Source organism: Rhizobium leguminosarum bv. trifolii WSM2297 (genome assembly GCF_000271845.1).
This window is the reverse complement of record NZ_JH719393.1, coordinates 1546190-1771340: the sequence shown is the minus strand read 5'-3', so window position 1 is coordinate 1771340 and position 225151 is coordinate 1546190. Positions and strand designations below refer to the sequence as shown.

The window sequence follows — 225151 nt, the reverse complement described above, 5'->3', positions numbered from 1 at the left end:
TGCGGTCTCAGGCCCTTGCGCGCCGAACATCCGCAAACGTCGTCACGGGCCGGAAACGGATTTGGGCATTGATGGGGATCTGGCCGGCGAGATCGAGATGATATTCGGCAACGGTGGCGATGACCGGATAACCGCCGGTCAGCGGATGGTCGGCGAGGAATAGGACCGGCTGGCCGCTATGCGGCACCTGGATGGCGCCGGTTGCCGTTCCCTCGCTTGGCAGTTCCGCCTTGTCCCTGCGCTCGAGCGCAGTTTCACCGGAGAGGCGAATGCCGACGCGGTTGGACTGCTGCGTGACCTGCCAGGGTTGGCCGGAGAGGCTGGCGATGCCCGCCTCGGTAAACCAGTCGCTGCGCGGACCCATGATCACGTCGAGCGTCACGATCTCGCCGGAGGCCGGAAAGCCGAAGGCCGGCGCTTCTGTGAGCGACACGCTGGTCAGGCGCGCGGTTTCGTTTTCCACCATCAGGACGGCGCCTTTCACAACCGGATCCGGGCCGACGACAGCGAGCGTGTCGGTCGAGGCGCTGCCGAGCACCGGCTTCACTTGGAAGCCGCCGCGGATGGCGAGATAGCTGCGCATTCCGCGTGGCGCTTCGCCGAGCGTCACGACATCGCCAGGTTCCAACGAGATCGGATGGTAGGTCTCGGCGGTGATCGTGCGCCCACTGGCATCGCGGATTGAAATCGGACAGGGCGCGCCGGTGAGCGCCATCACCGCACGACCCGACGTCTCGAAGGAAAAGCCGCCGAGAATGATTTCAAGGCAGGGCGTGCCGGCGGCATTGCCGACGACCCGGTTGGCGGCGCGCAGCGCGCCACGGTCGAGCGCGCCGGAAGAGGATACGCCCTGGCCGGTCTGGCCGAAGCGTCCAAGATCCTGAAACAGTGCCGGCATGGGTGCGGCCAACACCTTCAGCGTCACCGCCTCGGCGACGACCTCGGCCTGAGGAGCATCCGGAACATTGATCCGCGTGTCCGACGCCGGGACTGACCGCTTTTCCAGATCGAAGAAACGCACGCGGTAACCGGGCTGGAACAGCGCCGGCGGATCGCGCAACAGGTCCCACATCTTCTCCGGCGTCGTGCCGATAATCTGCCAGCCGCCGGGGCTCGCCTGCGGATAGACGCCTGAAAAGGCGCCGGCAAGGGCGACCGAGCCAGCCGGGATCCTGGTGCGTGGGCTCTGGCGGCGCGGCACCTGAAGAGCGGGGTCGCCGCCGACGAGATAACCGAAGCCCGGCGCAAAGCCGCAAAAAGCAACGGTGAAGGTACTTTCGACGTGGCGGCGGATGACCTCTTCGACCGAAAGGCCGGTCAGTGCGGCGACATCGCCCAAGTCCTCGCCATTGTAGTGGACCGGGATCTCGACGAGCCGGTCGGAGGGCGCAGCGCGGGCGGACAGGTCGCGGATGGCGATCTCGCTAGCCAGCCTCTCGGCCGTCAGTCTTTCCGGCCGGAAGCGGATCATCAGCGTGCGGGCAGCCGGCACCATGTCTTCTATGCCCTCGACCGGATCGGTGTCGAGCGAAGCAAATAGCGCCAGTGTCTCGTCCAGATCGGCGAGTTCGACCAGCAAGGTCGTCAGGTTGACGGGCAGGAAGCGCATCGGATCCTCAGGCGTGATAGGCAGTGTCGGGGATGTCGGTGATGAACATATGCCCCGGTGCGTGGCTAATGGCAAAGGGAACGCCGGATGCCATGACCGCCGCCTGTGGAGTTACGCCGCAGGCCCAGAAGACCGGAACCTCGCCGGGTTCGATGCGCACCGGATCGCCGAATTCCGGCGCCGACAGATCCCTGATGCCGATTTCTTCCGGCGCGCCGATGTGAACCGGCGCACCATGCACGGCCGGGAAACGTCCCGAGATCATTGCTGCGTCTGCAACACGGCTGGCCTGGATCGGTCGCATCGACACGACCATGTTCCCATGCAGCCGCCCAGCCGGGCGGCAAGCCTTGTCGGTCAGATACATCGGCACGTTGGACCCGTCGGTGATGTGGCGGATCTCGATGCCGGCCTCGACCATCGGCGTTTCGAAGGTGAAGCTGCAGCCGATCAGGAAGCTGACGAGATCGGCATGTTCTGCCCAGGCGGCAGTCGCATCGGCCGTTTCCTCGTCAAGCTTGCCGTCGCGCCAGACGCGATAGAGTGGCAGATCGGTGCGCAGATCTGCGCCCGGAGCGAGAAGCGTCGTATGCGAGCCGGGGTCGGAAACGTCGAGCACCGGGCAGGCCTTCGGATTGCGCTGGGCGTAAAGCAGGAAGTCAAAGGCCCAATCGCGCGGTAGCACGATCATGTTCGCCTGGGTGAATCCGGGCGCAACGCCGGACGTCGGCTCGACGCTGCCGCCACGATAGCGTTGGCGGGCCGAGCGAGCCGGCCCAGCGTCGACATGGCCGAGATTTTCAATCGCAATCATGGTGTCCTCCCAATATTTGTTCAGGCCTTTAGGAACGATCGAACGGTGATCCCGTCGGACTCGAAAGCCTGGCGGATCGCCCGAGCAATCGCCACGGCGCCGGGGCTGTCGCCATGCACACAGATCGATTGCGCATCGATCTTGATGATCGAACCGTCGATCGCTTCGAGCGAACCCTCATGGGCGAGTTGCAGCATGCGGCGGGCAATCACCTCAGTATCGTGCAGCACCGCCCCCGGCTCGCGCCGCGAAACGAGCTGACCGTCTGGCGTATAAGCGCGATCGGCGAAGGCTTCGGCTATGGTCTTAAGCCCGGATGTACGGGCGAGTTCGAGAATGGGTGCGCCCGCCAGCCCCATCAGCACCAGATCGGGATCGATGGCCTTGATGCCGTCGATCACCGCCAGTCCCTGTTTCGGATCATGGGCGATACGATTGTAGAGCGCGCCATGCGGCTTGACGTAACCGACACTGACGCCGGCTGCGGCGGTAACGCCCTTCAGCGCGCCGATCTGGTAGATGACGTCGGCCGTCAGTTCCGCGCTGGTGACGTCCATGTCGCGCCGGCCGAAGCCGACGCGATCGGGATAGGAGACATGTGCCCCGACTACGACCCCTTTTTCAGCAGCGGCCCGAACGGTTTTCAGAATACCGAGCGCATCGCCGGCATGGAAACCGCAGGCGACATTGGCACTGGAGACGATGCCAAGCATCGCCGCATCGTCGCCCATGCCCCAGGCGCCATAGCTTTCACCGAGATCACTGTTCAGATCGATCGCAGTCATGTCAGATCTCCTTGGATCGTGCTGCTGAGCCGGATCGCTTCAAAAACATCGAAGTGACCGATTCCAGCAGATTGGAGCGAGATGCGGGCGGAAGGCCGCCCGCATTTTTCCTCATACTGCTCTAGGCAGCGAGCAGAGCAAAGATCGGGCCGACCGACTTGTAGCCCATGTACCAGGTCAGCGCGCAAACCAGCACGCCAAGCGCCAGCAGCCAGCGTGGATAGCGGTAGCCGCCCATGAGGTCGGAACGAGCCCAGGCCGCATAGATGAAGATCGCCAGGCCAATCGGCAGGATGAGGCCGTTCAAGCCGCCGACGAAGACCAGCATCTGGGCGGGGGGCGTGGTGATGACAACGTAGAAGAACAGCGAGATGGCGATGAAGATCACCGTCGCGATGTTGCGGGCGCGTTCGGTGATGTCCTTTTTGAAAACCGTGATGAAGGAAACCGATGTATAGGCAGCGCCGATGACCGAGGTGATGGCCGCGGCCCAGAGGATGACGCCGAAGATGCGCAGGCCGATATTGCCAGCGGCAGCCTGGAAAGCCTGAGCGGCCGGGTTCGCGCCCGTGCCGGAGACATCGATGACGCCGCCGCTCGCGACCACGCCGAGAACGGCGAGGAAGAGCACGTAACGCATGATGCCGGTCACGGCGATGCCGGTGAGTGCTGCGCGGTTGACTGCACCGAGGTTCTCGATGCCGACAGTGCCCTTGTCGAGCAGGCGATGGGCGCCGGAATAGGTGATGTAACCGCCGACCGTGCCGCCGACGATGGTGGTGATCGTGGCGAAATCGATGGTGGAGGGCAGGAAAGTCTGGAACAGCGCGTCGCCGACGGGCGGACCCGACACGATGGCAACGTAAACGGTCAACGCAATCATCAGGACGCCGGCAAGGATTATGAACCGATCGATCGCCATGCCGGCCCGCTTCGACAGAAAGATGCCGATCGACAGGATGGCGCTGATCGCACCGCCAACCTTTGGATCAAGCCCGATCATCGCATTGATACCGAGGCCGGTGCCGCCGATATTGCCGATGTTGAAGAACAGCCCGCCGACGATGACGAGAATGGCGAGCAGGTAGCCGGAGCCAGGGATCGCCGCATTGGCGAGGTCGGAGGCACGCATCTTCGTCAGCGTCACGATCCGCCAGATATTCAGCTGCACGGCAAAGTCGATCAGGATCGAGGCGAGGATGGCGAAGGCGAAGGCCGCGCCGAGTTTGGTGGTGAATGTTGCGGTCTGAGTGATGAAGCCTGGGCCGATGGCCGACGTGGCCATCAGGAAGATCGCGGCGGTCAATGCCGCGCGGCGCGATTTGGTCGACATCTGCGCTGGCTTGGCCAACGTGGTGTCTACGGATGCAATAGCTGGCTGTTCCATGAACCCTCTCCTTATTGCGGACGCCCTGAACTCCCTCGGGTTGGTCCACGTGGATTTGTTGACGCATGTCACGTTGCCACGTTTCACAATTCTGTCAAGATTGTTCAACAATATTTATTTGATCGTTCCACTAAAGTGCTCAAATGTTGAGCGAATAGAACGCTATTTAGGCGCCAAGGGTCTTATTGCGAGCCATATAAGGCGTCGCGCGTCCGGCCTTGCGTCTCAACGACAAGAATGCCGCCGCGCGATCGATCATTTCTCTGCCCGACTGCCGGCCGTGACCCTATCTAAAACTTCGCAGTGATCTACGCGATCATGCCTTTCCTCGTACGGTTCCCATGTGAGGCGAACCGCTATATCGATGCGCAGGGGATGGATGATTCATCCACGCATGCACAAGGGGCCTTATGCAAAGGGGCCCATGCCCAAGGGAATGTGATGGCTGAGCAGAATAACACATCGGCGCTGGCACCGAGGCTGGCGGAGGAAATCCGCGGTAAGCTGATTGCGGGCGAATTCAGGCCCGGCCAGCGCTTGTCCGAGGCGACGCTCAGCACCGATCTCGACGTGTCGCGCAATTCACTGCGCGAAGCCTTCCGGCTGTTGACCAAGGAAGGGCTGTTGCGGCACGAGCCAAATCGCGGCGTCTTTGTCGCCACGCCCAGCATGGCCTCGATCATCGATATCTACCGTGTTCGTCGCATGGTCGAATGCCAGGCGATTGCCAAGGCCTATCCCAATCATCCGGCGGTGACGCGTATGCGCTCAGCCGTCGAACATGCCAAAGTCGCGCGCCTGGCGAAGGATTGGCGCACCGTCGGAAGCGAGAATATGGTCTTTCACGCGGCGATCGTCGATCTCGCCGACAGTCAGCGGCTGAACGCATTCTATGCCCAGATCTCCGCAGAACTGCGTCTCAGCTTCGGCCTGCTCGCCGATCCCGATTTGTTGCACGCCCCTTATGTCGACCTCAATGCGGCGATTCTCGAAAAGCTCGAGGCGGGGATGACGGCCGAAGCTTCAGCAGCACTCGAGGCTTATCTGCTGCAATCGGAGCGAACCGTTCTCGCCGCTTTCTCTCGGATCGACAGGGGCAACGCGTAATGTCGGAGTAACCAAAGCCGAACCTTCGCGCGGCCGTAAGCCGCCGCGGGCGGTTTGCGGCAAGACCGATCAGGGCAGAGAGGCCAAGCGGCCAGAAGTGATGTGCTGTCGAAGCGGTTAGTGGCGGCAGCCCCAGGACCGGGGCAGAAGAAGAGCGGGTCGAGATGTGTTAGATGGATCCTATGGAGGATCAGCCCAGGCGGAACAAGGTCGATCGCCAATGGTGAATCGGCGAGCCAGGCGGGCGGGGCCGGCGCGCGGCTCCCGACGCCCTCTGCCTCCGGCCGCCGGAATCAGGCAAAGCCGTCGGAGGTTTCAATCCGGATCAGCCGTAGCACCGCCTCGCGATCGCCATCGCGCAGCGCCTGCAGGGCAGTGCGATCGCCGAGAGCCGTGTCGGACGCGAGCAGGAAATCCAGCGCGATCCAGGGGCCGGCGCCGGGAAAACCGCGCACGACATCCGATATCCCGGCGATTACCTCGCGCTGGTCGAACTGGCAGAGCGGATAGCGCCAGTCGCTGCCCTCGCGCATGGCAAGCAGGGTGCCGGCCCGCCGTCTTTTGTCGACGGCCTGCCTGGTGATGCCGAGGATGCGTCCGGCGTCCTCGGCCGAGGCCGCCCGGCCCGCCCGCTCTATTAGATCCTGGCGATGGGCGACATTGCGGGCGAGCGCCGGAACGAGGGGGTCGAGATCGTTGATCTCCGTGCCCACCATGTCCGACCGGCTGAGAAGATGTGCCAATGATCCGGCGTCGGTCGGTGCAGAAAGCGCATCGGCGAGATCCTTTGCCGACACGTTCGCCGAGATGCGCTCCAGCGCCGACATCGCGCGTCGCAGAAACGCGGCCTGGACGGGATTAGGCTGCACGATGACAGGATTGGATGCGTGGCGGGCCATGAGTAGCTCCTTGGTTGACAAGGTTTTTATATGGCGTGCGATGATACGTAGCCAACCAAATGTTACTAAGCCGGGTATCACCAGGCTTCGAAAAATCCCGGATTGCTCGAGAGATCCCGCGTTGCGGTTCTCCTCGGCGATGTGGTGGCCGCTCTCAATTCCGAAACCGCGCACGTCAACCGCCCAGTTTCGCCAGATGCGCCGGGATCGCCGTAGATGGGCACCGATGCCTATCACGACCAGCTCGACGTTATTCGTGATACAGCCGCGCTTCATGGCATGATCGTGGATGACCGCGCCGGTATCAGCATCGACCGTGCACGACCGGGGATCGCGACGGGGCCGGAAAGCGACCTGCCCCACGCTGTGCCCTCCGTCGCTCACGGTCGGCATGGAAAGAAGGACGGCTGATCCCGATCCGCTCTGCCGGACGCGCTGAAACCTTGGAACACAATCAGCTTTGCTTTCCCACACGCTTGGCATAGTCCGAAAAGGTCAGCCGTTCGCCCCGCGCGGCTGCCTCGTCGGCAAGCTGCAGCACTCGGATGGGAAACAGGATAGCGGCGCGGTTGGCCCCAGACAGCTCATGGTCGTCGTCCTCTTCGATTGCCCGTTGGGCTTTCGAGAGCGCGGTATTGAGCTCCTGGCGGGTGAGCAGTTCCTTCTCGACGATCGCGTCGCATATCGACGTCATGGCCATGATCAGGCCCTTGAGCTGCAGATTGGCAGTATTCATGGGAGCTCCTAGGAAACGAGGGGTCTCTAGTCCGGTTCGACCGATCGGATCGTATCGACCGAGACCGTCCCGTCAAGGATGCCGCGTGCGACATCACGCCTGTTCCGGTCGATCTCGATGACGGTGTATAGCTTGTCGTCGCGAAAGGCGCTGGCATTGGCCGTCGTGACATCCTCGGCGGGCGCCGCATCCACTTCCATGAAATCGAGCTCACGCGACGCGGCGACGATCCTGGCATCACCAGCCGTTCTGGCGGCCACCACGACGGTGCCGTGTCCCGGGGCATTATCCCATCTCGGGTCGTTAGGGGCGGCAATCGGCTCCAATCGATAGATGTTGAGCATTTCGCCACCGGCTTCCGGCGACGCCTCAGTCGCCGCATCCTGCATTTGCGCCTGGCTTTCGACCGACCTTCCGAAGGTGGTCGGGCTGGTCGCGTTGTTGATCTCTTCCTTGCCTGTCCGTGAGACGTTCGACATGTCGCTCTCCATTGTCAGAACGGAAACGACGGCCGGCGGGCAACTGTTCCCGCTGGTGCAAAAAACCGCAAACCTTGCCAAAACGCCGTCCCGAGGCGGTTTGGATTCATGCAGCTTTAGGTTCATTTCCTGTATGGCAAATCATGATAGGCTGCATGCGAAATGGCCCATACCATTTTCTGCGTTGAGCACTAAATTACCGATCGTCGAAGAGGGGGATTTTCGTGAGCAACCAAACCAGTGAACGCGCGCGCGACAACATCGAAGCAGACAGCCTCAATGGCCATGACCAGAAGGCGATGGCATTCGACGATGCCAGCGCGCTGCTGGAGGTCCTCGTCGCGGTCCGGCGCGGTGACTTTTCCGTGCGGATGCGGTCCGACCTGACCGGCGTTACCGGCAAGATCGCCGATGCTCTCAACGATATCATCGCCGGCAATCAGCGCATGGCCCAGCAACTCGAGCATGTCGGCCAAGTCGTCGGCCGGGACGGCCGGACGAGTACGCGGGTGCGCTTCGGCCTTTCGGATGGTTCCTGGTCTGAGATGGAAGGATCGATCAACGGACTGATCGACGATCTCTTGTGGCCGACGACAGCTGTCACACGCACGATCACCGCGGTCGCTAAGGGAGATCTCCTGCAGACGGTGCCGCTCGATGTCGACGGTCGGGCGCTCAAAGGCGAATTCCTGCGCTCGGCCGATATCGTCAATACGATGATCAAGCAGCTGAGCGTCTTCACCTCTGAGGTGACGCGTGTTGCCCGCGAGGTCGGCACGGACGGAAAACTCGGGGGGCAGGCGCAGGTTCCTGAAGTGACCGGCGTCTGGAAAGACTTGACCGAAAGCGTCAACTCGATGGCGTCGAACCTGACGGCGCAGGTTCGCAACATCGCTGAGGTGACGATCGCGGTTGCCAATGGCGACCTTTCCAAGAAGATCACCGTCGACGTGCGCGGCGAGATCCTGCAGCTGAAGGAAGCCATCAACACCATGGTCGACCAGCTGCGTTCTTTCGCTTCGGAAGTAACGCGTGTGGCCCGCGAAGTCGGCACCGAAGGCAAGCTCGGCGGTCAGGCATTGGTGCCTGGGGTGGCCGGCACCTGGAAGGACCTGACCGACAGCGTCAACGCCATGTGCGGCAATCTGACGGCTCAGGTGCGCAACATCGCCCAGGTGACCACTGCCGTGGCGCGCGGCGACCTGTCGAGAAAGATCACCGTCGACGTCTCGGGCGAAATCCTGGAGTTGAAGGAAACCATCAACACCATGGTCGACCAGCTCAACGGCTTTGCCGGCGAGGTGACGCGCGTGGCGCGTGAAGTCGGCACTGAGGGCCGGCTCGGTGGGCAGGCGCAGGTGCCCGGTGTCGCCGGCACCTGGAAAGACTTGACCGACAACGTCAATTCCATGGCCTCGAACCTCACGGCGCAGGTGCGCAACATCGCCGAAGTGTCGACCGCGATCGCCAATGGCGACCTATCGAAGAAGATCACGGTGACGGTGTCCGGAGAAATCCTCGAGCTGAAGGAAACCATCAATACGATGGTCGATCAGTTGAACGCCTTTGCCTCGGAAGTCACCCGTGTCGCCCGCGAAGTCGGAACCGAGGGCCGGCTGGGCGGCCAAGCCAATGTGCGCGGCGTCGCCGGCACCTGGAAGGATCTGACCGAAAACGTCAACTCGATGGGCGGCAATCTGACGGCGCAAGTCCGCAATATCGCCGAAGTCTCGACTGCGATTGCCAATGGCGACCTGTCGAAGAAGATCACCGTCGATGTGAAGGGCGAAATCCTGGAGCTGAAGGAAACCATCAATACGATGGTCGATCAGCTGAACGCCTTTGCTTCGGAAGTGACGCGTGTCGCCCGCGAAGTGGGCACGGAAGGCCGGCTCGGCGGTCAGGCCAATGTGCGCGGCGTCGCCGGCACCTGGAAGGATCTGACCGATAGCGTCAATTCCATGGCCTCCAACCTGACGGGGCAGGTGCGTAACATCGCCGAAGTCGCAACCGCCGTCGCCCAGGGCGACCTGTCCAAGAAGATCACAGTGACCGTGTCGGGCGAAATCCTTGAACTGAAGGAGACCATCAACACGATGGTCGATCAGCTCAACGGCTTTGCCGGCGAGGTGACACGTGTTGCGCGCGAGGTCGGCACGGAAGGCCGGCTCGGTGGGCAGGCGAACGTGCTCGGCGTTGCCGGCACCTGGAAGGACTTGACCGACAGCGTCAATTCCATGGCCGGCAATCTGACGGCGCAGGTGCGCAACATCGCCGAGGTCTCCACAGCGATTGCCAATGGCGACCTGTCGAAGAAGATCACGGTGTCGGTCTCGGGTGAAATCCTTGAGCTCAAGGAAACGCTGAACACCATGGTCGACCAGCTGAACCGCTTCGCCTCCGAAGTCACGCGTGTTGCGCGCGAGGTAGGAACTGAAGGCAAGCTCGGCGGCCAGGCGCAGGTGCCGGGTGTCGCCGGCACCTGGAAGGACCTCACCGAAAATGTCAATTCCATGGCCTCCAACCTGACCGGCCAGGTGAGAAACATCGCCGAAGTGACGACGGCGGTGGCGCGCGGCGACCTGTCGCGCAAGATCACCGTCGACGTGAAGGGCGAAATCCTCGAACTGAAAAACACCATCAACACGATGGTCGACCAGTTGAACGCCTTTGCCGGCGAAGTGACGCGCGTTGCCCGCGAAGTCGGTACCGAAGGCAAGCTCGGCGGCCAGGCGCAGGTCTCCGGCGTCGCCGGCACCTGGAAGGACCTGACCGACAGCGTCAACTCGATGGCCGGCAACCTGACGGCGCAGGTGCGCAATATCGCCGAGGTGGCGACTGCGATCGCCAATGGCGACCTGTCGCGCAAGATCACCGTCGACGTGCGCGGCGAGATCCTGCTGCTCAAAGATACCTTGAATACCATGGTCGATCAGCTGCGATCCTTTGCCGGCGAAGTGACGCGTGTGGCGCGCGAAGTCGGCACCGATGGCAGGCTCGGCGGCCAGGCAGTGGTTCCCGGCGTCGCCGGCACCTGGAAGGACCTGACCGACAACGTCAACCTGCTTGCCGCCAATCTGACGACCCAGGTTCGAAACATCGCCGAAGTCACCACAGCCGTGGCGCGCGGTGACCTGTCGCGCAAGATCACGGTCGACGTGAAGGGGGAAATCCTCGAGCTGAAGAACACCATCAACACCATGGTGGACCAGCTCAACGCCTTTGCCGGTGAAGTAACGCGTGTGGCGCGCGAAGTCGGGACCGAAGGCAAGCTCGGCGGCCAGGCGCAGGTGCCGGGTGTGGCCGGCACATGGAAGGACCTTACCGATACCGTCAACGTTATGGCCGCCAACCTGACCGAGCAGGTTCGCGGCATCGTCAAGGTCGTGACGGCGGTGGCGAACGGCGACCTCAAGCAGAACCTCACCGTCGCCTCCAAGGGCGAGGTGGCGGCGCTCGCCGAAACCATCAACAACATGACCAATACGCTTGCGACCTTCGCCGACCAGGTGACCACGGTGGCGCGCGAAGTCGGCGTGGAAGGCCGCCTCGGCGGCCAGGCGAATGTCCCGGGTACGGCGGGGACGTGGAAGGATCTGACCGGCAACGTCAATCTGCTTGCCGCGAACCTGACGACGCAGGTGCGCGCCATCGCCGAAGTGGCGACCGCCGTCACCAAGGGCGACCTGACACGCTCGATCAAGGTCGATGCGCGCGGCGAAGTGGCCGAACTCAAAGACAACATCAACACGATGATCGACAACCTGCGGCTCACCACGGAGCGCAATACCGAGCAGGATTGGCTGAAAACCAATCTGGCGCGCTTCACCAACATGCTGCAGGGACAGCGCGACCTGACGCTGGTCGGCAAGATGCTGTTGTCGGAGCTGGCGCCTCTGGTCGGCGCCCATCAAGGGGTAATCTACCAGGTGGACGCCGACGAACAGCAGCCCTTCCTGTCGCTGCTTTCCGTCTATGCCCGCGGGGTCGAGGCGGCGCACCCGCCGCGGCTCGAATTCGGCCAGGGGCTTGTCGGACAGTGCGCCAGCGACGCCCGCCGGATTCTGGTCACCGACCTTCCCGACAACGTCGTCCCGATTAGCTCCGGCGTATTCACCACCTTACCGAGAAGCGCCATCGTGCTGCCGGTGCATTTCGAGGGGCAGGTCAAGGCGGTTATCGAGCTAGCTTCCGCCGGCGACTACACCGAGCTGCAGCTCTCCTTCCTCGACCAACTGACAACATCGATCGGCATCGTCCTCAATTCTATCGAAGCGACCATGCAGACCGAAGGCCTGCTCAAGCAGTCGCAGAAACTCGCGGCAGAGCTGCAGACGCAGCAGCGCGAGTTGCAGCAGACCAACGAACAGCTCGGGCAGAAGGCGCAGCAGCTGGAGGAACGCAACGTCGAAGTCGAGGCGAAGAACCAGGAGATCGAGCAGGCCCGGCGCGCGCTGGAGGAAAAGGCGACCGAACTGGCGCTGACATCGAAGTATAAATCCGAATTCCTCGCCAACATGTCGCACGAGCTACGCACGCCTTTGAATTCTATCCTTATTCTCGGCCAGCAGCTCGGCGAGAACCCCGACGGCAACCTATCGGGCAAACAGGTCGAGTTTGCCAAGACAATCCACGGCGCCGGAACCGATCTCCTGAACCTGATCAGCGATATCCTAGACCTGTCGAAGATCGAATCCGGAACGGTCTCGGTCGATGCCGAGGAGATTTTCGTCAGCAACCTGCTCGAAATGATGGCCCGGCCGTTCCGGCACGAGGCTGAAAACCGGAACCTGTCGTTCGCGGTCGAAGTCGGCGGCGATGTCACGAAGAGCATCATTACCGATTCCAAGCGGCTGCAGCAGATCCTCAAGAACCTGCTGTCGAACGCCTTCAAATTCACCGCGCAGGGCGGCGTGACGCTTCGCGTCGCCTTGGCAACCAGTGGCTGGTCGCCGGATCATCCGTCGCTCCGGCACGCGCCTTCGGTCATTGCCTTCGAAGTCGTCGACACCGGCATCGGTATCCCGCCTGAGAAGCAACGCATCATTTTCGAGGCGTTCCAGCAGGCGGATGCCTCGACGAGCCGCAAATATGGCGGCACCGGCCTCGGGCTGGCGATCAGCCGCGAGCTGGCAAACCTTTTGGGCGGCGAGATCCAGCTGCGCAGCACGCCTGGGGTCGGCAGCACCTTCGTCCTCTATCTGCCGCTCACCTATGTCGGTGCCGGCGCGATTGCGCCGAAGCCCGCTCCGTCGGCAAATGTCGTGGAATTCGCCGAGGCGGCGGCAAGCCGCCGCGCCGAAAAGACAATCGAACATGTGGAAGACGATCGCCACCAGATTGCGGCTGGCGATTCAGTGCTGCTCGTCGTCGAGGACGATGCGCATTACGCCCGCGTCCTTGTCGATCTCGCCCGCGATAACGGGTTCAAGGTGCTGGTGGCGATGCGTGGCAGCGATGCGCTGGCGCTTGCACAGGACTACCGGCCGGCGGCGATCTCGCTCGACATCTTCCTGCCCGACATGCTCGGCTGGACGGTGCTCAGCCAGCTCAAGCAGAATCCGCAGACGCGGCATATCCCGGTGCAGATCATCAGCCTCGACGAGGATCGCCAGCATGGGCTGACCCGCGGCGCTTTCGCGTTCATGAGCAAGCCGACGACGCCCGAGGGCCTCGGAAAGGCGCTGTCGCGCTTGAAGGCCTATTCGCAGCCGCGCCGCAAGCATCTGCTGCTCGTGGAAGACAATGAGGCGGAGCGAATGAGCGTCACCGCGCTTCTCGGACATGACGACATAGACATCACAAGTGTCGGCTCCGGATCGGAAGCGCTCGCGGCCCTCAGGCAGGATCCGCCGGACTGCGTGGTGCTCGACCTTTCGCTGCCGGACATGTCCGGCTTCGAGGTCCTGGAGCAGATACGCGACGACGCCGAGATCGGCGAGGTGCCGGTAGTGGTCTTCACCGGCCGGGAGCTTTCCCCTGAGGAAGATGCGACGCTGCACAGCATGGCCCGAAGCGTCGTCGTAAAGGGCGTCGAGTCTCCTGAGCGGCTTCTCGATGAGACGGCTCTGTTCCTGCACCGGGTCGTCGCCGATCTGCCGGCGGCAAAACAGGCGACACTTCGGGAATTGCACAGCTCGGACGAGGATCTCGTCGGCGAGACCGTGCTGCTCGTCGACGACGATGCCCGCAATATCTTTGCGCTGAGCAGCGTGCTCGAGCGCCGGGGAATGAGGGTGCTTACGGCCACGACCGGCAGCGAAGCCATCGACGTCATCAACAACGAATCTTCGGTGGCGATCGTGCTGATGGACATCATGATGCCCGGAATGGATGGTTACGAGACCATGCAGGTCATCCGGTCGGAGCCACGGTTCCGGCGGCTACCGATCCTGGCGCTGACGGCCAAGGCGATGAAGGGCGACCGGGAGAAATGCCTGGAAGCCGGCGCATCCGATTACCTGGCGAAGCCGGTCAATACCGAACAGCTTCTGTCGGCGCTTCGCATGTGGCTGCACCGCTGAGGATCCGGCCATGAACCCAGTCAACATCCTCCTCGTCGACGACCAGCCCGCCAAGCTCCTGAGTTATGAGGTTATCCTCGAAGAACTCGATGAAAACCTCATCAAGGCGCAATCCGCCCGTGAAGCCTTCGAGCACCTGTTGCGCACCGAAATCGCCGTAATCCTCGTCGATGTCTGCATGCCCGAACAGGACGGCTTCGAGCTCGTCAGCATGATCCGGCAGCACCCGCGGTATCAGAACACGCCGATCATCTTCGTTTCCGCCGTGATGCTGGCCGAACCCGACCGGTTGCGCGGTTATGCCGTTGGCGCGGTCGACTACGTCTCCGTACCGATCGTGCCCGAGGTGCTCAGAGCCAAGGTCAGGGTCTTTGCAGATCTCTACAGGAAGACGCGGGAACTCGAACGCCTGAACGCCGAACTGGAGGCGAGGGTTCGTCAGCGCACCGCCGAGCTCGAGGCCTCGGCCGCCCAGTTGCGGGAGCTCAACGAGGAGTTGGAGCACCGGATCGATCAAAGGACGCGCGAGCGCGAAGAGGCGCTGGCGCAACTGTTCGAGGCGCAGAAGCTTGATACGATCGGTCATTTGACCGGCGGCGTCGCCCATGACTTCAACAATCTACTGATGGCGGTTCTCGGCAGCCTCAACCTTCTGAAGAAACGGCTTCCGAGCGATGAGCGAAACGAACGCTTGGTGACAAACGCGATCCAGGCGGCCGAGCGTGGCACAGCGTTGACACAACGCCTGCTTGCCTTCGCACGCCGCCAGGAGCTCAAGCCGCAGGCGGTCGACTTCCTCACGCTTTTCGAAAATGTCGAGGATCTCCTTGCCAAGGCCGTAGGTCCGCGCATCGAAATCTGCAAGCGCATCCCGACAGATCTGGCGCCGCTGCTGGTGGACAGTAACCAGTTGGAACTGGCGCTGCTCAACCTGTTCGTCAACGCGCGAGATGCATTGGAAAGCGGCGGCGCTGTGACGGTTGCCGCGGCCCATGCCGAAGAGGCTCGGCCGGCCGGTCTCGCGGGTGGGAACTACATCAGGATATCGGTGTCGGACGATGGCGAAGGCATGGACGAGGCAACGGTTTCGCGTGCCGCCGAACCGTTTTTCACCACCAAAGGGGTCGGCAAGGGAACCGGTCTCGGCCTGTCGATGGTGCATGGCCTGGCGGCCCAATCCGGCGGCTCGATCCAGATATCGAGCGCGAGGGGCAGCGGCACCACCGTATCCCTTTGGCTGCCCGTGGCCGAGACCTCTGTCAAGACGCAGCCGGCCGTCGAGCCTCTCGCGACGGAAGCCCTGAACCCGGTGTCACGGCCGCTCGCCATTCTCGTCGTCGACGACGATGCGCTTGTTCGGACCGGAACCGTGGCGATGCTGGAGGATCTCGGGCACCTGCCGCGCGAGGCTTCTTCCGCCTCGCAGGCCTTGGAATTTCTGGCCGGCGGACGGGATTGCGATCTCGTCATCACCGATCATGCGATGCCCGGCATGACAGGCGCCGAGCTTGCACGCCACCTCCGCTCGGCCTTCCCCGGCCTGCCCATCATCCTTGCCTCGGGCTATGCCGAGTTTTCCGAAGACCACGGGCTCGGCCGGATGCTCAGGATGACGAAGCCGTTCACCCAGGAACAGCTTCAGGCCGCCATGGACAAGGCACTCTCGGGCAAAGTCGCGGCGGCGTGACAGTCGAAACGTCTTGCAATCATCGGCCGGCGGCCAGTTCTATTTGTCGCGTTTATCAAAAACTGATAATATCGCTTCAACGAAAAGGTATCGCGCTATGCCCTCTAGCTACAACATTGGTCCTCGCTATGAAGGACTTGTCCGCGAGCTTGTCGAAAGCGGGCGTTATGCCAGCGCCAGCGAGGTCGTGCGCGATAGCCTCCGGCTGCTGGAACAGCGCGAGGAGATTCGCGCGCTTGAGCTGGAAAAACTCAAGCGGGAATATGCTGAGGGCAAAGCCAGCGGCGAACCCGAGGAGGTTGATCCCGCGGGCTTCCTGCAGGAGCTGAAAGCAGAACGCGCAGCCCGTGGCTAGATATAGGTTGTCTCCGCGTGCCCAACGCCAGATGCGCGATATCTGGCGGAATATTGCCGTTCAGAATGAACCGGCAGCGGATAGGCTCCTGCAAAGACTTTTTGAAAAGTTCGAACTGGTTGCCGCACACCCCGAAATCGGGCCTGCCCGCCCGGAAATCAGCGCCGCTGCCCGTCTGATTGTCGAGGGACGTTACATCGCCATCTATGAACCCACGAGTTATGGCGCTGAAATTGTCGTGATCGTTCACGGAATGCGCGAGCCGTCGACCTGGCTCGACTGACGCGGCCTCTCATAAGCCAGTAATCTTTTGTTTGGTGAGGGTAGCTGCTTTCGCGCGAGCGCTTGCGAACGAAACTTTTTGCTCCCGCAAAAGTTACCCAAATCCATCCTCACTTCACCGAAGGCTTTCCCTTGACCAATATGACGTTCGGCCCCGCATTCACTGAAGACGGTATTCTGTTTCGGCTCTGGGCTCCTCTGCATGAAAGCGTATCGTTGAAGATCGAGGGCGCCGATCCGCGGTCGATGCAGGCGGCGGACGGTGGCTGGCATCGGTGCGCAGTTCCGAATGCCCATGTCGGCACGCGCTATCGCTTCGTCCTGCCGGACGGCCTTGAAATTCCCGATCCCGCCTCGCGGTTCCAGCCGCAGGACGTGCACGGTCCGAGCGAAGTGGTCGACCTTTCCTCCTATGGCTGGAAGGCTAGCGACTGGACCGGCCGGCCATGGGAGGAGATGGTCGTCTACGAGATGCATATCGGCTGCTTCACGCCGGAGGGCACTTTCGAAGCTGCGATCGAGCGGCTCGATCATCTGCGGGAGCTGGGCGTCACGGCGTTGCAGATCATGCCGGTCAGCGAATTCCCCGGCCGTTACAGCTGGGGTTATGACGGCGTGCTGCCCTATGCCCCCGACAGCAGCTACGGGCGGCCGGAGGATTTCATGGCGCTGGTGGATGAAGCGCATCAGCGCGGTATCTCGGTATTCCTCGATGTGGTCTACAACCACTTCGGGCCCGACGGGAATTTTATCCCTTCCTATGCGCCGCTCTTTACGGACCATCACAAGACGCCATGGGGCCACGGCATCAACTATGACGGCGACGGATCGCAGATGATCCGCGAATTCGTCATTGAGAACGCCACCTACTGGATCACCGAATTCAGGCTCGACGGCTTCCGCTTCGATGCTGTTCACGCGATCAAGGACGATAGCGACGAGCATCTGCTTCACGAGCTTGCCCGCCGCGTCAGGGCTGCGGCCGGCGATCGGCTTATTCATCTGATCGTCGAGAACGAGGAGAATGACAGCGATCTGCTGAAGCGCGATGAAAAAGGCGCGGCGAAGCTGTTCACCGCCCAGTGGAACGACGACATCCACCATATGCTGCATATCACTGCCACCGGCGAAACCTTCGGCTATTATGCCGATTATGCGGGCGATGTCGGCAAGCTCGGCCGGGCGCTGGCGGAAGGTTTTGTGTTCCAGGGAGAACATATGCCTTATCGCGGTGGAAATAGGGGCAAGCCGAGCGGTCATCTGCCGCCGACCGCTTTCATCTCCTTCATCCAGAACCATGATCAGATCGGCAACCGGGCGTTGGGAGACCGCGTCATGGTGTCGAGCCCGGCCGATGCCGTCAAAGCCGTCATATCAATCTATTTGCTGGCGCCCGAGATCCCGATGCTGTTCATGGGCGAGGAATGGGGTGCTGCAGAGCCTTTCCCGTTTTTCTGCGATTTCGACGAGGAGCTGAACGAGAAGGTCAGGAAAGGCCGTCGCGAGGAGCTTTCGCGTCTGCCGGGCTTCGACGCCGACGACCTTCTCGACCCGACGGCGCCGTCGACCTTTGCTGCCGCCAAACTCGACTGGTCGAAAGTTGCTTCCTCTGAGATCCTCGATTTCTACAGGACACTTCTCGACCTCCGGCACCGCCGGATCGTGCCTTTGCTGAAGGGAGCCGCCGCCGGAAGGGCCGTCTACCGCTCGGCGGGAAACGCGATCGCGGTGGACTGGACCCTTGCGGAAAGCCGGCATCTTCATCTGCGCACCAACCTCGGCAACGAAGCGGCCGCGCCGCCGGCCTCGCAGCAGGAAGACGCCGAGACGATCTTTCGTCTCGGCGGAAGCGGTGGCGGCGATCTCGCGCCCTGGACGGTGATCTGGAGCATCAGCGAGGCGTGACGGGGTGGGAAGGGTCGAATAATGAAATCCGCTGAACTCGACAAGCTCGCCCGCTTCCACGGCATCAGCCCGACACGGCCCAGCCCCGAGAACCGGGAAGTGCCGATTTCCGCCGCCACCAAGCGCAAGATACTCTCGGCATTGAATATTGGCCTGACGGGGACGGCGGATCAACAGACCGGCGGGCCGCGACAGGAAGCGAAGCCGGATCGCAGGAAGATTCCCGTGTCATTTCTGCCGGATTTCCTTTCCGGCACACGTGTCTGGGGCCTAAGCCTGCAGCTTTACGAACTCCGGTCGGCACGCAACTGGGGCATAGGAGATTTCAAGGATCTGGCTGACATGGCCGATCTGGCGGGATCGCTGGGGGCCGATTTCATCGGCCTCAACCCGCTTCACGCGCCGTTCCTCGCCGATCCTGATCGCTGCAGCCCCTATGAGCCCTCAAGCCGCCAGCATCTCAACCCGCTCTATATCGCCGTCGACCAGGTGCCGGCTTTTGCCGGCAGTCCCGAACTCGAACGGGAATTGAAGCGCCTTCGCCAATCCGATCTCGTTGATTACATCGGCGTCGCGCGAACCAAGCTCGGTGCCCTTCATGATCTCTGGTCGGCATGGCGACAGCGCCGCGTCAGTGACAAGACCGTCGATGACGACGCCGCCGATTTTGACGCCTTCGTCGCGCAAGGCGGCGACAGCCTGCGGCTGCATGCGCTGTTCGAATGCCTTTCCTTTTCCATGGTCGAGCGCGGGGCGGGCGCCGGCTGGCAAGGGTGGCCGGCCGAGTTCCAACGCTTCGACAGTGCCGCTGTCGGCGATTTCGAACGCGAGCATTCAGATGACGTTCGCTTCCACATGTGGCTTCAATGGCTTGCCCACCGCCAGCTGATGCAGGCCGCGGATCGGGCGCGCAGGGCCGGCCTGCGCATCGGGCTCTATCTCGACCTTGCCGTCGGGGAGGCGGTCGACGGCTCGGCGACGTGGAGCGAGCCGGATATCTATGTCTCGCAGGCCACGATCGGCAGTCCTCCCGATCCATTCGCCGTTCACGGGCAGGACTGGCATCTTGCCGGATATCTGCCGTCCGAAATTGCCGGAGGAAAGATGTCGCCTTACCGGCGCATGGTGAGCGCCGCGATGCGCTACGCGGGCGCCATTCGCATCGACCACGCGCCAGCGATCCGCCGTCTTTTCCTGGTTCCTTTGGGCGACAGGCCGGACAGCGGCGCCTATGTTCGCTATCCCGAGGATCGGCTGCTGCAGATCCTCGCGGAGACCTCCGCCGAACATCGATGCCTCGTCATCGGGGAGTCTCTCGGAATGATTCCGGAAGGATTGCAGGAGGATCTGGCGGCTGCCGGCATTCTCTCCTATCGGATCCTTTCCTACGAACAGAACGAAAAGGGCTTCAAGCCGGCCGATGCCTATCCCGCCCTCGCGCTTACCTGCATTTCGACACATGACCACCAGACGCTTGCCGGCTGGTGGCGCGGCGCCGACATTCAGGATCGTTGTGAACACGGTATCGTACCGCCCGATCTCACCGAAGAACATCTCGAACACCGCAAGCGCGAACGGAGGCACCTGAAAACGGCACTCAAGGCCGCCGGCCTCGACGTGCCGCCGCGGCTCACGGCGGCGCGGGCAAGCCAAGAAACGCTGAAACTTTTGACCGTCAGCGCCTACCGTTTCATTGCCCGGACCCCATCGCTTCTGACCGCCGTGCGGCTTGCCGATCTCACCGACGAGAAAAGACCGACCAATATTCCAGGCACCAGCGACAGCTATCCGAACTGGAAGCCGAAGCTATCGGTTCTGCTGGAGAATCTGCTGTCGGTCCCGCTGCTCAAACGCGTGACGGCGGCAATGCGGGAGGAAAGGCCGCGGTGAATTGCGGTCGAGCGAGCCGCCCGCTTCAATGTTGCCTTCCGATGGGGACCTGCGGGGCGGATGGAAATCGATCGGGGACGGAACGAATACGAAGCCGGCGAATTTTGGGTAAATAAGGACAGGGAATGTCGAGATGAAGGCTTACGGCTTTCGCCGCTTTCGGCCCCACCCTATGATGGAAACACGATCATGACGACCGCATTCATCCCTATCGCATTGGCTCTGATCATCATCTACGCCGGCCCGACATTGCTGTTCATCTGCGTCGGCTATGCCGATTATGTGCTGGAGCGACGAAGACATATGATGGCACTGAAGCACGCGGTGAGGCGTCGCAGCGACGAGTTTTAGCGAATCCAGGGAAATCGTTCTCTTCACCTGGATCAACGTGGTCGGCTTTTCGTCGACCTTCGATGTTGCTTGCCTTTCCCGGGAAAGGACCCCAGAGGCAGGTCGGAAAACCCGCCTCTGGCAGTTCACCTCTATAGGCGGCTTAATCGTTCGCCGTCACCTTGACGCCGAGAACCGAAGGAATGGTGTTCGGCGCACCCATGGCCGCGCCGATGATCATCGGAAATGGAACCGGCTTTTCTGGTGCTGCGCTGATCGTCATGTTTTTCGGCCCGTCGAGATAGGTGTTGACGGCAGCCGATACCTGATTTTGCAACTCCGGCAGGTTGAGCTGCGCCATCATCATCGGCACAAGACCTTTCAGTGATTGCGTCAGCTGTTCGCCGGTGATGCCCTGCTGCGCGCCGGCATAGTCGAGCGCCTTCTTGGTGATCGAGGCATCGTCGAAGCGGATCGAGGCGCTGTTGAACGTCAGCTGCTGCATCAGCCCCAACATTGCAAGGCCGGCGGCCTGGTTGGCCTCTTCCTTGTTCGGATTGGCCTCGGCCGTCTTGACCGCCTCCTGCAACGACTTGACGAAGGCCAGCGTGTAGCCGGAGAGGTCGACGGCGATATTCAGCCGGCCGATATTCTTGAAGTCGAAAGCGTATTCGTCGACAGCGATCTTGCCGCTTTCGACTTCCCAGCTGCCCTTCATCGTCACCGTCCCGTCGAGCGTGGTCAGCCCGAGTTTCTCGATGGCGTCCTTCGCGCTCGCATCCTCGACCTGCGACAGGTCGGCTTTCACGCCGGCGACATTGGCGTCATAGGTAAAGCCACCATTCTGGCGCCCGAGGTTCGACTCGATGCCCTCGATGGCAAACACGTCCTTGCCCTTGATGTTGACAGCGATCGGCCCGGTGCTGACGGTTTCATAGAGGAGGATGTCGTTCAGCGTGTCGCCTGTGGCATTGGCGGGAATCGTCAGGCCGGCGATCTCGATGTCCTTTACGGAAAGCCGACCTACTGCCTGGCTCATGTCGATATCCGGGAAAGAGACGGTTTTGGCGTGGTAGCCGCCGCCTTCGGTTTCCTCGACGCCCTCGAAGGTGAGCTCGCCGATCTTCAAAGTATCGCCGGGCAAGTTCGCATATCCAACCTGGACGCCCGTCGCCGTTACCGTGTCGCCATCGACATCAGCCTTTTCGAAGGTGATGACCGTGCCGCCGGCACTGGTGGCGGCATTGAGCTTTTTCATCATATCAGCGCCGTCAAGCGCGAAGGAGGGGCCGGCGAGCGCGAGAAAAGCGGTGCTTGCCAGCATCAGGCGGAGATTGCGCATATGCTTCATGGAAATGTCCTTATGGGGGTAAGTATGGGGATTGGGAAATTTCCGGACCTACCCATCCGGCTCTCAGGCCTGAGAGCTGGCTGGGATGTCGCGGTACATCTGGCAGCTAATTGGGCGGTGAGGAGGTTAGGCACCGCCGGGACCGTCGGGCTGAAGAAACATAGCCGGCATTCCCTCGAGGATGGACGGCGGCATTTTCTCTAGCATGGGACGTTGTGCGGCTCATTCTGAGACGTAGAGTGTATTCCCTCGATTCTTGCAACCCAAATTGCGATGGCGGGAATCATTCGCCGGAATTTGGACGCTCTTCAGCCCACGCGAAGAGCAGCTCCAGCGGCATTCTCTCACCACTGATATATTTGTATTTTAGTATGGACGGCGACTGAGGGATCGGGCTAACACCGTCGGGAGATGTTGGTCACCGCACTTGCTATATCGAACCATACGATATGGGCCGGCCTGCATTCGTTCAATCAGGAGAAACGCAATGCAGCCCGGTCGTACAGGCCTTGCCGTCGGAATGATGGTGGCCGCAGCCTTTTTGAACAGTCTTGACGCAATCATCGTGCGTTTGCTGGCCGGCGAGGTGCATCCGTTGATGATTGGCTTTTTCCGGTCGTTTTTCGGACTTCTTGCCGTCTCGCCGTGGATCGTGTCTCGCGTTGGTCTGAGAGCCTCTCCCTACCGGGTCCTGCATGGCGTGCGTGCTGGTCTGAAGCTCGCCTCACTGGTTGCTTTGTTCGTCGCCTTTGCGCATGCGCCACTCGCCGATGCAACGGCGATCAATTTCACCATGCCGATGTTCCTGGTTCTCGGTGCGTGGCTCGTGCTCAAGGAACGTGTCGGCGCCGCCAGCGTCGCCGGCATTGCCGCAGGCTTTATCGGCGTCATGATCATCATTCGCCCCGGACCGTCCGGTTTCGATCAATGGCTGCTTTTTGCGCTGGTGGGAGCGGTCTTGACCGCGGCCAGCCAGTTGATGCTGCGGCGGATGGCATTGAGGGACAGCGCGGACCGGCTGGTTGCATGGAATCTGATCGCCACGGTGCCGCTTGTCCTAATCGTCATGCTGCCGGTCTGGTCACTGCCGACGTGTAGCCAACTCGGGCTGCTCGCCATGCAGGGGGCACTCGGCGCATTTAATATGACGCTGATCACACGCGCCTTCGGTATGGCGGCTGCAAGCGTTCTGGCGCCGCTCGACTTTCTCAGGCTGCCGGTCGTGGCGCTGATGGCCTTCTTGTTTTTCTCGGAAGTTCCTGCCCCCCAGACGTGGATCGGCGCGGCGGTCATCATTGGCGCGACGATCATCGGCACCGGCGGTATGGCGTGGAGACGAAAGCCGCCGGTTGATAAGAAAGGGGGTTCACAAAAATTCTAGATGAACTAATATTTCAGTTGCTGCTGTCGACGGCGGCGCCTGGCGGGCGACAAGCGATGACCAGGCTTTCGGTTCCTATGGGTTTCACTCGGGAGGAGTGGCATGAAGAGTTTCATCGGCAAACGCGCGATCGCCAGCGGCGTATCGCTCGTGGTGCTTATCGTCATCGTCTTCTTCCTGTCCCGGCTGACCGGCGATCCGACCGACCTCTACCTTCCTATTGATGCAACCACGGACATGCGCCAGCAATTCCGTGAAATGAACGGGTTTAACGACCCGTTGATCATTCAGTTCGGCCGTTATGTCTCAGATCTCGCGCAGGGAAATTTCGGCCAGTCGCTGCGGCAGGCCCGTCCTGCCATGGATGTCGTCCTCGAGGCTTTCGTCTGGACCTTCTGGCTGGCTGTCATCACCATGGCGCTGGTCACCGTCGCTGCGATCGTCATTGGCTCGCTCGCAGCGTTTCGCGTCGGCGGCGTTTTCGACCGTCTCGCCACCTTCTTCTCGCTGATCGGCGCCGCGGCGCCTGATTTCTGGCTTGCCATCGTGGCGATCGTCATTTTCGCCGTCAAACTGCATGTCCTGCCGACATCGGGAACGGGAACTGTCTGGCATTGGGTGCTGCCGGTCAGCGTGCTGTTCATCCGGCCCTTCGGCCTGATCCTGCAGGTGGTGCGCGGTTCGATGATCAGCGTCCTGTCTTCCGCCTACGTGAAGACGGCTCGCGCCAAGGGTGTCCGTTCGAACTCGATTATCTTCGTTCACGGGCTGCGCAACGCCATGCTGCCGGTGATCACCGTCATCGGCGACCAGGCGGCCGCCATCCTGAACGGTGCCGTTGTCGTCGAGACGGTGTTTGGTTTTCCGGGAATCGGCAAGCTGATGATCGATTCCATCCTGCTTCGCGATTTCGCCGTCGTGCTGGCCGTCATCATGGTCTCGGCACTGGCGATCTTCATCATGAACCTGCTGATCGACATCGCCTATGCGCTGCTCGATCCGCGTATCCGGTATTGAGCGATGACGATGACCGACACGCAGATCCTCATCGAGAAAAAACCGACAGGCCCGATCGGCCGCTGGCTGAGCATGCTGTGGGCGGACAAGCTCGCCTTCTTCGCCGCGCTGTTCCTCCTGATCGTTCTTCTCTGCGCGCTGTTTGGGCCGTTTCTGCTGGAGAGCATCGCCACCAAGCAGAACCTGCGGGGCCGAAACGCGCCGCCGTTCGATATCACCCGCGGATTGCTTTACGTCCTTGGAGCCGATGCGCTGGGCAGGCCGCTTCTTGCCCGCGTCGTCGTGGCGGCGCAAAACACCATCCTGGTTGCCGCGGCGGCGGTGCTTGCATCATCTGTCGTCGGCACGGGGCTCGGACTGGTGGCGGGTTACAGCCGTTCTTCCGCCGCTCAATGGATCATGCGGCTCGGCGACGTCATCATGTCCTTCCCGTCGCTGCTTCTGGCGGTGATCGTGCTCTATATGCTCGAACCCTCGGTCACCAATATCGTCCTCGTCCTGGCGATCACCCGCATTCCCATCTATCTGCGCACCACCCGTGCCGAGGTGCTTGAGGTGCGCGAGCGGATGTTCGTGCAGGCGGCGAAGGTCATGGGAGCATCCTATTGGCGTATCGTCTTCCATCACATCCTGCCGGTGATCTTTCCGACGCTGGTGACCATCGCGACGCTTGATTTCGCCTTCGTCATGCTGGCCGAATCCTCGCTGTCCTTCCTTGGGATCGGCATTCAGGCGCCTGAGATCACCTGGGGTCTCATGGTTGCCCAGGGGCGGCCCTATCTCACCAATGCCTGGTGGCTGTCCTTCTGGCCGGGCCTCGCGATCATCCTGACGACGCTGTCGCTCAACCTTCTGTCGAACTGGCTGCGCATCGCGCTCGATCCGACGCAACGCTGGCGCCTTGAAATGAGGGGCAGGAAAAATGGCTGAACATCTTCTGGAAGTGCGCGACCTCTCGGTCGAGTTCCACACGGTCAGCGGCACCGTCAAGGCTGTGCAAGACGTCAGCTGGCATCTCGATCGCGGCGAGACGCTGGCGATCCTCGGGGAAAGCGGTTCGGGCAAGTCGGTATCCGCCTCGGCGATCATGAACCTGATCGACATGCCACCCGGCAAGATCACCAGCGGCACCATTCTGCTCAATGGGCGCGACATGCTGGAAATGACGCCCGAGGAGCGGCGTTCGATCAACGGCGCCAGGATCGCCATGATCTTTCAGGACCCGCTGGCCCATCTGAACCCGGTCTACACGGTCGGCTGGCAAATCACCGAGATGATGACCACGCATGGTCAGTCCGCAGAGCAGGCCCGTGCCAGGGCGCTTGAACTCCTGCAGCGGGTCGGCATCATCGATCCGCAGGCGGCAATGCGGAAATATCCGTTCCAGTTCTCCGGCGGGCAGCGGCAACGCCTGATGATCGCCATGGCGATCGCCTGTAAGCCCGATATCCTGATTGCAGATGAACCCACCACTGCGCTCGATGTTACGGTGCAGGCGCAGGTGCTCGAACTGCTGCAGGAATTGCAGCAGGAAACCGGAATGGGCCTGCTGCTGATTACCCACGATCTCGGCGTCGTGGCCGAGATCGCCGACCGGGTCGTGGTGATGAATGCCGGCTGTATCGTCGAAACGGGCAATGCGGGCGAAATCTATCGCAACCCGCAGAACCCCTATACCAAGAAGCTGATTGCAGCCGCGCCCGGCAAGGGCGCGATGGCACAGGAGCGTGACCGGCAGGGAGAACCGCTGCTGCGCGCCATCGGCTTGAAGAAGAGTTTCGGCGCATTCCAGGCGCTGAAAGGCGTCGACGTCGTCATCATGCCCGGCGAAACCGTTGCTGTCGTCGGTGAGAGCGGTTCCGGCAAGTCGACGCTTGCCCGGGCGATCGTTCGCCTCGACGATCCGCAGGAGGGCCAGGTCCTCTACCGCGGCAACGATCTGCTGGCGATGTCGCCGAGGGAAATATTCGGGCTGCGTCGCGATTTGCAGATGGTCTTTCAGGACCCGACGCAGTCGCTGAATCCGCGGATGAGCGTGTTCCGGCTGATCTCCGAGGCCTGGGTCATTCACCCCGATATCCTGCCGAAAGCGAGATGGAAGGAGAGGGTGGCCGAGTTGCTGGTCAAGGTTGGCCTGAAGCCTGAGATGGCCGACCGGTATCCGCATCAATTTTCCGGCGGCCAGCGCCAGCGCATCGCGATTGCTCGCGCGCTGGCGATGGAGCCGAAACTGATCATCTGCGACGAGGCGGTTTCGGCGCTCGACGTGTCGATCCAGGCGCAGGTGATTGCCTTGCTCGAAGGCCTGCGCCGCGAGTTCGGCCTGTCCTATCTCTTCATTGCACACGACCTTCCGGTGGTTCGCGATTTCGCCGATCGTGTCATCGTCATGAAGGCCGGCGAGATTGTCGAGGAGGGGCCGGTGGCCCAGATCTTCAACGCGCCGTCGCACCCCTACACCCAGGCGCTGCTTGCCGCCAGCCTCGATCCCGATCCCGAGATTCAGGCCACGCGCCGCGCCGCCCGTCTCCAACAGGAAGGACTTGTTCCCGCATGAAGCCCGATGTCATCGTCGCCTATCCGCTCCGGCCCCGTCAGATGGCAATGTTGGAGGACATCTATACGCTGCACCGGCTGGATCTTGCACAAGGAGAGCAACGGGATGCTCTGCTTGAGAAAGCCGGCCCGATCTGCACGGCGCTGGTCTGCAACGGCCATGTGACGATCGACGAGGTGCTGCTTGCGAAATTGCCGGCACTGAAGCTGGCCGCCTGTTCCTCGGCGGGTTACGACCAGATGGATGTCGAGGCGATGACGCGGCGCGGCATCAAGCTCACCAACACCTCCGAAGTGCTTTGCGACGACGTTGCCGACACGGCGCTGCTTTTGATGCTGGCGGCGCGCCGGCGCCTGCCGGAAGGCGATCGTTATGTGCGTTCCGGCGACTGGGGGAAGAAAGGCATGATGCCGCTGACGACGTCGACCTCGGGCAAAAGGGCCGGCATCGTTGGCCTCGGCCGCATAGGCATGGCGATTGCCAGGCGCTGCGAGGCTGTCGGGTTGACGGTCGGCTATTATGGGCGGACGAAAAAAGCCGATAACGAGTTTGCCTATTTCGCCGACCCGGTAAAACTGGCCGACTGGGCCGATATCCTGATCGTGGCGACGCCGGGCGGGCCCTCGACCGAAGGCTTGATTTCGGCTGAGGTGCTGAATGCGCTCGGACCGGCGGGCAGTTTCATCAACATTGCCCGCGGCACCGTGGTCGATGAGCCGGCCCTGATCGCGGCCTTGCAGGAAGAGCGGATCGCTTCGGCCGGCATCGATGTCTACCTGAACGAACCCAATCCCGATCCGCGCTTGGCAGCACTCGACAACGTCGTGCTCTATCCCCATCACGCCAGCGGTACCGAGGAAACGCGCGACAGGATGGCGCAATTGACCGTCGACAACCTTGCCGCCTTCTTCGCAGGCAGGCCGTTGCTGACGCCGGTCAATTGATTCAGGCGCAAATCCCCGGCGCGGACGGTTCAGACGAAGTAATCGGGAAACTCCTTACGGAGCTCTTCGACTTTTGCGACGGTCTGGCTGAGATGCTCACGGATCGCATCGACGGCACCCTGTTCGTCACGGGCGGCAATGGCGTCGATGATGGCGTGGTGACCATCGAGGATGCTCATGATCTTGCCCTTTTCGGGCAGATGCAGACGACGAATGCGCTCGAGATGGCCGGATCGCTCGCGAACCAGCTGATGCAGGCTGCTGCGTTTGGCGCCGGCGAACAATGTCTGGTGAAAGAGCTCGTCGAGCTCCTGGAAGATGGCAATCTGATCGACATCGTCGGCGACTGCCGACTGCATTTTGATGATCGAGCGGGCGCGGGTGATGACGCTCGGGTCCGGGTCCGGATCGGTCGCGAGGCGGCGGCAGACTTCCGATTCCAGTGCGACGCGAAGGAAATGCGCCTCGTAAATTTGCAGGACGTCGATCCTGGTGACCACAGTGCGGGACTGCGGATAAATGCGAACCAGACCTTCCTGTTTGAGGAGCTGCAACGCGTCACGAATGGGAGTCTGGCTGACTTCATAAGTCTCGGTCAGCTCGGTGCGCGACAGCGTGGTGTCCGGCGGCAGCTGAATGGTGATGATGCGTTTTCTGAGATCATCATAGACCCGCTGGACCGTGCTGCCGGCCGCGACCGGAAAGCCGGGTGCAGTCAGGCCGAATGTGGAAGCGAACTGGGAATTCATGTGAGGCAATCCTTTCACTCCATTCATAGCTTTGCACGACCTAATGCACAAGAATGCAAAGTTGCCGTTGATATATATGGGAAACTAAAATATCAGTTGAGGGAGTGTACGGAGATGAGCGCTCAAAAAGATGGGAGAAAGCCGTGACTGCTAGGAAAACTTACGAGCAATTGCGGTCGGCCCGATGGATGCTGCCGGATGACCAGCGCTCGTTCGGTCACCGGTCGCGGACCATGCAGATGGGTTATGCGCCGGAGGATTGGCGGGGAAAGCCGATCATTGCCGTCATCAATACCTGGTCCGATGCCCAGCCCTGCCACATGCATTTCCGCGAGCGTGCCGAATGGGTGAAGCGCGGAATTCTTCAGTCGGGCGGGTTCCCCATGGAGCTGCCCGCGCTTTCTCTTTCCGAAAACTTCGTCAAGCCGACCACCATGCTCTATCGCAATATGCTGGCGATGGAGACCGAGGAGCTGTTGCGGAGCCATCCTGTCGACGGCGCCGTGCTGATGGGTGGCTGCGACAAGACGACACCGGGTCTCGTTATGGGCGCCGTCAGCATGGGGATTCCCTTCGTTTATCTTCCGGCCGGCCCGATGCTTCGCGGCAATTATGCCGGCAAGACCCTGGGCTCCGGGACCGATGGTTTCAAATATTGGGACGAGCGGCGTGCCGGCACGATCACCAAGGAGGAGTGGCAGGGCATCGAAGGCGGAATTGCCCGCAGCTATGGCCATTGCATGACCATGGGCACGGCCTCGACGATGACAGCGATCGCCGAGGCCATGGGATTGACGCTGCCGGGCGCGTCCTCGATTCCGGCAGCCGACGCCAACCACCAGCGCATGTCGGCAGCCTGTGGCCGCCGGATCGTCGATATGGTGTGGGAGGACCTGACGCCGGACCGGATCATCACGGAGGCCGCGGTCCAAAATGCCGTCACCGTCGCCATGGCGACTGGCTGTTCCACCAACGCGATCATTCACCTGATCGCCATGGCGCGGCGCGCCGGCGTGCCGCTGGAGCTCGATGACCTCGATCGCATTGGTCGCACGACACCGGTGCTGGCCAACATCCGGCCGTCTGGTTCGACCTACCTGATGGAGGATTTCTTTTATGCCGGTGGCTTGCGGGCGCTGATGAAGCAGCTCGGCAACAAGCTCGATCCAACCGCGATTACCGTCACGGGAAAACCTCTGATAGACGGCCTCGACCAGGTGAAGATCTACAATGACGACGTCATCCGGCCACTGTCGAACCCGGTCTATCACGAAGGCTCGCTGGCCGTGCTGAAGGGAAACCTGTGTCCCGATGGCGCGGTCATCAAGCCGGCGGCTTGCGACCCGAAATTCCATCGCCATCGCGGTCCGGCGCTGGTTGCCGACAGCTATGCCGAGATGAAGAAGATTATCGACGATCCGGATTATCCGCTGACGCCGGACACCGTGCTGGTGCTCCGCAATGCCGGCCCCCAGGGCGGGCCCGGCATGCCGGAATGGGGCATGATCCCGATGCCGAAGGCGCTGCTGAAGCTCGGCCTGCGCGACATGGTGCGCATCTCGGATGCCCGCATGTCCGGAACCAGCTTCGGCGCCTGCGTACTGCATGTCGCACCGGAATCCTATATCGGCGGGCCGCTGGCATTGCTGAGAACGGGGGACATGGTCGAGCTTGATATTCCCTCACGCAGCCTCAATATGCTGGTTTCCGAAGAGGAGATCGCGGCGCGGCGGACCGCCTGGGTGGCGCCGACGCGGCATTATGAGCGCGGTTATGGCTTCATGTTCTCCAGCCATATCGAGCAGGCCGACAAAGGCTGCGACTTCGACTTCCTGACGACGGAATTCGGTGGCAAGACGCCTGAGCCGGCTATCAACTGAGGGAACCACGATGTTTGATCCCAATAGACGCACGATCCCCGCACAACCACCCAAGGCTGGCTTGGCTACCGGCCCGGCCAAGCTGGACGCCATCCGATCGGTCACGCTGTCGCTCGCCTATCTGCCGCTGGCGCGGCCGATCAGCGACGCCAAGGTTTTGACGGGCCGGCAGAAGCCGCTGACGGAAGTGGCGTTTCTGTTTTGCGAGATCGTCTCCGAAGCTGGCCATAGTGGCCTCGGCTTCAGTTACTCGAAGCGGGCAGGCGGGCCTGCCCTTTATGCACATGCCTGCGAGATTGCCGACAACCTGATCGGCGAAGATCCCAACGATACAGCACGGATATGGGACAAGCTCTGCTGGGCAGGGGCCTCGGTCGGCCGCTCCGGCATTGCGACGCAGGCAATTGCCGCCATCGACATCTGCCTCTGGGACCTGAAGGCGAAACGGGCCGGCCTGCCGCTTGCGAAACTGCTGGGCGCCCATCGCGATAGCGTCGCCTGCTACAACACTTCAGGCGGTTTCCTGTCGTCGAGCGTTGAGGAAATCCGTGATGCCATCGATCACTCGATCGCCTCCGGTATCGGCGGCATCAAGATCAAGGTCGGGCAGCCGGATCCGATGATCGACCTTCGCCGGCTGGATGCGGTGACCAGCCATATCGATGGCCGTGTACCGCTTATGGTCGATGCGAACCAGCAATGGGACCGCACGACGGCGTTGCGCTTCGGCCGGCTGGTCGAGCCGCTCAATCTTGAATGGATCGAAGAACCGCTCGATGCCTATGACGCCGAGGGCCATGCCGCGCTGGCGCGCGAACTCGCCACGCCGATCGCCACCGGCGAGATGCTGGCAAGCGCCGACGAGCACATGGCCCTGATCCGCGCCGATGCGGTCGACTTCATTCAGCCGGATGCGCCCCGGGTCGGCGGCATCACGCCCTTTCTGCGCATCTGCACGCAGGCCGAGGCCAAACGTATGCGCCTGGCGCCGCATTTCGCCATGGAAATCCATCTGCACCTGGCGGCCGCCTATGCGCACGAGCCCTGGGTGGAGCATTTCGATTGGCTGGCGCCGCTGTTCAACGAGCAGCTCGACATCAAGGACGGCCGGATGATCGTGCCCGCACGTCCGGGGCTCGGCTGCAGCCTGACGGGCAAAGCCCGTGACTGGACAGTGGAAAAGCACAGCTTCGGCCTTTGAATTTGAACGAGGAGAAGGAAATATGAATCCCGCAACCCGTGAAAAGCTGACGGGTGTCTCCGTCGCGACGCTCTGCTCAGCGCTGTTCAAGCGCGGCCTGAGAAACCAGACGATCCAGGATGTTCGACCGGTGCAGCCGAAAGGCCGCAATATGGTCGGGCCGGCCTTCACCCTGCGTTACATGCCGGCGCGCGAGGACCGCAACGCCATGAACGTCTTTCGCAACCCCAAACATCCGCAACGGCTGGCCATCGAGACCTGCCCCGAAGGCCATGTACTGGTGATGGACAGCCGCAAGGATCCGCGCGCAGCCTCCGCCGGCGACATCCTGATTACCCGACTGATGATGCGGGGCGGGGCCGGCGTCGTCACCGACGGCGGCTTCCGCGACGCCATGACCATCGGCGGCCTCGAGATGCCCGCCTATCACCATCGTCCCTCCAGCCCGACGAATCTCACGTTGCATGAGGCGATCGACATCAACGTACCGATTGGTTGCGGGGATGTGGCGGTCTTCCCGGGCGATATCATGGTCGGCGACGACGACAGCGTGATCGTCATCCCGGCTGAGATCGCCGACGAGATCGCCGATGAAGCCGTCGAAATGACCGCATACGAGGACTTCGTCACCGAACGGGTAAAGCAGGGACATACGATCATTGGCCTCTACCCGGCCACCGATGAAAGCAATTTGACGCTCTTTGCCGCGTGGCGGAAGGTGAATGGCCGCTAAAGCGGCGCATCTTGCGCGATCACCGTACAAGGACGGAGCGAGGCTCCGTCAAGGAGGATAACAATGAGCTGGACCCCTTCAGGCAGGCATTTCATCGCCGGCGAGTGGATTGCCGGAACGACGACATTTCGGTCCGAGCCTGCGCACGGGCAGGCACACGACTTCGCCGTTGGTACAACGGAACTGGTCGACCGCGCCTGCCGCGCCGCCGAAGCGGCATTCGCTGCCTATTCAGCAAAGACACGTGAGGAGCGCGCCATCTTCCTCGAGACAATCGCCGAGGAGATCGACAGACGCGGCGAGGCCGTCACCCTGATCGGAACTGAGGAAACCGGGCTTCCGGAAGGTCGGCTCAACGGCGAGCGTGCCCGCACCACCGGCCAGCTCAAGCTTTTTGCCGAGCATATCCGCAAGGGCGAACATCTCGACGCGCGTATCGATGCAGCACTTGCCGACCGGCAACCGGCGCCGCGGCCCGAGATCCGTCTGGTGCAGCGTCCGATCGGCCCGATCGCCGTCTTCGGCGCCTCGAATTTTCCGCTGGCATTCTCGACGGCCGGCGGTGATACGGCAGCCGCGCTTGCCGCCGGCTGCCCTGTGGTGGTGAAGGGACATTCAGCCCATCCCGGCACAGGTGAGATCATTGCCGAGGCGATCGCCGCTGCGATCGAACGCACCGGCATGCCGGCCGGCGTCTTCAGCCTGATCCAGGGAGGGCGCCGTGATGTCGGAACGGCTCTGGTGACGCATCCCGCCATCAAGGCCGTCGGCTTTACCGGATCGCTTGCCGGCGGCCGTGCGCTCTTCGACCTCTGTGCCCAGCGCCCTGAGCCCATTCCCTTTTTCGGTGAACTCGGCAGCGTCAATCCGATGTTCCTGCTGCCGGCTGCCACTGCTGCCCGGGCGGAGGCAATCGGTTCGGGCTGGGCCGGCTCACTCACGCTTGGCGCCGGCCAGTTCTGCACCAAACCCGGTATTGCCGTCGTCCTCGACGGGCCGGAGGCCGACAGGTTCATCGGTGCCGCCAAGTCGGCGCTCGAAAAGGTGGCGCCGCAGACGATGCTGACCAACGGCATCGCCACCGCCTATCACGAAGGTGTCGACCGCATGCGGGCAAGCAATGCCGTCGCGCCGGTTCTTGCGACAGAGAGTACGGGCCGGGATGCAGTTCCGAACCTGTTCGAGACCAATGGCTCGGCCTGGCTTGCCGATCACTCGCTCAGCGAAGAGGTGTTCGGTTCTCTCGGCCTGGTGGTGCGCGTCAACTCGCCGGGAGAGATGGTCAGCCTTGCCGAGAGCTTCCAGGGTCAGCTGACCGCGACGATCCATATGGACGACGCAGATCTTGGCCTTGCCCGCGACCTGCTGCCGATCCTTGAAAGGAAGGCGGGCAGATTGCTGGTCAATGGCTTCCCAACCGGCGTCGAGGTTGTCGATTCCATGGTGCATGGCGGACCTTACCCGGCTTCGACCAATTTCGGTGCGACCAGCGTCGGGACCATGTCGATCCGTAGGTTTCTGCGCCCCGTCGCCTACCAGAATTTCCCCGCCGGCCTGTTGCCCCAAGATCTGCGCAACTGAGGCCGTGCCCAATGGATCGCCGCGGCGAAACTTCGCCAGATCATTCGCCGGCTGCGAGGTAGGACCAAGGCGTGAGCCGCGGACCGACCTTACCCGTGACAAGGTCGAAATGATCTGCGGCCTCGCTTCGGCAGCCTAAAAATTGAGCGTTCAGACAGTCTTAAGGCCCGCGCTTGGGGCGCCGCGCTTGATCGCACTTCTCAACTAGTATATTAGTGCGCTTATGCATTAGATTGGCCCTCGCAGGAGGAGGCGAGGGCCGGACCACCGAAAGAGAAGACGAATTGCTGGAAGGAGCGCCGAGGGCGCATGGGAGGAGAACGAAATGAAACTTCATTTGGTAGCAGCCTGCTTTTCAACCGCGGTGATCGGGTTGAGCATAGGCTCGGCTCACGCTGAAGATGCGAAGAGCAACGTCACTGTTGTGCTTGCCGAAACCGTCGATGTCGTCGAGCCCTGCATGGCAGCGCGCCAGGACGTCGGCCGGGTCATTTCTGAAAACGTCAACGAGATGTTGGTGGAATTCGACTACGTCAAGGGTGGCCTCAAACCCCGTCTGGCGACGGAATGGTCTAAGATCGACAACGACACCTGGGAGTTCAAGCTGCGCCCGAATGTCAAATGGCACGACGGCAAGCCGTTCACTGCCAAGGATGTCCAGTTCACGATCGAGCGCAACAAGAACAAGAAACTCAGCTGTGAGACCGGCGGCAAATATTTCGGCGGCACGGAATTCAGTTTCGAGACGCCGGATGCCAACACGATCCGCATTACCACTAAACCGGCGCAGCCAATTCTTCCGTTGCTGATGACGGTGATGGCCGTGGAGCCGGCCGAAGCGACGCCAGCAGACGAGTTCACCCGCAAGCCGATCGGCACCGGCCCCTATACGTTCGACAAATGGGAGATCGGCCAGTCGATCGTGCTGAAGCACAATCCGGACTATTGGGGGGAGAAGCCGCAGGTGGAGCAGGCGACCTACCTGTTCCGCTCAGACAGTGCTGTCGCGGCCGCCATGGTCGATGCCGGCGAAGCCGATATCGTTCCGGCCGTATCGGTACAGGATGCCACCAACAAGGAAACCGATTTCGCCTATCCAAATTCGGAGACCACATCGCTGCGCATCGATACCCGCGCAGCGCCGCTCAACGACCGGCGTGTACGCGAAGCGATGAACCTCGCCATCGATCGTCAGGCAATGCTCGGAACCCTGTTTCCCGAACAGGCAAAGATCGCCACACAGCTCGTCGTGCCGACCACGATCGGTTACAATGCCGATATCCAGGCCTGGCCCTACGATCCCGAAAAAGCAAAGGAATTGGTCAAAGCGGCGAAAGCTGACGGTGTTCCGGTCGATCAGCAGATCCGCATCATCGGCCGCAACGGGCAATATCCCAACGCCACCGAAGCCATGGAAGCGATGATGGCCATGCTTCAGGACGTCGGCTTGAACGTCAAGCTCGACATGTACGACGTTTCCGTGTGGAACGGCTATTTCGTTGCCCCTTTCGTCGCCGATTCCGGTCCGACTTTGACCCAGTCGCAACACGACAATGCGACCGGCGATCCCGTCTTCACCGCATTCGTGAAATATGCGAGCGACGGCTCTCACTCCATGGTTCGGGATCCCGCGGTCGATGCCCTGATCGCAAAGGCGACCTCGGCAACCGGCGACGAGCGCACAAAACTCTGGAAGGAGCTGTTCGCCAAGGTGAACACCGAGATCATCGCCGATATTCCGATGTTCCACATGGTCGGTTTCACCCGCGTTTCGTCGCGTCTCGACTTCAAGCCGACGATCGCAACGAATTCCGAACTGCAGCTGTCGCAGATCCGCTTCAAGTAACCTTGCGGACTTGAGCGCGGGCCTCCTGTGGCCCGCGCTTTCCACGCCCTGACGGACGGATGCCCATGCCTCTGATTGATCGCATTGCCCTCACCCAATTCGCCGAGCAGATTTTGACCCGCGCCGGGATGGAGCCCGACAAGGCCGAAACCACGGCCGCCGTCCTGGTGGAAGGCGACATGATCGGCCACGAGACGCATGGCGTCAGTCTGCTGAATTGGTATGTCGAAGCGTTGGAGGAGGGTTCGCTGGCGAAGTCGGGCAGCTACGAGGTGGTCAATGACCGCGGCGCAGCCTTTGTCTGGGACGGCAAATCCTTGCCAGGCGCATGGCTTTTGACCAAGGCGATCGAGCAAGCCTGTGAACGCGTGCGCGATCATGGCGTCGTCACTGCGGCAATCCGAAACTGCCACCATACCTGCGCTCTGTCAGCCTTCATGCGCCAGGTTACCGAGCAGGGACTGATCGTGCAGCTGTCGGTGTCGCATCCCGCGGCAAGCCGCGTCGCGCCCTATGGCGGCACCAAGCCGCTCCTGACGCCGAACCCGATGGCGGCGGGTTTCCCGACATCCACGGATCCGATCCTGATCGACGTCTCGGCTTCGATCACCACCACGACGATGACGCAAAACCTGGCGAAAGCAGGCAAGAAGTTCCCCGAGGCTTGGGCTTTCACCGCCGCAGGCGAGCCGACCGATGATCCGCGCGAGGTGACGGAACGTGGCGGGACGATGATGCCCCTTGGCGGCCAGCTGAAGGGACACAAGGGCTTTGGGCTCGGGCTGATCGTCGAATTGCTGGGACAGGGGCTTTCCGGCAAGGGGCGGGCAAACGCGTCGCATGGTGTGTTTTCGCAGAGCGCTTTTCTGCAGGTTATCGACCCCGCCTTTTTCGCCGGGCTGGATGCTTTTACGGCGCAGTCCGATTTCCTCGCCTCCGCATGCCGCAGCAATCCGCCGGCGTCCTGGAACAACGGCCCGGTCCGCATGCCGGGTGATAGCGCGGCACGAAAGCGTCGTCTGGCGTTGCAAGAAGGCGTGCCTGTCGGGGAGGTGGCTTGGGAGAAACTCCGTGAACACGCCACGATCCTGGGCTTGCCCATTCCTGGTGTCGCCGTCTGACGACATCTCTAAAGGCCGGCCTCGAGCCATGCCGATCCCACGTTTGATCCACAAGTCGAGCGTCACGACGTTCCGAGCGACTTGTTCCCACGCCTTCTGCCGATTCTGGAACAATGTCTGCCTTCCCTTGTTACATTGGCGATAAAGTCAGTGACGCGCAAAGGACGGGACAGCTGGAGGTTTCAATGAACCGGAGCATGGGATTTGGGCTGGTCTTTGCCGTTATTCTGACGGGCTGTACGACCGGCGCGGGCTATTACTCGTCGGGGGGATTGGCCCCCATTCCCGGCAGCATCACGTATAATGGTCAGCCTCGCACGAAGTTGACGAAATCGCCCGTGGGTTCGTCCTTCCCGCACAGCTTCACCGATCAATGGGGACGTCAGGTCGAGGAAATTTACATCATCCAGCCTGACCGGAGCTTGCTGATCGCCGCGCGTCACTACCGGCCGGTCTTCTCGTTCGACGACGACTAGAACAGGTTAGGGAAGGAGAATTGAACATGCCGCGACGCAAGAGCACTGAGACGATGACCCTCGACACCCAAGGCGCCAAGATTGGCGAGCCGGTGCCGAAAGCCGTCATCGATACGAACACGGCCTCTGTCGGCGTTCCCCGACAGCCTGATCACGGCCTGCAGGAAGAGTTGAACACGCTGCGACAGCAAATCGACGCCCTCCAGCAACAGATCCTCGATGGCGCTCGATCGGTAGAGGCAGGTGCCCGAAAAGCAATGCGTCAGACGGAAGCGACGGTGAAGCTCTATCCGGTCTCGACTCTCCTCATCGTTGCGGCTGCTGTGGGTGCATTCGCCTTCGCTGCACGCAGTGCCTCTCCGCCGCGCCGTCGCCATCAACCGGCGCTGCGCGAGTTGAGGGATCTTTACGAGACTATCCGCGAGCGCATCTGACAAGATTTCGGGATTGTCAGCATCCCGATTATGCCCGACACTTGCTCATCCAAGCGGGGGCAGCTGCATGCTCGACATCATCATACGACGCGCTCTTGATATAGTCGGGCGCACGGAGCGCCTGATCGAGGCCAGCAGGCGGCTGTTGGACAGTGAGGGGCTTGATGAAGTCGAGGTATACGAACTCGATTACGAGATCGAACGGCTCGGTGATGCGGTCTTCTTCGTCGGCGAAGCTATTCGGTCGCTCGCACGCACCGTCGAATGCTGGCCGCAGGCCGCCCAAGCCCATGGGATACATGGAACATTGCACTGATGGGCTGTCGTTTCCCCGGGGCATGATTCGCAATACCTGTGCCGGACAGGTTTTCGGCCGGCGATCTGCATGTCACGCCGATGTCACGCGACCATGGAAGCAATATGTGCTTGATCGGCATCGGTAGGGTGAGGCCAAGCTCAGGTCGCCGGTTCGATCGCCGGAGCTGACCGCTTGGTCGCTTGGTCGATTTTTGAGCGCATTGGAGATACTCGATGAGGGATGTGTTGCCAACTATCACACGTGTCCTGAGCCGGGGACGGCCGGGCCGATACTGCTATTGCTTTGCCGGGGCATCACGATGAGCTCGAAGCGCTCCAGGCGAAAGTCTCAGGCCCACGAATTCATCTTTCCGGTTCACACCCGCACGATCGCCCAGATCAGGTACGATAGCCTCAGCCGCGTCATGACGGTGGTCTATCACGACGGCCGCACTACGACGACCACTGGCATACAGGGCCCGGCGATGCTGAGGATCCTTGCCCAGCGTCCGCTCGAGCGCTCTCCTTTTCTGTTGCAGACGGTCATCTGAGCGGAAAGCCAATTTCGACTGCCGTGCGCGGATAAGGCATCCGCGTGTTAAATCGGCCTGGTCATGCATCCATTTCCCGCGGGCTGCGTTCATCTCCAACAGCCAGATCCACGGAGGGAATGCCGATGACCTTTCCACCGCCGAAAACCGAAGCGCCTGTGCAACGCTTCAAAGAGGCGACCGATGCCGCGCGCGACGCCTTGGAAAGATTGATTGCCGCCGCCAATGAAGCCGGATGGGCAACCGAAGAGATAACTGCGGCGCTGCTTGAAGCTGCACAGTTTCTACGCGACGCCAACAAGAAAGATCCCGATCCGGCCGATGACCCCGTTATCAGTGATGCATCTGCCAGGCAGGAGCAGATTGGTCATGGCGAGCTCTACGATTAGAGGAATTCAGGGGAAAGTGCCAAGCGGTTTCCCGTGCGAAATTGCGTAAAACAAAAGGCTAGAGCGAGCGGCTTGAGCCCGGCTCTCACCGGTCGATCGTTGCAACGGAGCCGCGCACGACAAGGCGCGTGGTAACGCGCAGCCGTTCGACGGCAAGAGGGATGCGTTCGATCCGAGCAACGAGTCGTTCTCCCGCGAGTTTGCCAAGCTCATAGACGCGCTGGTCAACGATTGTGATCGGTGGAACGGTGACGCTGGTCCAGTCGGCGTCCAGAAAAGAAATCATCGAGATATCCCGGGGTATCGACAGGCCCAGCGTTTGCAGCGACTTGAAAATGCGCAGACCCACCAGACTGTCGGATGCCATCAGCGCCGACGGCGGCGATGTCTCTGAGAGCAAGCGTTTAATCACCGCATCCGTCTGCTGCTGGTTCGTGGCGCCGAGCCTGATAAAATGAAGAGGGTTCGGCGAACCCGCCTCGGTCAGGACGGTCACGAAGCCTTCAACTCGTTCGCGCACGGCGGAATTTGAGATCCGTCCGATATCGGTGAGCCCGCCGTCCTCGGCGTCCATGGCGGAGACATAGGCGAGGCGGCGATGTCCTTGATCGATGAGGTACCGGGTCGCGGTGATCGCCGCGTCACGGTCATCCCCCGTCACGGCGTCGACATCAAGTTCCGGGATGGCCCGGTCGAACAGAACCAGTGGCACGCCGGCGCGGCGGACGTGCTGCAGGTGATCGAGGCGGTCGCAGCGTGCCGGCGTGACGATCAGGCCATCGACGCGCTTGCCTATCAGAAGGTCGACGGCGGATCTTTCGGCATCAAGCTGTTCCCCCGAATTGGCGATGATGACGTTGAAGCCCGCGAGGCGGGCCGCATCGCTGATGCCGCGCACCGCCAAGCTGAAGAATGCGTTCTCGATATCGCCGACAACCACGCCGATGATGCCGGACCGTCCGGTGCTCATGCTGCGGGCGAGTTCGTTTGGACGGTATTCGAGCGCAGTTGCGGCGGCCATGACCTGGTCTGTGATCTTGGCGCTGACCACGCCGTAGCCGCCGAGCACGCGGGCGGCCGTCGCCTTTGAGACTTTTGCGGCCTTCGCGACGTCGGCGACCGTGACTGACCGTTTCTGATTGGCGGAATCTTCCATGCGTTGAGGACTACAAGAGTTGTTGACGACCGGTCAATTGACAGATATCAAATATGTTGTGAGACCGGTCTCTTTACAGGGGAGACCGGTATCTTGTACTCAAAGCCCCGCCGCGGCCACGCGGTGGGCAGGGCAGCAAGGCGTGCCGATAAGAGCATTTCCTTTCAGAGCGGAGAACGAAGATGAAGCTTTTTGAATTTGCGGCCACCCTCGCTCGATTGTGGGCCGGCGTATTGACGTGCCTTCTTGCGTTGGGGGCAGGTTCCGCGGCCGCGGCCGACAATCCCTATAACCTCATCCAACCCGGTGTGATCAGCGTCGGCACGATGGGTGATGCCAAGCCTTATACGTTCGCGACGGCAGACGGCCAGTTCACGGGTTTCGATATCGAGCTGTTTCTCAACGTCGTCTCCCGCCTTGGTTTCCCCAAAGATAAGGTGACGTTCACCGGCCAGGAATTTTCGGCACTGTTGCCGTCGGTGGCAAACGAACGGTTCGACGTTGCCGTTGCGGCGATCGGTACCACCGAACCCCGCAAGAAGACCGTCGACTTTTCCGACGGCTATCTTGCCGGTTATCTCTCGGTCTTGACCGCCGATGCCGGCATCAAGGATGCCGGTGGCCTCAAGGGCAAGCGTCTCGGCGTCGTGCAAGGGACGTTGCAGGAAATCTATGCGGCCAAGAATTTCGGTGAAACCGATCTCGTAAAATTTCCCGACAACAATTCCGCCGTGGCCGCCCTCAACAACCAAACGGTCGATGCGCATTTTCTCGACTACGAGGCCGCCAAACAATATGGCGAGCGTTATCCTGCGTTGAAGATTGCGGTAAACATCCCGTCCTTCGATGCGCCGGCGGGCTTTGTGATCCGGAAGGGAAATGATGCCTTACGCACGGCTTTAAACGGCGCCCTTCACGATGCGATGCAGGACGGCACCTGGAAGACCCTTTATGAAAAGTGGTTCCCAGGCTCGCCGATGCCGGACCAGTATCTTCCCAAGAAGTGAGGCCGCAAGCCGGCCGCCCTTAGCGGCCGGCTGACCTCCGCGGCGCCATGCCCGGCACGGGGTTTAATGGGGATATCGATGGACTGGCTTGAAAATCTGCGCCGCAGCTTCCTGGATTGGGACGCCATGGCGGAAGTGCTGCCGAGCATGATTAGCGTAGGCCTGAAGAACACCCTGATCCTGGCTGCCGCCTCGACCGTACTCGGCGTCGTCATCGGCATGGTTCTTGCTGTGATGGGCATCTCGCAGTCCCGCTGGCTGCGGTTGCCGGCGCGCATCTACACCGATGTCTTTCGCGGGTTGCCGGCGATCGTCACGATCCTGATCATCGGTCAGGGTTTTGCCCGGATCGGGCGGGAGTTCTTCGGTCCGTCGCCGTTCCCGCTCGGCATCCTGGCGCTCAGTCTGATCGCCGGCGCCTATATCGGCGAAATCTTCCGATCGGGCATCCAAAGCGTCGAGCGCGGTCAGATGGAAGCCTGCCGGGCGCTCAGCATGAGCTACGGGCAGGGCATGCGCCTGATCGTCATCCCGCAAGGCATCCGGCGCGTTCTGCCGGCGCTGGTCAATCAATTCATAGGAAACGTCAAGGATTCGAGCCTCGTTTATTTCCTGGGATTGCTTGCCTCCGAGCGGGAGATCTTCCGCGTCGGTCAGGATCAAGCCGTCGTCACCGGCAATCTGTCGCCCTTGTTGCTGGCCGGCGTCTTCTATCTCGTCATCACAGTGCCGCTCACCCACTTCGTAAACTACGTCGACGCGAGACTGCGCCTGGGAAAACAAGGCCGCGGCTCGGGTGTTGCGAGCGGATTGGTCGAGGTGAGCGAGCTGCAAACCGCTGTCGGCCGGCAGCCCGCGACCAAATCTGTCGCGGAGACGGAACCGCGCTTCAAGGGCGGCGCTCTGAATATCCGTGGCCTCAGCATGGCCTATGGCGATCTGGACGTGCTGAAGGGTGTCGATCTCGACATCGCCGCCGGTACTGTCACCTGTATCATTGGCCCCTCCGGCTCGGGAAAATCGACGCTGCTGCGGGGCATAAACAGGCTGGTGGAACCGAAAGGCGGCGACATCCTGCTCGATGGCGAAAGCATTCTGGCCATGAAAGCGGAGCGGTTGCGCCGGCGCGTGGGGATGGTGTTCCAGCACTTCAACCTGTTTCCCGATCACACCGCGCTTGAGAACGTCATGCTTTCACTGACGGAGATCAAGAAGTTGCCGAAGCAGGAGGCGCGGCGCATCGCCGAGGCGCGTTTGGCCGAGGTCGGTCTTGCAGAGCGCAGGGATCATCGCCCGGCAGGTCTGTCGGGCGGGCAGCAGCAGCGTGTCGCCATCGCGCGTGCGCTCGCCATGGATCCGGAGGTCATCCTGTTCGACGAAGTGACGAGTGCGCTCGATCCCGAACTGGTAAAGGGCGTTCTCGACCTGATGGCGGCTCTCGGCCGCCAGGGCATGACGATGGCAGTGGTGACGCATGAGATGGGGTTTGCGCGCAGGGCGGCCGACCAGGTCGTCTTCATGGATGAGGGCCGCATCGTCGAAGCCGGCTGCCCGGAGCAAATATTTGACAACCCCAAAAGCGAGCGGCTGAAGCGCTTCCTTGCGGAAGTCCTCTGAAATGCCTGAGGCTACGCAGAGTGCAGCCCCGGTCGTCTTTAGGCCGGGTGCGCCGAATTTCGTTCGATCAAGCAAGAGCAAGGAAACAAGGTTATCGACATGAACGCTTCCACCAAACCCTCAAAGGTCGTCGTCATCGGTGGCGGAATCTTTGGCGTCTCGACGGCCGTTCATCTGGCGCGGCTCGGAATTCGCACCCTGCTGATCAATGACGGCCCTCTGGCCAACGGCGCCTCCGGCCGGTCGCTCGCCTGGCTCAACTCGGCGCGCAAACGCTCCGATGCCTACCACCGGCTGCGTTTGGCCGGCATGGATCGCTATCGCACTCTGGCCGCTGGACATCCCGATGCGCCGTGGCTCCGCTTCGATGGTGGCCTGACATGGGATGCGGACGATGCCGACAACGAGATCGCCGAGGTCTTCGACTATGAGCGCGATCTCGGCTATCACGCGCAATGGGTCGCTCCGGAAAAGATTGCCGCGGTCACGCCGGGCGTCGATGCGAGTGCCGTGACGCCGCAAGGCGCGATCTTCAACCCTGGCGAGGGCTGGGTCGATCTTCCTTCCTTGATCGCCATGCTCGCGGAAGAGTTCCGGGCGCTCGGTGGTGAGATCGTCACGGATGTCGAGCGCGCGACGGTTGATATCGAAGGCGGGCGGGTCCGTGGCGTGATAACGGCGGATGGCAAGCGCCGCGATGCGGATGCTGTGCTTCTCGCTGCGGGCGGCGACGTCCCGGCAATCGTCGCCGAAGCCGGCCTGCATATCGACGATGCAACGCCGGTCGCTCTTCTCGTCCGGACCAAGCCGATCCGTCATCCGCTGAAAGCCGTGCTCAACACACCTCGCGTCGCCATCCGGCGGACGCCCGCCGGCGGCTTCGCGCTCGACTCCGCCTGGTCCGAGGAGGAGGTCGGCGTGAAGCCCGACGGCAGCTATGAAGTCAGGCAATCGACGCTGGAGAGGCTGCTGCGCGAGGCTTCGAAGGTGCTCGAAGGCAATCCGACGCTGGAGATCGAAGATTATCGGGTCGGCCCGAAGCCCATTCCGGGTGACGGCGAACCGGTCTTCGGCGAACTGCCGTCCATTCCGGGTTATTTCGTCGCCTTCAGTCATAGCGGCGCCACCCTCGGCCTGATTGCCGGCGAATTGCTGGCGGACGAGATCGGCACCGGACGCCGCCATCCGTTGCTGGCGGAGTTTCGGCCGGAGCGTTTCGGCGCGTCGCGACGATGACGGCCCTGGCGGGAGCGGAGGTCCGACCCGGCGCCGTTTTGAACGGAGGGCGGCGGCCGATGCATCCTTCTGAGCCGTCGAGCGTTCTATCGCCAGGGAATAACTGGAGATGCATTATGTTCAAGGACGAACTCGGGGACATCGGCACAAATAAGGATATGGGCGACAATGCCGGTACCGCACCGGCTGCCTTCGAAGAGGCGAACGCCAATCCTGATCTCATCAGACGTGAGGGCTTCGCGAGCGAGGCCGACTATCGGGCGTATCTTACGACACTCGGCGGTCATGTTCCTGTTGAAGGCATCATCGAGGATGACCTCCTGGTCTCCGATGATCCTGCCCTGGAAGGCCGTCTGCGAGACCTAAGAGAAGAACTCGAAAACCTCCGTGCTCGCCTTCATGTGATCCAACGTCAGGCGGCGACTGTCGTTGCGGAGAACCTCCGGTGGGCAGATGCCAGCGCTCATGCGCAGCTTGGCACTCAGCCCTGGCTTAAGCTGGCAGGCGCAATGGCAGTAACATTCGTGGCCACCAAAGCCGTCAGGCAGCTTCCTTTGGGGACTTTGACGACGACGGCGATGCCCTTGGTCGTTGCTGCCATGAATCGGAAGTTCGTCAGAAGATGACGCCGGAGGCGCGGCGGTCTCGGACAAAGTGCTTTGTTCGTTAATTCGGTTCGGCCAATCAGGTCTACAATCGTTTTGAAGCGGGCGCCATGTTCTCGCCGAAGTATTAGTGACATCTTATATCCGCAAGGGAGATGAACATGCCTGGACATGACGACCGCTATGTCGAGATTACCACCCGTCTTCGCTCGGTAAGGTCGTTCTGCGAGTTCCTCTCGCAGGGCGGAACCGTCCGCGTCGCCTTGTCGGACGGCGCGCCCTATAAGGATGTGACCGCCGTTCTCCTAGAACGGAACCGCAAAGAGGCCGAAGCACTCGACCGCGTAAGGCGGCAGCTCTACCCGGATCTTGTGGATGAAGAGGTGGCGCCGCCGCTCTACAGTCGTCACTGACGCGTGCCGCGCATTGTGAGCAGGCGACATAATTGGAACTGGTCGATCGGCGGGGGCAGCGTCGTCGTTTCGTCGGCAAGTTTCCTCGTCGCCGCGCCCGTTTCCTCGGCCGTGCCGCGTTCTGCCCCGTCATCTGATCGGTCCGGCTGACGGAGGTGGTCAACGTCGTTTTCCACCGCATGCAGGGTAGCTGTTCGCAAGCGACGGGGCGATCAGGCAAAGCCGATTTCCGCAACGAGCGGTAGGTGGTCCGAGGCGACCCGCGCCAACCGGTTTTCGAGCACCACCGCCCCATGAACGACGAGATCGCCAGTGACGAAGATGTGGTCGAGGCGCATCAGCGGGTAGCGGGCGGGAAAGGTTGCTCTCGGCCGCGCATTGCCTGCGAGCTGGGCGTCCTTCAACGATCGCGCGGCAAGTCGGTAAGTCGCCGACGACGGAATGGCGTTAAAGTCGCCGCAAAGAATGGTGGGAAGAGGTTCGTCCGCCGTCCCGTGCAGCCAGCCCGAATTCAATAGCGTCGTCATCTGCCGCATGCGCTCGCGGCCGCGAAGACCGAGGTGGGTGTTGACGACCAGCAGTTTTCTGTCGCCGACCAGGATTTCGACTGAAAGGGCGCCGCGCTGCTCGCCGATGGAGGGCAGCGGGCCGGCCTTGACCGCGCCCGTCGGCAAGGCGGTGATGATCGCATCGCCATACTGCTCCTCGGCAACCGATAGCGCCGGATGAAAATGGGCCTGCATCTTGAGAAGCGAGGCAATCATATGGGCCTGGTCGATGCCGCCGGTCCTGCGCCTGAGCACGTCGACCTCCTGAAGAGCGATGATGTCGGCTTGCGCCTCGGCGATGACCGAAGCGATGCGCCCGGGATCGAGCTTACGATCGCTGCCGATGCAGCTGTGGACGTTATAGGTCAGGAGTTTGATTGATTTTTCCGCCATGGGATCCGCTGAAACTCGTCCCTGGGGACATCCATCTCGTTCCCGGGGGAACACAAAACTCGTTTGATCGTTCCAGATCATCGACCTACCGCGCTCGCACTTCTGAGGACAATCGATGAGCTTGAAAAGCATGATCTGGAATGGACTGCTCGTTGCCGCCCTCTGTTTTGCGGTCTTTCTTCTCTATCGCATCTTTGAACAGTACAGCCTCGATCAGATCGTCCAATCGGTTCGCAGCATACCGCTTTCAAGCTTCTGTACAGCGCTTCTCTTTGCTGCGGCATCCTATCTGTGTCTTGGCTGTTTTGATCTGCTGGCGATCCGTTCGCTCGGCAAATCCTTGCCTTATCCTAGAATTGCGTTGGCTTCGTTCATCAGCCTGTCGCTCGGCCACAATATCGGTTTTGCCGGGCTAAGCAGCGGTGCCTTCCGCTACCGTTTCTATTCGCGCTGGGGGCTGACGACCGAGGACGTGGCGAAGATCATCCTGTTCTGCGGCGTCACCGTCGGGCTCGGGCTGGTGACGTTGGGCGGACTTGCTTTGATCGTCAATCCGAGTGATGCCGGGCGCCTGCTGCGGCTTGATCGGGCCAGTGTGCGCATCTTCGGCTTTCTGGCGCTCATTGTGCCGGTCGTCTATCTCGGGCTGACGTTTTTCATCCGCGGCAAGTTGAGGCTTTGGCGCTGGTCGTTTCAGTTGCCGCGATTTTCGATTGCCGTCGCGCAGGTCGCGATCGGGACGATCAACTTCATGCTCGTTTCCGCCTGCCTGCACCAGATGCTCTCGGCCTTCGGCGACGTCGCCTTCTTCAGGTCGGTGACGGCGTACGTGTTGGCCAATTCGGCAATTCTCGCAACCCATGTTCCAGGTGGGCTCGGCGTGCTCGAGGCGACCGTTTCCTATGCTGTTCCGCAGGAAGCCTCGATCGGCGCGCTGATCGCGTTTCGCTGCGCCTATTTCTTCATTCCATTGGCGCTCGGCACGACGCTTCTCCTCATCAGTGAGATCGTCTTTCGACGATCACGCAGGACGGACGAGGAGGCGGACGAGGGCGCCGAGGCCCAGTCGGCGTAGGGCCAAGAAAGGCCGGGCCGGGTCGAAGATCCCGGTGCCTCTGACCGGGGAGATACTGCCGGAAAGCTCGACGGCGAATTCTCTCAGACCTTGACTGCCATCATTCAGCGCGTCGATCCCTTGGATCAGCGAGCCGCTTTGCGCGTAAGCCGCTGCAAAGGTCTCGGTACCTGTTCCGAGATATTCGGCCAGCAGGCGATTGCGCAGCTCGGCGACCGCGCGGCGGTGCTCGTCTGTTTCAGACGCGAATAGTATATCGCATTCCGAATCAAGACCTTCGGAGCGATTGTTGAGATTGGAGGAGCCGATGCGCACCAGCTCATCGTCGGCGATCATCAGTTTCGAATGGATGAGCACCTCGACCTCGTCTACCGTCGCCGGCACAGTCTGTCCGGGCACCGCCTGTCCGGCCACTGTCGGCCCGGGCACGACGGGAAAATAGACCCGCAGCCGGTTCGCGCGATCGGCCCGTTTGAGAAGGCGGATGACGCGGTCGCGATTGCCGCCCATGACAAGCTTCTCGATCAGCCCGTGAGAGCTGCGCGTGCAGATGATCACAACCTCGGGGCCGGCTTCTTCCTGTAGGCGCGCGGCAATAGCGTCGGCGACGCGGAAGGAAGCGAGATATTGTGCCTCGATATAGAGCAGGCGTCGTGCTCGGGAGATAATGTCCAATGTCGAGGCGATCCCGTCGCTGATGCCGGCGCGCAAGGTCGTTGACGGTTCCGTCAGCACGAAGCTCACTGGGATTTCCCGCAGCGAAACGGCGAGATCGTCCGGCCAGGAAAAGGATGCTCGCTCGGCAAATGGCAGGTGCTTTTCGCCGGTGGCTGCCTCCCAGCGCCGCCTGGCGATATCGCCGATCAGCCGGGCGGCGTCGCCCGTGACCATCGCTTGAACGTCATGCAGCGGATCGTAGGAAACGCCCTCGGGGTCACGCCGGAGTCTGTCTCTGGCACGATGGCGCTTTGTGTCCCATCGCCGCGAGGTCAGGTCAATGCCGCCGATGAAGGCGACGGCGTCGTCGACGCAGACGAGTTTCTGATGGTGGCAGCCGCGAACGGGACCTTGAAGATCGAAGCGCAGGTCGATCCTGGCATTCCGCGGGAAGGTCTTCTTGCGAAGCACCTGCAGCGATTTTTCGGAATAGACCGGCCCGAGCGCCCAGATGAGAATGCGTATTTCGAGCTCGGGATTGGCCGCTGCGAGCCCATGCAACAGGTCTGCCAAAGTCTCGTCGGATTTATCCGGTTCCAAGGGGATGTCGGGATTGAAATCCCAGCCGATGATCCAGATCGTGCGCCGTGCCTGCCGCAGCGTCCGCGAAACTTCGGTGAAATATCGGTTGCCGTTGATCAGGAAAGCCGCCTTCTCGGCGTTGCCGTCCAGGCGCAAAGCGCTGTTATTCTGATTTTCGTGGCCGTCCGGCCGTTGCGATTTTGCCTGGGTTAGGCTCGGGTGATTGAAGACGGTCTCGATTGCGGTCATGATTGCCTCGGCTTCTAGCTGCGAAAACAAACGCCTGGAATATTTTTGGGTTCCGTGCGGCGCTGGAAGGGGCGGCCGGGCTATCTTCCCGGTGATGGAAAGCGTGAGGAAACGAGATGTCACAACGAGCAGGCAGCGCCGATCTTCCCCTTCATGGGGGACGTGTGCCGCATTGGCTCGGCGACCGGATGACGCGGCTGGGAGCCCTGATCACCGAAGCGATCGTGCACCACTACGGCCGCGACGAATTCCTGCGCAGGCTTGCCCACCCTTTCTGGTTCCAGTCCTTCGGTGCGGTCATGGGCATGGACTGGCATTCCTCCGGCATTACTACAAGCGTTCTCGGCGCGTTGAAGCGCGGGCTGAAACCGCGCGCCGGCGAGCTCGGCCTGCATGTCTGCGGCGGCCGCGGCGCACATTCACGCAAGACCCCGCAGGAGCTCGTCTCGATCGGCGAGCGCGTCGGCCTCGACGGCGAAGGCCTGGCGACGACGAGCCGCCTCATCGCCAAGGTCGACAGCGCTGCCCTTCAAGATGGGTTCGATCTTTATCTGCACGGCTTCATCGTCGCCGATGACGGCCATTGGGTGGTGGTGCAGCAAGGCATGAACGGCGACAGGCGGCAGGCCCGGCGCTATCACTGGCTGTCGGAAGGGCTGGAGAGTTTTGTCGACTCGCCGCATGCGGCTATCGAGGGCAGGAGCCAGGGTACGATCGTCAATCTGGCCGACCGGCGCGCCGAGCGATCGCGGCGTGGCCAGCTCGACCTGCTGGCAACGCTCGGCCCCGACCGGATCATACGCGAGGCTGCCGCGCTGCTGCGTGTCGAGCAGCCGGCGCCAGAACCCGCCGCACAGCCGATGCTGCCGCATCTGATCATGCCGGCCCACCACGACGTGCGCGAAAGCGATGTCAACATGCGGCGCCTGCATGGAAATCTTGCCGCCGCTGCCGACCGCGGGCCGGCGGATTTCGAAGAGCTGCTGCTGGTTCCCGGTGTCGGCGCCCGCACGGTGGAGGCGCTGGCCATGGTGGCCGAAGTCGTCCACGGCGCGCCCTGCCGCTTTTCCGATCCGGCACGCTTCTCGATCGCCCATGGCGGCAAGGACCGCCATCCTTTTCCGGTGCCACTCAAGGTCTATGACGAGACGATCGGGGTGATGAAATCGGCGGTGCAGAAGGGCAAGCTTGGTCGGGAGGAGGAACTGCAGGCGCTCAAGCGCCTGGATGACCAATCCCGGCAGATGGAACGCTACGTCACCGGTCCCGACCTCAAAGAAATCATCGCCGGCGAATTTCGCCAATCCGCCGAATTCGGCGGTCGCAGCGTCTTCGGCTGGGAGCCGCCGGGTGAGAATTAGATGATACCGAAAGCTCTTCAATCCAGCGGTGAAGGTACACCCTCGCGGATCGCTTTCGAAAAATCCTCGGAGCCGTCGGCACCTTTTGCCCGAGCGGCGATATGCGCCGCCGCCTTCAGCTCCTCGAACGGCAGCTTCGTGTCGAGCGCATTCCGGTCATAGGCGAATTGCGGAAGGTAGCCGTTCACGATCAGCCGCCAATCGAATGGAAATGTGGCGCCGACGGCCCGCATCATTTTGGCGGCAGTGGTGGTGCAGTTGGTGGTGAGCGAGTTGTAGAAGTGCGGGTGTTCGGCGAGCGCGTTTGCATCGCTGACATATTGCAGGAGAAGCCTTGCGGCATTGGCCGGCGGAACACGCATGCGAAAGAGCTGGACGTCCTCGCCGCGGATGTTGGACCGGACACGAACGACATCGCCTTCGTCGGCCGCAATGATGACCAGGGGATTGCTTTTGAAGAGGTCACCGAGTGGAGAGAATTTACCCCCAGCCGTTCTCCGCACCTCGATCGACCATGCCAGGTATTGGTCGTCGTCAAAACTGAAGCTCAGGATCATGTGCGCCATCTCCGGCCCTGCCCAATAGGACATGAACAGGTCAAGGCTCTTGAGTTTGCTCAGATCGTAGGCGCGCGGCTCCCATTTCTCCACGAAACTGCCATCGTTATTCCAGTCAAAATTTCTGACGTCGGTCAGCGTCAGGATGTCGCCGTCGACCGTTCCCGTCACCTGCCTTGCGACGTCTCCGGCCCAGTTGGCCGTGACAGGAGGCTCGATCGAGCTCCACCACGCGACGATGCCTGCAAAGCATAGGACGAAAGAAAGGATAACGACGAGGCGCGGCCTCCAGATCAACGAAATTACGGCGACAACGCCAAGCAGTGCGAGGCCTGCTGCGGCGCCCCCTCTTATCGCAGGGGAAGCCGGCAGACGGTAGAACAGTGCGAAGGAGGCCCAGATGGTCGCCAGCAGCATCGCTAGGCCGAAGGCTGCCTTGGCAAGCCGAAACATGATGCGAACCCCTCGCGGCCGCGCGCGGCCCGCAGATCTTGGCGCGCTGCCGCTGTCGTTGAAACTCATGACGCCTTCCCATCCTTGTTGAAGGTCAATCGATGATTTCGATGTTCCAGACGTGTGCCGAAGGCCCGAAAAAGCGTCCTGATCTGGAGACACATTGTCGACGCTCGAGAGGGCCTTGCTCCCATGACGGGCGGCAAGCAATCTGTCTTGAAGTGACGATGCTTGTCCAGTCCGTATCGGACAAACGCCGGCAAGGTACGCTGCCTACAGGCCTTCAATGGCCGTCGGGCGGGACCGCTTCGGCGGGAACCGTCTCTTTCAGGTTCTTCCGGTGGAAGATGAAGAGGCCGGCAAAGACGATGATTGCAGCGCCGACGACAATCTGCATATCGGGAATATCGTTGAAGAAGATGTAGCCCAGCACGATCGCCCAGAGCAGCAGCGTATATTGCAGCGGCGCCAGCAGCGATGCCGGGGCGAGCTTCAGCGAACGGGTGATCAACAGATGCGCGCAGGTGGCGACGACGCCGAGCAGCAGCATGCCGGACCAATCGATCAGCGTTGCCGCCTGCCAATGGCCGATGCTGAGCACGATGCCGGTGGCAAGAGCGGCGACCGTCTGCCATGTCACCAGCGTCGTGTCGCTGGTCGAGCGCAGATAACGGCTCATCACCAGCGACAGAGCGAAGGCAAGGCTGCCGGCAAGGCCGAAGAGCGACGGAAGCGACAGCATCGCCGTAGACGGACGCAGCGCAATGACGACGCCCGCGAAGCCGACCAGAACGGCGAGCCACCGGCGCCAGCCGATCTTTTCCCCAAGAAAGAAATGCGAGAGCGCCGCGATGTAGATCGGCCCGGCCATATAGAAGGTCATAACGTCGGCGAGCGGCAGATAGGCGACGGCCGCGTAGAACAGGGCGACATCGCAGGTCGCCATGAAAACGCGTATGAACTGGAGGCCCTTCTGCTCGACGCGGAACAGAGCCATCGGACCTTGCCTTGCGATCATGGGTCCGAGCACGATGAAAGCGCCGACCGAGCGGATCACCAGCACCTGCCCGACGGCAAAGCTTGCGACCAGCCACTTGCCCATCGCATCGTTCAGCGCAAAGAGCAGATCGCCGAGCAGCATCAGCGCGACACCTGTCATGATCAGGTTTCCGGCGTGGGCTGCAGCCGCCTTGGTCTTCATCTCTCGAATCCTCGCGAAAACGGCCGCGCATTGCGCGGCCGAGTGCGGCTTCGGCCTTAACGCTGCCAATGTCAATGGTCAGTCAAAAGCTCTTGCCCTCAAATCCTTGAGGCGTGTCGCTCAACAAAAGTTCATCTGTTTGCCATGCTTGCGACCAGATCGCTAAATCTTTCACCCTGGATGCCGACATGCGTCCTGAGCAGACGGCGGGCTTCATCTCCATCTCCGGCAAAAATAGCATCGACGATGGCGGAATGTTCTAAGAACGAGGTCGACAGGCGGTTTCGCACGCGCAGCTGGAGGCGGCGGTAGGGGCGCAGGCGTCGATGCAATTGCACGCATTGCTCCTCGAGGAAATCGCTTCGGCCGGCTGCGTAGATAGCCTTATGAAACTCCTCATTATCGTAATAATAGGCATCGCTGTCACCGGCGCCGGCCGATTGTTGGCAGCGGGCATGGGCCGCCGCAATCGCTACCCGGGAGGCCTCGTCCAGCCGTCGTGCGGCGAGCGACCCGGCCAGGCCCTCCAGCTCGGCCATTACCTCGAACATCTCGTAGACGCGGTGCGGTCCCGGATCGATGACAACAGCGCCTCTGCGCGGCCGAATTTCGATGAGGCCGATCGCATCCAGTTGCATCAGCGCCTCGCGCACCGGTGTGCGGGAGACTCCGAACCGCGTCGCGAGCACCATCTCATCGAGCCGCTCACCGGGCGAGAACTCGTTGGAAAGAATTGAGTTTTCAATCTCATCCCGCAGCCATCGGCCGACATTCTCGGACATTCGTTCGCTTCCTTCATACATAAGCGCCATTCTTGTATACACGATTGTTGACCTTGTGTGCAAAAAATGACACTTTACATACTGCCGGCGAAACCCGGCGATGGGAAGCGGCCGTCTGCGCGCGCACGCAGGTCCATCAGCAGAGAGGAGAAATGGCATGTCCGAGGCTTCCTTCTTTACCGATATGCTGCAAAGCATCACGGACCGCGGACGCCAGCTTCTGTTTTCCGGCTCTCGCGCCACCCAGGTCGCAGCCAAGGCCGATCTCCAGACGCTCTGCGAAATGCTGCTATCGAGCCGGGGCGAAGCGTCGGGGATGGCTCTTGCGGCCGAGATTCTCGATCGCTGGGAGGCGCTCGACAGCGACAGCGCGCGGGCTTTCCTCCAAATGCTTCATGAAAAGTTCGGGGCCGACACCGCCAAGCTCGACCAGACGATTGAAAATTACCGCACGGACAAAAGCTCCGCCGCGGTCATTGCTCTCCACCAGGCAGCCGAGCCAAGGCGGCAGGAGCTTCTGCGGCGATTAAATCACGCACCGAACGGCACTGCCAAGCTCGTCCGGATGCGTCAGCAACTGCTTGCTTCGAAAGATCATTCCGCCGGTTATCACGCCCTTGACGCCGACTTCACGCATCTGTTCGGCTCCTGGTTCAATCGTGGCTTCCTGACGCTGCGACCGATCGACTGGTCGACGCCGGCTTCCATTCTTGAAAAGATCATAAAATATGAGGCGGTGCACGAGATCTCCGGCTGGGAGGAGTTGCGCCGTCGTTTGGCACCGGCCGACCGCCGATGCTTTGCCTTCTTCCACCCCCGGCTCGCCGATGAGCCGCTCGTCTTCGTCGAGGTGGCGCTCACACGATCCGTGCCCAGCGCGATCGTAGATGTACTCGACGAGGGCAGGGAGCAGATCAATGCCGACGAAGCGACGACGGCTGTCTTCTATTCGATCTCCAACTGCCAGGATGGCTTGCGCGGCATCTCGTTCGGCAACTTCCTGATCAAGCAGGTCGTGGAAGACCTGCGCAAAGATCTGCCCGGCCTGAAGAATTTCGTCACCCTGTCGCCCGTTCCAGGCTTTACCCGTTGGCTTGCCAAAGCACGCGCTTCGACCGACGACCGGTTGCTGCCGGAAGCGGCCCGCAAAACGCTGATGCTGCTGGACGATCCGAACTGGCCGGACAACGAAGATATGGCAACCGAAGTGGAGCGGGTGCTGCTCCCCCTTGCGGCACGCTACTTCCTGATCGAACGGACGCCGGAGGGCCGCCCCGTCGATCCTGTCGCCCGCTTCCATCTCGGCAACGGCGCCCGACTTGAAAGACTGAATTTTCTGGGCGATCGCTCACCCAAGGCGATGCAGCAGGCTCACGGCCTGATGGTCAATTACCTCTACAAGCTCGACGACATCGTGGCCAACCACGAGGCTCTGGCGCAGCGCGGCGAAGTGATTGCCTCGCCCGCCGTCAAAGGCTTGCTCAACCAGAACGACGACAGCCGCCGCGGCGGCAATGGCCAACAGGGCTCCCGGCCATTCGCACAAATGGTGAATTCAACGCTTGGAGGAGGGCGAAAGTGAGCAACCATCTTTTCGACGCCATGCGGGCCGCCGCGCCCGGTGACGCACCGTTCATCCGCGATAGCGCGCGCACATGGACCTACAATGACGCATTCCCTCTTTCCGGCCGCATCGCCAGCGCCATGGACGCGCTCGGCATTCGCCCGGGCGATCGAGTGGCGGTGCAGGTCGAGAAAAGCGCCGAGGCATTGATCCTCTATCTCGCCTGTCTTCGCAGCGGCGCGGTCTACCTGCCGCTCAACACCGCCTATACGCTAGCTGAACTCGATTATTTTATTGGCGATGCCGAGCCGCGTTTGGTGGTTGTCGCGCCGGCTGCCCGAGAGGGCGTGGAGACGGTCGCGAAATCGCACGGTGCGATCGTCGAAACGCTCGACACCGACGGCAGCGGCTCGTTGCTTGATCTCGCACGCGATGAGCCGGCAGACTTTGTCGATGCCTCGCGCTCTGCCGATGATCTGGCGGCCATCCTCTATACGTCGGGAACGACGGGACGCTCCAAGGGGGCGATGCTCACGCATGGGAACCTGCTGTCGAACGCCTTGACCTTGCGAGACTATTGGCGCGTCACGGCCGACGATCGACTGATCCACGCCTTGCCGATCTTTCACACGCATGGTCTTTTCGTCGCCACCAACGTCACACTGCTCGCCGGCGCCTCGATGTTCCTGTTGTCGAAGTTCGACGCCGACGAGGTCGTTTCACTAATGCCGCGGGCAACGATGCTGATGGGCGTGCCGACCTTCTACGTGCGTCTTCTGCAAAGCCCGCGCCTCGACAAAGAGGCGGTCGCCAATATCCGCCTGTTCATTTCCGGTTCGGCTCCCCTGCTTGCCGAAACACATAGCGAGTTTCAGGCGCGCACCGGTCACGCGATCCTTGAGCGCTACGGCATGACGGAAACCAACATGAACACTTCGAACCCCTATGACGGCAAACGGATTGCCGGAACGGTCGGCTTTCCGCTGCCTGATGTGACGGTGCGTGTAACCGACCCCGCCACGGGGTTCGAGCTGCCGCCTGAACAAACCGGCATGATCGAGATCAAAGGGCCGAACGTCTTCAAGGGCTATTGGCGGATGCCGGAAAAGACCGCGGCCGAATTCACCGCCGACGGTTTCTTCATCAGCGGCGATCTCGGCAAGATCGACCGGGAAGGTTATGTCCACATCGTCGGCCGCGGCAAGGATCTGGTGATTTCGGGCGGTTACAACATCTATCCGAAAGAGGTCGAAAGCGAGATCGACCAGATCGAAGGTGTGGTCGAGAGCGCCGTGATCGGCGTGCCGCATCCCGATTTCGGAGAAGGTGTTACCGCCGTCGTCGTGCGCAAGCCCGGCGCCGTCCTGGATGAAAATTCCATCGTCAGCGCCCTCCAGGACCGTCTTGCCCGCTTCAAACAACCCAAGCGCGTTATCTTCGCCGAGGACTTGCCGCGCAACACCATGGGTAAGGTTCAGAAAAACATCCTGCGGCAGCAATACGCCGATCTTTATACCAGGACGTAAGGCGACCGCGCCCTCTGGGAGGGGGGTCGTCGCATCCTGCATCAATCTTGAAAACAACAGCTACGGCGCCGGCGGCGTCGGAGGGAGGGGAATCATGGGTATTGAATTACTATCCATAGGACTGCTGGTCGCCATGTTTATCGTTGCGACGATCCAGCCAATCAACATGGGCGCATTGGCATTTGCCGGAGCCTTCATACTCGGCTCCATCATCATCGGGATGAAAACCAGCGACATTTTCGCCGGCTTTCCAAGCGACCTGTTCCTGACGCTCGTCGCCGTCACCTATCTTTTCGCCATAGCGCAGATCAACGGCACGATCGACTGGCTCGTCGAATGTGCCGTCCGCCTGGTGCGCGGCCGGATTGCCTTGATTCCCTGGGTGATGTTCCTCGTCGCCGCTGTGATTACCGGTTTCGGCGCTCTTGGCCCGGCTGCGGTCGCCATCCTTGCGCCCGTCGCGTTGAGCTTTGCAGTGCAGTACCGCATTCACCCTGTCATGATGGGCCTGATGGTGATTCACGGAGCGCAGGCGGGCGGCTTTTCGCCGATCAGCATCTACGGCGGCATCACCAACCAGATCGTCGAGAAGGCCGGCCTGCCTTTCGCTCCGACGTCGTTGTTCCTCTCCAGCTTCTTCTTCAACCTGGCGATCGCCGTGCTGGTTTTTTTCCTTTTTGGTGGCGCCAAAGTGATGAAGCAAGACGCCGCTTCGATCGGCCCGTTGCCCGAACTGCATCCCGAGGGCGTATCGGCGTCGATCAGAGGCCATGGCGGCACGCCCGCAAAACCGATCAGGGACCACGCCTACGGTACGGCGGCCGATACCGCGACGACGTTGCGCCTGAACAATGAAAGAATTACCACCTTGATTGGCCTGACGGCGCTCGGCATCGGCGCCCTGGTTTTCAAGTTCAACGTCGGCCTCGTCGCAATGACTGTGGCCGTCGTTCTCGCACTATTGTCGCCGAAGGCTCAGAAGGCTGCGATCGACAAGGTCAGCTGGTCGACCGTGCTGTTGATCGCCGGCATCATCACCTATGTCGGCGTGATGGAAAAAGCCGGGACGGTCGACTATGTGGCGCACGGTATATCCAGTCTCGGCATGCCGCTGCTGGTGGCGCTTCTGCTTTGCTTTACGGGTGCAATCGTCTCGGCCTTTGCGTCGTCGACCGCGCTGCTTGGCGCGATTATCCCTCTCGCCGTTCCGTTCCTGTTGCAAGGACACATCAGCGCCGTCGGCGTGGTCGCCGCGATCGCAATCTCGACCACGATCGTCGACACCAGTCCGTTTTCCACCAATGGCGCCCTTGTCGTCGCCAATGCGCCGGATGACAAGCGAGACCAGGTGCTGCGACAGTTGCTGATCTACAGCGCCCTGATCGCGATCATCGGACCAATCATTGCCTGGCTGGTGTTCGTCGTGCCTGGCCTGGTCTGACGGCCGCCTGCTGGCTCCAACAAACCTGTGTCGAGCCCTGTTCGGCACCGTCGCTGTGCTGCGATTGCGATGAGCAACGAGTGACCCTGATCGCGGTGAAGATCGTTCATTCGGCCCCCTGAGATTCCTGGGGCACGTCAGACCAAAGTCCGATGCTGGAACGCGCGCGCGCAGATGACGTTGAGCGGATAGCCGAAAAAGTTGAGGAGATGTCGATGCGCCGCGATTTTTGGGACCAGCCCGTTGAGGTCATCATTGGAGATGGGGACCACCTTAAGAGTATCCGCAACAGCAGGGACGCGCTCGCCTATCTCATGACCTCTTGGCCGCCCGAGAAAGCGGCATCCTTCGCCGTCGCGAAGAGGATCTGCACGGACGCCGTCGATGGGCGAGCGGATTCATCCGCGGCTGCTTTGGCATTCAAAGCTGCGGCGGAAGAAGCCGGCATCCTCCGTTAGCTCGCGCCTGCCGACTGCGCAGCCATGGCGGAATGCAAGTTTAGGCTCGCAACGACCGGTCGCCTTCTTGGCGGGGCCGGCATGCTCGCACCTGTAAGATGGGCAGCGACACGATGGCGGTTGTCGATTCGCGATTACGAGTGAATGGGCTGGCGAAGCTGCGGGTCGTCGATGCCTCATCATGCCGACGATCGTCTTCGGCAACACCAATTCGCCGGTGATGATCGCCGAGGAGGCGGTCGAGAGCATATCTATCAAAGGCGTAATAGCGCTTGGCGTCTGTCTGACGTGGATGCGTGGAGCATCCTGCCGTCCCCGGTACCCGAAAACGACACGCACAGACCTCGATAACCGTCGTGGCGGCCTATGGCGTGACGACGAGCCCAACCCGCTCACGCGGGTTGGGTAATCTTCGACTTTGGATCAGAGGGTTGAGACGTTCTCAGCCTTCGATTTTCCGGTCTTGCGATCCTGGCCGACGTCGAAGCTGACCTTGTCGCCTTCGCGGAGCGACCCGCCGCGCTGCAGTGCAGACACGTGCACGAACACGTCCTGTCCGCCATCCTCTGGGGTGATAAAGCCGAAGCCCTTGTCGTCATTGAAGAATTTAACCGTACCTGTCGGCATGAGATAACTATTCCTTGTGTCATTCGTCGATTTGCGAAAGCGAAACTATACCGCCACCGCTCCTCTATCAACCTTCATAGCGCTGACGCAACTTTAAAGGCAAGGAGGCAACAGTTTCGTCGAGGGTCAATCCGGCTTCCGACAACCGATCGCCTAACGATCAGACATTTTTGATCGCCTCGATGCCGCGTCCGGAAGCATCGCTGAAATTGATATCTCGCGGCGCCCACGTTATCGACAGAATCAAACGCGGGATTGCCGCCCATGCGTGTAGAAAGGGATTGCCGATTGCCTGCAACAGGTTGTAGATCGGAATCGCACAATGGGATTGTGCAAACCGGTCGGGATGACGCCAACTCCGCTCGTTCGGCCGCTGTCTGAAGCTTTACCGGCGCGCTGCGCTATCAAATGAGGGGTCCGACGCCGTTGTTTTCGCTTGTTCTCCCCAGCCGCCCGCTATCATTGGCGCGCAACGTCATCTCCACGCCCAACGCTTACTTCTGGGCAACGCCGATTATCCTGGCATTGGCTGTCTTTCTATTCGTCACGGAAGCACCAGGGGTGATTCGTGATTTCCAGATCAGCCAGAACCCTTTGGTGCTCGAAAACGGCGACGTGCAAAACGGGAAATGCACGACACGCAAGGCGGTCTTTACCGACTGCGAGGCACGCCTTGTCTACAACTATGGTGGACGAAACTACGACACCGAGGTCGAGGTCATGTTCGTCGATTTTCATACCGGCGATTATGAAACCGATCTTGTGATTTCCGCCGATCATCCAGAACTCGCGACAATGAGCCTGGGTCTCGACATGCTCTGGAACAGGATCATCACGCTCACTCTGTTCGTGGTCCTCCTCGGCGGCATGAGCCTGGGTATGATTTTTCTCGGTATCCGCATTTGGCGGGTCAAGGGGCAATTACGCCGGCCGGCCAGGCTGATTCCCGTCCCGGTCGAGATCAGCGCATTCGACCGCAGGCGCGGCGTCCTTTCCATCACTTACAATGACAAGATCGCCAGCGACAAAACGGGGCGATCGGCTTACACGCGGATGAAGAGCGGACAGGAACCTCTGATCGTCGGTGAAGCCAACGGCAAAGCGATCGGACTGGCCGTCAGGCACGGCAATACAGCCCTGCCAGTGCTTCTCGACGATCGTCTGCAGCGCGTAGAGCTGACCGAAGCCGAGCGCACCGCGGCTCTTGCACCCCTGGCGCATCAACAAGACGGCGATCAGAGCGCGCCGGTGTTGATCGAAGAAGCCAAAAGGACGATATCGATCTGGAGGCGGCTGCAGCTTTTCTTCGGCACGTTGCTTCTGATCGCCGTCGGTGTGGTCGGCTTCTGGCTGTGGTACGTCACGAGCTCGCCGACGCAATTTCAATCGCCTGGCATGGACATTAACAACCTCATGCCGGCGCCGTTAAACGAATGGGGATGCGAACAGCTCAAGAAGCGGTTTGCTCAGGATCGTGCGCCGTTTGGTTGCACCGCCGCCGATTACACGAGCTGGAAATAGCAGGCGCGGCCGGCGCCTACGTTTTGATCGAGTACGCCTGCTAGCAGCCTCGGGGCGTCATCCTGGTCGTCGGGCGTAGAAGGTGTGCCACGCTTCGTCGTTGCGGCTCATGCGGTATGCGTCCCATTCAAGATCCAGACCGGCCGCCTGGATGCACAGCGCGAAGTCATCGCGGCGCCAGTAGGTCATATGGTAGGCGCCGCTCGTCTCCCCGTCTCCATCCCGCATCGTCACCAGGAAGACGCCTCCCGGGCGCAGCGCGGCGGCGATCTTTTCGAGGACTTGGGCGGTCTGGTCGCGAGGCACGTGGATGAGAACGCAGAGGGCAATCACCGCATCGTAAGGGCCGCCGAGGTTATCGGTGATGAGATTAAGGAGTTCGCCTTCCTTGCCGCGCGCCGCCTGCAGCTCGAGAAACCGCCGCGTCGCATCGGTTCGCCTTACCAAAACACCCTGTGTCTCGAGGAAATCCGCATCCCACCCAGGCCCTGATCCGATCTCAAGGACCCGGCCGCCTTTGCCGGCGGCGATGGCGACCTGACGCAAGGCTGCCTCCAGGCTCGGCGCGGGAAAGGGATCAACGATGCGGCTATAGTCATCGGCACAGCCTTCATAGGAATCGATCGTGCATTGGGTATCGGCCAAGGCGGTGGAAGAGACGTGCATTTTGTCCTCCGATGATGAAATCCCGGGCCCTCTGCTCGGGGCGCCATATCACCATGCTCGACGTAAGGCCGCGCAAGCACATCAGGCAAAATGCCTAGGCCACGAAAGAATGGGATGCCTGTGAGCAAATATCAGCAGGGTCTACCTAGACAATCTCCTGAAGCGCACCTCTACGCCGGATCAACCATCCGGAGCCGGTGCGCCATGGCGGCCGCAGCACCGCGGCTGGGGACGGCGAGTTTGCTCAAAATGTTGGAGACATGAACGCTTGCCGTTTTCGACGAGATGAACAGATTATCGGCGATCTGACGATTGCTTTGTCCAGCGGCGACAAGCCTGAGCACCTCGAATTCCCGATCCGTCAAGCCAAGCGGCGCCTTCGGCACGCCGCCGTCTTTCCCGCCGCGCAGATCAATGCGGGTCTTTGCCGCCAGCGTCTCGATCTGATTGCACAGGAGGCGAGCGCCGATCGACTGGGCAAGGTCCGCACCTCGCCCGAAATGGTCAGCACCCCTGGCGCGCTTGCCGGCATTCACCGCAGCGCTCCCGGCCTGCAGAAGGGCATATGCCTGCCGAAAGGGCTGGCTCAAATCAGCCCAGCTTTGGGCAACCGCTTCCCAGGCATCGAGGTCGGAAACCGCCGTGCGCGAGAACTCGGCCGAGATGCCCAGCCTCTCGGCTTCCTCAACGACGTTGCGGCACGGGGTCCGAACGGCAAGGTCGGCGAGTTGGCGAGCGGCATCTTTCTGGTTCGTATCGACAGCAGCACGCATGGCCGAGGCCAGCAGCGGCCACGAGATGCCTCCTTCCTTGTCGAGTTGGGTCGAGGCGGATCTTATCAGCATCGCAGACTGATCCATGTCGCCCGCCAGCGCGCGGCTTTCGATATCGAATCTCAGAAGATTGGCGGCCATACGGTTCGCAACCTGAGGGCCGGGCGGCAGGGCGCGCAAGGAGCTTGCCGCTGCGGCAACGCGATCCGAATCCCCCAAGACCAGGGCAATCTCCGCCTGGCATTCGAAAACATGTACCAGCCCCAGCGGTAGCGGATCCAACGCCGCCATCCGTTCGCATGTCTCTATGGCTTCGGAAACGCGGCCGACGGCGAGCAGGGCGCGGCACAGAGGTGACCCCACGATCGCCCCGATATACCGGGCCTGGCCGAGCTCGACGGTCCGGGCAAAAATTGCCGGTCCGACTTCGATGACTTGAGCGTAGTCGCCTTTCTCGAGCAGGGCTTGAAGCAGGGCTGCACCGGCCAGCACCTCGACCCGGCCGATGGAAGCCTTTTCCGCGCGCCTAGCCACGCTCCAGAGGGCATCGACCCGCGAACTGTTCGAAGCCATGTCTACCGACGCCGCGACAATCAGCGCCTCGATGCGGTATTCCTCGTCATCGAGCCTCTCCGACAGCTCCTTCAGTTCCTCGCCCAAGCGCTTGGCGCGGTCGAATTCTCCCCGCAATATCAGCGCGCGGGAAAACTGCCCCAGTCCGTCCGCGCGCAGCCTTGTGGGATCGACCGAATGATCAAGCGCTCTCTCCAGGTCGGCGATTTCGCCTGGGATAAGCGTGTGCTGACGCATCACCGCGCGCTGCAGAAGAAGCGCTGCCAGTTGTTCGCCATCGCGTTCTGCATCCACTTCGGCAAGTGCGCGTTCGACAAAAGCCAGACCCTGTTCCGCCTCTGCCGCCCAGCAAGCGGCATCGGCGGCGAGTTCCAGCACCCTGCAGTGACCCGCGCCGGTCAAATCGGCCGCGTTGTCGACCTCGGGCCAGGTTGCCAGCACGAGCTTCAGCATCTCCATCTGGTCTTCATAGGCGAAGGTGGCAGCGGCTTCCGCGGCAGATTGCCAGGCCCACCGCAGGCAAGATTCGGCTTGGCCGGCGCCGTGCCAGTGGCGGGCGAGTGCTGCGGAATGCCAAACCCGGTAGCTTGGAACCGGGCCGCGTTCGAGCACCCCAGCATAGGCACGATGGATGGCCATTCTTTCGCCGGCGATCAGGTCACTGCGCACCGCCTCGTGGATCAGCGCATGGCGGAACGCATATCCGTCACCATCGGGCACAAGGATCCCGGCCAAAATTGCGGGCCGCAGCAACTCGGCCACTTCAAGGTCGGACTTGTTCTCCACACTGCGAAGCAGCGTGTGCGTGATATGCGGGCCGCCAAGCGCCATCACCTTCAACAGGCCGGCTGTCGACGCCGGCATCTCCCTGACCGCTTTCAGCAGGTAGTCGTTGAGCGAGCCGGGAAAATCTGTACGCACGCTTCCGCTCGCATCAATAAGCGCCTCGGTGAAAAGCGGGATCCCGCAACACCGCGCATGGACCTCATTGATGACAGCAGCTGTTGGCGGACGCCCAAGCAGCCCCTCGAGCTGCGTGGCGACCTCGGCGCGCTTCAGGCGGGGAAGCCTCAACACCTCGGCTCCCTCCGAAAGCGAGAGGTCGGCGATGGTCGTCCGCAGTGCGTTGCTGCCGCTGGTCTCCTCGGGTCGGTAGGTGACGATCAGCATCAGCCGAGTTTTCTTCAGCCGCGTCGTGAGGAAACGAAGCAGATCGCAAGTGGCCTGGTCGGCCCAGTGAATGTCCTCCACGACCACGACGAGCGGCATCTCCCGTGCCAGTTCCTCAAACAATTTTCGCAGCGCTTCGAACAGCCGCGCTCTTGCGATGCCCGGATCGAATCTTTCAGAGGTCTCGCCGAATTCGGGAAGAAGCCATGCGAGCTCGCGTGCACCTTCGGCGCCGACGAGTGACCGCGACGAGGGCGCGCCGCGCAGCTGAACCAGTTCATGCAGCACGGCGGTGACCGGCGCATAGGGCAATGCCGATTCCCGCTGCTCGATGCAGCCGCCTTTCAGGATCAGGGCACGGCCGGAGAGCCGGCCGGTAAACTCCTCGACCAGCCGGCTCTTTCCGCCGCCAGCTTCCGCCCCGAGAAGAATAGAACGCTGGCGCCCGCCGGAGACATCCCGGAACGCGGATTCCATCGCATCTAGTTCTGCTGCACGGCCTGAAAATAGGGACTTTCTGAGGGATGTCGACACAAAGTCCTCCGAAACATGGAATTCGAGATTAGCAGAGATGGGGACATAGTCATCCCATGCGTCACGATCGTCGGCAGAGGTGCGATGTGTCGATCTGAAAGCACTGGGCATGGAGGTTTGCGGGTGCCCGCCGCCGGCCGTTGCTTCCGAAAGTTTTCAGCCTGTCCTACGCAAAATGCCCGATGCGGCACGCCTGCCTTAGCCGCATCATGGGGAACATGCGGACGTCGAGTGATGTTTGCGAGAAAGGTCGCCGCTTCGCCCAATACAAATAAAGGACGCCCCAAGTGAGTGAACGCATTATCAAGTTTGACGACGTCGAGATCGCCGCACAGGCATTTGGCAACCCCGCGCACGAGCCGATCCTGTTGATCATGGGCGCGATGGCGTCGATGCTCTGGTGGCCGGACGAGTTCTGCCAAAAGCTCGCCGCTCAGAAATATTATGTCATTCGCTATGACAATCGAGACACCGGACGTTCAACGATCTACGAGCCGGGGGAACCGCCTTACACAATGGACGACATGGCTGCGGACGCCATCAGGGTACTCGAGGGCTACGGCATTGCCGGCGTCCATCTGATTGGAATGTCGCTGGGTGGCACGATCGCCCAGATCGCAGCGCTCTCGCATCCCGAGCGCGTCAGGACGCTGACGCTGATGTCCACCACGCCGGTGGGTATTGATACAAGCGCGCTGCCGCATACCACTGATGCCTACATGGCGCATGCGGCGACGGGCGAGACAGTCGACTGGGCAGACAATGCCCAGGTGATCGAATTCCTTGTCGAAGACACCCGAATGATCGCCGGGGTGGCGCATCGCTATGACGAAGGGCGGGCGCGCGCCTTTGTCGAACGGGACGTCAAACGGGCGAAAAACTTCGTCAGTGCCACCAATCATTTCATGCTGAGGGGCGGCCAGAGCTTGAAAGGAAAATTGGCTGAACTGGCGGCACCCCTCCTTGTCATACACGGAACGGCGGATCCGATTTATCCGGTTGAGCATGGCGAACTGCTGGCACGAACGGTGAAGGGCGCGAAGCTTGTTCGGCTCGAAGGCGGCGGCCACGAAATTCATCCCAACGATTGGGAAGCGATCATTTCCGCTATTGACGCCCACTTGCGGTGACTAGCTGAAGCAGCAGCAGGGCGTACCGATCGATGTTACGCCCTTCCGTACATCCGGCTCGCGCGCAACAACCGTTGCGAATAGGGATGTTCGACCGCGCCTCTACGCAATGCCTCGATTTCGACCTGTTCGACGATCTCGCCGGCTTCCATGATGGCGACGCGGCTGCACATGTGGGAGACGACGGCGAGATCGTGGCTGACCAGGAGATAGGTGAGGCCGCGCTCGGCGCGCAGATCCTGCAGCAGATTGAGGATCTCGGCCTGGACGGAAACGTCGAGCGCCGATGTCGGTTCGTCGAGAAGCAGCACGTCCGGGTTCAGCATCAGGGCGCGGGCGATTGCCACACGCTGGCGCTGCCCGCCGGAAAGCTGATGCGGAAATCTATAGCTCAGCGCCGGATCGAGGCCGACCGATCGGAGCACCGCGTTGACGTCGACGGAATTGGTATCAAGCCCCTGGTTGCGCAGCGGTTCCTTCAGCTGCGAGCGGATGGTCTTGCGGGGGTGGAGCGATCCATAAGGGTCCTGGAACACCATCTGCACCCGGCGGAAGAACGGCCGGCTGCGCTGCCGGTCCAGCGTCTCGCCCTGGAGTTCGATGTTGCCATCATAATTTGCGTTGAGGCCGGAGAGGGCTCTGAGAACGGTGGACTTGCCGCAGCCGGATTCGCCGACCAGGCCGAACGCCGTTCCCCTCTCGACTGTGAGGTTTACATCTCTGACGACGGGCCGCTGGCCGTGTCCGAAACGAATGGTGAGATTGTCTATCCGGATCATCGCCGCACCTCCGCTGCGAGGTCGTCAAGCCAGGCGGGATCCCGCTTCAGGATCGGCAGCCGGGCAGGAGGATTCTCGATCGTCGGCAGGGACGCCAAAAGCCCCTGCGTATAAGGGTGTTTCGCCTTGTCCAGATCGCGCGCCTCGAGCACCTCCACGACGCGGCCGGCATACATGATGAGGACGCGATCGCAGAAATTGCGGATCAGATTGAGGTCGTGGCTGATGAAGATCAGGCCAAGATTGCGGCGTGAAACGAGTTCGTCGAGCAGCGCCAGGATTTCGAGCCTGACCGTCACGTCGAGCGCGGAGGTCGGCTCGTCGGCGATCAGCACTTCGGGTTCGGCGATCAGCATCATGGCGATCATGACGCGCTGGCCCATCCCGCCCGATATTTCGTGCGGATAAAGGCGGGCAACACGCTCGGGATCGCGGATCTGCACGGCTTCGAGCATGTCGAGCGCCTGGCCGTAGATCTGTTTGGCGCTAACCTTGGGATGATGGAAGCGGTAAGTCTCGGCGATTTGTTCGCCGATCCGCATGACGGGATTGAGCGAATATTTCGGGTCCTGCAGGATCAGCCCGATCCGCCGTCCCCGGATCGTCATCATCTTTCGTTCGCTTGCTTTGATGAGGTCGACGTCGCGAAAGCGCATCTGTTCGGCGCTGACCTTTGCGGTTGGCGGCAGCAGCTTCATGATCGCGCGGCCGACGGTCGATTTTCCTGACCCGGATTCGCCGACGATGCCGAGCTTTTCCTGTCCGAGCGTAAAACTCACGCCGCGCACCGCGCGCATGTGGCCGCCGCCATAGGCGATTTCGAGGTTGCGGATATCGATCAGGGGCTCTGTCATTCCGAACCTCTCGGGTCGAGCACGTCGCGCAGCGCATCGCCGACGAGATTGAAGGCGAGGCTGACGAGTGCGATGGCGATGCCGGGTGCTGCAATCACCCAGGGGCTGTCGAGCATGAACTCGCGGCCGCTGGCGGCCATCGAGCCCCATTCCGGCCAGGGCGGCTGGGCGCCGAGGCCGAGAAAGCCAAGGCCGGCGGCGGTGATAATGATTCCGGACATGTTGAGCGTGACGCGGACGATCACCGAAGGAATGCACATCGGCAGGATGTGGCGGGTGATGATCGCGATCGGTGTCGCGCCCTGCAGGCGCACAGCGGCGATATAGTCGACCTTGCGCAGACTGAGCGTCTCGGCGCGCGCCAGCCGCGCGATCGGCGGCCAGGCCGTCAGCGAAATGGCGATGATCGCATTGGTGATGCCGGGGCCGAGGGCTGCGGCGAAACCGAGCGCCAGCACCAGGCCGGGGAAGGAGAGGAAAATATCAGTGATGCGCATCAGAATTTCGTCGACGATGCCGCCGAAATAGCCAGAGACCGTGCCGATCAGCAGGCCGAGCGGTGCAACGATGATCGTGACGAGCATGATGATGTAGAGCGTCGTGCGGGCGCCGTAGATCACCCGCGCAAAGACATCGCGGCCGAAATTGTCGGTGCCGAGAAGATGAGCCGCCGAGGGGGGCGCAAGCCGCCCGGCCATATCCTGCACGATCGGATCGTAGCTGGTGAGCAGAGGGGCTGCCGTCGCCACGACGATCAAGAGCACGATGACGACGAGGCCGGCAAGGCCAAGCGGGTGCAGGCTGAATTTCAGCCAGCCCTGGTGGATCTGCTGCGTCGTCGACTGAAACCAGCCCTGAGGCTCCGGCGCCAGCAGCCATTTGCGGAGGCCGCCGATGTGGGCGCTGTCTGCGTCTTCGGTAGAGATCGTCATGGCGTCACCGTGTCCTCGGATCAAGAATGCGATAGAGGAAGTCCGACACGATGTTGATGGTCAGGAAGACGGCGCCGATCGTCAGCACCGAACCCATCACCACGTTCATGTCGTTCATCTGCAGCCCGCGGGTGAGATACTGGCCGAGTCCTGGCCAGCCGAAGACCGTCTCGATCAGCACCGCGCCCTCGAGCAGCCCGCCGAAGGTCAGCGCGAGGATTGTCAGCAGCTGCACGCGAATGTTCCGGAAGGCATGGCGCCAGACGACCTTGCGGGTGCCGAGCCCCTTTGCCCGTGCGGTGATGATGTATTCCTGGCTGAGCTGTTCCAGCATGAAGCTTCGCGACATGCGGCTGATATAGGCGACGGAATAATAGCCGAGGATCGCAGCTGGCAGGATGATGTGGCCGAGAGCGTTGTGGAATACGTCCCATTGCTGCTGTATCGCCGCGTCGATCAACAGAAAGCCGGTCATTGGCGTGACGAGGCCTTCGTAGAAGACGTCGACCCGGCCCGATGCGCCGACCAGCTTCAGCTTGGCGTAGAAAACGAAGAGCGCCATCAGCCCGGTCCAGAAGATCGGGATGGAGTGGCCGGCAAGCGCCACGATCCGGGCGATGTGATCGATGATCGTTCCGCGCCTGACGGCAGCCGTGACGCCTAAGGGAATACCGATCATGGCGCCGATGATCATGGCGATGATCGCAAGCTCGATCGTCGCCGGAAAGATCGTCATCAGATCGGTGAGGATCGGCTGGCCCGTGGTCGCCGATGTGCCGAGATTGCCTGTGGCGATCTTTCCGACATAGGAGAGAAACTGCATCCAGATCGGTTGCCCGAGCCCAAGCTCGTTATAGACCCGGTCATAAACCTCCTTGCTGACCTCCGCCCCGGTGATGGCAAGCACCGGGTCGGCAGGCAGCAGACGGCCCATCGAGAAGGTCAGGAAAAGCAGGCCAAGCAGCGTCGTGACGACAGCCACTAGGCGTCCCGCCAGGCGCCGCAGCAGGCTGAGTGCCGGGTGCGGGGCCGCCTCGGTGAACCCGCCCGCCGTTGAGCGGCGGCTCACCTCCTGCTTCGATGTCAGATCGGCGCTCGCCACGCGCTCTACTCCTTGGTCACGTCATGCCAGCGCGTCGACCATGTCGTGTGCCCGTGATAGCCCTTCACGTTTGCGCGCATGACATAGGGGTCGGTTCGCTGGAAGAAGATGACGAGCGGCGAAGCCATGCCGGCATAGATCCCGTCCATCTTCTTGAAGATGTCGGTGCGCTTTTGCGTGTCGCGCTCCCTCATCGATTGATCGATGAGTGTGTTGAGGTCGTCCACCTTCATGCCCGTGCGCCAAAGATAATAGCTGCCGAGGCGCGCCTCGTCGCTATTGTCGGGGTTGAAGGCATATTGGGTGGCGACGGCGAAGGGATCGGGCAGGCGGGCGCCGGAATTGCCGAGCAGCACTTCGAATTTGCGCTCGCGGAAAGCGGGGGTGAATTCGCCCGGAACCAGATCGAGATCGAAACCGGCGGCCCGCGCGCTCGCCTGCAGCGCTTCGGCGAAGGGCAGGGTTGGCGCCCCCGAGGGATTGAGGACTTTCTTCAGGCCGTTGGGATATCCGGCCTCCGCCAGCAGCTGCTTGGCCTTGGCGGGATCGTAATCATAGCGGACGGCAGCCTCATCGGGAGCGCCGATCATGCCGCGCGGGATCATCGACTGCCAGGGAAAGCCGGTATAGCGCATGATATTGCCGGAGATCGCCTTCCAGTCGAATGCGTGCTGGAAGGCCTCGCGAACCTTCGGCTTCTGCAGATCCGGGTCCTTCTGATTGAGGGCGATGTAATAGAAGCCGAGACCCGGGACATTGTCGATCACCATATCCTTGTTGGTGGACAGCGCATCGAGATCGCCGCTTGCCACATACTGGCCGACATCGACGTCGCCGGCTTCGAGCTGCAGCCGGAGATTGCCGGATTCCGGGATGTGGCGGGCAACGACGCGGGCCATGGCCGGCTTGCCGCCCCAATATTTCGGCTGTGCATTGAAGATTGCTACATCGTTCGGCCGCCATTGCGCCAGGCTGAATGGTCCGCTGCCAGCGGAATTGGCCGAAAGCCAGGCGCCGCCGAAATCACCGTTCGCTTCATGCGACAGTACCGTCTTCTTGTCGACGATGCCGATCGACGAGCCGGCCAGCGAATAGAGCACCAGGTCGGTGTTCACGGTCTGCGGCAGCTCGATCTCGAGCGTATGTTCGTCCTTTGCCCGAACCAGTTTTTCGACGTTGTCAGGCTTGTAGCCCCAGAGTGCGACGTCGGTGGAGCCGACTTGTCCCATCTTGATGACGCGCTGGATCGACCAGGCCGCATCCTCGGCGGTCACCTTGTTGCCGCTCTGGAAGACGGCGTCGTCGCGCAAGGTCAGGGTGATGATCTTGCCATCGTCCGAGACACTCCATGCGGTGGCAAGCATCGGCTTCAGCGTTTTAAGATCGTCCGGCGACAGCTGCACGAGGTTGTCGTAGAGGTTCGAGATCACCTCCGAAACCGTGCGGGCATTGTTCTGGGCCGGATCAAGCGTCCGGATGCCGGTGAGATTGGTGCCGATCACCAGCATATTGGGCGGCGATGCCGCCCAGGCAGGCTGCGTCGTCATCAGTGCCCCGGTAATTGCGATCGTTGTCAGTAGCTGTTTCAGCATCTCTAGACCTCCCAATCCTGTTGTTTTCAAAAAATAATGTCGAACTCAGCCGGCTGCTTCGGCAGACTGCCGCCGGTCCGGATTAGCTTGAATGCTGCCCTCGGCCTCCCAGCCTTGAAGCAGTCGATGAAGTTCTTCGCGATCATGCCGGTCGAGCAGCGGCAATCCCGGCACTCGCACCGGGCCGACATCGAGGCCGGAATAGGTGACGGCCTCCTTGACGACAGTGACGTTGGCGCCATTGCGGAACTTCGTCCGCATCCGCTCGAAGGGTTCGAGCTTGTTGACGATTACGCGCGCCGCGGCGAAATCGCCTTTTTCGAGCGCAGCGTGAACGGCAAGCGACAGTTGCGGTGCGACATTGACGAGGCCGGAGGTGAAACCGCGCGCGCCGGCCGCGGTGAATGTCGACGCCCAGCTTTCCGCCAGGCCGCAGACGAACAGCGCGCCGGCCGGATCGGCAGCGGGAATCGCGCGCGACAGCAGCATCAGATCGGTCGTGGCAAATTTGATTCCTGCAATATTGCCGTGGTTGGCGAGACGGACGATATCGTCGACACCGAAACCCTCGGCTCTGACGTAGGCGATCAGCGGCAGGGTGGAAGCATCGGCGAGATTGCAGAAATAATCGATCTGGGCCGAAGGTGCTGCGAAAGGATCGACGGGCTGGTGCGACATGACGGCGGATGCGCCGATCGCCGCCGCATCCCTCGCCATGCCGATCGCCTCGCGCAGCGACCGGCCGATCGCCGCCGTCACTGGCGCCCGGCCGTTAACGCCCGATACCGCCGCCTCGTGAACGATGCGGATTTCCTGTGGCGTCAGCGCATAGAATTCCCCGGTATTGCCGGCAGCGACGATGTTGTGAATGCCCGCCGCCGCTACTCGCGCATAGACCTTCGCCGTCGTCTGCGGTTCGACTTCGCCATTACCGTCATAGGCCGTGACGGGAACCCCCGAAACGCCCGTGAGCGCCTTTCGCATGATCGCGATGCTCATTTTTCTTCCCCGTTAGCTTCCATCAAAATGATCGTCATCCGAAGCGGAAGGGCGCCAAGCCCTCCGCATCCACATCGAAGGCGATGACCGTGCCTGCTTCGAAACGTCCGGTGCGGTCCGTCGACAGGCTGGTGATGAAGAGGGTCCTGAGATCCGGTCCTCCGAAACAGGGCATCGTCGGTGCCGGGACGGGCAGAACGTAGATCTCGACGATTTCGCCTTCGCTCGACATGCGGTTGAGGCGACCGGCCGAAACGCCGGCGCTCCAGTAAAAGCCGTCACGATCGACCGCCGCTCCGTCCGGTCGCCCGTCCTCTTCCGTGAAGCTGCGAAGCCGGCGGCCGTCGCCCAAATCACCCGTATCGGGTTCAAAGTCGAATGCCTGCAGGAAACATTGACGGCTGTCGGAGTGATACATCCGCCGGCCGTCCGGCGACCAGGCAAGGCCGTTGGAGCTCGTCAGTCCTGTTGCAACGGTCCGCGTGCTGCCATCTGCCCCCACGCGGTAAAGTGCTGCCTCATCGGTCTGCGGCTTGGCCTCGCTAATCGAGCCGATCCAGAAGTGCCCGTCGGGGCCGACCTTGCCGTCGTTGAGGCGGCCGTTGAAATCACGCCCAACCGGATCGCACAGAAATTCGATATCACCAGAGAGGGGATCGAAAAGATGGACGCCCGTCTGAAGCGCCACGGCGATCCTGTGATCGCGGCAAAGCCCGAGACAGCCGATTGCGGCCGGCATGTCGAAGCGATCGATCTGTCCTGTGGCCGAAAGCCGCACAAGCGCCGGTGCCAGAATATCGACCAGCCATAGGGTGCCGGTCTCATCGTCCCATACCGGTGATTCACCGACCGTCAGTGGCTGCTGGATCACCGAACGGACATCCGGCCGGATGATTTTAGGCGCCGTCATTCGGCCGCCTCCAGGCTCTTGGCCAAACCTTCGGCGTCACGCATGCGGACGGTTCCGTCGTGATTGATCTCGCAGAACCCACCACCCTGGAACGCCAGCGCGACCGGCCCTTCGGACCCCTGTTCGATGCGGGCGTGGTCGCGCGGCCGGTCCTGTGGCCGGTAGCCGAGCCTCGTCGCCAGATCATTGTCCCACCATTTCTCGTCGGTATCTGAAACGCCATAGACGACTGTCGCGGCAATCAGCGGATGGGACAGCCCGATCCGCACAAGCTGCGCCAGATCCCGCGGGCTGATCCAGATCGCAACCGATCGCTCACTGTTGGGATAGGTGCCGGCATTGCCGATGCGGATGGAAAGGGAGCGAATGCCCGTCGTGTCGTAGTAAAGCCCCGCCACCAGTTCGCCCCAGCATTTGGAGAGCCCGTACGGGCTGTCGGGGCGCATGGGAACGAGCGGCGATATGATTTGGCCACGAGGATAGAAACCGGTCGCATGGTTGCTCGATGCATAGACGACCCGCTGGACCCTGTTTGTCCGCGCCGCTTCGTAGAGATTATAGGTTCCAAGCACATTTGCGTGCAGGATGGCGTTCATGTCGATGCCGCTTGCGATGCCAGCGAGATGAACGACGCCGTCGATATCCTTCAGCGCAGCCGTTGCCTCGTCGAGCTTTGTCAGGTCGGCCCTGACGAACGTCTCGTTTTCGCTAAGCCCGGCGGGCTCCTGCAGATCGATCAGGCTGACCTGTTCGACATCAGCGCGAAGGAGTGGTCGCAGCAGCGTTCCGACACGTCCGGCAGCCCCCGTCACAGCGATCCGTTTCATCGTCTTCCTCCCATTCCTACTCAAACGCCCTGGAACATGCGGGCGCGAGCATTCAGTATGTGTTTCTTCATCGCATCGTGCGCTTCGGTTTCCCGCCGTGCGAAGATCGCCTCAACGATCACCGCGTGCTCGTCCTGGACGCTGCGGATCTGTTCCAGCGTCCGTTTCAGGCTCAAGCTTCGCGTCACGGAATGCCCGATGGCGAAATGCGGCCTGAACCATTCGCGTACGGTGATGTGGAACTGGTTACCGGTCGCCATGGCGATTGCATCATGCAGAGCCTGGTCCTCCTCGGCGCCAAGCTCTCCGTTGCGCAGGCATTGCTCGATCGCAACAAGCGCCGCCGTTATCCGGTCCCTGTCCTCCGCCTGCCAGTTTCGCGCGGCAAGCTCCGCGGCCTCGGCTTCGAGACCGGCGCGGAATTCGAAAAACCGTTGGACATCGGCGAGCGATCCGACCGGCACCATTTTCAGCATCGACGAATCCGGCCTCTGCCTGACATAGGAGCCGGACCCCTTGCGCGAAACGACCAGACCATCGGCTCTCAAGCGTTCGAGCGCTTCGCGCACGACGGGCCTCGATGCGCCGAAATCAGCAGCGAGCTTCGTCTCCGAAGGCAGCCGTTCGTTCACCGGAAAGTTGCCGTCGGCGATCATCCCAACGATCTTCTCATAGATGATGTCGCTGAAGCGCGTTGCGGCTCTGTTCGAAACGGCGTCGACTGCGAATGTCATGATCGTCCTTTTCTCTGAACGCTGTGGGCGCTCGCTGTCGCCAATTAATATTCGCCAGAGCAACGTACAGCTTCTGACAGATCGTCGCGTCTTATTCGCATTAGCCTTGTTTTCTGGGAAGGCCCTCCCGGCCTCGTTGTTGCATCGCTACAAAATTTGTAATTATCTGTCAACTCTTGTAATCATTTGGGAACGTGTCTATGGTTCGGTCCTAGCGCCGAGGAGGGCGCGAGCGGCGGGTCGGGAGCCCGCCGCATCCGCCGGTCCAAACGCTGCGCCGGCATAAAAACGGAGGAACTCGATGCCTAATGAAATACTGTCGCGTGGCGTTACCCGCCGGGCCGTGCTTGGCGGCATGGCCGGTGTAGCAGCGCTATCCGTCGCCGGTCGCGTATCCGCTGCCGCAGGCGGTGAAGCCCCGGCACTTGCACAGCTTGTGAAAGACGGAAAACTGCCGCCGCTCGCCGAGCGCCTGCCGAAGAAGCCGATGGTCGTCAAGCCGTTCGAGAAAGTCGGCACCTATGGCGGTTCCCTGCGCCGCGGCCTTCGCGGTTCATCCGACCATAACGGCATTCTGCGCATGGTGGGCAACCAGAGCCTGGTGCGCTGGAACCTCGAATTTACCGCTGTGGAGCCGAATCTTGCCGAACGCTGGGAAGTCAGCGACGACGCAACGCAATTCACCTTCCATCTCATCGAAGGCGTACGCTGGTCCGACGGTCGTCCCTTTACGGCGGATGACGTCGTTTTTGCGATCGAAGACTGCGTCAAGAACACCGAACTCTACAGCGCGACACCGGCCCAGCTTGCTGTTGCCGGCAAGCCGGTCACCGTCGAAAAGGTCGACGACTATACAGTGAAGTTCACCTTTGCTGCGGCCAACGCGCTTTACCTGGAAAACCTCGCCACCCCGCTTGGTCAGCATCCGACGCTCTTTCCGAAGCATTATTGCAGCCAGTTCCTGCCGAAATATAATCCCAATATCGAAGCCGATGCGAAGAAGGCCGGCGTCACCAGCTGGACGGAGCTGTTCCGCAGCCGTTGCGGTGACATCGAGATCCCGTCGCGGTGGGGCAATGTCGACAAGCCGACGCTCGATCCATGGGTGGTCAAGGAGCCCTATGCCGGCGGTGCGACGCGTGTCGTCATGGCCCGTAATCCTTATTTCTGGCAGGTCGATACCGAGGGCAATCAGCTTCCCTATATCGATGAGATCAATTTCGGCATCTCGCAGGACGTCGAATCGCTGATGCTGAACGTCATCTCCGGTAAGATCGATATCCAGGAGCGTCACATCAGCGTGCTCGCCAATAAGCCGACGCTGTCTCAGAACATGCAGAAAGGCGACTATCGACTGCTGACGCTCGTGCCTTCGGCTTCGCAACAGTGCCAGATCTACTTCAATATCACCCACAAAGATCCTGCCATGCGCAAGATGTTTGCGGATAAATCGTTCCGGCAGGCGTTGTCGATCGGCATCAACCGCCCGGAGCTCATCGATATCGTCTATTTCGGGCAGAGCGAGCCCTACCAGGCCGGACCCCGTCCGACCCATCCCTGGTACCACGAGAAGTACGCGCGCCAATTCACCGAATATGACGCCGACAAGGCAGGCGCCATGCTCGATCAGGCCGGCTACAAGAAAGGCGGCGACGGTTTCCGCCTCCGGCCGGACGGCCAGAAGGTGTTCTTCTCGATCGACGTCATTCCGACGCTCTATCCCGACCTTGTCGACGCGCTCGAACTGGTCAAGACGCATTGGGCTCAGATCGGCATCGATATGAAGGTCAACACAATCGAACGGGCGCTCTATTACACCCGCGGCGACGACAACGCCCATGATGCGCAGGTGTGGCCAGGCCCCGGCGGTCTCGATCCGATGCTCGACCCGCGCGATTTCTTCGCCTTCCATCCGCAGGGATCGCGCTACGCCATTCCGTGGACGCTATGGTACACCTCCAACGGTGCACGCGGCGAAGAACCCCCGGAAAGCCAGAAGAAGCGCATGAAGCTCTTCGACGAAGCGCGTTCGACGGCTGATCTCGACAAGCGCGGTGCGGTCATGAAGCAGATCTTCGATATCGCCGCGGAGGAATTCGAGACTGTCGGCCTTTGCCTTGCGGTCGGCGGCTTCGGCATCATTCGCAACAACCTGCGCAATGTTCCCGAAAAGCAACCGGATAGCTGGTCTTGGCCCAATCCGGGGCCGGCGCTGCCGCAGCAATTCACCTTCACGAGCTGATTTGGATCTCTGGCGCCGTGCCCGACGGTACGGCGCTTTCTTCAGTTCGCCCTCCGAGATGCCTTGCCGGCCTTGACAGCCGGCAAGGCCCGGAAGGCGGTGTTCAATGCAAGAGGCGCCTCATGCTGGTCTTCATCGCCAAACGCTTGCTGTGGATGATTCCATCGCTTTTTGCCGTCAGCTTCCTTGCTTTCGTGCTGATCCAGCTGCCGCCGGGCGATTATGTCACCACCTATATCGCGACGCTGGCGGCCTCCAACGAGATCGTTGATCAGAACACCGCGGCGCAATTGCGCGAGCGTTTCGGCCTCGGTGATCCAATGCTCGTCCAATATTTCAAATGGATCTGGGGCATCCTCTCGCGTGGCGATTTCGGTATTTCCTTCGAGTGGCAGCAGCCCGTCTCCGACCTGATCTGGGAGCGCATGGCGCTGACCCTCGTTCTGGCTCTGTCGACATTGATCGCCACCTGGGCGATCGCACTGCCGATCGGCGTCTATTCGGCCGTGCGAAAATATTCGATCGGCGACTATTTCTTCACAGCCTTCACCTTCTTCGGCCTTGCCGTTCCGTCCTTCCTGCTGGCGCTGGTGCTGATGTATGTCGCGGCGGTCGAATTCGGACAGGATGTCGGAGGGCTGTTTTCGCCGGAATACGAGAACGCATCCTGGAGCTTCGCCAAGATGGTCGATCTCTTCTCGCATCTCTGGCTTCCGGTCATCATTCTTGCCGTTTCTTCGACGGCGAGCCTCATCCGCGTCATGCGCGCGAACATGCTCGACGAACTGCCGAAGCCTTACGTGACCACGGCACGGGCAAAAGGGCTGTCGGAATTCCGGCTGCTGATGAAATATCCGTTGATGATCGCGCTTAATCCGTTCATCTCGACGATTGCCTGGCTGCTGCCCAACCTCATCTCCGGCTCGGTCGTCGTCGCCATCGTCCTCAATCTGCCGACGGCTGCCCCCCTGCTGCTGCAAGCGCTGATGGCCCAGGACATGTATCTGGCGGGTGCCTTCGTTCTGCTGATCTGCGCGCTGACGCTGATAGGCTCTCTGATCAGCGATATCCTGCTTGCGCTGGTCGATCCCCGCATCCGGTTGGAATAGGAGCCTCCCATGGCTGACATTGCCGTTACAAATATTCAGCCGGATCGCGCCGCGGTCGCATCGCAATGGCAGCTCATCTGGTGGGCTTTCCGCCGGCACCGGCTGGCCATGGTGGCGCTCGTCGTCACCGTGATGATGTATATCGTTGCCCTGGTTCCCGGCTTCTTCGCCATCAACGATCCGTATCTGCAAAATGCGCGGGCGACCTTTCACCCGCCGCAGAGATTGCACCTGATCGATACGCAGAACGGCTTCTCCTTCGGCCCGCATTATTATCCGATGAAGCTGACCCGCGATCCGGAAACGCTGGCCGCCATCTTCAAGGAAGACACGACGAAGCGTGTCGACGTCCAGTTCTTCGGACGTGGCTATGAATATTCGGTGTTTGGCCTCTTCAATACCAACATCCATCTGATCGCTTCGCCCGACAAGACGACGCCGCTGCTTCTCTTCGGCGCCGACCGGCTTGGACGCGATGTCTTCAGCCGAACGATACAGGGTTCGCAGATTTCGTTGTCGATCGGCCTTGTCGGCGTCTTTCTGTCGTTGATGCTCGGCATCGTGATTGGCGGCATCTCGGGATATTACGGCGGCCGCATCGATTTCTTCATGCAGCGCGTGATCGATTTCGTGCTGTCACTGCCGACGATCCCGATCTGGCTCGCCATGGCCGCGGCGCTGCCTCAGGACTGGCCGGCGACGCTGCAATATATGATGATTACGATCATCCTGTCGCTGACCGGCTGGGCGCAGCTCGCCCGCGTCGTCCGCGGCCGTTTCCTGTCCCTGCGCACCGAGGAATTCGTCGCCGCCGCCAGGCTGGACGGCGTTCGCGAAGGACGCATCATCTTTCGCCATATGCTGCCGAGCTTTGCCAGCCACATCATCGCGTCGATCACGCTCGCGGTGCCGGCGATGATCCTTGCCGAAACCTCTCTCTCCTTCTTGGGGCTCGGGCTGCAGCCGCCGACCATCTCCTGGGGCGTGCTGCTGCGCGAGGCCCAGAACATTCGCTCGATCGCCACCGCACCTTGGCTTTTCATGCCGGGCTGCGCCGTCGTGGTTGCCGTGATGGCGCTCAACCTTCTCGGCGACGGCCTGCGCGATGCAGCCGATCCCTACAACAAATGAGGCCGGCATGACCGATATCGTTCCCATTGCCGGCAGGCCGTTGCTCCAGGTGAAAAACCTGACCGTCGAATTCCCTCTGCGCACCGGCGTCTTTCGCGCCGTCAGCGATCTGTCTTTCTCGATCGAACCGGGCAAGACGCTCTGTGTCGTCGGAGAAAGCGGATCCGGCAAGTCGGTGACGGCGCGTTCGATCCTGCAGATCGTCGACGCGCCCGGCCGCATTGCGGCCGGATCGATCATATTGAACGATCAGAACGGCGGCTCGACCAATCTGACCAGCCTCAATCCGCGCGGGCGCCAGATCCGGGCGATCCGCGGCCGCGACATCGCGATGATCTTCCAAGAGCCGATGTCGTCGCTGTCGCCGATCCACACGGTCGGCAACCAGATCGTCGAGGCGCTTCGCCTGCACACCAGGATGAGCAAGGCAGAGGCGCGGGCTGAAGCCATATCGCTGCTCAAGCAGGTCGAAATTCCCTCACCGGAGAAAGCCCTGGATCGATATGCCTTCCAATATTCCGGCGGCATGCGCCAGCGGGCGATGATCGCCATGGCGCTCGCCTGCAAACCGCAGCTGCTGATCGCCGACGAGCCGACCACGGCCCTCGACGTGACGACACAGGCCGAGATTCTCGACCTGATCGCCCGGCTGCAGAAGGCCAACGGAATGGCCGTTCTGTTCATCACCCATGACATGGGCGTCGTGGCGCAGATCGCCGACGACGTGCTGGTGATGCACAACGGCGTCGCCAAGGAATATGCACCGGTCGAGCAGATCTTTCATTCCCCGCAAGACGATTATACCCGCATGCTCATCGGCTCGGTGCTGAAGTTGGAGCAGAAGGCCGAAATCCGTCTGGCGCGCGCGCCGCTCGACAGGACTGCAGCACCGATCCTCGAACTCCGCAATGTCTCGATGGATTTCGGTGAAGTCAAAGCGCTCGACGATGTCTCCATTTCGCTTCTGCCGGGCGAAACGCTCGGCATCGTCGGCGAGAGCGGATCCGGCAAGACGACGATGGGCCGCTCGATCATGCGGCTGATTGATCCGACTGCCGGCGAAATCCTTTACCGCCGCGCCGACGGCAACATCATCGATCTGGCAACGGCGAAAGGTCAGACGCTGGCCGCCGCACGGCGGGAATTGCGAATGGTGTTCCAGGATCCTTTCGGCTCCCTCAACCCACGCATGACCGTCTCCCAGATCATCGGCGAGCCGCTGCTCGTCAACGGCGTCGCCAAGGGGCGGGCGCTGGACGAGCGGGTTTGCCATCTCATGGAGCAGGTGGGCCTCGATCCGAGGGCGCGTGAACGCTACCCGCACGCATTCTCCGGCGGTCAGCGCCAGCGGATCGGCATTGCCCGCGCCATCACGCTCAATCCGCGCGTCATCGTTGCCGACGAGGCAACCTCGGCGCTCGACGTCTCGGTGCGCTCGCAGGTGCTTGACCTACTCATGCGCCTGCAGGACGAACTCGGCCTCGCCTATATCTTCATCAGCCACGACATCGGCGTCATCCGCTACATGTGCGACCGTGTCGGCGTCATGTACAAAGGCCAGTTGGTCGAAATCGGCGAGGCGGAACAGGTCTGCCGCACCCCCGAGCACGCCTACACGCAGGCGCTGATATCGGCGATCCCACGTCCCGATCCGCGCGACCGCGATCATTCCAGGCGTTTCCGCTACGTCGCGCCAGATATTCTGAAGCCAGACAATCTGAAGCCAAATAATCTGAAGAATGGAAGTTCTCAGAGATGAAAATTACCGGAATCCGCACCTTTCTCATGCATGTCGGTCAGCCTGACCCCGAGAATTGGGCTGCCGACCAACTCTCGGGTGCCGGCACCTCCAAGCAGTTCGGCGGCACCAGAAACTGGCTGTTTCTGAAGATCGATACCGACGAGGGCATCACCGGCATCGGTGAATGCTCGGGCTGGCCCCGGGTCGTCGAGACGGCGATCCATGATCTCGCGCCACTGCTGATCGGTGAAGATCCGGCCCATATCGAACGGCTGTGGCAGAAGATGCATATCGCCATGATGGGCCATGGCATGCTGGGGACTGTCGGGGGCGGTGCGATGACCGGCATCGACATGGCGCTCTGGGACATCAAGGGCAAGGCGCTCGGCGTGCCGGTCTGGATGCTGCTCGGCGGTAAGGTGCGCGACCGGATCCCGATCTATTCGCACGCGAATACGCCGGAGCGCGCGCTTGCCCTTAAGGAACGCGGCATAAAGGCGATCAAGTGCGGTGGTGTCGCAGATCCCGTTCGCAAGGTCGCAGCACTTCGCGATGCCGTCGGCGACGACATGGATATAGCCATCGATCTGCATGGGCCGCCATGGCTGACGCCTGCCGATGCATGCCGGCTGGTGCGGGCGCTCGAACCCTATGAATTGATGTGGGTGGAAGATCCAATCGCGCCGGAGAATATTGACGGCTACCGGCGGATCCGCGACGCAGCGCATATGCCGCTTGCGGCCGGTGAGCGCTCGGCAACCATTTTCGGCGAGCGCGAGCTGATCGAGAAGGAACTGGTCGACGTGATCCAGCCGGATACCGGCCGGGCCGGCGGCATCACCCAGATGAAGAAGATCGCCGCCATGGCCGAAGCCCATCATATCCAGATGGCGCCGCATTCGGGTTCACTCGGGCCGGTGGCGGAATATGCGGCCTTGCATCTGCTGGCCGCCATCCCGAACGGCCTCATCCTCGAGCGCCTCGACGACGACTGGGACGGCCGCTGCCAGACGATCGTGCCGCATCCGCAACAGGTTGACGGCTTGATCGCCGTCCCCGATGGCCCGGGTCTTGGCTGCGATATCGACGAGGCTTTCGTCGCGCGCTTTCCGAGCAGCGGCAATGTCTCGGTGCCGCAGGCCGCCGGCGCCTACAATCCCGGAACCAGCAACGAACATGTCTACGTGCAGACGCGCGTGGCGCGCCGCAGCTATTTCAATCGCTAGAAGGACAGAATGATGAAGATCGACCGCATGCGGGTTTTCATGACCCGCGACAAGGACCGTCCGCGCGTGATCGTCGCGCTCGATACCGATGACGGGCTGACGGGCTGGGGCGAGTGCTACAATCACGGCCCCGACAAGGCGCTGCCGCCGCTGCTCGAATACCTCTACGGATTTATATCAGGCCAGGACCCGACACGCGTCGAGTATCTGGTCAATCTGCTGATCCAGCAAAGCCGGTTCCCGCCGGGCGCGCTCGGCCTTGCGGCAATCTCCGCGCTCGACCATTGCCTGTGGGATCTCGCGGCCAAGGCGGCGAACGTCCCGGTCTACAAGCTGCTCGGCGGCGAAGTGCGTGACCGCATCAAGGTCTATGCCGGGGTCTATACCGCTCCCGATGCGCCGGCGGCCCGCGACGAATTCGATCGCCTGAAGGAGGGTTGGGGGTTCACCGCCTTCAAGCTCAGCCCCTGGCGGATCGACATGCATTCCAACCGCTGGGGCAATGTCGTCAAAGCCTCGGCGGATTATTTCCGTTCGCTGCGCGAAACGGTCAACGACGAATACGAGATCGCTTTCGACGCCCATGCCAAGATTTTCGAGCCGGTCGCAGCGCGTCAGCTCGGCAATGCGCTTGCCCCCTACGACCCGCTGTTTTTCGAGGAGCCGCTGCGGCCCGAGAATATCGAGGCCTGGGGCGACCTGAAACAGGGCCTCAACTGCACGCTGGCAACAGGCGAGTCGCTCTACAACAGAAACGAGTTCCTGCGGCTGCTGCAGGTCAAGGGCGCCGACCTGATCCAGCCGGATATCTGTGTCGTCGGCGGCATCAGCGAAATGCGCCGCATTGCCACCCTTGCCGAGGCCTTCTTCGTCGGCGTCGCACCGCACAATCCGATGGGTCCGCTTGCGACGGCCGTCAACGTTCATTTTTCGGCTGCGGCGCAGAATTTTCGCATCCTCGAATACCGGCTGCCGAAGGGGCAAGCCTATGTCTATGGCGGCAACGATATCGAGAAGCGGGAAGGGGAAACCCGTTACGTCGTCGATCCCTACCTGCCGAAGGACGGCTATCTCGAGCTGCGCCCGGATCGGCCCGGCTGGGGCGTCGAAATGGACGAGAAGGCGATGGAGGAGGAAGGTTATATCCACTGGCAGCGGCGCGTGCCGAAGCGGCCGGACGGCTCTTACGCCTTCGCTTAAAGACTCGAAAACCGGGAACTGGCCGCTGCAATATGGGAGCGGCCGGATCCCAGTGCCGTCTAGGCGTCTTTCGGCAGCACCGAGCGAACTCTGGCGATGAAAACATGGAAGTCCTGCATGAACTTGCGAAGGAATTCGGCGGTGGTTTCGTTCGTGACCTCGCCGTCATCGGTGATCAGCCCAGGTGTGAACTGGATGTAGGCTTCCGGGGCATTCATCTGGGGAGAATTGCAGAAACTAAGCACGCTGCGTAAATTCTGCTGGGCGACTGCCGTGCCGATCGCGCCCGGCGACGTGCCGATCACCGCTGACGGCTTACGCGTAAACGAGTTGGTGCCGTAGGGGCGGCTCGCCCAGTCGATGGCGTTTTTCAGCCCGCCGGGTATGGATCGATTGTATTCGGGCGTGACGAACAGGACGGCGTCGACGGCCGCGATCGCCGCCTTGAATGCCTTGCCGGCCGGAGGGTAGTCGGCGTCATAGTCGTAGCTGTAGAGCGGCAGGTCCTTGAACGATATCTCCGACATCTCAAGTTCCGGCGGGGCGAACCGCACCAACGCTTTGGCGAGCTTGCGATTGATCGAGCCCTTTGCGAGGCTGCCGATGAGATAGCCTACTTTATGCGTGGTCATGGCGTTCTCCAGTATCGCGCATGATAAAGGACGTATCCTGCGCAGGAAGCATGGAAGGGGTCTCTCGTCCTTGAGCGCAAGCTAGCTAGTCGCCGACGAAAGTGACCGTCTCGGCGAGCGGCGCGCGGCCCGTACGGGCAAATCTTACCACAGGATCCTCGTAGCCGATCGACATTCCGCAGAAGAGGATGAGCCCGTCCGGGGGTGACAGGGCCTCCGCGACCGTCTCGCGAACCTGCGACCACGCCATCTGCGGGCAACTGTGCAGTCCTTCGGCGCGGAGCAGCAGCATGACGGTCTGCAGATACATGCCGACGTCGGCCCATTGGGGTGGGCCGAGGTCACGATCGATGTAGCAGAACAGGGCGGCTGGCGCGCCGAAGCAGTTCCAGTTGGCGATCGCTGCCCGCTGGCGCGCCTCCCAGTCTTCGCGTGCAATGCCGAGCGCGCTGTAGCGCTCCTTGCCGAAGGCGGACCGGCGCTCCCCGTAAGGGGACTTCAGCGCCTGCGGATACATCTCGTACTGCCTCTTGTCCCAGGGGTCACCGTGGGCCACGCGCTCGACGGCTGTTGTCTTGAGCTCGGCCAGCGCCGCGCCGATCATCACGTAGGTGTTCCAAGGCTGGATGTTCGATCCTGACGGCGACCAGGCCGCGGCCGACAGCACCCGCTCGAGTATCTCTTTCGACACAGGCCTGTCTTTGAATCCGCGCACCGACCGTCGGCTTGTGACTGCCTCATATACGTCCATGATCGCTTCCTCACCGTTTCGTTGCTGATGGGTTGATTATCTCCATTCGCAACGAAGGCGTAATCATACCGCGGTCTAGGAGACGTACATCAAAGGTCCATCGGGGATCGACGCGTCCGAGGGGGCATGTCGGTAAACCGCTGCAGGTCTCAGCTCGGCGCTTACGCTGAAGCCGCCATCATCCCACGCGAAACCGCGTTCATGTCGGCAGAGCGCGGATCCGGATTGCCTGAAGATCATGCTCAGCAGAATTGAAGCTCAATCTCGGGTGTCAAAAGCAACGCTTCGTCATTTTGTCTGGTGCCCGGCCCGGACGTGTTCTGCTGGGGAGCGACGGTGCGATCCGAAGATGTCGGCGAGCGTATCGAGCATCGTCTTGGCCGCACCGGATTGAAGGGAATAAAAGATCGTCTGGGCAGCCCTTCGCGTCTGCACGAGCCCCTGTTCTCGAAGAATTGCCAGATGCTGGGAAGTCGAAGATTGGCTCAATCCCACCTCATCGGCCAGCACGGTCACCGACACTTCCCCCTCGGTCAACAGATGCAGAATGTGAAGCCGTTTGGCGTTCCCCATGGCCGACAAGAAGCTTGCTTCGCTGTCGAAGGCGCTGGTTTCAGGGGAAGGCGCGGCTGGCGATCGATTGTTCAGGCGTGATCTCCTTTATGAAATCCAAGCCGGGCATGAGGTCATATCCCCGAGCTTTAATTTAGAGATAACGCATGCGGGTCACGGCGAAACCCATTGCCGGCGCCGCGCCGTCTTTTTCAACGCAAATTGGATACGGCGCGCATCAAATGGACAGGCAATTGATGTTCGAGGCCGGCATTCTTGGTCTTGGAACGCGGCCCGGCAAGAAAATTAGCGCGAGCCGGCCTGCCGCATTTGCGCCGGCAGCGTCTCCCAGGCCCGGATCAGTTCGCCGATCGAACCGGCCTCCATCTTGTGCATGACGTTGCTGCGATGAAGTTTGACCGTCACTTCGCTGATGCCGAGGTCGAAGGCGATTTGTTTGTTGAGGCGTCCGCGCGCCACTTCATGCAGAACTTCGCGCTCGCGCTGCGTCAGCGTCTCCAGGCGTTTGACATTGCGTTTGGCGATTGCGGCTTCGGCCCGTCGTTCGGTATCCATCGCAATGGCCGCAGTGATGGCGTCGAGCAGCGTCTGGTCCCGCACCGGCTTGGTGAGAAAATCCACCGCGCCGGCCTTCATCGCCTGGACGGTCATCGGGATATCGCCATGGCCGGTCAGAAAAATGATCGGCTTGGAAATGCCGTTTTCGGCCAGATGGCTCTGCAGGTGAAGGCCGCTTGCTCCGGGCATACGCACATCGAGGATCAGACAGCCGGGGTTTTCCAAGAGATCGGCATCAAGCAATTCGCGGGTCGAGGCAAAACTGATCGATTGAAAACCCGCCGACAGGATAAGCTCCGACAGCGCCTCGCGAACCGATGCGTCGTCATCGACGATAATGACGAGCGGCTGATCTTCTTCATATCTGCCCTGCAGTGATAACGGCGCCGATCTCCGCAGCAACGGCTGGTCAACTCTCATGTTACCCTCCATCTCTCGAGTGGTGTAAAGCATTGGCGATAGCCGCCAGCAGGGCCTGGGCATCGAAGGGCTTGCGGAAGAAACCTCCGCCTCCCTGGGCGCGGCCCTGATCCGCGATCTCGTGGCGGCCCGTGATCAGGAACACCGGCAACTCGGGACGTGATTTTCTCACCAGGTCACGAAGCTCGAAGCCGTCGATGCCGGGCATTCCGATATCGGTGATGAGCACATCAAGGTCCGACAGCCCGCTGACGAGCAGCGAGCCCGCCGACGGGAAGCCGCGGGCCACATAACCCGCCGATTCCAGAAGGTCGCCCATCGATTCAAGCAGTCTTGGATCGTCATCGACAATTGCGACGACATGTCTTGTTTCGTTCATGTTCAATTCCCCCCCACCCGGCGCGAGTGGGTAATCGGTATTTCCAGTTTCTCCGCGATCCGCACGAGATCGGCGAGCGACGCCGCCGCCATTTTCTGCATCACGTTTCTTCTATGGATCTGCAGTGTGACTTCGCTGATCCCGAGTTCGGCTGCCGCCTGCTTGTTGAGAAGACCGCTGACAACGAGCGGCAGCACTTCGCGCTCGCGCGGCGTCAGGTCGAGATAATGTCGTCTGAGCATGTCGAGCTCGGCGCGTCCCGATCGCTTTTCCCGATCCTCGGCGAGTGCCGCATGGATTGCCGCCAGGAGATCCGCGTCACTGAACGGTTTTGTGAGGAAATCGACGGCGCCGCTTTTGATCGCTCGCACGGAGGAGGGGATGTCGCCATGCCCGGTAATGAAGACGATCGGCGGGTGATCCCCGTCGGCGATTTGCCTCTGCAGGTCGAGGCCGTTGATGTCGGGCAGTTCGATATCGAGGATGAGGCAGGCGGGTAGATCCGGCTTGTCCGCTTTCACGTAGTCGCCGGCCGATTCGAAGGCGATGGCGCGCATGCCGTGCGCGTCCAGCAGCTCGCCGAGCGCTTCGCGGATGCGTTCATCGTCATCGACGATGAAGACAATATGGTCGTCCGCCGTCATGACGCCGCCTTTGTTTCAATGGGCAATGTGAAGATCAACGTCGCTCCGTGCGGATTGTTCTTCTCTGCCCATAAACGTCCGCCGTGCAGCTCGACGATCGAGCGGCAGATCGCCAGACCCATGCCCATGCCGTTTTCCTTGGTCGTGAAGAACGGCTCGAACATCTTCTCGGGAAATTCGATACCTCCGCCGCGATCGCTGATTTCGGTCTGAACCGCATTGCCCATATGGCGCACGCGCATCCCGATCACCCTGTCACCGGCGACGGCGTCCATCGCCTCGATCCCGTTGCGGACGAGATTGATCAGAACCTGCTGGATCTGGATGCGATCGATGGCGATGAACGGGAGGTTTCCATCGACCTCCACATCCATCCTGGCGCGCCGCCGCGCCGCTTCGTCGGCCATGAGGTTGCGCGCTTCATCGATGACGCTTGAGAGCGTCGTGTAAGCCCGCCTGTCTGCGGATTGTTTGAACAGGGCGCGGATGCGGCTGACGACGTCTGCGGCCGAGTTGGCGTCGCGGACAATGCGTTCGACCGTCCTCTGCGCCCGCTCCATGTTCGGGGGCTCGGCCATGAGCCAGCGCTGGCAAGCATGCGAGTTGGCGACGACGGCTGCGAGCGGCTGATTCACCTCATGGGCTATGGAGGCCGAGAGTTCGGCGAGGCTCGCCACCTGGCTCGCCCGCGCAAGGCCTTCCCGTGCCTGACGCAGATCTTCCTCCGCCCGAACCTCTCCGTCGATATCAAGGCAGATGACATTCCACTGGACGATCACGCCGTCTGCATTGCGCATCGGCGCGGCGCGCGTTTCGACCCAACGATATTCTCCATCGAACCGGCGCAGACGGTGCCGTCGCGCATAGGGTTCGCCGGTGTGCAACGAATGGGCATAATCCTCTTTGACACTCGCCACGTCGTCGGGATGGACGCCGGCATCGAGTGTGCCGTCCAGCCGGGTTTTCCCCGTTCCATCAAGCTCTTCGAGCTTATATCCGAGGAAATCGCGGAGCTGAGGGTTGCGGTATACCGGTTCTCCATCGGGCGCCGCGCAATCGATCATTGCCGGCAGCGTTTCGACGATCTGCCAAAGTGAGCGTTCTCTCTCGCGCAACTCCTCCTCAATACGCAATTGGTCGTCGATGTCATGGGTGAGGCCGTACCACTGGATGATTTGCCCGCTCTCGTCCCTGAGCGGCTCGGCGCTGCCTTTGACCCAGCGGTAGACGCCATCAGCGCGCCGCAGGCGATACTGCTTTGAAAAGCGCTCGCCGGTGGCGAAGGAATGGTTGAGCGCTTCTGCAAGGCTCCCCGCATCGTCTGGATGGACGGCAGCTTCGATGAGCGCCGCCAGTCGGCTCATGCCCGGCTTTTCCATATGAGCGATGTTGAGACCCAGAAAATCGATCAGACGCTGGTTGAAGAAGGTCGGAGCGCCTTCCGGATCAAGCCGCCAGAGCAGGCTCGGAACCATGTTCACGAGTTGCGAAAGCTCCCGCTCCCGGTCGCGCAGCGCTTCCTGCACGCGCATCTCATCGTCGATGTCGACCGATATCACGTACCATTGGACGATCGCGCCATTTTGATCCCGCAGCGGCTCGGCGCGGCCGTCGACCCAGCGGTAGGCTCCATCGACACGGCGCATACGGTATTTTATCGAGAAGGGATCGCCGCTGACGAGGGAACGGTGAACCGTCTCAAGGAGTCTCGATGAATCGTCGGGGTGAACGAGGGTGTGAATAACCGACGAGAGGCGGCTCATGCCCGGCTTGTCCATATCCCCTACGTCGAGACCGAAAAAATCAATCAGGCGCTTGTTGAAGAAGACCGGCTCGCCTTGCGGCGTCAGGCGTCTAATCTGCGCCGGGACCATGTCGACGAGCTGAGAGAGTTCGCGCTCGCGATCCCGCAATGCCTCCAAGGCGCGCACCTCTTCGTCGATGTCGAGAGAAACGCCGTACCATTGCACGACCGTTCCGGCGTCATCGCGCCGAGGTTCCACCCGGCATTCCGCCCAGCGGTAGGCGCCGTCCTTTTCGCGCCAGCGAAATCGCATCGCGCTGCCGCCGCCGCTTTCGAAACAATTCTGCAGCGTGCGCTGAACGTCAGGCGCGTCTTCTGGATGGATCAGCTGCTGCAGCAGCTCTTCGATGCGCGGCTCGCCGAGCGCGTCGAAATTGGCGATGACGGCCCGGAAATGGTCCTGATAGCGCTTGTTGAAATAAACCGACCCGCTCGTCGGCTCGACGCTCCAGACGCGAACCGGGACCGCGTCGATCATCTGCTGCAGCGCTCGCTCGCTTAGGCGCACCGCCTCTTCGGCACGGACCTGATCGTCGATGTCGTGGCAAAGACCGTACCACTGGACGATGTTTCCCGTCTGATCCCGCATCGGCTCGGCGCGGCTCGACATCCAGTGATAGGCGCCGTCGGCGCGGCGCAGCCGATACCGCATGGCGAAGTTCTCGCCGGTGGCGAGGCAATGGTTGAGCGCTTCCCCGAAGCCCATCGCATCATCGGGATGAATGATGGCCTCGACGACTGATTGCAGCCGGCTCATGCCTGGCCTGTCCGAATCCGCGACATCGAGACCGAGAAAATCGACCATCCGTCTGTTGAAGAAGGTCGGTTCGCCCTCAGGTGTCAGGCGCCAGACGTGGCTCGGCACCAAGTCGACGAGCTGCGAGAGCTCCTGCTCCCGCTCGCGCAATGTCTCCACGCTTTGCCGCAATGTGCTGACGGCCAGCTGGTGTTGCCTGGATATGGCGGCGACGATCAACGCCGAAAATGCCGAGATGGCCAGAAAAAGCTGCAGCATGATCTGCTTGTGTTTCTGGGATTCGTGATCGCCGACAAATTCGCTGGTCCCGGTTGCCGTGAAGACGGCGGTGATCAGAGCAAGGAGAACGAGCGATATGGCCGCGCCCTTGAACTCGAAGCGGACCGCGGCCCAGAGAAGAGGCGGCATGATGATGTAGGCGAAGGGAAGGTAGCCACTCAGCGAAAGAGCCGCGACACCGAGGAAAATCAGTCCAAGGACGCCAGCTTCCAGCCATTGTGCCACCGAAAGCCGGGTCTTGCCGCGCCAGTTGTGGAAGACGGCGAGCGCCAGCGGCGCGACGATCAGGACGCCGGTTGCATCACCGATCCACCAAAGGGGCCAGGCCGTCACGAAGGATTGCGATTGTATTCCAAACCACGCGAGCGTTGCACTTCCCACCGTCGCGCTGACGATGGGCGCAACTCCGGCCCCCAGGACGACGAATGCAAGAACTTCCTGCAAGGTTTCCAGCTGTGCCGGCCGCTTCAAGACCCGATTGACCAGCCATGCCGCGACGACCGCTTCAAGAGCATTGCCGACATAGATCAGAAAGGCCGCAGGCAGCGGACTGTGGAACCAGATGGCATTGCTGAGCAGCTCTGCCAGGCAGCCTCCCAATATCCACCATAGCCAGCTGCGCCTGGGGGCGAGGATGAGCGTGGCGATGAAAAGTCCGCCCGGAGGCCAGATGGAAATGCCCGTTCCCGGCACGATTGCCAGCGACTGGGCGAAGCCGCAGCCGAGCACATAGGCGGCGATGAAGAGCCCCAGATACAGGGCGCGGGGGCGGTGCGACCAAACGCTCATCATCAACCACTCCTGTCGGGCAGGCAAAACGCGGGGATCGTCAGCATTCGGTGCAGCACTTGTTCTTGATGTCGGGGCCGGCGAGCTCATGCTCGAACCGTAATCCCGTCACCTCACAGCCGCAACTCATGGAAATCCATACATTGCGCGGAGAGGTAGTGTTGCGTCGACGCCGGATATTCAGCGCGAACGAGGAGTGAGGGCCGGTTCGGTTCCCGGTCGATTATTCTAAACCTTGGGTCTGTTCGGCTATACCTACGGCTAAGATGTTCACCCTCACGCATGATGGAAGGGTTTTGGCTTTCCGGTCAATGTCGACCCAAAAGATTGCAAGGATGGCTGACATGAAAATTACGGTGGTGGGAGCAAGCGGTCTCATCGGGACGCAACTCTCGGAGCGCCTGCGCCGGTCAGGCCACGAGGTCACGGCCGCCTCCTTGTCGGTTGGCGTCGACACCGCTACCGGCAAGGGCCTCGACGCGGCCGTGGCGGAAACCGATATCATCGTTGATGTGACCAACGCCGCATCATTTGGTGACAGCGCTGCATTGGATTTTTTCAAGGCTTCGACGAAGAATTTGCTTGCCACCGCCGCTGAAGCCGGCGTCGGGCATTATCTCGCCCTCTCCGTCGTCGGCACGCCGCTGCTGGTGGAAAGCGACTATTTTCGCGCGAAAATGGTGCAGGAGAATCTTATCCGCGCGTCAAATCGCCCCTATACGATCCTCCGCTCTACGCAGTTTTACGAGTTCATCAGCGGATTGATCGATATCGGCGCGCAAGACGATGTCTTTCGACTGCCGCCGGCCTTGATGAGGCCGGTCTCAGCCGGGGACGTCGCCGCCTTCCTGGCCGAATTGACCGTCGCAACGCCTTTGGGCGGTGTCGTCGAAATCGGCGGCCCGGAACAGTTCGGTGTCGACGAGGTCGCACGGATCTATCTCGCTGCAAACGAAGACCAGCGGCAGGTGATAACGGATCCGTCCACGTCGTATTTCGGGGTCGAATTGACCGGCGACGCACTGCTTCCGGGCGCTGGCGCGCGGATAGCGTCCGAGAAGCTCTCCGAATGGCTATATCAATCGATGGCGGATTAGATCGTGTCGATCGGCATTTGTCGGCCGTTTCGCTCCTCAATCGGCTTTTCTCAGCCTTCTCGCATTGCCGGTTTGGGCATCGGACGAGGTCTTTGCGGAACACATGATTTATATCGAAGTTCTATCCCCGATTCACGCTGCAGCCGGCACGCCCGATGTTCATCGGTGGTTTGAAGCCTGCCTGCGAGATCGGAGACCGCGACGTGCCGGAAGTGTCGATAGATGATCGGGAGAAACGGAAGGCGCGGCGGGCGGAGCGGCGGCAGAAGCAGCGCGAGGCCAACGTCGAGCGTGCCGCCAAGATGCACGAAGCCAGGGTCGACGCCGGGGAACGAAGGGTAGCGATCTCTGACGGCCATGCCGAGGGGAGGGTCCACATCGGTTGCTCGGGCTGGTATTACTGGCATTGGCAGGGTTCCTTCTACCCCGCCGATCTTCCTCGAAAGCAATGGTTTTCGTTTTACGAGCGAGAGTTCGAGACGGTCGAGCTGAACGCGCCGTTCTATTCATGGCCAACAGTTGCCACGGTGAAAACCTGGCTTCGCCAGGTGACTGGCGATTTCGTCTATACGATCAAGGTGTGCGAGTTAATCACGCATATCAGGCGTTTCGAAGAGACCGACGATCTGATCAGAGATTTCGGTTATATCGCGGATATGCTCGACAAGCGGATGGGGTGTTTCCTTTTCCAGCTGCCGCCGAGTATCCGCTATTCGCCCGACACTCTGCAGCTCATCCTTCGCCAGCTCGATCCGCAGCGCCGGAACGTTGTCGAATTCCGCCACAAAACTTGGTGGAACGACGAGGTGTTCAAGCAGTTCGAGGCTGCCGGCGCGATCTTCTGCTCATGTAGCGGGCCGCGTCTTCCAGACGAGTTGGTGAAGACCGCTGACGATATTTACATTCGTTTCCATGGCACCACGCGATGGTACCGTCACGATTACAGCGAAGCCGAGCTGACGGTCTGGGCCGAGCGGATAAAGAGCAGCGGAGCGAAAACGGTCTGGACCTACTTCAACAATGACAGAGACGCTCACGCCATCAACAACGCCAAGATGCTGTCGCGACTTCTAGGCGAACGGTAATTCCATTGCTACCAACGTCAGTCTCCGTCAGACAGTTGCGCGGCTGACGCGGGATGTCGGCCGCTGTCACCACCTCTTGCCTCATGAATGATGGCACCCGCTCCCTGATATCAGCTGTGACGAAGGTTCAAGAAATCTTCATGAAAGCTCAGGGTTGAAATGGTGGAGCGCGGCTCCAAATCCCGTCGGCGGTCGTCGAAACTAGAGGGGATGGGCGTATGGGCAGCGCATATATCGATCGGCTTTGCCAGGTTAAATCAGCCTTGGCTTTGGTCGTTCTTTTCTGCCTTCTCTCCTCCCCCCGGGCATTGGCAGCGCCCGCCGATATTGGCGGCCTGACGGTGAGCTTGCCTGATCCCGCTTCCGGCTGGCGGAAAGCCGGCAACGGCAATCTCTTCATGCTGCAGAAGGATTTTCCGGAAACCGAGGACGACAAGCGCGGGAGCGCCCTGATCCAGATCACCAAGCCGCTTTCGGCTGCGCGCAACTCCCTTCCGGCCGGCATGAAGACTTTCGTCGCGACGCTGCCCGACATGGCCAAGGAAGATATTCTGATCAAACATTCCGGGATCACGATAAATGGTCACGACATCCGCGTGGAGGAACGCTGCTGCGTCCACCAGAAGAATGTCAGCATCAATCAGATCGTCGTCGGCATCGCCGGCAACAGGCGGCAAGCCTATCTGCAGCTTGTGCTCTTGAACCTCGACGGCGACAGAAGCCAAAGTGCCGAAACCGATTTCGAGGCGCTCGTGCGTTCGGTCAAGCTTGATCCTTCCGACAAGGATTTCGATCTCGTGCCGGCAGGCGGCGACGGCGGGCTCGACGGCGTCTTCACCCATCTCGATACGGGTGTCCGCCCGAACGTCTTCGGCGGCGTGGATTTCTATTCCGATAGCGAGATCACCATGTTCGATCCGAAGGGCCTGTTCAGCACGGAACTGCCGAAGGGCGGCCGGAGCATTGCCGAGCACTGCAGGGAAAACCCGACCGACTGCGGCCTTTACAAGCTCACCGGCGGCGGCTTCTTCTCGTCGGCTGGGTCGATCGAAATGCGCAGCGTCACCTCTGCCTATGGCACGATGGAGACCGAGACGAAGCCATTTTCGAAAAGGGGCGACGACTTGGTTATTGACGAGGATGACCATCATGCGGTGCCGCCGTTTGAGGATGGCGCGACGCTCGACGGCGAATGGGTTTCCACCTCTGCCTCGAGCGGCATGAGCGCGACCTCATCGGGATCGGTCGCTTCCAGCCATACGCTGACACTTCATCGAAACGGCACGTTCGAACGCACAGGCTGGTCCGGCGCCGCGATGACGAACGAAATCGGCGGATCACGATCGGGCGTCACCACATCGGGCAACCGGCCGGGCGCCAGCGGACGCTATACGCTTTCTGGTTATCGTCTCGACCTGACCGATGCGAGCGGTAAGACGGAAAGCATGAGCATATTCGAACCGGACAAAGGCTCCGACGGGCTCCTGGTGATCAACGGAAGCAACTATCTGAAAGAGGACGGACAATAGGTAGACAGAGCCTTTGGTCCCGCCGGCGGCGTCACAAAAAATTCAATAAAGTCATGTGCATAACGAGAGCGTCGCCCTTGCTCACGAGCACCTTGGGAAGGTGCGAATGACCCGCCGACTGGTCCCGGAAACTGCCAGATTTGCGCGCTCGTCTCACACGCCTCGACCCATCTTTGGTTAAGCATTTGTAAATCGGTCACGAATCGCGGCATATGGGAACTGCGCAACTGAAGCGCTTTCGTTCAAAATTGCGCAGTTATTTGGGAAACAGATCATGCAGCCGAGTCTTGCTCTTCAGGACGACCAAGAGCATCTGCCGTCGCTTCTGGCAACAGATGCGAAGGAGTTGTCCTATCAGCTTCAGCAGCATCAGGCAAAAATCTTCCCTCCGCTGTCGCAAAAGACCATCAGGACATTCTCGCCGGCGGAAGCTGCAGCCTTCATCGGCATCGGCGAAGGTTATCTCCGGCAGGTGGCTGCCGATGGCCATGGGCCGGATCCGCTGGCAAACGGACGGAGGCTCTATAGCCCAGCGGATATGGATCGGATTCGCCGGGTCCTCGACGAGCGAAACGGCACGCCGAAATATGTGCCGGCCCGCAGGCCGGGAGAAAAGCTTCAGATCGTCTCCGTCATGAATTTCAAAGGCGGCTCGGGCAAGACCACGACCGCAGCGCATCTGGCCCAGTTCATGGCGCTGAGGGGCTACCGGGTGCTTGCCGTCGACCTCGACCCGCAGGCTTCCTTATCCGCCTTGTTCGGCCATCAGCCGGAATTCGACGTTGGAGAGGGCGAAACGATCTACGGCGCGATCCGCTATGAGCAGCCGTGCCCCATCGCCGATATCGTGCGCGCCACCTACACGCCCAATTTGCATCTCATTCCCGGAAATCTCGAGCTGATGGAGTTCGAGCACGAGACGCCGAAGGCGATGTCGTCGGGGAGGGCAGAGACGATGTTCTTTGCCCGTATCGGCGAGGTCCTGACCGAGATCGAAAGCCTCTACGACATCGTCGTCATCGACTGCCCGCCGCAGCTGGGGTTCCTGACGATGTCGGCGCTCTGCGCGGCAACGTCGGTCCTGATTACCGTCCACCCGCAGATGCTGGACGTCATGTCGATGTCGCAGTTCCTGACGATGACCAGCGAACTGATGTCCGTCGTGGAGAAGGCCGGCGGGCGCACCAGCTATGATTGGATGCGCTACCTGGTGACACGTTTCGAGCCGAACGACGGGCCGCAGAGCCAGATGACCGGCTTCATGCGGGCGATCTTCGGCAATCGAATGCTGCACAACGCCATGGTGAAGTCGACGGCGGTCGCCGATGCCGGCGTCACCAAGCAGACACTTTACGAGGTCGAGCGGTCGCAATTCACCCGCGGAACCTATGATCGGGCGCTGGAGTCCCTCAACTTGGTGAACAGCGAGATCGAGGCGCATATTCGCTCCACCTGGGGAAGGAAATAGTCGATGGCGCGCAAGAACCTCATCGAAATCTCTGCTCCGAGTCCGGCCAGGGTGGAAACTGTCGCGCCGCGCGACAATCGTCCGATCGCGGGATTCGTGCCGCAGGAGCGCAGTCCCGCACCTGTCGGCGGCATTACCAAGACGCTCGGCAACATTACCGAAAAAATGGAACGGGCGAGTGAACTGGAACGGCAGCTTGCCGCCGGCCAGACCATCGTCGACCTCGATCCCGGCCTGATTGACGCGTCCTTCATCTGCGACCGATTGGCGATCGATGCGGCCGAGCTCGCACAGCTTGTCGAACAGATCCGCGAGCATGGACAGCAGGTTCCGATCCTTGTGCGCCCGCACCCCGATACTAGGGGACGTTACCAGGTGGCTTACGGCCATCGTCGCCTGGCTGCAGCCAGAGAAATCGGCATCCGGGTGCGCGCGGTCGTCCGCGATCTCACCGACGGTCAGTTGGTCGTCAGCCAGGGACAGGAAAACAGCGCCCGCACCAATCTCTCCTATATCGAGCGCGCGCTTTTCGCGTCACGGCTCGAGGAACGCAGCTTTGGCCGCGATGTCATCATGGCGTCGCTCGGCGTCGATAAGGCGGCGCTGTCGAGAATGCTGATCGTCATACGGCAGGTTCCGCTTGATCTCGTCAACGCCATCGGCGCTGCGCCCGATATCGGCCGCCGGCGGTGGCTGGAACTAGGCGAGCGGCTTGAAGGCGCCGACATCGAGAGGATCATCGCCGAGTTGTCCGCGGACGACGCGCGCAAAATCTCAAGCGACGAGCGGTTTCACCGCGCACTTGTGCTGGCAACCAAGCGGACGTCGGCGCCAAAGCCGGCGATTTCCAAAACTCAGGTCAGCGGCCTGCCAGTGACGATCAAGAAGACAGCATCGGGCGCCACGTTCGTTTTCGACGGCAAGACCGCACCGGGATTCGATCAATTCGTCCAGGAAAGGCTGCAGGGCCTGTTCCAGGAGTTCAACAAGGACAGAGGAGCGTAGCGCGCAAAAGAAAAAGGCCCCCAACGACGCCGTCGTGGAAGCCCTTCTCAGATCTTAAGCACATCGAGAATCGCATTTCCACGAATCACAGTCAAGCGTCTTAGGCACCAAATTGGTGGACGGTTTTCTTTTGCCTGAACGAAGGTGAAGGCAATGGAGAGTGGATATGTGACGACGCCCTTTGGGCGGCGGCCGATGTCGCTTGGCATGCTGGCAAGCCAGCAGCTGGCCGAGAGCATCGAGCCGGGGATGAAACGCAGCAAGTGGAAGCTGTTTCGGGCAATCTGCGAGGCCCGGCCGGCACTCGGCGTGACCGATCGGGCACTGACGGTGCTAGACGCGCTGCTGACCTTCTATCCCGACGACGAGATTTCCGAGGAAAACGGCCTGATCGTCTTTCCCTCAAACGCGCAGCTTTCGCTTCGTGCCCGTGGAATGACACCCGCGACGCTGCGACGGCATCTGGCGGTCCTGGTAGAGGCGGGTCTTATCCTGCGCAAGGACAGCCCGAATGGAAAGCGTTATGCCCGCCGCGACAGGGCAGGGGCGATCGGCGAAGCCTTCGGGTTCAGCATCGCGCCGCTGCTCGCACGCGCGATAGAGATCGAAAGCCTGGCGGCTCAGGTGATTGCCGACCGAGAACTGCTGAGAGTGACCAGGGAGCGCCTGACACTCTGCCGTCGTGATATCTCCAAGCTGATCTCAACGGCGATCGACGATGCGGTTCCAGGCGACTGGGAGCAGATGACGATGATGTTTCGCGCCATCGTCGCCAGGATACCGCGCGTGGCGGGGGTCGAGGAGCTGGCTTCATTGCTCGACGAAATGGGCCTTTTGCGGGACGAAGCAGTCAACCTGCTGGAAAAGCACATCAAAAGACAAAAAATAGACGCCAATGAGTGTCAAGTTGAGCGTCACAAACAGAATTCAAACCCCAACTCCAACTATGAACTTGAACCAAGCTTCGAACCGAAGCAGGACGAAAAGGCAGCGACAAACAACGAGGGCACTACCGAACCGCCGGGTGAGCAAAAGCCGAGGTCGCTCAAGCCGGCGGCTGGAATGGTCGGTAAGGTATCGGGTGCCGCCGCTCCGGTCTCCGGCCCGGGCCTGAAATCCTTCCCGCTTGGCCTCGTTCTCCAGGCCTGCCCTGCCATTCTCGACTATGGGCCGGGCGGCGCGATCGGCAGTTGGCGAGACCTGATGGCGGCCGCCGTCGTCGTGCGCTCGATGCTCGGCGTCAGTCCGTCGGCCTACGAGGAAGCCTGCGCCGGCATGGGACCGGAAAATGCCGCGACCGTAATCGCTTGTATCCTGGAAAGGGGCGGACATATCAATTCGCCCGGTGGTTATCTCCGCGATCTCACCCGAAGGACCGAAAGAGGCGAGTTTGCGATCGGCCCCATGCTGATGGCGCTGGTGCGGGTAAATGGGTCGACGGCAAGGCATGCCGGTTGATGATGCGGGATTTACGTGCGCGAAATGATCTGCTGTCGGCTTCGCGAACACGGCAATGTCCGGCGATGTCGCGTCGCTTGCGTTGCGGGTCGCGCGGAAAGGAGTTCCTCCGCCTCGGAAATGGGATCGAGGCGACATACGCCGGCGCCGTCGGAATGGCGGCGCAACGCAAGTGGCCCCTCCGTGGCGAAGATGGCCGGGTTGCGAAAACGGAGCAGCTTCGTCCCCCGGGCCAACGCCCTTCGCTCACCGCCGGAATTCCCGATGAGCTTGCCGCGTTTGTTGTTCTCGCTCGGGAAGGTCTGGCTCGTCTTGAGCTGCGAGCGCGTCTGCGGAGCACTACGACCAAAAGTCCATGGCCGGCGCATTGGCGGGAAATGCGAAGCCTGTAAGTCTTTCCGCCATTCAAATAGTCGCCGTTCCGGTCGGTCGGGGCATTGGGGTACTGGGAACCGGCGCCGACCATTTGCTGCACCATGGCGGGCGTGTTGACCGTCGCCTGAAAGAAAAACAGTGTCCTGGCGTCGAGATTGCGGTCGCCTCTGGCTTCGTCCCGGAGCCACTGATAGTTGCCGCCCAAGAAGGGTCATGCTCCAGGCGCTATTCGGATAGAGTTGGACGCCGTCGCCGCGGGCGGTTGCGTTGCCGGCAGCCACCGCGTCGACCAGCAGCTTCTTCATCAGCTGATCCGGAGCGAAGGGCGTGCCCTTCTCGATGCCGACAGAGGCAAAGAGACCCAGCAATTCAAAGGTCGAGCATCGAGGTCGGCTCACGTTCGATGACAGTGTGGAGCTCCTCGAAGAAATCGAAGTCGGCTCCGCCCCAAGGCTGGAAGTCTTTGTCGATGCCTTCGGCCCGCGGGCAACGGCGACGTCGCCCCACTTGCTGACGCCATAGTGCCCAGCCCGTTTCCGCGGTGTGGAATTTTCGACTAAAGGCGCCGTGTTTTTATTTCAGGGCGTGCTCGATCCGCTCGATGTTGTGGGTCGGCACGTTGTCGCCGCGCTCGGCCGACTTGATTTCGTCGACCGTCAAGCCAGTCGTGATCGCCAGATCTTCGAGGCTGTAGCCCTTGGCAAGTCGGTCTTCCTGCAGGGCCGCAGCGGTCTCGATATTCCTCGACACGTGATCCATCGTCTTCTCCGAGTTTTTGAAATTGATTCTTGTACGAGGGTTCCATCCCTCGATGGCAGCCGGCGTTCACTTCTGCGGCGTCGCTTCCACAGATGCAAACCCGAGCTGCCGCAGCCGCTCGGTCTTCTCTTCGCGGCGCTGGCGTTCCTCGGCGGCTGATTCCTGCGCGATTGTATTCGTTCGCTCGACCGCGGCCGCGCGTTGGCCGACGGTCAAGGTTCTTTTGATCCTCGATATCATGCTATCCATCTAAGATGAGCTTATCGATAAATGGTGGTCAGTCCCAGATCTCCAATGCATGGCTGCCCTTCGCTCGGCGCGGGGATCCGCCTACTGAAGGGGCCGCGAGCGGTACTGCCTTTCCGGGAGACCGATCCAGCCCTATGATTCAGAGGCACCTGCGTGAAAACCCAGGCAGATTGGAGAGAGCGATGCGGAAGTGTTTAGGCGCGCTAACGGCTGGAGTCTTTCTCCTCCAGCCATGCTTCTTCGCCAACGCACAGGCACCGAATGCGCTGGAGAGGGCCATCGGAGATGCGCAGCCATGCAGGTCGTTGAAGACCAAGGTATCGAGCTTCGGCATCAGTGTAGAGGTAGGCGTCGACAAGCTCGATTCCGTAAAGATCGAAAACCTGCAATTGTCGGTTAATGGCGACACCGCGGAGGCGAGCGCCCGCGGCACGCTTGCTTGCAAGACCTCAGACGAAGCGCTGGTCGAAGGAGGGTTTTCAGCGACTGCTGAGGTTCGTCTGAACATCGACCTGGCGACCTGCAAGGCGACCGAGACCTCCATTGAGATCGTGAAGACCGGTGGCCGGTTCGGCGACATCGTCATGGGGCTGGAGACCGAAATCTCCGGCGCCCTCCGGCGAAGTCTGGAGAAGAACTTGGCAAAGCTTTGCGAAAAGTGACGAGGCTTGCGGCATCGCAGGTGATCTGCAGCGCCTCGATCAAATCACCAACGGGCGCTTGGCGAATGCTCGCGGTCGGATATCGATTCTGACGAGTATCGCCGCAAGCGCAGAGCTTGGCGCGGCTATGTTCGACCACCATTAGCCCAAAAAGGGTCGTGTGGAATAACGCTCAGGTTGATCGCTTAGAAGTTGTGGATCGGTCAAAATCGATCCTCGCGCAGACGAGGATGACATGGGCCGAATATCCGACCACGCGGGCTTGCTAATAGGGAACTCGGTTGCGTTCGATAATACTACTCGGCGGCTTTGCCGCATGGGGTTCTCGTCCGGGAGGACCAATGGTCCGATGATCTCGAAATCGCATGGCATTGCGTGCTGGTCGGTGCCCAGCAGTGCAAGGGACCAATAATTGGGATCTTCTCCGAAGACAGTCGAGACTTGTACAACGGTGAGCTTCCCGTCGAAGTGCTTTGCTGAACGCGCCCAGTAATAGGCTTCCGGAACCAAACTCGCGGTAAACATAACGCTCACTCCCGTTCGAGCGCGGAGGATATCAGAATTGTTATAAATGAACATGCCGCATGGTGCGCCCCCTGCAAACAGGCCATCACCAAGCGACATGGACCGGCGGCATCGTTCTCGACAACGTCCAGATGAACAAGGGCTTCTAGGTCCCGAAAGGCAGCTTCGACGCCGCGAAAGGTCGAAGCTCCAGCACATCGGGAACGGTGAACTCGCGGGGCATCTGGGCCGCTTGCGCGATTGCCAGCTAAAGCTCAACCGAAGCTTACCTCTGTCACTTGGGGCGTAGCGCAGCCGGCAGAAGGGCTTCACCGAAGTCCTGATACGACACCGGCCGAAGGAACCGGTAGATGGCCAGCGTTCCGACCGAGGTCGACCTGCCATCGGCGGTCGCCGGGTAGGGGCCGCCGTGCACCATGGCGGGCGACACTTCGACGCCCGTGCCGAAGCCATTCAGAAGAAGGCGTCCTGCCAACATCTCCAACCTCGGAACGAAACGTCTTGCCGTCTCCTCGTCCTCGGCCGCGACGTGCAGAGCGACTGTGAGCTGCCCTTCCAGTCCGTCTAGGACCTTTTCAAGTTCGGCGACGTCCTTGCATCGGACCACGAGACCCGCCGCCCCGAACACCTCGTCCTGCAGCTCGCGATGTTCGAGGAACGCAGTGGCCGTCGTTTCGAAGAGGGCCGCGGTTCCTTCGAATTCGCCGCCGTGCTTCCCGTTGGCGACGAGCTTCACTTCCGGATGCTTCTCGAGCCGACCAACGCCGTCCCTGAAAGCCTTCGCGATCGACCCGGTCAGCATCGTCTGTGCGGCGACGTCGGGAAGCAGATCGCGCGTCCTCGCGATGAAGGCGTCCAGTCCTTCGTCGTCGACCGCCAGGATCAGGCCGGGGTTCGTGCAGAACTGTCCGGCGCCGAGAGCCAGCGAGCCGACGAAGGATGACGCGATCTCCTCCGCACGCGACGCTAGTGCGGCGGGAAAAAGGATCACCGGGTTGATGCTCGACATTTCGGCGTAGACTGGGATCGGCTGCTTGCGTTCGGAGGCGATCTTCATCAGCGCGGTGCCGCCGCGGCGGGAGCCGGTGAAGCCGACCGCCCGGATGCGAGGATCCGCCACCAGGGCCTGGCCGACTTCGAAGCCGGTGTCGAAGAGGAGCGCGAACGTTCCGGCAGGAAGTCCTGCGTTCGCGACCGCCTTCTGAACTGCGCGCCCGACGATCTCAGACGTCCCCGGATGGGCGGAATGGGCTTTCACGATGACCGGGCAGCCGGCGGCTAGCGCGGAAGCGGTATCGCCCCCGGCGACTGAGAAGGCCAGTGGGAAGTTGGAGGCGCCGAAGACGGCGACGGGGCCGACTGGGATATTGCGCAATCTAAGGTCAGGTTTCGGCACCGGCTTGCGCAATGGATCGCCCGCGTCGAACCGCAGCTCCTGGAACCGACCGCCCCGGACTTCCTTTGCGAACAGCCGAAGTTGTCCAGTGGTTCGCGCGCGCTCGCCGTCGAGCCGTCCCCGAGGAAGGCCCGTTTCCGCCATTGCCCGGACGAAAAGTTCGTCGCCAACGCCGTCGATCTCCTCGGCTATTGCTTCGAGGAATGCCGCGCGCGGTTCCAGGTCGATTTCGCGGTAGACGTCGAAAGCTTCCCATGCGATCCGGGCCGCTTCCTCGACGTCGGCCGCCGAAGCGCCGCCGAACGAGACCGGCAGGGGCTTGCCGGTCGCCGCCTCGATGCCGAAGAACTCCCCTTTGGAGCCGCGCTTTTCAGCGCCCGCGATCAGCAGGCTGCCGGTGATGGTCATGATCGACATCCTCTCGAATCAAAAAGTATTACTTTTCAATGTAGGCTTTGGGAGGCTCGCTTGCCACCCAGAGCGGACCTTTTTCTGAGGAGCGGGAGTGCTTGCCGCCCCCGCTGAGGAAGATCGTTCATCCCAAACCGAAAAAGACCAGTTCCTGGTGGATGCGGGTGGAATTTCTCACCGCAGCTAGACCCTGCGACGCCCGCTTGTCCGCTATCGAGGAAGAGCGCGATCTCGATGAGAGCAGCCTTCAAGATCGGCACCTGTAACGTCAACGGCGTCAGCAGCCGCTTCGAGCCTTACTCACATGCTTGAGGAAGCGTCGATCGACGTCGTCTGCCTCGGAATTTAAGGCGCCGCTGCAAATGTGTCCGCTCAAGGCCATAGAGACGGCGGAATAGCTGCAGTCTGGCAGGGCCTTGCGTTGGTCAGCAAAGTCCCCATGTCAGACAGTACGTCAGCCAGATCGGTCTGCCGGAGATCATCTAAGGGGAGTTTGCATCACGCGATCCATTCTTGCAAAGGCCGTGACCTATAGCACGAATGGCGGCGAAGACGTGATCGAGATTGTCGAGCGCAGTGTTCGAGCGCCGCGCGAGGGCGAAATCCGGATCCACGTCAAAGCCGCCGCCGTCAGCCCCACGGACATCCTCCTCAGAGAGGTGGGAGCGCCTGGCGTCGAAGCGCCGATCACCCCCGGAATGGACGCAGCCGGCGTCGTAGAGGCCGTCGGCCCGAACGTCACTCGGCTCAAGGTGGGGGACGAAGTCATGGCCGCGTTGAATCCCCGCCGTCCCGAAGGTGGCGCCCAGGCTGAATTCGTCGTCGTGCTTGAAGCGTCCGCTGTCCGCAAGCCCAGCAACATAACGCTGGTTCAAGCAGCAACCCTTCCGATGAATGGGATGACCGCACTGTTGGCGCTGGAGCTGGCGTCGATACCGCAAGGGGAAACGCTCGCAGTGTCGGGCGGCGCCGGCCTTCTTGCCCATTACGCGATCGCCGCGGCAAGACGTCAAGGTATCAATGTGATCGCCGACGCCAAACCCGAGGAGCTCGAACTCGTTGACGGGTGCGGCGCGACGACCGTCGTCGAGCGGAGTGGCGACTTCGCCGCCGCTGTGAGAAAGCATGCGCCAGACGGAGTGGACGCCCTGCTCGATACCGCAGTCCTTGGCGAAAAAGCGTTCCCTGCCATAAAGGACGGCGGCGTTTACCTGCCGTTCGCGGGTGGAAAGACGAGCCGTCGCAGAGAGGAATCTACATCAGACCCGTTTGGGTTCGCGAGGTCCTGGAACGAACAGAATTCCTCGAGACCCTACGTCGGATGGTGGAGAGCGGCGAGATCACGCTCCGGGTCGCTGGCGAATTTCCTCCGGAGAAGATCGCTGATGCTCAACGGATGATGGCGGCCGGCGGGGTGCGCGGGCGTCCGGTGATCGTTTTCTGAGGAGACATCCGGTCGAGTTCGGTCGGTCTCCCTATACGCCATCTTCATTCAAAGAGAACCTCGGTGAGAGAGGAATGGCCTCCATCCACCGAAGGTTCCCCTTCGTCTTCTCTCTTACAGTCTGGGCCAGGATGCTCAGTTCCGTGTCGCCAGAGATGCAGCAGTCTCACGATAGGAATGCAATGGTCGACCCAGAATTTTGACCAGGCGGTCGACATCGCCATCTTCCGGGATCATGCCGTCGCTTACGTAGCGCTCGGCCATCAGGCGCATTTCATAGGCCGTCCATGTCGGCATGAACGTCGCCATATTCTGCTCGAAGCCGCTTGGATCATCGCCTCCGTAGACGATGGGACGGCCGAGGACTTCGGTCCAGATCGCGGCGACACCTTCGCCGGTCAACGTGTCCGGACCGACCAGGTTGATTGTTTCCACAGGAAGCTTGCCGGACGCCTGGTCGCGGCGGACGAGTTCGATCGCCGCCACTTCCGCAATGTCGCGGGCATCCACCATCGCCACGCCCTTGCCGCCGATGGGCATGGGATAGACGCCATGATCAAGAACGACGTCCTTGATCATGACTTCGTTGTCGATGAAGTAGCTCGGACGCAGGATCGTAGCGCTGAAGTCCATCTGCTTCAGCATCTGCTCTGCACCGGACTTCACCGCGAAATGCGGGACGTTGACGAAGCGATCAGCATGGATGACGGACAGGTAGACGACGCGTTCGATGCCGGCTTCGCGGGCGAGGTTGAGGGTGATGATGGCCTGCGTGAATTCATCGCCAGTCACCGCATTAAGTAGGAACAGAGTGCGGACGCCCTTGAAGGCGTTACGCAGGGAGGCGAGGTCAAGGATCTCGCCCTGAACAACTTCAACGTCGATCGGAAAGTTCGCCTTGGAGGCGTCGCGGGTTAGGACCCGGACCTTTGCGTTTCGAGAAACGAGCTGTTCGACGACATGGCGGCCGACGCGGCCAGTTGCGCCGATTACGAGTATTGTCATGGAAGTTCTCCGTTGGTTGTTGACAACCCGAATATGAATGGATCACTAATGATCCAATAGGCAGATAATCTGGACACGTCGTCCCACTGGTGGAACATCAATGGATCTTCTCGGTCTCGCCGATTTCGTTCTCGTGGCCCGGCATGGCGGCTTCGGCAAAGCTGCGCGTGCGACGGGGCGTCCGAAAGCGACGCTTTCTCGACGTGTTACGGACCTGGAAGCGAACCTCGGTATGCGCTTGGTTGAGCGTGGCGCTAGGATGCTTATGCTCACGGAGGAGGGGCGGGCGCTCCAGGAGCGTGCCGGAGCGCTTCTGACGGAGCTCGACGAGACGACGACTGCAATCGCGGCAGGGGGCGACAAACCTCGTGGCAGACTAAGGGTCAGTGCGCCGTTGTTGTTCTCACAGACGGCGATCGGTAAGCTCGCCGCCAGCTTCGCTCTGAAGTATCCAGAGGTGAGGGTGGAGGTCACCACTGAGGATCGCGTCGTCGACATGGTCGAGGAAGGGTATGACCTGGTGATCCGCGTCAATCCCGATCCCGACAACACCCTCGTCGGCCGCGTCTTCCTTCGAGACCGTTTGGTTGTGGTTGCACCTGCAAGACTGGAATTTCCAAAGAACGATGCCACGGTTCCAGTAATCGTGCGCGGCCCGCCGGGCGCGATGGATGCGTGGACAATAACGACGGCTGCCGGCGCAGCCTCCATCAATGTCAAACCCATACTCGGTCTCTCGTCTCTGTTGAACGTCCGCGACGCCGTGAGGATGGGCGTCGGAGCAGCCCGACTTCCCATCTCCCTCGTCAGTGACGACATTGCTTCGGGCAAGCTTTTGAAGTGGGGCGACGTGCAAGCATCTGAGATCGGCCTGTGGGCGCTCTATCCCTCAAGGCGCTTGCTCAGCGCGCGGGTGTCTGCGTTCCTTGCCCATCTGAAAGCCGCATTTCCAAATGGCACATCGGATGAGCTTTCAGCTTACATCGACGGATGATCTTGAAGGCACGGGAACCGCTTCCGGCACAGATCGCCGTCCGGGTGGCACATGCGTTCGCAACCCATGCAGAACCGACGGCGTAACCGCACAAAGCTCACTCCCGCTCGGAACTGCGCGAGCAAGGCTTTCCGTTCGAGGCGGTCCCGGCGGTCTGGCAAATACTTGGTGGCAGTTACTAGCTAATTGCGCAATTGTCGGTTCGGAAAAGCAGGGCGCTAACTCCGGTTTCGGAATACCGATGCGGACAGGGATGAGGCGCTCACGCGGATACATCATCGCCCTCATCCCCCGTTTGGAGCCTTTCAATTCAGTCCTGAAAGGCTCCAGTGCGCCGGGCTACTTGGCGACATGCCAAACACCGCCGACGCCATCGCCGGTCATATCTCCAGGCTTCTTGTCTCCAGCGAAGGTGTAAAGCGGCTTTCCTTCGTACGCCCACATCTCCTTGCCGTCGGCCGCCTTGACTAGTGACCATTCACCTTCGGCCTTGGCCTTGGCGGCGGCGTGGAAGGCAGGCCATTTCTTCAAGCAGGCCTCGTCGCAGTTTGATTTGCCCATGGCGTCCTTGTCGAACGTATAGAGTGTCATACCTTTGGCGTTTGCAAGGATCTTACCCATCTTTGTATCAACCATTTTGGCCGGTTCCGCTGCAAAGGCCGAAAAGACGGTTGCAGCCAACAAGCCCATGGAGACGATCAGCGTTTTCATGATTACCTCCAGTTTGGGAGTGCCAGCGGGATGCTGACAGGGTCCGGTATGAGCAAGAAACGCTCCGGCGAGGTGGCGGTTCCGTGATCTGACTGACGGCGATACAGATTTCGATTTGTCTTGTGACCGGCAGCCGGGGCTACCATCTCGATACCCTCGACTGCCGACAGGACGGAGATCGCCGGAGTAATGATTGCGTCGCCGAGGAAGAGCGAGACGCCGACGACGCCCAAGACAAGCACCCATTTGGGGCGACCGGTCAGGTGACCTTGCCCCGTTGAAATAATCCATTTTGAAGTAAGCTCTGGCCCATTGAGAGGACCAGGGAATGAAGCGCAATCGTTTCACAGACGAACAGATTATCGGCATTCTGAAGGAGCACGAGGCAGGCACTCCGGTCGCGGAGCTTTGCCGCAAGCACGGCGTCAGCGATGCCAGTATCTATAAGTGGAAAGCCAAGTTCGGCGGCATGGACGTATCCGAAGCCAAGCGGTTGAAGACGCTGGAGGACGAGAACACGAAGCTGAAGCGGCTCCTGGCGGATGCCATGCTTGACAATGCTGCTTTGAAAGACCTTTTGGGAAAGAAGTGGTGACGCCCGCAGCCAGCGGAACGCTGTCACTCATCTGATGAGCCACCATCAGATGAGTGAACGGCGGGCGTGTAAAGCCATCGGCGTTTGCCGGATGACGATCCGTTATGAAACGAGCCGCAGCGACGATCATGAGCTTCGCGAGCGAATGAAGGCATTGGCGCATGAACGCCGCCGCTTTGGATATCGACGCATTCATGTGCTGCTCCGGCGGGATGGTCACCTCGTGAACCACAAGAGGCTCTTCCGGCTCTATCGGGAAGAGAAGCTGACGGTGCGCAAGCGCGGCGGTCGCAAGCGAGCGATAGGCACGCGAGCGCCGATGCTGGTGCCGATGATGGCCAATGACCGTTGGTCGCTAGACTTCGTGTCGGATCAGTTCACCGATGGGCGCAGGTTGCGGATTCTGACCGTCGTCGATGATTGCACGAGGGAGTGCCTGGCGCTCGTCGCCGATACATCGCTTTCCGGTCTTCGCGTCGCACGGGAGCTTGACCGGATCATCGAGGAGCGCGGCAAGCCGAGGATGATCGTCAGCGACAACGGCAGCGAGTTCACCAGCAACGCGATCCTGCAATGGGCGGACCGGACCAAGGTTGACTGGCATTACATCGCGCCTGGCAAGCCTATCCAGAACGCCTTCATCGAAAGCTTCAACGGGCGGCTGCGAGACGAGTTCTTGAATGAAACTCTGTTCTCGTCGCTTGCTCACGCCCGGTCTGCGCTTTCAAACTGGCGTAGCGATTACAACGATCAACGCCCGCATTCAGGCCTTGGCTGGCTGACACCGGCCGAATTCGCTCAGACACTCAACCCGCGACGTGATGCGGTGCTGCGCAGCCGAAATGGCTCCGCACCGCAACCCGCCGCTACCGAACCAACAACAGCAACCAAAAACCGCTGGAGCGAACTCAAAACTGGATAAAACTTGGGGCAAGGTCACTTCCGGAAGGCGTGAGCGGGCTTGTTCCGATGTCTCAAGAGACGACGCCGAGCGCCGCAAGAACGAGCGCCGGCAGCCCCCGTGCCGGCGCTGATATTCCAGTTCCGGATCTTCAGATCGCATCTGGGAATTGGTCAAATGGAGTGTCCCATTGGCGCATCTCCAGAACGTTACCAACAGTTCATGAAGAGACGGTTCCTAGGAGAATAACCAACAGTTGCGACTGATCAAATATACGGAATTATGTAGCAAGTGCCACCAGAACTGCAAAAGTAAGAATGCTGCCCGCAATCATAGGCCGGGTTCATTGCCGGGCTGTTGAATGGAGTTCCAGAGGGTGGCCGGCGTAAAATCATAGCCCAAGCGGATCCATTGCATTACATCGAACGGGTGCGCGACAATGAGATCCGCACTGCCGATCTCATATCTTAAAGCCTGTAGGGTTCGCTGGCCCGAATGAGTAGTGTTCACCACTTGCGTGTCTACGACAGAAGCGTCCTTGGTTGCAAAATCCCTCAAATTGTCCGTAACAAGAATGTCGGCTTCGGCGCCAAAGGCTGTAGCTAGCACGCCTGCATCCTCTGCGTCAGACATGGCGAAGCGCTCTTCTCCGCCCAAAATAAGATAGGGATCGAGGGAATCTGGCCCATATTTCATGATGTCGATCATGGAGCAGACGTTGACATCGAGCAGCACTCGAACAGGACGATCCATGTATTACTTCCGGTGTGCCGCGGCACGGGCGAGGGCCGTCGCTTCTTCCAACATGTCGATCTCGCTGGACACTTCTTCTGGCCCCCCGAAGCGGTGCTCGGATGCTAGGTCGGTGGTTGCTCTCTCAAGGCGAACTCGCGCCGCCGCTGCCATCATTTCACGGCCAAGCCTGTTGATAGTGTCCTGGTCGTTCTGTGCGTTTAACTCGAGTAGGAAATCACGGACACCCTTGGGTAGCCCAACGAATACTGTGATTGCGCTCGACACCGCATTCGATACGGACCTGTTTTCCATCGAGGCCACCGCCTTCAATTTAACGGCCGTTCTGCCATCGACATTCGCCGAAACTGTAGAGGACATCGCACACTCCTATAGAAATACACCATTCCCATATACCTTCTGAAGCACCCGCATCAAGATACCTATCAAGGAATGTCACATACTCACGCCTCAAGACCCGCTTCGTTGGTCGCAATTGCTCATAATTCCGTGAATATATGTTCGGGCTAAATTTCGCGCCGACTGTTGATCAAGCCGGATCTACGAACAGAACGATTTACCGTGAATCGAATTTGCTCGCCTTATAAGTCCACTCGCTGTGCGCTGTCGGCGGGATCCAATCAACACTAAATCCGGGCAGGTGCTTTCAAGCCTTTTCGAAGGTGCAAAAGGACATTGTGGAGGGGCCGGGCAAAAACAAACGTGGGAAACTTCGGCATGCAATCATACCTTTACAACTAACATGTCAGTCTGCTACGTCTAATCCCAATAATTGGGAGGAAGCATATTGACCCAGAAATTCGGGCTGTCAGTCGCTCTCGCCACGCCGTTCGACATCAATGGCGATATCGCGATCGAAGTCATGATCGCGCAGGCTAAGCGAAGCCTTGCTGCCGGATGTTCGAGCGTAACCCTGTTCGGAACGACGGGCGAGGGCTCCTCCATCGGAACGCAGGAACGGGAACGAGTCCTGGCTCGCTTGCTCGATGCTGGGATAGCAGCAGAGAAGATCGTCGTCGGCGTGCTGGTAGACGCCGCCGAAGATGCGGCGTCGCAGGCAGGTCTTGCTCTTTCCAAGGGGGTCCGCAACATTCTGCTTGCGCCGCCTTCCTACTTCAAGAACGTCAGTGACGACGGGCTCTTCAAGTGGTTTTCGGCGGTATTCGCCATCCTGGGCGACAAGGCGCGAGACATTATCGTCTACAACATTCCCTCGGTCACAATGGTTCCGCTGACCGTATCGCTGATTGGCCGGCTGCGGACCGCCTTTCCCGATATCGTCAGAGGCGTCAAGGATTCTTCCGGCGACTGGCCTTTTACGGAAACGCTATTGAAGGCGCATGGCGATCTTGTCATCCTGGTGGGGGACGAACGCCACCTGGCCAAGGGCGTGCGGCTTGGCGGCCAGGGTGCAATCTCGGGCATGGCGAATTTCGTACCGCGTGAAGTCAAGCTGATGGCGGAGGACGGCAAGGACGATTCCCGCGTCGAAGATTTCGTGGCCGAACTGCTGAAATTTCCGGTGACCGCTGCCGTGAAGGTCATGGTCGCTCACCTCAGCTCGGATGATATATGGCTTGCAGTTCGTCCACCCCTCGTTTCAATATCCGCTGAAGGGCAGGCGGAACTCGCTCTTGCGTTCGATTCTCTTTTCCGCTCGAAGGCGGCATAGGTCAGGGATGTTTCTGGGAGAGGCGATGGACGGCACAGACGAGCAGCCGACACTGCGGGAAAAGGCGTATGAGAGTTTCACGCGCCACCTGCTTGCGCGTGACGTGCGCCCCGGCCAGTTCGTTTCGCAGCGCCGCCTCGTCGAGTTGACGGGACTGACGCTCGGTGCCATCCGCGAACTCATCCCCAGGCTTGAAGCTGAAGGGCTGATCAAGACCGTGCCGCAGCGGGGGTTGCAGATCGCTCACATCGATCTCAATCTCATCCGCGAGGCATTCCAGCTGCGCGTGTTCCTGGAGAAGGAAGCCGTGGCGCTTTTCACCCGCTCTGCGTCCGACGAGACGATCGCCGGGCTTTTGAAGCAGCATCGGGATATTGCCGACGCCATTCGAAGCGGCGATGGTTCGCACGAATTGGAAGTGCACGCGCAGGCTGTCGACTGGGGCATGCACGACGCCTTTATCGATGCTTTGGGAAATACCATCATTTCGAATGCCTACCGCGTGAACTCGATCAAGATGCGCCTGATCAGCCAGGACCGGTTTCGCATCGAGGGCCACGTCGGGCCTGTCATGGGCGAGCATCTGAAGGTGCTCGAGGCAATAGAACGACGATCGGCGGAGGACGCCGTCAACAGCCTTGTCGCACACATCAATCACGCGAGAGATCGTGCGCTCAGGATATAATCGGAAATAAACAGCCGGCGGTGAGGAGATCGCCGGCAAAAGGAGGAGGAATCACATGTCATCGTTTTTGAATCCGACGAGACGCGGCTTTCTGGCAGGTACGGCGGCTTTTGGGGCCAGCGGCATGCTCGGCATACGCTCGGCATTTGCTGCCGTTGACTGGAAGCGCTTCGCCGGCACCAAGCTCGAAGTCAACCTGGTCAAGAGCCCGCGCAGCGAAATACTGTTGAAGTACCTGCCCGAATTCGAGGAACTCACCGGCATCAAGGTCAATGCCGAAGCGACGCCCGAACAACAACAGCGCCAGAAGACGACGATCGAGCTCAGCTCCGGCAAGCCGAGCTTCGACGTCGTACACATGAGCTATCACGTGCAGAAGCGGCAGTTCGAAAAGGGCGGCTGGCTTGCCGATATCGGCGGCTTCCTCAAGGATCCTGCGCTGACCGACCCATCCCTGACCGAGGGTGATTTCGCCGAAGCCGGCCTCGCCTTCGCCAAGGATGCCGAGGGCGTTCTGCGTTCTCTCCCCTTCTCGGTCGATTACTGGATCATCTACTGGAACAAGGCGCTGTTCGAGAAGAAGGGGCTTTCCTACCCGACGACCTTCGAAGAGCTGGCAAGTGCGGCCGAAGCACTCACCGATCCGTCGACCAACACCTACGGCTTCGTCGCTCGCGGCCTCAAGAACGCCAATACGCCGGTCTGGACGTCGCTGTTGCTCGGTTACGGTTCGAGCCCGCTCGGCCCTGATGGCAAGCTGCGCACGACTTCGCCGGAAGCGATCGACGCCGCCAAGCTTTACCAGAAGCTGATGACCAAGACCGCCCCTCCAGGCGTCTCCGGCTTCAACTGGGCCGAGGCTCAGTCGGCCTTCCTGCAGGGCAAGATCGGCATGTGGCTCGACGGCGTCGGCTTTGCGCCGCCGATCGAGAACCCGGAAAAATCGCGCGTCGTCGGCCAGGTGGGTTACGGCATCATGCCGAAAGGCCCGAAGGCACAGGCTGCGGGAACCTTCGGCGACGGGCTTGGCGTCGTCGCGGCCAGCCAGAAGAAGGAAGCCGCCTACCTCTTCTGCCAATGGGCGATTTCGCATGACATGGGCGCCCGCCTGCTGCAGGCCGGTGCCGGCGTTCCTTTCCGCCAGTCCGTCCTGGAGGATGCGAAGGTCCGCGAAGGCGTCAAGATGCCGGGCGCATGGCTGGATGCCGTCGTCGGTTCCGGCAAGATCTCGCAGCTCGCGCTGCCGGTCATCATTCCGGTTACCGAGTTCCGCGACATCTATGGCGTCGGTCTCACCAATATGATTGGCGGCGCCGATCCGGAAGCCGAACTCAAGGCCGCAACGGCCCAGTTCGAACCGGTCCTGGCGAAAAGCGAGGGATGATGGCCTCGGCAAGCATCGAAACGGCCGCCGCCGCCAAGGCCGCCTCGAAGGGAAGGAGCAACGCGGGTCGCGTTGCTCCCAATTATTGGCCCTTTGTGATCCCGGCGCTGATCGTCATTGCGGCGGTCATCGTTTTTCCATGGGTGTTTACGCTTTGGATGAGCGTCAACAGCTGGACGCTCGGCCAGTCCCAGGTCTTCGCCGGGCTGGACAATTATGCGCGCCTGGCCGTCGACATGCGCTTCTGGGAGTCGCTGTGGCATACGGTGCTTTACACGACGCTCTCCGTGGTGGCTCCCCTGTTTCTGGGGACACTCGCCGCGCTGATATTCGATACGCAATTTCCGCTGCGCGGCCTTCTGCGCGGCATATTCGTGATGCCGATGATGGCGACACCGGTCGCCATCGCCCTCGTCTGGACCATGATGTTCCACCCGCAGCTCGGCGTCCTCAATTATCTTCTTTCCTTCATCGGCATCGGCCCGCAGGAGTGGATCTATAATCAGAGCAGCGTCATCCCGTCGCTGGTGCTGGTCGAGACCTGGCAATGGACGCCGCTGATCATGCTGATCGTGCTCGGCGGCCTGGCGGCGGTTCCGCGCGAACCCTATGAAAGTGCCGAAATCGATGGCGCCAATGTCTGGCAGAAATTCCGCTATCTGACGCTGCCGATGATCGCGCCATTCCTGATGATCGCCGTGATTATCCGCAGCATCGATGCGGTGAAGAGTTTCGACATCATCTATGCCATGACCCAGGGTGGCCCGGGCACGGCCTCGGAAACGATCAATATCTATCTCTATAACACTGCCTTCGCCTACTACGATATCGGTTACGGCTCGGCCATGGCGGTGGTCTTCTTCGTGCTCATCGTCCTGCTCTCCTTCGTCCTTCTGATGCTCCGGCAGCGCGCCAACTGGTCCGACGGGGAGGCACGCTGATGAAGCGCAAGACACTCGATCGCATCGGACTACTGTTTATTGCCCTTGTGATGATCTCGCCGGTCGTCCTGTTCTTCCTCTGGATGATCTCGCTGTCGTTGAAATACGAGATCGACAACGGCGCCTATCCGCCGATCTTCATTCCGGAGCGTTTCGCCTGGACCAACTACCTGAAGGTCTTTGAGGAGAACAACTTCTTTCTCTATCTCTGGAATTCGGTGCTGGTGACGGGTGCCGCGACGCTTCTGGCGCTCTTGATCGGCGTGCCTGCCGGCTACGGTATCGCACGCCTGAAGGCGGAGAAGTCGGCGATGGTCATCATGATCGCGCGCATGACGCCCGGCCTTTCCTTTTTGATCCCGCTCTTCCTGCTGTTCCAGTGGCTGAACCTGCTCGGCACGCTGATGCCGCAGATCATCATCCATCTCGTCGTCACCGTGCCGATCGTCGTCTGGATCATGATCGGCTATTTCGAGACGACGCCGATGGAGCTGGAAGAGGCTGCAAGCATCGACGGTGCGACGCCCTGGCAGATTTTCCGCCTGGTCGCCTTGCCGATCGCCAAGCCCGGCATTGTCGTCGCCTTCATCCTGTCGGTCATCTTCTCCTGGAACAACTTCGTCTTCGGCATCGTGCTCGCCAGCCGCGAGACGCGTACGCTTCCGGTTGCAGTCTACAACATGCTCTCATTCGAACAGGTGAGCTGGGGCCCGCTTGCGGCGGCGGCGTTGATCGTCACCTTGCCGGTGCTGATATTGACGGTGTTTGCGCAACGGCAGATCGTGGCGGGGCTGACGGCCGGAGCCGTCAAGTGAGCAGGTGAGACGACCGCCGTGACGAATTCTTCTGCCTTCGACCCGCCGGCTGGCCCGCCGCGCAGCGTTTTATGTGTCGGCGCGGCGGTGCTGGACACGCTGTTTCGGGTGCGCTCGTTACCGGCCGGTCAGGGCAAAATTCTGCCCTACGATATGCTGCAGGTCGCCGAAGGCATGGCGTCAAGCGCGGCCTTTGCGATCGCCCGGCTGGGCGGCAATGCCAGCCTCTGGGGCGCGGTCGGCGACGATGTCACCGGCGACCGCATCATTGCCGACCTCGGCAATAGCGGCATAGATACCAGCGGCATGGTCCGTGTGGCAGGTGCCCGCTCGGCTGTCTCGACGATCCTTGTCGATGATCAAGGCGAGCGCTTGATTGTGCCGTTCTACGATGCGGCCCTGCACGAGATGGTCAAGCCGGTCACAAAGCAGGACGCTTCCGATTTCGATGCGGTGCTGGTCGACGTTCGCTGGCCGAGGCTTGCACTGCGGACGGTGTCGGCCGCCGGAGAAGCGGGCAAACCGGCCATTCTCGATGGCGACGTTGCAGGCGAGGGCGTCATCGAGATGCTGGCACCGGCTGCCAGCCACATCGTGTTCTCGCAGCCGGCCGCCGAGCGCCTTACCGGAACGGCGGAGCCGGCGATGGCCGTCGGTCTTCTCAAGCGAAAGTTCGAGCATGCCTTCATCAGCGTTACTGCAGGCGAAAACGGATCCTTCTGGTTCGATGAGCCAACCGGCGAAATCTTCCATCTTGCCGCTCCGAAGGTGACGGCCGTCGATACGCTTGCGGCAGGCGATATCTTCCATGGTGCTTTCGCTCTGGCGATCGCAGAAGGTCTGCCGATCGCCGAGACGATGCGCCTCTCGTCCATGGCGGCGGCGCTCAAATGCCAGGTGTTCGGCGGCCGTATCGGCGCGCCCAGCAGAGCCGAGGTTTGCAATGCCCTTGAAGGGTGGAGCGGTCGGGAACAATCTTGCGGGCAGGCAGATCGAACAAGCGATCCGCCCGCGCCATGAAATTCGTCAGCTTTTGACCGAACCCGCGGTCATGCCCGCCAGGAAATAGCGCTGAGCAACCAGGTAAAGCACCAGGAGGGGAAGGGAACCCAGCACGCTCATTGCCATCATTTCATTCCATTCGAAAGCGTGCTGGCCCATCAGCAGCTGGATGCCGATCGGAACGGTTCTGAGGTCCATCGATTTTGTCAGCGTCAGTGCGAAGAGGAATTCGTTCCACGCAAGCAGAAACGTGTAGACCGCGGTGGCGACGATCCCGGGGATGGAGACGGGAACAATGACACGCCAAAGCGCCGTCCAGCTCGAACCGCCATCGACAAGGACGGCCTCGTCCAATTCCTTCGGCAAGGTATTGAGGTAGCCCGTCATCAGCAGAACGGCGTAGGGCAGTGTGAAGACCATGTAGGTGAGGATCAGCGCGAGATACGTATCGAAAATCTTGAAGGCGACCACCATGCCGAAATAGGGAATGAGAAGGGTGATCGGCGGAACGGTCTGCGTGCTGATGATGAAGATGTTCAAGGTGTTCTTGAAGCGGAATGAATAGCGGCTGAAGCCGTAGGCGGTCAGGATGGCGACGACCAGGGTAAGGCAAGTGACGACGCCGGCGACGAAGTAGCTGTTGATGAAGAACCGCACCTTCACCGGATCGTTGAAGATCGTCAAATAGGCGGCCACCGTGAAATCCTGCGGCAACAGCCGCGGCGGAAGAGCGAAGATTTCCGTGTTCGATTTCAGCGAGCTGAAGAACATCCAGACGATCGGGAAGGTCGAAAAGATGAGGCCGACCGCCAGCCCGAGATAGGTCAGGATGGTCGGCAGCGCCGAGCTCTTGAAGGATCGCTTTGCCATGCCGCTCACCTGCGCTGCTGGTGTTTGATGTAGAAGTAGGTGACGCTCATCGAAATGATGAGGATGATCATTGCACTCGCCGAAGCCAGAGAAAATTCATATTGGGAGAAGGCGAGTTTGTAGGTGAAGGTGGAAAGCACTTCCGTCGAATAGATCGGACCGCCGCCCGTCGTCATCCAGACGAGCGGAAAAACCTGCATCGTCCAGATGAAGTCGAGCAGCGCGATGCTGATGATGATCGGCATCAGTTGCGGAATGGTGATGTACCAGAATTTTTCCAGTTCGTTGGCGCCGTCGATGCCGGCTGCCTCGTAAAGCTCCTTCGAAATGCCCTGGAGGCCGGCAAGCAGGCTGACCATGTAAAGCGGATAACCCGCCCAGATATTTGCGAAGGTCAAAGCGTGAATGGCGGTGTGGGTCGAGGAAAACCACTCGACCTTGAAGTTGATGATATGCAGTGCCATCAGCACGCTGTTGACGACGCCGTTCGGGTCAAGCAGCAAACGCCAAATGATGGCGATGATGACGGCGGTAAACAGCCAGGGCAGGATGAAGAGCACACGCAGGATGCTGCGAATAAGCGGATCGACGCGATTGGTGTTCAAGAGCAGCGCGAAGGCCAAGCCGATGATGAAATGGAAGACGACGCTCATGATCGTGAAATAAAGCGTCTGCACCACCGACTGCCAGAAGATCGGATTTTCGAAGATGGTCAGATAGTTCTGCACCCCCGCGAACGCACCGTCCTTCTTCATGATGGCGCCGTCCATCAATGAATATTTGAAGACCATCACCATGGGGAACAGCATCAGCAGAACCAGCAGCAGGGTCGCCGGCGACACGTAGAAATACGGCACCAGCTTCCTTAAGGTGCTGTAGCGAAGTCTTCTTTTCCCTCGCGCTTTGGCTTGCGCAGCGACCAGAGCCGGAGCGGAATGATTCATGAGCTGTGACTTCCCATTCTGCCGAGATTTTGACGACTTGCACCGGCAGCGCCAGGTCGCGCTACCGGTGATCTCGTGAAGGCGACGCGCTTAGAACTTGGCGAGCCAAGCCTTCTCGGTATTGGCAGCCGCGTCCTTGGCCGACTGGCCACCGTCGAACATCTTCTGAACTTCGACATTCATGTCGCGCATCAGCTCTTCGGCCACAGGAAGGCCGACGAATTCATTGGCAGGATAGCCGCTCTGGAAAATTTTGAAAGCTTCGGCGAAGATCGGGTCCGATGCCACGAAGTCCGGTTTGGCATGGACGTTGCCGGGGAAGGCGTTGGCAATCGACACCAAGCGGCCGTTGACGTCTGGGCTCATCAGATATTCCACAAGTTTCCAGGCTTCCTCCTTGTGCTTGCTGCCCTCGCTGATGCCGATGCCCCAGGATGCATAGGGCATGCCGCGTTTGCCGGTGTAGCCGTCGGTGGCCGGCAAGGCTGAGATGTCGAACTTGAGCTTCGGATTGCGTTCGCGGATGAGGTTCACATGGGCGAGGGAATCGACCATCATGCCGACACGGCCGTTGACGAATTCCTCGACCTTGTCCTGTTCCTTCTTGGCAAAAATGCCGGGAGAAATAACGCCTTCCTTGTTGAGGGAAGTGAGATAGTCGAGCGTGCCGACGACGGCGTCATTTTCGAGGTCAGGCTTGCCGTCCTTCAGCATCGAGGAGCCGGAGGCCCAGACCCAGGACATCACGTCGTTCTGGATTCCGCTCGGAGACTGCAGCGATAGCGGCAAAACCCAGCCATATTGGTTCTTCGAGCCGTCGGTCATCTTTTTTGCGGCTTCGGCGAATTCGGTGCGCGTCGTCGGCAGCTTGTCGACGCCCGATGCCTTGGCGATATCGAGGTTGACAAAGACCGGGTAGACGAAGGATGCCAGCGGGAACATCACGCTCTTGCCGTCGACCTTGACGATATCGGTGATCTGGCTCTTGTCGTATTTCGCCTTCTCCATCAGTTCGTCCATGGAGGCGATTGCACCCTGCTTGGCCAGCCCGTTGACCCAGGCGCCATCAAGGCCGACGACGTCGCTGAGGGTCCCGGAGGCGGCGCCGACGACGATCTGGTCGCGCGTCGTGGCATAGGGACCGCTGACCAGGGTCACCTTGATACCGGGATTTGCCGCTTCGAAATCGTTCATGATGCCGCGGAGCGCACCGGAGGGCATTTCCGGTTCCCACCATTGAATGAATTCGATGGTGGTGTCGGCAAACGCCGATGTAGCGCATAGCGCCCACACAGCGACGGCAGCCCGCATTGTCACGCCGAACTTTCTGATATTCATCTGTGCCTCCCATAGATTCAGTTATCGATCCTCCTCAAGACCGTAGGTAAAGTAGGTTCCGTGAGGCACCCGTATGTCAATGAAGAACTGCGAATCGGAAAAAAGGAGTCGTCTCCGCAGGCAACACGATCCAAGCTAAATTGCTGATAAATAACCATAATATTTGGGTTTCTCTTTGAGATTTTTTCGCAGCATTTGTGTTGCTTGTGATGCATTTTTTCTTTACTTTCGTAAACAAATGAAAGTTTGCCCAATGAACCGAAAGGCCGCGCACCCCACGTCTTCCCTGCAAATTTTCCAAGTAGGGCTTGAAACAAGGGCCTTTGCGCAAGCGCGGCGCGAATGGCGCACAAGGCAGATGGAGGCGAATATTTCGTTTTTCGAAAGGGAGCCGAGATCCGCACCGAAAATGACGGATCAAGCCCGCCTGCCGGTGATTTTCAGCAATTCCAGATATCGAGATCGCCCTGTACAACTTGCTCGAATGCGTGATTGCGCGTCGGCGGCGTTGCCGTTGGTGCGGTCTTATTTCGATCCAGCGCGTCGTCCTGCCGGTAAGGAACTGAATGGCCAAGAAGAGTTATAAATCGATGGATGACTTCGCGACCGCCTCCGGCGTATCGCGTCCGACCTTGTCGAAATATTTTGATGATCCCTCGCAGATCAAGGAGGTGACCCGCAAACGCATCGAGGCGGCTCTCAAGAAGTCGAATTTCGAGCCGAATCTTTTTGCGCGGCATCTCAATCGCAAGCGGACCAGGAATATCGGGATCCTGGTCCCGACCATGTCGGATCCTTTTTATGTGCAGGTCGTATCTCTGATCGAGCTCGAGCTGCGCGACAAGGGATTCTGGCCCGTCCAGATTTCCTCGCACACGCGGCCGGAACTGGAGGCGGAGGCGGTGCGGACCTTGCTGTCGCTGAAGGTCGCGGGCGCGATCGTGGCGCCGCTCGGGGCCGGTTCGCGCCGTTCCGCGCTGGAAAGATTAAAAGATGGAATTCCCGTCGTCTGCTTCGACAATCCTGCCAGCGGCGATCTTCCTTATGTCGGCAACGACAACGCCCAAAGCATGGCCGCCATTGTCCAGTATCTTTGCCGGTCTGGTGAGCCACCGATATTCCTGGAAATTCCGCATTTAACGGAAAATGCTGGCGAGCGGCAGGCGAGTTACCGCGCGACCATGGCAAGGGAAGGGCATTCCCCGCTGGTCATCGATTGCGACGCACCGCCTTCCTGGGAGTTCGAGCGTCTCGGATACGAGCAGATGCAGCGAATTCTTGCGCGCGGCGGCCTTCCGGGCAAGACCCTGCTCTGCGCCAACGACCGGTTCGCTTTTGGCGCGATGGCGGCTGCATTCGCGTCCGGCCTGAAAATAGGCCGCAACAGCGCCTGCGATGTGCGCATCGCCGGGCACGACGACCACCCGCTGAGCCGATATACCTGTCCGTCCCTGACGACGATGGCCCAGAACGCGCCGGAGATCGCTGCGAAATCCGTGGAGCTTTTGCTGGCTCACATCGAAAGCGAGGACGAGGGTACGACCCCTTCGACAAACAGCGTGATCCTGGAAGCGACCTTGGTGATGCGCGACTCGGCCTGAGATCATCGTGGGTTAGGCTCAACGCGCCAGCGCAGGGTCCATGACGCGCCATGCCGTTGCAATGGCTTCGAGGGCCTCCTGCGCCTCCGGAATGGCCCGCTGCTTCGAGACGAAGCCATGGATCTGACCGGGCCATGTCCGGCTTGTCGCCTGGGCTTCCGAGCTGAGCCGTTCGGCATAGAGGGCCCCTTCCTCGAACAACACGTCGTGGCCGGCAAGGATCACCAGCGCCGGTGCCACGCCGGCCAGCGACTCCGCCCGCAGCGGCGAGGCGCGCCAGTCGGGCCCGCTTGCGGGCTCCGGCAGATAATGGTCGCGGAACCATCTCATCGCCGCGGCCGTCAGGCCGAAACCCTCTGCGTAACGCAAGTAGCTGTCGGTTGTCTGCAACTGGTCGGTCACCGGATAGATCAGCACCTGGCCGATGAGGGCCGGCACCTGTCCGTCGCGCGAGAGAAGAGCGATGACGGCGGCGAGATTTCCGCCGGCGCTATCGCCGGCGACGACAATCCGCGCCGGATCGATGCCGAGCGCATCGGCCTGATCCGTCATCCAGACGAGCGTTGCTGCGCAGTCTTCGATCGCTGCCGGAAAGGGATGTTCCGGGGCGAGGCGATAGTCGGGCGAAACCACGACGGCGCCGGCCATATTGGCGAGGCTCCGGCAGATGTCCTCATGGGTTTCCGGTGCGCCGATCACAAATCCGCCGCCATGGAGATAAAGCAGGGCGGGCGCTCCCTGGCGCGGCGCGCTACGGCCGCGCCATATCTTCAACCTGGTTGCGCCGGCATGCCTTTCCAGTGTCTCCGCCACGTCTTCGAGCGGCCACTGGATGTCTGCGAAACTGTCGAGATATTGCTGCCGTGCCAGCGCCGGCGTGCAGCTTTCCACAGGCTCTTGCGGATCGCCCGGCCATGCAAGTGCAAGTCTTGCCGATTCATCCAGTTGTGTCATGCCAGCAAGCTCCTTGCCTCGTCTTCCCGCAATTCCCTTGGCTGGGCGACGGTCCCCGCGATGGTCTGGCCGGCACCGGATTCACCAGCGCGAAGGATGGCTTCCATGACCTCGAGCACATGCAGCGCGAGCTCGCCCGAAGCGCGCGGCGCGCGGCCCTCGATGATGGCGCGTGCGAGATCGGCAAGACCAAGCATGCGGTAGTTGGCGCGGTCCGGCGCTGCGACCGGCCAGTTGACGGCTCCGAAGAGATCGCCTGATGTATCGGTTTCCTGCCAGGGCGCGCCGCGGGTGGACAGGGCGACGCGGCCGCCGAAATTGTCCGGGTCGGGCAGGCGCAGCGAACCTTCGGTGCCGTGCAGCTCAATCGGCTGGTTGGAGTGGCGGAATACGTCCCAGGAGGTGGCGAAGGTGACTGTGGCGCCGCATTCAAATTCCAGCAGCGAAAGCACGCTGGTCGGCGTGCCGACCTTGAATGTGGTGCCCTGCTTCGGGCCCTCAGCGGTAATGAGCCGCTCTTCCTGCCCGCTTGTGGCGACGGCCTGCACGCGGCGGATCGGCCCCATCAGATTGACCATCATCGTCAGATAATAGGGGCCCATGTCCATGACCGGCCCGGCGCCGGCCTGGTAGTAGAAGCTGGGGTCCGGGTGCCAGTGCTCCATGCCCCGCCCCATCATGAAGGCTGTTCCCGTTACCGGCTTGCCGATGGCGCCTGCCTCCATCTGCCGCCGGGCATGACGTCCGGCCGCCCCCAGGAACGTGTCGGGCGCCGAACCGAGCATGAGACCCTTTTCGGTGGCCGCGTTCACCAACCGGCGGCCTTCCGCGGCCGTGACGCCGAGCGGCTTCTCGGTGAAGACATGTTTGCCCGCCGACAGCGCCCGCATGGAGACATCGAAATGCGCAGCCGGAATCGTCAGGTTGAGGATCAGGTCGATGTTCTTGTCGTCAATGAGATCATCGACATCGGCCGCCCGTAGGTTGAATTCGGCTGCGCGGCGTTTGGCGGCGTCCACGTTGATATCCGCACAGGCGGTAATTTCGACGCCGCGAAACAGTGGCGCGTTGCGCATATAGGCGAGCGAAATGCTGCCGCATCCGACAACGCCGATCCTCAGTTTCATATCATTGGCCTGTGCCATCTAAGAACCTGACCTTGCCGTTCCGTGCTCGGAGAGTTGGGGATTTGTTACGTTGGACGCGCGAGGAATAAATTATATTGACGCACGCTAACATTTTCACTTACGAAATGACAAGACGTTGGGAGGCGTCGCAATAGCCGATGACGAACTCTCCGCTCAGGGTCGCGACCGCGTCCTTGAAGGATGTTTTCGGCAGGTGGGCGGCAGACGCCCGCAATGTGGCCTCGCGCCGGTTCCGGCTTCGATATCGGCTGTCACCAACGAATAGGTCAGGACCAAGTTATGAACAATGCTGCGCTGAAGATTGGCTGCCAGACATTCACCTGGGAAATGCTGGGCAAGGGGTGGAGCGGCGGACCGGATGATCTGGTGCACGCCATCGCCGATGGCGGATATGCCGGTCTCGAAATCACCGACACGATGATCGGTCACTACGCGCTGAAGCCTGCCGACTTTGCCCGGACGCTCGCGGATGCCGGTTTGACGCTGGTTTCCTTTGCCTTCGGCTCGGACAGCGGATTCACGGTGGCGGAAAAAACTGCCTCCGATCTGGAGACGGCGCGGCGATGGGTGGATTTCGTGGCGAATTTTCCTGGCGCGATGGTGTCGATGGGCTCGGCCACCGCCGTTTCGGATGGCCCGCGTGACGAGAAATTCGCCATTGCGGCGGAGTGCTATAATCGGGCGGCCGAGATCGGACGCTCGGCCGGCGTCGCTGTAGCCGTCCACCCTTCCTCGCACCACAACACGCTGCTCTTCACCCGCAACGACTATGACCGCCTGTTTGCTCTGCTGGATCCATGGGTCGGTTGGGTGCCGGATACCGGTCATATCCTGCGTGGCCGTCAGGAGATGGACGACACGCTGGCGACCTACCGGGACCGCATCCGCTACGTGCATCTGAAAGATGTCGACGCCGACGGGATCTGGGCGATGCTCGGCGAAGGTGTCTGCAATGTGCCTTCCGTGATTTCGGCCGTTCGGGAGGCGCCGCAGTTCAACGGTTGGATTGTGGTGGAGGAAGAATCGGATCACGCCGGATCCGATCCTGCCACAGCCGTTCGCGTCAACCGCGAGACGCTTCGCCGGCTGGGGTTTTAGCCGACCGCGGTCCCCCGGCACCGGCCAAAGCCTTTGAGGCGCGCCAGTAGCTCTGCCGGCTCTGTTTTGAAGTGGAGAGGTCGACTGCAGGTCACGCGTAGCGCACCTCCACGCCGAGCTTGTCCAGTCGGTGGCGAATGCTGTGCGGCATGTTGCTGTCGGTGATGATCAGATCGACGCGCGACAGCGAGAAGGCTTTGGAGGAGGCGCCGATGTCGAACTTGCTCGAATCCGCCACGAGCACGACGCGCCGGGCCATGCGAACCAGGTTGCGTTTGGTCCGCGCAATGTCCTCGGAAACATCGACGACGTCGAAAGCCTGATCGATCGCGTGAGCGCTGACAAAGGCCTGGTGGGCGACGAGGCCGCCGACCGCCTTGTCGGAGTCCGATACGATCGTGCTGACGGTGCTCGGAAACACCCGGCCGCCGATCATGTGCACGTCCAGTCCCGGTCGGTACATCAGATGCTGGGCGATGTTCATCGCCGTCGTCGCAACCACGACATTGTTGACCGGGGGCATCTGCATGGCCACCTGCAGCAGTGTCGAACCGCTGTCGAATACAATCGACTGGTTGTCGATGATCTGCCGCGCCGCCATCTGGGCAATGCGCCGCTTCGCATCGAAATTGCGCTGCATGCGCTCCTGGAAGGCTGCCGCCGGTGAGTCGGACGGCAAGGCGATTGCCCCGCCATGCGTTTTGATCAACTGCTTCTTCGCATCCATGATTTCGAGGTCGGAGCGGATCGTCACTTCCGAGACCTCGAAGAATTCCGCGAGCTGCCGAGTGCGGGCCTGACCGACCCGTTGAAGTTCCAGCATGATCTGCTGCCGCCGCTGTTCTGCAAGCATGTGTGATCCCGACCGTCGCGGCCCATCGCAATGGCGCGGCTTTTGAAAAACGAAAGCACTCCGCATCATCCGGCGGCTTGCATCTGAAAAAATAGCCTCTGAATGGGCGAAATGCACGTCAAAAATTCGCTCTTCAAGTGGAAACGAAAGAATTCGAAATATTGAGTATTTGTTTGTTTTCGAGTTAGCTTTTCAACAACGGCGCCGGCAATCGCAAAGCCAGCCATCACAAAGGAAGCATCGACATGGGTCTCGGAACCAAAATCCGCCTCGCACGCCTGTTCTCGAACCCATCGGGTCATTTGTTTGGAGGCGCGGTCGATCATTTTGTCGGTTATGGCAATGTCAGGGAGGGTGGACTTGCCGACCTGCCGGGTGCGCTGCGACGGGTGATGGCGGGAGGCCCCGACTACATCAGCATTCAGCCTGGCGCGGCGCGCCACCTCTGGTCGGATTACGCCGGGAAAGCAGCCCTCGTCATTCAGGGTGGGTGCTTCACCGCCGACGACCGGATTCGCCAGCTCATTGCGACCCCGGAAGACGCGGTGCGTTATGGTGCGGACGCTCTGGCTGTTGCCATTCCCGTGCGCGGCGCCACCGAAGGAGAGTACATCCGTTGGCTCACGGATACGGTCAACGCGGCCGCCCGCTTCGAGATGCCGGTCGTCGCCCATGTCTATCCCCGCGATTTCTCCGACGGCGGCAAGATCGTGTTTACCCCGGATGAGATTGCTTATGCGGTGCGCATCGGCTTCGAGGCCGGCGTCGACGTGATCAAGGTCGGCTACACCGGCGATTTCCAATCGTTCCGGGAGACCGTGGCGACCTGCCCAATTCCGGTCGTGATCGCCGGCGGCCCGAAGACCGATACGCTCCTTGAAGCACTCGTCCAGACCTCGGAAGCATTGCGTGCCGGTGCCAAGGGTGCCGTTGTCGGCCGCAACCTCTGGGGTCACGGCGATACCACCATGGCCGCGCGCGCCTTCAAGTTCGTCATTCATAAGGGGATGGCGCCGGAGGATGCGCTGGCGGCTGCCGGTGCTTGAGACGTGGCGCGCCCGCTCCAGGTTCTGGGCTTCGGCGCCCTGGCAATCGATGACATCATCTATGTCGATCGGGCGCTTTCGGCCGGCAAGGGGAAGGTGACGAAGCGCGCCATGGACCACGGCGGCAACGTGGCGACGGCTCTTGTTGCCGTCGCCCGGCTCGGCGGGCGCGCCAGTTTCATCGGCTGGCTCGGCGATGACCCTGCGACCGATCTGGCCGGTGCCGAGCTCGAGCGTGACGGTGTCGACATATCGCTGGCGCCCCGCCACGCCGATGCGGCGCCGATCCGTTCCGTAATCATGGTCGGCCCTGACGGCGACCGGTTCATAGCCTATGACGACGATGTGCTGCACGGCACGTCGGATGGGCTGCCCGACGAGGTCTTGATGCGGGCTCCGGTCCTGCTGATAGATGGTTATGCCACGCATTCGGAAAGGGTCGTGGCGCGGGCGCGCGTGCTTGGCCTTGCCGTGATTGCTGATATCGAATGGACGGTCGGTCCGGCGACGGATCGGATCCTCGCCTTCGCCGACCATCTGGTGCTGCCGCTCGCCTTTGCCAGGGAATACACCGGTGAAGGCGATCCAGCGACCATTCTGGAGAAGCTCTGGTCGGGAGATCGGTCCGCGGTTGTCCTGACCGATGGCGAATGCGGGACCTACCTGCGCCAGAAGGACGACGCCATCCGCTGGCATTTGCCGGCCTATAAAGTTCAGGCAGTCGACACGACCGGCGCCGGCGATTGTTTTCACGGCGCATACGCTCTTGCGCTTGCCGAGGGAAAGAGCCCGCTTGATTGCGTCGCCTATGCCACGGCGGCGGCCGCCATTTCCGTGACGGCACGGGGCGGGCGCATGGGTCTGCCGGATAACCGGACGTGCCTGGCATGGATGGCGGCGGAAAATGCACCCGTGCCGCTCCCGATCCCGGCCTGTTGACCATTGCGCTGAAAGATCTGTCGGCATCCTCGATCGATCCGGCGGCCCCACGCGGCAGGTCCGCAATGGAAAGACGTCGAAAGATCCTTCAACTGCTGCGCCACCATAAAATTACGCGCGTTAAAAAATATTGTTCCGCAATTTTCCGCATAAAACGTATCTATTTCAAATAGATGATAAAAATATGCCGACGGCTTGTTGCGGATTTATTTTGATTCTTTTGTTGACTTTCAACTTCAGGCCTGAGCCTTCTTGTCGAAGGATCGGAGACGCGGGGAGCGCCGTCTGAAAGTGTGGTCCGGACTGATAAGGGAGGACGAGACGTGGCTGTGGTTGTACTCGACAAGATCTGCAAGACCTATGGAAACAGCTACCATGCCATCAAGGATCTGAGCCTGACGATCCGCGATGGCGAGTTTCTCATTCTGGTCGGTCCATCCGGATGCGGAAAATCGACCGCCCTGCGGATGATTGCCGGGCTCGAGGAAATCAGCAGCGGAACCTTGAGCATCGGCGGCCAGGATGTCGAAGATCTCGCGCCCAAGGACCGGGACATCGCCATGGTCTTTCAGAGCTACGCGCTTTATCCGCACATGACCGTATTCGACAACATCGCCTTTTCGATGAAGCTGGCGGGAAAGAGCAAGGCCGAGCGCGCCAAGCGCGTGCATGAAATCGCCAAGATCCTGCAGCTGGAAACCTTGCTAGGTAACAAGCCCGCCCAGCTTTCCGGCGGCCAGCGCCAGCGTGTTGCGATGGGCCGCGCCATGGTTCGCGAGCCCGCGGCATTCCTCATGGACGAACCGCTCTCGAACCTCGATGCGAAGCTGCGTGTCCAGATGCGGGCGGAGATCGCAAGCCTGCAGAGACAATTGGGCGTGACGACGATCTACGTGACGCACGACCAGACCGAAGCGCTGACGATGGGCGATCGCGTCGCCGTGCTGAAGGGCGGCGTGCTCCAGCAGGTGGATACACCCAAGGCTCTGTATCACCGCCCGGTCAACGCGTTCGTCGCGGGCTTTATCGGCTCGCCGTCTATGAACCTTTTCGAAGGGCGTCTGGAGCGCGGGCGGATCCATCTGCCGGGTTTCTCCATCCCCTTGTTCGAAGGCGCCTTCGAGCGCGCTCCCGGTCTTTCCGCCTTCGAGGGTAAGGCCCTGATCTTTGGGGTCAGGCCGGAGGACCTCTACGACAGCCGGTTGCCGTCCGGAGCCTCCTATCCAACGATCCCGGTTGTCGTGAAGTCGATCGAGGAGCTTGGCTCCGAGTTGATCGTACATTTAAAGATCGACGCCGTCCGGATCGACTCGGGCGATCCCGATGCCGTCGAAGACCTGAGCGGGGCCGCCAACGCCGTCGCGAGGTTCGAAGCCGTCAGCGCCGTCGAGACGGGCCAAACGATCAATCTGGCAATCGACCCGGCGAAACTGCACTTTTTCCACCCGCAAACGCACATGGCTTTGAACTGACGAGAGAGGGCCGGGCGGGGCTGATGGTCGCTCGGCCGGCCGGAATAGGTCTTCGGCGTTTGATGTCTCGACTCCATTCGACGCCAAAATCAGCGTTCATGTTTCAATATTCGACCCAGAGGGCTTATCGATGCCAGCAAAACAGGAACGGCGCCTCCGCATCGGCGTACTCGGAGCAGGCCAGATTGCGCAGGCCGCGCACTTCGAGAGCTGCACCAAGGCGGCGAATGCCGATCTCTATGCGATTTGCGATGTCGCCGCGGACCTGCGCGAACGCATGGCAATCACCCATGGGGCCGGCAAGACCTATGATGACTACGACAAGATGCTGGCTGATCCCGACCTCGATGCCGTGGTCATCGCGACCGCCGATGCCTTTCATGTGCCGGCGTCCATTCGCGCGCTGCAGGCCGGGAAACATGTCCTGTGTGAGAAACCTGTCGGAGTCACCATTGAGGAATGCCTTGAACTGAAGGCTGAAGTCGACAGGTCGGGTAGGGTGTTTCAAGTCGGGCATATGAAGCGTTTCGACGCCGGGCTGCAGTCGGCCAAATCCTTCATTCGCGATGAAATGGGCGAGATGGTTGCTCTGAAAGCATGGTATTGCGACAGCACGCACCGTTATCCGATGACCGATGCGGTCCAGCCCCTGATCGTCACCAGTGCCAATGCGCGCAAACCGTCCACCAATCCGAAAGCCGATCTGCGCCGCTACTACATGCTTGCGCATGGCTGCCACCTGATCGACACGGCACGTTATCTTGCCGGCGACATCGTTTCCGTCGCCGCTCGTCTGTCCGAGCGCGCCGGTATCTGGTGCTGGTTCGTCGACGTGGAATTTGCCTCCGGCACGATCGGCCATCTCGATCTCACCGTCCAGGTGCGTATGGACTGGCACGAGGGCTTCCAGATCTACGGCAGGAACGGCAGCATTTTGGGCAAGACCTATAACCCGTGGTACTACAAGACCAGCGAGGTCGACATTTTCCGGGAAGCCGACGGCGCCACCCATCGCGTACTCGGTGCGGACGGCCATTTCTACCGCCGCCAGGTCGAAGGCTTTGCCCGCACCGTTCTGGATGGCGCGGTCATGGAAGGGGCCGACATCGAAGATGGCTTGGCCTCCGTGCGGGCCATGGTCGCCATCGCGCGGTCCGTCGAAAGCGGCAAGGCGGTTGCACTGGCTGACGTCACGGGTGGCGTGTGATGAAGCTCGGCATTTTCGCAAAGACCTTCGAGGGAACGGAACCCGCGACCGTTCTCAATTCGGTTGCCCAGGCCGGGTTCACCTGTGCGCAATACAATATGGCCTGCTCGGGTTTGCAGCCGATGCCGGAGACGATAACGGAAGCCCAGGCGCGGGCGGTCACTGAGGCGGCGCGCAGTAGCGGCGTCGAGATCGTCGCCGTTTCCGGCACGTTCAACATGATCCATCCCGATCCTTCCGTTCGCGCGGCCAGCCTTCGCAATTTGGCGACGCTGGCGGAGCGCTGCGCCGGCATGTCGACAGGCCTGATCACGCTCTGCACCGGCACACGCGACCCCATTGACCAGTGGAAGGCGCATGCCGACAATGACACGCCGGAAGCCTGGCGTGATCTCCTCGACGCCATGGGCGCAGCCGTCGAGCTCGCCGAGCGCTACAATGTGGATCTCGGCATCGAGCCCGAGCTTGCCAATGTCGTCAACTCGGCTGAGAAAGCCTATCGGCTGATCACCGCACTGCAGAGCCCGCGTATCAGGATCGTGCTCGATCCGGCCAACCTTTTCGAGGTTGCGACGCGGGATGAACAGCGCAGCATCGTGTCTGCCGCGATCGATCTTCTGGCCGATCGGATCGTCATGGCGCATGCAAAAGACCGCAATCCCGACGGCAGTTTCGCGACCGCCGGCAAGGGCGTGCTCGACTACGCGCATTATCTCGGCCGCCTCAAATCCATTGGCTTTTCCGGCAGTCTCGTCACCCACGGACTTTCGGCGGCAGAAGCGGCCGGTGCGGCGGCTTTCCTGAAACATGCCCTCGACGGCAAACCGGCGGGGGCAGTCCGATGAGACGGGCTCAACCGTTCGAAACCAGCGACGGAACCATTCTCAACGTCGATATGGCGGGCGAGGGTGCGTCGGCAATATTCCAGCATGGCCTCTGCGGAGACGCGGCGCAGACCGACGAAGTCTTTCCGCTCGAAACCGGTTTTCGCCGCATTACGGTCGAAGCCCGCGGCCACGGCCGTTCCGGGGTCGGCAACCTCGAGCAACTGTCGATTTCGACCTTCTGCGATGATATTGCCGCTTATAACGAGAAGAACCTTGCAGCGCCGGTTGTGATCGGCGGTATCTCGATGGGGGCCGCGATCGCCTTGCGTCTCGCCGTCAAGCGCCCCGATCTCGTCAAGGCGCTGATCGTGGCAAGACCGGCTTGGCTGAGTGCATCGGCGCCGGAAAACATGGCGCCCAATGCCGAGGTCGGGCGGCTTCTGAAAACTCTGCCGGCGATTGAGGCAGGGCAGGCATTCCTCGCCGGACCGGTAGGGCGGCGGCTCGCCGCCGAGGCGCCGGACAATCTGGCCTCGCTTGCCGGGTTTTTCTCCCGCACGCCGTTGGGCGTGACCGCCGAACTGCTGACCAGGATTTCCAACGACGGCCCTGGCGTGACCGACGCGGACATTTGCAATCTTACCCTGCCGACGCTCGTCATCGGCCATGATCGGGACAGCATTCATCCTCTTGGCCACGCGCGTGCTCTCGCCGAACGGATTGCCGGCGCGCGTTTCGTGCAGATCACGCCGAAAGCTGAGAGCCGTCCGCAATATGTCGCCGACTTTCGGCTTGCTGTCGGCAATTTTCTGAAGGAGCTTTGAGACAATGCCTACCCCCTCCAAGACCTGGGTCGCCGATCTTCCCAGGGATCGACTGATCGCCGAATTCTCCGTCTGGTCGGCCGATCTCATGCATCTCGCGGATGATCTCGGGCGTGTCGATCCTTGCGTCGACATCCTACACATCGATGTTGCCGATGGTCATTTCGCGCCGGCAATTTTGTTTTTCCCCGATCTTGTGGCCGGCGTGCGCAAGGTTTCCACGCGTCCGATCCATGTTCACTTGATGGTTGCCGACAGCATCATCCTGTCGCAGATCGAGCAGTTTGCCGATGCCGGCAGCGACCTGATCAGTCTTCATGTCGAAAACGAAAGCGTCGCCGACCAGGCTCTCGATCTTCTCGATCGCCGCGGCCTGGCGGCCGGCATGGTCCTCAAGCTCGATACCCCCGTCGAGCGGATCGCGAAATACGCGTCCCGGCTGCGGTTTGTGACGCTGCTTGGCACGGCGATCGGCGTGAAAGGCCAGGGCCTCGACGAAAAGGCCGGCGCCCGGCTTCAACAGGCAAAGCGGATCATCGCCGGCTGCGGTGCGGCTCATCGGATTGTGCTTGCGGCCGACGGCGGCATTCGCGAGCACACTGTGCCTCTGCTGCGCCAATCGGGTGCGGAAACGGTCGTTCTCGGTTCCCTGGCTTTCAATGCACCGTCGCTCGACGAGCGGATGGCGTGGATCCGGGCCCTCTAACTCTTGGTCTTCATATGCAGCAGGTTGCCATTGGTATAGACCTCGGCGGAACGCAGGTGCGCGCAGCCCTTGTCGACGAGCAGGGCAGGATCCTGACGCGATTCGCCGAACCAACGGATGCGCTGGCCGGCCCCGACCGGGTGCTCTCCCAGATTTGCGGCCTCGTCGATCGATTGCTTGCAGCATCGAATCCTGCTTCGGTAGTGGGCGTCGGCGTATCCGCCCCAGGCCCGCTCGACACCGTCGCCGGTGTCGCAACTGATATCCCGACCCTTCCGGGCTTCGTCGATTTTCCGCTGAAGGCGGAGTTGCAGAAGCGGTTTTCCTTTCCGGTCGATCTCGAGAACGATGCGATTGCCGCGGCGATCGGCGAGTGGCAGTTTGGTATCGGCAAGGGACTTGATAACCTCGTCTACGTCACGGTGAGCACCGGTATCGGCGGCGGCGTTATCTCGGACGGTCACGTGCTGCGCGGCCGCAAGGGCATGGCAGCCCATGTCGGTCACATGTCGGTCGTGCCGAACGGCGACCTTTGCCCTTGCGGCAACAGGGGCTGTTTCGAGGCCTACGGCTCCGGACCGGCTTTTGCGCGGCGCGCCCAATTGAGGGCGATGGAAAGCCGCGGGACGACGATAGGCAGCGATGGCGGCGCCATCGACAGCCGCAGCGTTTTCGCGGCGGCCAGAAATGGCGATCGTCTGGCAAATCAACTGGTCGACGAGGAAGCCGAGATTCTCGGCCGCGGCTTCACCAGCCTGATCCATATCTTCAGTCCCGATATCATCGTCATGGGAGGAGGGCTCTCCCACGAGTTCGATCGGCTGCAACCGGGCATTCAGGCCTACATCAGGCAATGGGCAATGCCGGCATTCAAGGACGTCAGGGTGATGCTGGCGGCATTGGATCAGAGCTCGGGCCTCGTCGGCGCCGCGGCTCTGGCGTTTCTGGCAGGGAAGGTCGCTCCGAGGTGATCCGGTCCCGGGGGAATCGGCTTCGTCAAAATCGGCGATTAAGCTCGTCTTCGTTAACGCCGAAATGGTCGAGGATGATGCCGACGTTGCGGCGGTGAGACTTGAAATAGACGTCGAAGAGATCGCCGATCAGTGGAACCGTGCCGCAGGCGGCGTCGACGCCGAGATTGGCGGCCATGCGGGCGAGCTTGTGGGTGGGAAGGCCAAGCCGCCTTGCCTCATCGATGATGAAAAGACCGATCAGCGATCCGGCAATATCGCCGACGGCCGGGATGAGGCCAAGGACCGAGTCCGCACCGATCCGCACGCCGATGAAGGGCAATCGAACCGCCGTATCCATCAGACGGGCTATGCCGACAGCGCGCCGAATTCGCCCGAGTTCGGCAGGGGTGAGGTATGTCGTTTTGCCCGTGTCCATGGCCGTGAAACGCCGCAAAACCGATAAGGTTCGCTGAGGCGTGATCGGAGACCCCGCTTATTTCTTGTCGGGAACCACGACCAATTTGCCGACGAAATTCTTCGCCATGAAATCCGTCTGGGCACGGTGGAATTCCGACAGCGGATAGACGCCGCCGACGAGAGGCCGGATCTTCCGGTTTTCGATATAGCCGATAAGCCGGCGGAAATCGGCGCGGCTTCCCTGGCTCGATCCGTGCAATTCCAGCTGCTTCAGATACATGGTCCTGAGATCGAGTTGAACCACCGGGCCGGCGATGGCGCCGGCCGTGGTGTAGCGGCCTTCCGGGCGCAGGATTTTCAGGAGGTCGTTGAACAGCGGGCCGCCGACCAGATCGGCGACGACATCGATCGGCTGGCCACGGCTTGCCGAATGGACGGCTTCGACCAGATCGCCCTTGCCACGGGTGACGACCGCTTCGGCGCCGATCTCGAGCATCGCCGCCTCCTTGCCCGGACCCGTGACAGCAATCGGGATGGCGCCGCGGGCACGCGCGAGCTGGATGATCGCCGAGCCGACGCCGCCCGAGGCGCCGGTGACGAGGACGCGTTCGCCGGCGACAAGCCGCGCCCGTTCCAGCATGCGCTCGCCGGTCAGATAGGCGCAGCAGAAGGTGGCGAGCTCGACGTCGGTCAGATCGGTTGCGACGACATGGGCATTTTCGGCCGGCAGCGCCATATATTCGGCATAGCCGCCATCCCGCCCGTGGCCCATGTAGTCGATGTCGGCGAGGCTGTCGTCGTCGCGATTATAGATCGAGAAGTCGACCATGATACGCTCGCCGATCCGCGCCGGGTCGACCCCGGCACCGACGGCGACGATATGGCCAACCGTATCGGTGCCCTGAATGCGAGGGAAGGTCAGCGTATTGCCCTGCCGGCGCCAGCTGGAGACGGCGGCCGGGTCGTCCTCGGTGCCATAGGCGCCCTCGCGCACCCACACATCGGTATTGTTCATGCCGCAGGCGGTGACGCGGATCAGCACTTCGCCGTCTGCGGGCGCCGGCACCGTCACGTCGCTGCGGTAGACGAGCTTGTCCAATCCGCCGTGACCGGTGAGCAATACGGCCGCCATCTTTTCCGGGATCGTCATGCCGCTCTTCTCCCTCAGATGCCGTTGAAGACGGTTTCGATCGTCGCTGACGCCGCCTTGACGACGATGTCGGCCTCTTCGCGCGTCAGGCAGAGCGGCGGGGCGAAGCCGAGGATATCCCCCTGCGGCATGGCACGGCCGATGACGCCGCGTTCGAGAAGGGCGGATGCCACCTGCGGCCCGATCTTGCGGCCGGGATCGAAGAATTTGCGGTCGTCCCTATCCTCGACAAATTCGATTGCCGCCATCAGCCCGTCACCGCGGACTTCGCCGACGTTTCGGTGGCTGCCGACCGCTTTTGCCAATTCTGAGCGGAAATAGCCGCCGGTCGCGCCGGCATTCTCGACGATGCCGAGTTCGTCGATCAGTTCGAGATTGGCAATACCCGCGGCAGCGCAGATCGGATGGGCAGAATAGGTCCAGCCGTGGCCGATCGCCCCCATCTGGTCGGAGCCCTGCACAAGCACTTGCCACATTTTGTCGGAGACGATCGAGCCGGAAAGCGGAGCATAGGCCGAGGTCAGGCCCTTGGCGATGGTGATCAGGTCCGGCTTCATGCCGTAGTGATCCGAGCCGAACATCGTGCCGAGACGGCCGAAGCCGGTGACGACTTCGTCGGCAACGAGCAGGATGTCATATTTGTCGAGCACGGCCTGGATTTTCTGCCAGTAGTCCTTCGGCGGCGGTACGATGCCGCCGGTGCCGAGGATGGGTTCGCCAATGAAGGCGGCAACCGTTTCCGGGCCTTCGGCGAGGATCATCTCCTCCAGCCTGTCGGCGCAATATTGCGAGAACTGCTCCTCGTCCATGGAGCGGTCGGGCCGGCGGAAATAATAGGGTGCTTCGGTATGCAGCACCGGCGCGCGCGGCAGGTCGAAGGCGTTGTGGAAGAGCGCAAGACCGGTCAAGCTGCCGGTCATGACGCCGGAGCCGTGATAACCGCGCCAGCGCGAAATGATCTTCTTCTTCTCCGGACGGCCGAGGATATTGTTGTAATACCAGATCAGCTTGATGTTGGTCTCGTTGGCATCAGAGCCGGAAAGCCCGAAATAGACCCTCGACATACCATCAGGCGCACGGTCGATGATCATCTTCGAAAGCGTAATCGAGGCCTCGGTGCCGTGGCCGACATAAGCATGGTAATAGGCGAGGTTCTTTGCTTGCTCGGCGATCGCCTCGGCGATCTTCTGGCGGCCGTATCCGACATTGACGCAATAGAGGCCGGCAAAGGCGTCGAGGCTTTTGCGGCCTGTCGTGTCGGTAATGTAGACGCCTTCGCCGCCGGCGATGACGCGGGTCGGAGTATCGCCGCGGGCATGCATGCCCATATGGGTCGAGGGATGGAAGAAGTGATCGCGGTCCCAGGCGGTGAGTTCGTTGCTTCTGTCGAGCATGTCCTATCCTCTTTCTTGAAATGGGCTGACTTGAATGGGGTCAGGCGGCTGTGTCGATGCAGAGATATTTGAGCTCGGTGAAGGCCTCGAGCCCATGGCGCGAACCCTCGCGGCCGAGGCCTGACTGTTTCCAGCCGCCGAAGGGAATTGGGCCGCCGGTAATCTTGACGCGGTTGACCGCCACCATGCCGTATTCCAGCGCGCGGCCGAGGCGCATCTGCCGGGCGCCGTTTTCGGTGACGACATAGGCGACGAGGCCGTATTCGCTATCGTTGGCGCGGGCGATTACCTCTTCTTCGGTGTCGAAGCTGGCAACAGCCGCAACTGGTCCGAAGGTCTCCTCGCGCATGATCAGCGCATCTTCAGCCACGTCCGTCAGCAGCGTCGGCTCATAGAAGAGCCGGCCGGCCTTGTGGCGCTTGCCGCCGGTGACGAGCCGCGCGCCGCGCGCCAGTGCGTCGGAAACATGTTCCTCGACCTTGGCGACGGCGCGTTCATGCATCAGCGGCCCGATGTCGACGCCATCCTCGAAGCCCGTCCCGACCTTGAGCTCGGCGATGCGGGCGGCAAAAGCCTTGGCAAAAGCATCGGCGATCCGCCGCTGGACGAAGATGCGGTTGGCGGCGAGGCAATCCTGGCCTGAGGTGGCAAACTTGGCGTTGACGGCGATCTCGACCGCCTTTTCGACCTCGGTGTCGTCGAAGATGATCAGCGGCGCGTGGCCACCGAGTTCCATGACCAGCCGCTTCATGGTCGGCGCGCATTGGGCGGCGATCAAGCGGCCCACCTCGGTGGAACCGGTGAAGCTCATGGCGCGCAGGCGGCTATCGCTGCACATCCGTCCGACGATCGTTGCGGCATGGCCGGTGACGATGTTGAAGACGCCGGCGGGAATGCCGGCCCTTTCGCCGAGTTCGGCAAGGGCAAGGGCGGAAAGCGGCGTCTCGGAAGAGGGATGGGCGACGACCGTGCAGCCTGCCGCAAGCGCGGCGGCGGCCTTTCGGGTGAGCATGGCAGAGGGGAAATTCCAGGGCGTAACCACGCCGACGACGCCGAGCGCCTCCCGCCGCACGAGCATTTCCGCGCCGGGCAGATGGCTGGTGACGCTCTCGGCATTCAGCCGTTTGCCTTCCTCGGCGTACCATTCGATGAAGGAGGCGGCGTAATCGATCTCGCCGCGCGATTCCGCCTGCGGTTTGCCCTGTTCGAGCGTCATGATCAGTGCGAGATCCTCCCTGGCGGCGAGCATCAGCTCATGCCATTTGCGCAGGATCGCTGCCCGGTGCTGCGGCAGCATGGCGCGCCAGGCGGAGAAGGCCTCCGACGCCGCGTCGATCGCGGTTTCCGTTTCTTCCGCGCCGAGGCTCGCGACCCAGGCCAGCGTCGCTGAAGAGGCCGGATCCGTGACCCCGAAGCTCTTTCCCGCCGCGCCGGCGATCCAGCGGCCGCCGACATAGGCGAGATCGCGCAGGAGGTGACGGTCGGCAAGCTGCGACAGCGCGTCATGAAAGGCGGGGCGGGCAAAAACGGCGGTCATGTCCAATCTCCTCGTTGCGGATGAGCCAAGTCTTCCACGGAAACGGACGAGAGATTGTCTGTTGGCGGATGCGGAAAGAGAGAGATGGTCTAAAGGGCGGCGCACTCGTAGAGAGATTGTCTACGGCGCCGTGTGTTCCTCGCCGTCGGCGACGAAGGACGAAACCGGAAGCACCGTTTCCTCCTTCACCACCTTGGTGACGATGTAGGTGAAGTAGCGGTCGATGCCGAGTTCGCGGTCGAGAAGTCCGTCGACCAGCCGCTGATAGGCGTCGATATCGGCGGCGATGATCTTCAGGATGTAATCGAGGCCGCCGCCGACCGACCAGCAGGCGACGATCTCGGGAATGGCGGTGACGGCGCGCTCGAAGCGCTCGAAATCCGCCTGGCGATGGTTGGCAAGCGTCACTTCCATCATCACGCTGGCGACCGGCGCAATGCGCCGCGGCGCGACGCGTGCGTGGTAGCCAATGATGATCCCAGCCTTTTCGAGCTTGCGCAGCCGCATCCAGCACGGCGTCGGCGACAGGCCGGCCTTTTCGGCCAGCGCCAGCTTGGTAATGCGGCCGTCGCGCTGGACGGCGTCGAGAATACGCAGGTCGATGGCGTCGAGCTTCATAGGGCTTTCTTTAGAAAGAAATCATTTCAAACGCTGCGAAACGACAATGGAAGCGTATTATGGCATTGTCAATTGAACTGATTTTGAGCAGTGTTAAAATCATGACAAAGTGGCGTCCCGATCCCTCGCAACTTCGCCGGCCGGCCTACCTCTCGCTCGCCGAGCAGATTGCCAGCGCGATTACCGACGGCAAGCTTTCCGACGGCGCGCAATTGCCGCCGCATCGCAAGCTGGCTGATGATCTGCATCTTTCCGTGCAGACGGTGAGCCGCGCCTATGAGGAACTCAGCCGCCGGGGGCTGATCTCCGGCGAGATCGGTCGCGGCAGCTTCGTGCAGACGCGGCCGCGCGAGCCGGAGCCACCCTATCTGCCGGAACGGCTGGGAGAGCTGATCGATCTTTCGATCCTGAAGCCGGTCTGCGAGCAGATCCATCTCGACAGGCTGCGCCAGGCCTTCGGCTGGCTTTCGGAAAACCTGCCCTCCAGTTCGGCGCTTTCGTTCCGGCCGAACATGATATTTCCGCGCCACCGCACTGTTGCCACCGAATGGCTGGCGCGCTGCGGGCTGGAGGTATCGCCGCTGAACGTCAGCGTCACCAACGGTGCGACATCGGGCATGACGGTGGCGCTGATGAGCGTTGCGCCGCCCGGCTCGACGGTGGCGACCGAAGCGATCAGCCACCATACGCTGGTGCCGCTCTCCACCTATCTCGGCCTGCATCTCGAGGGGATCGCCATCGACGAGGAAGGCATGATCCCCGAGGCGCTGGATGAGGCCTGCCGGACGGGGCCGATCCGGGCCATCTTCCTGCAGCCCTCGGTGATCAATCCGATGGCGGCGCTGATGAGCGCGAAACGCCGGCAGGCGCTTGCCACGGTGGCCGCCAAACACGACATAGCCATCATTGAAAACGATATTCTCGGCCCAATGGTCGAGGACCGCGCGCCGCCGATGGCGGCATTCGCGCCTGAGCGCACGCTCTACGTCACCAGCTTCACCAAGATCACCGTTCCCGGCTTGCGGATCGGCTATCTCACGGCGCCCGACCGCTATGTCGCCGCCGTCGCCAACCGGCATCTGGTCTCCAACTGGATGGCAACGCCGGCGATGGCCGAGATTGCCACCCGCTGGGTCAGCGACGGCACGGCGATGGAACTGGTCAACTGGCAGCGCCGCGCCCTTTTAAGCCGGCATGCGATCGCGGCGGAGATGCTGGCCGGGCTCACCTACCGATCCCACCCGCAAAGCCTGCACGTATGGCTGCCGCTCTCCGGCAATCATACCGAGGACGGTTTCGTGTCGCAGGCGCGGCTGCACGGTGTGGCGATCGCTCCCGGCAAATCCTTCCGCACCGGCGATCAGGGCTGGACGCCGGCGGTGCGCATTTCGCTTGGGTCGACGACGGAAAGCGAGTTGCGGACCGGGCTCGGGATCGTCGCCTCCCTGGCGCAGGGAAATCCTGAGGAATTGCTGCTTGCAATTTGATGCCAGTGCCCTGTGTTTGGGCAGGCTTAGAATAATTGTCATGATATTATTTTACGAATTGACATGATTTCGATGCGCCGTCATCGTTAGGGCATTGCTTGTCTCAACAGGGAGAGACATGAATGCCTTCGCCCATCATCCGCATCGACAACATCGTCAAGAGATACGGTCCGCTGACCGTGCTCGACGGCCTGTCGATGAATGTCATGCCGGGCGAGAAGCTGGCGCTGATCGGGCCGTCCGGCTCCGGCAAGACGACGATCCTGCGCATTCTGATGACACTGGAGACGATCAGCGGCGGCCATATCGAGGTCGACGGCGACCAACTCTATCACATGCCTGGTAGCAGCGGCCTGGTGCCGGCCGATGAACGGCATCTGCACCGCATGCGCGAAAAGATCGGCATGGTCTTTCAGCACTTCAACCTGTTCCCGCATAAATGCGTGCTCGACAATGTGACGCTGGCGCCGATGCTGACCAAGGGCATCAAGCGGCCCGAGGCCGAAAAGCGGGCGATGGAGCTTCTGGAGATGGTCGGCTTGGCCGACAAGGCCAAGAGCGTCCCGGCACAACTGTCCGGCGGGCAGAAGCAGCGTGTCGCCATCGCCCGGGCACTGGCGCTGTCGCCGAAGATCATGCTGTTTGACGAGGTGACCTCGGCGCTCGACCCGGAACTCGTCGAAGAGGTGCTGAACGTCATGCGGCGGCTTGCCTCCGAGACCGACATGACCATGCTTCTCGTTACCCACGAGATGGGCTTCGCCCATGATTTCGCCGACCGTGTGCTGTTCTTCGATCGCGGCAAGATCGTCGAGGAAGGCAAGCCGGCCGACATCTTTCGCAATCCGACGCAGGAGAGGACGCAGACCTTCCTGCGCAAGATCATTGCGGCGGGGCACCGCGTCTGACCTCAGACATTGCCCGCAAGAACAAACTCAAAGGAAAATCAGAGGAGTTGGGAACGATGAAAGCAGGATATCTTTTGACCGCCGCCAGCCTGTCGGTGCTGCTGATGGCCGCCACCGGCCCGGCATCGGCTGCCGATGACAAGCTCGAACAGCTGAAGGAACAGGGCTTTGCCCGTATCGCCATCGCCAACGAGCCGCCGTTCACGGCCGTCGGCGCCGATGGCAAGGTTTCGGGCGCCGCCCCCGACGTGGCGCGCGCGATCTTCGAAAAGCTGGGCGTCAAGGAAGTGGTCGCGTCTATCTCCGAATACGGCGCGATGATCCCCGGCCTGCAGGCCGGCCGCCATGACGCGATCACCGCCGGCCTGTTCATGAAGCCCGAGCGTTGCAATGCCGTCGCCTATTCCGAACCGATCCTCTGCGACGCCGAAGCTTTCGCGCTCAAGAAGGGTAACCCGCTGAAGCTCACGAGCTACAAGGACATCGCCGACAATCCGGATGCCAAGATCGGCGCGCCGGGCGGCGGCACCGAGGAGAAGCTGGCGCTTGAGGCCGGCGTGCCGCGCGACCGCGTCATCGTCGTTCCGGATGGCCAGAGCGGCATCAAGATGCTGCAGGACGGCCGCATCGACGTCTATTCGCTGCCGGTTCTGTCGATCCACGACCTGATGGCCAAGGCGAACGATCCGAACCTCGAAACCGTCGCCCCCGTGGTCAATGCGCCGGTCTATTGCGATGGCGCCGCCTTCCGCAAGCAGGACGTCGCGCTGCGCGACGCCTTCGACGTCGAGCTGAAGAAGCTGAAGGAATCGGGCGAATTCGCCAAGATCATCGAACCTTACGGCTTCTCGGCCAAGGCTGCGATGTCGACGAGCCGCGAAAAGCTCTGCGCCGCGGCGAAGTAAGCACAGGTAGCCGGCCGGTCATGCCGTGGCATGGCCGGTTTGTCGCCGAACGATCTCCAGAGAAGCGAGTTGCCGATGTCGGTATGGTCCGGCTATCTGACACTGATCCTTGAGGGCGCCCTGGTGACGCTCGAACTGACGGTCATGGGCTCGGCGCTGGCGCTGGTCATGGCGTTCGTCGCTGGTCTCGGCCGCCTGTCGCGCTTCTTCGCCATCCGGGCTCTGGCGACCACCTATATCGAGTTCTTCCGTGGCACTTCGATCTTCGTGCAGCTCTTCTGGGTGTATTTCGTGTTGCCCTTCGCGGGATTGACGCTGACGCCGCTGCAGGCGGGCGTGCTGGCGCTCGGTCTGAATGTCGGCGCCTATGGCGCGGAGGTGGTGCGCGGCGCCGTCAAGTCGGTCGGTCGGGAACAGTCGGAAGCCTGCATCGCGCTCAACCTGTCGCGCTATCAGCGCATGCGCCACATCATCCTGCCGCAGGCGCTGCCGCTGATGCTGCCGACCTTCTGCAACAATGCGATCGAACTCCTGAAGGGCACGGCCGTCGTGTCGCTGATCTCACTGACGGATATGACCTTTCAAGCGCAGGTCGTGCGGGCGCAGACCGGCAATACGCTGGTGCCCTTCGCGACAATCCTCATCCTCTATTTTCTCATGGCCTTGGCGATTTCCGCGGCCATGCGCCGACTGGAGCGGCGCATGGCACGCGGCGTCGACGGCATAAGGACCTGATCATATGGAATGGGATTGGGACTTCGTCTGGCAGATCATGCCGACCCTTCTCGAAGGGTTCAAGATCACCATTCTCGCGACCATCCTCGGCGCTGCCGTCGCCATGGTCGTCGGCCTTGGCCTCGCCATTGCGCGGCGGTCGCCGGTCGCCGCCGTTTCCAGGACCGTCGCTTTCGTCTCCGAGTTCATCCGCGGTACGCCGCTTTTGGTGCAGCTCTACTTCATCTTTTACGTGCTGCCGGATATCGGCATCCGGCTGGCGCCGCTGGTGGCAGGCGTCATCGGCATGGGCATTCACTATGCGACCTATACCGCCGAGGTCTATCGTGCCGGTATCGAGAATGTGCCGCGCGGACAATGGGAGGCGGCCAAGGCCACCAATCTGACGACGCGCCAAGCCTGGATCCACGTGATCCTGCCGCAGGCGATCCCGCCGATGATCCCGGCGCTCGCCAATTATTTCATCGCCATGTTCAAGGAGACGCCGCTGCTTTCGGCGATCACCGTGCTCGAACTGATGAACCAGGCCAAAAGCATCGCCAACAGCAACTATCGCTATATCGAGCCGATGACGCTGGTCGGGGTCTTCTTTCTCGTTATCAGTCTGATCTCGGTCGTGGGCTTGCGCTGGCTCGAGGAACGTTACGCCAGGATGGATGACTGACCATGACCGCAAAGATCGAGATCATCCCCGCCGGCCGGGCGCCGCGACTGGAGGACCGGCCGCTCAAAAAACGCGTTGGTCTGGTGATCCTCGCCACCGACCATACGACCGAGGTCGATTTTCAGCGTATGGTCGCCAGCGACGATATCGGCGTCTATGTCAGCCGCATCCACTACGCCAATCCCGTTACCCCCGAAAACCTTTTGAAGATGCAGCCGTCGCTGACGGCGGGTGCAGCCTTGATCCTCCCGGACGAGGCGCTGGATGCGGTCATGTATTCCTGCACCTCGGCCTCGGTCGTCATCGGCGACCGCAACATCGAAGCGGCGCTCCATGCTGCCAAACCCGGCGCTCCGGTAGTGACGCCGACGGCGGCGGCGGTGAAGGGGCTGCAGGCGCTCGGCGCCAGACGGATTTCGGTACTGACGCCCTATACGATCGAGACCAGCCGGCCGATGGCCGATTATTTTGCCGGTCTCGGCTTTACGATCGACCGCTTCACCTGTCTGGGTCTCTCTGACGACCGCGAGATGGCGCGGATTGCACCCGACGAAATTACTGCCTTCTCGCGCCAGGCGATGGCGCCGCAATCCGATGCACTGTTCATCTCCTGCACGGCGGTGCGCGCGGCACAGGTCGCGGCCGGGATCGAAGCCGAGATCGGCAGGCCAGTGGTTACAAGTAATCTCGCCACCGCCTGGGCTTGCCTGAGGCTCTGCGGCAATGATCGGCCGCGGCCCGAACTCGGGCGGTTGATGACCATACCCTATCCGGAGGGCTGAGATGATGACGAGCAGATTGCCGGTTTCGCTGGAAGATATCCGCGCTGCGGCGCGCCGGATAACTGGCCGGGTGCGCGTGACTGCAATGGCGCAGTCGGTTTCGCTCGGTGAAATCGCCGGCGTGCCCGTCCATCTCAAGCTCGAACACCAGCAGTCGACCGGCAGCTTCAAGCTGCGCGGGGCGACCAATGCGGTGCTGTCATTGTCGCAGGCGGAACGGGCGCGCGGCGTCGTCGCGGCCTCGACTGGAAATCACGGCCGGGCGCTTGCCTATGCGGCAAAGGCGGAAGGTTCGGTCGCGGCGATCTGCATGTCGCGGCTGGTGCCTGAGAATAAGGTTTCGGAGATCCGCCGCCTCGGCGCCGATGTCCGCATTATCGGGCGCTCGCAGGACGAGGCGCAGCAGGAGGTTGACCGGCTGGTGCGCGAGGAGGGGCTGGTGATGGTCCCGCCCTTCGACCATCCCGCCGTCGTGGCGGGGCAGGGCACGCTCGGGCTCGAAATCATCGAGGCATTGCAGGAGGTGTCGACAGTGCTGGTGCCGCTTTCGGGCGGCGGCCTTGCGGCGGGCGTCGCTGCCGCGATCAAGGGCGTCAATCCGAAGACCAAGGTGATCGGCCTGACGATGGAGCGGGGTGCGGCGATGAAAGCGAGCCTCGATGCCGGAGAGCCGGTGCAGGTCGAGGAATTGCCGAGCCTTGCCGACTCGCTCGGCGGCGGCATCGGCCTCGATAATCGCGTGACCTTTGCCATGTGCCGCGATCTGCTCGACGACGTCATCTTGCTTTCGGAGGCGGAAATCGCGGCCGGCATGCGCCATGCCTATGCCGCCGAACGCGAGATCGTCGAGGGAGCGGCAGCCGTTGGCATCGCAGCCCTTCTTGCCGGAAAGGTCAGGGCCGATGGCCCCGTCGTTGCGATCCTGTCCGGACGGAATGTCGACATGGAGCAGCACCGGCGCGTGATCAATGGCGAGATGCTGTTTGCGGAGGGTGGGCGATGAACCGGATGATCATTCTGACCGAAGCGGAATTGCGAAAGGTCGTCGGGCTCGATCGTGACGCCGTCTCCTGCATCGAGCAGGCTTTCGCAGCGCTGGCGACCAAGGCGGTCGCCATGCCGCCGATCCTGCGGCTCGATATTCCCGAGCATCGCGGCGAGGTCGATGTGAAGACCGCCTATATCCCCGGCGTCGAAGGTTTCGCGATCAAGATCAGTCCCGGTTTCTTCGACAATCCCAAGCTCGGCCTGCCGAGCACCAACGGCATGATGGTGCTGCTGTCGAGCCGGACCGGGCTGGTGCAGGCGCTGCTGCTGGACAATGGTTACCTCACCGATGTGCGCACCGCAGCGGCAGGCGCGGTGGCGGCGAAACATTTGTCGCGCGAGAATTCCACCGTCGCCGCGATCTTTGGAGCCGGCATGCAGGCGGGGCTGCAGCTCGAAGCGCTGACGCTGGTGCGGCCGATCCGTGAAGCGAGGATATGGGCGCGCGATAGCGCAAAGGCTGAAGCCGCCGCCGCGGACCTGACGGAAAAGCTCGGGTTTTCCGTCACCGCGACATCGGACCCGAGACGTGCAGTTTCCGGCGCCGATATCATCGTGACCACCACGCCCTCGGAAAAACCGATCGTCGAGGCCGGGTGGCTCGAAGCCGGCCAGCATCTGACGGCGATGGGCTCGGATGCGGAACACAAGAACGAGATCGATCCGGCCGCGATTGCCGCCGCCGGCCTCTATGTCGCTGACAGCCTGAAGCAGACGCGCCGCCTCGGCGAGCTGCATCACGCGATCGAGGCCGGATTGGTCGCGGGCGATGCCGATTTCGCCGAGCTCGGCCAGATCGTTGCCGGCAAGACGCAGGGGCGGACAAGCAAAGACCAGATCACCATCGCGGACCTCACGGGAACCGGCATCCAGGATACTGCCATCGCCACGCTCGCCTTTGCGCGGGCCGGTGCGGCGACGGCCGGAACCACATTCGAAAGCTGACCGGTACTGCGCCGGACAAGAAGGGAAGAGACATGACCCAGCCCAATCTCAAATTCTCGCTCGGCGAATATGCCGCGCGGCTGGAAAAGACACGCCGTGCCATGGAGGCGAAGGGTGTCGAGCTTTTGATCGTCAGCGACCCCTCGAACATGGCCTGGTTGACCGGCTATGACGGCTGGTCCTTCTACGTCCACCAGGCGGTGATCGTGCCGCCGTCCGGCGAGCCGATCTGGTTCGGCCGCGGCCAGGATGCCAATGGCGCCAAGTTCACCGCCTATTTGAAGCACGACAATATCGTCGGCTATCCCGATCACTACGTGCAATCGACCGAACGCCATCCGATGGATTATCTCTCCGGCATCCTGACCGAGCGCGGCTTCGGCAAGCTGACGATCGGCGTCGAAATGGACAATTACTGGTTCTCGGCCGCCGCCTTTGCCGCGCTGCAGAAGCATTTGCCGAATGCCCGTTTCGTCGACGCCACCGCGCTCGTCAACTGGCAGCGCGCCGTCAAGAGCGAGACCGAAATCAAATACATGCGCAACGCCGCCCGCATCGTCGAGGCGATGCACGCCCGCATCTTCGACAAGATCGAAGTCGGCATGCGCAAATGCGATCTGGTCGCCGAAATCTACGATGCCGGCACCCGCGGCGTCGACGGCATCGGCGGCGACTACCCGGCGATCGTGCCGCTGTTGCCGTCGGGCGTCGAGGCGTCGGCCCCGCATCTGACCTGGGACGACCGGCCGATGAAGAAGGGTGAGGGCACCTTCTTCGAGATCGCCGGCTGCTACAATCGTTACCATCTGCCGCTGTCGCGCACCGTCTTCCTCGGCAAACCGACGCAGGCCTTTCTCGATGCCGAAAAGGCAACGCTGGAGGGTATGGAAGCAGGCCTTGCGGTCGCAAAGCCCGGCAACACCTGCGAGGACATCGCCAACGCCTTCTTCGGCGTCTTGAAGAAATACGGCATCGTCAAGGACAACCGCACGGGCTACCCGATCGGCCTGTCCTATCCGCCGGACTGGGGCGAGCGCACCATGAGCCTGCGCCCCGGCGACCGGACGGAATTGAAGCCCGGCATGACCTTCCATTTCATGACCGGCCTCTGGCTTGAGGATATGGGTTTCGAGACGACCGAAAGCATTCTCATCACCGAGAGCGGCGTCGAATGTTTCGCGAATGTGCCGCGCAAACTAATGGTCAAGGATTGAGGCTGTCATGAACGAGATTGCCTTGCGCCCGTCGCCGATCAGCGCGACGGTGGATTTCGCCGCCGAGGGCGTCCAGCACGGTTTCCTCCGGCTGCCTTATAGCCGAGACGATTCCGCCTGGGGATCGGTGATGATCCCGATCACGGTCGTCAGCAACGGCAAGGGGCCGACGGCGCTTCTGACCGGCGGCAATCACGGCGACGAGTATGAAGGGCCGATCGCGCTTTTCGATCTCGCCCGCACCCTGAAGGCCCAGGAGGTCAGCGGCAGGGTCATCATCGTGCCGGCGATGAATTATCCGGCGTTCCTGGCGGGAACCAGGACGTCGCCGATCGACCGGGGCAATATGAACCGCAGCTTCCCGGGCCGGCCGGATGGGACGGTGACCGAGAAGATCGCCGACTATTTCCAGCGTGTGCTGCTGCCGATGGCCGATATCGTCCTCGACTTTCATTCCGGCGGCAAGACGCTCGATTTCCTGCCGTTCTGCGCAGCCCACATTCTTCAGAACAAACAACAGGAAGCGCAGGCTTTCGAGCTCGTGACGGCCTTTGCCGCGCCCTATTCGATGAAGATGCTGGAGATCGATGCGGTCGGCATGTACGACACGGCGGCCGAAGAGATGGGCAAGGTCTTCATCACCACGGAACTCGGCGGCGGCGGGACGGCTACGGCCAAGAGTGCTGCGATTGCCAAGCGCGGCACCATGAATGTGCTGCGCCGTGCCGGAATCGTTGCGGGCGCCGCCGATATCGGTCCGACCACGTGGCTCGACATGCCGGACGGCCGCTGTTTCTCCTTTGCGGAGGAGGGCGGCCTCATCGAGCCTCTCATCGATCTCGGTGAAGCCGCCAGTGAGGATGCCGTCATCGCCCTCATCCATCCAACCGGACGAACCGGGGAGGCGCCGCGCGAGATCCGTGCCGGCATGGCCGGCATTCTCTGCGCCCGGCATTTCCCGGGGCTGGTCAAACCAGGCGATTGCGTTGCCGTCGTCGCAATCGTCGATGAATGAGGTGAACGGAATAGCCCGAGCGGAGCGTCAGGCGGCTTGACGCGGCCTTGACATGCTGGCTGCCGCGTCGATCTGAAAGCGCTTGACGACGCCCTCCAGTGTCTGCGTTTGGGCGCCGAGCGCGCGGCAGGCCGAAGCGGTCTCGACGGCCATCGTCGCGTTGTGTTGCGTCACCTGGTCGAGAGCATTGACCGAGGCATTGATCTCTCGGATCGCGACCGCCTGCTCGGAGGACACAGAAACAATCCGGGCGATCAGCCCGGCAACCTGCTCGACCTGACCTTCGATTTCCTGAAGCGCCTTGCCGGTGCGGTTGACGAGCTCCACCCCGGTGGAGACTTGAGACGAGGATGTGGAAATCAGAGCCCTGATCTCCTTGGCGGCGTTGGCCGAGCGCATGGCGAGTTCGCGCACCTCCTGCGCCACGACGGCAAAGCCCTTGCCCGCTTCGCCTGCGCGGGCCGCTTCAACCCCGGCATTGAGCGCCAGAAGATTGGTCTGGAAGGCGATTTCATCGATGACGTTGACGATGTCGCCGATCTGCGAGGACGAGCCTTCGATCCTTTCCATGGCGGCGATCGCTTCGCGGACGACGGCTGCCGAATGTTCGGCGCTCTTGCGGGTCTCGGCCATCATGCCGGTCGCCTTGCCGGCATGATCGGAGGCGTCTTTCGCCTTGGCATTCATCTCGCCGAGCGCGGTTGTGGCCTCTTCGAGCATCGCGGCTTGCTGCTCCGTACGCGATGCGAGGCTCTCGGTTGCACCCGTAATGTCGGCCGAGGCGCTATCCACTTGTTTGGAGGTTTGGGCGATCTCGGCCATCGAGGCGCAAAGTGCGTCCATGCTGTCGTTGAACTTGGCGCGCAAAGTCTCGTAAGCGGCGGCAAAGGGTGTGGCGATCCGGCAATCGAGATTGCCGTGCGATAGCTGGTCCAAGCCGTGGGTCAGCTGGGCGATCACCGTTTCGCGGACCTGCTCCTCGGCGGCCTTTTCGGCCATCTGGCTGCGTTCGCGTTCAAATTCCGCATCGCGACCCGCCGTCTCGCGCTTCTGCGCATCCTGCCGCTCGAGCGCGTTGCGGCGAAAGACCGCCACGGCCTTGGACATGGCCCCGATTTCGTCGGAACGGTCGGCATAGGGAACGTCTGTGGAGAAATCGCCATCGGCGAGGTTGCCCATATAGGCCTTCATGCCGTCGAGCGGGACGATGGCCCGGCGGCGCAGGAGATACAGCCCGACCAGCAGGAGCCCGAAGGATCCGAAGCCCGCCGCACCGGCATAGATCGTCCAGGTGACGATTTCCGAGGCGGCATTGCGCTCCTCGCCCTTCAGGAAGGCATCGGAATTTGCAACGAGTTTCTCGACCGCGTCCTGGTGCGAATGAAAGGCGACACGCAACTGCTCGATCGCCCCGTGCGCCTTGTCTTCATCCCTGGCATTCAGCGCCGGGATGATCTCACGGTTCATCACGTCCCAGAATGTATCGCCCTTGGCGAGGACATCGTTTTCAAGCTCGTCCTTCAAAGACTGCGGCAGCCGGGTGGTTTTCCAATAAGCGCGGCGGTCGTCGTAAGCGGCTTTGAGATTGGCGATCTTGGCGAGATTGGTGGCGGTGAGTTCGGGAAATTTGCTCGCCTCGAAGGAGAGCATGTAGGACTCGACGACAAACAGCGGCGGCGGCAGGATATCGGCGATCAGATCCTTGCCATAGACGACCTGCTCGTAAACCGGGCCGTTGACTTTCAGCCGTTCGAGGGCCGATTGCTGCAACCCGATCGACATGAAAAGGCCTGCTGAAACGGCGACACCAAATGCCACCAAACTACGGGCAATAGTAAAAGCCAAGGTCGTCTCCAAATAACTTGTGGCCTCTGCGCGTCGAGATGCCTGATCTACGTACTGCATTATTTCGCGTGAACGCTGAAATATGGTTAATTCTTCTGGGTGTCAGAGGTTGACTGGCCTGTCCGGGGCGGCGGCAGGCGTCCAAAATTGGGTGGATGATGAATTGTCGAAACTATTTTTGGTGCCAAGCCATCACCTGCCGCATTGATGGCTTACCGGGAAAGCGCCGTATCTCTTGCCAAGGAGAGATTAACATGGCTGAACCTCAGCTTTCCGTACGAAGCGCGAGGGCGCGTGATCTTGCTCACCGGCTTGCCCGCCGTGAAAACCGCTCGATAGCCGACGTTGTCGAACGGGCGCTCGAATTCTATGAGGTACGCGAAGACGGTCGTGAGCCGGCATCATCCTTCTACACAAGGCTTTCGCAGCAAAGCGGGACGGATATCGACCTTGAAGCCGTCCTCAAGGAAGGCCGGCAGATGAACGATGGCATCGAGCTTTGATTTTTCTCGAGACCAACATTGTTACGGAAACTTTGAGGAAATCGTCCGATGAAGCGGTGTTCGCATGGCTCGTTCGCCATGATGCTGAATTGACTCTGACGACTGTGACGATTGCCGAGATCACTTTCGGCAGACGATCCGGCCTGATCAACGAGCCGAACGCCTCGAGGGGGGACTGTCCGACTGGCTGCGGCGCTTCGCGGACCGGATTTTTGGCCTGACCGAAGAGGCCGCTCTTAGATGGGACATGAGTTTCTCGGCGCTGTCGGTCGAGTATTTGCCGGTCTGCTGGCTTGTGGTTGATTTTTTTGCCGAAACCGTATTACAGGATAGGATGTCCTCGGATGCGGATGTCGAGCTCTTGCTAGGAATAGGAAAAAATTGATGTTGCGGCGGAAATGGTCGCCATAAGCGCTCTCCATCGTGAGGGTGGGGATGCAACGCATTACAGAACTTATGAGTTCTCTAAATCGAAATTGCTAATGCCACAACCGAAAAAATCATGCCTCAGAAATCGCAGTTCGCTTTTCAGGGTCGTCGGCGTGCGTTTCGGTAAAGCGGTTTAGATTGCCATGGATGGTGAGCCCGCAGATGAGCCGCGCAAGCGAGGCCGGCCGAAAGTCTCCAGCGATGAGGACAAGCGGACGCATATCGTCGAAATCGCCCGCCGTGTTTTTGTAAAATACGGTTACGCCGGGAGCACCACCGCCGTGGTCGCCACCGAGGCAGGCGTTTCGAAGCAGACGCTCTACAAGCTGTTTCAGAGCAAGGAAGAGCTGTTTGCCGCCGTGGTCGGCGCGCATCGGCGTCTGATGCTCGACCTGCCGAGGCCCGCGGAAGACCTTCCGATCACCCAGAGTCTCGAACATATCTTCATGATCGACATGGATGAGGAGAAGGATGCGGATCGCGCCGGTTTTCTGCAGCTTGTCTTTCGCGAAGCGTCGCAGTTTCCGGAGCTTATCGATATTCTGCAGCGCGAAGGCATGCTTGCCAGCCGTCAACACCTTGCCGACTGGTTGAGCGATCGCCGGGCGGAAGGCAAGTTGAGGCTTGACGATCCGGCGAGCGGAGCCCGGATGCTGATGGACATGATCTTCGGAGGTATGGGCCCGCCGGAAGGGCGCGCCCAGGCTTGGCCCGAGCGGGCCGAACTGCTCGCCCATCTTCGGCGCTGCATCGCGATCTTCGCCTCCGGCGTCGGGGCCTCGTAAACCCGAAAAGCGATCCTTCGGCTTTTGTCTTCCAATTTCCATTTTGGATGAATTATAGAACTGTAGAGTTCTTTTATATTGATTCGGCCACATGAATATGGCCGCGCATCGCCATGACCGGCGACGACATCCCAGCAAAGATCGAGTTTTCACCGTGGCTGCCGGCAGGCTTTCGCGCGCGCTGGCGCGCCTATGAAAAAGGGACAGACGTTGGTTTCCACCTATGTAAGCTATCTCGCAGTCGCGCGAAATCTGAACGCCAGCCTCTCGATCGTGGCGTCTCAGGCCACAAAAGTCCATGTCAACAGCCGGGACGACACCGGTTCGTCGCCTTTCTCAAAGCCTTCAACTTCGACAGCGATGGCGACGTCACCGTTCCCTTGCAAGCCATGTCGGAATCCGTCGTTGACGACTATGCCGCCTATTATAAGCAGAACAAGATCCGCTACCTCGACGGGGACGAACTGACCGAGGCGACCGACGCGGCGGATGATGAGATCACCTATTTCCGCAAGCAGATGGCGACGATCACGACCGCGAGCGAATTTCTGGCCGATGATCGCCTGGTGTCCCTGGCGCTCCAGGCGAAGGGGCTCGACCCGGACGATGTCACGTCGGAGCAATTGGAGAAGATGTTTTCTTCCGATCTCGACGACGAAGACAGTTACGTCAACAAGCTGGACGACAGTCGCTTCGCCGAACTCGTCGGCGCGTTTAATTTCGACCAGGACGGCAATATTTCCGCCGACCCCACAGAGACTGTGCAGCAGCGCGGCGACGTGCTGGAAACCATCGACTCCTATGTCAGGCTGACGCTCGAAGACGACCAGGGCGACAGCAACACCGGCGTGCGCCTCGCGCTCTACTTCCAGCGCAAGGCGCCGGAAATATCGAGCGCCTACGACATTCTGGGCGACAGCGCGCTCTTCGAGTTCTTTACTACGACCTTCAACCAGCTATGTCTCGAACATGGACGTCGACAAGCAAGCCGAGATGGTCGACAACTTCATCGAGATCAAGGATCTGGCAGATCCCGACAAAGTCGACGATCTGATCAAACGCTTCACCGCCATGTATGATATCGCCAACGGCACGGGCACCACGTCGACAGCACTTTCGATCCTGACCGGCTCAGCGAGCATCAGCGCCGACACGCTGCTTGCGATGGCGCAACTGAAGACCGGCTGAGTGACCTGACCGAACTGCATCATCACCCATGGCAGGGCAGGGGCTGCCGTCTGCGCCGCTGCGCTACCGAGATCTCGGAGAGCATGGCCGGCTGAGCATCACCACGCGTAAAACGGATGCGTCAGGACGATGGACAGATCTATCGCAGTCAACTCAACCAGTTCTCGACGTGCAAAGCACGGACACGCGTGAATTCCCCCATATTGGCCGTCACCAGAACAGCTCCGAGGGCAGAGGCATGGGCGGCGATCAACATGTCATTCGGACCGATAGGTTTACCAATGGCCTCCAGTTCAGCCCGGATGCCGCCGTATTCGGTATCGGCGGGCACGTCCAGCGCGAGCACCGGTACGCTGCCGAGTATCGCCTCGATTTGTGCCAGAAGTTTCGGTGATCCCTTCTTGGCGCAGCCGTAGCGCAACTCGGACGCCGTGATGATACTGACACAGATTGCATCCGGCCCAACCTCGCCGATTCGTCGGGCGACGCTGCCCTTCGGGTTTCGAGCAAGTTCGGACACGATATTGGTGTCCAGCATATAAAGCCTGCTCACAGGTCGATTTCCTTCGCGGGAAGCAAGGTCTCGTCGACATCGGGGAACTGATCTTCAGGACCAAGCACGTCTAAACCAGCCAGAATATCCAGCAGATTCTTGCGGCGCACCGGCTCGATGATGAGCCGATCGCCATCCCGGTGGATCATCACTCGATCGCCGGGTAGCTCAAAGTCAGCCGGGATGCGGACGGCCTGGCTCTTGTTGTTTCGGAAAAGTTTGGCCTCGCGCGGAGGGACAAGTCCTTGGCCTTGACGATGCGGCACAACAGCCTCCTGTGCATATACACATGCATATACATGGCTCTGATGAAGGTTTCAAGGGTTGTCTATATTCTATCGCCAATTGCGCGTTTCCATCCCCGCCGAACTGTCGGAGCGCAGCCGGGCAATTAGCCTTGCGGCAAGAGGAAAATGCTGCACTGCCAAAAAAAATCGCCACGTGCGCCCCTGTGCGTTTTTTCAGCATGACCCATTGACAATTCATCGTCGATGGCACTTGATACATTATTCCAGTAAAACAGACATACGTCCATTATACTGGAATAATGGGAGCCATCATAAGGGGAACGCCATGACCATTTCCTTTCGCACCGGCGTGATGTCGCTGATCGCCGCCGCCCTGTTATCCACGCCTGTGCTGGCCGACGGCAGCAAGCTCGATGAAGTGCTGGCCCGCGGCCATCTCGTCCTCGGCACGGGCAGCACCAACGCGCCCTGGCACTTCAAGAGCGCCGACGACAAGCTTCAGGGCTTCGACGTCGACATGGGCCATATTATCGCCAAGGCACTGTTCGGCGATCCTGAGAAGATCGAGTATGTGAACCAGTCTTCCGACGCCCGCATCCCGAACATTACCACCGACAAGGTCGACATTACCTGCCAGTTCATGACCGTAACCGGCGAACGTGCCCAGCAGGTCGCCTTCACCATTCCTTACTATCGCGAGGGTGTCGGCTTGATGCTCAAGGCGGACGGAAAATATGGCGACTACGCCGCGCTCAAGGCCGCCGGCTCCTCCGTCACTATCTCGGTTCTCCAGAACGTCTATGCTGAGGCCATGGTGCATGCGGCCTTGCCGGAGGCGACCGTCGACCAGTATGATTCCGTCGACCTGATCTACCAGGCGCTGGAGTCGGGACGTGCCGATGCCGTCGCCACCGATCAGTCGTCGCTCGCTTGGTACATGACGCAGAATCCCGGCCGCTACAAAGACGCCGGCTACGGCTGGAACCCGCAGACCTATGCCTGCGCCGTCAAACGCGGCGATCAGGACTGGCTGAATTTCGTCAACACCGCCCTGCATGAAGCCATGACCGGCGTCGAATTCGATTTCTACGCCAAGTCCTTCAAGACCTGGTTCGGCAAGGATCTGACACCGCCGCAGATCGGCTTTCCGGTCGAGTTCAAGTAATGGCCACGCGGAGCGGGATTGTTCTCCCGCTCCGCTGCAGCGTCGCGTCTTTTTGGCACGCACGAAGCACGCTGCAACATTTTAAATCTGCGCATCGTGCACGGTGCGTTAGTCTGAAAGGGCGGCCCGCATGGGTTACACGCTGAATTTTGCTGCCGTCTGGCGCAATTTCGATTTTCTGTTGAGCGGGCTTGCTCTCAGCCTCGGCCTTGCAGTGATCTCGATCCTGATCGGGGCTGTGATCGGCCTCGTCGTGGCCTTCGCGCTGACCTCCAAAAACCGCTTCGCGGTCGTGCCGGCGAGGGTCTATGTCACTGTCATCCGCAACCTGCCAATTCTCGTCCTGGTGCTCTTCGCCTTTTTTGCGTTGCCGCAGATGGGTTTGCGCCTCGACAAGATAAAGAGCTTCGTGCTCGTTCTCTCCCTCTATTCCGGCGCCTATCTGGCCGAGGTGTTCCGCGCCGGCCTGTTGTCCATCCCGAAAGGGCTGACGGAAGCCGGCCTTGCCATCGGTCTGACGGGGATGCAGATTCGCAGTTCCATCATCGCACCGCTGATGCTGCGCAACGTCTTGCCATCGCTGTCGTCAACGATCATCTCGCTCTTCAAGGACACCTCGCTCGCCGCTGCCATCGCCGTGCCGGAACTGACGTTTGCTGCGCGCAAGATCAATGTCGAGAGCTTTCGCGTCATCGAAACCTGGATGGTCACCTCGGCCCTCTATGTCGTGACCTGTTTCCTCATTGCCGCCGTGATGCGCTTCGTCGAGCGCCGTCTGGCCCTGCCGAGATAGACCCGATGTCCCACACCTTTCTCGAACAACTCTGGATCGCCCGTTACGTCATCATCAACGGTGTCGGCGTAACCGTGTCGATCTCTCTGCTGGCCATCCTCGCAGGATCCGTCCTCGGCGTTTTCGTCGGTCTGGCGCTCGTCTATGGCGGCATTGTTTTGCGGCTCATCGTCCGCGCCTATACCGATATCATCCGCGGCACGCCAGTGCTGGTGCTGGTGCTGGCAAGCTATTATGTCTCCGCCGCCGTCGGGCTCGATCTCGGGCCGTTCTCCGCCGGCGTGCTCGCCCTTGCGATCTTCTGTTCCTCCCATGTCGGCGAAATCGTGCGCGGCGCGCTTCAGGCGATTCCGAAGGGGCAGACCGAAGCCGCCAAGGCGATCGGCCTGACCTTCACCCAGACCTTCACCTCGGTGCTGTGGCCACAGGCCATGCGCCAGTGCCTGCCGGCCTGGGTCAATACCGCGGCCGAGATGGTGAAGGCCTCAACGCTGCTCTCCGTCATCGGCGTTGCGGAGCTTCTCCTGCGCACGCAGGAGATCATCTCCCGAAACTTCATGAGCCTCCAGTTCTATTTCCTGGCCGGCGGCCTCTATTTCATCGTCAATTATGGCATCGAGCACTTCGGCAAATATGTCGAGCGCAAGACCGCCCTGCCGTCCTGAGGAGTTCCCCCGATGGCCAAAACCATTCTCGACATCAAGGGTCTGCGCAAGACTTACGGCATCCACGAAGTCCTCAAAGGCGTGGATTGCGCCGTGGGGGAGGGCGAGGTCATTTCCATCATCGGCTCGTCCGGCTCCGGAAAGACCACCTTGCTGCGCTGCGTCAACATGCTGGAAGAATTCCAGGGCGGCACGATCAGCCTCGATGGCGAGGAGATCGGCTACCGCGTCGACGGCGCAACGCGGCGGCGCAAGAGCGAAAAAGAGATCGCCCGCCAGCGCGCGCTGACCGGCATGGCGTTTCAGCAATTCAATCTCTTCCCACATATGAGTGCCGCCGAAAACGTCATGCTCGGCCTCGTCAAGGTTAAGAAAATGACGAAGCCCGACGCCCGCATCATCGCGGAAAAATGGCTCGATAGAGTCGGCCTCGCCGCCCGCACCAACCATTATCCCGGTCAGCTTTCCGGCGGTCAGCAGCAGCGCGTCGCCATTGCCCGCGCCATCGCAATGTCGCCGAGGCTGATGCTGTTCGACGAGGTGACCTCCGCACTCGATCCCGAACTGGTGGGCGAAGTGCTGCAGGTCATCAAGGGGCTTGCCGCCGACGGCATGACCATGCTGCTCGTCACCCATGAGATGCGTTTCGCCTACGAGGTTTCCTCGCGGGTCATCTTCATGAACCAGGGGGTTATCTGCGAGGAGGGAGATCCGAAGGAAATGTTCGTGCGGCCGAAGACGGAGCGGCTCGCAGAATTCCTCAAAACCTCGAGTTTCAACTGATGAGCCCAAGTGCGTCGAGCGATCCTCGTCGAGACTGCAGTGAATCGCTCGGCAACCTCAGCAAAGTGCTTCAGCGGTCGATGCTGATCCGGCTTTGCAAGCAATTGCGGGAACTCGCTTAATTTATGCTCAGCCTGCATTGCCGCTGCGCAAATTCCAGGCAAGGGATGCGAAACCTCTTGGAAATTCTGGACGCAGAGTTTTGGCATGGGCCTTGCTTCGCTGTCTTGTATGCAAGATAGCCAGCCATCCGAGATCACGCAGAAGACCATCGAGGAAACGATCGTCTCCGGGATTCTTTCAGCCAAGATCCGGCCGGCTACCCGTCTCAGCGAAAACCAGCTGGCATCGCTCTTCGGCGTGTCTCGGACCCGCGTTCGTGAAGCCATGATGCGCCTGGAAACACGCGGTATCGTACATGTCAGTCCGAGGCGGGGCTGGTTTGTTGTCGAGCCATCCGCTGAAGAGGCGATTGCGGTTTATGAGGCGCGGCGCGTCATCGAGGCCGGACTGCTGCGCAGCATGCGGGTCCTAACAGACGAGGGGCAGAAAGCTCTCGACGCCCACTTGAACGAGGAAAAAAGCGCGATGGCGGCGGGCGACCGTCAGCGTCTGACTTATTTAATGGGCGATTTTCACATCCGTATCGCGGAATTGAGCGGAAACGCCGTCATCATCGATATCCTTCGCGACCTGACCGCGAGGACGATCCTCATTTCGATGCTCTATCAGTCCGAATTTCATGCGGCACAGTCTCATGACGGGCATTGCCGCATCTTCCAGGCCATGCAAGCGGGCGATTTCGTCAGAGCTGCGGAGCTCTCTGTCGAGCATCTCGACGAGGTCGAAATGGGTCTCGACCTCACGACGCGGCCAGACCCGCTTTCGGAATTGCGCAGTTCCCTGTCACTTCCTCCCAAGACCGTGTCCTCACCTCCCAGGCCTCACAAACCACAACTTCAAAGGAGTCATTAACGTATGCTGACAAGACGAGTCTTCTTCGCACTTGCGACCCTGGCGGCAACTATCGGCTTCGGCTCCGCGTCTCATGCCGATGCTCTCGCCGACATCACCGCGCGCGGTACGCTGCGCGTCGCCGTGCCGCAGGATTTCCCGCCATTCGGCAGCGTCGGCACCGATATGGCGCCGATGGGCTACGATATCGACGTCGCCAATCTCATTGCCGAAAAGCTGGGCGTCAAGGTCGAGCTCGTCCCGGTTACCAGTGCCAACCGCGTCCCCTATCTGCAGACGAATAAGGTCGATCTGGTGATATCCAGCCTCGGCAAGAATGCGGAGCGCGAAAAGGTGATCGATTTCTCTGCCCCCTACGCACCCTTCTTCAACGGCGTTTTCGCGCCGGCCGACCTTTCGATCGCCAAGGCTGAGGATCTCGCGGGCAAGAGCATCGGCGTCACACGCGGCGCCGTGGAAGATCTGGAACTGACGAAGATCGCGCCGGCCGACGCGACGATCAAGCGCTACGAGGACAATAACGGCACCATCTCGTCGTTTCTATCGGGCCAGGTCGACATCATCGCGACAGGCAACGTCGTGGCCGCCGCGATCCTCGCCAAAAATCCCCCCAAACGCCCCGAGCTCAAATTCCTGATCAAGAATTCGCCCTGCTATATCGGTCTCAACAAGGAGCAGCCGGCTCTTCTGGAGAAGGTCAACGGCATCCTCGCTGCCGCCAAGGCCGATGGCGCGTTGAACGCCATATCGCAGAAGTGGCTCGGCGCCGACCTCCCGTCGGATCTCTGAGGAACCCCGTCCTACGGACGTCATCCCGCGCCCGCCCGCGGGATGACGACGCACCGTCACCGCAAGAGGGGACAAATCCGTGAGCTATCATTTCGAATTCGGCTGGCTGCTTCAATATTACCCTGAGATCATCAAGGGTATACTGGTCACCCTGGAACTTATCGCCATTGGCGGAGTGCTCGGCATTTCGCTCGGCATCTTCTGCGCCTGGGTGCGCGCGCTCGGGCCCGTCTGGCTGAAGCCTGTCATTGCGACCTATGTCGAACTGATCCGCAACACGCCGTTCCTGATCCAGCTGTTTTTCATCTTTTTCGGTCTGCCGTCGCTTGGCCTCCAGCTGCCTGAGCTGACGGCCGCCAACCTCGCGATGGTCATCAACCTCGGTGCCTATAGCTGCGAGATTATCCGCGCGGGCATCCAGGCGACCCCGAAAGGCCAGTTCGAGGCAGGCCAAAGCCTCGCCATGACACGCTTCGAAACCTTCCGCCATGTCGTGCTCGTGCCGTCCTTGCAGCGCATCTGGCCGGCGCTATCGTCGCAAGTCGTCATCGTTATGCTCGGCTCATCGGTCGTGTCGCAGATCGCCGCCGAGGATCTGACCTTCGCCGCGAACTTCATACAATCGCGAACCTTCCGCGCCTTCGAGGCCTACATCGTCTCGACATCAATCTATCTCGTGCTGGCAATCCTGCTCCGGCAGCTGCTCGGGGTGGTCGGCGGGTTCATTTTCCCGAGGAGAACGGCGCGATGATCGAGTTCACACTCTGGGACATTCTGCGTAACCTGCTGCTCGCCACCCGCTGGACCATCCTGCTCTCGCTCGTCTCGTTCATCGGCGGCGGCGCGGTCGGACTGGGATTGCTGTTCCTGCGTATCAGCAAGCGCAAGGCATTCAGCGTGCTTGCGAAATATTATATCGAGCTCTTCCAGGGCACGCCGCTGCTGATGCAACTGTTCATCGCCTTTTTCGGTCTCGGCCTTTTTGGAATCGACGTCCCGGCCTGGCTTGCGGCGGGATTGGCGCTCACCCTGTGGAGTGCCGCCTTTCTCGCCGAAATCTGGCGCGGCTGCGTCGAAGCGGTTGCGAGGGGTCAATGGGAAGCCTCCGCCAGCCTCGGCATGGCACGGTTGCAGCAGATGCGTTACGTCATCCTCCCACAGGCGCTGAGGGTCGCCATACCACCCACGGTCGGTTTCTCCGTTCAAATCGTCAAGGGTACGGCGCTGACCTCGATCATCGGCTTCGTCGAACTGTCGAAAGCCGGCACCGTGGTCACCAATGCCACCTTCCAGCCCTTCACCGTCTACGGGCTCGTCGCCCTCATCTACTTCGTCCTTTGCTGGCCTTTGTCGAAAAGCAGCCAGATCCTGGAAAGGAAGCTCAATGTCGCTCATCGCAATCACTGAAGTCCGCAAGAGCTTCGGAACCACAGAGGTGCTGAAAGGTATCAATCTCGATGTGGAGGCGGGTGAAGTCATCGCCATTATCGGCAGGAGCGGTTCGGGCAAGTCGACCCTGCTTCGCTGCATCAATGGCCTGGAGACCATTACCGACGGTTCGATCTCCGTCGCAGGCGCGCAGCTCCTCGATGACGAGGTGCATCTGAAAGCCCTGCGCCTCAAGGTCGGCATGATCTTTCAACAGTTCAACCTCTTTCCGCACCTGACGGCCGGCGGCAACGTCATGCTGTCGCAGACCGTGGTCAAGAAGACCCCGAAGGCCGAGGCCGAGGCCATCGCCCGCACAATGCTGGAGCGGGTGGGGCTCGGCCACAAGTTCGACGCTTATCCGGATGAGCTCTCGGGCGGCCAGCAGCAGCGCGTCGCCATCGCCCGTGCGCTTGCCATGCAGCCGGCAGCACTTCTTTGCGACGAGATCACCTCGGCGCTCGATCCGGAGCTGGTCGCCGAAGTTCTGGCCGTCGTGCGCGGGCTCGCCGCCGAGGGAATGACGTTGCTGATGGTCACCCACGAAATGAAGTTCGCCCGCGACGTCTGCAGCCGCGTCGTCTTCATGCATCAGGGCCGCGTCCACGAAATCGGCCGGCCGGAGGACGTCTTCACCAACCCGCAGACGGCAGAGCTGAAACAGTTTCTCGGCGTCAGTTAAGAAGCGACGACATGCTCTCGCTTATGCCGGCCGGCATCGTCGAGATGGCGCGCGAGCGCCGTTTTACTCGTGCGGAGGAAGACGAGGAAAAAGGCCCGCGAATGCCGGCCTATTGTGTCCGGTGGACTCCTCATGGTCGACCGTCCTCAAGTCTTCGAGCGAGGATGTCCCATCAGCGCTTCATACTCTCTGTCGGTCAATCGTTCGATTGCCCGCAGCTGTGCAGGAACGTCCATCCGCTCGTGCAAGACTGCGGCAATGACGAAGGTTGCATCGTCAGCGACAATGTAGACGGCGTAATGGTGCTCGATTTTGTGCAATCGGAAGAGCGAATTCCCGACGCGCTCGTCGCTCGTTGTCCTCACGCGGGCGTAGGCTTCGGGGATGCTTTCAAATCCCGCCCGCAGCAGGCGGCCGTACGCCTTTGCCTGTGCGGTGGACCATCTCCGCGCTGTTTCGCGGACGGCCAGACGATAATTATCAAGCGCAGTCGGTAGGATGAGAATGCGGGGAGCCACTAGCGCAGTTCTTTATCCAATTCGGCATCGACGGCGTCCAGCGCAGAAAGGGGTAACATCTCTCCACCCCGGAATTCGTCTTCCGCCCGCAGCAGCGAGCGGATGGCATAGCGGCGGTCTTCTTCGCGTGCCATATCTTCGCGAATAAGGGCGCGCACGTATTCACTTGGCGTCGTATATTGGCTCTTCCCGTTGGCGCGCATATCGACAAAGGCGCGCATCTCATCGGGCAAGCTGACATGCAGGCTGCTGGTCACGCCGCGCCCTCCTTCAAATTTCTGAATGAATTGTTCCGTATCCATTAGTCAATGTCAATATTTGACATTGAGACGTCCGGTTGCAAACCGGGCGCTCCAATCCGCAGGCGTGGCGGGAGCGGCAGCCAGGGCTGCCGCTCCCCGAGGATTGTCAGCTTTTGGTGCCGGTGGGCGCCGGCAGCAAAACGGGCTCGGCCGACTGTCTAGGCAGCATCAGTTGGGCGAGAATATCGTCGGCCGAATGGCTCGAGCCGCCAATACCGGCTTCGCGCAGCTGACGATCGAGATCGCCGCCGTTTTCCAGTGCGGCCAGTTCAGCACCGGCTTCAATGCGGCCGGCAGTGATTTCCTGGCGTTTCTTGATGCGTTCGAGACTTTCGACGGCGCTGCCAAGGCGGGTATTGATGCCCGACTGGTTATGGGCAATCGCCGACTGCGCGCGCAGCAGCGACTCGTTGGCTTTGACGTTCTCCACTTCACGCTTCATCTGGGCAATGCGTGCTTCGGTGTCCTGGATCGTCCGCAGCATCTGTTGCTGGCGCGGCAGCAGCCGATCGAGCTCTTCCTGGTCGCGCTGCACTTCGGCACGGCTGGTGGCGATGCGTTGAGCCAGACCCTGAGCGAGATCGGTGCGGCCCGCCGAGATCGCAGCGCGGGCGCTGTCGGTATCCTTGGTCTCCTTTGCGCGGTTTTCGTCAAGCCGGCGCATAACGCTCTTATTTGAGGCCATGATGCCGGCCAGATCGGATCGCGCCCGGCGCAGCGACTGCTCAGCGTCGCGGATTTCCTGGTCAAGAATGCGCATGGACTGGTTGTCGGCGGCAGCTTCCGCTGCCTCGTTGATGCCGCCGCGAATGGCGGTGAAAATCTTTCCCCAGGTGCTCACGCTGCAATCTCCCCGCTTTTCCATTCTTCAATCATATGTGCCGCATCGACGGCATTGGCAGCCAGAATTGCCACCTCTTCGACGACCGTGTCGGCGGACGAGCGTGCTGACAGCGATCCGAACAATTCATACCATTCCTCACCGTCGATCGTGGTGATGCCGAAGCTGGAGAGCGGTACGAACTTGTGCGTCTTGAGCACCATGCGTTCGAAGGCTTCGCGATTGGGTATGTCCTTGCACGGCACCAGAACAGCGCTGACAAGGATATCACGCTCCCCGCTCACTGCGACGAAGACGTCGAGATCGCCTTTTTCCTTGAGAGTGACGCATAGGACGTCGCCCTGTTCGGGTACGGCGACATCCACATCGCCGAGTGCCTCCGGATCGGCGGCGAACAAGCGCGTTAAGGTGGTGAGGTTCCAGGTCTCCAAAAAGTCCTCCATCAGTTAGAATTTCGAAAAAATATCTGGGTATTCGATATGCCACTTAAAGGGGTGGCGCGCTAAATAAATTTCGCTAGGGTAGGCACTGGGAACGGGGGCGAATCGCGTGCCATTTATCGCTTCATTACTGCGGCGCGTATATCTCTCGCTCAGCGAATTGGCCTGGTCCGCCCTTTTTATTCTTCTCGTGATCCATCTGGCCGCCTCTTACCTGCTCTTTATGCTGGCCGGCGAAGGCGATCTCGTCGGCAACCCGATCGATTTTCTTTACTACTATATGGTGACAGCAACGACTGTCGGCTATGGCGATCTTTCCCCAAAATCGGGACCTGGGCGGATCATTGCCGTCCTCGTCGTTCTTCCCGGCGGTATTGCCATCTTCACCGCTGTTCTTGGCAAATTGTTGACAACGATCGGCACGATCTGGAGGAACCGCATGCGCGGATTGGGTGACTACAGTGAACGCACCGGCCATGTCATCGTCCTGGGCTGGCAAGAGGGACAGACGCACCAGACGCTGCGGCTGCTGCATGCCGAACGAGAGGCTCACGAACCGATGAGCGTTCTCGTTGCCAAGGATCTGGCGGAAAATCCCGCCAGCGATTACGCCGACTATATCAGAACCGAGCGGCTTTCCGATGCCGACGCTCTGGTGAGGGCCGGAGTGGCACAGGCGCGCGCAATCATCGCGCGCGGCGCAAATGACGACGAGACGCTGGCCGCAGTGCTGATTGCCGAGGGCAATGCGCCCAACGCCCATATCGTGGCTTATTTCGCCGACGACCGCACAGCTCAGATGGTCAAGCAACTCCGGCCGCGCGTCGAGGCGGTGGGCTCACTCGCCGAGGAGCTGCTGTCGCGTGCAGCCCGGGATCCGGGCTCTTCGGAGGTCGCCGCACGGCTGCTGTCGGCCGCCTCGACCGACACGGCCTTTTCGCTGCCGGTCCCGTCTTTGCAACGGCCTCTGCTCTATGGAGACGTGTTTTTGAGCCTCAAGCGTGAGCACAATGTCACGCTGGTGGGCTTACTGAGCCAGGGCATCACCGACCTGAATTGCCGGGACGAGGTGCTGATGCGGGGCGGCGAAACCCTTTACTACATAAGCGGAATGCGGCTAGATCCCGCTGCCATCGCTTGGGCTCGAATGGGAGACGCATCATGATCGGCTGGTTCGGCAGAGACAAGAACGAAAGCCCTTTACCCAGAGAACTTGGTCCCTTGAGCGCCGCCATCGGCGGGGCCCTGGAGATCGATTTCCTCTCCCTCGAAGCCGAGGCCTTGGGCGGCGAGCCGGCCATGCCGCTGCCGCTGAGCGGCCCCTTCATCATTGCCGGCTACGGTCAGGTTTCGCTCGATGCCGCGACGGTTCTGTCGCGTTACTACGATGAAGACCACCGGATGATTCAGGTGATGTCGACGTCGGGCCAGCCGGGTGATGCCGTCGACGACATCAGCTTTTATCAGCCTTGGGACAGCGTCGTGCCTGCCGGGCAAAGCGAATGGAACCGTTGGACCGGCCCGGACGGCCTGATCGGCCAGCCATCCTACGATGCCGACGGTATCCTCTATAGCCGCTTCTGGGGTGAAGGCCCGGAGCGCGCCCAACTGGTGGAGTTTGTCGAAAAGGTCGACGATGGTGAAGAGCAGCGCTCCATTCACCAGACCTGCATGTTGTATTATCGCCCGCTTGGTTCGACGCGTGAAATGCTTCTGATCAATGTCGAGCGCGACCTCGATCTCGGACAGAGGCAGGCGGGTAGCTCGGTGGAATTTCTGATCGGCTATGGGCTTGCGCCAGCCGATGTTCGTCGCGTCTGACACCCTATCAATTTTTGACGGAGGAGTTTTTCAATGCTCGATTACGTGGCGGGTCTGCCTGCCTTCCTTGGTTATTTCGCCGTCGGTCTTGGCGCCTTTACCGTTTTTTCGGTGATTTACACATGGCTCACGCCGCAAGCCGAGGTCCAGCTCATTCGCGCCGGCAATCTTTCCGCCGTTACCGCATTCCTCGGAGCGCTTGTCGGTTTCAGCCTGCCTCTGGCTTCGGCCGCAGCCAATTCGGTCAGCATCATCGATTACATCATATGGGCGGTGATTGGCATCCTGGCGCAGATCCTTGCTTACTACATCGCGAATTTCACCATGACGGACCTGCATGAGAAGATCACTGCCGACAATATCGCCGCAGGCATATGGGGCGGCGGCATCGCACTGGTCATCGGTATTCTCAATGCCGCCTGCATGACTTATTGAGGGGAGGGGAACGATGCGCAGACGTAAGAGCGGGCACAGACGTCCTTTCCTGGCCATTGGCACGATCGCTGCCTCGACCCTAGCGCTATCCGGTTGTGGCGACCAGACGCCTTCGGAGGTCATGTTCACCTCCGTCGACCAATGCGTGGCATCCGGCATGGACCGGCAGGTCTGCCAGGCCAGCTATCAGGACGCCATGCGGGCTCATCTCGCCACCGCGCCGCGTTTCAACGGCATGGCCGCCTGCGAGGCCGAATACGGCTCGGGCCATTGCACGGAGCAGCCGGCCAATACAGTCCCCAACAATACCGGTGGAAGCGGCAGCTTCTTCATGCCGTTCCTGGCGGGCTACATGCTGTCCTCGGCACTGAACAACATCGGCGACTACAATGTTTATCGCCAGCGCCAAGTGGACAGTGGCTACTATTACGGTTCGACGCCGATTTATCGCAATCGTTCGGGGCAGACTGTGACAACGACGGTTCGCTCAGGCGGCACGGGCAACGACAGTGTGACTGCGCCCTCGCGCCAGACTGTCAAGCCGGTCAACGTCAATACCCGCACCGTCGCCCGTCAAGGCTTTGGTGGCCGTTCGTCGTTCAGTTTCGGCGGCTGACATGAAACGCATCACCCTTCCGGCCCGTCCCGACTGGCGTGACAAGGCGCGCGCCGTCGGCTTCGGCTTTCACGTCATGTACGGCGAGCCCTACTGGCTCGATGATGCCGCCTATACTTTCACGCTCGATGAGATCGAGACGCAGATCGAAGAACCGAGCCAGGAATTGCACGACATGTGCATGGATATGGTCGGTGATATCGTCAAAAGCGAAGAGGCGCTCGACAGGCTGGCCATTCCGGAAGATCTGCGCGACGTCGTGCAGCGCTCCTGGCAGCGCGGCGACCGGCACCTCTACGGCCGGTTCGATCTTGCCTATGACGGCAATGGCCCCGCCAAATTGCTCGAATACAACGCCGATACCCCGACTTCGGTGTTCGAGACGGCCTATTTCCAATTCAACTGGCTGACCGACCAGGTAGCGTTGGGGGTCTTGCCCGATGACGCGGATCAGTACAATTCCTTGCAGGAAAGCCTGGTCGAGGCGTTCGAGCAATTTCCCAAAGGGCCGATCTTCCACTTCGCTGTGATGACCGACAATGAAGAGGATCGCGGCACGACAGTTTATCTGATGGACTGTGCCGTGCAGGCCGGCCATCGCGTTGAGCTTCTGGACATACGTGAGATCGGCATCGACGCGCAGGGCCGTTACACCGACCTCCAGGATCGGGTGATCGACCGTTGCTTCAAGCTATATCCTTGGGAATTCATGCTGCGCGAGCCGTTCGCCCGCGAGCTTGCGCGCTCCGGCGATGTTTTCATCGAGCCCGCCTGGAAGGCCGTGCTTTCCAACAAGGGGCTCCTGCCTCTGCTCTGGAAGCGCTACCCCAATCACCCCAACCTGCTGCCCAGCTATTTTGTCGACGACCCGGCGGCCTCAGCCTTGAGCGACTATGTGCGCAAACCGCTGCTGTCGCGAGAAGGCGAGAACGTCACGATATTCCGGGATGGCCGGGAATTGATGTCCGCGCCCGGCGATTACGGCGAGGAAGGCTTCGTCGTTCAGGCCTATGCCCCGCTTTTCGAAAGCGACGGCGGCTTCGCCGTGCTCGGCAGCTGGGTTGTCGGCGATCGCGCCTGCGGCCTTGCCGTTCGCGAAGACCGCTCGCGCATAACCGCCAACCTGTCGCGTTTCGTGCCGCACGTCATCGTCGATTAAGAGCGGCACATCAACTCTCACCAATCCTCTTATGCAAACATCAGAAAACGTTCTCATGACTAATCCCGTCAGCGTCTATTCAATGCCCGGAACGTGCTTTTTCGATCTGGCGCCGGCGGCAGGCGGCGAGCCCTATCGCATATTCCTGTCCATTCCGGCGGAGAAACCGCCGGCGGAAGGGTGGCCGCTTCTCGTGATGACCGACGGCAACGCCACTTTTCCCTTCGCGGTTGCCAGCCTGGTGACACAGGCGCCTTATCCCACCGGGACGAATGTCGGTTGGGGGGTGATCGCTGCGATCGGTTACCCCTCCGACGAGCCTTATGATGCGCTCCGCCGATCCTGGGACCTCGGTCCTCCGCCGGTCAAATCCTATCCACCCTTCGTTGAGGGCGGTCCCCCGGTTGTCATCGGAGGGACCGGTAAACTGGTGGATTTCATCGAGAGCGAGCTTATACCGCGGATTGCGGAGATGGTGACCCTGGATCCGCTGCGCCGATCGCTTTTCGGGCATTCCTTCGGTGGCCTCTTTACGCTCTATGCCCTGTTCGAACGTCCGGGTCTGTTTGCCAATTGGATTGCGGCCAGCCCAACCATCTATTGGGAGAACAGCGAAATCCTCAACAATGAGGCGCAACGTCAACTGATACCGGGAAATGCGGCTTTCCTGCATTTGTCCGCCGGAGAATACGAAGGCGACGAGCTGGCGCCCTTTCAGTATCGGAACGACGACGCCGCCATACGCCTGGAGAAGAGGAAGACGGAGCGGACCATCCTCCTGGCGCAGGAGATGGCGGGGCGACTGAACAGCACCGCCGACGGATTGCGTACGGAATTCGAGCTTTATGCCGGCCAGACTCACATGTCCGTTCTTTCGGCGGCTGTGAACCGTGCGGTCAGCATCGCCTTCGCCGTCGGGGGAACGACCGACAGGTGAGGGGACCTTCGCTGATCTACCCTAGCCAGCGCCGCCGGCCTTCGGTCCGGCGCCTATGGCGTGGTATTTAAATCATCGAGCATCTGCCGCGCCTCGGCCCGCGGCGCGGCGACGGAATGACGCTTGACGAGCGAGCATTCGAGCTTGGCAATTGGATAACGCTTGCCGGGCATCGTTTCCGGGTTGAGATGTTCGATCGCCCATTGCCCCATGGCAAGATGTGGAAGGACCGACGTGGTCAGCGGGGGGACGAGATGCCGTGAAATTTCTTCGTCGTCATAACCCACCACCGACATGTCCTGGGGAATGCGGAGCCCTGCATCCTTAAGCGCTTCGTAGCAGCCGATGGCGGTGCGGTCGTTCTGGCAGAAAATCGCGGTCGGCGGCTCTTTCAGGGCAAGCAGTTTCATCGTGGCGGCATAGCCGGCACCGGCCGACCAGTCGCCTTCAATGACCAATTCCGGATCGAAGGGTATGTCGGCGGTCGCCAGCGCGCGGCGATATCCCGTCAGCCGGTCCTGCGCGGCCTGCATCCAGATTTCGCCGGTGATCGTCGCGATGCGATGGTGTCCGTGTGTGATCAGATGCCGGGTAGAGCTTTGCCCTCCCGCGATCTCGCTCGGCACGACGGCCGGAAAAGCATGGTCCGCCGTATAACAATTCAGCAGGACCGTCGGGATGTTGAGCTTGCTGACATAGGAAGGAAGCTCCACCTGGCGGGTATAGATCGTCATATAGATCAGCGCCGATATGCCGCCGCTCGTCAACGCCTTGATGGCTTTCGGTTCCATGACGGGATCACTGAGCGTCTGGGCGACCAAAAGGACATTGCCGGCATTCCACGAGGCTTGCCGCGCGCCCTCGATCGCAACGATCGCTTCAGGGCTGGTGGCGAGTTGATCCACCGCAAAGCCGATCACATTGTCCAGTCCTGAATAAGAGGAGGCCTTCGACGTATAAGTCGTCCCGGTATAGCCGAGCGCGCGCGCTGCCTCCCAGACGCGGTCGCGGGTCTGCTGCGAGATACGGGTGCCGGGCGTGTCGTTGAGAACGAAGGAGACGGCTGCCTGCGAGCAGCCAGCCGCCGCGGCGATATCCATCATCGTCACGCGGGCAGGCTTGTCCACGGCGGGCTCATTGCTCTTTTGGGCCTTGGGTCGTCGCATCCGCGGGAACTGTCTCGCCTGGGTTTGCCGTTTTGGTAATTACTATTAGCATCTATCTGAAAGCGCTGGCAATTGCATCAACTGCTGCAATCCCGCAAGTTACTGGGCCATTGCCAGTACAAAATTGCATTCTGGTTCGTTCACGATGAAATGTTTTGATCTGAATTGATAATACTATTTACTAATTAAAATTCTTCTATACCGTCACGGAGCGATCGGAACCAATGCCACTCGTCGCCTTGCGACGGCCCTGGGAGGGGGCGCATCCGGCCGGCCGTAAGTCGAAAACGGGCCCATGCCTGCGGCCCCTCGGGAGGTGTATTATGAAACAGCTGAAACGCCATGCAGCCCTGTTCTTCGCCGGTTTGATGCTGAGCGCGGCGCCGGCTGCGGTATCGCATGCCGCCGACAAGCCGACACTTGCATTCGTCGTCAACGGAGCGTCCGACTTCTGGAAGGCCGCTGAGGCCGGCGTAAAGAAGGCACAGGCCGAGATGCCGGACTACCAGATGGAGCTGAAATATCCTGAGCAGGCATCGGTCGCCGTTCAGCAACGCCTGATGGAAGACCTGGTCAGTGCCGGCGTCAAGGGCGTCATGGTCTCCGCAGTCGATCCCAAAACCCAGACGGACGGCTTGAACAAGATCGGCTCGCAGACCGCTCTCTTCACCACCGATAGTGACGCGCCGCAGACCAACCGCGTCGCCTATATCGGCTCATCCAATGTCGATGCCGGCATGCAGGCCGCCGAAATCGCCAAGAAGGCGATGCCGGATGGCGGCAAGTGCATCGGCTTCGTCGGTCTGCTCGGCGCCGACAATGCCAAGGAACGCATCCAGGGCATGAAGGACGGACTGAAGGGCACGAAGATCGAGCTGACGGATGTGCGCGGCGACGATATCGACCAGACGCGCGCAAAGAAGAACGTCGAGGATGCGCTGGTGGCCAGCCCCGACGTCACCTGCATGGTCGGCTTCTATTCCTACAATACGCCGCGCATCTATGAAGCGCTGCGCGACGCCGGCAAACTCGGCCAGATCACCGTCGTCGGCTTCGACGACGACCCGATCACGCTCGGCGGCGTCAAGGAAGGCACGATCGCGGCGACCGTCGTGCAGCAGCCGTTCGAGTGGGCATATCAGGGCATGAAGCTGATGGCCGCCTACCTCAAAGGCGACAAATCAGGCGTTCCCAGCAACGGCTTGATCATCATTCCGACGGTGATCATCGGCAAGGATGACGTTGATAAATATGCCGCCAGCCTGAAGGCCATGGCCGGAAAATAACCGTCCTTCGCGGCGGCGGCGCTTGCCGCTGCCGCGAAAGACGCGTTTCATGCCGATACCGCAGCAGCAGCCATGGACAGGCGATGAACCATAGCTCCGATATTCCGTCACCGGACGCGCCTGCAACGCCGTTCCTGTCGCTTTCCGGCGTCGGCAAGACCTATCCGGGCGTGGTTGCGCTCGAGGGCCTGTCGATCGACATCCTGCCGGGGGAGGTCATTGGCCTCGTCGGCGAGAACGGTGCTGGAAAATCGACACTGATGAAGATTCTCGGCGGCGTTATCGCCCCCGACCGAGGCACGATCCTGCTTGACGGTGCGGAGCTTCGTTCTCTCACGGTTGAATCGAGCATCTCATCCGGCATCGCCTTTGTGCATCAGGAGCTCAATCTCTTCGACAATCTCGACGTCGCGGCCAATATCTTCCTCGGCCGCGAACCGCTGAAGGCGGGTCCTTTCAAACTCGTCGACCGCGATCGGTTGCGAGACATGGTCAAGCCGCTCCTGAAGCGCGTAGGGGCCCATTTTTCGGCCGACACGCCGGTGGCGTCGCTTTCCCTTGCCGAGCAGCAAATGGTGGAAATCGCCAAGGCGCTCTCCATCAACGCCAGGCTCGTCATTTTCGACGAACCGACTTCCAGCCTGCCGCTGGCTGAGACCGAACGGCTCCTGAGCATTATTAAGTCGCTGAAAGCGGATGGCATCAGTGTCATTTTCATCTCGCATCGCCTCCACGAGGTTGAGCGTGTCGCAGACCGGGTTGTGGTGCTGCGCGACGGCACACTTGTCGGCACGCTGGCCAGGCACGACATCGGCCACGACCAGATGGTCAAGCTGATGATCGGCCGGGTGCTTGCGGCCCGGACCGCAAAACCGCAGCGCTCGCCCGGCTCGGTTGCGCTGAAGGCAAGCGGCGTGCGCACCGAGGCCTATCCCGGCCGTCCCGTCGATCTGGAAATCCGCTATGGAGAAATCATGGGGCTTGCTGGCCTCGTCGGATCGGGCCGCACCGAGCTTGCAAGGGTATTCTTCGGCATCGACCGAAGCTACGGTGGAAGCATCCTGCAGGATGGGAAGGAAATTTCCGTCCGTTCCGCCCGCGACGCCGTCGCTCGCGGCATTTTCCTGGTGCCGGAGGATCGCAAGCGCAACGGCATTCTTCTCGATTTCCCGATCGCCCAGAACATCACCCTTGCTGATCTTCCCAAGCTTTCCAGCCGATTCATGCTTTCTGCCGAACGGGAGACGGCGGCGGCCGAAAAGCAGCGGGTTCGCCTCGCGATCAAGGCGCCCTCGGTTTCGACGCGAACCGGCACTCTGTCCGGCGGCAACCAGCAGAAGGTGGTGCTTGCCAAATGGCTGTCGATGAGCCCGAGGGTGATGATCTTCGACGAGCCGACGCGCGGCATCGATATCGGCGCTAAGAACGAGATATACGGCCTGATGCGAGCCCTTGCCGATGCCGGGGTCGCGATCTTGATGATCTCAAGCGACATGGAAGAGGTGATCGGCGTCTCCGACCGCATCGCCGTGATGCACGAGGGCCAGATCGCCGGCATTTTGGAAGAGGACGAATTCAGCCAGGAAAGCGTGCTTTTGCTTGCGGTCGGTAAAAGGGTAAAATAGCGGCCGCGGCCAATCTATAAGTATCGGGGAATGGATCTCGAATGGTCAAAAAAGATCTCGGACTGCTGCTTTTGATCGTCGTCGTCGGCATCGTCGTCGCGATCATCAATCCGCGCTTCCTGCTGCCGATCAACCTGGCCAACACCGCCAATCTGATCGGTCTGTTCGGCATCCTGTCGATCGGCCAGGCCTTTGTCATCATTACCGGCGGTATCGAGCTTTCCGTAGGTTCGCTGGTCGCGCTTCTCGGCGTGCTGTTCGTCGATTTCATCGCGGTTCAGGATATGTCATGGATGCTGGCGCTGCCGCTTATTCTCGCGCTTGGCGCGGTCATCGGCGCCGTCCACGGCTGGCTGATCACCCGCCTCAACCTGCAGCCCTTCGTCGTCACCCTCTGCGGCCTTTTGATTTATCGTGGGGCAGCGCGCTTCTACACTGCTGACGGGACGGCGGGCTTTGCCTTTGGTCAAAATTTCCCGGACCTCGAATTCCTGACCGCCGGACGGTTCTACGGCGTTCCGAACACCTTCATTGCGCTCGTCATCATCGCCGTGGTCATGTGGATCATGCTGCATCGCTCCGTCTTCGGGCGTTATCTCTATGCGATCGGCAAGAATGAGGAAGCCGCCCGCTATTCCGGTATCCGTACCGGCCGCATGGTGATGTCGGCCTATGTCATCTGCGGGCTGCTGACGGCGCTTTCGGCGATTTATTTCGCCATGTATACGCGCTCAATCTCGCCGGCGAGCCACGGCCAGTTCTACGAACTCTACGCGATTGCCGCCGCCGTCCTCGGCGGCTTTTCGCTCCGCGGCGGTGAGGGCTCGATCGTCGGCGTCGTGCTCGGCACGGTTCTGCTCCAGGAGCTGCAGAATCTCGTCAACCTGCTTGGTATCCCGTCGTCGCTGAATTTCGCCGTCATGGGCGGCGTGATCTTGATCGGCGTCCTGATCGACCAGCAATGGCACGCCATCCGCGCAAAACGCCGCGTCGTCGCTGCCGCCCGGCATACCGAAACCCGTCATTCCGAAGGTAGTTTGCCGGTGGCCGCCAATCAGGATTAGATCGTCACTCCCTGGCGCCAGTCAGACGGGGAGAGTAAAGTGCGGCGTTGAGTAAGTGCAATAATACAATTGTAAGTTGCAAATGTGGCATAATCAACATTATGGAACATTAAAAGCGATGTAGTGGATCCAACCGACGGAGAGCGTTCCACTTCCATCGCCACTACGCGCAGCCACCTGTCGAATTCTGCCGGTTGGCGATCAGATCGTCGACGACGGCCGGATCGGCGAGCGTCGAGGTATCGCCGAGAGCGCCGAAATCGTCTTCGGCGATCTTGCGGAGAATACGGCGCATGATCTTGCCGGAGCGGGTCTTCGGCAGGCCGGGCGCGAACTGGATCTTGTCGGGTGCGGCGATTGGGCCGATTTCGGCACGCACGTGTTTCACCAGTTCCTGGCGAAGCGTATCCGTTCCTTCGTGACCGGCCATCAGCGTCACATAGCAATAAATGCCTTGGCCCTTGATCGGATGCGGATAACCAACAACCGCGGCTTCCGAAACCAGGTGGTGTGAGACAAGTGCCGATTCGACCTCTGCGGTGCCCAGCCGATGGCCAGAGACGTTCAACACATCGTCGACACGCCCGGTGATCCAGTAATAGCCATCCGCATCGCGCCGGCAGCCGTCGCCGGTGAAATATTTCCCCTTGTAGGTGGAGAAATAGGTCTGGATGAAGCGATCGTGGTCGCCATAGACCGTGCGCATCTGGCCGGGCCAGCTGTCGGTGATGCAGAGATTGCCGTCGGCCGCCCCTTCCAGCACCTTGCCCTCATTATCGACCAGCTCAGGTTTGATGCCGAAGAACGGCACCGTCGCCGAGCCGGGTTTCAGATCGATGGCGCCGGGCAGCGGCGTGATCATGTGGCCGCCGGTTTCCGTCTGCCACCAGGTATCGATGACCGGGCAGCGCTTGTCGCCGACGACATTGTAATACCATTCCCAGGCTTCCGGGTTGATCGGCTCGCCGACGGTACCGAGCAGGCGCAGCGAGGAGCGCGAGGAGCGGGTGACGAAGTCGTCGCCGGCACCCATCAGCGAGCGGATCGCCGTCGGCGCGGTATAGAAGATATTGACCTTGTGCTTGTCGATAACTTCCCAGAAACGGCCCTGGTCGGGGAAATTCGGCACGCCCTCGAACATCAGCGTCGTCGCGCAGTTGGCGAGCGGCCCATAGACGATATAGGAGTGGCCGGTGACCCAGCCGACATCGGCGGTGCACCAGTAGACGTCGCCGTCATGATAGTCGAAGACATATTCATGCGTCATCGCCGCATAGACGAGATAACCGCCGGTTGTGTGCAGCACGCCCTTCGGCTTGCCGGTCGAGCCTGAGGTATAGAGAATGAACAGCGGATCTTCCGCCTTCATCTTCACCGGCGGGCATTCCGCCTTCACCGTGGCAAGTTCCTGGTGATACCAGAGGTCGCGGCCCGGGGCCCAGCCGGTCTTGCCGCCGGTGCGGCGCACCACCAGCACCTTGCTGACATGAACATGCTGGCGGGCGGCGATATGGATCGCCGTATCGGTATTATCCTTCAGCGGCACCGGCTTGCCGCCGCGCAGACCTTCGTCACAGGTGATGACGAAGGTGGATTCGCAGTCGACGATGCGTCCGGCCAGGGCCTCGGGCGAGAAACCGCCGAACACCACCGAATGCACCGCACCGATGCGGGCGCAGGCAAGCATCGCGTAAGCCGCTTCCGGGATCATCGGCATGTAGATGGTGACGCGATCGCCCTTCTTGACGCCGTGTTTCTTCAGCACATTCGCCGTCCGGCAGACATGCTCATAGAGCTCGTTATAGGTGACCTTCTTGTCGATATAGGGATTGTCGCCTTCCCAGATGATCGCCACCTGGTCGCCATTCGTCTTCAGATGGCGGTCGATGCAATTGTAGGAGACGTTGGTCTGGCCGTCTTCGAACCACTTGATCGAAACCTTGCCGGTAAAGGACGTATTCTTGACCTTGCTATAGGGCTTGAACCAGTCGATCCGCTTGCCGTGTTTGCCCCAGAACTTGTCCGGGTTCTCGACGCTTTCCTCGTACCATTTCAGGTACTTTTCCGGGTCTATAAATGCTCGTTCCCGGATGAGGCGTGGCACGGTGTAGCGCTCGAGGACCACTGTTAAGCTCCCTATGATTAGCTCCTGAAACTGATCCCGCTCGACGAGAATCTTGAAGCCGGTTCTGTCTGATTGATATCCCGACCCATTGCCGATCTGATGCCCGTTTGTGCACACCGACAGCAGCACCTTGGACTGCAACCAACGTCGATCGCTACATCATTTCCGGTCGTCTGATTGCAGACCCGTCGCTGAACCGGCTCAGCCTGTAGGGTGAGATGTCCGTGATCGGGGTCTCGTTCATCACGATCTCGCTGACCAACCGGCCTGCCCCCGGTCCGATGGCAAAGCCGTGTCCGCTGAACCCCGCCGCTATCACGTAACCAGGCAGTTGTTCTACTTTTGAAATAACGGGGACGAGATCTGGCGAAGTATCGATGAGCCCTCCCCATGCGCGCTCGACGCCAATTCCCTTGAGCGCTGGGTATTCGCTTTCAAGGTTCTTCAATGCGAGCTTCACGAGTTCCCCGTCGGGCGCAGGATCCAGAATGCGGTTCTTTTCAAACGGCGAGATTTCATCGTTCTCCCAGCTACTGGAAGCATCGGGCCCATTCCAGAAGCTGCCGTTCAGGCGGTACTTCAGCTTCTTGCCGATCTTGCTGCGGTACATCTGGTAGAATTTGAACGCGTATCGCATTCCCCGCGGAGTGATGTCGAGCGTACCACGTCCCGGCACGGCAATCGTGTAGGCGCCGTCTGTCCGACGCCGCAACACGAAGTTTGACGCCGAGAGGCATCCTGCTTGAATGATTTCGGGCGCGGGAGTTGTCTTAATTGCGGTTCCGGCGATGTTCGCGACGGGCAGCTCTACCCCATATCGATGAGAAAAGCGGGAAGCCCATGCTCCGCCGGCGCAAACAACGGTGCTGGCTTTCACGAGCCCTCGCTCGGTCCACACGCCCGTGACCCGGCCGTTGGCAATATCAAGACCCCGAACGGCGCAGTTTTGATGGAGTGATACGCCGTTTTCCTTCGCGGCCTCAGCGATGGCAGGTACGGCAAGGCTGGGCTCTGCTCGCCCATCGGTCGGAGACCAAACTCCGCCGACCCAGGAGGACGTGCCGCCAGAAGCTCGTTCATTGGCCTCGGAAGCACTGAGGATCTGGCTGTGAAAGCCTTGAGCGCGTGCAGCCTGGCCCCACGTTTCCCAACGGGCAACATCCGCTTCGTTCTTGGTGCAATAAAGGATCCCACTTCGACGAAAACCAAGATCCCGGCCTATTTCCGCGCCCAATTCCTCCCAGCGCCGAAGACTGTACATGGCGAGCGCAAGTTCATAGAGATCGCGGTTCTGCTGGCGGACCCATCCCCAGTTGCGGCTCGATTGCTCGCCACCGACGATACCTTTTTCGAGCAGAGCAACGGATACCCCTTTACGGGCGAGCTCATAGGCCGTGCAGGTACCAACGATCCCCGCCCCGATGACGACGACGTCGACCTCGGTTGGAAACGCGGAACTATCACTTACTTTCTGAATCTGGACCGGCATAGTCGCTATTCCTCTGGCATCGTGCTCCAGTCATCTCCGACAGGAACGATAAAGCTCAATTATTGGTGGGCGCGAGCGCAACGCTTCCGACCCTTGGCGCGGCGATGAGGTCGACTCTGTTCCGCCAGCCTTCCGCGAACGTCATCGCCTTTTGGCGCCGCCCGAGATGATGGTTCTCTTAGCTGTGGTCGCCGCGAACATCGAACGCATCGCGTAGTCCGTCGCCGATGAAGTTGAAGCTGGTTACGGCGATCGTTATGGCGGCGCCGGGAATGATCGCGAGCCACGGTGCCGTCCCAAGATATTGCTGTGCGCCGTTCAGCATATTGCCCCAACTGGGCAACGGCGGCTGAATTCCATAGCCGAGGAAGCTGATATAAGCTTCCATCAGGATCGCCCGGGCGACAGTCAGGGTGGCAGCGACGATGATCGGACCTATGGCATTGGGAAGGATCTCGCGGAACATGATATGCGTTGCGCTCAGTCCCAGCATGCGGCCTGCCAGTACGAATTCACGCTCGCGCAGGGAGCGGACCTCGGCCTCGACGATGCGGGCAACTTCCATCCAACTGGTAGCAGCGATGACGACCGTAATCATGATCGGGCTTGGCTTCAGCGCAGCGGCAAGAGCAAGCACGAGGAAGATGGACGGGAAGGAAAGGAAACCATCCACGGCACGCATCAGCACCGTGCCGATCAGGCCACCCCTATATCCCGCCACCACACCGACAACGGTTCCGATCAACGTCGACAACAGCATCGCCGAGAAGCCGACCAGGAGCGAAATGCGGCCCGCCATGAACAACCGGGCAGCCAGGTCTCGCCCCAGCGGGTCGGTGCCCAGATAGTGCTGGCCGGTAAACGGCGGAGCGAAGCGGGCGCGCAGATCGATATAAAGCGAATCGTACCGCAACAGGTGGGGTCCCAACACACATGCCAGCGTCAGGATGACGATCATCACCATGCCGATGAGGGCCAGATGGTGCTTTACGAAACGGCGCGCGGTTCGGCTGTTCCACCAGCGTTCCCGGGGTGAATTTGCGGTAATGGCAGTCATGATGGCTGACTCCTGATGAGCGTTCATGGCGCTTAACTCAGACGAATACGTGGATCGATGATGGCGACAACGATGTCGGCGGCCAGGTTGCTCACCACGACAAGGATCGCTGAGAACATGAGCAATCCCATCACCACCGGGTAGTCGCTGTAGCCCAGGCTGTCGAGGAACAGGCGCCCCATCCCCGGCCAGGTGAACACCGTCTCGGTGACCAAAGCACCCGTCAGGACGCTGGGAAGCTGCATCCCAAGGAGTGTGATCATCGGCAGAAGCGCATTGCCGATGACATGTTTGAACAGGATCCGGCGTTCACTCAGTCCTTTGGCGCGCGCTGTCTTGACGAACTCTTGATTGATAACGTCGAGAGTAGCCGTTCGCATGTAGCGGCTCCAGATGGCCACATGCACCAGGGCGAGCACGACGCTGGGCAGAATAAGATGGTGGAGATAGTTCAGAAAGGACTCGTCGCCGATCGTGTACATGTTGCCGGCTGGGAGCCAGCCAAGTCTGAGCGAGAAGACGTAGATGCCGATCAGGCCGAACCAGAAAGTCGGGATCGAAAGGGCCACCATCGCACCAACCGTCGCCATATAGTCGAAGATCGAATAACGCTTTATGGCGCCGCGAACACCGATCCACGTTCCGATGGCGATCGCGATAACCGTGGACGATCCCATCAGCAACAGAGTTGCGATAAGGTGCCGTCCAATCACCTCGAGAACTGGCGCCCCGTCGCGGAAGGAGTGGCCCCAGTCTCCTTTCAAAAGGCGCCAGGCCCAATCCAGATACTGCATCCACAATGGACGGTTCAGGCCCAACTGTTCCGCCAATCGGTTCAAGTCATCCTGCGTCATGCTCGCATCGAGCCCAAATTGTGCCAGAGGGCCGCCGGGAATCAGGTTGAGCACCACGAAGCCAATGACGGAAACGATCAGGAGCAGTACTAGGCTCTGAGCGAACCGGTTTAGTAGGAAGCTACGCATTCAGCTCTCCCTGTGATAGCGTCAATAGAGAGGCCGCCGCCACGACGCGCGGCGGCGACGTTAGGTTAACTCAGCTCTTCCAGTGCCAACCGGCAGCATGCCATGATGCCGTGCGCGTGTTTGTGTTCGGTTGCCAACCTTCAAGACCTTCCTTCGTGCCAACCACATAGGTGGCGGCAAACAGCGGAAGGAAGGGAAGGTCCTGACGCACGATTTCCTGAATACGGAAATAGATTTCACGACGTGCTTCCGGATCGAAGGTCTGGGCACCCTTCTTGAGCAGCGCATCCACTTCCGGATTGGAATACTGGCCGACGTTCGATCCCTTTCCACCCTTCGCGGCGATCGCGCTGCTCGCAAGACGGTTGGTGGCGTCGGGGTCCGCGGCGATGAGATGCGTAACGCCCGAGATTGCCGTATCGAACTGTGACTTCAACCAGAATTCGCCGAACATGACTGCGGCCGGCAAATTCGAGATGGTCATCTGGACGCCGATTTCCGCGAATGTCTGCTGCAGGAACTGCTGCACCTGCTCGCGGAGATTATTGCCCGATGTCGTCGAATTGTTGAACGCCAGCTTCACTCCATTCTTCTCACGGATCCCATCCGATCCCGGTACCCAGCCGGCGTCGTCGAGGAGCTTGCGTGCGGCGTCGAGATTGAATTCCTGCGCCGGAAGGTTCGGATTGAAATAATACGACTCCTTCGGCATGAAAGTTTCCGTCGTTGTCACCACGCCGAAATAAAGGGCGTCGATGATCGCCTTTCTGTCCATTGCGGCATAGAGTGCCTGGCGCACCGCAAGTTCCTTGAACTGCGGCCGCTCAAGATTGAGATAGAGCGATTCGACGGAGGCACCGGGCACCAGGCTCACCACACGGGCAGGCAACTTGCTGGCTTCATCGTAGTGGTCTGGTGTGATGTACGCCTGGTCTGTAAGGTCGATGTCGCCGCTCTTGAATTGGGTGTAGAGCACCGTCTGGTCCGGAATGTATTTGAAGATGACTTGTTCGACATAAGGGCCGTCCCCAAAATAATCGGGGTTCGCTGCCAGTTCGAGATGGTCGCCGGCAACACGCTGGGTCCACTTGAAGGCACCGGTGCCAACGGGTGCCTGATTGAAGGCTGCTGCATTCGGATCGGCCTCATTCTCGAAAAGGTGCTTTGGTACTATGAAGGTCTCGGTGAGAAACGAGAGATAAGGAGCGAAGACCTGCTCCATCCGCCAGGTGATTTCAGTTGGCGAAACCACCGTGAGGTCGCGCACCAGCGAATGGCCGCCTGTGCGCCAGGCTCGGAATTTCGGATTGGTGATCAGTTCAAGCGTGAACTTCACGTCCTCAGCCGTAAACGGCTTGCCGTCATGCCAGCGAACATCATCACGCAGGCGAACACGCCAGTTCAGGCCATCTCCCGAGATGCCACCGTTCTTCTGCGTGGGCACTTCTAGCGCAAGATTGGGCTGGAGCACGCCGCCCGGATCTATGCGAAAGAGGGCGTCGAAGAGCGAGAAGTGGACCGCATCGTCCGTTTCGATATGTGCCATGAGCGGATTGAAGACGGTCGGCTCCTGCGAAAGCCCTACCACGACGCGACCGGCAGGTTTCTTGTCCGCTGCCCAGGCAATGTCAGGCTTGCCGATCAGGTTGGGGGCAGCGAAGCATGCAATACCGCCTGCTGCCATCAGGCGCAGTGCGTCGCGCCGAGAATAGTTCGTTTTGGTCGTAGGTTCTTTTGTCATTTTATTCCCTCTCTTTTGCTCATTAGGAAGCTACTGCCAGGAGCTCATTGACCTTTTCATCTGTCTCTCCGTCGTTCTCCCGGAATTGCAGCCACAAGTTCACGCGTGTAGGCCGATTGCGGTTTCAGGAAGATCTGAGACGGCGGGCCGCGCTCGACGACCCGGCCCTTCTGCATCACTGCAATTTCGTCGCAGATCTGACTGGCGACACGAAGGTCATGGGTGATGAAGACCATTGATACGCCCGTCTCGCGCTGGATTTGATCAAGCAGCTTGAGGATCTGGGCCTGGATCGACACGTCAAGCGCGGAGACTGCTTCGTCGGCAATCAGCAACTTGGGCTTGAACATCAGAGCCCGGGCGATGCCGATGCGCTGTCGCTGACCACCCGAGAATTCGTGCGGATAGCGGCCGAAGGCGCCGGCATCGAGACCGACATGGGAAAGCAACGCCCGGGCCTCTTCGCGCGCCTGGGTGTAGGGCATACCATGTGCGACGGGCCCGACGGTCAGTATTTGACCGATAGTGGCGCGCGGATTGAGCGAGGCAAAGGGATCCTGAAAGATCATCTGAATTCGAGGGCGGAGCGGCCGGAACTCGGATTCCGAGAGCTGGACGATGTCCCTGCCCTCAAACAGGATCTGACCGCTGTCGCTGTCCTGAAGTTTGATCAGGAGCCGCCCCAACGACGATTTTCCGGAGCCACTTTCGCCGACAATGCCAAGAGTGCGGCCCGCAGCCAGGGTGAATGAGGCATCCTGCACCGCAGGCACGACACGCTGGCTGCCGAACAGGGCGCTGCCGCTACGGTAGGTCTTGCACAATCCATTGACAGTGAGGATCGTCTCGTCGTTCGTCTGCGCCTTGAGCTTTCTGTCTTCTCCCGTGAGGCGGGGAACGGCCGCGATCAGGCGCTTGGTGTAGGGGTGGCTGGGGGAGTTGAGAACCTGATCGGCGGTGCCCTGCTCGACAATCCGCCCTTTCTCCATAACCACGACGCTGTCGGCAATTTCCGCCACGACACCGAAGTCGTGGGTGATGAACATGACGCTCATGTCCTTGCGCTGCTGAATGTCACGGATAAGCTTCAGGATCTGGGCCTGCGTGGTTACGTCGAGGGCTGTCGTTGGTTCGTCCGCGATCAGAACGGTCGGCTCAAGGGCCAGCGCCATCGCGATCATGACGCGCTGGCGCTGACCACCGGAAAGCCGGAACGGATATTGATGGTACATCAGTTCCGGATCGGGAAGGCCCACTTCGGTTAGCAATTCAAGGGCGCGGTCACGCCGCAAGGCCTTGGTGCCCACTCCATGGGCCACCATGACTTCAGTAACCTGTTCGCCGACCGTCATCAGCGGGTTGAGCGCCGAAAGCGGATCCTGAAAGATCATGGACACGACGCGGCCGCGCAGCTGGCGCAGCTTTTTTGCCGGCGCGCCGACGATGCTCGTTCCATCGAGATTGATCGCACCCGACGAGACCGGAATAATCTTGGGCAAGAGACCCATGATGGTGTTTGCCGTAACCGACTTGCCCGAGCCGGACTCGCCGATAATGCAAAGAATCTGACCACGCTTGAGGTCGAAAGAGACGTTTTCGACGGCATGAGCCCGCTCCATGCCTTTCGGCAGGTCGACTGTCAGGGCACGCACCGAAAGCGGTGCGTCGCCTGCTGTAACAGCCTCAGTCGTAACGGCCATCGCTCCATCTCCCTTGTCTACGCAGCTTCTCGTTTGAAATTTTGTCGCCGATCTATGCACGCTGCCGCATAGTCTCTTCGAGCAGTGCACAGCCTGTCACAAGCTCTAAGCACCATTCGCAACCAATCGGCGTTGGTTCTGCGATTAATATAAGATTGGTCTTGCCATTGGTGTCAATATAGATCAAATTGGTTTCGCAAAATATTTATTGGAGGTCATATGAGCGTGGTGTTGAAAGACTTCATTGAGGCGGAAGGTCTGGAACCAGGCGATCGCCTGCCCCCCGAGCGTGACCTGGCGCTGAAACTCGGGCTGCCGCGTACCGCTCTCAGAAGGATGCTCAGTTCGTTGGAGAAGGAAGGCCGCCTTATCAGGCACGTCGGCAGAGGCACTTTTATCGCCGGTAGCGGCGTGAGCTCGAGTGCCCTTCGCCGGCCGGCAACCTACGAAGGAGATACATTGCGCACCTATCCGGCGGAAGTCTTTGAGGCTCGGCTGATCATAGAACCCAAGATCGCTGCGTTGGCGGCGTTGCGCGCGACCAGGCAGGAAGTCGAAGAAATGCAGAAATCAATCGCTCGAGGCAGCGCGTCGGAATCTATGGGCGAGTTCGAGAAATGGGACGCCGTCTTTCATCGCATCGTCGTCCAGGCAGCGCGTAACGGTCTTCTTGCCTCTCTCTATGAAGGTATTCATGCAGTACGGGCGGGAAACCTTTGGGGGAAGATGAAAGAACAGTCGCTAACCTCTGAGCGCATGACGGCGTATATCGTGAGCCATCAGGCAATTCTCGACGCAATCAAAGATCGTGATAGCAGAGAGGCTGAGCGAAATATGTACGACCACATCATTGAAGCCAGAGCCAACATACTAGGCCCCAGCATCTGAATTTCGCCCGACCAATTGGTATCGAATCGTTTGTCGCATTGTCCACTGCGACGGTTTCGCGGCATTAGGTAGCAAAGACCACCAAAAGCAGCTTAGGCATCTGAATTACTACAGAAATTACCGGCGTTATGGAGCAAGTGCCACATGCGTCAGGCGGCGCGTTAGGAGTGGCAATGCGCCCACTTTGTCGCCTCTACCGACGCGGTTTTACCAGTGTTTCTGGGGTTATCAGATGCAGCCGCTCGTCTTCTTTCGTCAAACTCTCGACATCGCTTGAAAAACCACTTCTACTGAAAAACAGGTAGTGCTTGCCCGTCGCTCCTTCCCCGTAAGTCGTTTTCTCGGATCGCTCACGCAACAATCGGACGTGGCCAAGGTCGATCACGCGCGATCGCCATTTGCATTCGCCATAGAAAAATGCACCATCCAACAATCGCCCCGCGACATCTATGTCGAAATCGGCGTGACCCCAAATCTGGCCAACCTCCTGCGTCGGAACCGCAAGGACCTCCTGCAGATGAAGCCTTGCAAATTGAAGGGCGATCGGTTCGAACGCAATCCCCATATATTCGGAGAACCGAGGCTCCACGACGCGGTCGTAAACCTCCTCGCCAAACCCGCTGCTGATCGCGCTCAGGTTTGGTCGCACGAAACGATGCCAGAACGACATCAGGCTGTCTGCAACGCGATAGCGGCGGTTTCGGCCCTTTTCGTCGGCATCCAGCGATTTCGAATTATCGATCAAATCAAGCGCGAGCAGTTTTGCCAGGTACGGTCCAATACCGTCTGCTTTGACACCCAGTCGGTTTGCGATCTCTGACTTAGTGTTGCAACCGTCAGATACAGCCGCAACCACGCTTGAGTAAAAGGACGGCTCTCTGAGTTCGGTCTGCAGCAGCGTGTTCGGTTCATCGATCAGCGTGCCTGTCTCTTCGAGCAAGAGTTTGATGACGTTGTTGCGGAGCGGTTCCTGAGCGTCGCAAAGCTGAAGATAGTAGGGAATGCCGCCGAAAATAGCATAGGTTCTGATAATGTCGTCGGCCGTGTACTCCGGGAAAAACTTGGCGACATCGACAAGGGGCAAGGCCTTCATGTTGAGCGACAGGGTTTTTCGCCCGTAAAGCGGGTTCCGCTCCGCCAACAGGTCTTCCATTTGAGAAATGGCAGAGCCGCAAAGGATCAGTTTCATCGCCCCATCTGCAAGCGCGCCGGAATCCCAGAATTTCTGCACGATCGATGGCAGTGCTGGCTCGTTATCAAGCAGATAGGGAAATTCGTCGATCGTGACGATCAATCCAGGATGCTCGCCGGCACGCTCGGCAACATAGTGCAGTACCCCCTCCCAGCTTGACAGCGCTTCGAGCTGTGGCTTTGATCCGATTGCCTTTCCGACATCCGATTTGAACTGCTCCAGGTTCAAAAGTGATGAGACGCGGGTCGCCTGAAAGTAGATTTCCGGGCGATTCTTGGCAGCCTCCCGAAGGAACCGCGATTTGCCGATCCGCCGTCGGCCAAATACGATGATGAGGGAAGGTCGTTGGGAATCCAATTCGGTCCGCACCAGCTTGAGTTCACGTTCGCGCCCGAGAAACTGCATATGCTGCCTTCTTGTAAATATAATTACCTTAATCGTGATTACCTTAACTGTGATTACCTTAGTGGCGATCCCTTTGTCAAGTTCTGGGCGCTACGGGCTCTCCAAACCTTCTCCAGATTGTCGATTTTTCCTCAGGCAGCAGGGCAAGCCTATTCCCTTTGAGACCCGGCTGTCGACCTTCGGCAATTAACCATTTAGACCTCCTCTGATCGCCTCTTGCGGAAAGACCGTGTAAGACCTGGGTCAGGTTCAGGATGATACGAATACAGCTCTGATCTTTCCGCGGTCGTTTTTGTCCGCCGATCCGCTGTGCCTGCCGTCGACTTGGAGCCTGAACATGACCTTCAACGCCATCGCTATTGCCGCCATTGCCCTCCGCCCCCACGCTTCGGTGTTGGCTGTTGGACGCCGATCTCGCGCGAGAGCTGGAGCGCGGCCACCGAGATCGGTTCTCCTGCTTCGCGCAGGACCTCCAAGACGGCTTGGCGCTTGTTTATGCCATTCATGGCCGCCTTTACCTGGGACGACGACGGCTTTGCCTTACGAGGCCGATCACCCCGACCTGACCCAGGCTGTGACGATGCCTGGAAGTCTGGCTCATAGCTCAGGATCACGCGCTCCAGCGCTCTCACCAATTCCTGAATGTCGACCCGCTCCCTTTCAAGCTGCTGCAGCCTGTCAATCAAGGCCGCTCGCTTCTGCTTCAACTCGTACGCTACACTCATTCGAGGCTGCGTTTTCACCGGAACCGGGTAGTCGGGGTGCCGTTTCAGGTCTCGTGGTTTTTGCTACCTAATGCCGCGGTTTCGGCTGCGATGTCCGTCATGTCCTCCACTAGCCCATTGTCTCACTAGCGGAGCACCAGCCCCAAGGTGCTGACCAAGGCTAGGCGCTTCAGGGACCAAACTGCCGTCGAAGCCAGGAGAGGAAATTTCGTTTTCTGGCATCGCCTTCGAAGGGAAGACGGCTCAACAGGATGTAGCTGTAGCCATTGCCGGAGAATCCCCGCGGCGCCACAAGTTGCCCGCTTCCCACAGCATCGGCTACCAATGGCTCTGGACCGATCGCAGCACCTAACCCAGCGATTGCAGCCTCGATGCTCAGATAGAAATGTTCGAATACCTGGCTGCCGGGCGGATTTGGATCTGCGATCTCGTTGTCCGAGACGAACCGCGTCCACGCATCTCGACGTGTGGCCGAATGGATGCGAGGCAAGGAGAGAATATCGCTGCCTGAAGCCAACAGGCGTGGCGCGCATACGGGGCCGACACGTTCTTCTACCACCGTTTCCATAAACAATTCCGGCGACCAGCTAAAGTCGCTTCTCCTGAGCGCCAGATCAATATGGCTCCTCTCGAAGCTCACAGGGCCACCAGCGGCCAACACATGAACCTCAATGTCCGGATGAAGCGCGTTAAATTGCGGAAGACGCGGGATCAGCCAGCGCTGCGTGAATGTCGGTTCACATGAAAGCACCAGAGGCGCCGAGCCACCCCCTTTTATTTGGTCGCAACAATCGCTGATCTGGCGGAACACCTCGCTCATCGTAACAAGCAGGCGCCGCCCCGCGTCGGTCAGGAAAACGGCCCGGTTTCTTCGTTCAAAGAGGGTCACGCCCAGATCTTCCTCAAGCAAGCGGATTTGTTTGCTGACGGCACTGTGCGTGACATACAATTCATCGCCCGCACGTCCGAAATTCAAATGGCGTGCTGCCGATTCAAATGCTCTCAGTGCGGATAAAGAAGGAAATCGTGCGGCCATATCTGTGAGGTAAAGTGACAGGTTTCTGTCAGAATTGATCGTTTTTTCGGCAAAAGCAATAGCGCTAATATCCTCGTCGTAACATTTCAAACCGACAGGACGGCGATTTTGAAGGTAGGAATCCTAGCCGATGATTTGACGAGTGCCACGGATGGCGCCGGGCCATTCGTGAGCATGGGGCACAGATGCCTTGTCTTTACCGACTACCGGCGATCGACGCCTGAAAACGTCGCGATCATCTCTGTCAACAAGGCAAGTCGCGCCGCATCCGTTGAGGACGCTGTCGATCGGGCGACGCAGGCGGCAAAAAGCCTGGCCTCCGCAGATATTCTTTACAATACGGTGGATTCCACCATTCGCGGCCACGTTGCGGCCGAAGTAATTGCCGCACTCGGGGCTTCCGGTCGGGATATTGCCATCCTCGCTCCTGCTTTCCCCGCAGGTGGACGAACCACTGAAGGAGGGCGCCAGCTTCTTCGTGGTGTGCCGTTGGAGGAAACCGAGTTTGCAAAGGACCCGCTCCACCCCATAACGGACTCGCGTCTTCGCGCTCTGTTTCGGGATATCTCGGAGGCGGAAATCCGTCATCTTGGGCTTGCCGAAGTTCGAGCATTGAAGTCTGGCGAAGTTGGCGCCGATGACAGGAAAGTGTTGATCGCCGATGCAACAATGCAGGACGACCTGGCCCGACTGGTGAAATCGGCGGCGGATCCGAAATCCATCCTTTGGTGCGGATCTCCGGGTCTAGCGATCGCGCTGGCGGATCATGTCGGCCACGCCGATGTGACCGCATCACCGACTGCCGCGGGGTCTCTCAATCTCTTTGTCATCGGTAGCGTCAACCCTCTGAGCCGTGAGCAATGCCTGAGGCTGATGAGCCCCGGCAACGTCCGGCAGATCATCGTCGACGCCGAGGAGGCGTCTCGCTCTCCCGTTCTCGCGGCAGAAAGCGCCGTTGCGCAATATAACCAATCCGGATCCAGCGGAGATGTTATTCTGACCACGTCTGACGGAGGCACGTCTGCCGATCCTCGGTGCATCGCAATCGCACTTGGCCAGGCTGTCCGCGCGGTTATGGAGCGTTGCCCGGTAACCGGACTTTTCCTGACTGGTGGGGACACCGCCGAATCCGTCTTGACCGAACTTGGGATCGGTTCTGTGGATCTTCTCGGCGAGATCGAGCCCGGGATTCCGGTCGGCCGCACGACGGGATCGTACCCCCTTCACATCATCACAAAGGCGGGCGGCTTTGGCTCGTCCAATATCCTTCTGAGATCAGCCGATCTGCTTCGGGGCCTCTGGCTAGGAGATAAGAAATGAAGAAGCCTGTTGGAATAACGATGGGCGATCCCTGTGGGATCGGTCCGGAAATCATCGCACGCGTTTTCGCGGACGGACTGCCGGAGCAAGCGGTGGTGATCGGTGACGCCAAGGTGATGGAACGCACCGTCCGTGCCCTCGGTCTTCCTCTCCAGGTGCAGCCCATCGCGTCGGTCGATGACGCGGTCCCAGACGCGAAACTCATAGCCGTTCTCAACGTCTCGGATCTGCCGGACGATTTGCCGATCGGTCGGGTGGACGCTCGCGCCGGGCGCGCCAGCTACAATTATGTCGTGAGAGCGATCGACGAAGCGCTGGCAGGCAACATCGGAGCAATCGTTACCGCCCCGATCAACAAGGAAGCGATGAAAAAGGGCGGGCTCAATTATCCCGGCCACACTGAAATTCTTGCAGAACGGTCGGGAACCGACAAGTTCGCGATGATGCTGGCAAACGACGAGCTGCGTGTGATCCTGGTCACGATCCACGTCTCGTTGCGCGACGCGATCGACCTCGTGACGCAGGATTCCGTGCTCAGAACGATCGAATTGGCGCACCGGGCGGGCAAAGCTTATGGCATTGCTTCGCCCCGCATTGCCGTCGCCGGCCTCAATCCCCATGCCGGTGAAAACGGCATGTTCGGACGCGAAGATCTCGACATTATCGCGCCGGCGATCGGCCGAGCTCAGGAGCATGGAATAAACGCTTCGGGCCCCTGGCCCGGAGATACGATTTTCATGCGGGCCCGCAAGGGTGAGTTCGATATTGTCGTCGCGCAGTATCACGACCAGGGCCTCATTCCGGTCAAGTATCTCGGCATCGACAACGGCGTCAACGTCACCATCGGCTTGCCCTTCATCCGTACCAGCGTCGATCACGGAACCGCATTCGACATCGCGGGCCACGGTACGGCCGACCATTCCTCTCTTCGCTACGCATTCGATCAGGCACTGCGTCTCAACGCAATCTAGGAGCGCTTTCGATGCCCCAGACTTCTCCGGACTTCATATTCATGCTGACTAACCAGGACCGCACCGTGGCCGATGCGGCTGAGCGCCTCAAGGACGTGCTTGCCGCCGGCATCTGTCATGTGGGGTTCAAGGATATTGGCCTGCCCTTCGATAAACTATTGAGCCTTGCTTCAGCAATCAAGACGGCGGGTGCCACGCTTTACCTCGAAGTAGTCAGCCTCGATGAGGAGAGCGAGCGACGATCCGCGCAGGCCGCGGTCGACCTTGGCGTTGACATCTTGATGGGTGGAACCCGACCGCACGTCGTTTTGCCGCTTATAGAAAACAGGAACATCGGCTACTACCCCTTCCCCGGCAAGATCGTCGGTCATCCAAGCAAGCTCGAAGGAACGATCGAGACGATCGTGGAGAGTGCCCGTCAATTGACGGCGATCGACGGCGTGAGCGGTCTTGATCTGCTTGCTTATCGCTTCGATGGCGATGTTGAAGAGTTGATGACGCGCGTGTGCGGGTCCGTTGACAAGCCTGTGGTGGTTGCCGGATCGATCGACAGCGTTCAAAGGATGGCGGCCGTCGTGCGATCCGGCGCGGCAGGGTTTACCATCGGAACAGCAGCTTTCAACGGCGCGTTTTCCGGCAGTTCCGATTTGCGATTGGAGATCGAGAAGGAGATCGACGTGCTCGAGCGGATTCAGGCTGATGTGGGTGATATTGCGCTGTCAGCATTAAGCTCAAACTGAATCTAACCTTCACCGGACATTAATTGCTAACTTTACGATTTAGAGACAAGGTGAATTTCGAATTGGAGACCAGACAGATGGATCTAACGACGTTCAACCCCTCCACTCGCTTGGCAGCAACGACCACTCTTGCGACGCTGGAAACGCCCTGTCTCGTTTTGGACGCCGACCGGATGGACCGGAATATCACGCGGCTCAGGAAACGGCTGGATGGCCTGGGCGTGTCGCTACGACCGCATCTGAAGACCGCGAAGTCGATTGACGCGGCGCGGCGGGTCATGAGTGCCCCCGAGGGGCCGGCGACGGTCTCTACGCTGAAGGAAGCCGAGCAGTTTGCGGCCAATGGTGTTCGCGACATGATCTATGCGGTCGGCATCGCCCCGGCAAAGCTCGCACGTGTCGTCGAACTGCGCGCCATGGGCATCGATCTCGTGGTGGTACTGGATACCGTCGAGCAGGCGCAGGCGGTTGCCGAGGCATCCCGAAACGCCGCAATGCGGATCCCAGCCTTGATCGAGATCGATTGCGATGGCCACCGTTCGGGTGTTGTGCCTGCTAATCACACGGAGTTGCTGGAGATCGGCCAGATCTTGGCGGCCGGTGCCGAGCTGCGTGGTGTTTTGACCCATGCCGGCGACAGCTACAAGGGTGGGGGCGTCGAGGCGCAGCAGCGCTATGCGGAAGCGGAGCGATTGGCCGTTGTGGAAGCTGCGCAGCTTCTTCGCAGTGCGAGCCTGGCGTGCCCAGTCGTCAGCGTCGGTTCGACGCCAACGGCCCATCATGCGAAGGATCTAACGGGGGTGACCGAAGTCCGCGCCGGCGTGTTCGTGTTCTTCGATCTGGTGATGGCAGGGATCGGAATTTGCCAGGTCGACGACATCGCCCTCAGCGTGCTCGCGACAGTTATCGGACACCAGCGCGAGAAGGGCTGGATCATAACCGATGGCGGGTGGATGTCGCTGTCGCGGGACCGTGGCACCAGCAAGCAAACCGTCGATCAGGGCTATGGGCTCGTCTGTGACATCGACGGCAATGCCTATCGTGACATCATCGTTGCCGATGCGAACCAGGAGCATGGAATTATCGCCGTGAGGCCCGGGTCGGACGCGCGCCTGCCTGATCTGGCGGTCGGAGACCGGGTGCGGATCCTGCCAAACCATGCATGTGCGACCGCTGCTCAGCACGAAGCCTATCATGTGGTCCGCGGTCGCTCGCATGCCGTCGAGGCTCGCTGGCAACGCTTCGGAGGCTGGTGATGTCCAACTTCATAACCGTAAATACCAGTCGCGCGCCCAGCCCTGCAGGTCACTATGTGCAGGCAAAGCTGGCGGGTCAGCATCTCTATATTTCCGGGCAGCTCCCTATCCGGCCGGCTGGTGAGCCGCTTGCTGACGACAGTTTCGAGTCGCAGGCGGGCCAGGCCATCGACAACATGCTGGCGGTTCTGAAAGCCGCAGGCGGAACCCCAGCCGATCTCGTCAGGGTAACGGCCTATATCGTCGGCGTGAGCAATTGGCCCCGCTTCAACCAAGTCTATGCAGGACGGCTAGGGGATGCGCGTCCGGCGCGAACCGTCGTTCCGGTGCCCGAACTCCACTACGGTTATCTCGTTGAAGTCGACGCGATCGCCGTACTCGAAAAAAATCCTTCGGCCCAACGGGCGGAAAACAATTCCGACTAATCAATTCAGGTCAGGCTCGATGTCACCACTCCTCAAGCCCATACAGAGCGATCAAGAGCTTCCCGCTAAGGCGGACGTCGTCGTCATCGGCGGCGGCATTGTCGGCGCGTCGGCGGCGTTTTCACTCGCAGAGCGGGGGCTCTCCGTTGCTTTGGTGGAAAAGGGCTATGTCGGCGGTGAGCAGTCCAGCCGAAACTGGGGTTGGTGCCGCCGACAGAACCGGGATGCGCGCGAGCTGCCGCTCTCGGGAATCTCCATGCAGCTGTGGGACCAGATCGCCGCCAAAATCGACGACGACGTCGGCTTCCGCCGATGCGGTCTGTTCTATGCGACAGATAATCCCCAGCAGCTGGCGGAATGGGAGCAATGGCTTGATGTTGCCCGGCAATTCAACGTCAATACGAAGATGTTAAGCGCCCGGGAAGCGCATGACAAAATCCCGGCGCACGGCCGCCGGTGGCTGGGCGGGGTCCATTCGATCGATGATGGCAAAGGCGAGCCGGCCATTGCCGCGCCAACAATCGCGAACGGCGCCCGCAAATTCGGAGCAACGATCCACCAGGAATGTGCCGCACGAGGCCTTGATATCGTCAACGGTGCGGTTGCCGGGGTGATCACGGAAAAAGGGATTATCAGGTCGCAGGCCGTTCTGAACGCCGGCGGTGCGTGGACATCCTTGTTCTGCCGCCAGTACGGCGTTCAATTCCCGCAGGCAAGCGTGCGCCAGACCGCAATTCGTACGCGACCCACGACCAATCTCGGCGAAGCGATCTATACGCCGGAGTGCTCGCTGACCCGAAGGTTGGATGGCAGTTACACGCTTGCCGTCAGCGGCAGAGCGACGCTGGATATAACGCCACAAGGCGTCCGCTACGCGCGCTGGTTCATGCCGATGTTTCTGAAGCGACTGAAAGCGGTCCAGATCGGCATGGGCAGATCCATGTTCCATGGACCGGAAGCGCTGGCCAGGTGGAACAAGGATGCGCTTTCGCCTTTCGAGCGGATCCGTGTTCTCGACCCAAGACCGAGCCGCCGGACGATCGCGGCTATTCTAAAGGGCGTCACCGAGCAGTTCCCGGCGCTTAAGGGCATCGAGATCGCCGATAGTTGGGGCGCTTATGTAGATTGCACACCGGACGCGGTACCGGTCATTTCGGCGTGCGATCATGTGAAAGGCCTCTATTTGGCCGCTGGCGGCTCCGGCCATGGCTTCGGCATCGGCCCTGGCATCGGTCGCCTAGCCGCTGACCTGGTTGCTAACGATAAGCCTTGCGTTGATCCCACGCCCTTCCGCCTGTCGCGCTTCTTTGACGGCTCCAGAGTCGAGGTAGGCGCGCTCTGATCGTGCTGGAAGGCCCGGTATTTCCGACAAGAAGTTCCTAACCGACGCTGTCCAGCATCTTGTAATACATGCCGACCAGCGGCAGGAACCAAGGCGTTCCGAAGTGCCCCGGGACGGCCGGCCATTCGAGCCCCTTCATCGGGTTTCGGTCCGGCCGGCCGAGGATCGTGTCGGCGATCACCATTCCCAGATGGGTCGAAAGCTGGGCGCCATGGCCAGAATAGCCCATCGCGTACCAGACGCCGTCATGACAGCCTGCGCGCGGGAACCGGTCCTTGGTTATGTCGACGAGGCCCCCCCAGCAATAATCGATCTCGACATTGGCGAGCTGCGGGAAGATCTCTGCGAGGCTTGCCTTCAGGATCGCTCCGACTTTAGCGTCCGAGCGATGGTCGGAGGTTGCCGAGAAGCGGGCACGGCCGCCGAAGATCAGCCTGTTGTCGGGCGAGAGCCGGAAATAGTTGCCGATATTCTTAGACGTGACGCAGGTGCGGTTGCCGGGCATCGTCGCCGCGATCTCCGCTTCTGTCAGCGGCCGCGTGGCAATGATGAAGCTGCCTACCGCAATGATCCGGCGCCGGAAATAACCGAAGGTCGCAGGCGTATAGGCGCCTGTGGCAACAAGCACCGCATCGGCGGTGACGCTGCCGCGGCCCGTCTTCAGATGATGGCGGGAGCCCACCAGGCGATGTTCGGTGACGGCCGCATTCTCGAAGATTGTCGCGCCGTGACGCCTGGCTGCCTCGGCGAGGCCGACGACATAGCGGCCCATATCCATCATCGCGCTCTTCTTCGAGAGCATCGCGCCGAAAAACGGCGAGCCGATTTCCTGCTTCAGTTCGTCTGCGCTCAGCAATGCCGTGTCGGGATCGACCTCGGCGTGCACGGCTTCGAAGTTGCGGGCGATCGCCTGGAAGTGCTGTGGTTTCGAGGCGAGCTTCAGCTTACCGGAGCGACGGAAGCTGCACTCGATCCCCTCCTCTCCGATCAAACGCTCGATCGTGTCGATCGAGTCATCGAGCGCCTGGTAAAGCGAGATCGCCCGCTCCTTGCCGAGCTCAGCCTTTGCCGCCAGATAGCTATGCGCAAGCCCATTGTTCAAGTGACCACCATTGCGGCCGGAGGCGCCCGAGCCCACCGTCTCCGCCTCCAGCACGACGACTTTGGCGCCCGCCTTTGCGAGCTGGCGGGCGGCAGCGAGACCGGTGAACCCGCCACCGACGACTGCGATGTCGTGGTGGCCATCGACTAGCCCCTCCGCGGCCCCGGCAAAAGACGGGGCAGCGTCGTGCCAGTAGGACAAGAATTTCATGGCGGTGCGCCTTCTCTCTAGAGATCGGATCGCCCGTCGGAGAAGGGGCGAGGATTGAATCAGAGCCTATGGCTGAAATAGCTTCGTTAGCGGCATATGCATCTTGCGGATCGGCGATTTCAGCACGACGAAGCTGAAATACTTGTCGATACCGACGTCCAACTCGATCAGCCGCTCCAGGATCTCCTGATATTCGCCGATCCCGGTGGTTACGAATTTCAAGAGATAGTCGTAGCCGCCCGAGATCACATGGCACTCGATGAGTTGCTCGATTTTTTCTATGGCAGCGAGGAAGCGTGCAAAATCGGTCTGCCGGTGGTTCTTCAGTGTCACCTCGGTGAAGACGGTTAGTGCCTGCCCCAACTTGGCGACATTGATCTGCGCCGTATAGCCCTCGATGTAGCCCTCCGACTGCAGCTTCTTGAGGCGCATGAGGCAGGGGCTCGGCGATAGGTTGACCACCTCCGCCAGCTCCACATTTGTCATTCGGCCATTCTGCTGCAAGACGTGCAGGATCTTGATGTCGATCCGATCGAGTTTCATGGACTTAGCTTTCGCTGATGAAAAAGGCGCGAGTCTCTTCGGCTGCCGAGGCAGCCGACTACACCTACGGGACGGCTTTCCTGAGCGCGCATTCCATGGCTTCGAGGAACCGATCCACATGCTCCGCCTGGCAAATCAGTGGGGGCCGAACTTTCAGCGTATCCTCGTTGGCGCCAGTCGTGCTGATAAGAACACCATCGTCACGCATCAGGTTTACAATCTCCAATGCCATGGCACGCCGGCTGGCCTCCCCCGTTCCATCCAGCCCGATGTCGATGCCGAAGAACAGACCTGCATTTCGAATGCCGCGGATACCGTCATGCAGCTTGGCTAGATGCTCCAAGCCCATTTTCAGGCGTTCACCCATGGCATGCGCATGCTCGGGGATGCGATCTCTGTGCAAAATGGTCAGGACGGCGTCGGCGGCCGCGATTCCGACGGTATTGCCGCCGAAGGTGTTCGAGTATCGGGCAGTTGCGCCAAAGCGATCCATCGGTGCCTTGCGGCCAACGACGGCGCCGATCGGAAATCCATTGCCCATAGGCTTACCGAGAGTGACGAGGTCAGGCACAACTTCGTGACGCTCAAATCCCCACATATGTGTGCCCGTCCGTCCAAATCCTGGCTGAACTTCATCAGCAATCACGAGGCCACCCGCCTCCCGCACGGCTTTGACTCCACCGGCTATGAAGCCGGGAGGGTCAACCCAGACGCCGTCGCTGGAGAAAATCGTGTCGACGAGGAGGGCCGCGACGCCAATCCCACGCCGGTTCAAATCGACGATTGCGGCACGAACCTGCTCTTCAAAGAATGCCGCAGCCTGCCGCTCAGCTATGCCTGAGGGCCCGTGCAGCGACACCATGCGCACGGCAGGGCTAAGCTTGACGGCATCGCCCAGATTGGGCGAAACCATTGCCGTGGCCGAACTGGTGCCGTGATAGGCATGGGAAGAAACAATCACGCCCTCGCTGCCGCTGGTAAGCCGGGCAATCCTGAGCGCCAGATCGTTCGATTCGCTACCCGTGCAAGTAAAGACAACTCGGTTCAGTTCCTCGGGAAAAGTGGCCACGAGCCGTTCGGCATAGTCGACCAGCCTCGGTTCCAGATAGCGCGTGTTTGCGCTAATTCGGCCGGCTTGTTCTGCCATGGCAGCGTTGATCTCGGGGTGACAATGGCCGAGAGAGGGCACGTTGTTATAAAAATCCAGATAGGGACGGCCATCCGGATCGAAGAGCCACATGCCCTCGCCCCGGACGAAATGAACCGGCCGGCGGTATTGAAGCCTGTAGGAGGCTCCCAGCACGCTGTCGCGCCGGGCGATCAGCTCAGATTCTCGGGCGGGAATTGCGGCTCCCCCGGGGGTAAAGCGGTTGGGCATGAGATCGGTGGACATAGCTTTGATCCTGCTTAGGTTTTCATCCGCGACGAAGGTCGCGATTTACCGGAGTGATTGCCGAGCGAGTGATGCGACGTTTGAGTGCGTCCAAAACGCCGGCCTAAAGTCCTGCGCGACGCACAACAGTCTCGGCCTCCCCCAGGCTTAACGCCGATAGGATAGAAAGCCCGCGTTCTGCCCTGGCCACGTTTTTCTTGATATATGCTGCCTCGGCCGGAAACAGCTGGGCTCGCCAGTAGTTGATGAGGACGAGGGCGCTTTGGCGCGCCTTTATCAATCCGACCAGCAGTTTTATCTCAAGCGTAGTAAGCGGAGTCACCGAAGCATACCCGGCGATGAGATTTTCTGAGCCGCCGAGAGCCGAAGATGGGTCGGTTACCAAGTGGCTTGCAGCAACCACGAGATCCTGAATCCGAGGACCCCAGCAGCCGTCGCCGAAATCGATGAACGCGATATCCCGACCGGTCAGGAGCGTGTTGAAAGGACTGGGGTCATTGTGCGTGACCTGCCATGCTACCTCGCGCAGTTGCGGCGCGATAAGCTCGACATAGTTGCTCATGGCAAGACGTACGGATTCTGCCATAGGTCGTGAAGGCAGATGCTCCTCCAGTTCCATTAGCCTCGGCCAGCATCCGACATGCCAAAGTACCGGGCGGTGGATGGCGGGCAGCTTCAGCGCCCCGAGCGCCAAACTGAGCCTGCCAAGCGCCTGGCCGACCCGGTAAAGGACATCAGGAGTTGCGTTCGCCTGGTGCAGAGGCACCCCCGAAAGTCGAGTCTGCAGATAGCCGCAAATCTCCTCCTCTTCGAACATCGGCGTACCGCCGCCGGTACGCACCAGATGAGGGGCTGCGAAACCGGAGGCGCCTTCCAGCCCTGCAAGGGCCGCAACCTGGAAGCGGAAACTGTCTCGTCCTTCCGGCCGCGCTGACGTTTTGAGGATCAACCGATCGCCGCTCGACAGCGTGACCTCCGCGGTACACTCCACTTCCGAGGACAGAACCTTGACCGTTCCCGTCAGACCGTAGTGGCGCAATAGCAGCTCACTGGACGCCCGCGCCTCGGCGGGGCTCGGCTTAGTCGCCATAACAGCGGCCGCCGCCCTGAAATATGCTTCGGTGAAAGGCTCGCCCACCGACTGGTTGCCGCCGAGATGCCCCGCACCGTCGTCTGGAACCGCATCGTTACAAGCACTCACGATTGAGACCCTCGCACTGTTTAGAGCCGGACTGCATGCTCATCCGAAAATGATCGTCGGGATGGCATCCAGTCCGCTGCGGCCAACCTCCCTTGAGGCTGGCGATTGCTACTGGAGGCGCTGGAACCACTGTCCCCCGCCTTCAGCACGAATGTCCGGGCCCCGGCTTTTGAAGTTACCTCGCCCGTGCCTGGATCCATGATCGCGCCGCCGAATACGGCGGCACTGCAATGCCCTCGGCCCCCTACCCTCCGGTCAACCCAAGTTCGCTGTCGGGCCGGTGAAGAGAGATTTTCAGATGTGTCGGGCTTCCTTAAAGCCCGACAACGCCGGGCAGTTCCGAGATGCCGGCGATCTCGGTGTAGCCGTAATAGGGATTGGCCGGCTCGTGACCGCGATTGACCCAGACCTTGTTTTTGATCCCGAGGTCATGTGCGGACATCAGATCGTAACGGAACGATGAGGAGCAATGAAGTATGTCCTCCGGGCCGCAGCCAAGCATATCGAGCATGTATTCGAAGGCCCGGAAGTGCGGCTTGTAAGCCTGAGCCTGTTCGGCGGTGTAGACAGCGTAGAAAGGCGCGCCGAGCCTCTCGACGTTGGACATGATCTGCGAGTTCATCGCGTTTGACAGGATGACCAGCGGAATTTCCTTGGCCACCTTGGCAAGACCGGCCGGAACGTCGGGATGCGGCCCCCAGGTGGGGACGCGTTCGTAAACCATCTGCGCGTCTTCGTCCTTGAACTGGATGCCGTTGCGTTTGCAGGTCCTCACCAATGCGTTATGGACCACCTCCGCATAGGGCTTCCAGTCGGCCATGACTTCATCGAGTCGGTACGCAGAGAAGTCGGCGATGAACTGCAGCATTTTCTGCTCACTCATGCGCTCGCCGTAAAGATCGCGTGCCGCGTCCGCCATCTGAAAGTTGATCAGCGTGCCATGGCAGTCGAAGGTGATGTATTTCGGGCGGAAAGTGGTCATGCGCTTCGTCCTTGCTTTGCGGGGAGTTGTTTAAGTCATGACCAATCATAGGCCGCAGCCCGCATCTGAATTGCCCGGAGATTGCGGAAGATCAGCACAAAATGCTGGAGGGAAACATGATTTACTCTTGTGAGTGCTGGATCACAGCGATCCGCGGTCGGCAGGCCGGGCGCGCCTAGACAGATACTGCCGGTCAGCGCGCCATGCCGAAAACGGAAGCGCAACTTGCGGACTATGGGGGCTTGCGTCGATTTCACGTCGCAGAAAGGATGGAAAACTCGTTATTCGGCATCGTACGCGACAGCGAGTAAGATCGACTGGATCAACTCCCAATCCTTCGCCGATGTCAGCATTGGATAGTTCCAACATGCCGCCCAAGCTCCGAAAGGCGCTGCCGGTACTCCCTGCCAAAATCGCGATGCAACACGAAACAATCTGCTTGGAGCCCGACGAATACGGCCCATAGACTCACAGCGGGCCTAATATGATCAGTGCAAGCCAGCTCGTGATGCGCCGATGCATCCGACTGAATTGAAATAGAGAGGTCACGCATGAAAACGCTGCTGCTCAACAAGAATGACGTCGGACGGCTTATCGGCATGACGGAAGTCATCGGCGCGGTCGAAGAGGCTTATAAGGCCTTCAGCAGCGACCAAGTGGAACAGCCCGATTATATCGGGATTCATCTCCCCTCGTTGCGTGGAGAGATCGACTTCAAGCTTGGCTATCATAAAGCCGCTGAAATCATCTCTATGAAAGCACATTCCGGAGGGTTCACCAACAATCCGGCAGAACATGGCGTGCCGAATAGCATGGGAACCATCCTCCTGTTTGATGCCAGGAGCTGTGCGTTGATTTGTATCATGGATGGAAGCTTGATCACTGGCCTCAGAACCGGGGCGGCGGGAGCCGTCTCCGTCAAGGCACTGGCGAGAAAGAACGCGCGCACGATCGCGTCGATCGGCACAGGCAATCAGGCGAGAATGCAAATTCGGGCGATCAACAAGATCATGAAGATCGAAGAGATCCACGCCTGGGACAGCACCTCCGAAACAAGCTCCAAATATAAGGAGGACATCGAGCGCGAATTCGGCATTCCCGTCACCGTCGCAAGCTCGAAGAAGGAGGCGGTCGCGCGGGCCGACATCTTGATCACTACGACCCGAGGGAAAGGGTCGCTTGTGGAAGCGAAGTGGGTAAAACCCGGTACGCACATCGTTGCAATCGGCACGGATCAGCGCGGCAAACAGGAGCTGGATCCGGAGCTTTTCCGAAACGCCAAGATCGTCGTCGACGCGCTTTCACAATGCACGGAAAAGGGCGAGACCTGGCACCCGCTGGATAAAAACATCATTGCCATGGACGACATCCACGGCGAGATCGGCGAGGTATTGTTGGGGAGGAAGCCGGGACGGGAAAGTGATGACGAAATCACGATTTTCGACTCCACGGGGATGGCCATACAAGACAATACGACCGCCAGCAAAATTTATCGCAACGCCATTGCGAACAATGTCGGCACTTTCTTTCAATTTTTTGAGTGATGACCATGCGCAACTATCCCACCATTCAGGACATCCGTGAAGCTCAGCAACGGCTAAAGCCGCACGTCAGACATACGCCGCTATTGCGTGCAGACAAAATCGAGAAAGCGGCTGGTTGTCAGCTCTACCTCAAGCCGGAAACCCTCCAGATTACCGGCGCATTCAAGATCCGCGGCGCCCTGAACAAGGCTCTGTCGCTCTCCCGAGAAGAGATCGCAAACGGGTTCATCGCGACCTCGTCGGGGAACCACGCCCAGGCGCTTGCTTACGCAGCCAAGATGCTCGGCGTAAGGGTGATATTGGTGCTGCCGGTCACCACACCAAAAATCAAGATCGCCAATACAGAAGCCCTTGGCGCTGAAGTCATTCTTTTTGATGGTGACAATGCTGCTAGATGGAGAAAAGTCTACGAGATCGCTGAAGGAAAAAATTATGCGGTCATCCACGGCTTCGAGGACCCCGTCGTAATGGCTGGTCAGGGAACGATCGGGTGTGAGATCCTCGAAGACCTGCACGACGTAAACACGGTCATCGTTCCCGTGGGCGGCGGAGGACTAATCTCCGGAATCGCTACCGCCATAAAGGAAACGAAGCCATCGGTTCGCGTTATCGGGGCGGAGCCTGCCTTGACACCGAAGTATTTTCACAGCCGGAGAAACAAGGAGCGCACATCGCTTCCGTTAAAGAACACCATCGCGGATGGTTTGAGGTTAAGCGTTCCGGGTCAAAATCCGTACCCGATTATCGAAAAATATGTCGACGAGATTGTTCTTGTTGAAGACGAACACATCATTGCCGGAATGCGTGCCCTCGCCAAGGATGCGAAACTGATCGCGGAACCAGCCGCCTCCATCGGAATAGGGGCCCTGTTGGCAGGCAGCATAGACGTCAAGCCAGATGAGAAAGTGTGTGCGGTCTTGTCCGGCGGGAACTGGGATCTGAGCGACCTTGCCGAGATTTACAATTTGGCGCCGTGATTCGGTCTCAGCTTCGGTCAGTACACCACCCTGACGCCGTTCGACGTCTGCGATTCTCATATCCTCTCTCACAAATGCAAACAGTTCCGACCGCAGGCGGATCGGGATTTCATTCGGCAGGGAGGAGAGATCATAGCCATTCAGGGAGCCACCGATGAAACACGCCCACAGCTTCTATATCAGCGGTGAATGGGTTGAGCCGTCCGCGTCGAAAACACTTGAGGTCATCGATCCCTCCACCGAAGAGCCGATGGGTACGATCGCACTCGGCAGTGCCCCCGACGCTGAAAGGGCGGTCGCGGCTTCTCTCAGACATCCAAGGAAGAGCGCGTCGAACTGCTGAGGCGCATTGTAACGATCCTGAAGCGCCGCAATCACGAGCTCGGCGACATCATCTCGCGGGAAATGGGCGCGCCGCTCGCCATGGCCCGGGCCGAGCAGGCCGGCATCGGCGCTACCCATTTCGAACAGACGATCAAAGCCTTCGAGACCTTTGCCTTCGAATACATGCAGGGGACCACCTGCATCATCCACGAGCCGATCGGGGTCGTCGCAATGATCACGCCATGGAACTGGCCGATCAACCAGATCGCCTGCAAGGTCGCTCCGGCGCTCGCCACGGGATGCACCATGGTATTGAAGCCATCGGAGATCGCTCCGTTCAACGCGGTGATCTTCGCCGAGATCATGGATGAAGCCGGCGTGCCGAAAGGCGTCTTCAACCTCGTTCACGGCGACGGACCTACGGTCGGAACGGCGCTGGCCAGCCACCCGGGGTCGACCCGCGCCGGCATTGCCGTGGCGCAGGCGGCGGCACCAACCGTCAAGCGAGTGCATCAGGAGCTCGGCGGCAAGTCGCCGAACATCGTTCTGCGCAGCGCCGACTTCTCATCCGCGGTCGCTGCCGGCGTACGCCGGTGCTTCGGAAATTCCGGCCAAACCTGTACTGCGCCAACACGAATGCTGGTGCCTGCGGAGCGAATGGACGAAGCAAGCTCAATCGCCGCGCGGGAAGCGGCTGCGCTCGTCGTCGGCTCCCCCTCGGATCCGCGCACCGACCTCGGACCAGTCGCAAGCGCCGCCCAGTTCGACAAGATCCAGGCGTTGATCGGACGCGGCATCGCGGAAGGAGCGGAGCTCGTCGCCGGCGGCCCTGGTCGCCCTTCGCATCTCAATTCGGGCTATTACGTGCGCCCGACGGTGTTTGCCCGCGTCACCAACCAGATGACGATCGCGCGGGCGGAAATCTTCGGCCCGGTGCTGTCGATTATCGGTTATGACAGCGAGGATGAAGCGATCGCGATCGCCAACGATACGCCCTACGGCCTGGCTGCCTACATTCAGGGCGATCCAAAGGAAGCACGAGCTCTCGCAGGCAGGCTGCGCGCCGGCAGCGTTCGCCTCAACAGCTCCGCCTGGGACAGTGCCGCCCCTTTCGGCGGCTACAAGCAATCCGGCAACGGTCGGGAATACGGGAAGTTCGGACTGCACGAGTTTACCGAGATCAAGGGCATAGCCGGCTTCGCGAGCGAGTGAATGGTCAAAGTGTGGTGCAGCCGCTTCGGATGCCTGCGCAAGAATCTGTGATTACAGCAATGGGAGATCCAGCGTACACGCGATCACGGGTGATCGCGTGCGATCGACCGGTCTGAAGATGCCATCGCGCGTGAGACGACATCCCCGCGTCAGCACAGGCCGGGCGGGGTCGAATTGTGTGTTCAGAAGAAAGACCAGCCGACCGTGCAATTTCGAACTCACCGATCAAACGTGGAAGGCTGTCGCAAGTCCGACGTGCCGTTCGTCAAGCTCGGATCACACCGTCTTTTGACCCCAGCAGGTCACGCGTGCCAAAGGAACCCCGCAAAGCCATGCTTGCTTCCTTGGAACGAAAAGAGAAGGGGCGAACGGAGCGCCCCGGTCTCCACGTCGTGACAGCCCCTGAGCCCTGGCTTTTCAGGCGCGCTTGAGCACTGGCTCCAGGCCAACGGCGGCGGCTAGCCCGCCGATGTCCTTGATCTCGGTATATTCGTAAAACGGGTTGGCCGGCTCATGGCCGCGGTTGACCCAGACCTTGCTCTTGATGCCCAGGTCATAGGCAGTCATCAGGTCGTAGCGGAAGGATGAGGACACATGAGTAATGTCTTCCGGTCCGCAGCCGAGCTTGTCGAGCATGTATTCGAAACCCTTCATCAGAGGTTTATATGCCCCGACTTCTTCTGCCGTGATTACCATGTGGATGGGCGCGCCCAGTTTTTCCACGTTCGACATGATCAGGCTGTTCATGGAGTTCGACAGGATGACCAGCGGAATTTCCTTGGCCACCCTGGACAGGCCAGCCGGGACGTCCGGGTGCGGACCCCAGGTTGGCACCTCGTCATAGATGCGCTGCGCGTCTTCGGGTTTGAACGGGATGCCGATGCGTTTGCAACTGCGTTCGATCGAATTGTGCACCACTTCGAGGAAAGGTTTCCATGGCCCTACCACCTCGTCAAGGCGATAGCCCCTGAAAGCCTCGACGAAGGCGGCCATCGCTTCGGGGGAGAGCCGCTCGCCGTAGACGCGTCGCGCAGCGCCGGCCATATCGAAATTCGTGAGCGTGCCGTAGCAGTCGAAGGTCACGTACTTCGGTCGAAATTGAGTCATCGCGTATATTCCTTCCAATTTTTCATGGCACGGTGTGCCTATCCAGGATCATCGTAGCGGCATGCCGCCTGTCTAAAGAGGTCGCGGTTCCGATAATGCGGCAGCGGCGCAGGTATCTTTGCGAATCCGACTGGTCATTTCCTCTGCTTTTTTGATGCCGGCCCAATCCACCCAAGCGGATCACTCCAACTTCTTTGCTGCATTTTGACCAGTGAGAGCACACTGACATAACTTTGTGACGATGGCAACATATTGTCCAACAATTTGCTGGATCTATCGTCATGCAATTCTCTGGTGACTTATATGCGTCGCCACTCAATCGGCAACTACGCGTCTGACATGCCATTGAAAATATTCTATTTATTTTTGATTTTGTCTAGAACGACCAGAGGATCTTGCCTTTTCGTCATCCGGCGGAAAAGCTCGGTCATCTCCGTAAACGAAATAAATTGTTGTACAAAAATGGAAGTATGAGATACTGAGGTCATCGAACTGCCCATTCCGAGGCAGGATTTGAATGAGTTTGAAGATGGGTCACAAGCATCAGTGCGGGCCAGCCCGCGTCCCTGAGCTTTCCGAGGCGTGCCATCCCGTGGGCACTGCGGAAGCCGAAGAAATCGCCGAGCGGCTATACGGCACGCGCGGCTCGGCAACGCGCTTTGAAACAGAAAAGGACGACACGTTCCTCCTCGACTGCGCGGCCCAGGGGAAATTTGTGCTGAAGATCGCTCATCCTTCTGAGCGGATCGAGGAGCTCGATTTCCAAGTTGCGCTGATGCGTCATCTCGAGCAGCGGGCCCCTGATCTGCCCATCCCCCGCACACTTCGCGACGTCGACGGGGCGGATTTGCCCATCGTCACTACGAGTGCCGGCGAGCGGCGAGTGGTGCGGCTCATTACCTTCCTTGCCGGCACCCCGCTCGATCGGACATCTTGCACAGCTCCACAGCGCGAACGGATCGGCGAAATCCTGGCAAAGCTGCGTCATTCCATGGCCGATTTCTCGCATCCCGCAGACGGCCGGGCGGTGGCGTGGGACGTCACCAATCTGCTCGACCTCACCGATCTGTTGAGCTTCATCCCTGGGGGCGGCAAGCGGGCTTGGACCGTCCGCGCGCTCGAGCGGTTTGCCGAAGTCAAGCCGAAGCTTGATCTGTGCCGGCGGCAAGTACTCCACAACGACTTCAATACGTCGAACCTGGTCGTCGATCACGCTAGCCCGCAGTTCCTGACCGGCGTCATCGACTTCGGCGATGCGGTCCGAACCGCTATCGCCGTCGACGTCTCCACGGCGTTGATGAACCAAATGCCAAAAACCTTCGACCATGGGAACCGGCGTGACCTGTTCGACGAACCGCGTGACGTTCTGCGCGGTTATCTCCGCCATGCCGAACTGACGGACGAGGAGCTTCGGCTCATCCCCTTCCTGTCGATGGGCCGTCTTGCGGTTCGTGCGTTGCTGACGTGCTGGCGCGCCGAGATCTTCCCCGAGAATAGCCGCTATATCCTGCGCAACACCGAAGCCGGCTGGGCCCACCTCGAGTGGTTCCACTCGATTTCGATCGCACAGATTTCCGATCTTCTGACACGATAGGAACCGCAATGTCCAAACATACGACTACCCTGCCCAAGGGCTTCCGTGGCGACATGCCAAATGGCTTCAACCCTCAGGACACGTCTCATCTCACAAGTGAAGATCTGGCGCATGTCGCCAGGCGGCAAAGGCTGCTCGGGCCCGCTTATCGGCTCTTCTACAAGTCGCCGGTTGAGATCGCCCGTGCCAAGGGCGTCTTCCTCTATGACAAGCACGGCAACGAATATCTCGATGCCTACAACAACGTGGTATCGCTGGGTCACTCTCATCCGCGCGTCGTCGAGGCGATCCAGAAGCAGCTCGAGGTACTCTGTACCCACACGCGTTACATGCAGGAGCCGCTGCTGGACTATGCCGAAGCCCTGATCAGTACGTTCGGTGGCGAACTCGGCCGGACCGGATGCGCGATGTTCACATGCACGGGCTCGGAAGCCAACGATCTCGCCTTGCGTATCGCGCGTTACCACACACGCAAGACCGGCGTCATCGTCACGGCCGAAGCCTATCACGGCAACAGCGGCGCGGTGGCGGCAATCTCGCCGTCGCTCGGCAAGAAGTCGGCTCTGGATCCCTATCTTCGCACGGTCGCGGCGCCGGATTCCTATCGCCTGCCCGTCGAGGAAATCGGCCGGCAGATGGCGGAGGATGTCGCGCGGCAGATTGCCGACATGGAGCGGCATGGCGGCGGCCTAGCGGCCTTCATCGCCGATTCCGTCTTCTCTTCCGATGGTCTTTACGTTGATCCCACGGACGTATTGGCGCCGGTGGCGGAAGTGGTGCGCAAGGCGGGCGGCCTGTTCATTGCCGATGAGGTGCAATCCGGATTCGGGCGGACCGGCACCCACCTTTGGGGTCACCGCCGTCACAAGGTCGATCCGGATATCGTAACCATGGGCAAACCCATGGGCAACGGCTATCCCGTTGCCGGCGTAGTGCTGCGGCCCGAACTCGTCGCCGAATTCGGATCCAGCATGCGCTACTTCAACACGTTTGGCGGCAACTCCGTTGCTATCGCCGCGGCAAGGGCCGTGCTCGACACGATCCTCGAAGACGGCCTGTTAGACAACGCCGTCAAGGTCGGCGGCGAAATCCTCGACGGCCTCCGGGACCTACAGAAGAAATATGAATTTGTCGGCGATGTTCGTGGGGCCGGCCTCTATTTCGCGGTCGAACTCGTCAAGGACAGAGACCGCAAAACGCCGGACATGGACCGTGCGCTTGCAGCCGTCAATGCCTTGCGCGACCGGCGCATCCTCATTTCCGCGACGGGAGCGGACGCGCATATCCTGAAGATCAGGCCCCCGCTCATCTTCACATCGGCCAACGCGGCGCGTCTGCTCGAGGGCGTCGATGAGGCGCTTCGGTCAGTGCAGATCTAGGACCCGCCACCATGCGGCCAGGAAGCGCAATATCATCTCTCTTGCCCTACGCCGCCGCATGTGGCGTAGGTATACGAGCATAATCACGAAAAAGCCGAAGCCATGCCGCCGCTGCCCGCCAAGAATCACGCCGAAGATCTAGAGATGCAGGTCGAGCCCTTGCCCGCTAGCGCGGTGGAAATCCTGACCCACGCCTTGCGACGGCGCATCTTGTCGGGAGATTTCCGACCGGGCGAGTTCCTCCGCGACGTGAAGATGTGTGAAGAGCATTCGACCTCGCGGCACACATTCCGTACAGCAGCCCAGGTACTCGTCACCCAGGGCCTGCTGCGTCAGATACCGAACCGAGGCTTTGTGGTGCCCGAATTCGGGCCGGACGATATTGTCGATATCACGCGCGTCCGCGGCGCCATTGAGGGCGAGGCCATTCGTTTGATCGTGCTGACCGGCGTCATCCCATCTCAGGCGCTAGAAGCGGTCGACGTTATGCACAGGTCGACTCTATCCTCCGACAGATCCCTGCTGGTTGCTGCGGACCGCGACTTCCACCGCGCGATCATCGCCGCCAGCGGTAGCGCTCGGCTGAAGCGGACCTATTCGGACCTCGAGGGCGAGATCGAACTCCTCCTCGCACAGCGGCAGGATTTCTACGCCACTGCCGAAGAAATGGCGGAAGAACACGAGCGGCTCATCAACAGCTTGAGAAGCCGCCACTACGATACGGCGCGGGACGCGTTCCAGGAGCACTGGGAAGATCTCCAGATCAAATTGCTCGATCAACGCTGACCGGTGCTCCCTGCGGAATTCGACAGCTCGGGCTTCAGGTCAACGGGGATCTCGTGGTCACCGCTCGACTCTCACCAACGTCACCAACATCCGCGCCATTCTCATCAGCGGGAGTTAGCCAATGAAACTTGATCGGATTGACGTCAGGATACTGAACGCATTGCAGACGAATGGCCGAATGACGAATGTCGAGCTTTCGGAAATGGTCAATCTCTCGCCAGGTCCTTGCCTGCGGCGAGTGCAAAAGCTGCAGGCGGAATGCTATATCGAGGGCTATTCCGCCCGGGTCAATATAGGAAAACTGGGCCAGACGTTGACGGTGTTCACCGAAATCACGCTCAAGAGCCACCGTCAATTCGACTTCGCGAGATTTCTTACTGCTATCGAGAAGGTCGATCAGGTCATCGAGTGTCATCTGGTTTCGGGAGGCTACGATTATCTCGTAAAATTCGTCACCGCTGGAATCGGAGAGTACCAGACGCTCATGGAGCAGCTCATCGATTCGGAAATCGGCATTGACAAGTACTTTAGCTTCGTTGTGCTGAAATCGCCCCTGATCAAAGGGCATTTGCCGCTGGCAAGCCTGTTCCAGCAGTAACTGCATTGAAGAAGGCGGTGCGGGCGGTGTGGCGCCCGTCGGGCTTTGATGAGCAGCCGGCATCTCGTGCTGGTAGATTGATCAGACGCGACGAACCGGCGGGCTCCAGAATAGATGCACACGCCGTTTCAAAGCGGCGGAAGCGGGGATGTTGCGACAAGGAGTGCCGTGCTGGAGAAGGGATACTGTAGCCAATGACAACATAGCAGAGTGGGGAACGCCAAAGTCGCGACCGAGATCCGGCCAGCGCTCGTAGCGCTCGCCTATACTGTGGGGGACAGCGGCATCTTTCCTCCTCCTCTGGCCGTCCCGCTTTTGGCAATTTGGTGCTGCCTGAGGCTGGGGACCCCCAGTGGCGGGGCGGGCGGAGGTATCAGATTGCACCCTCGGGTTTGACACGCGATTCCCTTTTCCCCACAGGATCAACCGAGTGCCTGACTGACCAACGCGTAGGTGCAGTGATGCGTGGGCTCGCTTTGTTTGCGGTCTGGTCCGGGGCGTCGCATCCTAATCCCACGGCCGACGTTGTTGAGGCCGCGCTCGGTGAGCCATCCTGAAAGATTCGTGGAGACATCCGAGTCGATACGAACAAACCTGCCCTGGTGATGGGCGAGCAGGAAGTCGATCAGGGTCTTGGCTTCGGAATCGTTCCTCGCTACCACCGGTCCGATGACAAGCCCATGGCCGAACGACCGGATTGCCGCGAAGGCCTGGATCTCGCCATTGTCGGGAATGACAGCAAACCTCGCCCGCTCGAGCAGAATCTCCATCAGTGCCGAACGGTTATGGCCGCTTGCCGCGCGATCCAGCGCCACCACGCGGGCATAATCACCGCTCTCGATCCATTTCACATGGGCCGGCGCATCAACCTGCAACGGCTCGCCCTGGTGCTGCACCGTCTCGCCGGTCGCAGCGAAACCCACCTTCTCGTAGAGCGGAAGCCCTTCCTGCGTCGCCACAAGATAGCAGGTCCGGGCTCCCGCTTCGGCAAGCGCCTTTTCCAACATCTTCCGGCCGAGGCCGCGGCCGCGCATTGCGGCATCGACGATGACCATATTGATGGTGGCCGCGTCCTCGCCATAGGGCGTCATCATGATGGTCGCGACGAGGCGATCCTCTTGGCGTGCGGCGATTCCCAGGCTGATTGATTGAACCATTTCCCAATCCTCGCGCCGATGCGGCCATTGGACCTGGCGGGACAGTTCCAATGCACTGTCCAGATGCTTTGGTGTCATCTTCTCGAAAAGGATCGCTTGATTGGTCATGAACAGTTCCGGCCTATGTCTTCGAGGATCAAGGTAACCCGCACAAGACGGCAGTTCCTCCCGACCTACGGACATGCACCATGCGTTCCCCCCAAGCTTTGCCGCCTGTGCCGCATCTTGTGCCGAACGTGACGGAGCCTATACGCGGATGCCTGAACTCGCCGGCCGAACCTTTCGGCCAAAGCTTCAATGCGAACAGAACAACCTCCTGCAGGCCGGAGCGAATGCAACCACTATTCTCCCGTTCGCCACTATGGTGATTGCTGTGCACGCTGGGCCGATGCTTCTGTGGAGCCATGAGAGAAGTCATTCAGGAAAACACTGCTGCCTAAGAAGGATGAGGCAAGGCGGCTGATCGGTACGAAGCCATCTGCGCCGTGGAAGAGGCTTACAGGGCCTCCGTGATCGGGAACAACCCGAAATCTGGGTTAGGTCCCCGTCGCCTCGTAGGGAAATCGACTTAAAGGCGGCTACGACAAAGCCAATGAAATCATCTCCATGAAAGCCTCTTCTGGAGGGTTCGTTGATAACCCGACTATCTCGCCCAGAGACACTCAGATGTGTTCAGCGCGAAATTGCCTCGCACTTCAGACCTTCACGTCAGCCAATAGCTTGGCTCGCCAGGCAGAAAGTTTGAACGGCCGGCGTTTTAGATTGGCCTGCAGCACCCCGAACCATCGCAACGACCCCACCATCACGAGGGAGCCCCCACTCTTCGAGAAGGGACGGGAGGTCGCTCTTTTCAGGAATGTCAATCCGTACGAAACAACCTTCCTTGCCGGAGAGAATGAAGGTCAGCAAATCCCTCGCCTGTTCGAGGCTCTCCGCAACGACCGGCCCGACGACTTCGCCCTTGCCGAACAGCCGTATCGCTGCGAATGCGACGATACGGTCACCGTTGCGGATGGCAGCGAACCTCCCCTCCTTCGCCAGGACGTGGTGTAGCGCGTCGCGGTCGGCGCCGAACGCCACACGGTCGAGCGCTTTGATTGCCGGCAGCGCATCGGGCCCGATCCACTCAACATTTTCAGGAGCATCGACCCGCCCGGCAATACCCTGATAGCGGAGGTTTTGATGCGTTGCGACGAACCCCAGCTTTTCGTAAAGCGGCAGGCCGTCATTCGTCGCCGTCAGACGGCATTCCCGATCACCGGCGAGTTCCAATACGGCGGTGGTCAATTTTCTTCCCAGTCCCCGGCCCCGCTGGCTTTCGTCGACAATAATCATGTTGATGGCTGAGCAGGTGTCGCCGAAGGGAGTCATCAGCGCGGTACCCACAACCCGGTCGCCCGCAAGGGCAACGTATCCCTCGCTCAGAGACCATATCATTTCCCAGTCTTCTCTCCTGTGCGCCCAGCCCGCTGCACGCGACAGCGCCAGAGCACCATCCAGATGGTGAGCCTCGAAAGGCGCGAGAGTGGACGTTTCCGTTTGCATCGGCTGATCCATTTCTCTGGTCTTTAAGTTCACCTTGGAAAAATCAACGGTGGTTTTTTCCGATCCTCAGGTGACGTATTGAAGCAGCGACCCGCCAGCCTATGTAGGGGCATCAGCAGCAAGCGCATCAGGTTTGGCAGACGGCATCATTTGCGGATAAACCGCCTATCCAATTTCGGGATGGAGGTTATCGAAGGGCTTGCCTGCCCGATCGGTCCGGTTCCCGGTCTGAAATTCAAGAGCAATGCACCTAACGGCATTGCACGAATGATCAGGTGACGGTGACGAAGATTTTCCGCACCGTCTCGATTGTCTTCCAGACCCCGACATAGCCGGGCTTCATCACGAAGCTGTCGCCCGCGCGATAAACGACCGGCTCCTTACCCTTCTCGGTCAATTCGATCACACCATGCACGAGATGGCAAAATTCAAACGTTTCGCCCTTGATGGAGTGCGTTTCGCCAGGCGTCGCCTCGAATACGCCGGTATTGACTTTGCCGTCCTTGGCGGTGTCCTGCAGCCACGTCTTGAAAGCGGGGCTGCCCGCAATAAGGCGGTCCGGCTCGGCAGTTTTATGCTTCGGCTCGAACGATGGATTCGGGTCGATGGTTTTCAGCAGGGACATTTATCTCTCCTATTCTGGCTGGAGCCATCCGCGTCATCTCCGGATGATTCAAATCGATCCGCCGTCGCCACGAGATGCTATCGCGGAACAACGCTACGATCGCAGCGCAGCTACCAAGTGGCGGCGATGTATTTCGTTTCGAGGTATTCGAGCATGCCGTGATGGCTGCCTTCGCGTCCGAGGCCGCTCTGTTTCATGCCGCCGAACGGTGCGGCCGCGTCGGAGACGACACCGCGGTTAATTCCGACCATGCCGCTTTCCAGCCTGCCCGCGACTGCGAGCGCGCGCTTGAGATCCCGGCTAAAGACATAGGATACCAGTCCGTATTCGCTATCATTGGCCAACTCGACGACCTCGTCTTCAGTATCAAACACGATGATTGGCGCGACCGGACCGAAGATTTCTTCGCGAAGTATCTCGGCGTCGGGAGAGATATCGGCCAAAACGGTTGGCAGATAATAGAAACCCTCGCCGCTCAGTCTGCTACCACCGGTAACCAGACGGGCTCCCTTGGCGATCGCGTCGTCTACCAACCGCTCCACCTTGGCCACCGCGGCCCCAGTGATCAGCGGGCCAAGCTGCGTATCCGGCGCCAGACCTGGTCCGACATTGAGCGCCGCCATCTCCTCCGCGAAGCGCCGCGTGAAGTCGGCCGAAATACTTTTTTGGACGTAGAAGCGGTTCGCAGCCGTGCAGGCCTCACCGCCATTACGCATCTTGGCGACCATTGCGCCGGCGACAGCCATCTCCAGATCGGCATCATCGAATACAATGAACGGCGCATTGCCACCCAGTTCCATTGAACAGCTGACGACCTGGTCCGCGGCCTCGCGCAGCAGGATCCTGCCAACCCCTGTCGAGCCGGTGAACGACAGCTTCCGTACCCGCTTGTCATGCAGCATTGCGCTGACCACAGGTCCTGCTTTCTTGGTGGTAACGATGTTGACCACTCCAGCGGGAACACCTGCCTGCCGCATAAGTTCACCGATCGCCAGCGCCGTCAGAGGCGTCTCGGCTGCGGGTTTCAGTATGCAGGTGCAACCCGCAGCCAACGCGGGAGCAATTTTTCGCGTCGCCATTGCCGCCGGGAAGTTCCAAGGCGTTACCAATACAGCGATACCAATAGGCTCATGGCTCACGATGATCCGGTTTGCGCCGGAAGGTGCTGATCCAAATTCCCCGGAAGCCCTTACAGCTTCCTCTGCATACCAACGGAAGAACTCGGCCGCGTAGGCGACTTCCGATCTCGCGTCGGGAAGCGCCTTGCCATTTTCCGTCGTGATCAGCTGTGCCAGCCACTCTGCTTGTTCGAGAAGAAGGTGAAAACACTTCATCAGAACATCCGAGCGGCGGCGCGGCGACGTTGCTTTCCAGGCAGCAGCTGCCTTTTCTGCCGCATCGACGGCCGCCAGGGCATCCTGTATGTCGCCGTCACAAACCGTAGCGATTGCATCTGCAGTCGAGGGATCGCTGACGTCAAAGGTCCGGCCGCCTTTTGCCGAGACCCATTCACCGCCGATGAAAAGTTGGGTTGGAGCTTCGCATACCACAGCAGCCGTCTGCGAAGCGGTAACACGGGTGGTTTCAAGTGTCGGAGTTGTTTTCACGTTCAGCACCATTCGCTACCAATTAGGATCGTTGTGCGATCAATATAGAATTGGTTTGACGATTGGTGTCAATATAGATCAAATTGGTCGCGGATAATTTTCGATCTGCTGAAATCGCGGCGTTGCGATCAACAAAAACAGCGAAACGCCTGATGTCTCGAATCTGGCTAAAGGGAGAACGCCTGCTAAAGCAGCCTCTCGGTCGACGCAAACGATCGTCACGCGGCCTTTTGGACGCGCTCGTACGCCACATGATGAGCCACTTCTCGGCTTCAGTTTGATAATTGTTTCAAACGCCATGACGCAGATCCGGGGGGCAAGCGGAGGTCCACTGCGCAGGACCCGTCCCCGTCCCGGATCGTTTTTGATTTCAGAAGAGGCCTGCTTCTTTCGTAGGACGAAGCAGCCTGGAACGAGCGCGCGCATATTGCCCTGCTCCACCCGCCGGGGGTCTTCATCCCCGTCTTTCGGTGACCTCGCGCACCGCTGCGATTGCCTCGTCAACGGCGACACGATCGACGTCGAGATGGGTGACCCAGCGCATTCGCCCACCTGGCCAGAAACTCGCCGCAATCCCGCGCTGACGCAGCGCCTCGGATAACCGGGTCGCCAGCTCGGGCGCGAGCTCAACGAACACCATGTTGGACTGCGGCGGCTTAGCTGTCAGTCCTGTGATTTCCGCGAATCCGTCGGCAAGAGCCTTGGCATTGGCATGATCCTCGGCCAGACGTTGGACATGGTGGTCGAGGGCATGCAGCCCGGCCGCCGCAACTATTCCCGCCTGCCGCATGCCCCCGCTGAGCATCTTGCGCCAACGGCGTGCCCGCCCGATCAACTTTACATCCCCGACCAGCACTGATCCGAGCGGCGTCACAGCAGCGAGGAACTCGGCGCGCTGGTTGGTCTTTCGGCCACCGCGGTGCAGCGCCGTCTCAAGCGACTGCGTCAGGCGGGTGTGATTGAGGCGGAGGTTGCGGTTGTGAAGCCTAAATCCGTCGGCCGGCCGATCGCAATGCTTGTGTTGGTCACGCTCGAGCGGGAAAGGGCCGACATCGTCGACCGGTTCAAGCAATCGATCCGCCAGACACCGGAAGTTATGAACGGCTACTATGTAACGGGAGACGCGGACTTCGTCCTGATTGTCACTGCTCAAAGCATGGAGGATTACGAAGTCTTTACCCGCAAGTTCTTCTACGAAACTCCCGATATAAAAGGCTTCAAGACGATGGTGGTCATGGACCGTGTCAAAACGGGCTTTTCAGTTCCGATCGACTTTGATCACTTTTCCTGAGATTGCCACAGCGTCGGCTCAGACGCGTCGTCCTCGCTGAAAGTCGATTGGCACTTCGACGGACTGCACTGAGCAGGTGAGCTTTTCCTCATCCGGTTCATTATGTCCGATGCTCAAGCCGGACGGACGGGCACGCGGCAAACAGTCAGTGTCATGAGCAAAATGCACGGTAGATTGGTCTGTTTGTACCGTTCCGACTGAGCGATCCGTATCCAATGATATGCGCACAAATCGCTTCACCGGAGGAACCCACATGAAAATCTATAATATTGCTCTAATCGGATTTGGTGGCGTCAACCGCGCTTTGGCCGAGCTCATCGCGTCGAGGAACCCGCTGTGGGAACGGGATCTCGATTTCCGCCTGAACATCGTGGCCGTTAGCGATCTCTATCTGGGTTCCGTTGTTTCGCCGAACGGCCTGGATGCCAAGACCCTCGTGGAAGCAAAATTCGCCAAGGGCGGCTTCGGCGGGCTATCTGGCGGCAGCGCGGAAGCTGACAACGAGGCTATCATCAAGACCGCGCCTGCCGACATCATCGTGGAAGCGACATTTACGAACCCGGGGGATGGCGAGCCCGCCGTTTCTCACTGCCGCTGGGCCCTCACGTCCGGCAAGCACGTCGTCACCACGAACAAGGGGCCCGTCGCAATCGCCGCTCAGGAACTGAAGGCTGTTGCAAAGGCGAACGGCGTCCATTTCGAGTATGAGGGCTCCGTCATGAGCGGTACGCCGGTCATACGCATGGCCGAGAAGACCCTTGCCGGCGCAGAGGTGAAAGGGTTCGAAGGAATCCTCAATGGTACATCGAACTTCGTGCTCGGCCGCATGGAAAACGGTCTGGACTTCGCCAGCGCCGTCGCGGAAGCACAGTCGCTCGGCTATGCCGAAGCAGATCCGACCGCCGACGTCGAAGGTTTCGACGTTCGTCTGAAGGTAGTGATCTTGGCAAACGAGCTACTGGGGGCAAACCTTAAGCCGGAGGACATCTCCTGCAATGGCATCTCCAAGCTGTCTCCTTCAGACATTCAGGCAGCGGTCAAGGCTGAAAGCCGTTGGAAATTGATCGGATCTGCAGTTCGCAATGCCGACGGGACGATAACCGGCAGCGTCGCGCCCAAACAGCTTCCCCTCGGGCATCCGCTCGCCGGCGTCAACGGCGCTACCAATGCCGTTTCCCTGAACACGGAACTGCTCGGCTCGGTCACCGTCACCGGCCCGGGCGCCGGCCGGATCGAAACCGCCTACGCTCTGCTGTCCGACATCGTGGCTATCCACAATGCCCACTCGCCCAAACTCGCGAAGGAGGCCGCGTGATGCCCGGTTTAGCCTTGAAAACCAGCTCTTCCGACGAGATCATTGTCTGTAACCCTTTCGACGGCAGCCTTATCGGAGCCGTCCGCGAGACCGATGCCAATGCTGTGGACCTGTTGCTGAAACGCGCCAGACGCGGCGCGCAGATCGCGCGGTCGCTCCCCCGCCACCAGCGCTCTGCAATTCTTGAAAAGGCCGCAGCTGCGGTCGAGGAACGCAAGGAGGAATTCGCGCTCCTGATCGTGCGGGAAGCGGGGAAGACAATCACCCAGGCCCGCAAGGAAGCGACACGTTGCGTCAACACGCTGAAACTCTCTGCGGAAGAGGCCAAGCGGAATGCTGGCGAAGTCATCCCCTTTGATGCCTATGCCGGATCCGAGTCTCGTCAAGGCTGGTACACCCGGGAGCCACTGGGCATCATCACGGCCATCACGCCTCATAATGACCCGCTCAATCTCGTGGCGCACAAGCTTGGCCCCGCCATTGCCGGCGCCAATGCGGTACTTCTGAAGCCGTCGGAGCTTACGCCACTATCGGCCATCAAGCTGGTAGAGGTGTTGATCGAAAGCGGTTTGCCGGACGAGGTCGTCACGGTCGCTGTCGGCGGCGCCGACCTGGGCAAAGCGCTCGTTTCGGCAAAAGACGTCCGTATGATCTCCTTCACAGGCGGCTTTGCCACCGGCGAGGCCATCGCAAAATCTGCGGGCATCAAGAAGCTCGCGATGGATCTCGGCGGCAATGCACCGGTCATCGTGACGGAAAACAGCGATGTCGACGCCGCCGTGGAAGATTGCGTTTCAGGTTCGTTCTGGGCGGCTGGCCAGAACTGCATCGGAACGCAGCGGATTCTGGTCCAGCGTCCGATCTACGAACGGTTCAAGACCGAATTCTTGGCGCAGTCCGCCAAGTTGAAAACCGGCGACCCGATGGACCCTGATACTGACATGGGCCCGATGATCTCCGAACACGCGGTGACCCGCGCCGCCGCCATGGTGGAGCGCGCGATCGCTGCTGGTGCGACGCTGCTTTGCGGTCACAAGCCCTCGGGCACCCTCTATCCCCCGACCGTCTTGGAAAACGTGCCGGCGGCCTGCGACGTGTTGAACGACGAGGTCTTCGCACCGGTAGTCATATTGCAGCCCTTTGGCAGCCTAGATGAGGCCATAGAGCTGGCGAACAACCCGGAATATAGCCTTCATGCGGGGATCTTTACCAACGATCTCACTGAGGCCTTGGATGCTGCCAAACGGATCGATGCCGGGGGTGTCATGATCAATCAATCCTCGGACTATCGGTTCGACGCGATGCCGTTTGGCGGGTTCAAGTACGGCAGCATGGGACGCGAAGGCGTTCGTTTTGCCTATGAGGACATGACTCAGCCGAAGGTCGTCTGCATCACGCGCCTGCAGCGTTAATCGGCGCCGCCGCCCAATGCTACTTTCGGAGGTTATGATGTTCAAAGGATCTATCACCGCGCTTGTGACGCCATTTGCCGATGGGAAGGTCGACGAGGCTGCGCTTTGCAGCCTTATCGAATGGCAGATCGCCGAGGGCACGTCAGGGCTTGTCCCCTGCGGGACAACGGGGGAAAGCCCGACGCTCAGTCATGCCGAACACAAACAAGTCGTGGAGATCGCGATCGAAGCTGCGAATGGTCGCGTTCCGGTCATTGCCGGCGCCGGCTCCAACAGCACCGAGGAAGCAATCAGCTTCGTGCGGCCCGCCCAGGAGGCCGGCGCGGACGGTTTGCTAATCGTCTCACCGTACTACAATAAGCCCACGCAAGAGGGGATCTATCGGCACTTTAAGGCCATCGACGCTGAAGCTTCGATTCCGATAATCGTCTACAACATTCCGGGTCGGAGTGTGATCGATGTTCAAGTCGAAACGCTTGCCCGCATTTTTAAAGATTGTCCGAACGTCAAGGGCGTCAAGGACGCGACAGGCAATCTCTTGCGCCCGTCACTGGAGCGGATGGCCTGCGGCAAGGAGTTCAATCTTCTCACTGGCGAAGATGGCACGGCGCTGGGCTACATGGCCCACGGCGGCCACGGCTGCATCTCGGTGACCGCGAATGTCGCCCCCCGGCTCTGTGCAGATTTCCAACGGGCATGTCTGGGGGGTGATTTCGCGGCGGCACTGGCTCTTCAAGATCGACTGATGCCCCTACACCGTGCGCTGTTCCTCGAGACCAGCCCGGCTGGCGTGAAGTTCGCGTTGGCGCAACTTTCGAAGATCCGCGGCGACCTGCGCCTTCCGCTCGTCGAGGTGAGCCCAGCTGTTAAGGAAGCCATCGCTCAGGCGATGCGCCACGCTGGAATCCTGGATTAGGGGGCGGAAAATGAGAACTGAACGCATAGAGGCCGATTTGATCGGCCCCCTTCCCATCCCTGGTGATGTTCTATACGGCGTCCATACGCGTCGAGCTGAGCTCAATTTCAACGTTTCAGGCTTTCGCCTCAAAGACTTCCCCGAACTCGTTCAATCCATGGCTATGGTCAAGAAAGCGGCCGCGTGCGCGAACGCTGACCTTGGGCTTCTGTCTGCGGAAAAAGCGTCGGCGATCTCTCAGGCTTGCGATGATCTGATCGAGTTGAAGTGCGTTGATGAGAACTTCCCGGTCGATATGATGCAGGGTGGGGCGGGGACGTCCACCAACATGAACGTCAACGAGGTTATCGCTAACCTGGCTCTGCTAAAGCTCGGGGCGCCGGTGGGCGACTACGACAAGCTTCATCCCAATGATGACGTGAACCTTTGCCAATCGACAAACGATGTCTACCCGACCGCACTCCGTCTGACCATTCTTCGCGCTTGCGAGGGGTTGATAGCGTCCCAGGTCGGGCTGCGCGATGCCTTCCGTGCGAAAGCGCGTGAGTATGCGACTGCGCTGAAAGTCGGCCGCACTCAATTGCAAGATGCCGTCCCAATGACAGCCGGGCAAGAGTTTGATGCTTTCGCCGAACTGATCGACGAAGACATTAATCAAGTGCAGTCCGCTGCCAGGTTGTTGAAGGAAGTTAACCTCGGCGGATCTGCAATCGGAACCTCAATTAACGTCCCCCGCGGCTTTCGGGACGCGGCTTGCGCCCACCTCACGCAGATTTCCGGTATTCAGGTAATTCCCGCTCGAAACTTGATTGAAGCTACATCCGACACTGGCGGCTTCGTATCATTCTCCAGTATTCTCAAGCGAATTGCTGTGAAGCTGACCAAAGTCTGCAATGATTTGCGGCTCTTGAGCAGTGGTCCGAGGGGTGGCCTTGGTGAGATCCGACTCCCGCCTGTGCAAGCCGGATCCTCAATCATGCCCGGTAAAGTGAATGCCGTCATTCCAGAAATGATGAACCAGATCGGATTCCAGGTTATCGGAAATGATCTCACTGTCACGCTGGCGGCAAGCGCGGGGCAGTTGCAACTCAATGCGATGGAGCCGGTGATCATCCTCAACATCCTTCAGTCGATGCGGATGTTGACGCGTGGGATGGAAATTTTTCAGCAGCGATGCGTCGATGGCATTGAAGTTGATGTCGACCGGTGCAGGGACCTCCTCGATCGGTCTCTCGTCCTCGCGACGCCGTTGGCAATGCTTATCGGATACAGCAAGGCAGCGCATCTTTCCAAGAAGGCGCTTGCCGAAAAGCGGGGGCTGCGACAGGTCGTGGAAGAGGAAGGGATCTTGGCCTCCAGTCAAGTTGAAGAGCTCTTTGAAGGTAGCGCTGCCTTCGCAAATTTCTGATTGGGTTCATCGGCCGCATAAGGGTAGGAAATGGCTGTTTTTACCGAGCTTTCTGACGACGATCGCCAACTCATAACCGCAGCTTACGGCTTTACCTCGCTTCTTTCAGTGATTGGGATCGCGGACGGCGACACCGAGACGACCTACCTGTTTCGCACCGGGGAGGGTGAATTCATCGTTACACTTTTCGAGAACGGAGCCCAACCTTCAGATCTGGAAAGGGCCTTCGAAACCATGGAGGCGCTTTATCGACGTGGCGTCCCCTGCCCCAAGCCGTTGCGCACTGTCGACGGCCACGCCACGTCTCGGGCCGCAGGTCGATTGGTTGCCATCGTGGGCTTCGTACCCGGCGCCTCATCCACATTTGCAAGCCCAGCAAAATGCCTCAGCCTGGGCCGCGTGATAGCTGAAATACACACCGTCCTGGAACGAAAAGCGAAGTGCAAATCGACGGATCTTCCCGCTGGCGCAATTCACGGCGCATTGGTCCAGGAGAACGTCTTTTTCCTCGGAGAGGAAGTCAGCGGAGTCATCAACTTCAGGCTTCGGCACGAGGCCGCGCTCGTGTCGGAGCTTGCTGATGCGCTCGTCGGTTTGGCGGGCGATATCAGCGGAGAGCTGAACAAAGAGCGTGCGCGAGCGCTACTGCAGGGTTATCAGGGAGTCCGCGGCCTGACTGATGCGGAAAAGAAGGCACTGCCAGGATTCATAATGGCTTCGACATCAAAGCGATTTGCGAGCAAGAAGGAAAGAACATTACTACCGGAAATCGCCGTGTTAGCTTACCGGTCGGTAACCCCCGACATTCTAGGTTAAGCGTCCCGGCGAATATCCATGAAATATCTTCTCGATCGAACTGACGAACAAATACTTATCGAATTGAAGGCTAATGCCCGTATCTCGCACGCGGATTTGTCGGCGAAGGTGAACCTTTCTCGTAACGCCGTGCGGGTGCGAATCGAACGCCTCGAACGAGAAGGCTTCATCAAGGGATATACAATCCTCACCGGGAATGGAGGGAATAGCCAAAACGTCACGACCGCATTGATTTTCGTCTATCGTCACGATCGCATGCGGGGCGGAGAAGTCCTTCAGGCGCTGCGGAAGATCCCAGAAGTCGTTGCTTGCGACGTTATGACCGGTGATTTCGATCTCCTCGTGAGGGTCGAGTCCACCGAGGCTGACCGCATCCGACAGATTTGGCAGTCGATTGCCGAGATGCCCGGCGTGCGCGATACACTGACTGCGTTCGCCCTCTCTTCGGTAATTCGAAAATAATCGGGTGTCACCGGTTAAATGCAATCAAGTGTCCGCCCAACAGTAGCCCGGGGGTCCGAACTTGATCGACGGAGCAAGCTGCTCCTTGACGAGTATCCGTGATATCGCGCCATCACCCCGCTCTATGAGAATGGATTATGATCATTCCAGCGGGCAGCTCATCCGAGCTATTATCCACAGGTCGCGCTTCGAATGAAGACGTTCCTAAGTGGGCTCCGGCTTAACACCGCCAAGCGGACTTCTCCTTGCGGATCAAATGGCAAAGGCTAAGTCTTTGGCTCCGGGGTTCGCGTCATCGCCCTCACCACGGCGGAGAAGTACCGCTTCTCCGCCGCTTTGTGGATCATTGTTGTCCAGGCCGATCGGTCGCTGCACTCACGTACCGAAGGCGGCGGAGCTGGTTAGTTGACGGTGACGTAGATCTTCCGGACCGTTTCCACGGTGCGCCAGGTGCCGATGAATCCGGGTTTCATCACGAAACTATCGCCTGCTTTGTAGGTAACCGTTTCACCGCCGTCGGGGGTGATTTCCACGAGACCTTCAAGGATGTGGCAGAATTCGAATGTCTCTCCCTTGACGGAACGCGTCAGGCCCGGTGTCGCTTCCCAGACCCCGGTGTGAATCATTTCATCACGCGCAACGTCCTGGGCCCAAGTCTTGAACGAGGGATCGCCGGATATCAGGCGTTCCGGTCCGGGCTTGGACTCACGCGGTGTTGCCTTGCTGTCGGGTACGATGGTCTTGAGGAGGGACATGTTTTCTCCTTGCTCTCCTGGTTGCAGCTTCAATAACCGCGATCGCGATCGACGAGCCCGATTGGGTCGAGACCGCCGCGATGGCGTTTGATGTTGTCGATGACGGCGCAAGCCGCCGTCTCTGGTTGGGTGACGCTTGCGATGTGCGGCGTCAGGATGATCTTTGGATGCCGCCAGAAACGATGCTCGGGGGGCAAGGGCTCAGGTTCGGTGACGTCGATAACCGCACCCGACAGATGTCCCTGGTCGAGAGCCGCAATGAGCGCGTCATGATCGAGTTGCGCGCCGCGCCCCACGTGGATGAGCGCTGCGCCTGCTGGAAGTGTCGCGAAGACCGCGGCGTCGAGCAGTCCTTGCGTCTCTTGGGTCAGCGGCAGGAGACAGATCAGGATGTCGGTGCTCGCCAGGAACGGCGTGAGCCCGTCCGGGCCATTATAGCAATCAACACCATCCACTTGTCGTTCCGAGCGGCTCCAGGCCGCAAGCGGAAAGCCGAAGGGCTTCAGCCGCTCAATGACGGCCTGGGCGAGCATGCCAAGCCCGAGGATACCGATCCGCTGCTGGGCAGCTTGCCGCACAGGAAGCGGGAGCCAGGTGGAGTCTTCCTGCTGTCCAATATAGGCCTTCAACTTGCGGTGAAGGGCGAGGACGGCGAGCGTCACATATTCTTGCATCATCCGCACGATACCATCCTCGACCATGCGGACGAGCATGACGTTTGGCGGAAGCGTTTCTGGCTTGAATTGGTCGACACCGGCGCCGATCGAGAAGACAACCTCCAAGTTCCTGAAGCGATGAAGATCGGACGGCGCAGTCCAAGTGAGGATGTATCGGATTTCGTCCGGGTCGCGCTCTGAAATATCCATCACGAAGGGCAGATCGGGCAGTTCGCGTGCAAAAGCCTCGGCGAAGACACGGCCTCTTTCTCGATCCGAGTTAAACCAGAAAACCATGAAGCCCCCTCAGTGTTGTAGCGTTTTGGCAAGCCGCACGATCATTGCTTCGCATGCAGCGAGTTCGTCGAGGCGGATGAACTCGTCGGCGCGGTGGGCGCGCGAGATGTCCCCGGGACCGCAGATGATCGCGTCGATGCCGGCCGCCTGGTAGAGTCCGGCCTCAGTGCCATAGCTGACGGCAGCCAAGGTCTGCGCTGCGGTTAGTTCCTCCATCAGCCGAGCGAGCGGCGCATCCGCATCAAGCGAAAGCGCCGGATAGGTGCTGCTGGTTTCCCACGTAACGCGGAAACCGTCTTTCTCCAAGGCCTCGGCGGTAGCCTTTATAGGTTCCAGAAGCACCGTTGGCGATACGCCGGGTACCGCGCGGGCTTCCAATTCCATAATGCAGAGATCCGGGATGATGTTGACGCTGCGTCCGCCCGCGATCGTTCCGATCTGCAGCGTAGAATACGGCGGCTCGAAGTTCTGATCTAAGGCGCTGTCTGGCAGAGCAGCAACGGTCTTCAGCGTTGCACTCATCACTGCAGTCATGGCGTGAATGGCGTTCAGGCCCTTATCAGGGCGCGACGAATGACCGGTCATGCCATGGATCTCGATGCGGGCGGCGGCCTTTCCCTTGTGACCGCGGATCGCCACCATATTGCTTGGTTCACCGATGATCGCTCCCAAAGGAGGAGCGCACAGGTTCCCGATCTGCTGCAACATATGCGGTACGCCGCGGCAACCAGCTTCCTCGTCATACGAGAAGGCGAAGTGGATCGGGCGCCTCAACGGCATTTTTGCTATAGCGGGAAGTCCGGCAAGCGCGGCGGCAAGAAACCCCTTCATATCGGAGGCGCCCCTGCCGAAAAGCCGATCTCCCTCAGCCCGCAGGCGGAAGGGATCCGACGTCCAGGTCCTTTCGGAGGCCGAAACGACGTCCATATGCCCGGAAAGAATGTAGCCGGGCTCATCCTTCGGGCCGATAGTGGCGAACAGGTTTGCCCTATCCCCTTCCGGCCCCGGCAGGACAGCCACGGTGGCAGCATGACTTTCGAGATAGCCCTTCACCCATGTGACGATGTCGCCGTTTGGAGTCCCGACGACGGACGGAAAGCCGACCAGCTGCTCCAATATGTCCTTAACATCCATCGCAGGTTCTCCATTATCGACGACTCTACGTGTCCGCGCCACCGCGAACCAGCTGATAGGCGACAGCGCCGCGGTCGGACATACATGCCGATTTCCGCGCCGTCTCCGATGGCGGGCGCGTTAGTCGATACTAGGCGAGCCAGCTTCCTGCCCTTGGTCATGGCGACCGGAAACTGGGTCTGTCGATGTGGCCACGTCATAACGCGACCTCCGACTTGAAGCCCACCTTGTCGCCGAACCCTAAAGATGGCAATTAATGTGTCGTGAATGATGACTTCAGGTGACGGTTAATGCTCACGTCTGACGATCTTGCCTTCTTTTCGGTCCTCACAGGCTCGAAATCTCTCGCGGAAAGCGCGAGAAAGCTGAACGTCACCCCTCCCGCGGTGACCCAGCGCCTGCGCGCGCTTGAAGAGAAGGTCGGGGTGCGGCTGATCGACCGCTCCGGACGCCACCTGCGTCTTACCGAAGAGGGCTCATTGGTCGCTTCTCACAGCGTCATCGTCAGCGATGCCATAGACTCGCTTGCCGAAGCCTTGGCTGATCGCAAGGGTGCAGTTCGCGGGCACCTCAGGGTCGCAGCACCTCACGGTTTTGGAAGGATCTACGTGGCCCCGGTCGTGGAAGCGTTTGCTCGAGAACATGGCGGCGCGACCGCCACCCTGCAGCTGTCCGATCATCCCTCGGCTTTAATCGTCGATAGCTACGAGGTCGTTGTTCACATCGGGGCATCCGCGCATCTCGACCAAGTGGTGACGACACTTGCGCCGAACCATCGAATTCTCTGCGCGAGTCCAAAATACCTCGCCTCGGCTCCGCCCATCTCTGCGCCCGCCGATCTTCCTCGACATCGGTGTCTTGTCGTTCGAGAGAACGAGGAGGATGTAACGCTCTGGCGGTTCAAGGGATCACGGCAGGAAAGCGCGACAGTGCGCGTTAATCCGATCATGTCGAGCAATGATGGTGCTGTCATTCGGGATTGGGCGCTGGCTGGTCAGGGCATCATGATGCGTTCCGAATGGGCCGTTGCTGAAGACCTCGCCGAGGGACGTCTGAGGCAGGTACTTCCCAACTGGAAGCTCCCGTCGGCCGATATCGTCGCCATCCTCGGATCGCGGCACGGTCGAAGCGCGCGGACTGCCGCTTTCCTCACAATGCTTCGTCAGTCGCTGAAGCCACTGCCCTGGCGAGGCGATCGCGCCGAGTCGCTTGGTCAATAACCGAGAATGGACTTCGTCTCGAGATACTCTTCGAGGCCGCAAACGCCATATTCGCGGCCGTTGCCCGAGCGCTTGTAGCCACCGAAGGCGGCCGCTCCGTCCCAAGCCGGATAGTTGATATGAACCTGGCCGGCACGAATGCACTTGGCGACCCGCCGCGCCCGCTCCGGATCTGAAGACTGGACATGAGCGCCCAATCCATAGACGGTGTCGTTAGCAATCGCGATTGCGTCTTCCTCGTCCTTGTACGGCATGATCGAGAGGACGGGCCCGAAGATTTCCTCACGAGCAATGCGCATGTCGGACGTCACCTCGGAAAAGATCGTCGGCCGTGTGAAAAAGCCGCTATCAAGGCCAGCCGGCCGGCCCAGCCCGCCGCACAACAGCTTGGCGCCGTCGTCGATACCGGCCTGGATCATGATCTGCACCCGCTCGAACTGACCACGATTGGCGATCGGCCCCATATCCGTCGCCGGATCAAGCGGCGCGCCAACGCGGATGGCACGCGCAGTGGCGCTAGCCAATTCCTCGACTTCGCCGAGCCGATGTGCGGGCACAAGCATGCGCGTCGGGGCGCTGCACGACTGGCCGACATTGCGCATGCCGGCAAGCACGCCCTTCGCTACTGCCTCGCTGAAATCGGCATCGTCGAGCAAAATGTTCGGCGACTTGCCGCCGAGTTCCTGAACCACCCGCTTCACCGTCGGCGCAGCTGCCTGCGCGACGAGTACCCCTGCGCGGGTGGAACCGGTGATCGAGATCATGTCAACGTCCGGATGGCTGGCGAGCGCTGCGCCAACCTGCTCGCCAGTGCCGTTGACCAAATTGAATACGCCCGGCGGAGTGCCGGCATCGTGCATCAGCTGGGCAAAAAGCAGAGCGCTATAAGGTGACAGTTCACTGGGCTTGAGGACGACGGTGCAGCCTGCAGCGATTGCGGGAGCGACCTTGGCGGTGATCTGGTAAAGTGGCCAGTTCCAGGGTGTGATCAGCGCGCAAACCCCGAGCGCCTCCTTGGCGGTTGCAGTGCTTCCCTCAACCGTCACGAACCGGTATTTCTCGAGGATCTCCATCTGAACACGAATGTGCTCGGCGGCAAACGGAACCTGAGAAGCCCGCGCGAAGCTAATCGCTGCCCCCATTTCCAAAACGAGAGCTTCTGCGAATGCCTCCGCTCTTTCCTTCAGGAGAGAATGCATCCTGCCGAGCAGAGCGAGCCTCTCGGACACTGAAGCCTGAGAGAAGGTGGGGAAGGCTTGGCGGGCTGCTGAAACCGCGAGATCGGCATCATTCGCATCGCCCGCAGAAATATGCCCAACCACCTCCTCCGAGGCGGGATTCACGACCGGCATGCGGGTTCCATCCACCGCTTCCTGCCATTTCCCACCAATGTAGAACTGGTTCTCGCGTTCGGTCAGCATAATTTCACCTCGCGTCATAACGTTGCGGCCATCCGAGCTGCCTGCGGAAGATGCCCGGAAAGACGCGAGGTTGACAATTTACGTCGCTTGAATGGTTCCTTAAGACGCGGGTTAACGTTTCACGAACGCGGTTAGGCTTCTCCGGCAGACGATGTGCAATAGTGAGGTTAATGAAGCTAGGAGGGCCCTCTCACGTCCGCTATTCCTCGTGATTCCGGCCATAGCGGCAACGATGAGAAGGGAACCGATTCGCTGGGTACAGTTCCACATCGTTCGGCGAGCGATCAGCTGGGCTTTCAAGTTAATCACGTTCGGTTCATATAGCTTCATCAGTTGTTGTGTCAGTGGGATGGGGAGGATAGATTTGAGTTCTAATCCGGGAGAAGAAGCAGTTTCGGTGACGGCATCTGCTTCCACACAATACGTCTCCAATCCAGCGACGGGCGGATCGCAAACAGCAGACTTCAACTCCGAGCTGCACGCTCGGCCGTCCATTTATTTCACCGGTCCGGCGATCGTCGAGCACGTGGCTTTCATGCCATTAGATCGGGCAATCAAGGACTTCCACGATAGCCTGGAAGTCGATGGCGAGATTTCGGTCAGGGTCGAACGGCATACTGAATTCGTGACGATCACACGCCTGCGGAAACTGCACTCAGAGCCAGATCGTTGGCCCGAACCTGATCTCGCAGAAAGTGATTTTGCACAGCTTGCAGGATTGAACGCCCCTCGCCTTGTTTGCCACGTCAGTATCCTTGTCCTCGGGAACCCTCCTGACGAGCTGGGGTCGGTTTTGAAAACCCTGGATTTCGGTGATACCGCCGCTTCCTCGATTGGCGGGGGCGCGGCGCAGGTTTGCTCCGACTTTCGCGTTCGAGGAGATAATTCAAGCAGGATCATCCTCTTCAACAATGACCTGAACGCACACCGCCTGGGGCGCATGGTACGTCGTATCTTTGAGATTGAAACCTACAGATCAATGGCGCTGCTCGGATTGCCCGAGGCGCGACGCCTTGCGCCGCTTCTCGGTGGATATGATGCGGAACTTGTTCAGCTGACCAATCGCAACTT

207 protein-coding genes and 9 pseudogenes (1 of these 216 only partly in view) are annotated in these 225151 nt (G+C 60.5%); 128 read left to right on the top strand and 88 right to left on the bottom strand.

Features of this window, described 5'->3' with window-relative positions; genetic code table 11:
- Positions 1-7 precede the first annotated feature (7 nt).
- From RLEG4DRAFT_RS62585 to RLEG4DRAFT_RS62570, 4 genes are all read right to left on the bottom strand, one after another.
- Positions 8-1609, bottom strand: a complete 1602-nt coding sequence (locus RLEG4DRAFT_RS62585) for a 5-oxoprolinase/urea amidolyase family protein (RefSeq protein WP_003575951.1) — start codon at positions 1607-1609, stop codon at positions 8-10.
- A 7-nt stretch (positions 1610-1616) separates the two neighbouring features.
- Positions 1617-2423, bottom strand: coding sequence for a putative hydro-lyase (locus RLEG4DRAFT_RS62580; protein ID WP_003575952.1), 807 nt, complete (start codon positions 2421-2423; stop codon positions 1617-1619).
- Positions 2424-2443: 20 nt separating this feature from the next.
- On the bottom strand, positions 2444-3208 hold the full coding sequence (locus tag RLEG4DRAFT_RS62575; RefSeq protein WP_003575953.1) for a LamB/YcsF family protein: 765 nt from the start codon (positions 3206-3208) through the stop codon (positions 2444-2446).
- A gap of 121 nt (positions 3209-3329) precedes the next feature.
- Entirely contained in the window at positions 3330-4541 is a 1212-nt protein-coding gene (locus tag RLEG4DRAFT_RS62570; protein WP_085061895.1) for an NRAMP family divalent metal transporter, read from the bottom strand.
- A 495-nt stretch (positions 4542-5036) separates the two neighbouring features.
- Here RLEG4DRAFT_RS62570 and RLEG4DRAFT_RS62565 point away from each other — a divergent pair, with 495 nt between their 5' ends.
- Entirely contained in the window at positions 5037-5702 is a 666-nt protein-coding gene (locus RLEG4DRAFT_RS62565) for a GntR family transcriptional regulator (RefSeq protein ID WP_003575955.1), read from the top strand.
- A gap of 293 nt (positions 5703-5995) precedes the next feature.
- Here RLEG4DRAFT_RS62565 and RLEG4DRAFT_RS62560 read toward each other — a convergent pair whose 3' ends face one another.
- Positions 5996-6601, bottom strand: coding sequence for a hypothetical protein (locus tag RLEG4DRAFT_RS62560; protein WP_003575956.1), 606 nt, complete (start codon positions 6599-6601; stop codon positions 5996-5998).
- Positions 6561-6819 (bottom strand): annotated as a pseudogene (locus RLEG4DRAFT_RS62555) (hypothetical protein); the annotation flags it as partial. The pseudogene RLEG4DRAFT_RS62555 and the gene RLEG4DRAFT_RS62560, both read right to left, overlap by 41 nt.
- On the opposite strand from RLEG4DRAFT_RS62555, the gene RLEG4DRAFT_RS62550 reads away from it, so the two are divergent.
- Entirely contained in the window at positions 6818-7012 is a 195-nt protein-coding gene (locus RLEG4DRAFT_RS62550; protein ID WP_037093270.1) for a hypothetical protein, read from the top strand. The pseudogene RLEG4DRAFT_RS62555 and the gene RLEG4DRAFT_RS62550 overlap by 2 nt on opposite strands.
- 43 nt (positions 7013-7055) lie before the next feature.
- Here the strand turns inward: RLEG4DRAFT_RS62550 and RLEG4DRAFT_RS62545 are convergent, their stop codons facing one another.
- Together RLEG4DRAFT_RS62545 and RLEG4DRAFT_RS62540 are read right to left on the bottom strand one after the other, a co-directional pair.
- Positions 7056-7337, bottom strand: a complete 282-nt coding sequence (locus RLEG4DRAFT_RS62545) for a hypothetical protein (RefSeq protein WP_003575958.1) — start codon at positions 7335-7337, stop codon at positions 7056-7058.
- 26 nt (positions 7338-7363) lie between these two features.
- Positions 7364-7816, bottom strand: coding sequence for a hypothetical protein (locus tag RLEG4DRAFT_RS62540; protein ID WP_003575960.1), 453 nt, complete (start codon positions 7814-7816; stop codon positions 7364-7366).
- Between the two features lie 224 nt (positions 7817-8040).
- Between RLEG4DRAFT_RS62540 and RLEG4DRAFT_RS62535 the strand changes: the two genes are divergently transcribed.
- From RLEG4DRAFT_RS62535 to RLEG4DRAFT_RS62505, 7 genes are all read left to right on the top strand, one after another.
- Positions 8041-14340, top strand: a complete 6300-nt coding sequence (locus RLEG4DRAFT_RS62535; RefSeq protein ID WP_003575961.1) for a HAMP domain-containing protein — start codon at positions 8041-8043, stop codon at positions 14338-14340.
- A gap of 10 nt (positions 14341-14350) precedes the next feature.
- Positions 14351-16027, top strand: a complete 1677-nt coding sequence (locus RLEG4DRAFT_RS62530) for a response regulator (protein ID WP_003575962.1) — start codon at positions 14351-14353, stop codon at positions 16025-16027.
- A gap of 97 nt (positions 16028-16124) precedes the next feature.
- Positions 16125-16382 (top strand): type II toxin-antitoxin system ParD family antitoxin, encoded by a 258-nt coding sequence (locus tag RLEG4DRAFT_RS62525; RefSeq protein WP_003575964.1) that lies wholly within the window; start codon positions 16125-16127, stop codon positions 16380-16382.
- Complete coding sequence (locus RLEG4DRAFT_RS62520) at positions 16375-16665, top strand: type II toxin-antitoxin system RelE/ParE family toxin (protein WP_003575965.1); 291 nt, start codon at positions 16375-16377, stop codon at positions 16663-16665. The genes RLEG4DRAFT_RS62525 and RLEG4DRAFT_RS62520 overlap by 8 nt, the downstream gene beginning before the upstream one ends.
- 140 nt (positions 16666-16805) lie before the next feature.
- Positions 16806-18569: a malto-oligosyltrehalose trehalohydrolase gene (treZ, locus tag RLEG4DRAFT_RS62515; RefSeq protein ID WP_003575966.1), complete on the top strand. Its 1764-nt coding sequence runs from the start codon at positions 16806-16808 to the stop codon at positions 18567-18569.
- A gap of 21 nt (positions 18570-18590) precedes the next feature.
- Positions 18591-20459 carry a 4-alpha-glucanotransferase gene (gene malQ / locus RLEG4DRAFT_RS62510; protein ID WP_003575967.1) on the top strand — a complete coding sequence of 623 codons (1869 nt, stop codon included), beginning with the start codon at positions 18591-18593 and terminating at the stop codon, positions 20457-20459.
- A gap of 189 nt (positions 20460-20648) precedes the next feature.
- Positions 20649-20810 (top strand): hypothetical protein, encoded by a 162-nt coding sequence (locus tag RLEG4DRAFT_RS62505; protein WP_003575968.1) that lies wholly within the window; start codon positions 20649-20651, stop codon positions 20808-20810.
- 142 nt (positions 20811-20952) lie between these two features.
- Here RLEG4DRAFT_RS62505 and RLEG4DRAFT_RS62500 read toward each other — a convergent pair whose 3' ends face one another.
- Positions 20953-22140: a hypothetical protein gene (locus tag RLEG4DRAFT_RS62500; protein ID WP_003575969.1), complete on the bottom strand. Its 1188-nt coding sequence runs from the start codon at positions 22138-22140 to the stop codon at positions 20953-20955.
- Positions 22141-22627: 487 nt separating this feature from the next.
- Between RLEG4DRAFT_RS62500 and RLEG4DRAFT_RS62495 the strand changes: the two genes are divergently transcribed.
- From RLEG4DRAFT_RS62495 to RLEG4DRAFT_RS62475, 5 genes are all read left to right on the top strand, one after another.
- A complete protein-coding gene (locus RLEG4DRAFT_RS62495) occupies positions 22628-23521 on the top strand; it encodes a DMT family transporter (RefSeq protein ID WP_003575970.1) in 894 nt (297 codons plus the stop codon).
- A gap of 102 nt (positions 23522-23623) precedes the next feature.
- Complete coding sequence (locus RLEG4DRAFT_RS62490; RefSeq protein ID WP_003575971.1) at positions 23624-24538, top strand: ABC transporter permease; 915 nt, start codon at positions 23624-23626, stop codon at positions 24536-24538.
- Positions 24539-24547: 9 nt separating this feature from the next.
- The gene (locus RLEG4DRAFT_RS62485) at positions 24548-25468 is read left to right on the top strand and encodes an ABC transporter permease (protein WP_003575972.1); all 921 of its coding nucleotides are present in this window, start codon (positions 24548-24550) and stop codon (positions 25466-25468) included.
- Complete coding sequence (locus RLEG4DRAFT_RS62480; protein WP_003575973.1) at positions 25461-27095, top strand: ABC transporter ATP-binding protein; 1635 nt, start codon at positions 25461-25463, stop codon at positions 27093-27095. Before RLEG4DRAFT_RS62485 ends, RLEG4DRAFT_RS62480 begins: the two co-directional genes overlap by 8 nt.
- Positions 27092-28039: a 2-hydroxyacid dehydrogenase gene (locus RLEG4DRAFT_RS62475; protein WP_003575974.1), complete on the top strand. Its 948-nt coding sequence runs from the start codon at positions 27092-27094 to the stop codon at positions 28037-28039. Before RLEG4DRAFT_RS62480 ends, RLEG4DRAFT_RS62475 begins: the two co-directional genes overlap by 4 nt.
- A 29-nt stretch (positions 28040-28068) precedes the next feature.
- On the opposite strand, the gene RLEG4DRAFT_RS62470 is transcribed toward RLEG4DRAFT_RS62475, so the two are convergent.
- Complete coding sequence (locus RLEG4DRAFT_RS62470) at positions 28069-28788, bottom strand: GntR family transcriptional regulator (RefSeq protein ID WP_003575975.1); 720 nt, start codon at positions 28786-28788, stop codon at positions 28069-28071.
- Positions 28789-28931: 143 nt separating this feature from the next.
- Between RLEG4DRAFT_RS62470 and araD the strand changes: the two genes are divergently transcribed.
- From araD to RLEG4DRAFT_RS62415, 11 genes are all read left to right on the top strand, one after another.
- Positions 28932-30668: an L-arabinonate dehydratase gene (gene araD / locus RLEG4DRAFT_RS62465; RefSeq protein WP_003575976.1), complete on the top strand. Its 1737-nt coding sequence runs from the start codon at positions 28932-28934 to the stop codon at positions 30666-30668.
- Positions 30669-30678: 10 nt separating this feature from the next.
- Complete coding sequence (locus tag RLEG4DRAFT_RS62460) at positions 30679-31869, top strand: L-talarate/galactarate dehydratase (protein ID WP_003575977.1); 1191 nt, start codon at positions 30679-30681, stop codon at positions 31867-31869.
- A 22-nt stretch (positions 31870-31891) separates the two neighbouring features.
- On the top strand, positions 31892-32602 hold the full coding sequence (locus tag RLEG4DRAFT_RS62455; RefSeq protein ID WP_003575979.1) for a ribonuclease activity regulator RraA: 711 nt from the start codon (positions 31892-31894) through the stop codon (positions 32600-32602).
- Between the two features lie 63 nt (positions 32603-32665).
- Positions 32666-34183, top strand: coding sequence for an aldehyde dehydrogenase (NADP(+)) (locus RLEG4DRAFT_RS62450; RefSeq protein ID WP_003575980.1), 1518 nt, complete (start codon positions 32666-32668; stop codon positions 34181-34183).
- 325 nt (positions 34184-34508) lie between these two features.
- On the top strand, positions 34509-36029 hold the full coding sequence (locus RLEG4DRAFT_RS62445; RefSeq protein ID WP_003575982.1) for an ABC transporter substrate-binding protein: 1521 nt from the start codon (positions 34509-34511) through the stop codon (positions 36027-36029).
- A 59-nt stretch (positions 36030-36088) separates the two neighbouring features.
- A complete protein-coding gene (locus tag RLEG4DRAFT_RS62440) occupies positions 36089-37150 on the top strand; it encodes an Ldh family oxidoreductase (RefSeq protein ID WP_171898181.1) in 1062 nt (353 codons plus the stop codon).
- A gap of 185 nt (positions 37151-37335) precedes the next feature.
- The gene (locus RLEG4DRAFT_RS62435) at positions 37336-37626 is read left to right on the top strand and encodes a hypothetical protein (RefSeq protein ID WP_003575986.1); all 291 of its coding nucleotides are present in this window, start codon (positions 37336-37338) and stop codon (positions 37624-37626) included.
- A gap of 26 nt (positions 37627-37652) precedes the next feature.
- Positions 37653-38060: a hypothetical protein gene (locus tag RLEG4DRAFT_RS62430; RefSeq protein WP_003575987.1), complete on the top strand. Its 408-nt coding sequence runs from the start codon at positions 37653-37655 to the stop codon at positions 38058-38060.
- Between the two features lie 67 nt (positions 38061-38127).
- Positions 38128-38376, top strand: coding sequence for a hypothetical protein (locus RLEG4DRAFT_RS62425; RefSeq protein WP_003575989.1), 249 nt, complete (start codon positions 38128-38130; stop codon positions 38374-38376).
- 301 nt (positions 38377-38677) lie between these two features.
- Entirely contained in the window at positions 38678-38908 is a 231-nt protein-coding gene (locus tag RLEG4DRAFT_RS62420; RefSeq protein ID WP_037093443.1) for a hypothetical protein, read from the top strand.
- A 125-nt stretch (positions 38909-39033) separates the two neighbouring features.
- Positions 39034-39297 (top strand): hypothetical protein, encoded by a 264-nt coding sequence (locus RLEG4DRAFT_RS62415; protein ID WP_003575993.1) that lies wholly within the window; start codon positions 39034-39036, stop codon positions 39295-39297.
- A gap of 85 nt (positions 39298-39382) precedes the next feature.
- Here RLEG4DRAFT_RS62415 and RLEG4DRAFT_RS62410 read toward each other — a convergent pair whose 3' ends face one another.
- Entirely contained in the window at positions 39383-40453 is a 1071-nt protein-coding gene (locus tag RLEG4DRAFT_RS62410; protein ID WP_003575995.1) for a LacI family DNA-binding transcriptional regulator, read from the bottom strand.
- Positions 40454-40635: 182 nt separating this feature from the next.
- Here RLEG4DRAFT_RS62410 and RLEG4DRAFT_RS62405 point away from each other — a divergent pair, with 182 nt between their 5' ends.
- The 5 genes from RLEG4DRAFT_RS62405 to RLEG4DRAFT_RS62385 all read left to right on the top strand — a co-directional run bounded on the left by RLEG4DRAFT_RS62405 (position 40636) and on the right by RLEG4DRAFT_RS62385 (position 45331).
- Positions 40636-41460, top strand: a complete 825-nt coding sequence (locus RLEG4DRAFT_RS62405; protein WP_003575997.1) for an ABC transporter substrate-binding protein — start codon at positions 40636-40638, stop codon at positions 41458-41460.
- 78 nt (positions 41461-41538) lie between these two features.
- Positions 41539-43077 (top strand): amino acid ABC transporter permease/ATP-binding protein, encoded by a 1539-nt coding sequence (locus RLEG4DRAFT_RS62400; protein WP_003576000.1) that lies wholly within the window; start codon positions 41539-41541, stop codon positions 43075-43077.
- A gap of 99 nt (positions 43078-43176) precedes the next feature.
- A complete protein-coding gene (locus tag RLEG4DRAFT_RS62395) occupies positions 43177-44313 on the top strand; it encodes an NAD(P)/FAD-dependent oxidoreductase (protein WP_003576002.1) in 1137 nt (378 codons plus the stop codon).
- A 116-nt stretch (positions 44314-44429) separates the two neighbouring features.
- Positions 44430-44939, top strand: a complete 510-nt coding sequence (locus tag RLEG4DRAFT_RS62390) for a hypothetical protein (protein WP_003576003.1) — start codon at positions 44430-44432, stop codon at positions 44937-44939.
- A 140-nt stretch (positions 44940-45079) separates the two neighbouring features.
- Positions 45080-45331, top strand: a complete 252-nt coding sequence (locus RLEG4DRAFT_RS62385) for a hypothetical protein (protein ID WP_003576004.1) — start codon at positions 45080-45082, stop codon at positions 45329-45331.
- 212 nt (positions 45332-45543) lie between these two features.
- Here the strand turns inward: RLEG4DRAFT_RS62385 and RLEG4DRAFT_RS62380 are convergent, their stop codons facing one another.
- On the bottom strand, positions 45544-46272 hold the full coding sequence (locus tag RLEG4DRAFT_RS62380) for an endonuclease/exonuclease/phosphatase family protein (protein ID WP_003576005.1): 729 nt from the start codon (positions 46270-46272) through the stop codon (positions 45544-45546).
- A 115-nt stretch (positions 46273-46387) separates the two neighbouring features.
- Here RLEG4DRAFT_RS62380 and RLEG4DRAFT_RS62375 point away from each other — a divergent pair, with 115 nt between their 5' ends.
- Entirely contained in the window at positions 46388-47347 is a 960-nt protein-coding gene (locus tag RLEG4DRAFT_RS62375; protein ID WP_003576007.1) for a lysylphosphatidylglycerol synthase domain-containing protein, read from the top strand.
- Here RLEG4DRAFT_RS62375 and RLEG4DRAFT_RS62370 read toward each other — a convergent pair.
- Positions 47294-48835, bottom strand: coding sequence for a phospholipase D-like domain-containing protein (locus RLEG4DRAFT_RS62370; RefSeq protein WP_003576009.1), 1542 nt, complete (start codon positions 48833-48835; stop codon positions 47294-47296). The two genes, RLEG4DRAFT_RS62375 and RLEG4DRAFT_RS62370, sit on opposite strands and share 54 nt — an antisense overlap.
- Before the next feature lie 116 nt (positions 48836-48951).
- Here RLEG4DRAFT_RS62370 and RLEG4DRAFT_RS62365 point away from each other — a divergent pair, with 116 nt between their 5' ends.
- On the top strand, positions 48952-50196 hold the full coding sequence (locus tag RLEG4DRAFT_RS62365) for a DUF763 domain-containing protein (protein WP_003576011.1): 1245 nt from the start codon (positions 48952-48954) through the stop codon (positions 50194-50196).
- 17 nt (positions 50197-50213) lie between these two features.
- Here the strand turns inward: RLEG4DRAFT_RS62365 and RLEG4DRAFT_RS62360 are convergent, their stop codons facing one another.
- The 3 genes from RLEG4DRAFT_RS62360 to RLEG4DRAFT_RS62350 form a co-directional block, all read right to left on the bottom strand.
- Positions 50214-51206, bottom strand: coding sequence for an Lnb N-terminal periplasmic domain-containing protein (locus RLEG4DRAFT_RS62360; protein ID WP_003576012.1), 993 nt, complete (start codon positions 51204-51206; stop codon positions 50214-50216).
- A gap of 283 nt (positions 51207-51489) precedes the next feature.
- On the bottom strand, positions 51490-52407 hold the full coding sequence (locus tag RLEG4DRAFT_RS62355; protein WP_003576013.1) for a DMT family transporter: 918 nt from the start codon (positions 52405-52407) through the stop codon (positions 51490-51492).
- Between the two features lie 131 nt (positions 52408-52538).
- Positions 52539-53189 (bottom strand): GntR family transcriptional regulator, encoded by a 651-nt coding sequence (locus RLEG4DRAFT_RS62350; RefSeq protein ID WP_003576015.1) that lies wholly within the window; start codon positions 53187-53189, stop codon positions 52539-52541.
- 157 nt (positions 53190-53346) lie between these two features.
- On the opposite strand from RLEG4DRAFT_RS62350, the gene RLEG4DRAFT_RS62345 reads away from it, so the two are divergent.
- The 5 genes and pseudogenes from RLEG4DRAFT_RS62345 to RLEG4DRAFT_RS62325 all read left to right on the top strand — a co-directional run.
- A complete protein-coding gene (locus RLEG4DRAFT_RS62345; protein ID WP_003576016.1) occupies positions 53347-54771 on the top strand; it encodes a malonyl-CoA decarboxylase in 1425 nt (474 codons plus the stop codon).
- On the top strand, positions 54768-56279 hold the full coding sequence (locus RLEG4DRAFT_RS62340; protein WP_003576018.1) for a malonate--CoA ligase: 1512 nt from the start codon (positions 54768-54770) through the stop codon (positions 56277-56279). Before RLEG4DRAFT_RS62345 ends, RLEG4DRAFT_RS62340 begins: the two co-directional genes overlap by 4 nt.
- Before the next feature lie 94 nt (positions 56280-56373).
- A complete protein-coding gene (locus RLEG4DRAFT_RS62335) occupies positions 56374-57720 on the top strand; it encodes an SLC13 family permease (protein ID WP_003576019.1) in 1347 nt (448 codons plus the stop codon).
- A 152-nt stretch (positions 57721-57872) separates the two neighbouring features.
- On the top strand, positions 57873-58178 hold the full coding sequence (locus RLEG4DRAFT_RS62330) for a DUF982 domain-containing protein (protein WP_245277933.1): 306 nt from the start codon (positions 57873-57875) through the stop codon (positions 58176-58178).
- 89 nt (positions 58179-58267) lie between these two features.
- Positions 58268-58443: pseudogene (locus RLEG4DRAFT_RS62325) on the top strand (GMC oxidoreductase); the annotation flags it as partial.
- 158 nt (positions 58444-58601) lie between these two features.
- On the opposite strand, the gene RLEG4DRAFT_RS62320 reads toward RLEG4DRAFT_RS62325, so the two are convergent.
- Positions 58602-58805 carry a cold-shock protein gene (locus RLEG4DRAFT_RS62320; protein ID WP_003572688.1) on the bottom strand — a complete coding sequence of 68 codons (204 nt, stop codon included), beginning with the start codon at positions 58803-58805 and terminating at the stop codon, positions 58602-58604.
- A 408-nt stretch (positions 58806-59213) separates the two neighbouring features.
- Between RLEG4DRAFT_RS62320 and RLEG4DRAFT_RS62315 the strand changes: the two genes are divergently transcribed.
- Complete coding sequence (locus RLEG4DRAFT_RS62315) at positions 59214-60326, top strand: hypothetical protein (protein WP_171898182.1); 1113 nt, start codon at positions 59214-59216, stop codon at positions 60324-60326.
- Positions 60327-60383: 57 nt separating this feature from the next.
- On the opposite strand, the gene RLEG4DRAFT_RS62310 is transcribed toward RLEG4DRAFT_RS62315, so the two are convergent.
- Positions 60384-60992 (bottom strand): class I SAM-dependent DNA methyltransferase, encoded by a 609-nt coding sequence (locus tag RLEG4DRAFT_RS62310; protein WP_003576025.1) that lies wholly within the window; start codon positions 60990-60992, stop codon positions 60384-60386.
- Between the two features lie 170 nt (positions 60993-61162).
- Positions 61163-64042 carry a helix-turn-helix transcriptional regulator gene (locus RLEG4DRAFT_RS62305; protein WP_003576027.1) on the bottom strand — a complete coding sequence of 960 codons (2880 nt, stop codon included), beginning with the start codon at positions 64040-64042 and terminating at the stop codon, positions 61163-61165.
- A gap of 287 nt (positions 64043-64329) precedes the next feature.
- Here RLEG4DRAFT_RS62305 and RLEG4DRAFT_RS62300 point away from each other — a divergent pair, with 287 nt between their 5' ends.
- Positions 64330-65172, top strand: coding sequence for an alpha/beta fold hydrolase (locus RLEG4DRAFT_RS62300; protein WP_003576029.1), 843 nt, complete (start codon positions 64330-64332; stop codon positions 65170-65172).
- A gap of 35 nt (positions 65173-65207) precedes the next feature.
- Here the strand turns inward: RLEG4DRAFT_RS62300 and RLEG4DRAFT_RS62295 are convergent, their stop codons facing one another.
- Genes RLEG4DRAFT_RS62295 through RLEG4DRAFT_RS62255 form a run of 9 tightly spaced genes read right to left on the bottom strand, consistent with a single transcriptional unit; the run spans position 65208 to position 73901 of the window.
- The gene (locus RLEG4DRAFT_RS62295) at positions 65208-65951 is read right to left on the bottom strand and encodes an ABC transporter ATP-binding protein (protein ID WP_003576031.1); all 744 of its coding nucleotides are present in this window, start codon (positions 65949-65951) and stop codon (positions 65208-65210) included.
- A complete protein-coding gene (locus RLEG4DRAFT_RS62290) occupies positions 65948-66805 on the bottom strand; it encodes an ABC transporter ATP-binding protein (protein ID WP_003576032.1) in 858 nt (285 codons plus the stop codon). Before RLEG4DRAFT_RS62290 ends, RLEG4DRAFT_RS62295 begins: the two co-directional genes overlap by 4 nt.
- Positions 66802-67737 (bottom strand): ABC transporter permease, encoded by a 936-nt coding sequence (locus RLEG4DRAFT_RS62285; RefSeq protein WP_003576034.1) that lies wholly within the window; start codon positions 67735-67737, stop codon positions 66802-66804. The genes RLEG4DRAFT_RS62290 and RLEG4DRAFT_RS62285 overlap by 4 nt, the downstream gene beginning before the upstream one ends.
- A gap of 4 nt (positions 67738-67741) precedes the next feature.
- Positions 67742-68839: an ABC transporter permease gene (locus RLEG4DRAFT_RS62280; protein ID WP_003576036.1), complete on the bottom strand. Its 1098-nt coding sequence runs from the start codon at positions 68837-68839 to the stop codon at positions 67742-67744.
- 5 nt (positions 68840-68844) lie between these two features.
- The gene (locus RLEG4DRAFT_RS62275) at positions 68845-70431 is read right to left on the bottom strand and encodes an ABC transporter substrate-binding protein (protein WP_003576037.1); all 1587 of its coding nucleotides are present in this window, start codon (positions 70429-70431) and stop codon (positions 68845-68847) included.
- A gap of 45 nt (positions 70432-70476) precedes the next feature.
- Positions 70477-71430, bottom strand: coding sequence for a dihydrodipicolinate synthase family protein (locus RLEG4DRAFT_RS62270; protein ID WP_003576038.1), 954 nt, complete (start codon positions 71428-71430; stop codon positions 70477-70479).
- Between the two features lie 34 nt (positions 71431-71464).
- Positions 71465-72340 (bottom strand): SMP-30/gluconolactonase/LRE family protein, encoded by an 876-nt coding sequence (locus RLEG4DRAFT_RS62265; RefSeq protein ID WP_003576041.1) that lies wholly within the window; start codon positions 72338-72340, stop codon positions 71465-71467.
- Positions 72337-73167, bottom strand: a complete 831-nt coding sequence (locus RLEG4DRAFT_RS62260; RefSeq protein WP_003576043.1) for an NAD-dependent epimerase/dehydratase family protein — start codon at positions 73165-73167, stop codon at positions 72337-72339. Before RLEG4DRAFT_RS62260 ends, RLEG4DRAFT_RS62265 begins: the two co-directional genes overlap by 4 nt.
- A gap of 20 nt (positions 73168-73187) precedes the next feature.
- Complete coding sequence (locus RLEG4DRAFT_RS62255; RefSeq protein WP_003576045.1) at positions 73188-73901, bottom strand: FadR/GntR family transcriptional regulator; 714 nt, start codon at positions 73899-73901, stop codon at positions 73188-73190.
- Positions 73902-74202: 301 nt separating this feature from the next.
- Here RLEG4DRAFT_RS62255 and RLEG4DRAFT_RS62250 point away from each other — a divergent pair, with 301 nt between their 5' ends.
- From RLEG4DRAFT_RS62250 to RLEG4DRAFT_RS62225, 6 genes are all read left to right on the top strand, one after another.
- Positions 74203-76143 carry an ABC transporter substrate-binding protein gene (locus tag RLEG4DRAFT_RS62250; protein ID WP_003576047.1) on the top strand — a complete coding sequence of 647 codons (1941 nt, stop codon included), beginning with the start codon at positions 74203-74205 and terminating at the stop codon, positions 76141-76143.
- A 122-nt stretch (positions 76144-76265) separates the two neighbouring features.
- Positions 76266-77252 carry an ABC transporter permease gene (locus RLEG4DRAFT_RS62245; RefSeq protein ID WP_003576048.1) on the top strand — a complete coding sequence of 329 codons (987 nt, stop codon included), beginning with the start codon at positions 76266-76268 and terminating at the stop codon, positions 77250-77252.
- Between the two features lie 9 nt (positions 77253-77261).
- Complete coding sequence (locus tag RLEG4DRAFT_RS62240) at positions 77262-78383, top strand: ABC transporter permease (RefSeq protein ID WP_003576049.1); 1122 nt, start codon at positions 77262-77264, stop codon at positions 78381-78383.
- 7 nt (positions 78384-78390) lie between these two features.
- Entirely contained in the window at positions 78391-80142 is a 1752-nt protein-coding gene (locus tag RLEG4DRAFT_RS62235; RefSeq protein ID WP_003576051.1) for an ABC transporter ATP-binding protein, read from the top strand.
- Positions 80139-81350 (top strand): mandelate racemase/muconate lactonizing enzyme family protein, encoded by a 1212-nt coding sequence (locus RLEG4DRAFT_RS62230; RefSeq protein ID WP_003576053.1) that lies wholly within the window; start codon positions 80139-80141, stop codon positions 81348-81350. Before RLEG4DRAFT_RS62235 ends, RLEG4DRAFT_RS62230 begins: the two co-directional genes overlap by 4 nt.
- 12 nt (positions 81351-81362) lie before the next feature.
- Positions 81363-82550, top strand: coding sequence for a galactarate dehydratase (locus RLEG4DRAFT_RS62225; protein WP_003576055.1), 1188 nt, complete (start codon positions 81363-81365; stop codon positions 82548-82550).
- Positions 82551-82609: 59 nt separating this feature from the next.
- On the opposite strand, the gene RLEG4DRAFT_RS62220 is transcribed toward RLEG4DRAFT_RS62225, so the two are convergent.
- The 3 genes from RLEG4DRAFT_RS62220 to RLEG4DRAFT_RS62210 form a co-directional block, all read right to left on the bottom strand.
- A complete protein-coding gene (locus RLEG4DRAFT_RS62220; RefSeq protein ID WP_003576057.1) occupies positions 82610-83182 on the bottom strand; it encodes an NADPH-dependent FMN reductase in 573 nt (190 codons plus the stop codon).
- A gap of 85 nt (positions 83183-83267) precedes the next feature.
- Positions 83268-83933 carry a nitroreductase gene (locus RLEG4DRAFT_RS62215; protein WP_003576059.1) on the bottom strand — a complete coding sequence of 222 codons (666 nt, stop codon included), beginning with the start codon at positions 83931-83933 and terminating at the stop codon, positions 83268-83270.
- Between the two features lie 288 nt (positions 83934-84221).
- On the bottom strand, positions 84222-84581 hold the full coding sequence (locus tag RLEG4DRAFT_RS62210) for an ArsR/SmtB family transcription factor (protein ID WP_003576060.1): 360 nt from the start codon (positions 84579-84581) through the stop codon (positions 84222-84224).
- Between RLEG4DRAFT_RS62210 and RLEG4DRAFT_RS62205 the strand changes: the two genes are divergently transcribed.
- A complete protein-coding gene (locus tag RLEG4DRAFT_RS62205) occupies positions 84505-84795 on the top strand; it encodes a hypothetical protein (protein ID WP_125869618.1) in 291 nt (96 codons plus the stop codon). The two genes, RLEG4DRAFT_RS62210 and RLEG4DRAFT_RS62205, sit on opposite strands and share 77 nt — an antisense overlap.
- Here the strand turns inward: RLEG4DRAFT_RS62205 and RLEG4DRAFT_RS62200 are convergent.
- Genes RLEG4DRAFT_RS62200 through RLEG4DRAFT_RS62185 form a run of 4 tightly spaced genes read right to left on the bottom strand, consistent with a single transcriptional unit; the run spans position 84792 to position 90139 of the window.
- Complete coding sequence (locus RLEG4DRAFT_RS62200) at positions 84792-85484, bottom strand: response regulator transcription factor (protein WP_003576061.1); 693 nt, start codon at positions 85482-85484, stop codon at positions 84792-84794. The genes RLEG4DRAFT_RS62205 and RLEG4DRAFT_RS62200 overlap by 4 nt on opposite strands.
- A gap of 1 nt (position 85485) precedes the next feature.
- The gene (locus RLEG4DRAFT_RS62195) at positions 85486-85863 is read right to left on the bottom strand and encodes a response regulator (RefSeq protein WP_003576062.1); all 378 of its coding nucleotides are present in this window, start codon (positions 85861-85863) and stop codon (positions 85486-85488) included.
- 2 nt (positions 85864-85865) lie between these two features.
- Positions 85866-86507: a response regulator transcription factor gene (locus tag RLEG4DRAFT_RS62190; protein WP_003576064.1), complete on the bottom strand. Its 642-nt coding sequence runs from the start codon at positions 86505-86507 to the stop codon at positions 85866-85868.
- Entirely contained in the window at positions 86504-90139 is a 3636-nt protein-coding gene (locus RLEG4DRAFT_RS62185) for a PAS domain-containing protein (RefSeq protein WP_003576066.1), read from the bottom strand. Before RLEG4DRAFT_RS62185 ends, RLEG4DRAFT_RS62190 begins: the two co-directional genes overlap by 4 nt.
- Positions 90140-90480: 341 nt before the next feature.
- On the opposite strand from RLEG4DRAFT_RS62185, the gene RLEG4DRAFT_RS62180 reads away from it, so the two are divergent.
- From RLEG4DRAFT_RS62180 to repC, 6 genes are all read left to right on the top strand, one after another.
- Positions 90481-91233, top strand: coding sequence for an SDR family oxidoreductase (locus RLEG4DRAFT_RS62180; protein ID WP_003576069.1), 753 nt, complete (start codon positions 90481-90483; stop codon positions 91231-91233).
- Between the two features lie 155 nt (positions 91234-91388).
- A complete protein-coding gene (locus RLEG4DRAFT_RS62175; protein ID WP_003576071.1) occupies positions 91389-92318 on the top strand; it encodes a DUF72 domain-containing protein in 930 nt (309 codons plus the stop codon).
- A 218-nt stretch (positions 92319-92536) separates the two neighbouring features.
- The gene (locus RLEG4DRAFT_RS62170; RefSeq protein WP_003576072.1) at positions 92537-93847 is read left to right on the top strand and encodes a hypothetical protein; all 1311 of its coding nucleotides are present in this window, start codon (positions 92537-92539) and stop codon (positions 93845-93847) included.
- 274 nt (positions 93848-94121) lie between these two features.
- Complete coding sequence (gene repA / locus RLEG4DRAFT_RS62165; protein WP_003576073.1) at positions 94122-95315, top strand: plasmid partitioning protein RepA; 1194 nt, start codon at positions 94122-94124, stop codon at positions 95313-95315.
- Between the two features lie 3 nt (positions 95316-95318).
- Positions 95319-96320 carry a plasmid partitioning protein RepB gene (gene repB, locus RLEG4DRAFT_RS62160; protein ID WP_003576075.1) on the top strand — a complete coding sequence of 334 codons (1002 nt, stop codon included), beginning with the start codon at positions 95319-95321 and terminating at the stop codon, positions 96318-96320.
- Between the two features lie 153 nt (positions 96321-96473).
- Complete coding sequence (repC, locus tag RLEG4DRAFT_RS62155; RefSeq protein ID WP_003576076.1) at positions 96474-97778, top strand: plasmid replication protein RepC; 1305 nt, start codon at positions 96474-96476, stop codon at positions 97776-97778.
- Positions 97779-97789: 11 nt separating this feature from the next.
- On the opposite strand, the gene RLEG4DRAFT_RS62150 is transcribed toward repC, so the two are convergent.
- The 3 genes from RLEG4DRAFT_RS62150 to RLEG4DRAFT_RS62140 all read right to left on the bottom strand — a co-directional run bounded on the left by RLEG4DRAFT_RS62150 (position 97790) and on the right by RLEG4DRAFT_RS62140 (position 99128).
- On the bottom strand, positions 97790-98458 hold the full coding sequence (locus tag RLEG4DRAFT_RS62150) for a hypothetical protein (protein ID WP_125869619.1): 669 nt from the start codon (positions 98456-98458) through the stop codon (positions 97790-97792).
- A gap of 268 nt (positions 98459-98726) precedes the next feature.
- Positions 98727-98912 (bottom strand): helix-turn-helix domain-containing protein, encoded by a 186-nt coding sequence (locus tag RLEG4DRAFT_RS62145; protein ID WP_003576077.1) that lies wholly within the window; start codon positions 98910-98912, stop codon positions 98727-98729.
- A gap of 66 nt (positions 98913-98978) precedes the next feature.
- Entirely contained in the window at positions 98979-99128 is a 150-nt protein-coding gene (locus tag RLEG4DRAFT_RS62140) for a hypothetical protein (protein WP_171898175.1), read from the bottom strand.
- A 215-nt stretch (positions 99129-99343) separates the two neighbouring features.
- Here RLEG4DRAFT_RS62140 and RLEG4DRAFT_RS62135 point away from each other — a divergent pair, with 215 nt between their 5' ends.
- Positions 99344-99823 carry a hypothetical protein gene (locus tag RLEG4DRAFT_RS62135; protein WP_003576080.1) on the top strand — a complete coding sequence of 160 codons (480 nt, stop codon included), beginning with the start codon at positions 99344-99346 and terminating at the stop codon, positions 99821-99823.
- Positions 99824-100129: 306 nt separating this feature from the next.
- On the opposite strand, the pseudogene RLEG4DRAFT_RS62130 reads toward RLEG4DRAFT_RS62135, so the two are convergent.
- Both RLEG4DRAFT_RS62130 and RLEG4DRAFT_RS62125 read right to left on the bottom strand, forming a co-directional pair.
- Positions 100130-100348: pseudogene (locus RLEG4DRAFT_RS62130) on the bottom strand (hypothetical protein); the annotation flags it as partial.
- A 274-nt stretch (positions 100349-100622) separates the two neighbouring features.
- A complete protein-coding gene (locus RLEG4DRAFT_RS62125; protein ID WP_003576085.1) occupies positions 100623-102152 on the bottom strand; it encodes an aldehyde dehydrogenase (NADP(+)) in 1530 nt (509 codons plus the stop codon).
- Positions 102153-102709: 557 nt separating this feature from the next.
- Here RLEG4DRAFT_RS62125 and RLEG4DRAFT_RS62120 point away from each other — a divergent pair.
- Entirely contained in the window at positions 102710-103555 is an 846-nt protein-coding gene (locus tag RLEG4DRAFT_RS62120; protein WP_210161322.1) for a quinone oxidoreductase family protein, read from the top strand.
- Positions 103556-103734: 179 nt separating this feature from the next.
- Here RLEG4DRAFT_RS62120 and RLEG4DRAFT_RS62115 read toward each other — a convergent pair whose 3' ends face one another.
- Positions 103735-104604, bottom strand: coding sequence for an SDR family oxidoreductase (locus RLEG4DRAFT_RS62115; RefSeq protein ID WP_003576089.1), 870 nt, complete (start codon positions 104602-104604; stop codon positions 103735-103737).
- 100 nt (positions 104605-104704) lie between these two features.
- Here RLEG4DRAFT_RS62115 and RLEG4DRAFT_RS62110 point away from each other — a divergent pair, with 100 nt between their 5' ends.
- On the top strand, positions 104705-105598 hold the full coding sequence (locus tag RLEG4DRAFT_RS62110; RefSeq protein WP_003576090.1) for a LysR family transcriptional regulator: 894 nt from the start codon (positions 104705-104707) through the stop codon (positions 105596-105598).
- 339 nt (positions 105599-105937) lie between these two features.
- On the opposite strand, the gene RLEG4DRAFT_RS62105 is transcribed toward RLEG4DRAFT_RS62110, so the two are convergent.
- Complete coding sequence (locus RLEG4DRAFT_RS62105; RefSeq protein WP_003576092.1) at positions 105938-106309, bottom strand: COG4315 family predicted lipoprotein; 372 nt, start codon at positions 106307-106309, stop codon at positions 105938-105940.
- Between the two features lie 134 nt (positions 106310-106443).
- Positions 106444-106581, bottom strand: a pseudogene (locus RLEG4DRAFT_RS62100) (KUP/HAK/KT family potassium transporter); the annotation flags it as partial.
- A 56-nt stretch (positions 106582-106637) separates the two neighbouring features.
- Between RLEG4DRAFT_RS62100 and RLEG4DRAFT_RS62095 the strand changes: the two are divergent.
- Positions 106638-107826, top strand: a pseudogene (locus RLEG4DRAFT_RS62095) (IS3 family transposase).
- Positions 107827-108135: 309 nt separating this feature from the next.
- Here the strand turns inward: RLEG4DRAFT_RS62095 and RLEG4DRAFT_RS62090 are convergent.
- Together RLEG4DRAFT_RS62090 and RLEG4DRAFT_RS62085 are read right to left on the bottom strand one after the other, a co-directional pair.
- On the bottom strand, positions 108136-108558 hold the full coding sequence (locus tag RLEG4DRAFT_RS62090; protein ID WP_003576097.1) for a hypothetical protein: 423 nt from the start codon (positions 108556-108558) through the stop codon (positions 108136-108138).
- 3 nt (positions 108559-108561) lie between these two features.
- Positions 108562-108918, bottom strand: coding sequence for a hypothetical protein (locus tag RLEG4DRAFT_RS62085; protein ID WP_003576098.1), 357 nt, complete (start codon positions 108916-108918; stop codon positions 108562-108564).
- 427 nt (positions 108919-109345) lie between these two features.
- Here RLEG4DRAFT_RS62085 and RLEG4DRAFT_RS62080 point away from each other — a divergent pair, with 427 nt between their 5' ends.
- The 6 genes from RLEG4DRAFT_RS62080 to RLEG4DRAFT_RS62055 are packed head-to-tail and all read left to right on the top strand — an operon-like array spanning position 109346 to position 115075.
- Positions 109346-110230 carry a dihydrodipicolinate synthase family protein gene (locus tag RLEG4DRAFT_RS62080; RefSeq protein WP_003576100.1) on the top strand — a complete coding sequence of 295 codons (885 nt, stop codon included), beginning with the start codon at positions 109346-109348 and terminating at the stop codon, positions 110228-110230.
- Positions 110231-110237: 7 nt separating this feature from the next.
- Positions 110238-110915 carry a GntR family transcriptional regulator gene (locus tag RLEG4DRAFT_RS62075; protein WP_171898183.1) on the top strand — a complete coding sequence of 226 codons (678 nt, stop codon included), beginning with the start codon at positions 110238-110240 and terminating at the stop codon, positions 110913-110915.
- Positions 110916-110970: 55 nt separating this feature from the next.
- Entirely contained in the window at positions 110971-112299 is a 1329-nt protein-coding gene (locus tag RLEG4DRAFT_RS62070; RefSeq protein ID WP_003576102.1) for an ABC transporter substrate-binding protein, read from the top strand.
- A complete protein-coding gene (locus RLEG4DRAFT_RS62065; protein WP_003576105.1) occupies positions 112299-113240 on the top strand; it encodes a carbohydrate ABC transporter permease in 942 nt (313 codons plus the stop codon). The genes RLEG4DRAFT_RS62070 and RLEG4DRAFT_RS62065 overlap by 1 nt, the downstream gene beginning before the upstream one ends.
- Complete coding sequence (locus RLEG4DRAFT_RS62060) at positions 113240-114055, top strand: carbohydrate ABC transporter permease (RefSeq protein ID WP_003576107.1); 816 nt, start codon at positions 113240-113242, stop codon at positions 114053-114055. Before RLEG4DRAFT_RS62065 ends, RLEG4DRAFT_RS62060 begins: the two co-directional genes overlap by 1 nt.
- A gap of 18 nt (positions 114056-114073) precedes the next feature.
- Positions 114074-115075 carry a sugar kinase gene (locus RLEG4DRAFT_RS62055; protein ID WP_003576109.1) on the top strand — a complete coding sequence of 334 codons (1002 nt, stop codon included), beginning with the start codon at positions 114074-114076 and terminating at the stop codon, positions 115073-115075.
- 6 nt (positions 115076-115081) lie between these two features.
- On the opposite strand, the gene RLEG4DRAFT_RS62050 is transcribed toward RLEG4DRAFT_RS62055, so the two are convergent.
- The 3 genes from RLEG4DRAFT_RS62050 to RLEG4DRAFT_RS62040 form a co-directional block, all read right to left on the bottom strand.
- Complete coding sequence (locus RLEG4DRAFT_RS62050; protein ID WP_003576110.1) at positions 115082-115927, bottom strand: carbohydrate ABC transporter permease; 846 nt, start codon at positions 115925-115927, stop codon at positions 115082-115084.
- A gap of 5 nt (positions 115928-115932) precedes the next feature.
- Positions 115933-116871 carry a carbohydrate ABC transporter permease gene (locus RLEG4DRAFT_RS62045; protein WP_003576112.1) on the bottom strand — a complete coding sequence of 313 codons (939 nt, stop codon included), beginning with the start codon at positions 116869-116871 and terminating at the stop codon, positions 115933-115935.
- Between the two features lie 90 nt (positions 116872-116961).
- On the bottom strand, positions 116962-118209 hold the full coding sequence (locus tag RLEG4DRAFT_RS62040; RefSeq protein ID WP_003576113.1) for an ABC transporter substrate-binding protein: 1248 nt from the start codon (positions 118207-118209) through the stop codon (positions 116962-116964).
- A gap of 566 nt (positions 118210-118775) precedes the next feature.
- On the opposite strand from RLEG4DRAFT_RS62040, the gene RLEG4DRAFT_RS62035 reads away from it, so the two are divergent.
- Complete coding sequence (locus RLEG4DRAFT_RS62035) at positions 118776-119810, top strand: LacI family DNA-binding transcriptional regulator (protein WP_003576114.1); 1035 nt, start codon at positions 118776-118778, stop codon at positions 119808-119810.
- Positions 119811-119828: 18 nt separating this feature from the next.
- Here the strand turns inward: RLEG4DRAFT_RS62035 and RLEG4DRAFT_RS62030 are convergent, their stop codons facing one another.
- Together RLEG4DRAFT_RS62030 and RLEG4DRAFT_RS62025 are read right to left on the bottom strand one after the other, a co-directional pair.
- On the bottom strand, positions 119829-120764 hold the full coding sequence (locus tag RLEG4DRAFT_RS62030; RefSeq protein ID WP_003576115.1) for an alpha/beta hydrolase: 936 nt from the start codon (positions 120762-120764) through the stop codon (positions 119829-119831).
- A complete protein-coding gene (locus RLEG4DRAFT_RS62025) occupies positions 120761-121909 on the bottom strand; it encodes a Gfo/Idh/MocA family protein (RefSeq protein WP_003576117.1) in 1149 nt (382 codons plus the stop codon). Before RLEG4DRAFT_RS62025 ends, RLEG4DRAFT_RS62030 begins: the two co-directional genes overlap by 4 nt.
- 282 nt (positions 121910-122191) lie before the next feature.
- Here RLEG4DRAFT_RS62025 and RLEG4DRAFT_RS62020 point away from each other — a divergent pair, with 282 nt between their 5' ends.
- Positions 122192-123010 (top strand): sugar phosphate isomerase/epimerase family protein, encoded by an 819-nt coding sequence (locus tag RLEG4DRAFT_RS62020; RefSeq protein ID WP_003576119.1) that lies wholly within the window; start codon positions 122192-122194, stop codon positions 123008-123010.
- Positions 123011-123101: 91 nt separating this feature from the next.
- Here RLEG4DRAFT_RS62020 and RLEG4DRAFT_RS62015 read toward each other — a convergent pair whose 3' ends face one another.
- On the bottom strand, positions 123102-123863 hold the full coding sequence (locus RLEG4DRAFT_RS62015) for a DeoR/GlpR family DNA-binding transcription regulator (RefSeq protein WP_003576120.1): 762 nt from the start codon (positions 123861-123863) through the stop codon (positions 123102-123104).
- A 245-nt stretch (positions 123864-124108) separates the two neighbouring features.
- On the opposite strand from RLEG4DRAFT_RS62015, the gene RLEG4DRAFT_RS62010 reads away from it, so the two are divergent.
- From RLEG4DRAFT_RS62010 to RLEG4DRAFT_RS61975, 8 genes are all read left to right on the top strand, one after another.
- Positions 124109-124909, top strand: coding sequence for a class I fructose-bisphosphate aldolase (locus tag RLEG4DRAFT_RS62010; protein ID WP_003576122.1), 801 nt, complete (start codon positions 124109-124111; stop codon positions 124907-124909).
- A gap of 3 nt (positions 124910-124912) precedes the next feature.
- Positions 124913-125848 (top strand): PfkB family carbohydrate kinase, encoded by a 936-nt coding sequence (locus RLEG4DRAFT_RS62005; protein WP_003576124.1) that lies wholly within the window; start codon positions 124913-124915, stop codon positions 125846-125848.
- Between the two features lie 323 nt (positions 125849-126171).
- On the top strand, positions 126172-127320 hold the full coding sequence (locus RLEG4DRAFT_RS62000; protein ID WP_003576127.1) for an ABC transporter ATP-binding protein: 1149 nt from the start codon (positions 126172-126174) through the stop codon (positions 127318-127320).
- A gap of 130 nt (positions 127321-127450) precedes the next feature.
- The gene (locus tag RLEG4DRAFT_RS61995) at positions 127451-128527 is read left to right on the top strand and encodes a Gfo/Idh/MocA family protein (RefSeq protein ID WP_003576128.1); all 1077 of its coding nucleotides are present in this window, start codon (positions 127451-127453) and stop codon (positions 128525-128527) included.
- Entirely contained in the window at positions 128527-129372 is an 846-nt protein-coding gene (locus RLEG4DRAFT_RS61990) for a sugar phosphate isomerase/epimerase family protein (protein WP_003576130.1), read from the top strand. The genes RLEG4DRAFT_RS61995 and RLEG4DRAFT_RS61990 overlap by 1 nt, the downstream gene beginning before the upstream one ends.
- On the top strand, positions 129369-130178 hold the full coding sequence (locus tag RLEG4DRAFT_RS61985) for an alpha/beta fold hydrolase (protein ID WP_003576131.1): 810 nt from the start codon (positions 129369-129371) through the stop codon (positions 130176-130178). Before RLEG4DRAFT_RS61990 ends, RLEG4DRAFT_RS61985 begins: the two co-directional genes overlap by 4 nt.
- Positions 130179-130182: 4 nt before the next feature.
- Complete coding sequence (locus RLEG4DRAFT_RS61980) at positions 130183-130884, top strand: ribulose-phosphate 3-epimerase (protein ID WP_003576132.1); 702 nt, start codon at positions 130183-130185, stop codon at positions 130882-130884.
- A gap of 14 nt (positions 130885-130898) precedes the next feature.
- The gene (locus tag RLEG4DRAFT_RS61975) at positions 130899-131855 is read left to right on the top strand and encodes an ROK family protein (protein ID WP_003576134.1); all 957 of its coding nucleotides are present in this window, start codon (positions 130899-130901) and stop codon (positions 131853-131855) included.
- 25 nt (positions 131856-131880) lie between these two features.
- Here the strand turns inward: RLEG4DRAFT_RS61975 and RLEG4DRAFT_RS61970 are convergent, their stop codons facing one another.
- The 5 genes from RLEG4DRAFT_RS61970 to RLEG4DRAFT_RS61950 form a co-directional block, all read right to left on the bottom strand.
- A complete protein-coding gene (locus RLEG4DRAFT_RS61970) occupies positions 131881-132273 on the bottom strand; it encodes a DUF4112 domain-containing protein (protein ID WP_003576136.1) in 393 nt (130 codons plus the stop codon).
- A gap of 57 nt (positions 132274-132330) precedes the next feature.
- Positions 132331-133404: an alcohol dehydrogenase family protein gene (locus tag RLEG4DRAFT_RS61965; protein ID WP_003576138.1), complete on the bottom strand. Its 1074-nt coding sequence runs from the start codon at positions 133402-133404 to the stop codon at positions 132331-132333.
- 14 nt (positions 133405-133418) lie between these two features.
- Entirely contained in the window at positions 133419-134798 is a 1380-nt protein-coding gene (locus RLEG4DRAFT_RS61960; protein WP_003576139.1) for an aspartate aminotransferase family protein, read from the bottom strand.
- Between the two features lie 40 nt (positions 134799-134838).
- The gene (locus RLEG4DRAFT_RS61955; RefSeq protein WP_003576141.1) at positions 134839-136335 is read right to left on the bottom strand and encodes an NAD-dependent succinate-semialdehyde dehydrogenase; all 1497 of its coding nucleotides are present in this window, start codon (positions 136333-136335) and stop codon (positions 134839-134841) included.
- 120 nt (positions 136336-136455) lie between these two features.
- On the bottom strand, positions 136456-136953 hold the full coding sequence (locus RLEG4DRAFT_RS61950) for an Lrp/AsnC family transcriptional regulator (protein ID WP_003576142.1): 498 nt from the start codon (positions 136951-136953) through the stop codon (positions 136456-136458).
- A gap of 101 nt (positions 136954-137054) precedes the next feature.
- On the opposite strand from RLEG4DRAFT_RS61950, the gene RLEG4DRAFT_RS61945 reads away from it, so the two are divergent.
- The 10 genes from RLEG4DRAFT_RS61945 (at position 137055) to doeB (ending at position 146655) form a co-directional block, all read left to right on the top strand.
- Positions 137055-138440, top strand: a complete 1386-nt coding sequence (locus RLEG4DRAFT_RS61945) for a PLP-dependent aminotransferase family protein (protein ID WP_051040896.1) — start codon at positions 137055-137057, stop codon at positions 138438-138440.
- 122 nt (positions 138441-138562) lie between these two features.
- The gene (gene ehuA, locus RLEG4DRAFT_RS61940) at positions 138563-139348 is read left to right on the top strand and encodes an ectoine/hydroxyectoine ABC transporter ATP-binding protein EhuA (protein ID WP_003576146.1); all 786 of its coding nucleotides are present in this window, start codon (positions 138563-138565) and stop codon (positions 139346-139348) included.
- Positions 139349-139404: 56 nt separating this feature from the next.
- Positions 139405-140253: an ectoine/hydroxyectoine ABC transporter substrate-binding protein EhuB gene (ehuB, locus tag RLEG4DRAFT_RS61935; RefSeq protein WP_003576147.1), complete on the top strand. Its 849-nt coding sequence runs from the start codon at positions 139405-139407 to the stop codon at positions 140251-140253.
- A 75-nt stretch (positions 140254-140328) separates the two neighbouring features.
- Positions 140329-140988, top strand: coding sequence for an ectoine/hydroxyectoine ABC transporter permease subunit EhuC (gene ehuC, locus RLEG4DRAFT_RS61930; protein ID WP_003576148.1), 660 nt, complete (start codon positions 140329-140331; stop codon positions 140986-140988).
- Between the two features lie 4 nt (positions 140989-140992).
- Positions 140993-141652 carry an ectoine/hydroxyectoine ABC transporter permease subunit EhuD gene (gene ehuD / locus RLEG4DRAFT_RS61925; protein ID WP_003576149.1) on the top strand — a complete coding sequence of 220 codons (660 nt, stop codon included), beginning with the start codon at positions 140993-140995 and terminating at the stop codon, positions 141650-141652.
- Positions 141653-141654: 2 nt separating this feature from the next.
- Positions 141655-142434: an ectoine utilization protein EutA gene (eutA, locus tag RLEG4DRAFT_RS61920; protein WP_003576150.1), complete on the top strand. Its 780-nt coding sequence runs from the start codon at positions 141655-141657 to the stop codon at positions 142432-142434.
- A 4-nt stretch (positions 142435-142438) separates the two neighbouring features.
- Complete coding sequence (eutB, locus tag RLEG4DRAFT_RS61915) at positions 142439-143437, top strand: hydroxyectoine utilization dehydratase EutB (protein ID WP_037093447.1); 999 nt, start codon at positions 142439-142441, stop codon at positions 143435-143437.
- On the top strand, positions 143434-144426 hold the full coding sequence (eutC, locus tag RLEG4DRAFT_RS61910; RefSeq protein ID WP_003576154.1) for an ectoine utilization protein EutC: 993 nt from the start codon (positions 143434-143436) through the stop codon (positions 144424-144426). The genes eutB and eutC overlap by 4 nt, the downstream gene beginning before the upstream one ends.
- 32 nt (positions 144427-144458) lie before the next feature.
- Positions 144459-145640 (top strand): ectoine hydrolase DoeA, encoded by a 1182-nt coding sequence (gene doeA, locus RLEG4DRAFT_RS61905; protein WP_003576156.1) that lies wholly within the window; start codon positions 144459-144461, stop codon positions 145638-145640.
- A 7-nt stretch (positions 145641-145647) separates the two neighbouring features.
- Entirely contained in the window at positions 145648-146655 is a 1008-nt protein-coding gene (gene doeB, locus RLEG4DRAFT_RS61900) for a N(2)-acetyl-L-2,4-diaminobutanoate deacetylase DoeB (RefSeq protein WP_003576157.1), read from the top strand.
- Between the two features lie 27 nt (positions 146656-146682).
- Here the strand turns inward: doeB and RLEG4DRAFT_RS61895 are convergent, their stop codons facing one another.
- Positions 146683-148500, bottom strand: a complete 1818-nt coding sequence (locus RLEG4DRAFT_RS61895) for a methyl-accepting chemotaxis protein (RefSeq protein WP_037093301.1) — start codon at positions 148498-148500, stop codon at positions 146683-146685.
- 254 nt (positions 148501-148754) lie between these two features.
- Between RLEG4DRAFT_RS61895 and RLEG4DRAFT_RS61890 the strand changes: the two genes are divergently transcribed.
- On the top strand, positions 148755-149003 hold the full coding sequence (locus tag RLEG4DRAFT_RS61890) for a hypothetical protein (RefSeq protein WP_003576160.1): 249 nt from the start codon (positions 148755-148757) through the stop codon (positions 149001-149003).
- Positions 149000-149247, top strand: a pseudogene (locus tag RLEG4DRAFT_RS61885) (type II toxin-antitoxin system VapC family toxin); the annotation flags it as partial. The gene RLEG4DRAFT_RS61890 and the pseudogene RLEG4DRAFT_RS61885, both read left to right, overlap by 4 nt.
- Here RLEG4DRAFT_RS61885 and RLEG4DRAFT_RS61880 read toward each other — a convergent pair.
- Positions 149241-149412, bottom strand: a pseudogene (locus tag RLEG4DRAFT_RS61880) (EF-hand domain-containing protein); the annotation flags it as partial. The pseudogenes RLEG4DRAFT_RS61885 and RLEG4DRAFT_RS61880 sit on opposite strands and share 7 nt — an antisense overlap.
- A gap of 163 nt (positions 149413-149575) precedes the next feature.
- On the opposite strand from RLEG4DRAFT_RS61880, the gene RLEG4DRAFT_RS61875 reads away from it, so the two are divergent.
- The 3 genes from RLEG4DRAFT_RS61875 to RLEG4DRAFT_RS61865 all read left to right on the top strand — a co-directional run bounded on the left by RLEG4DRAFT_RS61875 (position 149576) and on the right by RLEG4DRAFT_RS61865 (position 151405).
- Positions 149576-150217, top strand: coding sequence for a TetR/AcrR family transcriptional regulator (locus tag RLEG4DRAFT_RS61875; RefSeq protein ID WP_003576162.1), 642 nt, complete (start codon positions 149576-149578; stop codon positions 150215-150217).
- 113 nt (positions 150218-150330) lie between these two features.
- A complete protein-coding gene (locus RLEG4DRAFT_RS61870) occupies positions 150331-151296 on the top strand; it encodes a DUF1217 domain-containing protein (protein WP_432416787.1) in 966 nt (321 codons plus the stop codon).
- Positions 151211-151405 carry a hypothetical protein gene (locus RLEG4DRAFT_RS61865; RefSeq protein WP_432416788.1) on the top strand — a complete coding sequence of 65 codons (195 nt, stop codon included), beginning with the start codon at positions 151211-151213 and terminating at the stop codon, positions 151403-151405. The genes RLEG4DRAFT_RS61870 and RLEG4DRAFT_RS61865 overlap by 86 nt, the downstream gene beginning before the upstream one ends.
- A 148-nt stretch (positions 151406-151553) precedes the next feature.
- Here RLEG4DRAFT_RS61865 and RLEG4DRAFT_RS61860 read toward each other — a convergent pair whose 3' ends face one another.
- Together RLEG4DRAFT_RS61860 and RLEG4DRAFT_RS61855 are read right to left on the bottom strand one after the other, a co-directional pair.
- A complete protein-coding gene (locus tag RLEG4DRAFT_RS61860) occupies positions 151554-151958 on the bottom strand; it encodes a type II toxin-antitoxin system VapC family toxin (protein ID WP_037093303.1) in 405 nt (134 codons plus the stop codon).
- Positions 151955-152224 carry an AbrB/MazE/SpoVT family DNA-binding domain-containing protein gene (locus tag RLEG4DRAFT_RS61855; protein WP_003576165.1) on the bottom strand — a complete coding sequence of 90 codons (270 nt, stop codon included), beginning with the start codon at positions 152222-152224 and terminating at the stop codon, positions 151955-151957. The genes RLEG4DRAFT_RS61860 and RLEG4DRAFT_RS61855 overlap by 4 nt, the downstream gene beginning before the upstream one ends.
- A 307-nt stretch (positions 152225-152531) precedes the next feature.
- Here RLEG4DRAFT_RS61855 and RLEG4DRAFT_RS61850 point away from each other — a divergent pair, with 307 nt between their 5' ends.
- The 9 genes from RLEG4DRAFT_RS61850 (at position 152532) to RLEG4DRAFT_RS61810 (ending at position 159486) form a co-directional block, all read left to right on the top strand.
- Positions 152532-153371, top strand: coding sequence for a transporter substrate-binding domain-containing protein (locus tag RLEG4DRAFT_RS61850; protein ID WP_003576167.1), 840 nt, complete (start codon positions 152532-152534; stop codon positions 153369-153371).
- 130 nt (positions 153372-153501) lie between these two features.
- Positions 153502-154164 carry an amino acid ABC transporter permease gene (locus tag RLEG4DRAFT_RS61845; RefSeq protein ID WP_003576168.1) on the top strand — a complete coding sequence of 221 codons (663 nt, stop codon included), beginning with the start codon at positions 153502-153504 and terminating at the stop codon, positions 154162-154164.
- A gap of 5 nt (positions 154165-154169) precedes the next feature.
- Positions 154170-154829, top strand: coding sequence for an amino acid ABC transporter permease (locus tag RLEG4DRAFT_RS61840; RefSeq protein ID WP_003576170.1), 660 nt, complete (start codon positions 154170-154172; stop codon positions 154827-154829).
- 12 nt (positions 154830-154841) lie between these two features.
- A complete protein-coding gene (locus RLEG4DRAFT_RS61835; RefSeq protein WP_003576172.1) occupies positions 154842-155612 on the top strand; it encodes an amino acid ABC transporter ATP-binding protein in 771 nt (256 codons plus the stop codon).
- Between the two features lie 231 nt (positions 155613-155843).
- Complete coding sequence (locus RLEG4DRAFT_RS61830; RefSeq protein ID WP_037093449.1) at positions 155844-156587, top strand: GntR family transcriptional regulator; 744 nt, start codon at positions 155844-155846, stop codon at positions 156585-156587.
- Between the two features lie 3 nt (positions 156588-156590).
- A complete protein-coding gene (locus RLEG4DRAFT_RS61825) occupies positions 156591-157376 on the top strand; it encodes a transporter substrate-binding domain-containing protein (protein ID WP_003576176.1) in 786 nt (261 codons plus the stop codon).
- Positions 157377-157455: 79 nt separating this feature from the next.
- Complete coding sequence (locus RLEG4DRAFT_RS61820) at positions 157456-158127, top strand: amino acid ABC transporter permease (protein ID WP_003576178.1); 672 nt, start codon at positions 157456-157458, stop codon at positions 158125-158127.
- A complete protein-coding gene (locus RLEG4DRAFT_RS61815; RefSeq protein WP_003576180.1) occupies positions 158124-158783 on the top strand; it encodes an amino acid ABC transporter permease in 660 nt (219 codons plus the stop codon). Before RLEG4DRAFT_RS61820 ends, RLEG4DRAFT_RS61815 begins: the two co-directional genes overlap by 4 nt.
- A complete protein-coding gene (locus RLEG4DRAFT_RS61810) occupies positions 158761-159486 on the top strand; it encodes an amino acid ABC transporter ATP-binding protein (RefSeq protein ID WP_003576182.1) in 726 nt (241 codons plus the stop codon). Before RLEG4DRAFT_RS61815 ends, RLEG4DRAFT_RS61810 begins: the two co-directional genes overlap by 23 nt.
- A 146-nt stretch (positions 159487-159632) precedes the next feature.
- Here RLEG4DRAFT_RS61810 and RLEG4DRAFT_RS61805 read toward each other — a convergent pair whose 3' ends face one another.
- The 4 genes from RLEG4DRAFT_RS61805 to RLEG4DRAFT_RS61790 form a co-directional block, all read right to left on the bottom strand.
- Entirely contained in the window at positions 159633-160004 is a 372-nt protein-coding gene (locus tag RLEG4DRAFT_RS61805; RefSeq protein WP_003576185.1) for a type II toxin-antitoxin system RelE/ParE family toxin, read from the bottom strand.
- Positions 160004-160261, bottom strand: coding sequence for a ribbon-helix-helix domain-containing protein (locus RLEG4DRAFT_RS61800; protein ID WP_003576187.1), 258 nt, complete (start codon positions 160259-160261; stop codon positions 160004-160006). Before RLEG4DRAFT_RS61800 ends, RLEG4DRAFT_RS61805 begins: the two co-directional genes overlap by 1 nt.
- A 151-nt stretch (positions 160262-160412) precedes the next feature.
- On the bottom strand, positions 160413-161147 hold the full coding sequence (locus RLEG4DRAFT_RS61795) for a PspA/IM30 family protein (protein ID WP_003576189.1): 735 nt from the start codon (positions 161145-161147) through the stop codon (positions 160413-160415).
- Positions 161144-161590, bottom strand: coding sequence for a YjfI family protein (locus tag RLEG4DRAFT_RS61790; RefSeq protein WP_037093305.1), 447 nt, complete (start codon positions 161588-161590; stop codon positions 161144-161146). The genes RLEG4DRAFT_RS61795 and RLEG4DRAFT_RS61790 overlap by 4 nt, the downstream gene beginning before the upstream one ends.
- Before the next feature lie 106 nt (positions 161591-161696).
- Between RLEG4DRAFT_RS61790 and RLEG4DRAFT_RS61785 the strand changes: the two genes are divergently transcribed.
- The 6 genes from RLEG4DRAFT_RS61785 to RLEG4DRAFT_RS61760 are packed head-to-tail and all read left to right on the top strand — an operon-like array spanning position 161697 to position 166555.
- Positions 161697-162752 (top strand): ion channel, encoded by a 1056-nt coding sequence (locus tag RLEG4DRAFT_RS61785; RefSeq protein WP_003576193.1) that lies wholly within the window; start codon positions 161697-161699, stop codon positions 162750-162752.
- On the top strand, positions 162749-163408 hold the full coding sequence (locus tag RLEG4DRAFT_RS61780) for a YjfK family protein (protein WP_003576195.1): 660 nt from the start codon (positions 162749-162751) through the stop codon (positions 163406-163408). Before RLEG4DRAFT_RS61785 ends, RLEG4DRAFT_RS61780 begins: the two co-directional genes overlap by 4 nt.
- Before the next feature lie 33 nt (positions 163409-163441).
- The gene (locus RLEG4DRAFT_RS61775; RefSeq protein ID WP_003576197.1) at positions 163442-163843 is read left to right on the top strand and encodes a DUF350 domain-containing protein; all 402 of its coding nucleotides are present in this window, start codon (positions 163442-163444) and stop codon (positions 163841-163843) included.
- Between the two features lie 13 nt (positions 163844-163856).
- The gene (locus RLEG4DRAFT_RS61770) at positions 163857-164459 is read left to right on the top strand and encodes a DUF1190 domain-containing protein (protein WP_003576199.1); all 603 of its coding nucleotides are present in this window, start codon (positions 163857-163859) and stop codon (positions 164457-164459) included.
- Position 164460: 1 nt separating this feature from the next.
- Positions 164461-165618, top strand: a complete 1158-nt coding sequence (locus RLEG4DRAFT_RS61765) for a glutathionylspermidine synthase family protein (protein ID WP_003576200.1) — start codon at positions 164461-164463, stop codon at positions 165616-165618.
- Between the two features lie 55 nt (positions 165619-165673).
- On the top strand, positions 165674-166555 hold the full coding sequence (locus tag RLEG4DRAFT_RS61760; RefSeq protein WP_003576202.1) for an alpha/beta hydrolase: 882 nt from the start codon (positions 165674-165676) through the stop codon (positions 166553-166555).
- A gap of 53 nt (positions 166556-166608) precedes the next feature.
- Here RLEG4DRAFT_RS61760 and RLEG4DRAFT_RS61755 read toward each other — a convergent pair whose 3' ends face one another.
- A complete protein-coding gene (locus RLEG4DRAFT_RS61755) occupies positions 166609-167721 on the bottom strand; it encodes a LacI family DNA-binding transcriptional regulator (RefSeq protein WP_037093307.1) in 1113 nt (370 codons plus the stop codon).
- Between the two features lie 323 nt (positions 167722-168044).
- Between RLEG4DRAFT_RS61755 and RLEG4DRAFT_RS61750 the strand changes: the two genes are divergently transcribed.
- The 3 genes from RLEG4DRAFT_RS61750 to RLEG4DRAFT_RS61740 all read left to right on the top strand — a co-directional run bounded on the left by RLEG4DRAFT_RS61750 (position 168045) and on the right by RLEG4DRAFT_RS61740 (position 171696).
- Positions 168045-169007 carry a sugar-binding protein gene (locus RLEG4DRAFT_RS61750; protein ID WP_003576206.1) on the top strand — a complete coding sequence of 321 codons (963 nt, stop codon included), beginning with the start codon at positions 168045-168047 and terminating at the stop codon, positions 169005-169007.
- Positions 169008-169090: 83 nt separating this feature from the next.
- Positions 169091-170632 (top strand): sugar ABC transporter ATP-binding protein, encoded by a 1542-nt coding sequence (locus tag RLEG4DRAFT_RS61745; RefSeq protein WP_003576208.1) that lies wholly within the window; start codon positions 169091-169093, stop codon positions 170630-170632.
- Between the two features lie 41 nt (positions 170633-170673).
- Entirely contained in the window at positions 170674-171696 is a 1023-nt protein-coding gene (locus RLEG4DRAFT_RS61740) for an ABC transporter permease (RefSeq protein WP_003576210.1), read from the top strand.
- Between the two features lie 163 nt (positions 171697-171859).
- Here the strand turns inward: RLEG4DRAFT_RS61740 and acs are convergent, their stop codons facing one another.
- From acs to RLEG4DRAFT_RS61710, 6 genes are all read right to left on the bottom strand, one after another.
- The gene (acs, locus tag RLEG4DRAFT_RS61735) at positions 171860-173821 is read right to left on the bottom strand and encodes an acetate--CoA ligase (RefSeq protein WP_003576212.1); all 1962 of its coding nucleotides are present in this window, start codon (positions 173819-173821) and stop codon (positions 171860-171862) included.
- Positions 173822-173975: 154 nt separating this feature from the next.
- Positions 173976-175310 (bottom strand): NAD(P)/FAD-dependent oxidoreductase, encoded by a 1335-nt coding sequence (locus RLEG4DRAFT_RS61730; protein ID WP_003576214.1) that lies wholly within the window; start codon positions 175308-175310, stop codon positions 173976-173978.
- Between the two features lie 178 nt (positions 175311-175488).
- Complete coding sequence (locus tag RLEG4DRAFT_RS61725; RefSeq protein ID WP_003576216.1) at positions 175489-176367, bottom strand: ABC transporter permease; 879 nt, start codon at positions 176365-176367, stop codon at positions 175489-175491.
- Between the two features lie 32 nt (positions 176368-176399).
- The gene (locus RLEG4DRAFT_RS61720; protein ID WP_003576218.1) at positions 176400-177350 is read right to left on the bottom strand and encodes an ABC transporter permease; all 951 of its coding nucleotides are present in this window, start codon (positions 177348-177350) and stop codon (positions 176400-176402) included.
- A 70-nt stretch (positions 177351-177420) separates the two neighbouring features.
- Positions 177421-179091, bottom strand: a complete 1671-nt coding sequence (locus tag RLEG4DRAFT_RS61715) for a peptide ABC transporter substrate-binding protein (protein WP_003576220.1) — start codon at positions 179089-179091, stop codon at positions 177421-177423.
- 56 nt (positions 179092-179147) lie between these two features.
- Positions 179148-180791, bottom strand: coding sequence for an ABC transporter ATP-binding protein (locus RLEG4DRAFT_RS61710; RefSeq protein ID WP_003576221.1), 1644 nt, complete (start codon positions 180789-180791; stop codon positions 179148-179150).
- A gap of 219 nt (positions 180792-181010) precedes the next feature.
- On the opposite strand from RLEG4DRAFT_RS61710, the gene RLEG4DRAFT_RS61705 reads away from it, so the two are divergent.
- Complete coding sequence (locus RLEG4DRAFT_RS61705; RefSeq protein ID WP_003576223.1) at positions 181011-181679, top strand: FadR/GntR family transcriptional regulator; 669 nt, start codon at positions 181011-181013, stop codon at positions 181677-181679.
- Positions 181680-181872: 193 nt separating this feature from the next.
- On the opposite strand, the gene RLEG4DRAFT_RS61700 is transcribed toward RLEG4DRAFT_RS61705, so the two are convergent.
- Positions 181873-183276, bottom strand: coding sequence for an ATP-binding protein (locus RLEG4DRAFT_RS61700; protein ID WP_003576226.1), 1404 nt, complete (start codon positions 183274-183276; stop codon positions 181873-181875).
- An 894-nt stretch (positions 183277-184170) separates the two neighbouring features.
- The gene (locus RLEG4DRAFT_RS61695) at positions 184171-185127 is read right to left on the bottom strand and encodes a LysR substrate-binding domain-containing protein (RefSeq protein ID WP_245277934.1); all 957 of its coding nucleotides are present in this window, start codon (positions 185125-185127) and stop codon (positions 184171-184173) included.
- Positions 185128-185145: 18 nt separating this feature from the next.
- On the opposite strand from RLEG4DRAFT_RS61695, the gene RLEG4DRAFT_RS61690 reads away from it, so the two are divergent.
- From RLEG4DRAFT_RS61690 to RLEG4DRAFT_RS61665, 6 genes are all read left to right on the top strand, one after another.
- Entirely contained in the window at positions 185146-186357 is a 1212-nt protein-coding gene (locus RLEG4DRAFT_RS61690) for a four-carbon acid sugar kinase family protein (RefSeq protein ID WP_003576230.1), read from the top strand.
- On the top strand, positions 186354-187328 hold the full coding sequence (gene pdxA, locus RLEG4DRAFT_RS61685) for a 4-hydroxythreonine-4-phosphate dehydrogenase PdxA (RefSeq protein ID WP_003576232.1): 975 nt from the start codon (positions 186354-186356) through the stop codon (positions 187326-187328). The genes RLEG4DRAFT_RS61690 and pdxA overlap by 4 nt, the downstream gene beginning before the upstream one ends.
- Before the next feature lie 11 nt (positions 187329-187339).
- The gene (locus tag RLEG4DRAFT_RS61680) at positions 187340-188068 is read left to right on the top strand and encodes a hypothetical protein (protein ID WP_003576234.1); all 729 of its coding nucleotides are present in this window, start codon (positions 187340-187342) and stop codon (positions 188066-188068) included.
- Between the two features lie 77 nt (positions 188069-188145).
- Positions 188146-189324: a DSD1 family PLP-dependent enzyme gene (locus tag RLEG4DRAFT_RS61675; protein ID WP_003576236.1), complete on the top strand. Its 1179-nt coding sequence runs from the start codon at positions 188146-188148 to the stop codon at positions 189322-189324.
- A complete protein-coding gene (locus RLEG4DRAFT_RS61670; RefSeq protein WP_003576238.1) occupies positions 189324-189749 on the top strand; it encodes a RidA family protein in 426 nt (141 codons plus the stop codon). Before RLEG4DRAFT_RS61675 ends, RLEG4DRAFT_RS61670 begins: the two co-directional genes overlap by 1 nt.
- 19 nt (positions 189750-189768) lie before the next feature.
- Positions 189769-191091: an NAD(P)/FAD-dependent oxidoreductase gene (locus RLEG4DRAFT_RS61665; RefSeq protein ID WP_003576239.1), complete on the top strand. Its 1323-nt coding sequence runs from the start codon at positions 189769-189771 to the stop codon at positions 191089-191091.
- Between the two features lie 37 nt (positions 191092-191128).
- Here RLEG4DRAFT_RS61665 and RLEG4DRAFT_RS61660 read toward each other — a convergent pair whose 3' ends face one another.
- The 5 genes from RLEG4DRAFT_RS61660 to RLEG4DRAFT_RS61640 form a co-directional block, all read right to left on the bottom strand.
- On the bottom strand, positions 191129-192403 hold the full coding sequence (locus RLEG4DRAFT_RS61660; RefSeq protein WP_003576241.1) for an NAD(P)/FAD-dependent oxidoreductase: 1275 nt from the start codon (positions 192401-192403) through the stop codon (positions 191129-191131).
- Between the two features lie 66 nt (positions 192404-192469).
- Complete coding sequence (locus tag RLEG4DRAFT_RS61655; protein ID WP_003576243.1) at positions 192470-192946, bottom strand: Lrp/AsnC family transcriptional regulator; 477 nt, start codon at positions 192944-192946, stop codon at positions 192470-192472.
- A gap of 64 nt (positions 192947-193010) precedes the next feature.
- Entirely contained in the window at positions 193011-194339 is a 1329-nt protein-coding gene (locus RLEG4DRAFT_RS61650; RefSeq protein WP_003576245.1) for an aspartate aminotransferase family protein, read from the bottom strand.
- Positions 194340-194442: 103 nt separating this feature from the next.
- Complete coding sequence (locus tag RLEG4DRAFT_RS61645) at positions 194443-195540, bottom strand: phosphotransferase enzyme family protein (protein ID WP_003576246.1); 1098 nt, start codon at positions 195538-195540, stop codon at positions 194443-194445.
- Positions 195541-195853: 313 nt separating this feature from the next.
- Positions 195854-196522 carry a haloacid dehalogenase type II gene (locus RLEG4DRAFT_RS61640; protein WP_003576248.1) on the bottom strand — a complete coding sequence of 223 codons (669 nt, stop codon included), beginning with the start codon at positions 196520-196522 and terminating at the stop codon, positions 195854-195856.
- Positions 196523-197073: 551 nt separating this feature from the next.
- On the opposite strand from RLEG4DRAFT_RS61640, the gene RLEG4DRAFT_RS61635 reads away from it, so the two are divergent.
- The 3 genes and pseudogenes from RLEG4DRAFT_RS61635 to RLEG4DRAFT_RS61625 all read left to right on the top strand — a co-directional run bounded on the left by RLEG4DRAFT_RS61635 (position 197074) and on the right by RLEG4DRAFT_RS61625 (position 200579).
- A complete protein-coding gene (locus tag RLEG4DRAFT_RS61635; RefSeq protein WP_003576250.1) occupies positions 197074-198066 on the top strand; it encodes an ornithine cyclodeaminase family protein in 993 nt (330 codons plus the stop codon).
- On the top strand, positions 198066-199043 hold the full coding sequence (locus RLEG4DRAFT_RS61630) for a threonine/serine dehydratase (RefSeq protein ID WP_171898184.1): 978 nt from the start codon (positions 198066-198068) through the stop codon (positions 199041-199043). Before RLEG4DRAFT_RS61635 ends, RLEG4DRAFT_RS61630 begins: the two co-directional genes overlap by 1 nt.
- Before the next feature lie 154 nt (positions 199044-199197).
- Positions 199198-200579, top strand: a pseudogene (locus RLEG4DRAFT_RS61625) (aldehyde dehydrogenase family protein).
- Positions 200580-200996: 417 nt separating this feature from the next.
- Here the strand turns inward: RLEG4DRAFT_RS61625 and RLEG4DRAFT_RS61620 are convergent.
- Complete coding sequence (locus RLEG4DRAFT_RS61620) at positions 200997-201686, bottom strand: haloacid dehalogenase type II (RefSeq protein WP_003576255.1); 690 nt, start codon at positions 201684-201686, stop codon at positions 200997-200999.
- 517 nt (positions 201687-202203) lie between these two features.
- Here RLEG4DRAFT_RS61620 and RLEG4DRAFT_RS61615 point away from each other — a divergent pair.
- From RLEG4DRAFT_RS61615 to RLEG4DRAFT_RS61600, 4 genes are all read left to right on the top strand, one after another.
- Positions 202204-203280 (top strand): phosphotransferase, encoded by a 1077-nt coding sequence (locus RLEG4DRAFT_RS61615; RefSeq protein ID WP_003576257.1) that lies wholly within the window; start codon positions 202204-202206, stop codon positions 203278-203280.
- A gap of 8 nt (positions 203281-203288) precedes the next feature.
- Positions 203289-204659, top strand: coding sequence for an aspartate aminotransferase family protein (locus RLEG4DRAFT_RS61610; RefSeq protein ID WP_003576259.1), 1371 nt, complete (start codon positions 203289-203291; stop codon positions 204657-204659).
- Between the two features lie 102 nt (positions 204660-204761).
- Positions 204762-205445 carry a GntR family transcriptional regulator gene (locus RLEG4DRAFT_RS61605; protein ID WP_003576261.1) on the top strand — a complete coding sequence of 228 codons (684 nt, stop codon included), beginning with the start codon at positions 204762-204764 and terminating at the stop codon, positions 205443-205445.
- A gap of 121 nt (positions 205446-205566) precedes the next feature.
- Positions 205567-206043, top strand: a complete 477-nt coding sequence (locus RLEG4DRAFT_RS61600; protein ID WP_003576263.1) for an Lrp/AsnC family transcriptional regulator — start codon at positions 205567-205569, stop codon at positions 206041-206043.
- A gap of 422 nt (positions 206044-206465) precedes the next feature.
- On the opposite strand, the gene RLEG4DRAFT_RS61595 is transcribed toward RLEG4DRAFT_RS61600, so the two are convergent.
- The 5 genes from RLEG4DRAFT_RS61595 to RLEG4DRAFT_RS61575 all read right to left on the bottom strand — a co-directional run bounded on the left by RLEG4DRAFT_RS61595 (position 206466) and on the right by RLEG4DRAFT_RS61575 (position 211812).
- The gene (locus RLEG4DRAFT_RS61595; protein ID WP_003576265.1) at positions 206466-207308 is read right to left on the bottom strand and encodes a GNAT family N-acetyltransferase; all 843 of its coding nucleotides are present in this window, start codon (positions 207306-207308) and stop codon (positions 206466-206468) included.
- A gap of 600 nt (positions 207309-207908) precedes the next feature.
- Positions 207909-208745, bottom strand: coding sequence for a GNAT family N-acetyltransferase (locus RLEG4DRAFT_RS61590; protein ID WP_003576267.1), 837 nt, complete (start codon positions 208743-208745; stop codon positions 207909-207911).
- A 271-nt stretch (positions 208746-209016) separates the two neighbouring features.
- Positions 209017-209370, bottom strand: coding sequence for a cupin domain-containing protein (locus RLEG4DRAFT_RS61585; protein ID WP_003576269.1), 354 nt, complete (start codon positions 209368-209370; stop codon positions 209017-209019).
- Positions 209371-209480: 110 nt separating this feature from the next.
- Positions 209481-210989: an NAD-dependent succinate-semialdehyde dehydrogenase gene (locus tag RLEG4DRAFT_RS61580; RefSeq protein WP_003576271.1), complete on the bottom strand. Its 1509-nt coding sequence runs from the start codon at positions 210987-210989 to the stop codon at positions 209481-209483.
- Positions 210990-211431: 442 nt separating this feature from the next.
- The gene (locus RLEG4DRAFT_RS61575; RefSeq protein WP_051040882.1) at positions 211432-211812 is read right to left on the bottom strand and encodes a beta-eliminating lyase-related protein; all 381 of its coding nucleotides are present in this window, start codon (positions 211810-211812) and stop codon (positions 211432-211434) included.
- A 33-nt stretch (positions 211813-211845) separates the two neighbouring features.
- Between RLEG4DRAFT_RS61575 and RLEG4DRAFT_RS61570 the strand changes: the two are divergent.
- The 7 genes and pseudogenes from RLEG4DRAFT_RS61570 to RLEG4DRAFT_RS61540 form a co-directional block, all read left to right on the top strand.
- A pseudogene (locus RLEG4DRAFT_RS61570) lies at positions 211846-212268 on the top strand (Lrp/AsnC family transcriptional regulator); the annotation flags it as partial.
- A gap of 253 nt (positions 212269-212521) precedes the next feature.
- A complete protein-coding gene (locus tag RLEG4DRAFT_RS61565) occupies positions 212522-213583 on the top strand; it encodes a homoserine dehydrogenase (protein WP_003576272.1) in 1062 nt (353 codons plus the stop codon).
- Positions 213583-214995, top strand: a complete 1413-nt coding sequence (locus RLEG4DRAFT_RS61560) for an aldehyde dehydrogenase family protein (RefSeq protein ID WP_003576274.1) — start codon at positions 213583-213585, stop codon at positions 214993-214995. Before RLEG4DRAFT_RS61565 ends, RLEG4DRAFT_RS61560 begins: the two co-directional genes overlap by 1 nt.
- 37 nt (positions 214996-215032) lie before the next feature.
- Complete coding sequence (gene dapA, locus RLEG4DRAFT_RS61555; protein ID WP_003576276.1) at positions 215033-215911, top strand: 4-hydroxy-tetrahydrodipicolinate synthase; 879 nt, start codon at positions 215033-215035, stop codon at positions 215909-215911.
- Between the two features lie 10 nt (positions 215912-215921).
- Entirely contained in the window at positions 215922-217319 is a 1398-nt protein-coding gene (locus tag RLEG4DRAFT_RS61550; RefSeq protein ID WP_003576278.1) for an aspartate ammonia-lyase, read from the top strand.
- Positions 217320-217349: 30 nt separating this feature from the next.
- Positions 217350-218135: a phosphotransferase gene (locus RLEG4DRAFT_RS61545; RefSeq protein ID WP_003576279.1), complete on the top strand. Its 786-nt coding sequence runs from the start codon at positions 217350-217352 to the stop codon at positions 218133-218135.
- An 18-nt stretch (positions 218136-218153) separates the two neighbouring features.
- Complete coding sequence (locus RLEG4DRAFT_RS61540; RefSeq protein WP_003576281.1) at positions 218154-218597, top strand: Lrp/AsnC family transcriptional regulator; 444 nt, start codon at positions 218154-218156, stop codon at positions 218595-218597.
- Positions 218598-218998: 401 nt separating this feature from the next.
- Here RLEG4DRAFT_RS61540 and RLEG4DRAFT_RS61535 read toward each other — a convergent pair whose 3' ends face one another.
- Genes RLEG4DRAFT_RS61535 through argE form a run of 3 tightly spaced genes read right to left on the bottom strand, consistent with a single transcriptional unit; the run spans position 218999 to position 221439 of the window.
- Positions 218999-219352 (bottom strand): cupin domain-containing protein, encoded by a 354-nt coding sequence (locus tag RLEG4DRAFT_RS61535; RefSeq protein ID WP_003576282.1) that lies wholly within the window; start codon positions 219350-219352, stop codon positions 218999-219001.
- Positions 219353-219381: 29 nt separating this feature from the next.
- The gene (locus RLEG4DRAFT_RS61530) at positions 219382-220305 is read right to left on the bottom strand and encodes a 2-hydroxyacid dehydrogenase (RefSeq protein ID WP_003576284.1); all 924 of its coding nucleotides are present in this window, start codon (positions 220303-220305) and stop codon (positions 219382-219384) included.
- A gap of 9 nt (positions 220306-220314) precedes the next feature.
- On the bottom strand, positions 220315-221439 hold the full coding sequence (gene argE, locus RLEG4DRAFT_RS61525; RefSeq protein WP_003576286.1) for an acetylornithine deacetylase: 1125 nt from the start codon (positions 221437-221439) through the stop codon (positions 220315-220317).
- A 290-nt stretch (positions 221440-221729) separates the two neighbouring features.
- Between argE and RLEG4DRAFT_RS61520 the strand changes: the two genes are divergently transcribed.
- Entirely contained in the window at positions 221730-222659 is a 930-nt protein-coding gene (locus RLEG4DRAFT_RS61520; protein ID WP_003576287.1) for a LysR family transcriptional regulator, read from the top strand.
- On the opposite strand, the gene RLEG4DRAFT_RS61515 is transcribed toward RLEG4DRAFT_RS61520, so the two are convergent.
- The gene (locus tag RLEG4DRAFT_RS61515) at positions 222653-224080 is read right to left on the bottom strand and encodes an aldehyde dehydrogenase family protein (RefSeq protein ID WP_003576290.1); all 1428 of its coding nucleotides are present in this window, start codon (positions 224078-224080) and stop codon (positions 222653-222655) included. The genes RLEG4DRAFT_RS61520 and RLEG4DRAFT_RS61515 overlap by 7 nt on opposite strands.
- 364 nt (positions 224081-224444) lie before the next feature.
- Between RLEG4DRAFT_RS61515 and RLEG4DRAFT_RS61510 the strand changes: the two genes are divergently transcribed.
- A protein-coding gene (locus RLEG4DRAFT_RS61510) for a DUF3422 domain-containing protein (RefSeq protein WP_003576292.1) crosses the window boundary here: on the top strand, positions 224445-225151 show its 5' portion. The gene runs 574 nt beyond the window's last position; the window shows 707 of its 1281 coding nt (coding positions 1-707); the start codon lies at positions 224445-224447; its stop codon lies off the right edge, out of view.

Excerpts from the sequence above, each read along its gene's own strand:
- RLEG4DRAFT_RS62585 (WP_003575951.1), bottom strand. The coding sequence starts at position 1,609 with ATGCGCTTCCTGCCCGTCAACCTGACGACCTTGCTGGTCGAACTCGCC.
- RLEG4DRAFT_RS62580 (WP_003575952.1), bottom strand. The coding sequence starts at position 2,423 with ATGATTGCGATTGAAAATCTCGGCCATGTCGACGCTGGGCCGGCTCGC.
- RLEG4DRAFT_RS62575 (WP_003575953.1), bottom strand. The coding sequence starts at position 3,208 with ATGACTGCGATCGATCTGAACAGTGATCTCGGTGAAAGCTATGGCGCC.
- RLEG4DRAFT_RS62570 (WP_085061895.1), bottom strand. The coding sequence starts at position 4,541 with ATGTCGACCAAATCGCGCCGCGCGGCATTGACCGCCGCGATCTTCCTG.
- RLEG4DRAFT_RS62565 (WP_003575955.1), top strand. The coding sequence starts at position 5,037 with ATGGCTGAGCAGAATAACACATCGGCGCTGGCACCGAGGCTGGCGGAG.
- RLEG4DRAFT_RS62560 (WP_003575956.1), bottom strand. The coding sequence starts at position 6,601 with ATGGCCCGCCACGCATCCAATCCTGTCATCGTGCAGCCTAATCCCGTC.
- RLEG4DRAFT_RS62550 (WP_037093270.1), top strand. The coding sequence starts at position 6,818 with ATGGGCACCGATGCCTATCACGACCAGCTCGACGTTATTCGTGATACA.
- RLEG4DRAFT_RS62545 (WP_003575958.1), bottom strand. The coding sequence starts at position 7,337 with ATGAATACTGCCAATCTGCAGCTCAAGGGCCTGATCATGGCCATGACG.
- RLEG4DRAFT_RS62540 (WP_003575960.1), bottom strand. The coding sequence starts at position 7,816 with ATGTCGAACGTCTCACGGACAGGCAAGGAAGAGATCAACAACGCGACC.
- RLEG4DRAFT_RS62530 (WP_003575962.1), top strand. The coding sequence starts at position 14,351 with ATGAACCCAGTCAACATCCTCCTCGTCGACGACCAGCCCGCCAAGCTC.
- RLEG4DRAFT_RS62525 (WP_003575964.1), top strand. The coding sequence starts at position 16,125 with ATGCCCTCTAGCTACAACATTGGTCCTCGCTATGAAGGACTTGTCCGC.
- treZ (WP_003575966.1), top strand. The coding sequence starts at position 16,806 with ATGACGTTCGGCCCCGCATTCACTGAAGACGGTATTCTGTTTCGGCTC.
- malQ (WP_003575967.1), top strand. The coding sequence starts at position 18,591 with ATGAAATCCGCTGAACTCGACAAGCTCGCCCGCTTCCACGGCATCAGC.
- RLEG4DRAFT_RS62505 (WP_003575968.1), top strand. The coding sequence starts at position 20,649 with ATGACGACCGCATTCATCCCTATCGCATTGGCTCTGATCATCATCTAC.
- RLEG4DRAFT_RS62500 (WP_003575969.1), bottom strand. The coding sequence starts at position 22,140 with ATGAAGCATATGCGCAATCTCCGCCTGATGCTGGCAAGCACCGCTTTT.
- RLEG4DRAFT_RS62495 (WP_003575970.1), top strand. The coding sequence starts at position 22,628 with ATGCAGCCCGGTCGTACAGGCCTTGCCGTCGGAATGATGGTGGCCGCA.
- RLEG4DRAFT_RS62490 (WP_003575971.1), top strand. The coding sequence starts at position 23,624 with ATGAAGAGTTTCATCGGCAAACGCGCGATCGCCAGCGGCGTATCGCTC.
- RLEG4DRAFT_RS62485 (WP_003575972.1), top strand. The coding sequence starts at position 24,548 with ATGACCGACACGCAGATCCTCATCGAGAAAAAACCGACAGGCCCGATC.
- RLEG4DRAFT_RS62480 (WP_003575973.1), top strand. The coding sequence starts at position 25,461 with ATGGCTGAACATCTTCTGGAAGTGCGCGACCTCTCGGTCGAGTTCCAC.
- RLEG4DRAFT_RS62475 (WP_003575974.1), top strand. The coding sequence starts at position 27,092 with ATGAAGCCCGATGTCATCGTCGCCTATCCGCTCCGGCCCCGTCAGATG.
- RLEG4DRAFT_RS62470 (WP_003575975.1), bottom strand. The coding sequence starts at position 28,788 with ATGAATTCCCAGTTCGCTTCCACATTCGGCCTGACTGCACCCGGCTTT.
- RLEG4DRAFT_RS62460 (WP_003575977.1), top strand. The coding sequence starts at position 30,679 with ATGTTTGATCCCAATAGACGCACGATCCCCGCACAACCACCCAAGGCT.
- RLEG4DRAFT_RS62455 (WP_003575979.1), top strand. The coding sequence starts at position 31,892 with ATGAATCCCGCAACCCGTGAAAAGCTGACGGGTGTCTCCGTCGCGACG.
- RLEG4DRAFT_RS62450 (WP_003575980.1), top strand. The coding sequence starts at position 32,666 with ATGAGCTGGACCCCTTCAGGCAGGCATTTCATCGCCGGCGAGTGGATT.
- RLEG4DRAFT_RS62445 (WP_003575982.1), top strand. The coding sequence starts at position 34,509 with ATGAAACTTCATTTGGTAGCAGCCTGCTTTTCAACCGCGGTGATCGGG.
- RLEG4DRAFT_RS62440 (WP_171898181.1), top strand. The coding sequence starts at position 36,089 with ATGCCCATGCCTCTGATTGATCGCATTGCCCTCACCCAATTCGCCGAG.
- RLEG4DRAFT_RS62435 (WP_003575986.1), top strand. The coding sequence starts at position 37,336 with ATGAACCGGAGCATGGGATTTGGGCTGGTCTTTGCCGTTATTCTGACG.
- RLEG4DRAFT_RS62430 (WP_003575987.1), top strand. The coding sequence starts at position 37,653 with ATGCCGCGACGCAAGAGCACTGAGACGATGACCCTCGACACCCAAGGC.
- RLEG4DRAFT_RS62425 (WP_003575989.1), top strand. The coding sequence starts at position 38,128 with ATGCTCGACATCATCATACGACGCGCTCTTGATATAGTCGGGCGCACG.
- RLEG4DRAFT_RS62420 (WP_037093443.1), top strand. The coding sequence starts at position 38,678 with ATGAGCTCGAAGCGCTCCAGGCGAAAGTCTCAGGCCCACGAATTCATC.
- RLEG4DRAFT_RS62415 (WP_003575993.1), top strand. The coding sequence starts at position 39,034 with ATGACCTTTCCACCGCCGAAAACCGAAGCGCCTGTGCAACGCTTCAAA.
- RLEG4DRAFT_RS62410 (WP_003575995.1), bottom strand. The coding sequence starts at position 40,453 with ATGGAAGATTCCGCCAATCAGAAACGGTCAGTCACGGTCGCCGACGTC.
- RLEG4DRAFT_RS62405 (WP_003575997.1), top strand. The coding sequence starts at position 40,636 with ATGAAGCTTTTTGAATTTGCGGCCACCCTCGCTCGATTGTGGGCCGGC.
- RLEG4DRAFT_RS62400 (WP_003576000.1), top strand. The coding sequence starts at position 41,539 with ATGGACTGGCTTGAAAATCTGCGCCGCAGCTTCCTGGATTGGGACGCC.
- RLEG4DRAFT_RS62395 (WP_003576002.1), top strand. The coding sequence starts at position 43,177 with ATGAACGCTTCCACCAAACCCTCAAAGGTCGTCGTCATCGGTGGCGGA.
- RLEG4DRAFT_RS62390 (WP_003576003.1), top strand. The coding sequence starts at position 44,430 with ATGTTCAAGGACGAACTCGGGGACATCGGCACAAATAAGGATATGGGC.
- RLEG4DRAFT_RS62385 (WP_003576004.1), top strand. The coding sequence starts at position 45,080 with ATGCCTGGACATGACGACCGCTATGTCGAGATTACCACCCGTCTTCGC.
- RLEG4DRAFT_RS62380 (WP_003576005.1), bottom strand. The coding sequence starts at position 46,272 with ATGGCGGAAAAATCAATCAAACTCCTGACCTATAACGTCCACAGCTGC.
- RLEG4DRAFT_RS62375 (WP_003576007.1), top strand. The coding sequence starts at position 46,388 with ATGAGCTTGAAAAGCATGATCTGGAATGGACTGCTCGTTGCCGCCCTC.
- RLEG4DRAFT_RS62370 (WP_003576009.1), bottom strand. The coding sequence starts at position 48,835 with ATGACCGCAATCGAGACCGTCTTCAATCACCCGAGCCTAACCCAGGCA.
- RLEG4DRAFT_RS62365 (WP_003576011.1), top strand. The coding sequence starts at position 48,952 with ATGTCACAACGAGCAGGCAGCGCCGATCTTCCCCTTCATGGGGGACGT.
- RLEG4DRAFT_RS62360 (WP_003576012.1), bottom strand. The coding sequence starts at position 51,206 with ATGTTTCGGCTTGCCAAGGCAGCCTTCGGCCTAGCGATGCTGCTGGCG.
- RLEG4DRAFT_RS62355 (WP_003576013.1), bottom strand. The coding sequence starts at position 52,407 with ATGAAGACCAAGGCGGCTGCAGCCCACGCCGGAAACCTGATCATGACA.
- RLEG4DRAFT_RS62350 (WP_003576015.1), bottom strand. The coding sequence starts at position 53,189 with ATGTCCGAGAATGTCGGCCGATGGCTGCGGGATGAGATTGAAAACTCA.
- RLEG4DRAFT_RS62345 (WP_003576016.1), top strand. The coding sequence starts at position 53,347 with ATGTCCGAGGCTTCCTTCTTTACCGATATGCTGCAAAGCATCACGGAC.
- RLEG4DRAFT_RS62335 (WP_003576019.1), top strand. The coding sequence starts at position 56,374 with ATGGGTATTGAATTACTATCCATAGGACTGCTGGTCGCCATGTTTATC.
- RLEG4DRAFT_RS62330 (WP_245277933.1), top strand. The coding sequence starts at position 57,873 with ATGCTGGAACGCGCGCGCGCAGATGACGTTGAGCGGATAGCCGAAAAA.
- RLEG4DRAFT_RS62320 (WP_003572688.1), bottom strand. The coding sequence starts at position 58,805 with ATGCCGACAGGTACGGTTAAATTCTTCAATGACGACAAGGGCTTCGGC.
- RLEG4DRAFT_RS62315 (WP_171898182.1), top strand. The coding sequence starts at position 59,214 with ATGAGGGGTCCGACGCCGTTGTTTTCGCTTGTTCTCCCCAGCCGCCCG.
- RLEG4DRAFT_RS62310 (WP_003576025.1), bottom strand. The coding sequence starts at position 60,992 with ATGCACGTCTCTTCCACCGCCTTGGCCGATACCCAATGCACGATCGAT.
- RLEG4DRAFT_RS62295 (WP_003576031.1), bottom strand. The coding sequence starts at position 65,951 with ATGATCCGGATAGACAATCTCACCATTCGTTTCGGACACGGCCAGCGG.
- RLEG4DRAFT_RS62290 (WP_003576032.1), bottom strand. The coding sequence starts at position 66,805 with ATGACAGAGCCCCTGATCGATATCCGCAACCTCGAAATCGCCTATGGC.
- RLEG4DRAFT_RS62285 (WP_003576034.1), bottom strand. The coding sequence starts at position 67,737 with ATGACGATCTCTACCGAAGACGCAGACAGCGCCCACATCGGCGGCCTC.
- RLEG4DRAFT_RS62275 (WP_003576037.1), bottom strand. The coding sequence starts at position 70,431 with ATGCTGAAACAGCTACTGACAACGATCGCAATTACCGGGGCACTGATG.
- RLEG4DRAFT_RS62270 (WP_003576038.1), bottom strand. The coding sequence starts at position 71,430 with ATGAGCATCGCGATCATGCGAAAGGCGCTCACGGGCGTTTCGGGGGTT.
- RLEG4DRAFT_RS62265 (WP_003576041.1), bottom strand. The coding sequence starts at position 72,340 with ATGACGGCGCCTAAAATCATCCGGCCGGATGTCCGTTCGGTGATCCAG.
- RLEG4DRAFT_RS62260 (WP_003576043.1), bottom strand. The coding sequence starts at position 73,167 with ATGAAACGGATCGCTGTGACGGGGGCTGCCGGACGTGTCGGAACGCTG.
- RLEG4DRAFT_RS62255 (WP_003576045.1), bottom strand. The coding sequence starts at position 73,901 with ATGACATTCGCAGTCGACGCCGTTTCGAACAGAGCCGCAACGCGCTTC.
- RLEG4DRAFT_RS62250 (WP_003576047.1), top strand. The coding sequence starts at position 74,203 with ATGCCTAATGAAATACTGTCGCGTGGCGTTACCCGCCGGGCCGTGCTT.
- RLEG4DRAFT_RS62245 (WP_003576048.1), top strand. The coding sequence starts at position 76,266 with ATGCTGGTCTTCATCGCCAAACGCTTGCTGTGGATGATTCCATCGCTT.
- RLEG4DRAFT_RS62240 (WP_003576049.1), top strand. The coding sequence starts at position 77,262 with ATGGCTGACATTGCCGTTACAAATATTCAGCCGGATCGCGCCGCGGTC.
- RLEG4DRAFT_RS62235 (WP_003576051.1), top strand. The coding sequence starts at position 78,391 with ATGACCGATATCGTTCCCATTGCCGGCAGGCCGTTGCTCCAGGTGAAA.
- RLEG4DRAFT_RS62230 (WP_003576053.1), top strand. The coding sequence starts at position 80,139 with ATGAAAATTACCGGAATCCGCACCTTTCTCATGCATGTCGGTCAGCCT.
- RLEG4DRAFT_RS62225 (WP_003576055.1), top strand. The coding sequence starts at position 81,363 with ATGAAGATCGACCGCATGCGGGTTTTCATGACCCGCGACAAGGACCGT.
- RLEG4DRAFT_RS62220 (WP_003576057.1), bottom strand. The coding sequence starts at position 83,182 with ATGACCACGCATAAAGTAGGCTATCTCATCGGCAGCCTCGCAAAGGGC.
- RLEG4DRAFT_RS62215 (WP_003576059.1), bottom strand. The coding sequence starts at position 83,933 with ATGGACGTATATGAGGCAGTCACAAGCCGACGGTCGGTGCGCGGATTC.
- RLEG4DRAFT_RS62205 (WP_125869618.1), top strand. The coding sequence starts at position 84,505 with ATGGCCGACAAGAAGCTTGCTTCGCTGTCGAAGGCGCTGGTTTCAGGG.
- RLEG4DRAFT_RS62200 (WP_003576061.1), bottom strand. The coding sequence starts at position 85,484 with ATGAGAGTTGACCAGCCGTTGCTGCGGAGATCGGCGCCGTTATCACTG.
- RLEG4DRAFT_RS62195 (WP_003576062.1), bottom strand. The coding sequence starts at position 85,863 with ATGAACGAAACAAGACATGTCGTCGCAATTGTCGATGACGATCCAAGA.
- RLEG4DRAFT_RS62190 (WP_003576064.1), bottom strand. The coding sequence starts at position 86,507 with ATGACGGCGGACGACCATATTGTCTTCATCGTCGATGACGATGAACGC.
- RLEG4DRAFT_RS62185 (WP_003576066.1), bottom strand. The coding sequence starts at position 90,139 with ATGATGAGCGTTTGGTCGCACCGCCCCCGCGCCCTGTATCTGGGGCTC.
- RLEG4DRAFT_RS62180 (WP_003576069.1), top strand. The coding sequence starts at position 90,481 with ATGAAAATTACGGTGGTGGGAGCAAGCGGTCTCATCGGGACGCAACTC.
- RLEG4DRAFT_RS62175 (WP_003576071.1), top strand. The coding sequence starts at position 91,389 with ATGTTCATCGGTGGTTTGAAGCCTGCCTGCGAGATCGGAGACCGCGAC.
- RLEG4DRAFT_RS62170 (WP_003576072.1), top strand. The coding sequence starts at position 92,537 with ATGGGCAGCGCATATATCGATCGGCTTTGCCAGGTTAAATCAGCCTTG.
- repA (WP_003576073.1), top strand. The coding sequence starts at position 94,122 with ATGCAGCCGAGTCTTGCTCTTCAGGACGACCAAGAGCATCTGCCGTCG.
- repB (WP_003576075.1), top strand. The coding sequence starts at position 95,319 with ATGGCGCGCAAGAACCTCATCGAAATCTCTGCTCCGAGTCCGGCCAGG.
- repC (WP_003576076.1), top strand. The coding sequence starts at position 96,474 with ATGGAGAGTGGATATGTGACGACGCCCTTTGGGCGGCGGCCGATGTCG.
- RLEG4DRAFT_RS62150 (WP_125869619.1), bottom strand. The coding sequence starts at position 98,458 with ATGAAGAAGCTGCTGGTCGACGCGGTGGCTGCCGGCAACGCAACCGCC.
- RLEG4DRAFT_RS62145 (WP_003576077.1), bottom strand. The coding sequence starts at position 98,912 with ATGGATCACGTGTCGAGGAATATCGAGACCGCTGCGGCCCTGCAGGAA.
- RLEG4DRAFT_RS62135 (WP_003576080.1), top strand. The coding sequence starts at position 99,344 with ATGCGGAAGTGTTTAGGCGCGCTAACGGCTGGAGTCTTTCTCCTCCAG.
- RLEG4DRAFT_RS62125 (WP_003576085.1), bottom strand. The coding sequence starts at position 102,152 with ATGACCATCACCGGCAGCCTGCTGATCGCGGGCGCTGAAAAGCGCGGC.
- RLEG4DRAFT_RS62115 (WP_003576089.1), bottom strand. The coding sequence starts at position 104,604 with ATGACAATACTCGTAATCGGCGCAACTGGCCGCGTCGGCCGCCATGTC.
- RLEG4DRAFT_RS62110 (WP_003576090.1), top strand. The coding sequence starts at position 104,705 with ATGGATCTTCTCGGTCTCGCCGATTTCGTTCTCGTGGCCCGGCATGGC.
- RLEG4DRAFT_RS62105 (WP_003576092.1), bottom strand. The coding sequence starts at position 106,309 with ATGAAAACGCTGATCGTCTCCATGGGCTTGTTGGCTGCAACCGTCTTT.
- RLEG4DRAFT_RS62090 (WP_003576097.1), bottom strand. The coding sequence starts at position 108,558 with ATGGATCGTCCTGTTCGAGTGCTGCTCGATGTCAACGTCTGCTCCATG.
- RLEG4DRAFT_RS62085 (WP_003576098.1), bottom strand. The coding sequence starts at position 108,918 with ATGTCCTCTACAGTTTCGGCGAATGTCGATGGCAGAACGGCCGTTAAA.
- RLEG4DRAFT_RS62075 (WP_171898183.1), top strand. The coding sequence starts at position 110,238 with ATGTTTCTGGGAGAGGCGATGGACGGCACAGACGAGCAGCCGACACTG.
- RLEG4DRAFT_RS62070 (WP_003576102.1), top strand. The coding sequence starts at position 110,971 with ATGTCATCGTTTTTGAATCCGACGAGACGCGGCTTTCTGGCAGGTACG.
- RLEG4DRAFT_RS62065 (WP_003576105.1), top strand. The coding sequence starts at position 112,299 with ATGGCCTCGGCAAGCATCGAAACGGCCGCCGCCGCCAAGGCCGCCTCG.
- RLEG4DRAFT_RS62060 (WP_003576107.1), top strand. The coding sequence starts at position 113,240 with ATGAAGCGCAAGACACTCGATCGCATCGGACTACTGTTTATTGCCCTT.
- RLEG4DRAFT_RS62050 (WP_003576110.1), bottom strand. The coding sequence starts at position 115,927 with ATGGCAAAGCGATCCTTCAAGAGCTCGGCGCTGCCGACCATCCTGACC.
- RLEG4DRAFT_RS62045 (WP_003576112.1), bottom strand. The coding sequence starts at position 116,871 with ATGAATCATTCCGCTCCGGCTCTGGTCGCTGCGCAAGCCAAAGCGCGA.
- RLEG4DRAFT_RS62040 (WP_003576113.1), bottom strand. The coding sequence starts at position 118,209 with ATGAATATCAGAAAGTTCGGCGTGACAATGCGGGCTGCCGTCGCTGTG.
- RLEG4DRAFT_RS62035 (WP_003576114.1), top strand. The coding sequence starts at position 118,776 with ATGGCCAAGAAGAGTTATAAATCGATGGATGACTTCGCGACCGCCTCC.
- RLEG4DRAFT_RS62030 (WP_003576115.1), bottom strand. The coding sequence starts at position 120,764 with ATGACACAACTGGATGAATCGGCAAGACTTGCACTTGCATGGCCGGGC.
- RLEG4DRAFT_RS62025 (WP_003576117.1), bottom strand. The coding sequence starts at position 121,909 with ATGGCACAGGCCAATGATATGAAACTGAGGATCGGCGTTGTCGGATGC.
- RLEG4DRAFT_RS62020 (WP_003576119.1), top strand. The coding sequence starts at position 122,192 with ATGAACAATGCTGCGCTGAAGATTGGCTGCCAGACATTCACCTGGGAA.
- RLEG4DRAFT_RS62015 (WP_003576120.1), bottom strand. The coding sequence starts at position 123,863 with ATGCTTGCAGAACAGCGGCGGCAGCAGATCATGCTGGAACTTCAACGG.
- RLEG4DRAFT_RS62010 (WP_003576122.1), top strand. The coding sequence starts at position 124,109 with ATGGGTCTCGGAACCAAAATCCGCCTCGCACGCCTGTTCTCGAACCCA.
- RLEG4DRAFT_RS61995 (WP_003576128.1), top strand. The coding sequence starts at position 127,451 with ATGCCAGCAAAACAGGAACGGCGCCTCCGCATCGGCGTACTCGGAGCA.
- RLEG4DRAFT_RS61990 (WP_003576130.1), top strand. The coding sequence starts at position 128,527 with ATGAAGCTCGGCATTTTCGCAAAGACCTTCGAGGGAACGGAACCCGCG.
- RLEG4DRAFT_RS61985 (WP_003576131.1), top strand. The coding sequence starts at position 129,369 with ATGAGACGGGCTCAACCGTTCGAAACCAGCGACGGAACCATTCTCAAC.
- RLEG4DRAFT_RS61980 (WP_003576132.1), top strand. The coding sequence starts at position 130,183 with ATGCCTACCCCCTCCAAGACCTGGGTCGCCGATCTTCCCAGGGATCGA.
- RLEG4DRAFT_RS61975 (WP_003576134.1), top strand. The coding sequence starts at position 130,899 with ATGCAGCAGGTTGCCATTGGTATAGACCTCGGCGGAACGCAGGTGCGC.
- RLEG4DRAFT_RS61970 (WP_003576136.1), bottom strand. The coding sequence starts at position 132,273 with ATGGACACGGGCAAAACGACATACCTCACCCCTGCCGAACTCGGGCGA.
- RLEG4DRAFT_RS61965 (WP_003576138.1), bottom strand. The coding sequence starts at position 133,404 with ATGACGATCCCGGAAAAGATGGCGGCCGTATTGCTCACCGGTCACGGC.
- RLEG4DRAFT_RS61960 (WP_003576139.1), bottom strand. The coding sequence starts at position 134,798 with ATGCTCGACAGAAGCAACGAACTCACCGCCTGGGACCGCGATCACTTC.
- RLEG4DRAFT_RS61955 (WP_003576141.1), bottom strand. The coding sequence starts at position 136,335 with ATGACCGCCGTTTTTGCCCGCCCCGCCTTTCATGACGCGCTGTCGCAG.
- RLEG4DRAFT_RS61950 (WP_003576142.1), bottom strand. The coding sequence starts at position 136,953 with ATGAAGCTCGACGCCATCGACCTGCGTATTCTCGACGCCGTCCAGCGC.
- RLEG4DRAFT_RS61945 (WP_051040896.1), top strand. The coding sequence starts at position 137,055 with ATGACAAAGTGGCGTCCCGATCCCTCGCAACTTCGCCGGCCGGCCTAC.
- ehuA (WP_003576146.1), top strand. The coding sequence starts at position 138,563 with ATGCCTTCGCCCATCATCCGCATCGACAACATCGTCAAGAGATACGGT.
- ehuB (WP_003576147.1), top strand. The coding sequence starts at position 139,405 with ATGAAAGCAGGATATCTTTTGACCGCCGCCAGCCTGTCGGTGCTGCTG.
- ehuC (WP_003576148.1), top strand. The coding sequence starts at position 140,329 with ATGTCGGTATGGTCCGGCTATCTGACACTGATCCTTGAGGGCGCCCTG.
- ehuD (WP_003576149.1), top strand. The coding sequence starts at position 140,993 with ATGGAATGGGATTGGGACTTCGTCTGGCAGATCATGCCGACCCTTCTC.
- eutA (WP_003576150.1), top strand. The coding sequence starts at position 141,655 with ATGACCGCAAAGATCGAGATCATCCCCGCCGGCCGGGCGCCGCGACTG.
- eutB (WP_037093447.1), top strand. The coding sequence starts at position 142,439 with ATGACGAGCAGATTGCCGGTTTCGCTGGAAGATATCCGCGCTGCGGCG.
- eutC (WP_003576154.1), top strand. The coding sequence starts at position 143,434 with ATGAACCGGATGATCATTCTGACCGAAGCGGAATTGCGAAAGGTCGTC.
- doeA (WP_003576156.1), top strand. The coding sequence starts at position 144,459 with ATGACCCAGCCCAATCTCAAATTCTCGCTCGGCGAATATGCCGCGCGG.
- doeB (WP_003576157.1), top strand. The coding sequence starts at position 145,648 with ATGAACGAGATTGCCTTGCGCCCGTCGCCGATCAGCGCGACGGTGGAT.
- RLEG4DRAFT_RS61890 (WP_003576160.1), top strand. The coding sequence starts at position 148,755 with ATGGCTGAACCTCAGCTTTCCGTACGAAGCGCGAGGGCGCGTGATCTT.
- RLEG4DRAFT_RS61875 (WP_003576162.1), top strand. The coding sequence starts at position 149,576 with ATGGATGGTGAGCCCGCAGATGAGCCGCGCAAGCGAGGCCGGCCGAAA.
- RLEG4DRAFT_RS61870 (WP_432416787.1), top strand. The coding sequence starts at position 150,331 with ATGACCGGCGACGACATCCCAGCAAAGATCGAGTTTTCACCGTGGCTG.
- RLEG4DRAFT_RS61865 (WP_432416788.1), top strand. The coding sequence starts at position 151,211 with ATGGTCGACAACTTCATCGAGATCAAGGATCTGGCAGATCCCGACAAA.
- RLEG4DRAFT_RS61850 (WP_003576167.1), top strand. The coding sequence starts at position 152,532 with ATGACCATTTCCTTTCGCACCGGCGTGATGTCGCTGATCGCCGCCGCC.
- RLEG4DRAFT_RS61845 (WP_003576168.1), top strand. The coding sequence starts at position 153,502 with ATGGGTTACACGCTGAATTTTGCTGCCGTCTGGCGCAATTTCGATTTT.
- RLEG4DRAFT_RS61840 (WP_003576170.1), top strand. The coding sequence starts at position 154,170 with ATGTCCCACACCTTTCTCGAACAACTCTGGATCGCCCGTTACGTCATC.
- RLEG4DRAFT_RS61835 (WP_003576172.1), top strand. The coding sequence starts at position 154,842 with ATGGCCAAAACCATTCTCGACATCAAGGGTCTGCGCAAGACTTACGGC.
- RLEG4DRAFT_RS61830 (WP_037093449.1), top strand. The coding sequence starts at position 155,844 with ATGCAAGATAGCCAGCCATCCGAGATCACGCAGAAGACCATCGAGGAA.
- RLEG4DRAFT_RS61825 (WP_003576176.1), top strand. The coding sequence starts at position 156,591 with ATGCTGACAAGACGAGTCTTCTTCGCACTTGCGACCCTGGCGGCAACT.
- RLEG4DRAFT_RS61815 (WP_003576180.1), top strand. The coding sequence starts at position 158,124 with ATGATCGAGTTCACACTCTGGGACATTCTGCGTAACCTGCTGCTCGCC.
- RLEG4DRAFT_RS61810 (WP_003576182.1), top strand. The coding sequence starts at position 158,761 with ATGTCGCTCATCGCAATCACTGAAGTCCGCAAGAGCTTCGGAACCACA.
- RLEG4DRAFT_RS61790 (WP_037093305.1), bottom strand. The coding sequence starts at position 161,590 with ATGGAGGACTTTTTGGAGACCTGGAACCTCACCACCTTAACGCGCTTG.
- RLEG4DRAFT_RS61780 (WP_003576195.1), top strand. The coding sequence starts at position 162,749 with ATGATCGGCTGGTTCGGCAGAGACAAGAACGAAAGCCCTTTACCCAGA.
- RLEG4DRAFT_RS61775 (WP_003576197.1), top strand. The coding sequence starts at position 163,442 with ATGCTCGATTACGTGGCGGGTCTGCCTGCCTTCCTTGGTTATTTCGCC.
- RLEG4DRAFT_RS61770 (WP_003576199.1), top strand. The coding sequence starts at position 163,857 with ATGCGCAGACGTAAGAGCGGGCACAGACGTCCTTTCCTGGCCATTGGC.
- RLEG4DRAFT_RS61765 (WP_003576200.1), top strand. The coding sequence starts at position 164,461 with ATGAAACGCATCACCCTTCCGGCCCGTCCCGACTGGCGTGACAAGGCG.
- RLEG4DRAFT_RS61760 (WP_003576202.1), top strand. The coding sequence starts at position 165,674 with ATGACTAATCCCGTCAGCGTCTATTCAATGCCCGGAACGTGCTTTTTC.
- RLEG4DRAFT_RS61755 (WP_037093307.1), bottom strand. The coding sequence starts at position 167,721 with ATGCGACGACCCAAGGCCCAAAAGAGCAATGAGCCCGCCGTGGACAAG.
- RLEG4DRAFT_RS61750 (WP_003576206.1), top strand. The coding sequence starts at position 168,045 with ATGAAACAGCTGAAACGCCATGCAGCCCTGTTCTTCGCCGGTTTGATG.
- RLEG4DRAFT_RS61745 (WP_003576208.1), top strand. The coding sequence starts at position 169,091 with ATGAACCATAGCTCCGATATTCCGTCACCGGACGCGCCTGCAACGCCG.
- RLEG4DRAFT_RS61740 (WP_003576210.1), top strand. The coding sequence starts at position 170,674 with ATGGTCAAAAAAGATCTCGGACTGCTGCTTTTGATCGTCGTCGTCGGC.
- RLEG4DRAFT_RS61730 (WP_003576214.1), bottom strand. The coding sequence starts at position 175,310 with ATGCCGGTCCAGATTCAGAAAGTAAGTGATAGTTCCGCGTTTCCAACC.
- RLEG4DRAFT_RS61725 (WP_003576216.1), bottom strand. The coding sequence starts at position 176,367 with ATGACTGCCATTACCGCAAATTCACCCCGGGAACGCTGGTGGAACAGC.
- RLEG4DRAFT_RS61720 (WP_003576218.1), bottom strand. The coding sequence starts at position 177,350 with ATGCGTAGCTTCCTACTAAACCGGTTCGCTCAGAGCCTAGTACTGCTC.
- RLEG4DRAFT_RS61715 (WP_003576220.1), bottom strand. The coding sequence starts at position 179,091 with ATGACAAAAGAACCTACGACCAAAACGAACTATTCTCGGCGCGACGCA.
- RLEG4DRAFT_RS61710 (WP_003576221.1), bottom strand. The coding sequence starts at position 180,791 with ATGGCCGTTACGACTGAGGCTGTTACAGCAGGCGACGCACCGCTTTCG.
- RLEG4DRAFT_RS61705 (WP_003576223.1), top strand. The coding sequence starts at position 181,011 with ATGAGCGTGGTGTTGAAAGACTTCATTGAGGCGGAAGGTCTGGAACCA.
- RLEG4DRAFT_RS61700 (WP_003576226.1), bottom strand. The coding sequence starts at position 183,276 with ATGCAGTTTCTCGGGCGCGAACGTGAACTCAAGCTGGTGCGGACCGAA.
- pdxA (WP_003576232.1), top strand. The coding sequence starts at position 186,354 with ATGAAGAAGCCTGTTGGAATAACGATGGGCGATCCCTGTGGGATCGGT.
- RLEG4DRAFT_RS61680 (WP_003576234.1), top strand. The coding sequence starts at position 187,340 with ATGCCCCAGACTTCTCCGGACTTCATATTCATGCTGACTAACCAGGAC.
- RLEG4DRAFT_RS61675 (WP_003576236.1), top strand. The coding sequence starts at position 188,146 with ATGGATCTAACGACGTTCAACCCCTCCACTCGCTTGGCAGCAACGACC.
- RLEG4DRAFT_RS61670 (WP_003576238.1), top strand. The coding sequence starts at position 189,324 with ATGTCCAACTTCATAACCGTAAATACCAGTCGCGCGCCCAGCCCTGCA.
- RLEG4DRAFT_RS61665 (WP_003576239.1), top strand. The coding sequence starts at position 189,769 with ATGTCACCACTCCTCAAGCCCATACAGAGCGATCAAGAGCTTCCCGCT.
- RLEG4DRAFT_RS61660 (WP_003576241.1), bottom strand. The coding sequence starts at position 192,403 with ATGAAATTCTTGTCCTACTGGCACGACGCTGCCCCGTCTTTTGCCGGG.
- RLEG4DRAFT_RS61655 (WP_003576243.1), bottom strand. The coding sequence starts at position 192,946 with ATGAAACTCGATCGGATCGACATCAAGATCCTGCACGTCTTGCAGCAG.
- RLEG4DRAFT_RS61650 (WP_003576245.1), bottom strand. The coding sequence starts at position 194,339 with ATGTCCACCGATCTCATGCCCAACCGCTTTACCCCCGGGGGAGCCGCA.
- RLEG4DRAFT_RS61640 (WP_003576248.1), bottom strand. The coding sequence starts at position 196,522 with ATGACCACTTTCCGCCCGAAATACATCACCTTCGACTGCCATGGCACG.
- RLEG4DRAFT_RS61635 (WP_003576250.1), top strand. The coding sequence starts at position 197,074 with ATGAAAACGCTGCTGCTCAACAAGAATGACGTCGGACGGCTTATCGGC.
- RLEG4DRAFT_RS61630 (WP_171898184.1), top strand. The coding sequence starts at position 198,066 with ATGACCATGCGCAACTATCCCACCATTCAGGACATCCGTGAAGCTCAG.
- RLEG4DRAFT_RS61620 (WP_003576255.1), bottom strand. The coding sequence starts at position 201,686 with ATGACTCAATTTCGACCGAAGTACGTGACCTTCGACTGCTACGGCACG.
- RLEG4DRAFT_RS61615 (WP_003576257.1), top strand. The coding sequence starts at position 202,204 with ATGAGTTTGAAGATGGGTCACAAGCATCAGTGCGGGCCAGCCCGCGTC.
- RLEG4DRAFT_RS61610 (WP_003576259.1), top strand. The coding sequence starts at position 203,289 with ATGTCCAAACATACGACTACCCTGCCCAAGGGCTTCCGTGGCGACATG.
- RLEG4DRAFT_RS61605 (WP_003576261.1), top strand. The coding sequence starts at position 204,762 with ATGCCGCCGCTGCCCGCCAAGAATCACGCCGAAGATCTAGAGATGCAG.
- RLEG4DRAFT_RS61600 (WP_003576263.1), top strand. The coding sequence starts at position 205,567 with ATGAAACTTGATCGGATTGACGTCAGGATACTGAACGCATTGCAGACG.
- RLEG4DRAFT_RS61595 (WP_003576265.1), bottom strand. The coding sequence starts at position 207,308 with ATGACCAATCAAGCGATCCTTTTCGAGAAGATGACACCAAAGCATCTG.
- RLEG4DRAFT_RS61590 (WP_003576267.1), bottom strand. The coding sequence starts at position 208,745 with ATGCAAACGGAAACGTCCACTCTCGCGCCTTTCGAGGCTCACCATCTG.
- RLEG4DRAFT_RS61585 (WP_003576269.1), bottom strand. The coding sequence starts at position 209,370 with ATGTCCCTGCTGAAAACCATCGACCCGAATCCATCGTTCGAGCCGAAG.
- RLEG4DRAFT_RS61580 (WP_003576271.1), bottom strand. The coding sequence starts at position 210,989 with ATGGTGCTGAACGTGAAAACAACTCCGACACTTGAAACCACCCGTGTT.
- RLEG4DRAFT_RS61565 (WP_003576272.1), top strand. The coding sequence starts at position 212,522 with ATGAAAATCTATAATATTGCTCTAATCGGATTTGGTGGCGTCAACCGC.
- RLEG4DRAFT_RS61560 (WP_003576274.1), top strand. The coding sequence starts at position 213,583 with ATGCCCGGTTTAGCCTTGAAAACCAGCTCTTCCGACGAGATCATTGTC.
- dapA (WP_003576276.1), top strand. The coding sequence starts at position 215,033 with ATGTTCAAAGGATCTATCACCGCGCTTGTGACGCCATTTGCCGATGGG.
- RLEG4DRAFT_RS61550 (WP_003576278.1), top strand. The coding sequence starts at position 215,922 with ATGAGAACTGAACGCATAGAGGCCGATTTGATCGGCCCCCTTCCCATC.
- RLEG4DRAFT_RS61545 (WP_003576279.1), top strand. The coding sequence starts at position 217,350 with ATGGCTGTTTTTACCGAGCTTTCTGACGACGATCGCCAACTCATAACC.
- RLEG4DRAFT_RS61540 (WP_003576281.1), top strand. The coding sequence starts at position 218,154 with ATGAAATATCTTCTCGATCGAACTGACGAACAAATACTTATCGAATTG.
- RLEG4DRAFT_RS61535 (WP_003576282.1), bottom strand. The coding sequence starts at position 219,352 with ATGTCCCTCCTCAAGACCATCGTACCCGACAGCAAGGCAACACCGCGT.
- RLEG4DRAFT_RS61530 (WP_003576284.1), bottom strand. The coding sequence starts at position 220,305 with ATGGTTTTCTGGTTTAACTCGGATCGAGAAAGAGGCCGTGTCTTCGCC.
- argE (WP_003576286.1), bottom strand. The coding sequence starts at position 221,439 with ATGGATGTTAAGGACATATTGGAGCAGCTGGTCGGCTTTCCGTCCGTC.
- RLEG4DRAFT_RS61520 (WP_003576287.1), top strand. The coding sequence starts at position 221,730 with ATGCTCACGTCTGACGATCTTGCCTTCTTTTCGGTCCTCACAGGCTCG.
- RLEG4DRAFT_RS61515 (WP_003576290.1), bottom strand. The coding sequence starts at position 224,080 with ATGCTGACCGAACGCGAGAACCAGTTCTACATTGGTGGGAAATGGCAG.